Genomic DNA, 227,831 nt, shown 5'->3' with positions numbered 1-227,831 from the left:
CATGTACGGCGGGACGAGCACGTACATCCCCATGAAGGTGAACATGGCCGGGGTGATCCCGATCATCTTCGCCTCCTCGCTGCTGTACCTGCCCTCCCTGGTCGCGCAGTTCGCCGACCCCACCGCGGGATGGGTGGTCTGGCTGCAGGAGACGTTCACGGCCGGTGACCACCCCCTCTACATCACCCTGTACTTCCTCCTCATCGTGTTCTTCACGTACTTCTACGTGGCGATCACGTTCAACCCCGAGGAGGTGGCGGACAACATCAAGCGCGTCGGCGGGTTCATCCCCGGCGTGCGCGCCGGGCGCCCGACGGCCGAGTACCTCGACTACGTGCTGACCCGCATCACGCTGCCCGGGGCGCTGTACCTGGGCGTGGTGGCGCTGATCCCCGTCGTCGCGCTCGTGCTGGTCGGCGCCAACCAGAACTTCCCGTTCGGCGGGGCCTCCATCCTCATCATCGTGGGGGTCGGCCTGGAGACGGTGAAGCAGATCGAGTCCCAGCTGCAGCAGCGCCACTACGAAGGGTTCCTCCGATGACGCGACTGGTCCTCCTCGGCCCGCCCGGAGCCGGCAAGGGCACGCAGGCCGCCCTGCTCGCCGAGCGGCTCGGCGTCCCCGCCATCTCCACCGGCGACATCTTCCGGCGCAACGCGAAGGAGCAGACCGAGCTCGGCCGCCGCGCGCAGCAGTACATGGACGCCGGGGAGTACGTGCCGGACGAGGTCGTCAACGCGATGGTCGCCGACCGGCTGGCGCAGCCGGACGCCGCCGGGGGCTTCCTCCTCGACGGCTACCCGCGCACGACGGCGCAGGTCGAGGAGCTCGACGGCATGCTCGCCGGGGCCGGCGCCGGCCTGGACGCCGTCGTCGAGCTCGTCGCCGACGAGGAGGAGGTCGTGGGGCGCCTGCGCAGGCGGGCCGCCGTCGACGGGCGCGCGGACGACGACGAGGCCGTCGTGCGCCGGCGCCTGGAGGTCTACCGGGAGCAGACGGCCCCGCTGACGGACCTGTACGCCTCCCGGGGCCTGCTGCGCCGCGTCGACGGCATCGGGCCGGTCGAGGAGGTCACCGCCCGGGTCGTCGCCGCCCTCGACGGCCGGGCCTGAGAGCGGTCGGCGGCGCCGTGCTGGGACGCGACCGGATCGAGTACAAGACCCCCGCGCAGGTGCGGGCGATGCGCCGCGCGGGGCTCGTGGTCGCCGACGCCCTGGCCGCCGTGCGCGAGGCGGTGCGCCCGGGCCTGACCACGGCCGACCTCGACGCCGTCGCGGCGCGGGTGATCGAGAGCGCCGGCGCCCGGCCCTCCTTCCTCGGCTACCACGGCTACCCGGCGGTGCTGTGCGTCTCCGTCAACGAGGAGGTCGTCCACGGGATCCCGGGCGGGCGCGTGCTGGCCCCCGGGGACGTCGTGTCCGTGGACTGCGGCGCGTTCGTGGAGGTCGACGGCGCGGGCTGGCACGGCGACGCGGCGTTCACCGCGGTGCTGGACCCGGCCGACCCCGCCGACGCGGAGCTGGTGCTGGCCACCGAGCAGGCGATGTGGGCGGGCCTGGCGGCCGTGGCGGTCGGCGGGCGCCTGGGCGACGTCGGCGCGGCCGTCGAGGACGCCGTGGCCGGCCGGGCCGCCATCGTCGAGGGCTACGTCGGGCACGGCATCGGCACCGCCATGCACCAGGCGCCCGAGGTGCTCAACCACCGCACCTCCGCGCGCGGCCCGAGGCTCAAGCCGGGCCTGTGCGTGGCGGTGGAGCCGATGCTCGCCCGCGGCACCGCCGAGACCGACGTCCTGGACGACGAGTGGACGGTCGTGACCACCGACGGCTCGCGCGCGGCCCACTGGGAGCACACCGTCGCCCTCGGCCCCGCCGGGCCGTGGGTGCTGACCGCCCCCGACGGCGGCCGCGCGCGCCTGGCCGAGCTCGGCGTGGAGGTCGCGCCGCTGGACTGAGCGGCGCCGGCGATTTCCGATCCCGCGGGCCGGTGGCGTACCCTGGGGAGTCGGCCTCGTGCGGCCACCGCCCCCGCTGCGCGGGTGGCCGCGGTGGAGCGGGGGCCGGGACCACGACCGCGAGCGCCGACCACGCGCGCGCGGACCAAGGACGGCGGACCGCCCCGCGCAGCGGGCCGGTCGGTGAGCGGAGGACATGCCCAAGAAGGACGGCGTCATCGAGATCGAGGGCTCGGTGGTGGAGGCGCTCCCCAACGCGATGTTCCGCGTGGAGCTCTCCAACGGCCACAAGGTGCTCGCGCACATCTCCGGCAAGATGCGGCAGCACTACATCCGGATCCTCCCCGAGGACCGCGTGGTGGTGGAGCTGAGCCCGTACGACCTGTCCCGCGGGCGCATCGTCTACCGCTACAAGTGACCCACCCCCACGGGCCCCGCTCCGGGCCCCGGCCCCGCGAGGAAGATCGATGAAGGTCAAGCCCAGCGTCAAGAAGATCTGCGACAAGTGCAAGGTGATCCGCCGCCACGGCCGGGTCATGGTGATCTGCGAGAACCTGCGCCACAAGCAGCGCCAGGGCTGCCCTCCCCGGCACCCCGGGACGGCGCCGAGCGTCCCGCCCCTCCCCGCAGCACCCGGTCCGCCCTCGGGCGGACCGACACCCCCGGTCCGGAGGCCGGGGACCCGCCGGTCCGGCGGGAGCGGTGCTGCTCCAAACCTCCGGTCCCCTGAGAGGCCCCGGACACATGGCACGCATCGTCGGCGTCGACCTCCCCCGCGAGAAGCGGGTCGAGGTGGCGCTCACCTACATCTTCGGCGTGGGGCGCACCCGCGCCAAGGAGCTGCTCACCGCGACCGGGATCAGCCCGGACCGGCGGGTGCGTGACATGGGCGAGGACGAGCTCGTCGCCCTGCGCGACTACATCGAGGCGAACTTCCGGGTCGAGGGCGACCTGCGCCGCGAGGTGGCGGCCGACATCCGCCGCAAGGTGGAGATCGGCAGCTACGAGGGCCTGCGCCACCGCCGCGGCCTGCCGGTGCGCGGCCAGCGCACCAAGACGAACGCGCGCACCCGCAAGGGTCCCAAGCGCACCGTCGCCGGCAAGAAGAAGGCCGGGCGCAAGTAGGCCCCGGCCCCACCGCCCCCTCGACAGCCCCTCCAGGAAGAGACCGCGCATGCCCCCCCAGACCCGCCGCGCCGCCGCCGGCGCCGCCCGCCGTCCCCGCCGCAAGGAGCGCAAGAACGTCTCCGTCGGCCAGGCGCACATCAAGAGCACCTTCAACAACACGATCGTCTCGATCACGGACCCCAGCGGCGCCGTGATCTCGTGGGCCTCCGCCGGCCAGGTCGGCTTCAAGGGCTCGCGGAAGTCCACGCCGTTCGCCGCGCAGATGGCCGCCGAGGCGGCCGCCCGCCGCGCGCAGGAGCACGGCATGCGCAAGGTCGACGTCTTCGTCAAGGGCCCCGGCTCCGGCCGCGAGACCGCGATCCGCTCCCTGCAGGCCACGGGCCTGGAGGTCGGCTCGATCCAGGACGTCACCCCCACGCCGTACAACGGCACCCGGCCGCCCAAGCGCCGCCGCGTCTGAGCTCCCAGCTCACCACCGAACGCACCACCGGACTCACCACCGAGCACCACCCCGGGCGGCGGACCGAGCCCGCCCGGGCCGCACGCCGGGGTCATATGGCGGATCCCGGCAGGAAGGCACCGAAGTGCTGATCGCACAGCGCCCCGCCCTGGTCGAGGACAGCGTCGCCGAGCACCGCTCGCGCTTCGTCATCGAGCCCCTCGAGCCGGGCTTCGGCTACACCCTCGGCAACTCCCTGCGCCGCACCCTGCTGTCCTCCATCCCGGGTGCCGCCGTGACGAGCATCCGCATCGACGGCGTCCTGCACGAGTTCACCACCGTGCCGGGCGTCAAGGAGGACGTCACCGAGCTCATCCTCAACATCAAGTCCCTCGTCGTCTCCTCCGAGCACGACGAGCCGGTCGTGATGTACCTGCGCAAGCAGGGCCCCGGCGCCGTGACGGCCGCCGACATCGCCCCGCCCGCCGGCGTGGAGGTGCACAACCCCGACCTCGTGCTGGCCACGCTCAACGAGAGCGCGCGCCTGGAGGTCGAGCTGACCGTCGAGCGCGGCCGCGGCTACGTCTCGGCCAACCAGAACAAGAGCGGTGACGCCGAGATCGGCCGGATCCCGGTCGACTCCATCTACTCGCCGGTCCTGAAGGTCACGTACAAGGTCGAGGCGACCCGCGTCGAGCAGCGCACCGACTTCGACCGCCTCGTCGTCGACGTCGAGACCAAGCCGTCGACGCACCCGCGCGACGCCATGGCCAGCGCCGGCAAGACGCTCATGGAGCTCTTCGGCCTCGCCCGCGAGCTCAACCTCGAGGCCGAGGGCATCGACATGGGCCCCTCGCCGACGGACGCCGCGCTCGCGGCGGACCTCGCCCTGCCGATCGAGGAGCTGGAGCTGACCGTCCGCTCCTACAACTGCCTCAAGCGCGAGGGCATCCACACCGTGGGCGAGCTGACCGCGCGCAGCGAGGCCGACCTGATGGACATCCGCAACTTCGGCGCGAAGTCCATCGACGAGGTCAAGGTCAAGCTGCAGGGCATGGGCCTGCAGCTGAAGGACTCACCGCCCGGGTTCGACCCCGGCGCGGCCGTCGACAGCTTCGGCGCCGACGACGACTCCGCCTACGCCGAGACCGAGCAGTACTGACCCGGGGAGGGGACCGGCCGGTCGGCCGGCCCCCTCCCGACCGACCACAGGAGATCGACGACCATGCCCACGCCCACCAAGGGTCCGCGGCTCGGCGGTGGCCCGGCGCACGAGCGGATGCTGCTCGCCGGTCTGGCCAGCCAGCTGTTCGAGCACCGCAGCATCACCACGACCGAGGCCAAGGCCAAGCGGCTGCGCCCGCTGGCCGAGCGCCTGGTCACCTTCGCCAAGCGCGGTGACCTCGCCGCGCGCCGGCGGGTCCTGACCGTCGTCCGCGACAAGGGCGTCGTCCACGAGCTCTTCACCGAGATCGCCCCGGCGATGGCCGAGCGCCAGGGCGGCTACACCCGCATCACCAAGATCGGGCCGCGCAAGGGCGACAACGCCCCGATGGCGGTCATCGAGCTGGTGCTCGAGCCGCTGACCGCCCGCGCCGCCACCGTGCGCGAGGCCGAGGCCGCCACCTCCCGCGCCGCCCGCGACCGCGCCGTCGCCCCGGCGGCCGTCCCGGCCGCCGCTGCGGGGCCGGACGCTGCGGGGCCGGACGCTGCGGGGTCGGACGCTGCGGGGTCGGACGCCGACGCCGAGGCGGCGAGCGCGCCGACGACCGACGCGCCCGCGGACACCGCGACCACGCAGCCCGGCGGGGCCACCGCCGTCACCAGCTCGGAGACCGCGGTCGACGAGCAGCTGGCGGACGGCGCCGTGCCGGCACCGGAGGAGCGGGCCTGAGCCCAGGTCCCAGCCCGGCGAGCCCGCCACCCCCGTCCGGGGGCGGCGGGCTCGTCCGCGTCCGCCTCGACCTGTCCTACGACGGCACGGACTTCGCGGGCTGGGCCCGCCAGCCGGGGCTGCGCACGGTGCAGGGGGAGCTCGAGGCGGCCCTGGCGCGGGTCCTGCGCCTGCCGGCGCCGCCCGCGACCGCGGTGGCCGGGCGCACGGACGCCGGCGTCCACGCCACCGGTCAGGTGTGCTCCGTCGACCTGCCCGCGCCGGCGTGGCGCGCGGCGCCGGGCCGCTCCTCCCGGCCGCCGGGGCAGGCCCTGCGCGACCGCCTGGGCGGCGTGCTGCCCCCCGACGTGCTCGTGCGCTCCGCCGCGCCCGCCCCGGCGGGCTTCGACGCCCGGTTCTCCGCGCTGCGCCGCCGCTACGCCTACCGCGTGGGCGACGACCCCGCCGGCGTGCCGCCGCTGCGCCGCCGGGACGTGGTGGGCGTGCGCGCCCCCGCCGGCGCCCTCGACGTCGCTGCGATGGACCGCGCCGCCGCCGCGCTGGTGGGGCTGCACGACTTCGCCGCGTACTGCCGCCCGCGCTCGGGCGCGACGACGGTGCGCACCCTGCTGCGCTGCGACTGGCGCCGCGACGCCGACGGCCTCGTGGTCGCCACCGTGGTCGCCGACGCCTTCTGCCACTCCATGGTGCGCGCCCTCGTCGGCGCCCTCCTGGCGGTGGGGCAGGCCCGGCGGCCGGTGGAGTGGCCGGAGCGGGTGCTGCGCGCCGGCGTCCGCGACGGCGCGGTGCAGGTGGCGCCGGCCCGCGGCCTCGTCCTGGAGGCGGTGGACTACCCGCCCGACGAGCAGCTGGCCGAGCGGGCCCGCGCGGCCCGCTCCCGCCGCGACGCGCCTGCGGGGCCGTGGCAGGGTCGGAGCATGACCGAGCAGCCCCGCCAGAGCGACGCCGAGCGGTTCGACCCGCGCGCCACCGACGACGACCTCGAGGAGCGCACGGTCGCCTCCGAGCCGCAGGACCACGACGGCGTCCTGGAGACGGGCGACATCAACGACGACCGGGTCACCGGCGCGGAGTTCGAGCGCGGCTACACCACCGAGGAGCGGCCCAGCCCCCTCTTCCGCCACGGGCTGACCGCCGAGGAGGAGCACCGCGGGGAGACCCTGGAGGACCGCCTCGCCCAGGAGGAGCCGGACGCGCCCGCGGGCTCCGGCGGAGCGATCGGCGCCGACGGCCCCGAGACGCCCGCGGACGAGCCCGACGACGGGGAGCTGCTCGACGACCAGGTCGGCTACGAGCGCGCCGGTCGCATCGTCGAGCCCGACGCCGGCGCCGGCACGGACACCGAGAAGGACGCCGTGGCGCAGGACGTCGGCCTGGACGGCGGCCAGTCCTCCGCGGAGGAGGCGGCGATGCACGTCGTCCCGGAGCCGACCGACCCCGAGGCGCTCTGACGCGCCCGCCGCGCGCTTTGACCGCCCCTGGCGCGCGCAGGTACTGTGGCAGGCGTTGTGCGCCCCCGCACGCCGTCGACTCCTCCGGCGCAGGGCCGCAGCAGCCGGCAGGTCCCACCACGACAGCGAAGGTCCCAGCGTGCGCACGTACACCCCCAAGCCCGAGTCGGTCGAGCGGCGCTGGTTCGTCATCGACGCCTCGGACGTCGTCCTGGGTCGCCTGGCCAGCCAGGCCGCGCAGCTGCTGCGCGGCAAGCACAAGCCCGTCTTCGCCCCGCACGTGGACACCGGTGACTTCGTCATCATCGTCAACGCGGACAAGGTCGTGCTGACCGGCAGCAAGTCGGAGAAGAAGCGCGCGTACCGCCACTCCGGCTACCCGGGCGGCTTGAAGTCGGAGCTGTACACCGACCTGCTCGCCCGCCGCCCGGAGAGGGCGGTCGAGAAGGCGATCCGCGGCATGATCCCCAAGAACAGCCTCGGCCGTCAGATGCTGAGCAAGCTCAAGGTCTACTCGGGCCCGGAGCACCCGCACGCGGCGCAGCAGCCCGTGCCGTACACCCTCACCCAGGTCGCGCAGTAGGAGATCCGTTGAGCACCGACACCTCCGCCCAGGACGCCGGCGTCGAGTACGACGCCGAGGACGCCCCGAGCAGCTACAGCACCTCCACGCCCGGCGCCGCCAGCGGCGGTGCCAGCATCATCGCCCCCGCCGCGGCGACCGGCCGCCGCAAGGAGGCCGTCGCCCGGGTGCGCATCGTCCCCGGCACCGGGCAGTGGAGCATCAACGGCCGCCCGCTGGACGACTACTTCCCGAACAAGGTGCACCAGCAGCTGGTCAGCGACCCGCTGCGCGTGACCGAGGTCGAGGGCCGCTTCGACGTCGTCGCCCGCATCGACGGCGGCGGCGTCTCCGGCCAGGCCGGCGCCCTGCGCCTGGGCGTGGCGCGCGCGCTGAACGCGGTGGACGTCGAGGCCAACCGGCCCTCGCTGAAGAAGGCCGGCTTCCTCACCCGCGACGCCCGCGTCACGGAGCGCAAGAAGGCCGGTCTGAAGAAGGCCCGCAAGGCGCCCCAGTACAGCAAGCGCTGACCCGCCGCCCGTCTGGCACCGGCCCCGCGATGGGACGCCTGTTCGGCACCGACGGCGTGCGCGGGCTCGCGAACGTCGACGTCACCGCCGAGCTGGCGCTGGACCTGTCCGTCGCGGCCGCGCACGTCCTCGGCGACGCCGGGGCCTTCGCCGGCCACCGCCCTCGCGCGGTGGTCGGCCGCGACCCGCGCGCCTCGGGGGAGTTCCTCTCCGCCGCCGTGGTGGCCGGCCTGGCCAGCGCGGGCGTCGACGTCCAGGACGTCGGCGTCCTGCCGACGCCGGGCATCGCGCACCTGGTGACCGCCACCGGCGCGGACCTCGGCGTCGTCCTGTCGGCCTCGCACAACCCGGTGCCGGACAACGGCATCAAGTTCTTCGCGCGCGGGGGGCACAAGCTGCCCGACGAGGTCGAGGACGCGATCGAGGCGCGCCTGCGCGAGCCGTGGCAGCGCCCCACCGGGGCCGCGGTGGGCCGCGTGCGCCCCGACGGCTCGGGCGCGCAGCGGTACGTGGAGCACCTGGTCGCCTCCGCGCCGCACCGCCTCGACGGCCTGCGCGTCGTCGTCGACTGCGCCCACGGCGCGGCGTGGTGGGTGGGCCCGGAGGCGCTGCGCCGCGCGGGCGCCGACGTCACCGTCCTCGGCGCCGAGCCCGACGGGCTGAACACCAACGACGGCGTCGGCTCGACGCACCCCGGGCCGCTGCGCGAGGCCGTGCTGGCCGCGGGCGCGGACGCCGGCGTGGCCTTCGACGGCGACGCCGACCGCTGCCTCGCCGTGGACGCGAGGGGCGAGCTCGTCGACGGCGACCAGGTCATGGGCGTGCTCGCGCTCGCGCTGAAGGAGCGGGGCGCGCTGGCCGGCGACGTGCTCGTCGCGACCGTGATGAGCAACCTCGGCCTGATCCTCGCGATGCGGGAGGCGGGCGTGCGGGTGGTGCAGACCGCCGTCGGCGACCGCTACGTGCTGGAGGCCATGCGCGAGGGCGGCTACAGCCTCGGCGGCGAGCAGTCCGGGCACGTCGTGATGCTCGACCACCAGACCACCGGCGACGGCGTCCTGACGGCGCTGCACCTGCTGGCGCGCGTGGCCGAGCTGGGCCGCCCGCTCGCCGAGGTCGCCTCCGTCGTCCGGCGCCTGCCGCAGGTGCTCGTCAACGTCCCGGACGTCGACAAGGCGCGGGCCAGCTCGCACGAGGGCGTGCGGGCCGCCGTCGCGCAGGCCGAGGCGGAGCTGGGCACGACGGGGCGGGTGCTGCTGCGCCCCTCGGGCACCGAGCCGCTGGTGCGGGTGATGGTGGAGGCCTCCGCGGCCGACCAGGCGCAGGCCGTCGCCGACCGGCTCGCCGCCGTGGTCGCCGCCGAGCTGGCGCTGTAGGCAGCTGCCCTGCCGCCCGGGCCGCCACGCACAGGACCATCCGTCAGACGCGTTGCCACGACTCCCAGCGTGCGCTCGGATGCCGTCGTGCAGATCCTCACCGCCCGCACCGACGGGCCCGCCGGCCAGGACCAGCTGCAGCGATGGGGCCGGCGGTGGGCGGACGCCGTCCACGCCGGGCAGGCGGCCGGGCTGGACGGCGCCACGGCGTGGCACCCGGCCGAGGAGCTGGCCGCCCTGCGCGTCGGCGACCCCGAGCGGGTGACCACGCTGCTCGCGGCCACGGACGGCGAGCGCGTCGTCGGGGGCGGGCGCGTGGACCTGCCGCAGCGGGACAATCCCGACCTGGCCCACGTCGCCGTCGCGGTGCCGCCCGCGTACAGGGGACGGGGGGTCGGGACGGCGCTGGTGCGAGAGGTCGTGCGGCTCGCCGCCGCCGAGGGGCGCAGCCTCCTGCTCGCCGAGATCTCGCGCCCGCTGGAGCCGGGCACCGCGCCGGAGGACACCGGCCCGACGTGGCCCGGGTCGCGGCTGGCCGGGCGGGTCGGTATGCGGCGAGGGCTGGTCGACGTCCGCCGCGACCTGGCCCTGCCCGCCGACCTCGAGCGGCTCACGCGCCTGCGCCAGCAGGTGCGCGCCCGCACGGGCGGGTACGCGCTGCGGGTGTGGACGGGCCCGACCCCGCCGGAGGACCGCGCGCGGATGGCGGTGCTGTCGGCGCGGATGTCCACGGACGCGCCGATGGGGGACCTGCACCTGGAGCCGGAGGTGTGGGACGAGGCGCGCGTGGTCGCCGGTGAGGAGCGCGCGGCCGCGCAGGGGCGCGAGGCGGTCACGGCTGTGGCGGTCGACGCCACCGGGGAGTGGGTCGGCTTCACCCAGCTCGTGCACAGCCGGTGGACGCCGGACCGCCTGCACCAGGGGGACACCCTGGTGCTGCGACGGCACCGCGGGCGCCGCCTCGGCCTGGCGCTCAAGCTCGCCGCGCTGGAGGAGGCGACGTCCCGGTGGCCGCAGGCGCGGGTGGTGAGCACGTACAACGCCGCGGGCAACGCGCCGATGATCGCCGTCAACGAGGCGATGGGGTTCCGCCCGGCGGAGCTGCTGGAGGAGTGGCAGGGTTCGGTGGAGGACGTGCTGCGGGCGGTAGGGACGGCGGACGCGCGCGCTGGCTGACGGGATAGGCCCGTCGGGCCGTGCCGCTGCTCGTCGTGCCTGTGGGCTGCTGGGGCTGTGGACGGCGGCGACCGAGCATCAGTGGTCTCCGGTGCGATCGGACGCGCGTTCGATCCGGCGGTGCTGGACGGTCCGGGCGAGGCGGTGCCCGAGCCGACGGTGCTGCGCCCACCGGTCGCCGAGCTGCTCGCGCTCGCGCCGGGCCCGGAGCTGCTGGCCGCGCTCGTCGCCCTGGCCCCGCGGGAGCTGTCCGCTCGCGAGCGCATCGAGGCAGCGGTCGCGTGGTGGTCGATGATGTCCTTCTGCACCGAGCTGGCCGAGCCTGGCAGGGCGGCGTCGCGGAGGTCTCGGAGGACCTCCTCGTTCGCACGCGCGTCACACCAGGCGGACGACATGCTTGCCCCGGCTGCCGCCGGCTCCTGCCGCCCGGTGGGCACCGGCGATGCCGGCGAGGGGGTGGACGGTGTCGACGACCGGGCGGACCTCCCCGGCCTCCACGTGGGCGGTCAGGGCGGCGAGCAGCGGGCGGGTGGGGGTGCCCGTGAAGAACCGGACCCGGCGGGAGCCGAAGACGACGGAGCCGGCCAGGTAGCCGGCGGAGGCGGCCAGGTGGGTGAAGTCGGGGGTGATGGTCACCATCCGGCCGCGAGGGCCAAGCAGGCGGCGGTAGGCGGCTAGGTCACTGCCGGCGGTGTCGAGGACGACGTCGAAGGTGCCCAGGTCGTCGGGTGCGACCTGCGCGCGGTCGAGCGCCTCCTCGGCGCCCAGCTCCCTGACCAGGTCCAGGTGGCGCCGGCTGGCGAGGCCGGTGACCCGAGCCCCGAGCGCCCGGCCCAGCTGCACGGCGACGCTGCCGACCCCACCGCTGGCGCCGCGCACGAGCAGCCGCTCACCCGGCTGCAGGCGCACCTGGTCACGCAGCGCGGTGATGGCCGTGGTGCCCACGACCGGCAGCGCCGCGGCTCGCACCAGGTCCAGCCCCGCGGGGCTCGGGGCCACGTGGCCGGCCGGCACTGCGACGTGCTCCGCGGCGGCCCCGGCCCGCCCGCTGGCGTACTGGCGGCGGGGCAGGACGCCCCAGACGCGGTCGCCGACGGCGAGGTCGCCCGGCCCCGTCGGGGAGCCGTCCACGTGCGCCACCTCACCGGCGAAGTCGACTCCCGTGCCCCGCGGGAAGGGCCCGCGGGTGACCCACCGCAACCTCCCGGACCTCGCCAGCAGCTCACCGCCGTTGACGCTCGTGGCGTGCACCCGAACCAGGACCTCCCCGGGCCCGGGGACCGGCACCGGGACCTCCGCCACGCGGAGCACCTCGGGCGGCCCGTACCGGTCGTACTGCGCGCGCCGCATCACCCTCGGCGACGTGGACTCCGTCGAGGCTGCTGGTGAGGTCATGTCGTGGCCCCTCCCTCGTGGACGGACGGCGCCGTCGGCCCGTCGCTCCTCGACGGTAGCGGCTCATGTGGACACCGTCGCCCACTCGCGGTGGAGTGGGAGACGTGCCTCCTCCGTCCTCTCGGAAGCCGGGCCCGCCGAGCGCCTCTCCCGGCGCGCCGCCGCTGCGCGCCGACGCGCGGGAGAACCGCCGGCGCATCCTCGACGCCGCCCGCGCCGTCTTCGCCGAGCGCGGCCTGGACGCACCGGTGCTGGAGGTCGTCCGGCGCTCCGGGGTCGGGGCCGCCACCCTCTACCGCCGCTTCCCGACCCGCGAAGCGCTGATCACCGAGGTGTTCACCGAGCAGGTCACCGCCTGCGTGAGCGTCGTCCTCGACGCCTCGCGCGACCCCGACCCGTGGCGCGGGTTCTGCGCCGCCGTCGAGGGCCTGTGCGCCCTGGACGCCGCCGACCGGGGCTTCACCGGCGCCTTCCTCTCCGCCTTCCCCGGCAGGGTGGACGTCGAGGACCAGCGGGAACGGGCCGAGCGCGCGTTCGCCGACCTGGCCCGACGGGCCCAGGACGCGGGGGAGCTGCGCGCGGACTTCAGCCGGCACGACCTCACCCTGCTGCTCATGGCCAACCGCGGGATCGTCCACGAGGACCCCGACACCCGGCTGGCCGCGTCGCGCCGGCTCGCGGCCTACCTGCTGCAGGGCTTCCGCGCCGGAACCGCCACGCCCCTGCCGCCCGTCGCCGTGCTCACCGGGCCTGCCACCAGCGGTGCCGGAGCTGAGCCGGCCCGAGCCCGCCTGGTGGCGCGGGACGGCCGCGCGCGAGGGCGGGGGCGGTGAGCGGGTTCCTCAGGCGGGGCGGTCCAGGCGGGTGGCGCCGATGCCGCCGTCCACGGACAGGACGGTGCCGTGGACCACCGCGGCGTCGTCGGAGGCCAGGTGGACCACCCCGGCGGCCACGTCCTCGGGCCGGACGACGACACCGGCCGGGGTGGCGGCGGCCATCGCGTCGAGCACCGCGTGGTGCGCGGCGTTGCCCGGGGTGAGGGTAACGCCCGGGGCGACGGCGTTGACGCGCACGCCGCGCGGCCCGTACTCGGCCGCCCAGGCCCGGGTCAGCTGCTCGTCGGCGGCCTTGGTCGCGGTGTACATCGCGCCGAAGGGGGACCCCACGCGGGCCATGCACGAGCTCGTGGTGACGACGACCCCGTGGCCGCGCGCGGCCATGGCCGGGGCGAGCGCCGCGACCAGGACGTGCGGGGCCCGCACGTTCACCGCGAGCAAGGCGTCCAGGTCGGCGTCGGTCAGGTCCTCCGTGGCCGGCACCGGGTACAGGCCGGCGTTGTTGACCAGGACGTCGACGCGCCCGCCGAGCACCCGGGTCGCCTCCGCGGCGAAGGCGCGCAGCTCCTGGTGGGAGCCGGCCAGGTCGCCGGTCCCCGGGTGCAGCCAGGTCCGGTGCTGCCTGGTCACGGCAGGACCACCCAGGAGGGCCGACCGAGGCCGGTGCCACTCCTACCGTGGTCGCGTGACGGGTGACCGCGCCGCGCTGGGCGCCTTCCTGCGCTCCCGGCGGGACCGGCTGACCCCCGCGCAGGCCGGCATCACCGCCTTCCCCGGGCCGCGGCGGGTGCCCGGGCTGCGCCGGGAGGAGCTGGCGGTGGCCGCGGGCCTGAGCCCGGACTACTACAGCCGCGTCGAGCAGGGTCGCCAGGCCAGTCCCTCCGAGGAGGTGCTCGCGGCGCTGTCCCGGGTGCTGCGCCTGGACGACGTCGAGCGCGCCCACCTGCGCGACCTGGCCGCGCCGGCCCCGCGACGACGGAGCGGGGCACCGAAGCCGGCCCAGCGAGCCGACCCGGGGCTGCTGCGGGTGATGGACGCGCTCGAGCACCTGCCGGTCCTCCTGCTCGGCCACCGCGGTGAGGTCCTGGCGCGCAACGCGCTGCTGCGTGCGGTGCTCGGCCGCCCGCTGGAGCCGGGGACGTCGTTCTGGCGCTACCTGTTCTGCGACCCGCTGGCCCGCGAGCGCATCGTCGACTGGGCCGGCTTCGCCGCGGCCGCGGTGGCCGCGATGCGCCGAGAGACCGCCCGGCGCCCGCACGACCGGCGGCTGGTCGCCCTCATCGGCGAGCTGCGCGCCGCCGATCCCGACGTCGCCCGCTGGTGGACCGACCACGCCGTGCGCGACGACGCCTCGGTGGCCAAGCGCATCGCCCACCCGGCCACCGGACCGCTGCACTTCGACGTCGAGATCGTCACCGGCTCTCACGAGCCGGAGCAGAGGCTCGTCGTCTACACCGCCGGGCCGGACTCCTCGACGGCGCGCCTGCTCCCCCTCGTCGCCAGCTGGGACGCCGAGGCCCCGGTCCACCGGTCGCGCCGGTGACCTCAGGCCGCCGCCAGACCGAGGGCGGCGGCGGCCGTGCTGATCACCAGGTTGAGCGCGGCCACCGCGGCAGCGGCACCCCGGCGGCGCTGCTGCAGCAGCACGAGCGCCTGCCAGCACGGCGTGCCGAAGGTGGTGAAGCCGCCGCACGCGCCGGCGCCGAGGACGAGGAGCCAGCCCGGGTCGGGGTCGCCGGAGCGCAGCGCGACCTCGGTCAGCAGCCCGATCAGCAGCGACCCGGCGGCGTTGACGGCGAGCGTGCTCACTGGCGGTCCCGCCGACCGCGCGCCGCGGCGGGCTGCGGCACCGGACCTCCTGGTGGCGCGGCGGGCCCACGCCGCGGTGACGGCGGTGTCGACGAGGTGGCGCAGGCAGGCGCCGGCACCACCGGCCGCGGCCAGCGCCAGGACCAGGAGCGCGCTCACCGGGCGCGCGGCGGTCGCTGGTCGACGCGGGCCGGCCCCGGAGCGACGGCGCGGGCCAGCCCCAGGCCCGCGGCGCACGCCAGCACCCCTGCTGCCGCGCTGGTCAGCGCGTAGCCGACCGCCAGCAGGGGCGACGCCGCGGCGAGCTGCACCGCCTCGACGGCCAGGGCGCTGTAGGTGGTGAACCCGCCCAGCAGGCCGGTCCCCAGCAGCAGCCGCAGCCGCCCGCCGCGCGGCGCGGCCGGCAGCGAGCCCAGCAGCGCGCCGAGCGCCAGCGCGCCGACCAGGTTCACCAGCAGGGTCCCGGTCGGCCACCCCTCCCGGGAGGGCGGTACGAGCGCCGTCCCCGCCCACCGGGCGAGCACGCCGACCGCCCCGTCGGCGGCCACCAGCAGCAGGTCCCGCGGCGCCGGCGCGCCGCTCACAGCTTGCGCAGCCGCACGCGGCGCACGGCGTGGTCGGGGCCCTTGGTCAGGACGATGGTGGCGCGCGCGCGCGTGGGCAGGACGTTCTGGACGAGGTTCGGCTCGTTGATGTCCGTCCAGATCCGGGTGGCCTGCTCGACCGCCTGCGCGTCGGACAGGCTCGCGTACCGGTGGAAGTAGGACTCCGGGCGGCTGAACGCCGTCTCGCGCAGGCGCAGGAAGCGGTCGACGTACCAGGTGCGGATGTCCTCGGTGCGCGCGTCGACGTAGACGGAGACGTCGAAGAAGTCGCTGACCGCCAGCCCCTGGCGGCCGTCGGCGCGGGTGCGGGCCGGCTGGAGCACGTTGAGCCCCTCCACCACGAGGACGTCGGGGCGCCGCACCACGATCTCCGCGCCGGGCACGATGTCGTAGGACAGGTGGGAGTACAGCGGCGCGCGCACCTCGGGCGCACCGGACTTCACCGCCGCCACGAACCGCATCAGCGAGCGCTGGTCGTAGGACTCGGGGAAGCCCTTGCGGTGCAGCAGCCCCCGGCGCTGCAGCTCCGCGTTCGGCCACAGGAACCCGTCGGTGGTCAGCAGCTCCACGCGCGGGGTCTCGGTCCAGCGGGAGAGCAGCTCGCGCAGCAGGCGGGCCGTCGTCGACTTGCCCACCGCCACCGAGCCGGCGACGCCGATGACGAACGGCGTGCGCGGCGCGCCGGCCTCCCCGGCGCCGGTCTCGCCGAGGAACGTCGAGGTCACCGCGTGCAGCCGCTGCACGCCGGCCGCGTACATGGTGAGCAGCCGCGACAGCGGCAGGTACACCTGCTCCACCTCCGCGAGGTCCACGCGCTCCCCGAGGCCGCGCACCCGCTCCACGTCCGCCGCGGTCAGGGTCAGGGGGGTGGACGCCGCCAGGCGGCTCCAGGCCGAGCGGTCCAGATCCACCCAGGGCGACGGGCTCGGCTGCCGGGGCGCCGTCGTCCCGGCGCCCGCGCTGCCCGTGCCGGTGCTCGTGCCGCTGCTCGTGCCGCTGCCCGTGCCGGTGCTCGTGCCGCTGCCCGTGCCGCTGCCCGTGCCGGTGCCCGTGCCGGTGCTCGTGCCGGTGGTCGTGCCGCTGGTCACGGGCGTCCATGATGCCGCGCGAAGGCCTCCGGCCGCGCAGCAGCCCCGTTACCCTTCGGAGCCATGTGCGGCATCGTGGGCTACGCGGGCCCGGTTCCCGGCGGCGAGGCGGACGGCGGCGGGCTCGCGGTGGTCCTCGAGGGCCTGCGCCGCCTGGAGTACCGCGGCTACGACTCCGCGGGCGTCGCGGTCGTCGCGGACGGGCAGCTGCTGACCGCCAAGCGCGCCGGCCGCCTCGCCCGCCTCGTCGAGGCCCTCGAGGTGGCGCCGCTGCCGGCCACCGCCACGGCCATCGGCCACACCCGCTGGGCCACGCACGGCGCCCCCACCGACGCCAACGCGCACCCGCACGTGAGCGAGGACGGCCGCCTGGCCGTCATCCACAACGGGATCATCGAGAACTACGCCGTGCTCAAGGCGGAGCTGCAGGCGCAGGGCGTGGTCTTCACCAGCCAGACGGACACCGAGGTCGCGGCGCACCTGCTCGGGCGTGCCCACGCCGAGCTCGGCGACCTGGGCGAGGCGGTGCGCGCGGTCTGCCGGCGCCTGGAGGGCGCCTTCACGATCCTGGCCGTCTCCGCGGACGCGCCCGGCACCGTCGTCGGCGCCCGCCGCAGCTCCCCGCTCGTCGTCGGCGTCGGGGACGGCGCCCACTACCTCGGCTCCGACGTCGCCGCGTTCATCGCGCACACCCGGGACGCGCTCGAGCTGGGCCAGGACCAGGTCGTGGAGATCACCGCGGGCGCCGCGGTGGTGACGACCTTCGAGGGCGAGCCGGCGCTGGCCCGCCCCTTCACCGTCGACTGGGACGCCGCGGCCGCCGAGAAGGGCGGCCACCCGTGGTTCATGGACAAGGAGATCCACGAGCAGCCGCGCGCGGTGGCCGACACCCTGCTCGGGCGCAGCGACGCCTCGGGGGCGCTCGTGCTCGACGAGATGAAGATCGACGAGGCGGTGCTGCGCCGCGCCGACAAGATCATCGTCGTGGCGTGCGGCACCGCGGCCTACGCCGGGCACGTCGCCAAGTACGCCGTCGAGCACTGGTGCCGCATCCCGGTCGAGGTCGAGCTCGCGCACGAGTTCCGCTACCGCGACCCGATCCTCACCGAGCGCACGCTCGTCGTGGCGATCTCGCAGTCCGGGGAGACGATGGACGTCGTCATGGCCGTGCGCCACGCGCGCGAGCAGGGCGCGAAGGTGCTGGCCGTCTGCAACACCCAGGGCTCGACGATCCCGCGCGAGTCCGACGCCGCGCTGTACACGCACGCCGGCCCCGAGGTCGCCGTCGCCTCCACGAAGGCGTTCCTCTCCCAGATCACGGCCTGCTACCTGCTGGGCCTGTACCTGGCGCAGCTGCGCGGGAACATGTTCGCCGACGAGGTGCGCGAGGTGCTGCGCCACCTGCAGGCCATGCCGGACGCCGTCCAGACCGTGCTCGACCGCGCCGAGGACGTGCGCAAGCTCGCCCGCGAGCTGGCCGACTCCCGCTCGGTGCTCTTCCTCGGCCGCCACGTCGGCTACCCCGTGGCCCTCGAGGGAGCGCTGAAGCTCAAGGAGCTGGCGTACCTGCACGCCGAGGGCTTCGCGGCCGGGGAGCTCAAGCACGGCCCCATCGCCCTCGTCGAGGAGGGCCAGCCCGTCTTCGTCATCGTGCCCTCCCCGCACGGGCGCGACTCCCTGCACGCCAAGGTCGTCTCCAACGCCCAGGAGGTGCGCGCGCGGGGGGCCCGGACCATCGTGATCGCCGAGGACGGCGACGACGCGGTGCTCGGCTCCGCGGACGTCGTCCTGCGGGTGCCGCGGGTGCCCACGCTGATGGCCCCGCTCGTCACGGTCGTGCCGCTGCAGGTCTTCGCGATGGAGGTCGCCACCGCCAAGGGCCTGGACGTCGACCAGCCCCGCAACCTGGCCAAGTCCGTGACCGTGGAGTGACCCCGCCTCACCCTCCCACGTGGACGTAGGGGCGCCGCTGCGGATCGGGCTCGCTCTCGCGCAGGATCTCCCGCACCACCGGGGCGGTGTCCCCGCGCCCGAGCAGCAGGTACCGGAACAGGTGCACGAGCGGGTTGCCCTCGGACCACGCGAAGTGCGCGTGGGGGTGCACCCCGGTGGCGTCGCGCAGGGCCAGCAGGATCGCGGCGATGGCGTTGGGCGCGGCCGCGCTCTCGGCCCGCAGGACCCGGTGCCCGTCGACCTCCACCCCGCGCACGACGAGCTCTCCGCTGAACCCGGACGGGTCCACCACGTCGATCTCCAGGAAGAGCACGTCGGCCGCGCCGGGGAGCGGGTTGACGCTGCGCTGGGCGGCCTCCTTGGCCGCGTACTCGGCGGGCTCGCCGGTCTGCCGGCGGTGGGCGATGAGGTTCAGGGCCCCGTCGGCGGCCAGGGAGTCGGTGACGAACCGGCGGGCGGCGTCGTCGAAGGTGATGCGGTCCGCGCGCAGCTCGGTGGTGCGCGAGACCCGCGAGACCAGGGAGATGGTGACGATGCCGGCGATGAAGAACGCCGCGATGGCGATGCCGTCGGGCGCCTCGACGATGTTCTCCACCAGGGCGTAGAGCAGGACCAGGACCAGCGCGGCGAAGGCGACGGCGCTCCTGCGCTGGCGCCGGCGGACCGCCGAGACCGTGACGGCGAAGGCGCCGGAGACCATCATCGCGAGGATCCCGGTGGCGTACGCGCCGGCCTGGGACTCGACGTCGGCGCCGGAGGCGATGGTGATCACGATGCTGATCGCGGTGTAGACGAGCACCACCGGTCGCACGGCGCGGCCCCACTCGGGCGCCATGCCGTACCCGGGCAGGTAGCGCGGCACGATGTTGATCAGCCCCGCCATGGCCGAGGCGCCGGCGAACCAGAGGATGAGGATGCTGGAGACGTCGTAGGCGGTGCCCAGGCCCTCGCCCAGCAGCTCGTGGGCGAGGTAGGCCAGGGCGCGCCCGCTGGCCTCGCCGCCGTCCTCGAACTCCTCGGCCGGGACCAGCAGCGTGGTGACGAAGGTGGTGGCCAGCAGGTACCCGGACATGATCACGGCCGCCGTCGTGAGCAGCTTGCGGGTGTTGCGCACCCGCGAGGCCAGGCGCTCGGCCCGGGTGCGGCCCTCGGCGGCCACCAGCGGCATCATGCTCACCCCGGTCTCGAACCCGGACAGGCCCAGGACCAGCAGGGGGAAGGCGATGACCGCCGGGCCGAGGACGTCCAGGGGCCCGTCGGTCCCCGCGGTCAGCGCCCGCGTCCACCCGGGGAGCACCTCGGGGCGGGCGACGACCTCCAGCACGCCGGCGACGACGACGGCGGCGTTCAGGGACAGGAAGGCGATCACGAGCGGGATGGCGACGGCGACGGCCTCGGTGAAGCCGAGCAGGAAGACCCCGCCGAGCAGGACCAGCAGACCCACCGTCACCGCCACCTCGTGGCCGTGCAGGACGTCGGGGGCGTAGGGGTTCTCGAGCAGGTGCACGGTCGCGTCCGCCGAGGACAGCGTGATGGTGATGATCCACGAGGTGGCGACGAAGCCGAGCAGGGCCAGGACGAAGAGCTTGCCGCGCCAGAACGGCAGCAGGTCCTCCAGCATGGCCACCGACCCCTGGCCGTGCGGGCTCTCGGCCGCCACCCGCCGGTACATCGGCAGCACCCCGAACAGGGTGAGGGCGACGATGAGCAGGGTGGCCAGGGGCGAGAGCGCCCCCGCGGCCAGGGCGGCGATGCCCGGCAGGTAGGACAGGGTGGAGAAGTAGTCCACCCCCGTCAGGCACATCACCCTCCACCACGCCTGGGGCTGGGCGTGGTCCTCCTGCGCGGCAGGGCCCTCCGGCTGCACCTGGTGCTGCAGCAGCCAGCGCGCCAGGCCGCCGCGGGGCCCGGAGCGCCTCGCGGCGCTGGGGACGCTGGCGGGGACCGCCAGCTCGTCGGTCGTGCTCACCTCGGTGCTCGCGCCGTGCTCCACGCCGTTCCTGACCTCGTCGGTGCGCCGGCCGCCGACCGCGGCGCGGTGTTCGCTGTGCCCGCATCATGCGCCTGCGCGCTGCGTGGCTCTCGCGCACCCGCAGCACGGCGCGTCCCGTGCGCTGCGCGCGGGCGCACCGGAGCCGACGTGGTGGTGCGGTGCTGCATGTCCTCATGCACTTCTGCATGTTATCGTCGGGGATGCCGAAGACCGTGCAGATCCGCGACCTGGACGACGACGTCTACGCCGGCCTCGTCCGGCGCGCCGCCGAAGCCGGGACGAGCGTGCCCGAGCTCCTGCGCGTCGAGGCGGCGCGCCTGGCAGCGCGACCCAGCGTCGAGGAGTGGCTCCAGCGCACGCGTCGCCGCTCCTCGACGCTGGACCGCCGACAGGTCCTCGACGCGCTCGACGAGCAGCGGGGCGGGTGGCCCGGTGCTGGTCGTTGACGCCTCCTGCCTGGTCGAGGTGATCATCGGCGGGCCGGACGCCGAGGAGGTCCGTCAGAGGCTGGCGGCCGACCGCGACCACGCCGCTCCCCACGCCGTCGACGTCGAGGTCTTCGGGGTCATCCGGCGCGAGCACCTGCGGGGACGCCTGGACGCCACCGCGGCCGCCCAGGCGGTCGAGGACCTGGAGGCGTGGCCCGCGGAGCGGTTCGGGCACCGGCTCCTGCTCGACCGCGCCTGGCAGCTGCGCGACACCGTGCGCGGCTGGGACGCCGTGTACGTCGCGCTGGCCGAGGCGCTCGACGCCGTCCTGCTCACCACCGACCGGCGGCTCGCGGGCGCGACCGGACCCTCCTGCCGGATCGAGGCGCTGGGCGAGCACTAGCTCGCACCGGTGCTGGTGCTCGCCCAGCGCCCGGGTCGGCTCCGGCGCGCCGCTCCGGCACGGCGCCGTGCGCCCGCGGTGGACGGGTGGGCGCGGACGGGCAAGATGGGCGGGTGAGCGCGAGCGGGACCCGACGGTGATCGTGGGCGTCGGCATCGACGTCGTCGACGTCGCGCGCTTCGGCGAGGCGCTGCAGCGCACGCCGGCCCTGGCCGAGCGGGTCTTCACCGCCGCCGAGCGCGGCCTCCCGCTGGCCTCGCTGGCGGCCCGGTTCGCGGCCAAGGAGGCGCTCGCGAAGTCCCTCGGGGCCCCGCGCGGCCTGAGCTGGCACGACGCCGAGGTGCACCGGGAGGACAGCGGGCGGCCGGTGCTGCGCGTCACCGGCTCGGTCGCCGCGCGCGCCGCCGAGCTCGGGGTGGCCTCCCTGCACGTCTCCCTCTCCCACGACGCGGGCATCGCCTCCGCCGTCGTCGTCGCCGAGGCCGCGGCTCCGCCCCGCCCGCCGGCCGGCGAGGGCGCGCCGTGACCACCGCGCGCCTGGTGGCGGCCGTCCGCAGCGCCGAGGCCGCCTCCGGGGTCGGCGACCCCGTGCTCATGGGACGGGCGGCCTCGGCGCTGGCCGCCGTCGTCGCCGACGTGCTGCGCGGGCGCGTCGACGGCAGCGGGGCGGTGAGCGGGCGCGTCTACGGCAGCCGCGTGGTGCTCCTCGTCGGCGGCGGCAGCAACGGCGGCGACGCGCTGCTGGCGGGCGCCCTGCTGGCGGGCCGGGGCGCCGCGGTGACGGCGCTGCTCGCCGCCGAGCACGCCTCCGAGCGCGCCCTGGGCGCCTTCCGCTCGGCCGGTGGTCGGGTGGTGGCGGCGGCGGACGCCTCGTCGGCGCTGGTCGCCGGCGCGCTGGCCGGAGCGGACGCCGTCGTCGACGGCCTGCTCGGCGCCGGCGGCCGCCCGGGCCTGGCGCCGTCCGCCGCGGCGCTCGTGGCCGCCGTCCCGCCGCGCGCGCCGGTGGTGGCCGTCGACCTGCCGAGCGGCGTGGACCCGGACACCGGGGAGGTGCCGCCGGACGGGCGGCACGTGGTCGCGGACGCGACGGTCGCCTTCGGCGCCGCCAAGCCGGCGCTGCTGCTGCCGCCCGCCGCGCCCGCCGCCGGGCGCGTCGTGGTCGCCCCCATCGGTCTGCGCCTGCCGGCGCCGCAGCCCGGCGAGCTCGTCGTGGAGCGCCTGGGCGCCGCGGCCGCCGCCGCCCTGTGGCCGGTGCCGCAGGGCGCCAGCGACAAGTACTCGCGCGGCGTGGTGGGCGTCGTCGCGGGCGGGGAGGCGTACACCGGCGCCGCCGTCCTGTGCGTGGGGGCCGCCGTGCGGGCGGGCGCCGGCATGGTGCGCTACCTCGGGCCCCCGCGGCCCACCGAGCTCGTGCGCCAGCGCTGGCCCGAGGCGGTGCCCGGGCCGGGCCGGGTGCAGGCGTGGGTGGCCGGCCCCGGCGTCGACCCGCAGGACGGCGACCAGGCGCCCGCCGTCCACCGCGCCCTCGACGCGGCCGTCGAGGAGGGCCTGCCCTGCCTGCTCGACGCCGGCGCGCTGCCGGCCCTGCTCGAGCGCGTGCTGGACGACGGCCCGCTGCGGGCGCCGCTGCTGCTCACCCCCCACGCCGGGGAGCTGGCGCGGCTGCTGAGCGCGCTGGACGCCGAGGACGGCGGGACCGGGCCGGTGACCCGCGAGGAGGTCGCGGCGCGCCCGCTGCGCTGCGCCCGCGCCGCGGCGGAGGCCACGGGCGCGACCGTGCTGCTCAAGGGCGCCGCGACCCTCGTCGTCGCGCCCGGGGGGCGGGTGCGCTCGCAGGCCGACGCGCCCGCGTGGCTGGCGAGCGCGGGGGCCGGGGACGTGCTCGCCGGCGTGGCGGGCGCCCTGCTCGCGGCCGGGCTGGCCCCGCTCGACGCCGGGGCCCTGGCGGCCGCCGTCCACGGCCGCGCCGCCCTCGCGGCCAGCGGCGGCGGGCCCCTGCACGCGGAGGTGGTCGCGGCGGCCCTGCCGGGCGTCGTCGCGCACCTGCTGACCACCGGGACGTGGCCGTGACCGCGGTGGCCGTGACCGAGCAGGAGTGGCCGGCCGGCTGGGCGGGGGAGGTCGTCGTCGACCTCGGCGCCGTGCGCGAGAACGCCGCCGCGCTCGCCGAGCGCGCCGAGCGCGCCGCCGTCATGGCCGTCGTCAAGGCCGACGCCTACGGGCACGGGCTCGTGCCCGGCGCCCGCGCGGCGCTCGCGGGCGGGGCGTCGTGGCTGGGGGTGGCGCAGCTGGAGGAGGCCCTGGCCCTGCGCGCCGCGGGCATCGGCGCGCCGGTGCTGTGCTGGCTGTTCGCCCCGGGCCAGGACCTCGCGCCCGCCGTCGCCGCCGGCGTGGACCTGTCGGCCTCGTCGCCGGGCGCCGTGGCCCAGGCCGCGGACGGCGCGGCGCGCGCGGGCCGCCCGGCGCGCCTGCACCTGTTCGTCGACACCGGCCTCGGCCGCGAGGGAGCGCCCCCGGCCGCCTGGCCGGACCTCGTCGCCGCCGCCCTGGCCGCCCGCGCCGAGGGCGCCGTGGAGGTGGTCGGCGCCTGGTCGCACTACGCGTGGGCGGACGCGCCCGAGCACCCCACGGTGCACCGGCAGACGGCGCTCTTCCGCGAGGCCGTCGCGCTCGCCGAGGCCGCGGGCGCCCGCTTCGCCGTCCGGCACCTGGCCAACTCGGCCGCGACGCTGACGAACCCGGACGCCCGCTTCGACCTCGTCCGCCCCGGGCTGGCGGTCTACGGCCTCTCGCCCGTGCCGGACCTCGGAGGACCGGCCCGCTTCGGGCTGCGCCCGGCCATGACGGTGCGCGCGCGCCTGGCGCTCGTCAAGGAGGTGCCCGCCGGGCACGGCGTCTCCTACGCCCACCAGTACACGACCACCGCGCCGACGCGCCTGGGCCTGGTGCCGCTCGGCTACGCGGACGGCGTGCCGCGCTCCGCCAGCGGCGCCGGCCCGGTGCGCGTGGCCGGCGGACGCACCCGCGTGGCCGGGCGCGTGTGCATGGACCAGTTCGTCGTCGACCTCGCGGGCCTGCCCGGCGCCGGGACGGCGCGGGCCGGTGACGAGGTGGTCCTCTTCGGGGACGGGCGCTACGGCGCGCCCACCGCCCAGGAGTGGGCGGAGGCGGCCGGGACCATCAGCTACGAGGTCGTCACCCGGATGTCGGCGCGCCTGCCCCGCCGGTACGTCGGGGAAGCGCCGTGAGCGCCCCGTCGGAGAGGACGGCGGACGGGGCGGCAGGCGTCCTGCGGCTGCCGACGGCCGACGACACCCGCGCCCTCGGCCGCCGGCTCGCGGGCCTGCTGCGCGCCGGGGACCTGCTCGTCCTCGCCGGCGACCTGGGGGCGGGCAAGACGACGCTGGTGCAGGGCCTGGCCGAGGGTCTCCGCGTGCGCGGGCCGGTCACCTCCCCGACGTTCGTCATCGCGCGCGTGCACCCGTCCACCGCGGGCGGGCCCGCGCTGGTGCACGTGGACGCCTACCGCCTCGGCTCCCTCGCCGAGGTCGACGACCTCGACCTCGACACCTCGCTGGAGGAGTCCGTCACGGTCGTCGAGTGGGGCCGCGGCCTCGTCGAGCGCCTCGCCCAGGACCGCCTGGAGCTGGAGCTGCACCGCGGGGCGGGCGGCACCGGCAGCGGGGACGGCGAGGAGCGCACCGCCGTCCTGCGCGCCGTGGGCCCCCGCTGGGACGGCGCGGCGCTGCCGACCGCGTAGACCCCGGCCCGCCGCCGCTCATCCGGCGGCGAGCAGCAGGGAGGCGGCCAGGGCGAGCATGACCAGGGCGATCCCCGCGTCGAGCACCCGCCAGGCGCCGGGCCGGGCGAACAGCGGGCGCAGCAGCGCGGCGCCGTAGCCGAGGGCGGTGAACCACGCGGTGCTGGCGAGGGCGGCCCCGGCGGCGAACCACCACTGCCGCCCCGGATGGCCCTGGGCGATCGAGCCGAGCAGGACCACGGTGTCGAGGTAGACGTGCGGGTTCAGCCAGGTCAGCGCCAGCGCCGTGGCCACCGCCGCCGCCGCGGAGGCCGGTGCCACCCCGCCGCCGGGAGCCAGCGCCTGCGGGCGCAGCGCCCGGCGGGCGGCCATCAGGCCGTACCCGGCCAGGAAGGCGGCGCCGGCGACGCGCACCGCGTCGAGCAGCCCGGGCCGGCTCTGGACGACGGCGCCCGCACCGGCCACGCCGGCGAGGATGAGCGCGACGTCGGAGACCACGCACACCAGCACCACCGCGCCCACGTGCTGCCGGCGCAGGCCCTGGCGCAGCACGAAGGCGTTCTGCGCGCCGATCGCCACGATCAGGGACAGGCCCAGCCCGAGACCGGAGAGGGCAGCGAGGAGGTCGGGGAGCACCGGGCGACCGTAGGACCCCCTCCTGCGGAAGGGAATCTCATGGTCCTTCCGCGCCGTTAGCATCCCTGTTCGTGGAGCTGGACCTGGCGCAGCTGCGCGCCCTGAGCGCCGCGGTCTCCGAGGGCACCCTCGAGGCCGCCGCGCGGGCCCTGCACGTGACGCCCTCGGCGGTCAGCCAGCGCCTGCGCGCCCTGGAGGTCGCCACCGGCCGGGTCCTGCTGGTGCGCAGCCGGCCGGTGCGGGCCACCGAGTCCGGTCAGGTCCTGCTGCGCCTGGCCCGCCAGGTCGAGCTGCTGGCCGGCGACGCCCTCGCCGAGCTGGACGCCGGCCCGGGACGGGGCGTGCCGACGCTGCCGGTCGCGGTCAACGCCGACTCCCTGGCCACTTGGGTGCTGCCCGCCCTGGCCCCCCTGGCGGGCGGAGCGGACGGGGTGTGCTTCGACGTCCACCGCGACGACGAGGAGCACACCGCGGCGCTGCTGCGCGCGGGCACCGTCGTGGCCGCCGTCACCACCGACCCCGACCCCGTGCCCGGGTGCTCGGTCACCCGGCTGGGGACCATGCGCTACCGGCCGATGGCGGCGGCGGGGCGGGCCCGGCGCTGGTTCCCCGACGGCCCCACGGCACAGGCCCTGGCCCGCGCTCCGGTCGTGGTCTTCGACCGCAAGGACGACCTGCAGCACCGGTACCTGCGGGGCCGGCTGACCGGCTCCGCCCGCCCGCCGGTCCACTACGTGCCCTCCTCGGCGGACTTCCTGGCCGCGATCCGCCTGGGCATGGGCTGGGGCATGCTGCCCGATCTGCAGAGCCGCCTCGAGGAGGCCGGCGGCCACCTGGTGGCCGTCGACCCCTCCGGCGCCATCGACGTCGCGCTGCACTGGCAGCAGTGGAAGCTGCGCTCCCCGTCGCTGGACCGCGCGGCCGCCGCCGTCACCGCCGCAGCACGCCGGCACCTGGCGCAGTGAGCCGACCGGTCGGGCCTTCCGGCGTGGCGCCCGCCGCTGCGGCGCCCGCGCGGCTCTACTGGCCGCACACGTCCTCCCGACCGGTGGGGGACGCGCGGATCGGAGGACACCGTGCGGAGCAGTCGAGGTCGAGGAGCCGCTGCCGCCGTCGGCGCCGCGGTGCTCGTGGCGAGCCTGGGCGCGCCGGCCGTCGCCCACAGCTCGAGCGAGGGCGAGTCGGGCGGGCTCGAGGTCGAGGTGCGCCCGGCCATCGCGACCCCGAGCGGCGTCGTGACCGTCGCCGTCGAGTACGACGCGGACGAGGACGACGACGCGGACGACGCGGACGACGAGCGGGACGACGACGAGCGCCGCGACGGCCGCCGCGGCAGCGACCCGTCGCCCGCTCCCGCGCCGACGGCGTCACCCAGCGCGTCGCCCAGCGCGTCGCCCAGCGCGTCGAGCACGGCCACCGCCTCGGCGAGCACCGCGTCGGGCACCGCTCCGGCCACCGCTCCGGCCACCGCCTCGCCGAGCTCCTCCTCGAGCGCGTCGCCGTCGGCCGGCCCCGACGGCCGCCGCACGGCCGCGGCGGTGGCGCTCGTCGTCGACTACGGCGACGGGTCCGCGCCGCAGGAGCTCACCCCGCGCGGCGGCGACGACGACGACGTCAGGGCCTTCGGCAAGCACGCCTACGCGAGGGCGGGCCGCTATACGGTGACGGTCACCGCGACGCCGGAGGGCGCCGGCCCGACCAGCGTCCCCGTCGTGGTCGAGGTCGGCGGCGGCAGCGCCCGGCTCGGCGGGAAGGACCGCTTCGAGACCTCCACCCGCCTCGCCCGCGAGGACTTCCCGGCCGACGGCGAGGCCGGCGCGGTCCTGCTGGCCCGCTCCGACGCCTTCGCCGACGCGCTCGCGGCCGCGCCCGTCGCCGTCCTGGAGGACGCGCCGGTGCTCCTGACCGCCACCGCCGAGCTCCCGCCGTCCGTGCTGCGCGAGGTCGTGCGCGCGCTCGGCGACACCGGCACCGTCTACCTCCTCGGCGGCGAGGCGGCCATCGCGCCCTCTGTCCAGCTGGTGCTGGAGGCCGCGGGCTACGAGGTGGTGCGCATCTCCGGCGAGGACCGGGTGCACACCGCGCTGCAGATGGCCCGCTTCCTCCTCGACTCGGGCGCCGACGTCGACCAGGTCGTCCTCGCCAGCAGCGCCGCGTTCCCCGACGCCCTGGCCGGTGCCGCCTTCGCGGCCAGTGCGCAGGCCCCCGTGCTGCTCACCGCGCCCGGCGCGCTCGACCCCCGGGTGAGCGCGCTGCTCGCCGAGCTGGACGGCGCCACCGTGCTGGTGCCGGGCGGTCCCGCTGCCGTCAGCGACGCGGTGGTGGCGCAGGTGCGCGCGCTCGGCCTGGACGTCGAGCGCATCGCGGGCGAGGACCGCCACGCGACGTCGGCGCAGGTGGCGCGGGCGCTGTTCCCCGACGCCACGACCGTCGTGCTCGCCACCGGGTCCACGTTCCCGGACGCGCTCGCCGGCGCGGCCGCCGCCGGGCGGCGCGACGCCCCGGTCCTGCTCGTCGGCTCCACGCTGCCGCCGTCCGTGCGCGCGTACCTGCGGGAGGGCGCGGGCCGGATCGGGTCCGTCTACGTCCTCGGCGGGGACGCCGCGGTGCCGGACGCGGTGCTCGCGGAGGTCCGGGCGATCCTCGGCCTGTGACGCGCCGGGGGCGGGGCGGGCAGCCGCCCCGCCCCCTGCGTTCACCGGTCCACCGGGGTGCTCAGGTGGTGGGTGAGGTCGGTGGTGAGGCGGGTGAGGGCGGTGGCGAGGGCGTCGAGCTCCTCGGCCGTCCACGCGGGCAGGGCCTGCGCGGTCGTGCGGGTCCGCTCGCGGCGCGTGCGGGCGACCAGGTCGGCGCCGGCGTCCGTGACGGCGAGCAGGTGGGCGCGGCCGTCGACCGGGTCCGGCTCGCGGCGCACGAGCCCCTCGCGCACGAGGTCGGCGACCTGGCGGCTGATCGTGGAGGCGTCGGCGTGGACGGCGTCCGCCAGGGCGGTCACGCGCAGCGGCCCGAGGCCGAGCAGGGGGAAGAGCAGGCCGTGGGCGGAGCGCCGCGCCTCGGCCGCCCTGATGCTGTGGACGATGCGGGTCAGGGCCGCCACCTGCTCCACGAGCCGGCCCGCGGCGGCGGTGCGGGGATCGGCGTCGAGGGCGGCGTCCGTGGCGGCGCCGGCGCGCGCGGGGACGGTGTCGGGGACGAGGGGCACCCGCCCACGCTACGTCCGCTTGGTGGCCGCAGGCACACGAGCGGTGCGATCGGCCGCCGCGGGCCCCTAGCCTGGCCGCGTGCTGCTCCTCGCGCTGGACACCTCGGCCGCCGTGGGGGTCGCCGTCTCCGACGGCTCCGCGGTGCTGGCCTCGCGCGTCGAGGCCGACGCGCGGCGGCACGCGGAGCTGCTCGCGCCCGCGGTGCGCTCCGTGCTCGCCGAGGCCGGGGTGGCCCGGCGCGAGCTGACGGCCGTCGCCGTCGGGGTCGGGCCGGCTCCGTTCACGGGGCTGCGCGTCGGCCTGGTCACCGCGCTCACCCTCGGCCTCGTGCTCGACGCGCCCGTGCACGGGGTGTGCAGCTTGGACGCCGTCGCCGCCACGGCGCTCGCCGCGGTGCCGGACGCGCTCGCGGGCGGCTTCGTCGTCGCCACGGACGCGCGGCGGCGCGAGGTGCACTGGGCGCGCTACGACGTCGTCGACGCCGGCGACCCCGTGCGCGGCTGGCGGCGGGTGCAGGGCCCGGCGGTGGGTGCGCCCGCCGACGTCCCGACGGGCGGCCTGCCCGTGGTGGGGCGCGGCGCCGTGCTGCACCCCGACGTCCTGCCGCCGCCCGCCGCGGCCGACGGGCGCGCCGCCCCCGAGGGCCTGGACCCGGGCCTGCTGGCGGCGGTGGCCGCCGACCGCCTCGCCCGCGGCGAGGCGCTGCTGCCCCCCGAGCCGCTGTACCTGCGCCGCCCGGACGCCGCCGAGCCGGGGGCGCCGAAGCCGGTCCGCGCGTGAGCGCCGGACCGCACTCCGCGGGCGGAGTGCGCCTCGGTGCCGCCCCAGGACCGCACTCCGCGGGCGGAGTGTGAGCGGCCCGCTGCCGCCCGGGGTGCGGTTGCGGCGCATGCGCTGGTGGGACGTGCAGCCCGTCGTCGCCCTCGAGCGGGAGCTGTTCGGCGCGACGGCGTGGACCCCGGAGCTGTTCTGGTCCGAGCTGGCGGCGCCGGACCGCTGGTACGCCGTCCTCGAGGCCGACGCCGAGGCGGGCGTCGAGGCGGGCGTCGAGGTGGGCGTCGAGGTGGGCGCGGACGCCGCGGTGGTGGGGTACGCGGGCCTGGCCGCTCCCGCGGGCGGCGGCGAGGCCGACGTCCAGACGCTCGCCGTCGCGCCCGCCGGGCAGGGGCGCGGGCTCGGACGCGCCCTGCTGGAGGCGCTCGTGGAGCGGGCCCGCGAGCGCGGGGCAGCGAGCGTGCTGCTCGAGGTGCGCGCTGACAACGAGCCGGCCCGGCGCCTGTACGCCGCGGCCGGCTTCGAGCACCTCGCGGTGCGGCGGCGCTACTACCAGCCGGGGGACGTCGACGCGCTCGTCCTGCGGCGCCGTCTGCGCTGATGCTGCGGCGCCGTCTGCGCTGACACCTACGCTGAGGGCGTGCCTGCCGACGAGCCCCTCGTGCTGGGGATCGAGACCTCCTGCGACGAGACGGGCGTCGGGATCGTGCGCGGCTCGACGCTGCTCGTCGACGCCGTCGCCAGCAGCGTCGACGAGCACGCTCGCTTCGGGGGCGTGGTGCCCGAGGTCGCCAGCCGCGCCCACCTGGAGGCGATGGTCCCCACCGTGCAGCGCGCCTGCGCGCAGGCCGGCGTCGCGCTGGGCGACCTCGACGCCGTGGCCGTCACGGCCGGCCCGGGCCTCGCCGGCGCGCTGATGGTCGGGGTCGCCTCGGCCAAGGCCCTCGCGCTCGGCCTGGGCGTGCCGCTGTACGGGGTCAACCACCTGGCCGCGCACGTGGCCGTCGACGCGCTCGAGCACGGCCCGCTGCCCGAGCCGGCCGTGGCGCTGCTCGTCTCCGGCGGCCACTCCTCCCTGCTGCGGGTGGACGACGTGACGGCGCAGGTGGAGCCGCTGGGCCAGACGCTCGACGACGCCGCGGGGGAGGCGTTCGACAAGGTCGCGCGCCTGCTCGGCCTCGGCTTCCCCGGCGGCCCGCTCGTGGACCGCGCCGCCCGCGACGGCGACCCGGCGGCGATCGCGTTCCCGCGCGGGCTGAGCACCGGGCGCGACCTGGCCCGCCACCCGTACGACTTCTCCTTCTCCGGCCTGAAGACCGCCGTCGCCCGGTGGGTCGAGCAGCGCCGCGCCGCGGGCGAGGACGTGCCCGTCGCCGACGTCGCGGCGTCCTTCCAGGAGGCCGTGGTCGACGTGCTGACCCGCAAGGCGGTCGCGGCGTGCGCCGAGCAGGGCGTGGGCACGCTGCTGGTGGGCGGTGGCGTGGCCGCCAACTCGCGCCTGCGGGTGCTGGCGGAGCAGCGGGCCGCGGCCGCGGGCGTGGCCGTGCGCGTGCCGCGCCCGGGCCTGTGCACCGACAACGGCGCGATGGTCGCCGCCCTGGGCTCGCTGCTGCTCGCCCGCGGACGCCGGCCCTCCGACCTCGACCTGCCCGCCGACTCGTCCCTGCCCGTGACGGAGGTGCTGGTGTGAGCACGGACCCCACGCCCGGCATCGACCACGCGCGCCTGTTCGCGGCCACCCCGACGCCCTTCCTCGTGCTGGACCCCGGCCTCGTCATCGTCGAGGCCAACGACGCGTACTGCCGGGCCACGGGACGCCGGCGCGAGGACCTCGTCGGGCGGCCCATGTTCGAGGCCTTCCCGGACAACCCCGAGGACCCGACCGCGGACGGCGTCGCCAACCTGCGCGCCTCGCTGGAGCGCGCCCGCGACACCGGCGAACCGCACACGATGGCGCTGCAGAAGTACGACATCCCCGACCCGGCGACCGGCGGTTTCGTCGAGCGGTACTGGAGCCCGGTCAACGTCCCGGTCCTGGACGCAGCCGGCAGGACGACGCTCCTGCTGCACCGGGTCGAGGACGTCACCGACTACGTCCGCCAGCAGCACCAGCGGGACGCCGAGCGGGCCCGCGGCGAGGGCTGGCGCCGCCGCGTGGAGGAGGCCGAGGCCGACCTGGTCGTCCGCGCGCGCGAGCTGCGCGCGGCGTGGCAGGCGGAGGCGGCGGCGTCGCGCCGCTTCGCGGCGCTCGCCGAGGTCGCCCTGCAGCTGGGCAACGCCGAGACCGTCGAGGACCTGACCACCGTCGTCATCGACCGGGGCCTGCGCGTGCTGGGCGCCGACGGCGGGGCCGTCGGGGTGCGCGCCACCGAGGCGGACGGCGTGCTCGACATGACGGCGAGCGCCAGCCTCACCTCGCAGGTGCGCGAGCGCTACGCGCAGATGCCGCTGCGGGGGCCCTTCCCGGCGAGCGTCGCGGCGGCCACCGGGGAGCGGGTGCTCCTGCCGGACCGCGCGGCCAGCCTCGCCTTCGCCCCCGAGATGGCCACCATCCTGGCGGCGACGGGCATGCAGGCGTGGGCCGCGCTGCCGCTGCGCATCGGCGGGCGGGTGCTGGGGTGCCTGGTCGTCGGCTGGCGCGAGGAGCAGGAGTTCGCCAGCGCGGAGGTCGAGCTGCTCGAGGCGTTCGCCGCGCAGTGCGCCCAGGGCCTGGACCGCATCCTCACCCGGCAGGCCGAGCGCCGCTCCGCCGCCGCCGTGCGACGGCTGTCCGAGGCGCTGCAGCGCAGCCTGCTCACCGACCCTCCGCAGCCGGACCACCTGCAGATCGCCGTGCGGTACCTGCCCGCGGCCGAGGAGGCCCAGGTCGGCGGCGACTGGTACGACGCCTTCGTCACCCCGGACGGCACGACGTCGGTGGTGGTCGGGGACGTGGCGGGGCACGACCGCGACGCCGCGGCGGCCATGGGGCAGGTGCGCAACCTGCTCCGGGGCGTCGCCCACGTGCTGGAGGCACCTCCGGGCCACGTGCTGACCGCGCTGGACGGGGCGATGCGGGACATGACGCCGGGCTCCCTGGCCACGGCGGTGCTCGCGCAGGTGGAGCAGTCCGAGGAGCAGGCGGAGCAGGGGCTGCGCCTGCTGCGCTGGTCCAGCGCCGGGCACCCGCCGCCGCTGCTCGTCACCGCCGACGGGACGACGCAGCTGCTGAGCGCCGAGCCGGACCTGCTGCTGGGCCTGGACCCCGACACCGACCGCGTCGACCACGAGGTCGAGCTGCAGCCGGGCACGACGCTGCTGCTGTACACGGACGGGCTCGTGGAGCGGCGCGGCTCCTCCCTCGACGACGGCCTGAGCTGGCTGTGCGAGGCGGTGGCGGCCCTGGCGCAGCTGCCGCTGGAGCAGCTGTGCGACGCGCTGCTGGGCGAGCTCCAGGGCGCGGTCGAGGACGACGTGGCGCTGCTCGCCGTGCGCGCCCACCCCGAGGACCGCCCGCGCCCGCCGGAGGCCGGTCCCTCGGCGCTGCCGGACGACGGCCCGCGGGCCTGAGCCAGGACGCACCGGGACGCAGCAGGACGCACCGGGACGCAGCGGGACGGGTCTCGACCTCACCCGGTGGTCGAGACCCGTCCCGCTGCGTCCCGGTTCAGCCCCCCGCGTCCTGCGGGTAGGGCGGTGCGCTGTCCGCCACCACCGCCTCCCGCTGGCCCAGGGGCCGCTCCGGCCCGACCGTGGAGTCCCGCGCCGTCTGGCGCTCCGCCTCGGCGTCGACCACGGCGCCCACGAGCACGAGCAGGACGGTGACCCACACCCAGAACATGCTGATCGCCACGCCGGCGAGCGAGCCGTACGTCGTCTCGTAGGTGCCCAGGCCCTGCACGTACGCGAACAGCCCCACCGACGTGGCGACCCACAGCGCGGTCGCGACCGCGGCGCCGCCCGTGATCCAGCGCCACCGCGCGCGCCGGCGGTCCGGTGCCAGCCGGTAGAGCGCCGACAGCACCGCGACCATGAGCGCGGCGAGCACCACCCACACGAGGACCTCGGCGGCCGCCCGCAGCGACTGCGGCGCCCCGGCGACCACCGGCGAGGCGACGCCGGCCGCGGTGAGCACCCCGCCCAGCAGCAGCGCGCCCCCGAGCACGAACGCCAGGCCCAGCCCGGTGCGGCGCAGCAGCCCGCGGGTCTCCTCCTCGTGGTACGCCAGCGTGAGGGCGTCGATGAGGTACGTCGCGGCCGTCGTCGCCGTCCACAGCGCCACGACGAGGCCGCTGAGCCCGCGCACGGTGAGCACCTGCGCGGACGCGGCCGTGATCGTCGTGAGCTGGTCGGCCACGAGCTGCTGCAGCGCGGGCGGGAGCACCCCGGCCACGCCCGACAGCTGCGCCAGCGCCTCCTCCGGCGTGGTCACCGCCCCGTAGATCGACAGCGCCGTCAGGAGCACGGGCGCGAGGGAGAGGAGCGCGAAGAACGCGATCCCCGCGCTGAGCAGCGGGAACCGCTCGGCGAGCAGGCGCTGCCCGGCGCGCTGCAGGACCTGCCCCCAGCCGCGGGCGGGGATGCGCACCGGCGAGCCGGCGTCGACGCCGGGCGGGCCGGTGCGGGCCGCGCCGCCTGCGGACCTGGTCACGGCTGCGCCGTCCGGTTGCGCGGGCACCGGGCCAGTCTGGCCCGCACGTCAGGCTCCCGGAAGCCTCGGCAGCGCCCGCGCCAGCACCACCGACGGCCGCCCGGCCACCCGGGTCAGCACGAGCGCCAGCTCCTCGGGCCCCGACAGCCGCAGGGACCGGCGCAGCTGCTCGACGTCCACGGCGCTGCCGCGCTTGAGCACCTCCACCCGCCCCACGCGGCGGTCGCGCAGCCGCGTGCGCAGCGCCTTCAGGCCGAAGGGCAGGACCTCCTCGACGGCGAAGGCGCGCGCCAGCGGCGTGCGCACCAGCGCGTCGGAGGTCACGTAGGCGATGGTCGGGTCGACCAGGCGGCCGCACACCAGCGACGCCACCCTGCCCACGAGCCCGGAGCGCACCACGGCGCCGTCCGGGTCGTACAGGTACGCGCCGAGGCCACCGGCGCCGGCGACGGCGTCCGGGCGCACCATCCCGACGTCGTCGACCTCGGTGGCCGCGCCGTCGCGCAGCACCAGGGCGCTGGCGCGCACGCCCGGGCGGGCCAGCGGACCGAACCACACCGCGGCCTCCACGACGTCGCCGTCGACCGAGACCCACTGCGTCTCCGCGCCCGGGGGCGCCAGGTCGCGCGGGATCCCCGGCGCCAGCTTCACCCCCGTCGCCGGCACCGCCGCCGCGACCCCCAGCACGTCGTCCCAGGACGGCGACGCCCGGCGCGGGTCGAGCACCCGCCGCCCGCCGGCCGTGCGCCGGGCGGGGTCCAGCCACGCGCTGCCCACCGAGGACAGGTCCACCGACAGGGCGTCGGCGCAGCGCACCTGCGCCTCCGGCCAGTGCCGCAGGTTCACCGCGGCCACGGCCGCGGTGGCCTCGTCGCGGTCGACGGCGAGCACCTCGTGCTCCAGGCCCGCCAGCGCCATCGCGTCACCGCCGATGCCGCACCCGAGGTCGGCCACGCGACGGGCCCCGGCGCCGGCGAAGCGCGCGGCGTGCCGGGCGGCGACCTCCAGCCGGGTCGCCTGCTCCAGGCCCTCCGGGGTGAAGAGCATCCCGGCGGCGAAGGGCCCGAACTTGGCGGCGGCGCGGGCGCGCAGGCGCGACTGGGTCAGCGCCGCGGCGACGAGGACGGGGTCGACGCCCTGCTCGCGCAGCCGCTGCGCCAGGCCCATGGCGGCGTCCTCGCGGTAGGGCGGCAGGGCCTCCAGCAGGGCCCACCCGTCGGGCGTGAGCAGGGCGGAGAGGCCGGCCGGGTCCACCGGCCGATGGTGCCACGGGACGTCGCGGCGGCCGGCTGGCACTCCGGTTGACCGGGTGCTGACCGCGGTCCTAGAGTCGCCGCTGGCACTCTCCACCTGAGAGTGCCAACCGCTGCGGCGGCAGCGCCGGCCGGCACCCGCGACGACGGACGGCGCTGGTGGCCGCGGCACCGAGCATCAGCAGTGCAGAAGCAAGTGCCCGTTCACTGAGGGAACTCAGTCACAGCGAAGGGGAGGTCCGCCCGTGTCGGTCTCCATCAAGCCGCTCGAGGACCGCATCGTCGTCAAGCCCCTCGACGCCGAGCAGACCACCGCGTCCGGCCTGGTCATCCCGGACACCGCCAAGGAGAAGCCCCAGGAGGGCGAGGTCCTGAGCGTCGGCCCGGGCCGCGTGGACGACAACGGCAACCGCGTGCCGCTCGACGTCCAGGTCGGCGACAAGGTCATCTACTCCAAGTACGGGGGCACCGAGGTCAAGTACGGCGGCGAGGAGCTGCTCGTGCTCTCGGCCCGCGACGTGCTGGCCGTCATCCAGTGACCCACCCCCGGCAGCAGCCGCGCAGCGGCTCCGTCGGCTCCTGAGCGGCGCGCCCCGGCGCCCCGGCCCTCGGCCGGGCCGCCGGGGCGTCCGTCGTGAAGACCCTGAGCACCACCGAAGGAAGAGGACATGGCCAAGACCCTGCAGTTCGACGAGTCCGCCCGCCGCTCCCTCGAGCGCGGCGTCGACGCGCTCGCGAACGCCGTCAAGGTGACCCTCGGCCCCCGCGGCCGCAACGTCGTCATCGACAAGAAGTGGGGCGCCCCCACCATCACCAACGACGGCGTGACCATCGCCCGCGAGGTGGAGCTGGAGGACCCGTACGAGAACCTCGGCGCCCAGCTCGCCAAGGAGGTCGCCACCAAGACCAACGACGTCGCGGGCGACGGCACCACCACCGCGACCGTGCTGGCCCAGGCGATGGTCCGCGAGGGCCTGCGCAACGTCGCCGCCGGCGCCGCCCCCGCCGCCCTCAAGCGCGGCATCGACGCGGCCGTGGGCGCCGTCGGCGACCGCCTGCTCGCCACGGCCCGCGAGGTCGAGGGCAAGGACGAGATCGCCCAGGTCGCCACCATCTCCGCGCAGGACCCGGCGGTCGGCGAGCTGCTGTCGCAGGCCTTCGACAAGGTCGGCAAGGACGGCGTCATCACCGTGGAGGAGTCCTCCACCACGGCGATGGAGCTGGAGCTCACCGAGGGCATGCAGTTCGACAAGGGCTACATCTCGCCCTACTTCGTCACCGACTCCGAGCGCATGGAGGCCGTCCTCGAGGACGCCCACGTGCTCATCTCCCAGAACAAGATCTCCTCGGTGGCCGAGGTCCTGCCGCTGCTGGAGAAGGTCCTGCAGACCAGCAAGCCGCTGTTCGTCGTGGCCGAGGACGTCGAGGGCGAGGCGCTGTCGACCCTCGTCGTGAACAAGATCCGCGGCACCTTCACCGCCGCCGCGGTCAAGGCCCCCGGCTTCGGCGACCGCCGCAAGGCGGTCCTGCAGGACCTCGCCGTCCTCACCGGCGCCCAGGTCGTCAGCCCCGAGGTGGGCCTCAAGCTCGACCAGGTCGGCCTGGAGGTGCTCGGCAGCGCCCGCCGCGTCGTCATCACCAAGGACGACACCACGGTCGTGGACGGCGCCGGCGACCCCGCCGAGGTCGAGGCGCGCGTCGCGCAGATCCGCACCGAGATCGAGCGCACCGACTCCGACTGGGACCGCGAGAAGCTGCAGGAGCGCCTCGCCAAGCTCGCCGGCGGGGTGTGCGTCGTCAAGGTCGGCGCCGCCACCGAGGTGGAGCTGAAGGAGAAGAAGCACCGCATCGAGGACGCCGTCTCCGCCACGCGCGCCGCGATCGAGGAGGGCATCGTCGCCGGCGGCGGCTCCGCCCTCGTGCACGCCGCCGGCGCGGTCGACGACCTGCAGCTGAGCGGTGACGAGGCGACCGGCGCCGCGCTCGTGCGCACGGCCGTCGTCGAGCCGCTGCGGTGGATCGCCGAGAACGCCGGCCTGGAGGGCTATGTCGCCGTCGAGCGCGTGCGCTCCCTGCAGCCGGGCTCGGGCCTGAACGCCGCCACCGGCGAGTACGGCGACCTGGTCGCCCAGGGCGTGCTCGACCCGGTGAAGGTCACCCGCTCCGCGCTCGTCAACGCCGCGTCCATCGCGTCGATGGTGCTGACCACGGACACCCTCGTGGTCGACAAGCCGGAGGAGGCCGCCGAGGCCGCCGGGCACGGCCACGGCCACGGCCACTGAGCCTCCTGGCCCTCCTGGGCCGCTGAGCGGCTCCCGAGCCGCTGGAGCACGGCGAAGGCCCCCGGACCTGCGGGTCCGAGGGCCTTCGCCGTCGTGCGGGTGGTGCGGCGGGTCAGCTGGCGCGCGGCAGGGACTCCAGGCCCCGGTCGCCGCGCTGCGCGGCGTAGAGGCGCTCGCGGTCGTCCTCGGTCAGGCCGCCCCACACGCCGTACGGCTCGCGCACCGCGAGGGAGTGGCGCCGGCACTCGTCCATCACCGGGCAGCTCCCGCACACGGCCACGGCAGCGGCGTCGCGGTTGCGCCGCGCCGGGCCGCGCTCGCCCTCGGGGTGGAAGAACAGGTTGGTGTCGTGCTCGCGGCACGCGCCTTGCAGCTGCCACTCCCAGACGTCGGCCACGGGCCCGGGGAGCCGAGAGATCTCAGCCACGGGTGCCTCCTCGGTGGTGCACAGGGCCCGTGCGAGGGGCCGCGTCACGTTTCGTCCCGATCCGCGCGGGGGTACTGCTGCTCGCGGGACGGGATCTCGGTCGACATCGACACTACAACCGCTCCAGAGGTTGTTCAAGCACCCCTCGACGGAAGATCAGCGGGACGGATCCCCGGCCTTCCGGAACGGGTGGCAGGCCCCCTAGAGCGCCTCCACACTGGGGCGATGGCCCCGCCCGAGCCGCACGCGGTCGAGCCCGTCGCGCCGGCGCTGACCGTCGCCGCGGTCGCGCGGCGGCTCGGGGTGGCGCCCGCCACCCTGCGCACGTGGGCCCGCCGCTACGGCCTGGGGCCCACCGCCCACGAGGCCGGCGCGCACCGCCGCTACACGCTGGAGGACCTCGCGCGCCTGATCGTCATGCGCCGCCTCACCCTCGAGGGGGTGCCGCCCGCGGAGGCCGCCCGCGCCGCGCGCAACGCCGGCGCCGCCAGCGCCCTGCAGCACGCGCCGCTGGAGCCGGAGGAGCTCCCCGCGGCCGCCGACCGCACGCCGCTGACCCGGCGCCCCTCGCCCGCGGGCCGCGACCTGCTGCAGCGGGCCGCCCTGGCCCTGGACGCCGCCGAGTGCACCCGCCTCGTGCGCACCGCCTGCGAGCGCCTCGGGCCCGTGCCCGCGTGGGAGCAGCTGGCCGAGCCGGCGCTGCGCGCGCTCGGGCGCCGCTGGGAGGCCACCGGTCCCGGCGTCGACACCGGGACGCTGCTGGCCGCGGCCGTGCTCGCCGCCCTGCGCGAGCTGCCCGCACCGCCGCTGCGCACCTCCGCCGTCGTCCTGCTCGCGGCGGCCGACGGCGAGACGGAGAGCCTGCCGCTGCACGTGCTCGCGGCTGCCGCCGCCGCGTCCGGCATCGCCCCGCGGGTGCTCGCCCCCGGGCTGCCGCGCGAGGCGCTCGCCGCCGCCGTGCGCCGCACGGGCCCCGTCGCGGTGCTGCTGCACGCCCAGCACCCCGTGCGCGACCCCGGGCAGCTGTCGGTGCTGCCTCGCCTGCGGGCCCCCTCGCGCCTGGTGCTCTCCGGCCCCGGGTGGGAGAGCGTGCGCACCCCCGCCGGCCGCGTCGTCGACCGCACCCCGACCCTGGAGGGCGCGCAGGAGGCGCTCGAGGAGGCCGCCGTCCCCTGAGCCCCCCCCCCCCCCCCCCCCGCCTCCCGGCCCGCCCGCTCCCCTCCGGGTGCCGGGGCGCTCAGGTCGCCCTCCCCGCCTGCCGATGAGCAGCAGGACGCACGGCCGCCCGGGCCGCTGCGCGCGGCTGTCCGGAGGTCCTGGTGTCGACGGTGATGGTGTGCGACGACTCCCCGCTGGTGCGGGAGAACCTGCGTCGCGCGGTGGCCGGCGTGGCCGGCGTGACCCGCGTGACCGGCGCCTCCTCGGGTGAGGAGGTGCTCACCCGCTGGCCCCTCGAGCGGCCCGCCCTCGTCCTCGTGGACGTGCGCATGCCCGGCATCGGCGGCGTCGAGGCCGCCCGCCGCCTGCTCTCGCGCCACCCCGGCGCGCCCGTGCTCATGCTCACCGTGGCCGAGGACGTCGAGGGCGTGGCCCGCGCGGTCGCCGCCGGCGCCCGCGGCTACGTCGTCAAGGACGCCTCCCGCGCCGAGCTCGCCGCCGCCGTCGTCGGCGCCCTGGCGGACGTCGGCGCCGGCCGCGCCCGCGGCTCGCGCCGCGACGACGCCGCGACCGCGCCGACTCTGACCGAGCGCGAGCTGCAGGTGCTCACCGGCATGGGCCGCGGGCGCAGCAACGCCGAGATCGGCAAGGAGCTGTTCCTCTCCGAGGACACCGTGAAGACCCACGCGCGCCGCCTGTTCCGCAAGCTGGGCGCCGCCGACCGCGCCCAGGCGGTCGCCAAGGGCTTCCGGCTGGGGCTGGTGCACTGACCCGCCCGGTCCCCGGGGAGGCGCCCCGGGGAGGCGCCCGCGGGCGTCCGGGCCGAGCGGGGCACGCGGGTAGGCTCCTCGGGTGGACGCCTCCCTCGACGAGAAGTTCGGCCTCCTCGGCCTGACCTTCGACGACGTCCTGCTCCTGCCGGGCGAGTCCGACGTCGTGCCCAGCGCCGCCGAGCCCCGCTCGCGGGTCTCGCGGCGGGTCGAGGTCGCCGTCCCGCTGCTCTCCAGCGCCATGGACACCGTCACCGAGTCGCGGATGGCGATCGCGATGGCGCGCCAGGGCGGGCTCGGCGTCCTGCACCGCAACCTCTCGGCGGAGGAGCAGGCCACCCAGGTCGACCTCGTCAAGCGGTCCGAGGCCGGCATGGTCACGCACCCGGTCACGTGCGGTCCGGAGGCGACGCTCGCCGAGGTCGACGTGCTGTGCCGCCACTACCGCATCTCCGGCGTGCCGGTCGTGGACGCCGACGCGACCCTGCTCGGCATCGTCACCAACCGCGACCTGCGGTTCGAGACCGACCGCTCCCGCCTCGTGCGCGACGTCATGACGCCGCTGCCGCTGGTGACCGCACCGGTGGGCATCGCCCCCGACGACGCCATGGCTCTGCTCGCCCGGCACAAGGTCGAGAAGCTGCCGCTCGTGGACGGCGCCGGGCGCCTGCGGGGCCTGATCACCGTCAAGGACTTCGTCAAGCGCGAGCAGTACCCGCTCGCGACGAAGGACGACGCCGGCCGCCTGCGCGTGGCCGCGGCCGTCGGCATCTTCGACGACGCCTGGAAGCGCGCGATGCTCCTCGTCGAGGCCGGCGTCGACGTCGTCGTCGTCGACATGGCGCACGGGCACTCGCGCGCTGTGCTCGACATGGTCGCCCGCCTGAAGGCGGAGCCGGCCGCGGCGTCCGTGGACGTCGTCGGCGGCAACGTGGCCACCCGCGCCGCCGCGCAGGCGCTCGTCGACGCCGGCGTCGACGGCGTCAAGGTCGGCGTGGGGCCGGGGTCCATCTGCACCACGCGCGTCGTGGCGGGCGTGGGCGTGCCGCAGGTGACCGCCATCGCCGAGGCCGCGGCCGCGTGCGCGCCCGCCGGCGTCCCCGTCGTGGGAGACGGCGGCCTGCAGCACTCCGGCGACATCGCGAAGGCGCTCGTCGCCGGCGCCGACACCGTGATGCTCGGCTCGCTGCTCGCCGGCTGCGAGGAGAGCCCCGGCGAGCTGGTCTTCTCCAACGGCAAGCAGTACAAGTCCTACCGCGGCATGGGCTCCCTGGGCGCGCAGCAGACCCGCACGGGCACCCGCTCCTTCTCCAAGGACCGCTACTTCCAGAACGACGTCTCCTCCACCGAGCAGTTCGTGCCCGAGGGCGTCGAGGGCCTCGTGCCCTACCGCGGGCGGCTGGCGGCGGTGGCGCACCAGCTCGTCGGCGGCCTGCGCCAGTCGATGTTCTACTGCGGCGCCGCCACGGTGCCGCAGCTGAAGGAGCGCGGCCGCTTCGTGCGGATCACCGCCGCCGGGCTGAAGGAGTCCCACCCGCACGACGTGCAGATGGTGCTCGAGGCCCCCAACTACTCCGGCCGCTGAGGGCCGCGGCGAGGAGCGACGTGAGCGAGATCGAGATCGGCCGCGGCAAGCGGGGGCGGCGCGCGTACTCCTTCGACGACGTGGCCGTCGTGCCCAGCCGGCGCACGCGCGACCCAGAGGTCGTGTCCGTCTCCTGGAAGCTGGACGCGTACGCGTTCGAGGTGCCGGTGATGGCCGCGCCCATGGACTCCGTGGTCTCCCCGGCCACCGCCATCGCCATGGGCCGCCTCGGCGGCGTCGGCGTCCTCGACCTCGAGGGCCTGTGGACCCGCTACCCCGACCCCGAGCCCCTGCTCGCGGAGATCGCCGGGCTCGACGCCGCGGTCGCCACGGCCCGCATGCAGGAGCTGTACGCCGCGCCCATCGACCCCGACCTCGTCACCGAGCGCATCGCGCAGGTGCGCGGCGCCGGCGTCGTCGTCGCCGGGGCGCTCAGCCCCCAGCGCACCCAGCAGCTGTGGAAGACGGTCGTGGACGCCGGCGTCGACCTGTTCGTCATCCGCGGCACCACGGTCTCGGCCGAGCACGTGGCCGCCCCCGACGTGGAGCCGCTGAACCTCAAGCAGTTCATCTACGAGCTCGACGTGCCCGTCGTCGTCGGGGGAGCGGCCACGTACACCGCGGCGCTGCACCTGATGCGCACCGGCGCCGCCGGCGTGCTCGTGGGGTTCGGCGGGGGAGCGGCGCACACCACGCGCACCACGCTCGGCATCCACGCGCCCATGGCCAGCGCCGTCGCGGACGTCGCCGCCGCCCGGCGGGACTACCTCGACGAGTCCGGCGGCCGGTACGTGCACGTCATCGCGGACGGCGGCATGGGCCGCTCCGGCGACGTCGTCAAGGCGTTCGCCTGCGGCTCGGACGCCGTGATGCTGGGGGCGGCGCTCGCGCGCGCCAGCGAGGCGCCCGGGCGCGGCTGGCACTGGGGGCCTGAGGCCCACCACGGCGAGCTGCCCCGGGGGCTGAGGGTGCACGTGGGCACCGTCGGCTCGCTGCGGGACATCCTGCTCGGGCCCGGGCGCACCGCGGACGGCACGACGAACCTCGTCGGCGCGCTGCGCCGGGCGATGGCGACGACCGGGTACTCCGACCTCAAGGAGTTCCAGCGCGTCGACGTCGTCGTCTCCCCGTACCAGCCGACCTGACCAGCCGACCCGACCAGCCGACCCGACCAGCCGATGCGACCGCCTGGTCCGACCAGTCGACCTGACCGACCGCCCGCTCGGTCCCGACAGGAGGAGCCCCCCGTGTCCCCTCGCCTCAGCCGAGCCACCGCGGCCGGCCTGCTCGCGTGCTGCCTCGGTGCGGGCGCCCTCTCCTGCACCGGTGGCACCGACGCCGGCACCGACGCCGGCACCGACGCCGGCACCGACGCCGGCACCGACCCGGCGGCGACGCAGGCACCCGCCCCGGACGGCTCGGCGAGCGCCGGCACCACCGCCGCCGCGCCGTTCGGGCCCGGCTGCGCCTCCCTGCCCTCCGGCGGCCAGCTGCCGGACCAGCCGCTGTCCTCGGCGCTGGCGAGCGTGCCGCAGCTGTCGCGCCTGGCGAGCGCCGTGGAGTCCGCCGGCCTGGGCCAGCGGCTCGACGACCTGCCCGCGGGCGCGGTCTTCGCCCCCAGCGACGACGCCTTCGCCTCCCTGGGGATCTCCGACCTCGCCGCCCTGGCCGATCCGGCCTCGCGCGGTGAGGTGCTGCAGTACCACGTCGTGCCGCAGGGGCTGGCCCCGGAGGTCGCCGGGACCTACGAGACCCTCCAGGGCGGCACCCTCACGGTCGAGGGCAGCGGCCAGGAGTACACGGTCGACGGCGAGGCGTCGATCGTGTGCGGAGGCATCCGGGCCGACGACTCCACGATCTACGTCGTCGACGCGCTCCTGACCCCTCCCCGGTGAGGCCCGCGGCTCACACCAGCAGCGGCCGGGAGTCCGGGGCGGCCCGCCGGGCGGCGTCGGACGCCTCGTCGGTCGGCAGCTCCTGCGAGGCGCGCTCGGCCTCGACCCGCTCGGTGTAGGAGCTCACCTCGGCCTCCACCCGCTCGTCATCCCAGCCGAGGACGTCGGCCACCAGCTCGGCGGCCGCGCGCGCGGAGCCCACCCCGCGGTGGGAGTACTCGATGGACATGCGCGTGCGCCGGGCGAGCAGGTCGTCCAGGTGCAGCGCCCCCTCGTGCGTGGCGGCGTAGCGGATCTCGGCGCGCAGGTAGTCCTCCGCGCCGGGCAGCGGCTCGAGCAGCGACGGGTCGTCTTCGGCGAGGGCCAGCACGTCCAGGGCCATCGACCCGTACCGGTCGAGCAGGTGGTGCAGCCGCCACGGCGGCACCCCGTGCTGCTCGGCGAGCGCGTCGACCTGGTTGACCAGCGCGTAGTAGCCCTCCGCGCCGAGCAGCGGCACCCTCGCGGTCACGGAGTCGGCGACGGAGGGGCCGAGGTCCTCCCGCGCGGCGTCGATCGCGTCGGCCGCCATGACCCGGTAGGTCGTGTACTTGCCGCCGGCGATCGAGATCAGCCCCGGCTGCGGGCGGGCGACGGCGTGCTCGCGCGAGAGCGCGCTCGTGCCCTCCTCCTCGCCGGCCAGCAGCGGGCGCAGCCCGGCGTAGACGCCGCGCACGTCGTCGTGGGTCAGCGGGGTGGCCAGCACCTCGTTGGCGTGCTCGAGGATGTAGTCGATGTCGGCCCTGGTCGCCGCCGGGTGCGCGCGGTCGAGGTCCCAGTCGGTGTCCGTCGTCCCGATGATCCAGCGGGTGCCCCAGGGGATGAAGAACAGCACCGACTTCTCGGTGCGCAGGATCAGCCCCGTCTCGGAGGCGAACCGGTCGCGCGGGACGACGATGTGCACGCCCTTGGACGCGCGCACCCGGAAGCGCCCGCGGCCCCCGGCCATCTTCTGCACGTCGTCGGTCCACACCCCGGTGCAGTTGACGACCACGCGGGCGCGGACCTCGGTCTGCGCCCCGGTCTCCACGTCGCGCACGGTGGCCCCGACGATGCGGTCGCCCTCGTGCAGCAGGCCGACGACCTCGGTCGAGGAGCGCACCACCGCGCCGTAGTGCGCAGCGGTGCGCACCACGGTGAGGGTGTGGCGGGCGTCGTCCGCCTGCGCGTCGTAGTAGCGCAGCGCCCCCTTGAAGGCGCCCGGCTTCAGGCCCGGGGCCAGGCGCAGCGCGCCGTGGCGGGTCAGGTGCCTGTGCAGCGGCACCGCGCGGGTGCTCGTCAGGCCCGCCATCGCGTCGTACAGGGCCATGCCCGCGCCGACGTAGGGGCGCTCCCAGAACCGGTGGTTGAGGGGGTAGAGGAAGGAGACGGGCTTGACCAGGTGCGGGGCGAGCGTGGTCAGGTTCAGCTCCCGCTCGCGCAGGGCCTCGTGCACGAGCGCGAAGTTCAGCTGCTCGAGGTAGCGCAGCCCGCCGTGGAAGAGCTTGCTCGAGCGCGAGGACGTGCCCGACGCCCAGTCGCGCTGCTCGACCAGCGCGGTGCGCAGGCCGCGGGTCGTCGCGTCGAGGGCGGCGCCCGCCCCCGTCACCCCGCCGCCGACGACCAGGACGTCGAAGCGCTCGCCCGACAGCTCGTGCCAGGAGCGCTCGCGGTGCTGCGGGCTGAGGGCGTCGTCGTAGCTCACGGAGGAACCTCCCGTCGAGGGCCGGCGTCCGCGCCGTCCGCGCCGTCCGGCCCCGAGATCATCCCCTTGCGGGGCGACACGCTCAAGAGTAGGACTGCCCTCCGACAGCCGGTGACCCCCGGCAACGGGGCCGGGGACGCGAGGGTGTCGGGGAGGACGCGCCGTGGACGTCTCGCTGGGTCAGGTCTTCGTCTCGGAGGTGCTCGGCACGGCGCTGCTGCTCCTGTTCGGCGTCGGCGTCGTGGCCAACGTCCTGCTGACGGGGTCCAAGGGCCAGGGCGGCGGCTGGCTGCTGATCAACTTCGGGTGGGGGCTGGGCGTCTTCGTCGGCGTCTACGTCGCCTTCCGCTCCGGAGCGCACCTGAACCCGGCCGTGACGGTGGGCCTGCTGGCCTCGGGGGCCGACGAGTACGCCCCGGGCGTGGCGGTCGGGTTCGTCAGCACGCTGGTCTACTTCGCGGCGCAGCTCCTCGGGGCCTTCCTCGGCGCGGTGCTGGCGTGGCTGGCCTACCGCCAGCACTACGACGCCCACGAGGTGGCGGCGGAGCAGCTCGGCACGTTCTCCACCGGCCCCGCGATCCGCGGCTACGGCTGGAACCTCGTCACCGAGGCGGTCGGGACGTTCGCGCTCCTGTACTGGATCCTCGTCTCCGGCAACACGCCCAGCCAGCTCGGCCCGCTGGCCGTCGCCCTCGTCGTCGTCGGCATCGGCGCCTCCCTCGGCGGCCCCACCGGCTACGCCATCAACCCCGCCCGCGACCTGGGCCCGCGCATCGCCCACGCGGTGCTGCCGATCCGCGGCAAGGGCACCAGCGACTGGGGCTACGCCTGGGTGCCGGTGGTCGGTCCGATCATCGGCGCCGTCGTCGCCGGCCTGCTCTACCAGGTCGTGGTGTGAGCGGCCCCTGACCGCGCGCTCGCACCGACCCCGCGAACCAGGACGCCCACCGACCCACCGAGGAGGACCCGTGGCCGACTTCATCGCCGCGATCGACCAGGGCACCACGAGCACCCGCTGCATGGTCTTCGACCACTCCGGCTCCGTGGCGGCCGTGGGCCAGAAGGAGCACCAGCAGATCTTCCCCCGCGCGGGGTGGGTCGAGCACGACCCGCTGGAGATCTGGGGCAACACCCGCGAGGTCGTCGGGCAGGCCCTGGCGCGCGCCGACCTGGTCGCCTCGGACCTGGTGGCCGTGGGCCTGACGAACCAGCGCGAGACCGCCGTGGTGTGGGACAGGGCCACGGGGCAGCCGGTCTACAACGCCATCGTCTGGCAGGACACCCGCACCGACCGGATCGTCACCGAGCTCGGGGAGCTGGGCGGGGGCCCGGACCGGTACAAGGACAGGGTCGGCCTGCCGCTGGCGACCTACTTCGCCGGCCCGAAGGTGACGTGGATCCTCGACAACGTCGACGGCGCCCGCGAGCGCGCCGAGCGCGGCGAGCTGCTGATGGGGACCGTCGACTCCTGGCTGCTGTGGAACATGACCGGCGGGGCCGAGGGCGGGCAGCACCTGACCGACGTCTCCAACGCCTCGCGCACCATGCTCATGGACTACCGCACCCTGGCCTGGGACGAGTCCATCGCCGCCGACATGCGCATCCCGGTGTCGATGCTGCCGCAGATCCGCTCCAACTCCGAGGTCTACGGGGAGGGCCGGCGCGCCGGCGCGCTGGCGGGGGTGGAGATCGCCGGGTCCCTCGGCGACCAGCAGGCGGCCACCTTCGGGCAGGTCTGCTTCACCAAGGGCATGGCCAAGAACACCTACGGCACGGGCAACTTCATGCTGCTCAACACCGGGGAGGAGGCGGTGGCCTCCAAGAACGGGCTGCTGACGACGGTCTGCTACCAGCTCGGGGAGCGCAAGCCCGTCTACGCCCTCGAGGGCTCGATCGCCGTCACCGGCTCCCTGGTGCAGTGGCTGCGCGACAACCTGCGCGTCATCGGCGGCGCCGGGGAGGTCGAGGCCGTGGCGCGGTCGGTGGAGGACAACGGCGGCGCGTACTTCGTGCCGGCGTTCTCGGGCCTGTTCGCCCCCCACTGGCGCTCCGACGCCCGCGGCGCGCTGGTCGGGCTGACCCGCTACGTCAACCGCGGCCACGTCGCCCGCGCGGTGCTGGAGGCCACGGCGTTCCAGACCCGCGAGGTGCTGGAGGCCATGAACGCGGACTCCGGGGTGGACCTGACCGAGCTGCGGGTGGACGGCGGCATGGTCGCCAACGAGCTGCTGATGCAGTTCCAGGCCGACATCCTCGGCGTGCCGGTGGTGCGCCCGAAGATCGCCGAGACCACCGCGCTGGGGGCCGCCTACGCCGCCGGGCTCGCCGTGGGGTTCTGGCGCGACGAGGCGGAGCTGACGCAGCAGTGGGCCGAGGACAGGCGCTGGGAGCCGGCCCTGGACCGCGCCGTCGCGGACAGGATGTACCGCAAGTGGAACAAGGCCGTGCAGCGCACCCTCGACTGGGTCGACGAGGACGACGAGTGACCCACGGCTGACCCGCGGCTGACCCACGGGTGGTCGACGGGTGGTCAGGGCCTGACCAGCCACAGGGCCTGGTGGGGGTCCAGGCGCAGCGCCCCGTCGTCCCAGCGGCGGGGCGCTGCGCCCGCGAGGGCGGCCACGGCGGTCTGGTACGGGATCCTGCGCGCGACCCCGGCCAGGTCGCCCGCGGACCGGTCGGCGCAGGCGGCGTACCCGAGCATCCGCGGGGCCTGGAACCGGTCCGGCTGCAGCGTGCGGACCAGGTTCAGGCGCGCGAGGTCCGGGGTCGCGGTCACGCGCTCGACGTGGGCGGCGGCCGCCAGGTGCAGCAGCGAGCCCTCCAGCCGCGCGGCCACCTCCGGCGCGTACACCGCGCCGAGCCCCGCGCGCAGGTCCGGCCACCAGCGGGCCGCGCGCAGCTCGAACAGCTCGCGCTGGTGGGCGGGCAGGGCGGCCAGGAGCTCGGTCACCGACGGCGGCGGCGCAGCGGGCACGCCGGAGGCCAGCGCGCGCCCGCGTACCGTGGGCCCGTGCTGCGAACCGCGCTGCGCCCCTGGTCGCTGCTGCTGCTGGCCGTGGCGCTGGCGGCCGCGACGGCGTTCGCGGCGCTCGGCGACTGGCAGCTGGCGCGCTCGCGCTCGCAGGGCCCGCCGTCCACCGCGGAGCAGGTGCTGCCGCTGGCGCAGGTGCTGGCTCCCGCGACGACCTTCCCCGGGACGGCGGTCGGGCAGCGGGTGAGCGCCCGCGGGCAGTTCCTGCCCGAGGAGCAGCTGCTCGTGGCCGGTCGCGCCCTCGACGGCGAGGAGGGCTCCTGGGTGCTGGCGCCGCTGCAGGTGCAGGCGGCGGGCGGCACCGCGCTGCTGCCCGTGGTGCGCGGCTGGGTGGCCGCGGGGCAGGAGGCGTCGGTGCCCGCCCCGCCGGACGGCGAGGTGGAGGTGGTCGGCCGGCTGCAGCCCGGCGAGCCGCCCGCCGGGGTCGCGCCCGGCGCGGACGGCGCCCCGGCGCTGAGCGCCGTCAGCTCCGCGGACCTCGTCAACGTCTGGCAGCCGCCGCTGCACACGGGCTACGTCGTGCAGGAGGAGGCGCCCGCGCCGCTGGCCGCCGTGCCCAGCGCCGCCCCCGAGCCGGAGGTGGACCTGCGCAACGTCTCCTACGCGCTGCAGTGGTGGCTCTTCGCCGCCTTCGCGGTGTTCCTGTGGTGGCGCGCGGTGCGCGAGCGGCACCGGGGCGAGCAGGAGGAGCGCGCCGAGGAGGACGGCGCCGTCGGCGGGACCTGGGAGGATGGGCCGGTGCGCCACGAGCAGGTCGACCAGCAGGTCGTCGAGCAGACCCAGGAGGCCGGCCGGTGAGCTCCGTCCAGGACAGGTCCCGCCGTCCCGCCGGGGCGGTGCGCCGCAGCGTCGGCCCGGCCCTGGCCCGCTACCGCGTCATGGCCTGGGTGACCGGCGTGATGCTGCTGCTGCTCGTGGCGGAGATGGCCGTGAAGTACGGGCTCCTGGGCGGGCGGGCCTGGGCGGGGGACCTGGTCGCGATCGCGCACGGCTGGGTGTACGTGGTGTACCTGGTCACCGTGTTCGACCTGTGGTCGAAGCTGCGCTGGCCGTTCGGCCGCTTCGTCGCCCTGGTGCTCGCCGGCGTCGTCCCGGTGCTCTCCTTCGTCGTCGAGCGGCGCATCGTGCGCGAGGTGCGCGCCTCCGGGGTCGCGCGGTGAGCGGCCTGATGGACCCGGCGCGCCAGCCCGGCGTGGACCCGGACGTCGACCCCGGCGACGCCGAGGGCCAGGCCGAGGCGCACCACCGCCCCGTGCTCGTCGTCGACTACGGCGCGCAGTACGCCCAGCTGATCGCCCGGCGCGTGCGCGAGGCCCGCTCCTACTCCGAGATCGTGCCGGGCTCCACGCCCGTGCACCGGATGCTCGCCAAGGACCCGGCGGCGATCATCCTCTCCGGCGGCCCGGCGTCCGTGTACGCCGAGGGCGCTCCGCAGCTCGACCCCGCCCTCTTCGACGCCGGCGTGCCGGTGCTCGGAATCTGCTACGGGTTCCAGGCGATGGCCTCGGCGCTCGGCGGGGACGTCGCCCGCACCGGCCTGCGCGAGTACGGCGGCACCCCGGTCGAGGTCGCCGACGCCGACAGCACGCTGCTGCACGGGCAGCCGGCGCAGCAGAGCGTGTGGATGAGCCACGGCGACGCCGTGCGCGCCGCCCCCGAGGGCTTCTCCGTCGTCGCCTCCAGCCCCGGCGCGCCCGTCGCGGCCTTCGAGGACGACGAGCGGCGGCTGTACGGCGTGCAGTGGCACCCCGAGGTCGGCCACTCCGCCTTCGGCCAGCGCGTGCTGGAGAACTTCCTGCGCCGCGGCGCCGGCGTGCCGGACGACTGGACCACCGGCAACGTCATCGCCGAGCAGGTCGAGCGCATCCGCGCCCAGGTCGGCGACGCCCGCGTCCTCTGCGGCCTGTCGGGAGGGGTCGACTCCGCGGTCGCGGCCGCCCTCGTGCAGCGCGCCGTCGGCGACCAGCTGACCTGCGTCTTCGTCGACCACGGGCTGCTGCGCGCCGGGGAGGCCGAGCAGGTCGAGCAGGACTTCGTCGCCGCCACGGGCGTGAGGCTCGTCGTCGTCGACGCGGTCGAGCAGTTCCTCTCGGCGCTGGCCGGCGTCACCGACCCCGAGGCCAAGCGCAAGGTCATCGGCCGGGAGTTCATCCGCGCGTTCGAGGGCGCGGCCCGCGACCTCGTCACCGGGTCGGGCGCCGAGGACGGCGGGGAGGTGCGCTTCCTCGTCCAGGGCACCCTCTACCCCGACGTCGTGGAGTCCGGCGGCGGCGAGGGCGCCGCCACGATCAAGAGCCACCACAACGTCGGCGGCCTGCCCGAGGACCTGCGGTTCGAGCTGGTGGAGCCGCTGCGCACCCTGTTCAAGGACGAGGTGCGCGCCGTCGGCGCCGAGCTGGGGCTGCCCGAGGCGATCGTGTGGCGCCAGCCGTTCCCCGGCCCCGGCCTGGGCATCCGCATCGTCGGGGAGGTCACGGCCGACCGCCTGGAGACGCTGCGCGCCGCGGACGCGGTCGTGCGCGAGGAGCTGAGCGCCGCAGGCCTGGACCGCTCCATCTGGCAGTGCCCGGTGGTGCTGCTCGCCGACGTCCGCTCCGTGGGCGTGCAGGGCGACGGGCGCACCTACGGGCACCCCGTCGTGCTGCGCCCGGTCACCAGCGAGGACGCCATGACCGCCGACTGGGCCCGGCTGCCGCACGACCTGCTGGCGCGGATCTCCACGCGCATCACCAACGAGGTGCCGGAGGTCAACCGGGTCGTGCTCGACGTGACGAGCAAGCCGCCCGGCACCATCGAGTGGGAGTAGCGCTCAGGCGTCGACGGCGCTGATGCGCCAGCGCACCTCGTGCGCCTGGCCGGGCTCGAGGCGCACGAGGTCCGTGCCGGTGCGGAACGCGTCCGGCGGGCAGGTCATCGGCTCCACGGCCAGGCCGACGCGGTCGTGCTCGGGCTCGGGCCGGTCGGCGGTGTGCACCTGCACCCACGGGCAGGCGGCGTCCCAGTGCATCGCCACCCCGCTGCCGTCGGCCGCGCGCACGGTCGCCACCCGCCGGCCCGGCTGGCCGGGGGCGTCGGCCACCGCGGTCAGCGCGTGGTCGAGGGAGAGCCCCCGCAGCGGCCGGCCCCCGCGCAGGTCCGCGTCCGTGCCCGCCGCGTCCTCGACCCCGCGCGGCAGCAGCCGCTCGGGGTCGACGTCCAGGTAGCGGTCGGCGGCCAGCTCCAGCGTCCAGTCGTCGACGCGGCCCTCGCCGGCGACGAGGTAGGGGTGCACCGAGCAGCCGTAGGGGGCGGGCGCGGAGCCGGCGTTGACCGCGCGCAGCGACCAGTGCAGGCCCTCCTCGTCCAGCGCGCACGTCGCCCGCAGGTCCAGCAGGTGGGGGTAGCCCGCCTGGGGCCAGACCCGGGTGGCGAGCACCACCGAGGAGGCCGTGCGCTCGAGCGCCTCCCACGGCAGCCACACCGCCAGGCCGTGCAGCGCGGTGGCGCGCTCGGGCTCGGTCAGCGGCAGCTGCTGCTCCTGGCCCTCCCAGCGGTAGCGCCCGTCGCCGACGCGGTTCGGCCACGGCGCCAGCACGGCACCCCGGTAGAAGGGGCGCACCTGCTCGACGCCGAAGCCGCGCACCAGGGGGCGCCCGTCGGCGGTCAGCTCCCGCAGGCTGGCGCCGACCTGCGTGACCACGGCGCGGTAGCGCCCCGAGGAGATCTCGTGCTGCTCACCGGAGGGCGGGACGGGCATGGGAGCACCCTAGGGCCGGGCTGCGGGGATCACAGGTTCACCGACGCCAGCTCCTGCTCGTCCGGGTCGCGCCCGAACCGGCGACGGGCCGCGCGCTCGCGGTCCCGGTCCAGGCGCGTGACCACGGGCGTCGCGGTGATCCCGTGCAGCACCACCGACAGCGCGACCGCCAGGCCCACCACGGCCCACAGCTGCGCCGACGGGAACACCTCGTGGGTGGTGGCGTAGGACAGGTAGTACAGCGAGCCGATGCCGCGGACCCCGAAGACCCCGATCACCAGGCGCTCGCGGGGACCGGCGGGGCCCCCGAGCATGCTGAGCCAGCCGACCAGCGGGCGGACCACGACGACGAGCAGCACGGCCACCAGCGCCAGCTCCCACGTCAGCGCCGACAGCAGCCCGTCGGCCAGGGCCGCGCCGAGCAGCAGCAGCACCCACGCGGTGAGCATCCGCTCGACCTGCTCGACGAAGCCGTGCGTGACCTGGTGCGCCCCGTGGCCGCGCTCGGCGGCGCGGAACGCGCACGCGGCGACGAAGACGGCGACGAAGCCGTAGCCGTGCGCCAGCTGCGTCAGCCCGTAGGCGAGGAACGTCACGGCCAGGGCCGTGAAGCCCTCGACGTCCTCCGACAGGCGCAGGTAGTCGCGGGCGGAGTGGAAGAACAGGCGGCCCAGCACGCCGCCGATGACCAGGCCGCCGACGACGCCGACCGCCGTGCGCAGCAGCAGGTCCTCCAGCGCCCAGCCCAGCAGCGCGCCGCTGCTGAGCCCGGCGGAGGCCACCGTGATGGCGAGGTGGACGGCGGGGAAGGCGGCGCCGTCGTTGAGGCCGGCCTCGCTGGTCAGGGCGAAGCGCACCTCGTCCTCCCCGACCTCCTCGCTCGGCTCGGCGACCTGGACGTCGCTGGCCAGCACCGGGTCGGTCGGCGCCAGCGCCGCGCCGAGCAGCACCGCGGCGGCCAGCGGCAGGCCCGCCAGCGCGCTGCCGGTCCACGCGACCAGCACGATGGTCAGCGGCATGGCGATCGCCAGCAGCCGCCAGGTGGAGGCCCAGCGGCGCCAGCCGACCACCCGGTCGATCGCCAGGCCGGCGCCCATCAGCGAGATGATCACCACGACCTCGGTGAGGTGCTCGGTGACCTTCGGGTGCGCCATCGGGTCCACCTCGGGCAGCCCGGGCACCAGGCCCAGCAGGACGCCGGCGCCGAGGAAGGCCATCGGCAGGCTGAAGGCCCGGTCGTGGACCACCCGGGGGAGCATCGCGGCCAGCAGCGCGCTGGCGCCCGCCACGGCGAAGATCACGAAGGGGAGCACGCCCGGTGGTGCCCTGCTCTCGCGCCGCCCAACCCGCGCCGCTCCGGCTGTTCGCCAGGAGCTGACCGCCAGGAGCTGGAGACCGTCGCACCACCGCCGCGAGGACGGCGGGGTCAGCCGGGGCGCCGGCCCTCGGCGAGGGCGCGCTCGGCCAGGGTGCGCAGCGGGCCGGTCAGCGAGCGGTCCGGCAGCACCGCCCGCTGGTCGCCGAGCTCGATGGTCCACACGAAGGCGTCGCGCACCGGCCCGCCGTCGGGCGGCTCGGGCAGGGGCACCGCGCGATCGGCCAGGGACAGCCAGGCGTCGGCGTCCTCGCGCGCGTCGGTGTCGACCTCCGCGCGGCGCACGAGCCCGGCGACGCCGCCGCTGCGGCTGACCGCGATCCGCACGCGCCCTCCTCGCCCCTGGGCCCCGCTCCGGGGACGTCGTCCCGGGGGCCTCACTCCTGCGGCGCCACCCCGACGCCGTCCCAGCCGGCGCGCACGGCGTCGACCTGCGCCGACCCCTCGCCGTGGCGGCGGGCCGCGGCGGCCAGCGTGCGCGCCGCGAACGCCGCGAAGCCGGCGTCCCCGGCCAGCGTAGGGTCGAGCAGGGCGTCGTACCAGATCCGTCCGGCGCCCTCCCACGTCCGGCCCCCGATCGCGGTCGCGGCCAGGTGGAACGCCCGGTTGGGGATGCCGGAGTTGATGTGCACCCCGCCGTCGTCCTCGTCGGTGACCACGTAGTCGCGCCAGTGCGCCGGCTGGGGGTCGCGGCCCAGCAGCGGGTCGTCGTAGGCGGTGCCCGGCGCGGCCATCGAGCGCAGCGCCACGCCCCGGATGCCGGGCTGGAACAGCCCCGCGCCCACCAGCCAGCTCGCCTCCTCGGCGCTCTGGTCGAGGGCGTGCTGCTCGACGAGGACGCCGAGGACGTCGGCGACGTGCTCGTTGAGGGCGCCGGCCTGGTCGCGGTAGGCGAGGTCGGCGGTGTACTGCACGACGCCGTGGCCCAGCTCGTGCCCGATCACGCTCACGGAGGCGGTGAAGCGGCCGAAGACGCGCCCGTCGCCGTCCCCGAAGACCATGCGCTCGCCGTCCCAGAAGGCGTTGTCGTAGCGCTGCCCGTAGTGCACCGTCGCCGGCAGGGGCCGCCCCGCGTCGTCGAGGGAGTCGCGCTCGAAGGCCTCCCGCAGCATGCGCCACGTGGCGCCCAGGCCGTCGTAGGCCTCGTCGACCGCGACGTCGCCCGTGGGGCCCTCGCCCTCGCGGCGCGCGGTGCGGCCGGGCAGCTCGGTGCCGCCCTCGGCGTCGCTGACGGTGCGCTGCGGGCCCGGCTCCACGGCGCCCGCGCTGGCCCTGGCCCGTGCGGGCCGCTGCCGGCGCAGCCGCGCGTCGAGCGCGCGGGTGCGCCGCGCCGGCTCCGCGAGCGCCTCCGCCGGGGCGGCGCCGGCGGACTCGAGGCGGTCGAGCAGGTACGGGGGGACGATGCTGCAGCGCGCGATCACCATGGGGCGACCCTGACAGGGACCACCGACAGCAGCCGCCGGTGGCAGGCAGTGACGAGCGGAACGGGCGTGCCGACGGCGTGCGAGGCTGCTGATCGCGGTGATCGACCTACGGCCTGGAGGGTGTGGCGATGACGCCCGGATCCGCCTGTGCGCAGGGCGTCGACGCCGCCCGGCGCGACGTCCGTGACGTCCGCGACGTCCTGGACCCGCTCATCCGCGTGGTCCGCCCCGGAGGAGCTGCTCCGAGGCCAGCGTGGTGCCGGGCATCGAGGCGGCGGTCAGGTGACCGCTGACGCGGCGCCCGGCGCGCGGCTACGCTCGCCGGCGTGTGCCGCAGCATCCACACCCTCTCCAACCTCGAGCCGCCGGCCACCGACGACGAGGTGCGCAGCGCCGCGGTGCAGTGCGTGCGCAAGCTCAGCGGCACCGCGAGGCCCTCGCGCGCCAACGCCGCGGCGTTCGAGCGCGCCGTGGAGGAGGTCGCCGCAGCCTCCGCGCGCCTGCTGGCCGAGCTCGTGACGAGCGCGCCGCCGAGGGACCGGGAGGTCGAGGCCGCCCGGGCCCGCGCCCGGCGGCGCAGCGGTACGGCGCTCAGGCGCCGGTGCTGCCCTCGTAGAGGAACGCCAGCGGCCGCGGCGCCCCCGGCAGGTACCCGGTGCGCAGCTCCTCCAGCCGCAGCCCGGCGGCGGCGAGCACCTCGGCGACGGGCACGGTCAGGCGGCAGCCGCCGGCCAGGCGGGCCTGGAAGGGGTCGAGGCGGTGCTGCCAGCGCCGCACCGACGCGTCCGGGGCCAGGCCGTGCTCGACGAAGCGCCAGGTCCCGCCCGGGCGCAGCACCCGGCGCACCTCGGCCGCGGCCGCGACGGGGTCGGGGATGCTGCACAGCGTCCACGTCGAGAGGGCGGCGTCGACGCAGGCGTCGGGCAGCGGCAGGCGCTGGCCGTCCAGCCCCACCCGCTCCACCGGCACCGGCGCGGCGGCGACGCGCCGCCGGGCCAGGCGCCAGGCGACGTCCGAGGGCTCGACGGCGCTGACCCGGGTGACCGCCGGCGGGTAGTGCGGCGCGTTCGGGCCGGCGCCGAAGCCGACCTCGAGGACGTGCCCGGCCAGCGGCGCGCACGCCCGGGCGCGCAGGGGAGCCAGGCGCCGTCCGCCGAGCGCCAGCACCATCGCGCGCGGCACGACCTGCTCGGCGTGCAGGTGCGCCACCCGCCCCACGACCGACCTCCTCGTGCCGGGACGACGAGGGGGACCCGGCGAGCTCGCCGGGTCCCCCTCGTGGTGCGTGCGCGCGGTGCCGGTGAGCACCGCGCGCGGTGCGCTCGGTGCGCTCAGACCGGTGTGACGTTCTCCGCCTGCGGGCCCTTCTGGCCCTGCGTGATGTCGAACTCGACGCGCTGGTTCTCCTCCAGCGACCGGTAGCCGCTGGCGTTGATCGCGCTGTAGTGGCAGAAGACGTCGGCGCCGCCGTCGTCGGGGGTGATGAAGCCGAACCCCTTCTCGGCGTTGAACCACTTGACGGTGCCCTGGGCCATGCTGATCTCCCTCTGTGCTGGTGTCGGGGTGTCGCGACCACATCCGCGAGCCCGAGGACGAGCAGAGGTGCAACCGCAAACCGCGGCCAACCGTACACGGGGAGCCCCGTGCCGCGGCAACCCCCAGCGGCGGGGGAGCAGCCGCCCGCGTCAGGTCCCGGCGCCCACCGTCACCGGCCGTTCCCGCGTGCCGGCGCGCACGGCGTCCACGAGGTGCTCTCCCGGGCCCACCCACGCGCCGTCCCAGACCACGCAGCGCTCCAGGCGACCGAGCACGACGGCGCCCTGCCCGACGACGCTGGCGCCGCCGGAGGCGAGCAGGTTCGCGCGCAGGTAGTCCGCCGGGGTGCCGCAGTCCACGGCCAGCGGCGGCTCGCCCGGCCCGCCCCCTCGCACGAGCAGGTCCAGGCGCCCCTGCTCGGCGAGGTCCCGCCACAGCACCTCGTACAGGCCCGAGGGGCTCGGTGCCAGGCCCGCGGCGAGCGGGCCCGGCAGCAGGCACGAGCCGACGTAGCGGACGGCGCGGCCCGCGGCGTCCGCGAAGTCCCCCCGCTCCCCGGCGCGCGCGGGCGTGCACAGGAGGCGGCAGCGCTCGCCGTCCCACCCGGCGACGAGGTCGTCGAGCGCGCGGGCGCCGGTCGGGGACCACGCGTCGGCGTTGGTGACCAGCACGTCGCGCCCGCCCAGCCAGCCGGCCAGCGCCCCGAGCGCCCCGGCCGTGCCGAGGGGCTCGCGGGCCTCCACGGACGCGTGGGCCCGCGCGCCCGCGGCGCGCACGACCCGCTCGGCGTGGTGGTGGGCGTTGACGGCCACCCGCTCCGGCCCGGTGCCCGCGTGCGGCGCGAGGCGCTGCAGCGCGGCGTCCAGCAGCGGCCGGCCGCCCACGGGCACGAGCGCCTTGGGGCGCAGGTCGGTCAGGGGGCGCAGGCGGGTGCCCAGGCCCGCCGCCAGGACCACGCCCGCCAGGCCCGGGCGCGGCCCGCTCACGAGGGGCTCACCGGCGCGTCACGGGGCGGGCAGGACCCGGCCGTCGTGGCTGCCCGGGCGCTGCGCGCGCTCGAGCAGGTCGAGGATCTCCAGGGTGGGCGCGTCGGAGCCCTCCCGCGCCTCCTCGGGGCGCAGCCACGCCGCCTCCTGCGCCTCGCCGCCGGCGGCCACGGCGGGCCGGGAGTCCACGCGCAGCCGGTAGATCACGTCGACGCGGCGCACCCGCGGGTTCACCTGGGTGGCCAGGGGCAGGCCCACCCGCACGCGCAGCCCGGTCTCCTCCAGCAGCTCGCGCTGCACGCCCGTGGCCGGGTCCTCGCCGCGGTCCAGCAGGCCGCCGGGCAGGGACCAGCCCGGCCGGTGCGGCTGGCGCAGGAACAGCAGCCGGCCCTCGTGCTCGATCGCGCACACCGCGCCGACCGTGAACCCGGGCGTGCCGGCGCGCACGAGCCCCCGGCGCACCGGCGCCGGCAGCCGGCGGAAGGCGACCAGCGCCGCGGTGTAGAGGCGGCGGCGCAGGACGGCGGGAGTGGGCACCTGCGGAGCGTAGGTGTCGCCGTCCCCGCCCGCAGCGCCCGGTCGGGTGGACCCCGCGCCGGTGCGCCGGGGCCCGCGACCCCTCCAGGAGAGCGCGCGATCGTCCGATGCACGTCATCGTGAGTTCACCGGAACGCACCACGGCCGACCGCCCGACCGCGCATGCTCGACGCGTGCTCCAGTCCACGCGGCCCCGCGTCGGCCAGGCCTCCGCCACCCCCGCCGTCATCGCCCACCGGGGCGCGAGCGGCTACCGCCCCGAGAACACGCTGGCGGCGTTCGAGCTGGCCGCCCGCATGGGCGCCGACCGGCTGGAGCCGGACGTCGTGCCCACGCGGGACGGGGTGCTGGTGCTGCGCCACGAGAGCGAGCTCACCCGCAGCACGGACGTGGCCGAGCGCCGGGAGCTGGCGGGCCGGCGGGCGACGCGGCGCGTGGACGGGCGGCCCGTCACCGGCTGGTTCACCGAGGACCTGACGCTGGAGGAGCTGCGCTCCCTGCGCGCCGTGGAGCCGCAGGCGCAGCTGCGCCAGGGCACCACCGTCTACGACGGCCTGTACCCGGTGCCGACGTTCGCGGAGCTCCTCGCGCTGGCCGACCGCCTGCGCGAGGAGCTGGGCCGCCCCCTCGTGGTCAGCGCCGAGGTCAAGGAGCCCTCCCGCTACCGCGCCGAGGGCCTCGACGTCGCGCGCCTGCTGCTGGCGCAGCTGGACGCCGCGGGCGTGGCGGACGACGCCTCGCCCGCCGCTCCGGTGGCGGTGCAGTGCTTCGAGCCAGGCTTCCTGCGGCGCCTGCGCGCCGAGGGGCTGCGGGTGCCGCTGGTGCAGCTGGTCGACGCGGACCTGCCCGAGTGCGCCCGGCTGTGCACCCCGTGGGGGCTGCGCGAGGTCTCCACGTACGCCCAGGTGCTCGCCCCGGCGAAGGAGATGGTGCTGCCGCTGACGCCCGACGGCCGCTTCGGCCGGCCCACGGGGCTGGTGGAGGAGGCGCACCGCGCCGGGCTGGCCGTGCACGTGTGGACGCTGCGCAACGAGAACGCCCACCTGCCCGCCGTCCTGCAGGTCGGCGCGGCGCCCGGCGGGCACGGGCGCGCCGTCGAGGAGCACCTCGCCTTCCTGGGCGCCGGCGTCGACGGCATCTTCACCGACCACCCGGACACCGGGCACGAGGCGCGCCGCCTGTGGCTGGAGCGGGTCGACGGGCGCGGCGCGGTGCCGCACCAGGCCGGTCCGCCGCCGCGCTAGCGGCCGCCGCTGTCGGGGGACGCCCGTACGCTGTCCCCGCGATGAGCACCCTCTTCGACGACCTCCCCCTGCCCCTCCCGCCGACCGGGCCGCCGAGCGCGCCGGGCGCGGGCGAGGACGTCCCGGCGCGCCGTCCGGCCGACCCCGAGGCGCTGCTGGAGGGGCTGAACCCGCAGCAGCGCGAGGCCGTGCTGCACAGCGGCAGCCCGCTGCTGCTCATCGCCGGCGCCGGCTCCGGCAAGACCCGGGTGCTCACGCACCGCATCGCCCACCTGCTCGCCGCGCGCGGGGTGCGCCCGGGCCAGGTGCTCGCGATCACGTTCACGAACAAGGCCGCCGGCGAGATGAAGGAGCGCGTGGCCGCGCTCGTCGGCCCGGCGGCGTCCTCGATGTGGGTGTCCACGTTCCACTCCGCGTGCGTGCGGATCCTGCGCCGCGAGGCCTCTACCGTGGGCCTGCGCCCGAGCTTCTCCATCTACGACGCGGACGACGCGCGCCGCCTGCTCGCCCTCGTCGTGCGCGAGCTCGACCTCGACCCCAAGCGCTACCCGCCGCGCTCGCTGGCCGCGCAGGTGTCGAACCTCAAGAACGAGCTCGTCGACGAGGAGGCCTTCGCCGCCCGCGCGGCCGACGGCACGCACGCCGAGCGCGTGCTCGCCGACGTGTACTCCCGCTACCAGCAGCGGCTGCGCCAGGCCAACGCGCTGGACTTCGACGACCTGATCATGACGACCGTCCACGTCCTGCAGGCGTTCCCGGACGTCGCCGAGCACTACCGCCGCCGCTTCCGCCACGTGCTCGTCGACGAGTACCAGGACACCAACCACGCCCAGTACGCGCTCGTGCGCGAGCTGGTCGGCGGCTCCGGCGCGACCGCGCCCACCGAGGGCCTGCCGCCCGCGGAGCTGACGGTCGTCGGCGACGCCGACCAGTCGATCTACGCCTTCCGCGGCGCGACGATCCGCAACATCCTCGAGTTCGAGGCCGACTACCCCGACGCCCGCACGATCCTGCTGGAGCAGAACTACCGCTCCACGCAGACGATCCTGTCGGCCGCCAACGCCGTGATCGCCCGCAACCCCGACCGGCGCCCGAAGAACCTGTGGACGGCGCAGGGGGCGGGGGAGCAGATCGTCGGGTACGTGGCCGACGGCGAGCACGACGAGGCCGCGTTCGTCGCCGCCGAGATCGACCGCCTCCACGACGAGGAGGGGCTGCGCTACGGCGACGTCGCGGTCTTCTACCGCACGAACGCGCAGTCCCGGGCGCTGGAGGAGGTCTTCGTCCGCGTCGGCCTGCCGTACAAGGTGGTCGGCGGCACCCGCTTCTACGAGCGCCGCGAGGTGCGCGACGCCCTCGCCTACCTGCGCGTGCTGGCCAACCCCGACGACACCGTGAGCCTGCGCCGCATCCTCAACACGCCCAAGCGGGGCATCGGCGAGCGGGCCGAGGCGTGCGTGGCGGCCCTCGCCGAGCGCGAGCGGATCAGCTTCGCCGCGGCGCTGGAGCGCGCGGAGGAGGCGCCCGGCATCGCCTCGCGCTCGGTGGCGTGCATCCGCTCCTTCACGACGATGCTCGAGGAGCTGCGCACCCTCGTCGAGGGCGGCGCCGGCCCGGCGACCGTGCTCGAGGCCGTGCTCGACCGCTCCGGGCTGCTCGCGGAGCTGCGCGAGAGCTCCGACCCGCAGGACGAGTCGCGCGTGGAGAACCTCGCCGAGCTCGCCGCCGTGGCCGGGGAGTTCGAGCGGGCGGACCCCGAGGGCACCCTCGCCGACTTCCTCGAGACGGTCTCCCTCGTGGCCGACTCCGACCAGATCCCCGGCGAGGCCGTCGCAGCCGGCTCCTCCGAGGAGGCCGTGCAGGGCGAGGAGCAGCCCGACGAGGGCGTCGTCACGCTGATGACGCTGCACACCGCGAAGGGCCTGGAGTTCCCCGCGGTCTTCCTCACGGGCCTGGAGGACGGCACGTTCCCGCACATGCGCTCCCTCGCCGACCCGGTGGAGCTGGCGGAGGAGCGGCGCCTGGCCTACGTGGGCATCACGCGGGCGCGCCGGCACCTGCGCGTCTCCCGCGCCGCCGTGCGCAGCGCCTGGGGGCAGCCGCAGTACTTCCCGGCCAGCCGGTTCCTCGACGAGCTGCCGGGCGACCTGGTGCGCTGGGAGCGCTCCGAGCCGACGGGGGCCGCGGCCGCCGGTGCCGGTTCGGGGGGCTCGGGCGGCTCGGGCGGCGCGGCGCTGCCCGCCGGGGCCCGGCTGGCCGCGACCCCGGGGGTGCGCACGGCGGGCACCCGGCCGGTGATCTCCCTGGAGCCGGGCGACCGCGTCACCCACGACGCCTTCGGCCTGGGCACCGTCGTCCTCGTCGAGGGCGCGGGTGACAAGGCGGTGGCGCACGTGGACTTCCGCAGCGAGGGCACCAAGCGCCTGCTGCTGCGCTACGCGCCCGTGCAGAAGCTGTAGCGAGCCGCGCCGGGGCGCGCGTCAGGGTGTGCGTCGACGCGTGCGTCAGGGCGTGCTCAGCGGCACCAGCCCGGCGCCCGCCGCACCGCGGGCGCCGACCACGGCCGTCGTCCGCTCCCAGGCCTGAGCCAGCCGCTCCGGCGAGGCGCCCGGCGCCCCGCCGGCGCGCAGCGCGGCGGCCACGTCCAGGACGCGGTGCGGCGGCGCGTCGGTGACGAGCAGGGGCGCGTACCCGGCCTGCGTGGTCGCGAACCGGCCGTCCGGCTGCTCGGTGAGCACGAAGCGCACCGCCAGGCCCTCGCGCAGCGGCTCGCCCTGCGTGCTGTGCGCCGCGAGCAGGTTGCCGAGGCCGTAGGCGACCCACTCCCCGCCGACCTGCTCGACCGGCTGGACGACGTGGGCGTGGTGCCCGAGCAGCAGGTCGACGTCCGGGGAGGCCAGCAGCCGCGGCGCGAGCTGCAGCTGCTGGGCGCTGGGCTCCTGCTCGTACTCCTCGCCCCAGTGCAGGGCCAGCACCACGACCTCCGCGCCCGCGGCGCGGGCGGCGGCCGCCTCGCGCAGGAGCGCCTCCTCCTCGAGCGCGTCCCCCCGCCACTCCTGCCCGCCGGGGGCCGGGACGCCGTTGAAGCCGTAGGTGCCCGACACCAGCGCCACGCGCACCGCGCCCGCGGGGCCGGGCACGTCCAGCACGGTCGGCCGCTCGGCCTCCTCCGGCGTGCGTGCGGTGCCCGCGGAGGCGAGGCCGGCGGCGTCCAGCGCGTCCAGGGTGCGGGTGACGCCTTCGGCGCCGGCGTCGAAGCTGTGGTTGGAGGCGGTGGTGCAGGCGTCGTAGCCGGTTTGCGCGAGGGCGGGCACGACCTGCGGCGGGGCCGCGAAGGCCGGGTAGCCGCGGAAGGGGCCCTCCGGCGGCGCCAGCGGCGTCTCGAGGTGGCAGACGCCCAGGTCCGCCGCGGCGACCAGCGGCTGCACCGCGGCCAGCTGCGGCGCGAAGTCCAGGGCGCCCGCGCCCGCGGCAGCGGCGTCGCGGCGGGCCTGCTCCCACAGCGGCGGGTGCAGCAGGACGTCGCCGGTGGCCACGAGGGACACCGACCGCGGCGGGTCCGCCACCGGCGGCGAGCTGGACGGCGAGCTGGACGGTGCGGCGCTGGACGGCGAGCTGGACGGTGCGGCGCTGGACGGCGCGCTGCTCGGCGGGGCGGAGCCCCCGCCGCCCGTGCAGCCGGCGCACACCACCGCGACGAGGAGGGCGCCGGCGCAGCGCCGGCGCCCTCGTCCGCGGGCTCGCGCGCGCACCCGTCGACCGTAGCCGCGCACCGCCCGTCGCGGGAGCCCGGGCGAGCGGTCCGGTGCGGGGAGCGTCAGCGCGGGTCGGGCGGCGGGTCGTCCCCGTCGGCGAGCGAGCGCTGCAGCCAGGTGACGTCGTGCCAGGCGCCGTGCTTGAAGCCGATGCGCCGGAAGGTGCCCACCGGCTCGAAGCCCATCGCCCGGTGCAGGGCGGCGCTGGCCTCGTTGGGAACGGTCATCCGCGCGGTCGCCGTGCGGAAGCCCCGCTCGGCCAGCCGCGCCAGCAGCGCCCCGTACAGGGCCCGGCCGGCGCCGCGCCCGCGGGAGCCGGCGTCGACGTAGACGCTGACCTCGCAGGACCACCGGTAGGCCGGCCGCGCCCCGTACGGGACGGCGTAGGCGTAGCCGACGACCCGGCCGCCGTCCTCGAGGACGAGCCAGGCGTGCGCGGCCGCGGCGGCGGCGATGCGCTGCGCCATCTGCGCGGGCGTCGGCGGCTGCAGCTCGAACGTGGTCGCCGTGCCCGTCACGTAGGGGGCGTAGACCGCCGCGCAGGCGGCCGCGTCGTCCGCGGAGGCGTTCCTGACCCGGGTGCCGGCGGGCGGGACGGGGACCGGTCCGGGGGGCGGCGGGGGAGGCTCCTCCACGCCGGGCACCCTAGGCGCCCGGCCGGGCGGGCGCGGGCGCCGCGGCGAGGCCGAAGCGCTCGGCCAGGCTCGCCCCCAGCCGCCCGAGCCGGTCGCCGAGCCTGAGCTGGGCGGGCTCCCAGGCCGCCAGCGCGCCCTCGACGTCCCCGGGGCGGCGGCCCAGGGCGGCGGCGAGGGTGCGGGCGTCCACGGCGGCCTTGGCCGTGCTGAACCCGGTGTGCGGCCGGGGGGCGCAGGCCGCGTCCCCCACCAGGGCCACGCGCCCGAGCGCCATCCGCGGCACCGGGACGTCGAGCACCGCCTGCACGAACGGGTCCGGCGTGGCGGCCACGAGCGCGGCGAGCACCGGGGGCAGCTGCTCGCCGGCGCGGTCCCGCAGGGCGCCCGCGCGCTCCTCGGGGACGGCGCCGCGCGGCAGCGACCACGCCCGCGCCGCCCCCGCGCGGTCGGTGAGCACCGCCGGCAGGCGGTCGGCGGGCAGCGGGAGGTACCAGACCCAGTTCATCCGCCGCCGCCCGGCGTCCAGCTCGCCGCGCGGGCCGGGCACCGGGTACGCCACCGCCTGGGTGCGCTCGCCCTGGAAGAGCGAGGCGCGGCCGGCCAGCCGCCGGGCCACCGCGGCCGGCAGCGCGGCCTCGGGCACCAGGCCGCGCCAGGCGACGTAGCCGGCGTAGCGCGGCGCCGTCCCCGGCAGCAGCAGCGACCGCGCGGTCGAGCGCGCGCCGTCGGCCGCCACGAGGACGTCGAGCTCGGCCCGCCCGCCGTCCGCGAAGCGCGCCACCACGGCGCCCGGCCGCTGCTGCAGGTCGCTCAGGCGGCGCCCGCGGTGGTACCGCTCGTCGGGGAAGGCGCCCCTCAGCGCCCGGTAGAGCGCGTCCCAGGAGGTCAGCCGCTGCGCGGCGGGCTCCACGCGCACGACGGCGCCGTCCCGGTCGAGGACCTGCCGGCCGGGGGAGCAGGTGCTGAGGTCCTCGGCGGCGGTGCCGAGCGCGGCGAGGGCGGCCGCCACCGCGGGCTGCAGGGCCACCCCCGCCCCCCGCTCGTGCAGCGCCGCGCCGGAGCGCTCGAAGACGTCGACGTCGTGGCCGGCCGCGCGCAGGGCGGTGCCGGCGAGCAGGCCGGCCAGCGAGCCGCCGACGACCCCGACCCGCAGCGGCTCCCCGGGCCGGCCCGCGCTCCCCACCGCGCCATCCTGCGGGCTCCCGGCCCGCGGCGCCGCCCCGCCGACGCCGCGCCGACGCCGCGCCGACGCCGCGCCGACGCCGTGGGTGTCACCCGCTGTGCTCCGCCCGTGCACCGGCTGTTCGTCCGCGCCCCTTGCGCCGCACGGGACGCAGGGGGTGGGGTGGGGCTGCGGGCCGACGGCGACCGTCGCCGTCCGTGCGCCGCTGGAGGTCCCGTGCCCGGTCCCCGCACGCTGCTCGCGCTCGGCGCCGCCGCAGCCCTGGCCGCCCCCGCCGCCCTGCTGGCGCCGTCCGCGCTCGCCGACGCGGCGCCGCGGCCGGGAGAGGCGCTGAGCGACGAGCTGCTCGTCATCGGCCACCGCGGCGCCTCCGGGTACCGGCCGGAGCACACCCTGGCCTCCTACGAGCTGGCGGCCCGCATGGGCGCGGACCACATCGAGCCCGACGTCGTCAGCACGAGCGACGGCGTGCTCGTCGCCCGTCACGAGAACGAGATCTCCGGCACCACCGACGTCGCCGAGCGCCCGGAGTTCGCCGACCGCCGCACGACGAGGACGATCGACGGCGTCGAGCTGACCGGCTGGTTCACCGAGGACTTCACCCTCGCCGAGCTGAAGACGCTGCGCGCGGTCGAGCGGCTGCCCGAGGTGCGCGAGGAGAACACCCTCTACGACGGGCTGTACCAGGTGCCCACGCTCGACGAGGTCCTCGACCTGCGCGAGGAGCTGTCCGAGGAGCTCGACCGGGAGATCGGCGTCTACGTCGAGACCAAGCACCCCACCTACTTCGACGCCGCGGGCCTCTCCCTCGAGGAGCCGCTGCTGGAGGACCTCGACGAGGCCGGCCTGGACCGGCGCCGCTCCCCGGTCTTCGTCCAGTCCTTCGAGACGACCAACCTGCGCGAGCTCGACGCGGCGGGCGTGCGGGTGCCGCTGGTGCAGCTGCTGTCCGCGACCGGCGCCCCCTACGACCTCGTGGCGGCGGGCGACCCGCGCACCTACGCGGACCTGTCCAGCGCCGAGGGCCTGCAGGAGGTCGCCGGGTACGCCGACGGCGTCGGCCCGGCCAAGGACCAGGTGGTCCCGCGCGAGGCGGACGGCACGCTCGGCGAGCCGACGACGCTGGTGGACGACGCCCACGCCGCCGGGCTGCTCGTGCACCCCTACACGTTCCGCAACGAGAACACCTTCCTGCCCGCGGAGCTGCAGGAGGGCCCGGCCCCCGACGACTACGGGCGGGCCCTGGACGAGCAGCGGCTGTTCTGGGAGCTCGGCGTCGACGGCCTGTTCACCGACAACCCCGACACGGGCGTGGAGTCGCGCCGGCTCTTCCTCGAGGCGGAGGACGGCGAGGACGGCGGCGAGGACGAGGACGAGCGCGAGGGGGATCACGGCCGCGGCTGAGCGTCACGGGTACTCTCGCCGCGGCGACGACCGGCCGGCGCTGGAGGCGGCCGCCGCCGGACCGACGACCGCTGCGAGAGGTGAGGACCGCCCCCGTGGACCTGTACGAGTACCAAGCCCGGGACCTGCTGGAGGCCCACGACGTCCCGGTGCTGCCGGGGATCGTCGCGAGCACCCCGGCCGAGGCGCGCGCGGCCGCGGAGCAGCTGGGCGGCGGCGTCGTGGTCGTCAAGGCGCAGGTCAAGACCGGCGGGCGCGGCAAGGCGGGCGGCGTCAGGGTCGCCCGCAGCCCGGAGGAGGCCGAGGCGCACGCCGCCGCGATCCTCGGCATGGACATCAAGGGCCACACCGTCCACCGGGTGATGGTCGCCGCGGGCGCCTCGATCGCCGAGGAGTACTACGTCTCCCTGCTCCTGGACCGCGCCGAGCGCCGCTACCTGGCCATGGCCAGCCGCGAGGGCGGCGTGGAGATCGAGCAGCTCGCCGTCGAGCGCCCCGAGGCCCTCGCGCGCGTCGCCGTCGACCCCCTCGTCGGCGTCGACGCCGCGAAGGCCCAGGAGATCACCGCCGCCGCGGGCTTCGGGGACGACGTGGCCGACCAGGTCGCCGCGGTGCTGCAGGAGCTGTGGACGGTGTACTCCGCGGCCGACGCCACGCTCGTCGAGGTCAACCCCCTCGTGAAGGTCGAGGACGGTCGCGTCCTCGCCCTGGACGCCAAGGTCAGCCTCGACGAGAACGCCGCCTTCCGGCAGCCGGTGCAGGCGCAGCTGCGCGACGACGCCGAGACCGACCCCCTGGAGGTCAGGGCCAGGGCCGCGGACCTCAACTACGTCAAGCTCGACGGCGAGGTCGGCATCATCGGCAACGGCGCCGGCCTGGTGATGAGCACCCTGGACGTCGTCGCCTACGCCGGGCAGGAGCTCGGCGGCGTGCGGCCGGCGAACTTCCTCGACATCGGCGGCGGCGCCTCCGCGCAGGTCATGGCCGCCGGGCTCGACGTCATCCTCTCCGACGAGCAGGTGCGGAGCGTCTTCGTCAACGTCTTCGGCGGCATCACCGCCTGCGACGAGGTCGCGAACGGCATCGTGCAGGCCCTGCGGCTGCTCGGGGACGAGGCGTCCAAGCCGCTCGTGGTCCGCCTCGACGGCAACAACGTCGCCGAGGGGCGGCGCATCCTCGCCGAGGCCGACCACCCGCTGGTCACCGTCGTCGACACCATGGACGGCGCGGCCCGCACCGCCGCCGAGCTCGCCGCCCGCTCGAACAGCGCCGCCTGACGCCGCCCGAAGGGACCGCAGGAACACGACATGGCGATCTTCCTCACCAAGGCCAGCAAGGTCATCGTCCAGGGGATGACCGGCTCCGAGGGCCGCAAGCACACCCAGCGCATGCTCCGCTCCGGCACCGACGTCGTCGGCGGCGTGAACCCCAGGAAGGCCGGCCAGAGCGTGGAGTTCGAGGGCGGCGTGCAGGTGCCGGTCTTCGGGTCCGTCGCGGACGCCGTCCGCGAGAGCGGCGCCGACGTCTCGGTCGTCTTCGTGCCGGCCGCCGGCACCAAGAGCGCGGCCGTGGAGGCGGTCGACGCCGGGGTGCCGCTCGTCGTGGTGATCACCGAGGGCGTGCCGGTCAAGGACACCGCGGAGCTCTTCACCCACGCGCGGTCCACGGGCACCAGCCGGATCATCGGGCCGAACTGCCCCGGCCTGATCACGCCGGGGGAGTCGAACGCCGGGATCATCCCGTCCGACATCACCCCGCCCGGGCGCATCGGCCTGGTCAGCAAGTCCGGCACGCTGACCTACCAGATGATGTACGAGCTGCGGGACTTCGGGTTCTCCACCTGCGTCGGCATCGGCGGGGACCCGATCATCGGCACCACCCACATCGACGCCCTCGCCGCCTTCGAGGCCGACCCGGGCACCGACGCCGTCGTCATGATCGGCGAGATCGGCGGGGACGCCGAGGAGCGCGCCGCCGCCTACATCCGGGAGAACGTCACCAAGCCCGTCGTCGGCTACGTGGCCGGGTTCACCGCGCCCGAGGGCAAGACCATGGGCCACGCCGGCGCGATCGTCTCCGGCTCCTCCGGCACCGCCGCGGCCAAGAAGGAGGCCCTCGAGGCCGCCGGGGTGAGGGTCGGCAGGACGCCGTCCGAGACGGCGTCGCTGATGCGCGAGGTGATGCAGGGCCTGTCCTCCCGGACCTGACCCCTCGCCCGGCGCCACCCCGTCGCGTGCCACCCCCCCGTCGTGATCTTGCACTCCGCGACCGCGCCGGTCGCGACGTGCAAGATCACGACGGGGGGGTCAGCGGCCGGGGAGCAGCATGTCGGTGACGCCGTCCTGGAACTGCACCTCGCAGGCCTGCCGCGCCCGCTCGGTCAGCGCGGAGTCGAGGCACTCCTGGCGCTCGGCGCTGGCCGGCCAGAGGAGCAGCAGCACGACGTAGACCAGCGTCATCAGGGCGGTCAGCGCCAGCCCCAGGCCCAGCACGAGCAGGGGCAGCGCCGGCAGGTGGGCGCGCACGGCCGAGCGCAGCGCGAGGACGCCCACCACGAGGGCGGCGACGAAGAACGCGGTGCCGCCGAAGTTCCACGGGTGGCGCAGCGACGAGGCCAGGAGCCCGGCCAGGAGCAGCAGCGCGAAGCGACCGGCCAGGCGCGCGGTGCGCAGCGCCGCCGCGCGGTCGACCGGTGCGGAACGGCGCGGGCCCGCCGGCCGGGGCGCGCGCCCGGAGCGCCCCGGACCCTGCGGCGGGCCGTGCTGGGGTCCGTGCTGGGCGCCGGGGGCCGGCCCCGGCCAGGGCGGTGGGCCCGGCGGCTGGTCACCGCTCCCGGGCTGCGGCGCACCGCCCCCGGGCTGCGGCGCCGAGCCGGGGGGCGGGGGCGAGGAACCCGGCGGTGCGTACGGGTCTGCCACGGGTCCTCCCACCCTCCTCGTCGACCGGAGCGGTTCCGGCCCTGGCTATGGTTCCTGACCGTGACCCCGCCCTCGACGCCGGCCCGGCTCGTGGTGCTGGTCTCGGGCGGCGGCACGCTGCTGCAGGCCCTGCTCGACGCCTCCCGCGACGCCTGCGCGCCGTTCTCGGTCGCGGCCGTCGGCGCGGACGCCGACGCCCCCGGGCTGCAGCGCGCCCGGGCCGCCGGGGTGCCGACCTTCGTCGTCCGGCTCGCCGACCACCCCGACCGCGCCGCGTGGGACGCCGCCCTGGCCGCCGAGCTGGTCGCCCGCGAGCCCGACCTCGTGGTCTGCGCCGGGTTCATGCGCGTGCTCGGCCCCGCGGTGCTGGGCGCCCTCGGCGGCCGCGTCGTCAACACCCACCCGGCGCTGCTGCCCGCCTTCCCCGGCGTCCACGGCGTCCGCGACGCCCTGGCCGCCGGGGTGCGCGTCACCGGCGCCACCGCGCACCTCGTCGACGCCGGGGTCGACACCGGCCCCGTCCTCGACCAGCGCGCCGTCCGCGTCGAGGACGGCGACGACGAGGCGGCCCTGCACGAGCGCATCAAGGTCGTCGAGCGGGAGATGCTCGTCGACGTCCTCACCCGCATGGTCCGCACCGGCTGGACCGTCACCGGCAGGAAGGTCACGTTCCCGTGAGCACCCTCGACAGCTCGGCCCCCGACGTGCAGCGGCGGCCCGTGCGCCGGGCGCTGCTCAGCGTCTCGGACAAGACCGGCCTGGCGGACCTGGCCACGGGGCTGCACGGGCACGGCGTGGCGATCGTCTCCACCGGGTCCACCGCCGCGGCCGTCGCCGCCGCCGGGGTGCCGGTGACGCCGGTGGAGGAGCTCACCGGCTTCCCCGAGTGCCTGGGCGGGCGCGTGAAGACGCTGCACCCGCGGGTGCACGCGGGGATCCTGGCCGATCCCCGCGACCCCGACCACGTGCGCCAGCTCGCCGAGCTCGGCGTCGAGGCGTTCGAGCTGGTCGTGGTGAACCTGTACCCGTTCGAGGCGGCGGTGGCCTCCGGCGCCGAGCCGGACGAGTGCGTGGAGCAGATCGACGTCGGCGGCCCGTCGATGGTGCGGGCGGCGGCGAAGAACTCCGCCGGCGTCGCCGTCGTCACCGACCCGGCCGACTACACGAGCGTGCTGGCCGCCGTCGCCGCCGGCGGGTTCACCCTGGCCCAGCGGCGCTCGCTGGCCGCCCGCGCCTTCGCCGCCACCGCCGCCTACGACGTCGCCGTGGCGAGCTGGTGGGCGAACAGCCTCGCCACGGAGGAGATCGACGAGGACGAGGCGGCGCCCGGCTTCCCCGACTTCCTCGGCGCGACCTGGCGGCTGGGCCGGGTGCTGCGCTACGGGGAGAACCCCCACCAGAGCGCGGCGGTCTACGTCGGCGGCGGCTCCGCGTCCGGGGCGGCGTCCGGGCTGGCCACCGCGGAGCAGCTGCACGGCAAGGAGATGTCGTACAACAACTACGTCGACGCCGACGCCGCCCGGCGGGCCGCCTGCGACTTCGACGCCCCCGCGGTGGCGGTCGTCAAGCACGCCAACCCGTGCGGGATCGCCGTGGGCGAGGACGTCGCGACCGCCCACGCCCGCGCGCACGCCTGCGACCCGACCTCCGCGTTCGGCGGGGTGGTCGCGGCGAACCGGCCGGTGAGCGTGGCGATGGCCGAGCAGGTGGCCGAGGTCTTCACCGAGGTCGTCGTCGCCCCCGGCTACGAGCCGGGCGCCCTCGACGTCCTCACGCGCAAGAAGGCCGTGCGGGTGCTGCGCTGCCCGCTGCCCGAGCCCGGCCCGCGCCCGGAGTGGCGCGCCGTCTCCGGCGGGCTGCTGCTGCAGGACGCCGACGCCCTCGACGCCCCCGGCGACGACCCGGGTGCCTGGCGGCTGGTGGCGGGCGAGCCCGCGGACGACGCGACGCTGGCCGACCTCGTCTTCGCCTGGCGGGCGGTGCGCGCGGTGCGCTCCAACGCGGTCCTGCTCGCCGCCGGCGGCGCCTCGGTCGGCGTCGGCATGGGCCAGGTCAACCGGGTCGACTCCTGCCGCCTCGCGGTCGCGCGCGCGGGGCAGGAGCGGGCGCGCGGCGCCGCGGCGGCCTCCGACGCCTTCTTCCCCTTCGCCGACGGCCTGCAGGTGCTGCTGGACGCCGGGGTGCGCGCCGTCGTCCAGCCCGGGGGCTCGGTGCGCGACGAGGAGGTCGTCGCCGCCGCCCGCGCCGCCGGGGCGGCGATGTACCTCACGGGTGCGCGCCACTTCGCCCACTGACCGCCCCGCCACTGACCGCCCCGCCCGCGCGGCGGGCCCTAGGGGTCAGGAGGCGCGCTGGAGCAGGGCGTGCTCGCGGATCGCCCGCAGCGCGAGGGTCTTGTAGCCCTCCTGCTCGAACAGCACCGTGATCCGGTCGCCCTCCGGGCGCATCACGACGCCGGGGCCCCAGGCCCTGTGCACGACCCGGGCGCCCACCGGCCAGGCGGCGGCGTCCTCGGAGGTCTCGACCTGCGCGGCGGCCTCGGCCGCGCTGCCCGAGCGGCAGGCGTCGCAGTTCCCGCACGGCCGGGGCACGTCCTCGCCGAAGTAGCCCAGCAGGAACCGGCGCCGGCACCCGGTGGTCTCGGCGTAGCCGCGCACCATCTCCAGCCGCGTGCGCTCCAGGCGCTGGCGGGCCTCGGCGACCTCCACGGCGTCCTCGACGGCACGGCCGACGGGCCGCTCGTCCTGCGCCCAGGCCAGCGTCCCGCGCTCGCCGTCGGCGACGACGGCGCCGGCCTCCTCGAGCAGGTTGATCGCGCCCGTCACCCTCGCGGCGCTGAGGTCGAACTCGTGGCGCAGGTCCTCGGCGGGAACGGGCCCGGCGGCGTCGCGGACGGCGGCGGCCACGGCCGCGAGCACGAGCGGGTCCGGCCCGCCGGAGGAGAGGAAGCGCTGCAGCCCCAGGTCCTCCGGGCGGTAGACCAGCGCGGCCAGCGACGGCTCCCCGTCCCGGCCGGCGCGCCCGACCTCCTGGTAGTAGGAGTCCAGGGAGTCGGTGACGGAGGCGTGCAGCACGAAGCGCACGTCCGGCTTGTCGATGCCCATCCCGAACGCGGACGTCGCGACGACGACGTCGAGGTCCCCGAGCAGGAACGCCTCGTGCACCCAGTCGCGGTCGGCGCCGGACATGCCCGCGTGGTAGGCCTCGACGTCCAGGCCGAGGTCGGCCAGCTCGTCGGCGTAGGCCTCGGCGTCCTTGCGGGTGGCCACGTACACCAGGCCCGGCTTGGCCGAGGTCGCCGCGCGCAGCACGACCTCCGCCCGCTTGGTCGCGTCGTCGAGGACCCGCTGGACCTCCAGGTGGATGTTGGGCCGGTCGAAGCCGCTCACGACCACGTGGGCGTCCCGCATCCGCAGCCGGGACAGGATCTCGTCGCGCACCGGCGGGGACGCCGTCGCCGTCAGCGCCACGGTCGGAGGGTGGCCGAGGCGGTCCACGACGTCGCCCAGGCGCAGGTAGTCGGGCCGGAAGTCGTGGCCCCACGCCGAGACGCAGTGCGCCTCGTCGACGACGAACAGCGAGGGCCCGACGGCGCGCAGGCGCTCGACGACGTCATCGTGCGCCAGCTGCTCGGGGGCCAGGAAGACGAACTCGGCGGCCCCGGACTCCAGCGCCTCCCACGCCGCCTCGTTCTGCGCCCGGGTGCGCGAGGAGTTGACCACCACCGCGTCCTGCGTCCCGGTGCGCTCCAGGGAGGCGACCTGGTCGGCCTGCAGGGCGATGAGCGGGGAGACCACCACGGTCGGCCCGTCGGTGGCCAGGGCCGTCACCTGGTAGATCGCGGACTTGCCCTGGCCGGTCGGCAGGATCGCCAGCACGTCCTGCCCGGTGACCAGGTGCTCGACCGCCTCCCGCTGCCCCGGGCGCAGCTGCTGCCAGCCGAAGCGCTCCGCGGCGATGCGGCTCAGGTCGTCGACGGTCGGACGCCCTCGGCGTCGGGAGCTCGTGCGCGGCACGGGCGGGCACCTACCCCTGCCAGCCGCGCCGCAACCCCGGCGCGGCGCACCGCCACCCGTTCGGGCGCGGATAGCCTTCCCCGGTGCAGCAGCCCGTCCCGGCTCCTCCGCGCCGGCGCGCGGGGCCCCTGGTCTGGCTGGCCGCGGGGATCCTCCTCGCGGCGCTCACCGGCGCGCTGGTGTGGTTCCGCGTCGGCGGGCTGGTGCTCGCGGCCACCCTCGCCGGCGTCGCGGTCGCGCGCGCCGTCCTGCCGGTGGTCAGCGCCGGGCCGCTGGCGGTGCGCTCGCGGGCCGTGGACGTCGCCACGGCCGGCACGCTCGCCGTCGGCGTCGGCCTGCTCGCGCTCCTCGCCCCCGCCGGCGGGTACTGACGGCCGGCGGGGCCCCGCGCCCCGACACCGCCGTCCCCGGCTGGTTGCCGGCGGTGGTCATGGGTAGGACCAGGCCGCCTGCCGGGCAGGACCCGGGTGACCACCGCTGCGCGGGGAGGACGACCAGTGCCTGACGAGCGACCGCTCGACGTCCAGGAGCAGGAGCAGCAGCAGCTGGTCCGCCCGCCGGACCTGAACCAGGACACCGAGCGCAGCGCGAGCCGGCTCGAGCTGTTCTTCGACCTCGCGTTCGTCTTCTTCGTCGCCAGCTGCGCCGACGTGCTCGCGGCGGACGAGAGCTGGGTCGGTGCGCGGGAGTTCGTGGGGCTGATGGTCGTCGGGTGGTGGACCTGGGCGAGCGTGACGCTGCACGGCAACCGCTTCGACACCGACGACGTGGTCTTCCGGCTGCTCACCCTGGCCTCGATGGCCGGCGTGGTGGCGATGGCGGCCAGCGCGGACGAGGCCGACGGCGCCACGGGGCACTGGTTCGCCCTCGGGTACGTGCTGGTGCGGGGGATGCTGGTCCTCGGCTACGTCCGGGCCTGGCGGCACGTGCCCGCCGCCCGCGCGAGCATCCGGCCCTACCTGCTCGGGCACGCGGCCGGCGCGGCGATCTGGTCGGCGTCGATCTTCGTGGACGAGCCGCTGCGCTTCGTGCTGTGGGGCGTCGGCATCGCGGTGGACCTGGTCGGCCCCGCCGTCGCCGCGCGCGTCGAGGACGGCGTGCCCCTGCACAGCGAGCACCTGCCGGAGCGCTTCGCGCTGCTGGTCATCCTCGTGCTCGGCGAGTCCGTGGTCGGCATCGGCACGGCCGTGCACGACGGCGGGTGGGAGCCCTCGATCGTCCTCGCCGCGGCCCTCGCCTTCGTCGTGGCCGTGACGATGTGGTGGCTGTACTTCGACTTCGCCGGCGGCGCCGCCAAGCGGCGGCTGGTGGAGGAGGAGGAGGGGGACGAGCGGGCCGGGCGGGCCACCACCCGCCACGGGGTGCACGACTTCTACGTCTACATCCACATGCCCCTGGCGGTCGGGCTGGCGGTGGTGGCGGTGGGCCTGGAGCACGCGGTGCTGTACTCCCCCGAGGGCCACCTGGTGGCCAGCACCCGGGCGGTCCTGGGCGCGGGCCTGGCGGTGTACCTGCTCAGCGCCGCGGTGATGCAGGCGGTGCTGACCCGGCAGGTGCGGGCGGCGCTGGCGTGGCCGGGAGCGGCGGTGCTGGCGGTGGCGGCGGTGACGGCCCTGGACCTGCGAGCGACGACGACGCTCGCCCTGCTCATCGTCGTCCTGCTGCTCGGGCTCGCCGCCGGGGTGGTCCAGACCCGCACCGGCACGGTGCGCACCGCCAAGGTGTGAGGCCCGCTCGGCGCTCACCTGCTGCCGGCTGGCGCTGGCCCTGCACGACGGGTGAGGGCGGGGGCCTCCACGACCGCGGGGTCGCCCAGGTGCCCGGCCGAGGAGGCCCGCACCACCAGCCGCGGCGGCAGCAGCAGCGACTGCACCGCCTCGCCCGCGAGCAGGCGGTGCAGCAGCTGCATCGCCTCCCGCCCCATCTCCCGCACGGGCGAGCGCACCGAGGTCAGGGGGATCGGCAGCTGCCGCGCCAGCGGGGTGTCGTTGAAGCCCACCACGGCGACGTCCTCGCCGGCCTGCAGGTGGCGGTCGCGCAGGGCGCCCATCGCGCCGATCGCGGCGAAGTCGTTGACGGCGAAGACGGCGGTGGGCCGCTCGGGACCAGCGAGCACCTGCTCGGCGGCGGCCCGGCCGCCGGCGGCGTCGAACGGCGAGTGCACGACCCAGGCCGCGGGCACGTCGACCCCGCCCTCGCGCAGCCCGTCCAGGCAGCCGCGGGTGCGGTCGATGCCGGTGCTGGCGTAGGGCTCCCCGGCCAGGACGGCGACCCGCTCGTGGCCGAGCTCGAGCAGGTGGCGGGCCACCTGCCGGCCGCCGTCGTAGTCGTCGCAGGTGGCCGACGGGTGGTCGCCGGCGCGCCGGTTGGTCAGCACGAACGGCACGCCCCGGGCGGCGAGCTCGTCGACGAAGCGGGCGTCGGAGCGGGCGTCGCCGAAGACCATCCCGTCGACGCGGCGGGAGAGCATCATCTCCGTCTTGGCCCGCTGCAGCTCCGGCTCGTCGCGGGAGTTGGTGACGAACGTCGAGTAGCCGAGGGCGGTCGCGGCCTCCTCGACGCCCTCGTAGATCGTGGCGAGCACGATGTCCGCGAGGCGGGGGACGAGCACCCCGACGAGGTGGCTGCGCCGCGTGCGCAGGCTCGTCGCGTGGGGGTTCGGCCGGTAGCCGCGCTCCTGCGCCAGGCGGCGGATGCGCGCGACCGTCTCGCTGCCGGCCCCGGTCGCGCCGTACCGGCCGTTGAGCACGCGGGAGACGGTGGACACGTGCAGCCCCAGCTCGTCCGCGAGCATCTGCAGCGTCACCACCGCCGGGGACCGGCCGCCGCCGGGCCCCCCTGCCGCCACGGCGCACCACCTCCCGCCCGTCCCATGCCGCCATCTGCCGCGCCACGGTAACGGCTGGTGCCGATCTCGGGGCCACCTCTTGACGGGTGACCTCCTCCCACCTCTAGTGTGCGCGGCCAAACGTTTGTGCAAACCTTTGCTCGTGGAGGCGGAGTGGCCCGGGTCGTCGTGGTGTCCACCGGAGGGACGATCGCGTCCCGCACCGGCGCGGACGGCGTCACGCGCGCCGAGGACCCGGTCGACGTCCTCCTGCGGACCGCGCGCGCCCCCGAGGGCGTCGAGCTGGTCGGCGTCGAGGCGGACCGGCGCAGCTCCTTCGCCCTCGGTCCCGTCGACATCGCCCGCCTCGTCGCCCGCGCCGAGGCGGCGCTGGGCGACCCGGACGTGCTCGGCGTCGTCGTCACCCACGGCTCCGACACCCTCGAGGCCAGCGCCCTGCTGGCTCACCTCGTCCACGACGACCCGCGCCCCCTCGTCCTCACCGGCGCCATGCGCGCGGCGGACGTCGAGGACGCCGACGGGCCGCGCAACCTCACCGACGCCGTCGCCGTGGCGGCCAGCCCGCAGGCCCGCGGCCTGGGCGCCCTGGTGGTCTTCGACGGGGAGGTGCTGCCGGCCACGGGCACCCAGAAGGTCCACACCGCGCGCACCGCGGCGTTCGCGCACCCCGAGGCCGGCCCGCTGGGGCACGTCACCGGGGGCGCCTTCGTCCCGCTGCGCGGCCTGGCCGACGCCGAGGCCGAGCGGCTGCGCGCCACGGGCCTGACCGGCCGCGAGCTGGACCTCGACGGGGTCCGCGTCGACGTCGTGCCCAGCTACCCCGGCGCGGACGGCGCCCTGCTGCGCGCCGCGGTGGACGCCGGCGCGCGCGCCGTGGTCCTCGAGGGCACCGGCGCCGGCAACGCCAACCCCGCCCTGGTGGCGGCCGTCGCCGACGTCGCGGACCGCGGCGTCCTCGTCGCCGTCACCACGCGGGTGCACGCCGGGCCGGTCGCGCCCGCGTACGGCGGCGGCGGGGGCGCGGACCTCGTGGCCGCCGGCGCCGTGCCGCTGACCCGGCTGCGCACCCTGCAGGCCGTCGTCCTGCTCGCCGCGCTGCTGGCCACGACCGACGACCCCGACCGCCTCCGGGCCGTGCTGGCCCTGTGGTGACCCCCGAAGCGCACGACAGGCACGACAGGCGCGAGAGAGAGGAACGCTCCATGGCGAAGGACATCAAGGTGGCCCTCGGCGTCGACGTCGACGCCGTCGCGGGCTGGCTCGGCTCCTACGGCGGCCAGGACTCGCCGGGCGACATCTCCCGCGGTCTGTTCGCCGGGGAGGTCGGCGGCCCGAGGCTGCTGCGGCTGTTCGAGCGGTACGGCCTGACCACCACGTGGTTCATCCCCGGGCACTCGATCGAGACCTTCCCCGACCTGACCGACGCGGTCGTCGCCGCCGGCCACGAGGTCGGCGTGCACGGGTACTCCCACGAGAACCCGACCGCGATGAGCCGCGAGCAGGAGACCGAGGTCCTCGACCGCTGCATCGGCCTGGTCGAGGAGCGCACCGGGCGCCGCCCGACCGGCTACGTGGCCCCGTGGTGGGAGTTCTCGCCCGTCACCAACGAGCTGCTGCTCGAGCGGGGCATCAAGTACGACCACTCCCTCATGCACGACGACTTCAGCCCCTACTACGTGCGGGTGGGGGACTCGTGGACTCCGATCGACTACGACAAGAGGGCGTCGGAGTGGATGGAGCCGCTGGTGCGCGGGCGGGAGACCGACCTCGTCGAGATCCCGGCGAGCTGGTACCTCGACGACCTGCCGCCGATGATGTTCGTCAAGACCAGCCCGAACTCCCACGGCTTCGTCAGCCCCCGCCACCTCGGCGAGATGTGGCAGGACCAGTTCGACTGGGTCCACCGCGAGATGGACGACGCGGTCTTCCCGATCACCATCCACCCCGACGTCGCGGGGCGCCCCCAGGTGCTGCTCATGCTCGAGCGCCTGATCGAGCACGTGAACGGCCACGAGGGCGTGCGCTGGCTGACCTTCGACGAGATCGCCGACGACTTCCTCGCGAAGAACCCCCGGAGCGGGGGCTGACCGTGAGGGACGGCGAGGGGACCCCGTCAGCGGTCGGGCACCTGCCCGAGGAGGTCGCGGGGACGCGGCGGTTCCCCAGCTTCACCGCCCGCGAGACCAACCTCGCGATGGTCCTGGCCCTGCTGGCCTGGACCGTCGCGGTGTTCGACTACGGCCTCTTCGGCACCCTGCTGCCGGCGATGACCGAGGACTTCGGCTGGACACCCGAGCAGTCCTACCTGATCAACACGCTCATCGCCGTGGGCACCGCGGTCGTCGCGTTCGGCGTGGGCCCGGTCATCGACCGCCTCGGCCGGCGCCGCGGCATGATGCTGACGATCGGCGGCACGGCGGTGGCCTCGGTGCTCACCGCCCTCATCCCGGCCCGGCTCGGGCTCGTCAGCAACGCGGCGATGGTCGCGATCCGCTCGCTCGGCGGCCTGGGCTTCTCCGAGCAGTCGGTGAACGCCACCTACCTCAACGAGGTCTTCTCGGTCACCGAGGACCGCCGCAAGCGCGAGCGGCGCGGCTTCTACTACGCGTGGGTCCAGGGCGGGTGGCCGCTGGGCTTCCTGCTCGCCAGCGCCCTGGCGCTGGTGCTCCTGGAGCCCCTCGGCTGGCGCGCTCTCTACCTCGTCGCCACCGTCCCGGCGCTGGTGCTCGTCGTCGTCATCGGCAGGAAGCTGCGCGAGACGCCGCAGTTCGAGCTGCAGCACCGCCTGCAGCAGATGAGGAGGGCCGGCCAGGCCGCCGAGGCGAGCACCCTCGCCGCCGAGCACGGCCTCGAGGTCTCGGAGGAGTCGCCGCTGGCGCGCATCTTCGGGCCCGGGCTGCGCCGCAACACGGTGGTGCTGTCCCTGGCGTGGATCGTCAACTTCTTCGGCATCAACATCTTCAGCGTCCTGGGCAGCTCGATCCTGGCCAACGCCAAGGGCGTGGAGCTCAGCGCCGCGTTCTGGATGCTGGTCATCATCAACCTGGGTGCCTACTTCGGCTACGTCTTCCACGGCTGGCTGGGCGACCGGATCGGGCGCAAGCGGACCATCGTCATCGGCTGGATGGTCTCCGGCGTCGCGTTCGCCGCGATGCTCTCGCCGCTGGTGTCCACCCCGGCGCTCATCGTGGTGACCTACGCCGTCGGGCTGTTCTTCCTGGTCGGGCCCTACGCCGCGATCCTGTTCTACATGGGGGAGTGCTACCCGGCGGACTGCCGCGGCACCGGCACGGTGATCATCGGCGCGATGAGCCAGCCGGGGACCATCATCGGCGGGTTCCTCTTCACCGCCCTGGCAGCGGCCTCCTCGACCGGCACCGCGGCCCTGTGGGTCGGCGCCCTCGGCACGTTCCTCTCCGGCGTCCTGATGCTCTGGGCGAAGCCGGTCGCCGAGATCCGCCACCAGGGCTGACACCCGCGGCAGCGAGCAGGAGGTCCCCGTGAGCCAGGACGCAGGAGCGCAGGGCGCCGCCCCCGTCGCCGTGATCACCGGGGCGGCCAGCGGCATCGGCCGCGCCCTCGCGGTCGGGTACGGCCGCGAGGGCGGTGCCGCGGTGATCGGGACCTTCCCCGGCGACCCCCACGACCCGCACGAGACGCTGCGCCGGGTGCGGGCGGCGGGCGGGAGGGGCGTCGTGGTCGAGGTCGACGTCCGGGTCGGCAAGCAGGTGGACGCCCTCGCCGCCCGGGCGGTGGAGGAGTTCGGTCGCCTCGACGTCGCGGTCGCCAACGCCGGTGTGCTGCGCCGGGCCCCGCTGGCCGAGATGACCGACGCCGCGTGGGACGACGTGCTCTCGGTCGACCTGACCGGTGTGCTGCGCACGTTCCGCTCGTGCGCGGCGCACATGCACGGCGGCGGCGCCATGGTCGCCGTCTCCTCCATCGCCGGGGGCGTCTACGGCTGGGAGGACCACGCCCACTACGCCGCGGCCAAGGCCGGGGTGCTGGGGCTGTGCCGCAGCCTGGCGGTCGAGCTGGCCCCGCGCGGGATCCGGGTCAACGCCGTCGTCCCGGGCCTGATCGAGACCCCGCAGTCGCTCGACCCGGTCACCTCGCTCGGGCCGGAGGGGCTGCGCCGCGCCGGGGAGGACATCCCGTGGGGGCGCGTCGGGCGCCCGGAGGAGGTCGCGGACGTCATCCGCTTCCTCGCCTCCCCGCAGGCGGGCTACGTCACCGGGCAGGCGGTCGTGGTCGACGGCGGCCTCACCGTGAGGATGCGCGCGTGAGCGGGGTGCTGGACGGACGGACCGCCCTGGTCACCGGCGGCGCCAGCGGCATCGGCCGCGCCATCGCCGCGGCCTTCACCGCCGCCGGGGCCCGGGTCGTGGTGCTCGACCGGGACCCCGACGCCGCGCGGGCCGCGGCGTCGGACCTCGGGGCGTCGGGGTCGGTGGCCGCCGACGTCTCGGACGAGGAGGCCGTGCGCGCCGCGGTCGCCGCCGCCGAGGAGCAGCTGGGGCGCACCGACGTCCTCGTCAACGCCGCGGGCCTGCTGACCCAGGCGCCGCTGGTGGAGATGTCGCTGGCGCAGTGGCAGCAGACCATCGACGTCGACCTGACCGGGGTCTTCCTGCTGTGCCGGCACGTGGTGCCGGGCATGGTCGCGCGCGGCGACGGCCGCGTCATCAACATCGCCTCCCAGCTGGCGATCAAGGGCGGGGAGTCCCTGACCCACTACAGCGCCGCCAAGGCCGGCGTCCTCGGGCTCACGAAGGCGCTCGCGCTGGAGGTCGCGCGCTCCGGCGTCCTCGTCAACGCCATCGCCCCGGGGCCGGTGGAGACCCCGCTGGTCGCGGGCATCTCCGAGGACTGGAAGCGGGCCAAGCGCGCCGAGCTGCCGCTGGGCCGCTTCGGCCGCCCGGAGGAGGTCGCGCCCACCGCCGTGCTCCTGGCCAGCTCCCCGGGCGGCGACCTGTACGTCGGGCAGACCCTCGGGCCGAACTCCGGGGACGTGATGCCGTGACCGCCAGGACGGGGGAGCGCTGAGGTGTGCGGGGCGTGCGGGCGCGCCGTCGCGCGCGACGCCTGGTCCCCGCAGCTGTCCAGCGCCCGCGCCCGGTGGCAGGCGGCCCGGGTGCTCGACGCCTTCCTGCGCGAGACCGGGCACCCGGCGCGCGTGACCAGCACCGGGGCGGCCTGGTCGGTCGGGGGCGCCACCGGCCGGACCGTCCTCGCGCAGACGGCGACCCAGCTGTGGGACGCCGTCCGCGCGGTGCGCGAGGTCCCCGAGGAGCGGCTGGAGCAGCTGGCCGCGTGCGCTCGCAGCCCCGAGGCGCGAGCGCTGGTGGACGCCGCCAGGGGCGGCGGGGCGAGCAGCGACGCCGGCTGCGCTTGACGCCCGTCGTCCGCGACGGGTTTGCTGTGCCTGCCCATCCAGAGCGGCCGAGAGACCTGGTTCGTCGACGCCGCAGCAACCGCTTCCGCGCCTCGCGCGCGGGCCGGTGCTCCCGCCAGGACCGATGAGGAACGCACCGCCCTCAGCACCGCCCAGCACGCCCTCCAGCGCGCCGTTCTCACGGCCTGCCCGAACTCGACCGGAGGACCCCCGTGGGTCAGCGCATCATCCTGAACGCCTTCGACATGACCTGCATCACCCACCAGTCGGCGGGCACCTGGCGCCACCCCGACAGCCAGGCGTGGCGCTACAACGACCTGGAGTACTGGACCGACCTGGCGCGCCTGCTCGAGCGCGGCCGCTTCGACTCCCTCTTCATCGCCGACGTGGTCGGCGTCTACGACGTCTACCGCGACAGCGTCGCGCCGTCCCTGGTGGACGCCGCGCAGGTGCCCGTCAACGACCCGTTCTTCCAGGTGCCGGCCATGGCCGTGGTCACCGAGCACCTCGGCTTCGGGGTCACCAGCGCCCTGACCTACGAGCAGCCGTACGCGCTGGCCCGCAAGTTCTCCACCCTCGACCACCTGACCAAGGGCCGGGTGGCCTGGAACGTGGTCACGAGCTACCTCAACAGCGCCGCGGTCAACCTCGGCTACACCCAGCAGATCAGCCACGACGCGCGCTACGACATCGCGGACGAGTTCCTCGACGTCACCTACAAGCTGTGGGAAGGCTCGTGGGAGGACGGCGCCGTCCTGCGCGACAAGGAGCGCGGCGTCTACACCGACCCCGCCAAGGTGCACCCGATCGGCCACCGCGGGGAGCACTACTCCGTCCCCGGCATCCACCTGACCGAGCCGAGCCCGCAGCGCACCCCGGTGATCTTCCAGGCCGGGGCGTCGCCGCGGGGGCGGGCGTTCGCGGCCAAGCACGGCGAGGGCGTCTTCATCAGCCCGGCCACCATCGCGCAGGCGCGCGCCACGAGCGACGACGTGCGCGACCGCGCCGAGGCGGGCGGCCGCTCCCGCGACTCGGTGAAGATCTTCGCCCTCGTCACCGTCATCACCGCCGAGACCGACGAGGCGGCGCGCGCCAAGCACGCCGAGTACCTCTCCTACGCCTCGGCGGAGGGGATGATGGCCCTGTACGGCGGCTGGACCGGCATCGACTTCTCCCAGTACGACCCCGACACCCCGCTCGTCGAGGTCGAGAACGACAGCCTGCGCTCGGTGCTGGCCTCGCTGGCCAACATCGACCCGGAGCGCCGCTGGACGCCGCGCGACATCATCGAGCAGCGCAGCGTCGGCGGCATGGGCCCGGTCATCGTCGGCTCTCCGCGGACCGTCGCCGACGAGCTGGAGCGGTGGGTGGACGAGGGCGGCATCGACGGCTTCAACTTCGCCTACGCCATCACCCCCGGCACGTTCGTCGACCTGGTCGAGCTCGTCGTCCCCGAGCTGCAGCGCCGCGGCCGCGCCCGCACCGAGTACGAGGGGCGCACCCTGCGCGAGAACCTCTACGGCCCGGGGCAGGTCTTCGCCGAGGACACCCACCCCGCCCGCCGCTACCACGGGGCCTTCGCGAACGCCCCGAGCGCCCTCGACGGCCAGCGCCCGTCGAAGATCACGGACGCGGCCGCCGCGGAGGTGGCGCTGGGCGCCTCCTGAGGCCGCCCGACGTGCGGCGGCGGGGCGCCTCCCGGGGAGTCCAGGAGGCGCCCCGCCGCCGCGCGCTGGCACCCTCGCCGTCGTGGGCGCGCGGTGAGGACGGCGTGAGCGCGCGGTGAGCGGCGTCCTGACCGGCTTCGCCGTCGTCATCGCCGTCGTCGCCGTCGGCTGGCTGCTGGGGCGCACCGGGGTGCTCGGCCCGCACGGGCAGGTCGTGCTCGCCCGGCTGGTCTTCTACGTCGGCACCCCGGCGCTGCTCGTGCGCACGCTCTCGACCGCGGACGCGGGTGCCGTGCTGGCGGCGCCCCTGCTCGTCACCGCGGCCGCCGCCCTCACCAGCGCCGCCGCCTTCGCGCTCGTCGCGCGGCTGGGCTGGCGGCGCTCCGCCGAGCACGTCGTCCTCGGCTCGCTCGCCGCCAGCTACGTCAACGCCGCCAACATCGGCCTCCCGGTGGCCCTGTACGTCCTCGGCGACCCCTCGGTCGTGGCGCCGGCGCTGCTGTTCCAGCTCGCCGTGCTGGCACCGGCGGGGATCGCCGTCCTGGACGCCGTGGGGTCCGGCTCCCGCCGCCCGCGCCTGGCGCACCTGGTGCAGCCGCTGCGCAACCCGCTCGTGCTCGGCTCGGCCGCCGGGATCGCGCTCGCCGTCTCCGGCGCCGCGCTGCCCGCGGTGGTCGCGGACCCCCTCGGGCTGCTCGCCGGCACCGCCGTGCCGTGCGCCCTGCTCGCGTTCGGGCTGTCCCTGCACGGCGGCGCCCGTCCGCGCCTGGCCAGCGCGGACGTGTGGCTGGTGGCGGGGCTGAAGCTGGTCGTGCAGCCGGTGGTCGCCTACCTGGTCGCGAGCGCGCTGGGGCTGCGCGGGCCGGCGCTGGAGGGCGCCGTCGTCGTCGCGGCGCTGCCGACCGCGCAGAACGTCTTCGTCTACGCCGTGCGCTACGACCGCGCCGTGCAGCTGGCGCGCGACGCCGTGCTGGTGACGACCGTGCTGGCGGTGCCCGTGCTCGTCGTGATCGCGCTGCTGCTCGGCTGAGGGCCGCCGCCGTGGAGGCCGGTGCACCGCCGGCGCGCGAACCCCGGGATCGTGCGCCGCTCACGCCCCGCCGGCGAAGCCGTGCTGGCGCCACGCCTCGTGGACGGCGATCGCGGCCGAGTTCGACAGGTTCAGCGAGCGGCGCCCGGGCACCATCGGGATCCGCAGCCGCTCGGTCACCTGCGGCGCGCGCTGGACCTCCTCGGGCAGGCCGGTGGACTCCCGGCCGAACAGCAGCGCGTCGCCGGGCGCGTAGGCGACGTCGGTGTAGCGCGTCGTCGCCGCCGTCGAGAACGCGTAGACGCGCGGCAGGGGCCCGTCGCCGGCCAGCGCCTCCCACAGCGCCGGCAGGTCCGCGTGCACGTGCACCCGGGCGAGGTCGTGGTAGTCCAGGCCGGCGCGGCGCAGGCGGGCGTCGTCCAGCACGAAGCCGAGCGGCTCGACCAGGTGCAGCGAGGCGCCGGTGCAGGCGACCATCCGGATGGCGTTGCCGGTGTCCGGGGGGATCTCCGGGTGGAGCAGGACGACGTGGAACACCCGGCGATCGTCCCAGGACGGCGCTCGGGAGGCCCGCGGCGGTCGGACGCCGCGCCGGGGCCCCCGGCGCGGACCGTCAGGGCTGCGGCGGCCGCACCACCGTCGGCGGGCCCAGGACGCGCCCGCCCGGACCGAGAGAGCCCGGATCCGCGCCCAGCGGGACGGCGGAGACGGAGATGGGGACCTCGGACGCCGCGACGGCGGCGACCGGGACCTCCGACGTCAGGGCCTCGGGCGACGGGGCCTGGGGCGTCAGGACCTCGGGCGGCGGGGCCTCCGACGTCAGGGCCTCCGACGTCAGGGCCCCGGGCGTCGCGCCCGAGACGACCGGGCTCCAGGTGGCCGGGACCGAGGTGGCCGGCACCGAGGTGGCCGGCACCGAGGTGGCCAGGGCCGCGCCGTCCTGGTGAGCGCCGTCCCGCCGAGCGCCGTCCTGGCCCGTGGCGCCCTGCGGGGCGCCGTCCCCGGCCGCTGCCTCCGGCACGAGGGCGCGGGAGGTGCTGGAGCCCTCGCCGGGGGAGGGGACGATGCTGACCGAGAGACCCTCGTCCTTCCCGCGCCGCAGCGCCTGGTGCAGCTCCTCGACGGGCAGCGGGCGCTCGCGGGTCGTCATGACCGCGGCGAAGGCCGTGACCCCCGAGCGCGGGTCGAGGCTGGGCCGTCGCATCGTGGCGATGTCGGCGCACAGCCGGTAGGCCATCCGCGTGGCCTGGTCCAGCGACAGCCCCGGCAGGATCACGAGGAACTCGTCGTCGTCCAGCCGCACGGCGTGGTCGGTCTCTCGCAGCGGCAGCGAGAGGACCTCCGCGACGCCCCGGAGGACGTCGTCACCGACGTTGCGGCCGAACCACTCGTTGACGTCGCGCAGCCGGTTGACGTCGAGCAGCACCAGGGCCACCGGCAGCGTGCCGCTGGCGGTGTGCGCCCCCGAGCCGATCCAGGAGCGCAGGAAGGCGCGGTTCGGCAGGCCGGTCAGGGGGTCGCGCTGCGAGGAGGGCCCACCGGGCTCCGTCAGGGCCCGCAGCTCGCGCACGCGCCGCTCGGACTTCTCCAGGGCGCTCACGAACAGCTGCACCGCGGCGGCCGTGCGGTCCTCGGCGGAGCTGCTGCGCCGGTTGTCGGCCTCGTCGAGGACGTCGTCGATGATCGTCAGGGCCCGGTGGCTGAGCCGGTCGCCGAAGACCTGGCGCAGGCGGTCCACCTCCGTCTCGGCGTCACGGCGGTGGAAGCTGTACCACCCCTGGAACACCCGGCCCGTCTCCACGCTGGTCTCGCCCGGCACGATGCGCTCCTGGTCGACCGCGACGAGCGCCGCGCCGGCGCGGGGGGTCAGCATGACCACCGACCACTCGGCCGCCAGCGGCTCGTCCGGGTCGACGGCGATGCCCTCCACGCCCGGAGGCACGTCCGGCTCCGGGTCGACCACGCCGACGACGGTCAGGGTGGTCGCCCTGCTCAGCTGCCGGTAGGACGCGCGCTCGCGGTCGAAGTACAGCGGGCGCTGGAACATCGCGATGAGGACCACGGGTTCGTCGCGGGTGGCCTGCGAGGTGATGGCCGCCTGCTCGATGGCGTGCGAGATCGTGATCAGGCTGCGCTTGGTCATGGGCCGGAGCGGATGCACGCGCGCGACGGCCGCTCCTGCCGTGCCGTCCTGCTGGTCGCCCACAGGACCCTCCTTGGTGTACGCTCTGTTCCGAGACGTCACGTGCTGTTCATGCGGGCGGGTCATGGCCTCATCCAGGCCGTCGGACCCGTCCGCCCGGTGTCGTCCGATCAACGTAGGGGGCGCGGGCTGCTCCACGCCACCAGAGCCGTCGGCGGGATCGGCGGCAGCCAGCGCTGCGGGCTGCTCCAGCTCCTCTGGCTCCTCCGGCGGCGGCTCCGCCGCCTCCGCGGGGCCTCCCGGAGCGGGGCGGCCTGCGGTGCTGGCGCGGCGTGCGATGGCGGCGACGACGTCCCGTGGCGCGATCACCTGCACCACCCTTCCGCGAGGTCGTGCCGGAGCGCCACCCGACGCCGGTCCCACTCCGGTCCGACTCCGTCCCGAGTCCGGTCCTGCGCCGGTGCGGGCGTCCGATACGTTGCGTCGCGACGGACAGCGGTGTCGCACCAAGGGGAGCGCAGTGGCCAAGATCAAGGTCGAGGGCACGGTCGTCGAGCTCGACGGCGACGAGATGACCCGCATCATCTGGCAGTTCATCAAGGACCGCCTGATCCACCCCTACCTCGACGTCGACCTCGAGTACTACGACCTCGGCATCGAGCACCGCGACGCCACGGACGACCAGGTCACGATCGACGCGGCCAACGCCATCAAGCGCCACGGCGTCGGCGTCAAGTGCGCCACCATCACCCCCGACGAGGCGCGCGTGCAGGAGTTCGGGCTGAAGCGGATGTGGCGCTCCCCGAACGGGACGATCCGCAACATCCTCGGCGGCGTGATCTTCCGCGAGCCGATCATCATCAGCAACATCCCGCGGCTGGTACCGGGCTGGACCAAGCCGATCATCGTGGGCCGCCACGCCTTCGGCGACCAGTACCGGGCCACCGACTTCACCTTCCCCGGCCCCGGCACCCTCACCGTGACCTTCACCCCGGACGACGGCTCCCAGCCGATCGAGCACGAGGTGTTCAAGGCCCCCGGCCCGGGCGTGAGCCTGTCGATGTACAACCTCGACAGCTCGATCCGCGACTTCGCGCGCGCGTCGCTGAACTACGGCCTGGCCCGCAGGTACCCGGTGTACCTGTCGACGAAGAACACGATCTTGAAGGCCTACGACGGGCGGTTCAAGGACGTCTTCGCCGAGGTGTTCGAGACCGAATTCAAGGCCGACTTCGACGCCGCCGGCATCACCTACGAGCACCGGCTCATCGACGACATGGTCGCCGCCTCCCTGAAGTGGGAGGGCGGGTACGTGTGGGCCTGCAAGAACTACGACGGCGACGTGCAGTCCGACACCGTCGCGCAGGGCTTCGGCTCCCTGGGCCTGATGACCTCGGTGCTCACCACGCCCGACGGGCGGACCGTGGAGGCGGAGGCGGCGCACGGCACGGTGACCCGGCACTACCGCCAGCACCAGCAGGGGAAGCCGACCTCGACGAACCCGATCGCGTCGATCTTCGCGTGGACCGGCGGGCTGAAGCACCGCGGCGCGCTCGACGGCACCCCGGAGGTCACCGGCTTCGCCGAGGCCCTGGAGCGCGTCTGCGTGGAGACCGTGGAGTCCGGCACGATGACGAAGGACCTCGCGCTGCTCGTCGGCCCCGACCAGGGCTGGGCGACCACCGAGGACTTCCTCGCCGCCCTCGACGAGAACCTCGCGAAGACGCTCGCCTGACGCCTCCGCCGTGATCGTGCGCGTCCGGCCGGCCGGACGCGCACGATCACGGCGCGGGTCAGGCGAAGACGACGGTGCGGTGGCCGTCGAGCAGCACTCGGTGCTCGGCGTGCCAGCGCACCGCGCGGGCCAGCACCTGCGCCTCGACGTCCTGGCCGATCGCCTGCAGCTGGGCGACGTCCATCGCGTGGGTGACGCGCTGGACGTCCTGCTCGATGATCGGCCCCTCGTCCAGGTCGGCGGTGACGTAGTGCGCCGTCGCGCCGATGATCTTCACGCCGCGCTCGTGCGCCTGCGCGTAGGGGCGCGCGCCCTTGAAGCTCGGCAGGAACGAGTGGTGGATGTTGATGGCCCGCCCCGCCAGGGCCTCGCACAGGCGCGGGGACAGGATCTGCATGTACCGGGCCAGCACCACCAGCTCGACGTCGAGGTCGGCGACCAGGCCCAGCAGGCGGTCGTCGGCGGCCTCGCGGGTGTCCGGGGCGACCGGCACGTGGTGGAAGGGCGCGCCGTAGAAGTCCGCCAGCGGCGCCAGGTCCGCGTGGTTGCCGACGATGGCCGGGACCTCGATCGGCAGCAGCCCCGAGCGCTGGCGGAACAGCAGGTCGTTGAGGCAGTGCCCGGCGCGGCTGACCATCACCAGGGTGCGCAGGCGGCGTCCGAGGACGTCGACCTGCCAGTCCATCGCGAAGCTCGCCGCGACGGGGGCGAACGCCTCCCGCAGCGCCGCGGCGTCGACGCCGGCCGCCTGCGGGAAGTGCACCTGCACGCGCATGGAGAAGCGCCCGGTGTCGGGGTCGCCGAACTGCTGGCTGTCGCTGATGTTGCCGCCGAGGTCGGCCAGCACCCCCGTGACGGCGTGGACGATGCCGGGCCCGTCGGGACAGGTCAGGCTCAGGACGTAGGCCGGCGCGCTCACGAGCGGCGAGAGTAGCGAGGAGTCCCTACGGTCGGGCCATGAGCCAGCCCGGGGAGCAGCCCTCCGACCGGCCCGTCGTCTTCGTCCTCTACGGCGCGACCGGCGACCTGGCGCGCCGCCTCGTGCTGCCCTCCTTCGCGGCGCTGCACCGCGCCGGGCGCCTGCCGCGCCGGTGGGCGCTCGTCGGCAGCGGCCGCTCGCAGCGCTCCGACGACGACTTCCGCGCCGAGCTGCGCGAGGCCGTCGACGACGACGAGGCCGCCGGCGCGATGGCGCCGCACCTGCACTACGCCGGCGGCGGCTTCGCCGAGGACGACCCGGGCCAGCTCCTCGACGTCCTCGGCCGCGTGCGCGGGGAGCTGGGCGACGACGTCCAGCTCGTGCACTACCTCGCGCTGCCGCCGTCGACGTTCGCGCCCTACACGAGGGCGCTCGCGGCCCACGGGCTCACCGACGGCGCCCGCGTGGTCTACGAGAAGCCCTACGGGCGCTCGGCCGGCGACTTCGAGGAGCTCGACGCCCTCGTGCGCTCGGTGCTGGAGGAGGAGCAGGTCTTCCGCATCGACCACTTCCTCGGCAAGGAGGCCACCCAGCAGCTGCACGTCCTGCGCTTCGCGAACCGGGTGCTGGAGCAGGTCTGGAGCCGCGAGCACGTGGCGGCCGTGCAGATCGACGTCCCGGAGACCCTCGACGTCGCCGACCGGGCCGAGTTCTACGACGAGACCGGCGCCGTCCTGGACATGCTCGTCACCCACCTGGTGCAGGTGGCCGCCGAGGTGGCGCTGGAGCCGCCGGCCGGGCCCGCGCCGGAGGACCTGCAGACCGCCCGCGAGGCGGTGATCGCCGCCTTCCGCCCGATCGACCCGGACGACGTCGTCCTGGGGCAGGCGCAGGGGTACCTCGACCTGCCGGAGGTCGCCGACGGCTCCACGACCGACACCTTCGTCGCCGCCCGCATGCTCGTCGACACCGACCGCTGGCGCGACGTGCCCTTCCTGATGCGCACCGGCAAGCGCCTCGCCGGCTCCGCGCAGCAGGTCCACCTCGTGCTGCGCGAGCCGGACACGCACATCCCCGGGGCGGCGCAGGGGCGCGACGTCCCCGAGGTGCTCACGGTCGACCTCAAGGGCAGCGGCGGCGTGGAGGTGCGCCTGACCGCCGCCCGGCCCGGGTTCGAGGGGGAGCTGGTGCAGGGGACGCTGCGCCTGGACCTCGCCGAGCTGCCCGAGGCCGAGCCGTTCCCGGCGTACGCGGCGCTGCTGCTCGACGTCCTGCGGGGGAACCGGGCCCTGTTCACCAGCGCCGCCGGGCTGCGGGAGGCCTGGCGCGTCGTCGACCCGCTCCTGGCGCACCGCCCGCCCGTGCAGCCGTACGCCCCCGGCACGTGGGGGCCGCGGGGCGCCGACGAGCTGGCCGCCCCGCACGGCTGGCTGACCCAGGCCGGCCCCGGCCTGCACTAGGCTGTCCCGCGTCGCGACTGGCGTGAGGTGGGCAACCACCGGGGAGCGGCGCACGAGCACCGACCGCGGGTCGTCCGCCTGGGCCCAGCGTCGCCGCCGTCAGCGCACCACCACGCCCGAGGAGCCTCCCGTGACGCAGACCCCGACCCGCCCCGCCGCGGGCACGTCCGTGACCGACCTGCCGCTCGCCGAGGTCGACCCCGAGATCGCCGCCGTCCTGGACGGCGAGCTGGCCCGCCAGCGCGGGACGCTGGAGATGATCGCCAGCGAGAACTTCGCCCCCCGCGCCGTGCTCGAGGCGCAGGGCTCGGTGCTGACGAACAAGTACGCCGAGGGCTACCCGGGCCGCCGCTACTACGGCGGCTGTGAGCAGGTCGACGTCGCCGAGGAGCTGGCGCGCAGCCGCGCGAAGGAGCTCTTCGGCGCCGACCACGCCAACGTCCAGCCCCACTCGGGCGCCTCCGCGAACGCCGCGGTCATGCACGCGCTGATCCGCCCCGGCGACACCATCCTCGGCCTGGAGCTGGCGCACGGCGGGCACCTCACGCACGGCATGAAGGCGAACTTCAGCGGCCGCCTCTACGACGTCGCCACGTACGGGGTGCGCGAGGACACCTTCCTCGTCGACCTGGACGCCGTGCGGCGCGTCGCGCTCGAGCGCCGCCCGAAGCTGATCATCGCCGGCTGGTCCGCCTACCCGCGCCACCTGGACTTCGCCGCGTTCCGCGCGATCGCCGACGAGGTCGGCGCCCTGCTGCTCGTCGACATGGCCCACTTCGCGGGCCTGGTCGCGGCGGGGCTGCACCCCTCCCCGGTGCCGCACGCGGACGTCGTGACCACCACCGTGCACAAGACCCTCGCCGGCCCGCGCAGCGGCATCGTCCTCTCCCGCGCGGAGCACGCGAAGAAGATCGACTCCGCGGTCTTCCCGGGCCAGCAGGGCGGGCCGCTCATGCACGCCGTCGCGGGCAAGGCCGTCGCCTTCAGGATCGCGGCGAGCGAGGAGTTCCGCGAGCGCCAGGCGCGCACGCTCGCCGGCGCGCAGGTGCTCGCCGAGCGCCTCTCGGCCCCGGACGTCGCGGCGGCCGGCGCCAGCGTGCTCACCGGCGGCACCGACGTCCACCTCGTGCTCGTGGACCTGCGCCGCTCGGCCCTCGACGGCAAGCAGGCCGAGGACCGCCTCCACGAGGCGGGCATCACCGTCAACCGCAACGCCGTCCCGTTCGACCCGCGCCCGCCGATGGTGACCTCCGGGTTGCGCATCGGCACGCCCGCCCTGGCCACCCGCGGCTTCGGGGAGGCCGAGTTCGCCGAGGTCGCCGACGTCGTCGCCGGCGCGCTGGACCCCTCCCGCGACCTCGCGCCGCTGCGGGCGCGGGTGCGGGAGCTGACGGAGGCGTTCCCGCTCTACCCGGGCCTGGGCTGAGGGCCGCGCCGGCCCCCGGCGCACGGTGCCGGGGGCCGGTGCGGCGTCCTGCGCGGCGTCCTGCTCAGGACGCCGTCCTCAGCGCGAGAGCTCGAAGACCGTGGTGCTGTCGTAGACCTGGCCCGGGCGCAGCTCGGTGGAGGGGAACTCCGGCTGGTTCGGGGAGTCGGGGAAGTGCTGGGTCTCCAGCGCCAGCCCGTCGCCCTGGCGGTAGGTGCGGCCGCCGGTGCCCACGAGCGTGCCGTCGAGGAAGTTGCCGGAGTAGAACTGCAGGCCCGGCTCGGTGGTGGAGACGGTCAGGGTCCGCCCGCTGTCCGGGTCGTGCAGCACGGCCGCCTCCTCCAGGGCGTCCTCGCTGTCCGAGCCCTCTCGCGCACCGTCGTCGTCGCGGTCGAGCACCCAGTTGTGGTCGTAGCCCTGCCCGAACAGGATCTGCTGGTCGGCCTCGCGGATCCGCTCCCCGATGGCCGTGGGCTCGCGGAAGTCGAACGGCGTGCCCGCCACCGGCGCGACCTCCCCGGTGGGGATGAGGGTCTCGTCGACCGGGGTGAACCCGTCGGCGTCGATCTGCAGCTCGTGGTCGTACACGTCCCCGGAGCCCTCGCCCGCGAGGTTCCAGTAGGTGTGCTGGGTCAGGTTCACCACGGTCGGCGCGTCGGTGGTGGCCTCGTAGTGCACGCTCAGGCGCGAGGCCTCGTCCAGGCTGTACGTGACGGTCGTGGTCAGGGTGCCCGGGAAGCCCTGGTCGCCGTCCGGGCTGACCAGCTCCAGCCGCAGGGCGGCCACGTCGTCGTCCCCGACGTCGGTGGCCTCCCACACCCGGTCGTCGAAGCCCTCCGGCCCGCCGTGCAGGGTGTTCGGGCCGTCGTTGAGGGGCAGCTGGTGCTCGGTGCCGTCGAGGGTGAACCGGCCGCCGGCGATCCGGTTGCCGTAGCGGCCGATGAGGGAGCCGAAGTAGGGGTCCTCGTCGCCGACGTAGCCGGCGAGGTCGTCGAAGCCGAGGACGACGTTCTCGACGTCCCCCTCGGCGTCGGGCACCTCCAGCGTCTGGATCACGCCGCCGTAGGTCAGCACGCGCACCGTCATCTCGCCGTTGGCCAGGGTCCAGCGCTCGACGGGCGTGCCGTCGGGAGCGGTGCCGAAGGGCTCGACGGTGGTGCTGGCCGCGGGGTCCCGGAAGTCCCCGCGCGGGTGGCCCCCGCCCCGGGCCCTGTCGCCGTCGGCGCCGGCCGGGGCCGCGGCGGTGCAGGTGAGCAGGCCGGCGCCGAGGGCGGCGGCGAGCGCCCGGCGCCGCCGCCGCGCCCTCGCGGGCCTCGTGCGGGGAGTTCGGATCGGGTGTGCGGACATGCGGGCTCCAGGGGTGCGTGGCGGCCCGCCGGCGTCGTCGCGCGGCGGGGCCGGGTGCCGCCGGGCGCCGTCCTGCTGGCGCCCGGGGCGGCACCCGGTGTGCGGTCCTGGACCCGCCGCGAACGTAGGGAACCCGCGCGGAGGGTGTCAAGGAGGGCGGGCGGCGCGCGGCACTACCCTGCCCGACCATGACCGCCCGACTGCTCGACGGCAAGGCCACCGCGACGGCGATCAAGGCCGAGCTGCGCGAGCGCGTGCAGGCCCTCGCCGAGCGCGGCGTGCGCCCCGGGCTCGGCACGGTGCTCGTGGGAGATGACCCCGGCAGCCGGGCGTACGTGCGCGGCAAGCACCGCGACTGCGCCGAGGTCGGCATCGCCTCCCTGCGCGTGGACCTGCCGGCGACCGCCTCCCAGGCGCAGGTCGAGGACGCCGTGCGGGGCCTGAACGCCGACCCGGCCTGCACCGGCTACATCGTGCAGCTGCCGCTGCCCGCCGGCCTCGACGCCGACCGGGTGGTGCGGCTCGTCGACCCGCTCAAGGACGCCGACGGCCTGCACCCGGCGAACCTCGGGGAGCTGGTGGCGCGCGTGTCCGGGCCGATCACGACGCCGCTGCCGTGCACGCCGCGCGGCGTGGTCGACATCCTGCTGCGCCACGACGTCGACCTCTCCGGCGCCGAGGTCTGCGTCGTGGGCCGCAGCGTCATCGTCGGGCGCACGCTCGGGCTGATGCTCACCCGGCGCGGCATCGACGCCACCGTGACGTCGTGCCACACCGGCACCCGCGACCTCGCCGCCCACACGCGGGCCGCGGACGTCGTCGTCGCGGCGGCCGGCGTCGTCGGGATGATCACGCCCGACGTGGTGCGCCCGGGCGCGGTCGTCGTCGACGTCGGCATCAACCGCGTGCACGACCCCGAGGTCGGCGACCGCCTGGTCGGGGACGTCGACCCCGCCGTCGCCGAGGTCGCCGGCTGGTTCACGCCGGTGCCGGGCGGGATCGGGCCGATGACGCGCGCGATGCTGCTCGCCAACGTGGTGGAGGCGGCGGAGCGCTCGCTCGCGCCGTCCTGACGCCGCCGGCGTCCCGGCGCCCAGCCGCTCGCGCCAGGGTCGGCCGCTCGCGCCGGGGGTCAGCCGCTCGTGGCCGCGGCCACGGCGTCGGGCACCGGGTCCCCGCCCTCGACCAGCTCGAGCACCAGCCCGCCGGCGCGCCCGGAGCGCAGCAGCGCCGCGAGGACGGCGGCGACGTCGGCCCGCGGGACGCTGCCGGGCTCCGCGCTCGGCGCCAGCCGCACCCGCCCGGAGCCGGGCTCGTCGGTGAGGGCGCCGGGGCGCAGCACCGTCCACGCCAGGTCGCGCGAGCGCAGGTCGTCCTCGGAGGCGAGCTTGGCGCGCAGGTAGGGCAGCATCGGCTCGGGCAGGCCCTGCGGCACCGCGCCGTCGCGCACCGACTCCACGCCCATCGCCGAGACGAGCAGGTACCGGTCCGCCCCGGCGCGCTCGGCGGCGTCGGCCAGCAGCGCGGCGCCGCCGCGGTCCATCGTCTCCTTGCGGGCGGCGCCGCTGCCGGTCCCGGCGCCGGCGGCGAAGACGACGGCCTCGCAGCCCTGCAGGGCCGCGGCGACGTCCTCGACGTCCGCGTGCTCGAGGTCCACCACGGCGGCGCTCGCGCCGTCCGCCTCGACGTCGGCGACGTGGTCGGCGTCGCGCACCAGCCCGACGACCTCGTCGCCCTCGGCGGCGAGCAGGCGGATCAGCGGGCGGGCGATCTGGCCGTGGGCCCCGGCGACGGCGATCCTCATCCGCCCAGCCTCGCGGCGCTCGCGCCGTCCCGCCACCACGAGGGTCCGGAACTGCATGATCACGACGGGGGAGGGGGGAGCGGGGGAGGAAGGAGCGGGGAGGGGGCGGGGGTCAGGCGGGCAGGGCCCGGAGGAAGGCCTCCGCGACCGGCACCGCGGTGCTGCCGCCGCTCGCGCCGTCCTCGACGAGGACGGCGAACGCGACGTCGCCGCGGAACCCGACCGTCCACGCGTGCGTGCGCGGCGGCACCTCGGTGCCGTGCTCGGCCGTGCCCGTCTTGGCGTGCACCGGGGAGCCGGGGACGTCGGCCAGCGCACTCGCCGTCCCGGACGTCGCCACCTCGCGCATGAGGTCGCGCACGACGGCCAGGCGCGCCGGGTCCGGGGACGGCGCGGGGCCGGCCGGGGCCTGCGGCGCCGGCGTCGTCACCAGGCGGGGCGCGACCCAGCCGCCGCGCGCGATGGTCGCGGTCGAGGACGCCATCGCCAGCGGGCTGGCCAGCACCCGCCCCTGCCCGATGGTGGCGGCGGCCCGCTCGACGGCGTCCTCGGCGGGCGGCACGTCACCCGGGAACGCGTCGACCCCGACCGACCAGTCGCCGCCCAGGCCCACGGAGGCCGCGGCGTCCGTCAGGTCGCCCTCGCCGAGCCGCGACGACAGCTGCACGAACGCGGTGTTGCACGACTGCGCGAAGTCCGTGCGGAAGGGCACCGCGCCGAAGGCCCCGCCCTCGAAGTTGCGGAAGGAGCGGCCCTGCACCGTCGTGGTCGGCGGGCAGTCGACCACCTCGTCCGGGGTCAGGCCGGTGCCGAGCAGCGCCAGGGTGCTCACCGTCTTGAACGTCGAGCCGGGCGGGTACTGGCCGCTCAGCGCGCGGTCCGCGCCGCTGACCGGGGTGTTCGCCACGGCGAGGACGTCGCCGCTCGGGACGTCGATGGCCACCAGGGCCGCGTTGCCGTTGCCGCCGGGCGCGCTGCCCAGCGCCGCGTCGGCGGCCCGCTGCACGGCGGCGTCGAGGGTCAGCTGCACGGGCTCGCCGGCCACGGGCTGCTGCGCGTGCAGCTCCACCGCCTCGCCCTGCGCGGGCACCCGGCGCACCACGACGCCGGGCGTGCCGGTCAGCCGCTCGTCGTAGCGGCGCTGCAGGCCCGACAGGCCGGTGGCGTCGCCCGGCTGCAGGCGGCCCTCGCTCTGCTCGACCAGCTCCTCGGTCGCCGTCCCCACCGTGCCGAGCAGGGCGCGGGCGAACTCGCGGGTGGGCGCCAGCGGCAGCGTCGACTCGCGGAAGACCGTGCCGGGCAGCGGCTGCACCCGCTCGCGCACGGCGTCGTAGTCCGGGCGCCGCAGGGTGACCACCGGCACGAACGCGTCCGGGGAGGAGCTGGTGATCCGCTCGGTCAGGGCCTCGGCGTCGACGTCGAGGACGTCGGCCAGCTGCGCCGCCAGCCCGGCCGGGTCGCTGGTGCGGGACGGCTGCACGCCGACCTCGACCACCGGCTGCTCCGTGACGATCGCGGCGCCGTCGCGGCCGAGGACCTCCGCGCGCGGGGCCGCGGTGCGCTCGGCGGTCAGCCGGTCGCCCTCGGCGAGGTCGGGGTGCACGAGCGCCGGCTCCCACCGCGCGCCCCACGGGGCGTCGGCGTCCTCGCTCCCGCCCACGGGCGCCAGCGCCGCCGTCGTCTCGTACCGCCACCCCTGCCCGACGGGCCAGGTGACGCTCAGCCGCGCCGTGCCGGTCAGCTCCGTGCGACCCACCGCCGTGACGTCGACCTGCGGCGCGACCTCGCCGAGCCCGTCGGTGATCGCGGCGTACTGCTCCTGGACGGCGGCCGGCTCGGCCGCGGCGAAGCGCGCACCGGTGAGGTCGTCCGCCTCCCACGCGCTCGCCAGCGCCTCGGCGGCGGCGCGGGCGGCCTCGTCGCGGGCCGCGTCGGCCGCGCGCACCCGCTGGAGGACCACCGCGGCGGCGACCAGGGCGAGCACGAGGACCGACGCCAGGACCACGAGCAGGGTGCGACCCCGTCCCCTTCGCATGCCCCGAGACTAGGTCGCGCCGCCGCGCCGTCCGGCGGGATCGCCCGCAGTCGCGGTGATCATGGCCGACGTGCGCGTGATCATGGCCGAGGTGCAGCCGATCGGCGCGCGCACCTGCACCTCGCCCGTGATCACGGGGCGGGGGAGGGGGCGGTGGACGGCGCGGGGGAGGCAGCCGGCGACGCGGTCGCCTCCTCGGCCGGCACCTCCTCGGCCGGCGCCTCCTCGGCCGGCGCCTCCTCGGCGGGCGCCTCGGCCTCGGGGACCTCCCCGGCGAGGTAGGAGTCCGCGGCGTGGCGCTCCACCGTCACCGAGCGCTCGCCCAGGCCGCCGATGGTGATGTCGTCGACCGCGAGGAGCCTGCGCTCCTGCCCGTCGAAGTGCAGCACCGACATCTGCAGCGGGTGCGGCCGCCCGCCCTCGAGCGTGCGCAGCCCCGCACCGCCCGAGGAGCCCTGCGTGAGCTTCAGCGTGCCGTCCTGCACGTGCGAGCTGCGCCGGTGCGTGTGCCCGTCGAGCACCAGCGGCACCCGCCCGTACAGCGGGCCGGCCATGGTGCGCCGGTGCACGAGCGCGACGTCCACGGGCCGCCCCTGCGCCCGCGCTGCTGCCGCCCCGGCGGCGACCTGCTGCCCGGCGCGGGTCATCAGCTCCTGCACGGCGTCCTCGTCGAGCCGCACCCGCTTGTCGGGGGTGAACTGCGGGTCGCCCGTGCCCGCCCAGCGCAGCCCGGCGACGTCCGCGACCGCGCCCTCGTCGAGCACCACGACGTTCGGCATCGCCGCCAGGTGCTCCTGGGTGAGGCGGCTGTCGTGGTTGCCGCGCACGTACACGTACGGCACCGGCAGGTCGGCGATCGGGTCGTACAGCCGGTTCTCCGCGGCGGTGCCGTGGTCGGAGACGTCGCCGGTGTCGACGACGGCGGCCACGTCGAACTGGCGCACCAGCTCCGGCAGCACGGCGAAGGTCTCGGGGTTGTCGTGGACGTCGGAGACCCACAGCACCCGCACGTCGCCCTCGCCGCCGACGTCGGTGGGCAGCGTCGACAGCGCCCCGTACAGGGACGTCACGTTCGTCGCGAGCTTCGTCACCTGCTGGCTGTACTGGTCGAAGCGCGTGCCGATCTCGCGCACGCCGCCGATGAGCGCCGGCGCCTGGCCGAGCAGCCCCGTGAACGTCGGCTCCGTCAGCGCCGCCGTGCGCAGCGTGGCCGCCGCGATCCCACCGGACGCCGCCAGCACCGCCGCCGCCGCGCCGACGCCCGTGACGACCGCGGCGCGGCGGCGGAAGACCACGGCGCACGCCGCCCCGGCGCCGAGCAGGGCGGCGGCGCCCGAGCGCAGCGCGAGGTCGCGCAGGCCGGCGCGCACGTCGCCGGTGACCCGCTCGACGAGGGCCGCGCGCGTCGTGCCGCCGGAGACCAGCTGCGTCGCGGCGTCCAGCTCGATGCCCTCGACGCGCGCGCGCAGCTGCAGCGGCCCGGCGTGGGTGGCCATGGCCAGCTGGCCCAGCGGCGGGACGTCGACGCGCGTGCCGCCGTGCAGGTCCGGGACGACGCTCAGGCGCACCTGCACCGGGCCCACCGAGCGCTCCGTGGCGCCCAGCGCCGCCATCGCCGAGCCGGCCGCCGCGAGCGCGACGCCGACGACGAGCGCCGCGCGCACGACGCGGGAGCGCCCCGCGCGCCCGAGCAGCGCGGCGGCGCGGGACCAGGTGGACGGCGGGGCGGAGCGGAGGCGCAGGCGCACCCTCGCCAGGGTAGGACGGCGGCGCCGCGCCCGGGCGCCGTCGGCGGCGGCGGGCAGGATGTCGCGGGTGCTGACCGTCGCCACCGTCAACGTCAACGGGATCCGCGCCGCCGTGCGCCGCGGCATGGTGCCCTGGCTGCGCGAGGCCGCCCCCGACGTGCTGTGCCTGCAGGAGGTGCGGGCCTCCGACGAGGTCCTGCTGGGCCTGCTCGACGACGCCCTGGGGGAGGGCTGGCGCACCGCCCACAGCGAGCCCACCGACGCCGGCACCAAGGGCCGCGCGGGCGTCGCGGTGGCGACGAGGCTGCCGGTGGGCGAGCAGCGCGCGGCGCTGCACCCGCGCTTCGACGGCTCCGGCCGGTGGGTGGAGCTGGACGTCGAGGCCCCCGGCGGGCCCGTCACCGTCGTCAGCGCCTACGTGCACACCGGGGAGGCCGACACCCCCCGCCAGGACGAGAAGTCCGCCTTCCTCGAGGCGGTGGGGGAGCGGATGGGCCAGCTGTCCGCGCGAGGGCGCACGGCGCTGGTGTGCGGGGACCTCAACGTCGCCCACCGCGAGGTCGACATCAGGAACTGGCGGGGCAACCTGAAGCGGGCCGGCTTCCTGCCCGGCGAGCGCGCGCACCTGGACCGCTGGTTCGACGAGCTGGGGTGGGTGGACGTCGTCCGCGCCCTGCACCCGGACGTCGACGGTCCGTACTCGTGGTGGTCCTGGCGCGGGCAGGCGTTCGACCGCGACACCGGCTGGCGCATCGACTACCACCTGGCCACGCCCGACCTCGCGGCCCGCGCGGTGCACGCGCGCGTGGACCGCGCGCCGTCCTACGCGGAGCGCTTCAGCGACCACGCCCCCGTCGTCGTCGGCTACGACGTCGGGTGAGGCCTGAGCGCCGTGGAGGACCCGGGCGCGTACCAGCGCTTCGCCGACGAGCGGGGCCGGCCCTTCGAGCCCTGCGGGGCGCGCGCGTCGACGCGTGGGAGACGACGCACCTGCACGTGCTGCCCGGCGAGGACGCCGTCCTGCGGTGGACGACCGGGCACGGCCCTGCGCCCGGTGCTGGCTGCCCTCGACGAGGGCGAGCAGGAGGAGTTCCTCGCCGAGCACGGCGCGCTGCTGCGCGAGGCGCACCCGCCGCTGCCGTGCGGCCGCGGTGCTCCCGTTGCGGCGGATCTTCGTCGTGGCGCAGCGCGCCGGGGGGTGACGCGTCAGGCCGGCCGGTCGGACAGCGGCCGGTCGGACAGCGGCCGGTCCGACGTCGGGCGGTCCGACGTCGGGCGGTCGATCCGGTAGACGACGTGCAGCGGGTCGTCGACGGGGTCGTCCGGAGGCAGGTCGCCCTCGGCGACGCGGGTGAACCCCGCCTTCTCCAGCGCCCGCCACGACGCGGTGTTCGCGGCGACCACCGCGACGAGCACCGCCTCGGCGTCCGGGTGCTCGACCCAGGTGCGCGCCACCGCCGCGGCGACCACGCGGGTGCCCAGGCCGCGGCCGCGCAGCGCCGGGTCGGCGATGAGGTAGTCGATGGTCATCGCGTGCTCGGGCACGTCCACGAGCGCGGCGAACTGCTCGAGGTCCTCCGCGTGGTCGCGGATCCGCGAGCGCTGCAGCAGGCCCACCGGCGCCCCGTCGAGCAGGACGACGAGGTCCTCGCCGGGCTCCTCCCCGCGCACGCTCGGGCCGAAGTCCCGCTCGACGGCGGCGAGGGACGTCTCGTGGTGCCACCAGCGGGCGACGCCGGGCTCGGCCAGCCAGGTCGCGAGCAGCGGCAGGTCCTCCGCCGCCAGCGGGCGCCACGCCAGGACGCCGTCCACGGGGGCTGCGGGGCGCGCGTCCGCCTCGGGCACGACGGGGACGCTACTCCGGGACGGGCAGCGGCGATCCCGCGCCGGCGGCGCCGCGGACCCGCGGCCGTACCCATGCAGAGCCGCGATATCCACGAGAAGCCGTCCGATCGGCGTCCTCAGGCACCTCCGCAGCGGCCCTGCATGGGTAGCGCGGCTCTGCATGGGTAGCCGCGGGCGCCGTTGCAGCCCCGCCAGCCGAGAGCGCGGGGGCTCGGCGAGGACGCCGCCGCGCACGACCGCGGCGGGTCGACCGCTCACCGGCGTGGTGCTGCACGAGGGCGAGATCCCCGTCGACGCCGCCCTGGTGGAGCGGCTGCTGGCCCAGCAGATGCCGGACCTGCCCGGCCTGCTGCACCAGGCGGTGCTGATCGTGCTGTACTGCGCGCGCTCGAACCCGGGCTTCGTCGCGACGGCGCGGCGCACGATCGAGCAGGTCCTCGCCGTCGTCGGCGGCTGAGCCCCGTGCCCGGCCGCACCGCCGCGGCGCCTCAGATGGCCAGGCGGAACCAGCAGGACTCGCCGGCGCCCGGGGACGCCGTGATGCCCCAGGACTCCGCGAGCTCAGCCACGAGCTTCAGCTGGCGCCCCTCGGCCTCCATCGTCCCGGGCAGCATCCACGGCGGGGTCTGCTCCGTGACCACGACGAGGAACTTGTTCACCGACGCCGCGACGTCCACGGAGAAGCTGTCCGCGGCGCCGCGCCGGATGACGAAGCTCGTCAGCTCCGAGGTGAGCAGCAGCGCGACGTCCAGGCTGGAGATGCCCCGCTCCGAGGCGTTGATGAGGGCGTCGCCGACGAAGCGGCGCGCCTCCGGCACGGACGCGGGCTCCGCGCGCAGGCGGCAGCGGGTGCGCAGGGCGAGCCGGTCGTCCCCGGTGCCGGCGCCCGCGGGCGAGGCCGGGGGGCCGGCCGGGACGGCGGCGGGCACGGCCACGGACATCGGGCCCGTCGTGGGTCCGGCCGTGCGCGCGGGGCGCGGGGCCCAGGTCACCACGGGCGTCGGGCTCGAGATCGCGGGCGCCGCGCGCGGGGCGGGCGCCGGGAGGCGCGGCGGCGCGGGGGCCGGGGCGGGCACCGGCGGCGGCGTCCCGCCGGCGGTCGGGTCCTCCGGAGGCAGCGGCGCCGAGACCGCGGCCGGGAGCGCCGACGGTCCCGAGGCGACGGGCATGCTGCTCACACCCAGTGTTGTACCCATCACAGAGCATCCTCGCCAGCACTTCCGCCGCGTTCGTCGCCCCAGATCGGCCCCGGACCCGCTCCAGGCCAGCTCCGGGCCAGCTCCGGGCCAGCTCGACACCCCTCCGGGGCCGCCCGGCCAGGTCGCGGAACGGCGACGGCGGCCGCCGGACCGATGACCCCGAGTCGCTCCCGGGCGCCGGGAGGAGTTGCATGTAGCAGCATGTGCGGGCTCTCCGGAGAGATCAGGTTCGACGGCCGGGCGGCGGACACGGCCGCCGTGGACGCCATGTCGCAGGTCCTCGCGCCGCGCGGCCCGGACGGCGAGGGCGCCTGGTCCTCCGGGCCCGTCGCCTTCGCCCACCGGCGGCTGGCGGTCATCGACCTGTCCGAGGGCGGCGCCCAGCCGATGGTCGACGAGCCGACGGACCTCGTCGGCGTCTTCAACGGCTGCGTCTACAACTACCAGGAGCTGCGGGCGGAGCTGGAGCGGGCCGGCCACCGCTTCCGCTCCACCTCCGACACCGAGGTCGTGCTCAAGGCGTACGCGCAGTGGGGCACCGGGTTCGTGCACCGGCTCGTCGGCATGTTCGTCGTCGTCCTGCACGAGCGCGGCACCGGGCGGGTCGTGATGGTCCGCGACCGCCTCGGCATCAAGCCCCTGTACCTGGCCGAGAGCCCGGGCCGGCTGCGCTTCGCCTCCTCGCTGCCGGCGCTGGTGCGCGGCGGGGGCGTCGACACCTCCATCGACCCGGTCGCGCTGCACCACTACCTCTCCTGGCACGCCGTCGTCCCGCCGCCGCGCACGATCCTGAACGGCGTGCGCAAGCTGCCGCCCGCCACGGTGCGCACGATCGAGCCGGACGGCACCAGCCGCGAGCACGTGTACTGGCAGCCCCGCTTCGAGCGGCGCGAGGACCGCGCCTCCTGGTCGGCCCGCGACTGGGAGGACGCCGTCGAGGACGCCCTGCGCACCGCCGTGCGCCGCCGCCTGGTCGCCGACGTCCCGGTCGGGGTGCTGCTCTCCGGGGGCCTGGACTCCAGCCTCATCGTCGGCCTGCTCGCCGAGGAGGGCCAGACCGGCCTGGCCACCTTCAGCATCGGCTTCGAGGCCGCCGGCGGGCGCGAGGGCGACGAGTTCCAGTACTCCGACGTCATCGCGCAGCGCTACCAGACCGACCACCACCGCATCCGCGTGGACGGCGACGCGCTCGTCGGCGCGCTCGGGCACACCATCGGCGCGATGCACGAGCCGATGGTCAGCCACGACGTCGTCGCCTTCGACCTGCTGTGCGAGCGCGTGGCGCAGGACGTCCGGGTGGTGCAGTCCGGGCAGGGCGCCGACGAGGTCTTCGCCGGCTACCACTGGTACCCGCCGCTGGCCGGCGCCTCGCGCGAGCGGGCCGTCGACACCTACGCGAGGGCCTTCTTCGACCGCGACGGCGCCGGGGTGGTCTCCCTGCTGCAGCCGCAGTGGGTGCAGGCCCTCGGCCCGCACGTCGACGCCTCGCGCGAGTTCGTCGCCGCGCACTTCGCGCGCCCGGGCGCGCAGACCGCCGTGGACGCCGCGCTGCGCCTGGACACCGAGGTGATGCTCGTCGACGACCCGGTCAAGCGGGTCGACAACACGTCGATGGCGTGGGGCCTGGAGGCGCGCGTGCCCTTCCTCGACCACGACCTCGTCGAGCTGGCCACCACCTGCCCGCCGGAGCTGAAGCTCGCCGACGGCGGCAAGGGCGTCCTGAAGGCGATCGGGCGGCGCACCATCCCGCCCGAGGTCATCGACCGGCCCAAGGGCTACTTCCCCGTCCCGGCCCTGACGCACCTGGAGGGCAAGGTGCTCGGCCTGGTGCGCGACGCGCTGACCTCCGAGGCCGCCCGGCGGCGCGGGCTGTTCCGCCGCGAGGTCGTCTCCGGCCTCGTCGCCGCCCCCAACGAGCGGCTGACCCCGCTGCGCGGCAACCAGCTGTGGCAGCTGGGGCTGCTGGAGCTGTGGCTGCAGTCGCACGGGATCGAGTGATGGCCGCACCGGCACGCGCCCGCGCCCGGGTGGCCGGCCTGCGCCGCCGCCAGGACGCCGCCGCCGCCCGGCCGTGGGACGGCGCTCCCGGTCGGCCCGGGGAGCGCCGCGCGTCCGACGTCGTCCTCGACATGGGCTGGGGCCGGCTGGTCTTCGGGCACACCTTCGCCGACCAGCGCGGGGTCCTGGAGGCCCTGCGCGCCGAGGAGAGCGGGCGCCGCGACATCGCCTGCTACGTGCCCAACCCGCAGGTCCTCGTCGGGGTCTCCCCGCACGAGCTGTTCATCGACCCCTCCTACACGTACCGGCTGCCGCTGCACACCTACCGCCAGCGCCGGGACGCCGTGCGGGACGTGGAGGTGCGCACCCTCCAGGCGCGCGAGGAGCTGGACGAGGTCAACCGCATCTACGCCACCGCGGGCATGGTGCAGGCCGACGTCGACGTGATGTGGGCCAACCAGCGCACCCGCACCTTCACCCACCTCGTGGCGCTCGACCAGCGCACCGGCCGGATCATCGGCGCCGTCACCGGCGTCGACCACGCGCTCGCCTTCCGCGACCCCGAGAACGGGGCGAGCCTGTGGTGCCTGGCCGTCGACGGGCAGGCGGCGCCCCCGGGCACGGGGGAGGCGCTCGTGCGCCGCCTCGCCGAGCGCTACCTCGCCCGCGGGCGCGCCTACCTGGACCTGTCGGTGCTGCACAGCAACACCGGCGCGATCACGCTGTACCGCAAGCTCGGCTTCCACCTGGCCCCGCCGGTGTGCGTCAAGCGCAAGAACCCCATCAACCAGCCGCTGTACGCGCCGCTGCCGAGCGGCCTGGACGAGCTGAACCCCTACGCGCGGATCATCGCCGACGAGGCGCTGCGCCGCGGGCTGCGCGTCGCCGTCACCGACGCGGCGTCGGGGGAGATGCGCCTGCACAGCGGCAGCCGCTCGGTGCTCACGCGCGAGTCGCTGTCGGAGCTGACGAGCGCGGTGGCCATGAGCCGCTGCGACGACAAGCGCGTGACCCGCCGCCTGCTGGCGGGGGCCGGGCTGGCGGTCGCGCGCGGCGCGGAGGTCACCGGGGCGGACCCCGAGCGGCTGCAGGGCGGCGCCCTGGAGGCCGCCCGGGCGCTGCTCGCCGAGGTCGGCGACGTGGTGGTCAAGCCCGCGCGGGGGGAGCAGGGCCGGGGCATCACCGTCGGCGCTCCCACCGACGAGGCGCTCGTGGCCGCCGTCCGGCACGCCCTGGCCTACTGCCCCGACGTCCTCGTCGAGGAGCGCGTCGAGGGCGAGGACCTGCGCGTCGTCGTCATCGACCACGAGGTCGTCGCGGCCGCGGTGCGCCGCCCGGCCGCGGTGGTCGGCACCGGCCGCGACCCGGTCGAGGAGCTGGTGCGCCGCCAGTCCCGCCGCCGCCAGCAGGCCACCGGCGGGGAGTCCTCCATCCCCCTCGACGCCACCACCGCCGCCGTGGTGCGCGAGGCCGGGTGGTCCATGGACGACGTCCTGCCGCGGGGCCACGTGCTTCCCGTGCGGCGCACCGCCAACCTGCACACCGGCGGCACGATCGACGACGTCACCGCCCGGCTGCACCCGGCGCTGGGGGAGGCGGCCCGCGCCGCGAGCCGCGCCATCGGCATCCCCGTCACGGGCGTCGACCTGCTCGTGCCGGACGTCGAGGGGCCGGCGCACGTGGTCATCGAGGCCAACGAGCGCCCCGGGCTGGCCAACCACGAGCCGCAGCCGACGGCGCAGCGGTTCGTCGACCTGCTCTTCCCGGAGACCCGCCGGTCACCGCAGCGGTGAGCGGCTAGCGTGGCCGCCCGTGGACTCCCGCACCCCCCGGCCTCGCGAGGCCCCGGCGCTGGCCGCCCTGCCGATCGACGCCGACTACCTGCGCAGCACGATGGTGGACCTGCTGCGCGTGCCCAGCCCGTCGGGGCGCACCGACGCGGTCATGCAGCTGATCGGCAACCTCATCACCGAGCTCGGGGTCCCCTTCACCCTCACCCGCCGGGGTCTGCTGCGCGCGCGCGTCACCGGGCGCTCGGAGACGGTGCGGCGCGCCGTCGTCGTGCACGCGGACACGATCGGCTGCATGGTCAAGCGCCTCAAGGACGACGGGCGCCTGGAGGTCGTGCCGGTCGGCAGCCACAGCGCCCGCTTCTCCGAGGGCGCGCACGTGACGATCCTCACCGACGACCCGGTGCGCGTGTACACGGGCACGGTGCTGCCGCTGCTGAGCAGCGGGCACACCTACGGCGACGAGATCGACACCCAGGGGGTCGGCTGGCACCAGGTGGAGGTGCGCGTCGACGAGCCGGTCGCCTCCGCCACCGACCTGACCGCCCTCGGCATCCAGGTCGGGGACTTCGTGGCGCTCGACGCCGACCCGCGCATCACGCCCAGCGGGTACGTCAAGAGCCGGCACCTGGACGACAAGGCCGGGCTGGCGGCGTGCCTGGCGGCGCTGAAGGCCGTCACCGAGAGCAGCGCCGACCTGCCGGTGGCGGCGGAGCTGCTCGTGACGATCGGCGAGGAGGTCGGCTTCGGCGCCACCCACGGCTTCGACCCCGAGATCGCCGAGCTCGTCGCCGTCGACAACGCCGTGGTCGCCGAGGGCCAGCAGTCCCTGGAGACCACCGCCAACGTCGGCATGATGGACATGACCGGCCCCTTCGACTACCACCTGTCGCGGCGGCTGCTGCGCCTCGCGGACGGCGCGGGGATCCCGGTGCGCCGCGACGTCTACCGGCACTACCGCTCCGACGCCGCCCCCGCGCTGGAGGCCGGGGTGGAGGCCCGCGCGGCGCTGCTCGGGGTCGGCGTGGAGTCCAGCCACGGGCACGAGCGCACCCACCTCGACGGCCTGCTGGCGCTCGCGCGGCTGCTGACCGTGTACCTGCAGTCCGACCTGACCTTCGCCGAGTGGGACCGCCGCCCCGAAGGTCCCCTCGACGACTTCCCGAGCGACAGCGTCCAGCCGGCGCCGCGCGAGGTGGTGCACCCGCACGCCTGAGGCGCCCGCGCCGCGGGCCGGCGCGAGGACCCGCCTCCCGGACGTGGGATCCTGCAGGGGTGGCCCGGCAGCGAGTCTCGGAGCCGGGCGCCGGCGCGGAGCTGGACGCCGACCTCAACGCCCCGGCGCTCCTGGCGCGGACGCCGTCTCCGGGCCCGTCGCCGCAGGGGCCGGACGCGGCGGGAGCGGGCGCGGCCGGCGATCGCGGCGCGCAGCGCACCCGGCGGCGCACCCGGCGGCGCAGGGCGCTCGGCGCGGTGGCCGTCGCCGCGGTGCTGGGGACCGGCTGGGGCGCCCAGCAGGCGGCCCGCTCCGACGCCGAGTCGTCGGCCGCCGCCGGGCCGGCCGCCGGGCCGGCCGCCGGGCTGCTGAGCGGGGTCGACAGGAGCGACCCGGTCGCCGTCCGCCAGGCCCTGGTGCGGGCCGTGGACGAGCGCGCCGGGGAGCTGGTGCTCGAGGACCCGGTGCTCGCCGCCGCCCGGCGCTCCTACGCCCGCTGCGTGGAGGCGGCGCAGGCCGAGGGCGGCGGCGCCCGGGCGTGCACGGCCTCCTACCGCTCGGCCCAGGACGCGATCCTCGAGCGGGCCCGGCTGCGCGCCCAGCGGGAGGTCGGCGCCGCCGTCGCCTCGACGCTGCTGCACCCCTCCGCGCCCGAGACCGCGTCCGGCTGAGCCCGGTCGAGGCCGGTCGGGCCCGGTCGAGGCCCGGCGGCGCAGCCCCGCGCCGGGGCCGCCGCCGTCAGGACAGGACGGCGAGCGCGCCGCCCGCGACCACGGCGACCGCCACCGTGCTCGCGCACACGGCGCCGGTCACGCGCCAGCCCAGCGCCCTGCCGACCATGAGCGCCGACGGCAGGCTCAGCGCCGGCAGCGCGATGAGCAGCGCGCCCAGCACCCCGGCCCCGGCGCCGGCCGCGGCCAGGGCGAGGACGACGGGGATCTCCCCGCCCGTGGGGAGCACCACCACGGCGCCCGCGGCGGCGGCGAGGAGCACCGCGAGCGCACCGCCGGTGCCCAGCAGCTGCCCGAGCGGGGCGCCGACCAGGCCGACCACGAACACCAGCAGCAGGTACTCGGGCACCAGCACGACGGCCAGGCGCGCGAACGCGCGGGCGAGGCGGCCCGGCAGCTCCCGCAGGGGCGGCTCGGCCTGCGCGACCTCGCGGGCCGCGGCCGCGACCTCCTGCTCGGCGGCGGCCGGCGCGGCGGCGCGGCGGTCGGCGACCCGGCCCACGACGGCCGCGACCCCGACCACCAGGAGCAGCCCCAGCCCGGCGCGCACGGCGACCCACGGCCACGGGGTCAGCAGCGCGAGGAAGACGAGCACGGCGGGGTTGAGCACCGGGTTGCCGAGCCAGAAGGCGACGGCGGCGGACGTCGGCACCCCCGCCCGGCGCATGGTGACGGCCAGCGGCGCGGTGCAGCAGGTGCACATCATCCCCGGCAGCGCCAGCAGCCCACCCGCGGCCGAGGAGCCCAGGGCGGTGCGCCGGGCCAGCACGCGCAGCAGCCAGCGCCGCGGCAGCAGCACCTGCACGCACGCGGCCACGACGAGGGCCACGAGCAGGGCCTTCCACACCGAGGCGGTGTACGTCGCGGTGAACGTCCACGCCCGCGCGAGCGCGCCCGTGCCGGCGTCCGCGCCGGCCTGCAGGAGGGAGGAGCCGGGCCAGACCGGGTCGGCCAGCAGGTCCGCCGTCCGCGCCGAGTAGGGCAGCCACTTGGCCCACGCGAGCCCGGCGGCGGCGACGAGGGCGACGACGCCGGCGCCGAGCAGCGTGCGCCGCGCCGGGGCCCGGCCGGTCGGCGCGGGCAGGAGGGGCGTGCTCATGCGCTCATCCTGCGGTGCCCCCTCGCCCGGGCCTGCACCGGGTGGCCCGCGCTCGTGCTCCGGGGAGCTGCAGCCGAGGTGTGGCCGCCGCCGCGGCCGGGTACGAGGGCGGCATGCAGATCGACAAGTCGCAGATCCTCGACCTCCTCCGCTCCCAGGGCAGGGGTGACCAGGCGCAGCAGGCCGACGCCGAGCTGCCCGGCCAGGTCGACACCGACCAGCACGCGGGGCTGCTGAGCAAGTTCGGCTTCGACGTCCAGGACGTGATCCGCATGGTCTCCGGCGGTGGCGGCCAGGGCGGCGGCGTCGGCGGCAAGCTGGGCGGCCTGCTCGGCTGACCACCCCCTGCACTCCCAGCGGCACTCCCAGCGGCACGACCGGCGGCCCGGGTCAGGCGACCCGGGCCGCTCCCGCGCTCGGGACGGCGAGGAGGAACGCCGGCTGCGGGTGCCCGGCCCGCGCGGCCGCCTCGTGCACGGCGGCGGCGACGCGCCCGGCGTCGTCCGCGCGCACGAGCGCGACGGCGGAGCCGCCGAACCCGCCGCCCGTCATCCGCGCCCCGAGCGCGCCGGCGGCCTCGGCCGCCTCGCAGGCGGTGTCCAGCTCCGGGCTGGAGATCTCGTAGTCGTCGCGCATGGAGGCGTGCGAGGCGCTGAGCAGCGGCGCCACCGCCTCGTACCGCTCCTCGCGCAGCAGCGCGACGGCCTCGCGCACCCGCGCCGTCTCCGTGACGACGTGGCGCGTGCGCCGGCGCAGCACCTCCGCGGCGTCGGGGTCGGTGCCCGCGCCGCCCAGCCGCCGCAGGGCGTCGTCGAGGTCGGCCACGGCCGCCAGGTGCTCGACGCCGAGCGCCTGCGCGGCCCGGGCGCTCTCGGCGCGCCGGTCCCCGTACCCGCCGGTGCTGTGCGAGTGCGAGGCGCGGGTGTCCACGACCAGCAGCGCCAGGCCGGCGGGGGCGAGGTCGAGGGGCACCTGCTGCACCGAGGAGTCCCGGGTGTCGAGCAGGATCGCCTGCCCGGGCGTGCAGCGCAGCGACGCCGCCTGGTCCATGCCGCCGGTCGGGGCCCCGGCGACCTCGTTCTCCGCCCGCACGCACGCGGCGGCCAGCGCGGCCCGGCCCGCGTCGTCGGTCGGCAGGCCGAGGGCGTCGGCGAGGGCCACCGCGACGGCGCACTCCAGCGCCGCGGAGCTGGACAGGCCCGCGCCGATCGGCACGGCGGAGTCGACCGCGACGTCGACGCCCGGCACGTCGTGGCCCGCCTCGCGCAGCGCCCACAGCACCCCGGCCGCGTACGCGGCCCAGCCGGACGGCGACCCCGGCCCCACGTCGGGCAGGCGGCCCTCCCAGCGGGCCGCGTCCTCCCCGAGGGCGGACGCGGAGACCAGCCGCACCGCGTCGTCCTCGCGCACGCGCACCGCGACGACCGTGCGGTGCGGCAGCGCCAGGGGCAGCACCGGGCCGCCGTTGTAGTCCAGGTGCTCGCCGATGAGGTTCACGCGCCCCGGCGCGGCCCACACGCCGTCCGGCCCGCCGCCGCCGCCGCTGCTGTCGTCGCTGCTGCCGCCGCCGCCGCCGCCGCCGAAGGCCTCGGAGAACGCGGCCGCCACCGCGCGCGCCGCCTCGGCCGGGTCGCGCGCGGGCAGCCAGGTCGGGGAGGCGTGCGCGGCGGGGTTCACGAGGCCACCTCCCGCAGCCGGTCGGCGATCCGCTCGGGCGTGGTGTCGTTGACCCACGCGCCCATGCCGGACTCCGAGCCGGCCAGGTACTTCAGGCGGCCGGGGGAGCGCATGACCGAGAACGCCTGCAGGTGCAGGCGGCCCAGCTCGCGGCCCTCCCCGACCGGCGCCTGGTGCCAGCCGGAGATGTACGGCAGCCGCTGCACCCCCTCGAAGCAGCGGTCGAGGCGGGCCAGCAGCTCGGAGTAGACCACCGCCAGCTCGTCGCGCTCGGCGCCGTCGAGGGCGGCGAGGTCGGGCACGTCCCGGTGCGGGGCCAGGTGCACCTCCACCGGCCACCGGGCGGCGGCCGGCACGTACGCCGTCCAGGCCTCCCCGGAGAGCACCACGCGGGTGCCGGCGCGGCGCTCGGCGTCGAGGACGTCGCGCAGCAGGCTCCCGCCGGTGGCGCGCCGGTGGGCCTCGGCCTGGCGCAGCAGCGCGGCGGTGCGCGGCGTCGCGGTGGGATAGGCGTAGATCTGCCCGTGCGGGTGCTGCAGCGTCACGCCGATCTCCACGCCGCGGTTCTCGAACGGGAAGACCTGCCCCACGCCGTCCAGCGCGGACAGCTCGGCGGTGCGGTCGGCCCACGCCTCGACGACGGTGCGCACCCGCTCCACCGGCAGGTCGGCGAAGGTGGCGTCGTGGTCGGCGGTGAAGCAGACCACCTCGGTGCGCCCGACGGCCGGGCGCACCGGCCACAGCGCCTCCCCGTCGACGAGCCCGGCGGGCTCGCGGGCCAGCTCGGTGCCGGCGCCGGCGTAGGAGGGGAAGCGGTTCTCGAAGACCACGACGTCGTAGTCGCCGGCGGGGACCTCCCCGGCCGGGCGGCCCGGTCGCGCCGGGCACAGCGGGCACAGGTCCGCCGGCGGCATGAACGTGCGGGTCATGCGGTGCGCGGCCAGGGCCACCCACTCGCCGGTGAGGACGTCGTAGCGCATGGTCGAGGTGCTGGCCACCGGCGGCAGGTCGCGGGTGTCGCGCAGCTCGCGCGTGGCGGCGCCGGAGGCGTACGGCTCGGAGTCGTCGAAGTACAGCAGCTGGCGCCCGTCCGCCATGCGGGTCGCCGTCCGGCGCACCCGGTGCCCTGAGCCGTCCCGGTGCCCTGAGCCGTCCGGGTGCCCTGAGCCGTCCACCTGCTGCCTCCTCGCTCGCGGTCCCGGTGCGGCGCACGACCCTACTCGCGCGGGGTGGTTGGATGGACCGCGTGCCAGCTCGCCTCCTCTCCGGCATGCAGCCGACCGCTGGTTCCCTGCACCTGGGGAACCACCTGGGGGCGCTGGCGAACTGGGTGCGGCTGCAGCAGGACCACGAGGTGCGCTGCTTCGTCGCGGACCTGCACGCCCTGACGGTCACCCCCGACCCCGCCGTGCTGCGCGAGCGCACCCGGCGCGTCGTGGCGCAGTACCTGGCCGCGGGCATCGACCCCGAGCGCTCCACCGTCTTCGTCCAGAGCCACCTGCCCCAGCCGCCGCAGCTGGCGTGGGTGCTCTCCTGCCTGGCCGGCTTCGGCGAGGCCAGCCGGATGACGCAGTTCAAGGACAAGTCCGCGCGCTCGGGCGCCGGCGGCGCCTCCGTGGGCCTGTTCACCTACCCCCTGCTGCAGGCGGCCGACATCCTGCTGCAGGACGCCGACGGCGTGCCCGTCGGCGAGGACCAGCGCCAGCACCTCGAGCTCACGCGCGACCTCGCGCAGCGCTTCAACGCCCGCTACGGCCGGGCGCTCGTGGTCCCCGAGGCGCTCGTCGTCCCGGCGACCGCGAAGATCGCCGACCTGCAGGACCCCACGGCCAAGATGTCCAAGAGCGCCGCCTCGCAGTCCGGCGTCCTCCACCTCCTCGACGACCCGGCCGTGAACGCCAAGAAGATCCGCTCCGCCGTCACCGACACCGGCCGCGAGGTGGTCTTCGACCCGGTCGCCAAGCCCGGGGTGTCCAACCTGCTGACCATCCGCTCGGCCCTGTCCGGCGTGCCGGTGCAGCAGCTGGAGGAGGACTTCGCCGGCCGCGGCTACGGGGACCTGAAGAAGGACGTCGCCGAGGTCGTCACGGAGGTCCTCGGCGGGCTGCGCCAGCGCGCGCTGGACCTGCTCGCCGACCCCGCGGAGCTCGACGCGGTGATGGCCCGGGGCGCCGAGCGCGCCGGTCGGTGCGCGGCCGACGTGCTGGCGCGCGTCCACGAGCGGGTGGGCCTGCTGCCCGCGAGGCGCTGACGCGCCCCGTGTCGACCGACGAGGTCACCATCGGCGTGGCGATCCCCGTGCCCGCCCCGCACGCCGAGGAGCTGCAGCGGTGGCGCGCCGACTTCGGCGACCCGCTGGCCTGGGCGATCCCCGCGCACGTGACGCTCGTGCCCCCGACCGGGGTGGACGCCGGCTCGCTCGACGCGGTGCGCGAGCACCTGGCGACGTGCGCCGCCCGCACGCGCCCGTTCCGGATGAGCCTGAGCGGCACCAGCAGCTTCCGCCCGGTCTCCCCGGTCGTCTTCGTGCGGGTCGGGGACGGCGCGGGGGAGTGCGAGCTGCTGGAGCGGTGCGTGCGCACCGGTCCGCTGGACGGCCGCCGGCGCTTCCCGTACCACCCCCACGTCACCGTCGCCCACGAGGTGGACGACGAGTCCCTGGACCGCGCCGCCAAGACGCTCTGCGACTACGAGGCGGACTTCCCCGTCTCGGCCATGACGCTGTACGCCCACGGCCCGGACGGCGTGTGGCGGCCGGTCACCGAGTTCCTCCTCGGCGCCGGCTGACCCCCGCCGTGGCCCGGCTCGCCTCCCTCCTGCACCGCCTGGCGATCAGCCACCCCGGCCGCGCGGTGGCGCACTACGCGGCGCACCGCGGCACCGTGCTCGCCGGCGGCCTCGCCTACGTGGCGCTGTTCTCCCTCGTCTCCTCCGTCATCGCCGCCTTCACGGTGGTCGGGCTCGTGGTCGGGCAGGACTTCCTCCTGCGCGACCAGGTGGTGGCGGCGATCGACACGCAGGTGCCCGGGCTGCTGCGCACGGAGCAGGACCCGCAGGGCGTCCTGGGGGTCGAGGACCTGTTCCGGCGCGACCTGCTCAGCAGCACCGGCGCCCTGTTCTTCGTCACGGCCCTGGTCTCCGGGCTGGGCTGGGTCGGGGCGCTGCGCGACGGGGTGCGGGCGATGTTCGGCGTCCCCCAGCTGGACGTCGGCGTCCTGGCCCGGCGGCTGAGGGACCTGCGGGGCCTGCTCACCTTCGGCGTGGTCCTGCTCGCCTCGGCCGTGCTGTCCGTGACCGTCAACGCCTTCGGGGGCTGGCTGCTGCGCCTGGTCGGCCTCGAGGGCGGCCCGGCGGGCGCCGCGCTGCTGCGGGTCCTCAGCGTGCTCGCGGTGCTCGTCGTCGACACGACGATCTTCGTCGTCGTCCTGCGCGGCCTGTCGGGGGTGCCCCTGCCGTGGCGGGAGGTGCGCACCGCCGCCCTGGTGGGCGCCGTCGGGCTCGGGGCGCTCAAGCTCTTCGGCGGGATCCTCCTGCGCGCCATCACCACGAACAGCAGCAACCCGGTCCTCGCCACGTCCGCCGTGCTCGTCGGCCTGCTGCTGTGGATGAACGTCGTCTCGCGCGTGGTGCTGTTCGCCGCCGCCTGGGCCGCGACCTCGCCCGGCGTCGTCGCCGTCGTCACCGCCCGGGAGGCGCAGCCCGTCCTCGGGCCCGAGGTCGGGCCGGTCGCCGCGGTCGGCGCGGCGGTGCTCAGCGGCGCTGCGCTGCCCGCCGGTGCCGACCTCCCGGCCGGTGTCGTCCTGCCCGCCGGGGGACGGGGACGCGCCGGCACGGGAGCGGTCCTGGCCGCCGGCGCGCTGCTGGGGGCCGGGGCGGCGCTGAGCGCGAGGACGGCGACCGAGGTCCTGCGGACCCGCTCCCGACGGCGCGCCGGCGCCTGAGGGCCCAGCCCCGCCCCGCGGAGCGGCGCCGGGTCAGAGCTTGCGCGTCAGCAGCGCCTGCTTGACCTCGGCGATCGCCTTCGTCACCTGGATCCCGCGCGGGCAGGCCTCCGAGCAGTTGAAGGTGGTGCGGCAGCGCCACACGCCCTCGCGGTCGTTGAGGACCTCCAGGCGCAGGTCGGCGCCCTCGTCGCGGCTGTCGAAGATGAACCGGTGCGCGTTGACGATCGCCGCCGGGCCGAAGTACTGCCCGTCGGTCCAGAACACCGGGCACGAGCTGGTGCACGCGGCGCACAGGATGCACTTGGTGGTGTCGTCGAAGCGCTCGCGGTCCTGCGCCGACTGCAGGCGCTCGCGGGTCGGCTCGTGCCCGGAGGTGATGAGGAAGGGCATGATCTCGCGGTAGGACTGGAAGAACGGCTCCATGTCCACCACGAGGTCCTTCTCCACCGGCAGGCCCTTGATGGGCTCGACGAGGATCGGCTTGGACGGGTCGAGGTCCTTCAGCAGCGCCTTGCACGCCAGCCGGTTGCGGCCGTTGATGCGCATGGCGTCGGAGCCGCAGACCCCGTGCGCGCAGGAGCGGCGGAAGGTCAGGGACCCGTCCAGGTCCCACTTGATCTTGTGCAGGGCGTCGAGCAGCCGGTCGGTGCCGTGCGCCGTGACGGTGTAGTCGACCCAGTGCGGCGCCTGGTCCTGCTCCGGGTCGTAGCGGCGCACCCGGATGGTGACGTCGAAGGACGGCACGCCCGGGGGGGTGGCGGGCTTGTCGGCGGGCATCAGTACTTGCGCTCCATCGGCTGGTAGCGGGTGGTGACGACCGGCTTGGTGTCCAGGCGGACGCCCTCGCGCCCGCCGGCGTCCACCGTCCGGTAGGCCATCGTGTGCCGCATGTGGTTCACGTCGTCGCGGTGGGGGTGGTCCTCGCGGAAGTGCCCGCCGCGGGACTCCTTGCGCTCCAGCGCGCCCGCGACGATCACCTCGGCGAGCTCGAGCAGGAAGCCCAGCTCGATCGCCTCGAGGAGGTCGGTGTTGTAGCGGCGGCCCTTGTCCTGCACGGACACGCGCGCGTAGCGCTCGCGCAGCCCCTGCACGTCGGCCAGGGCCTGCTTGAGGGTGACCTCGGTGCGGAAGACCTGGGCGTTGAGGTCCATGGTCTCCTGCAGCTCGCGCCGCAGCACGGACACGCGCTCGCTGCCGGTGGACGAGCGCATGCCCTCGACCATGTCGACGACGAGGGCCTCCGGGGCCTCGGGCAGCTCCGGCGTGGTGCTGCGCAGGGCGTGGTCGGCGGCCGCGACGCCCGCCCGCTTGCCGAAGACGTTGATGTCGAGCAGGGAGTTGGTGCCCAGGCGGTTCGAGCCGTGCACGCTCACGCACGCGACCTCCCCGGCGGCGTACAGGCCCGGCACGACGGTCTCGTTGTCGGCGAGGACCTCCGCCGTCACCGTCGTCGGCACCCCGCCCATGGCGTAGTGGGCGGTCGGGTAGACCGGTACCGGGTCGGTGTACGGCTCGACGCCGAGGTAGGTGCGCGCGAACTCGGTGATGTCCGGCAGCTTGGCGTCGATGTGCGCGGGCTCGAGGTGCGTGAGGTCCAGCAGCACGTAGTCCTTGTCGGGGCCGGCGCCGCGCCCCTCGCGCACCTCGTTGGCCATCGAGCGGGCGACGATGTCGCGCGGCGCGAGGTCCTTGATCGTCGGCGCGTAGCGCTCCATGAAGCGCTCGCCGTCGCCGTTGCGCAGGATCCCGCCCTCGCCGCGGGCGGCCTCGGAGAGCAGGATCCCCAGGCCGGCCAGGCCCGTGGGGTGGAACTGGAAGAACTCCATGTCCTCCAGCGGCAGGCCGCGCCGGTAGGCGATGCCCATGCCGTCGCCCGTGAGGGTGTGCGCGTTGGAGGTGGTCTTGTAGACCTTGCCCGCGCCGCCGGTGGCCAGCACCACGGACGTGGCCCGGAAGACGTGCACGTCGCCCGTGGCGAGCTCGTAGGCGACCACGCCGGCGGTGGTGCGCACGCCGTCGACGTCGGTGAGCAGCAGGTCCAGGACGTAGAACTCGTTGAAGAACTCCACCTCGTGCTTGACGCACTGCTGGTAGAGGGTCTGCAGGATCATGTGGCCGGTGCGGTCGGCCGCGTAGCAGGAGCGGCGCACGGCGGCCTCGCCGTGGTTGCGGGTGTGTCCGCCGAAGCGGCGCTGGTCGATGCGGCCCTCGGGCGTGCGGTTGAAGGGCAGGCCCATCTTCTCCAGGTCGAGGACCGCGTCGATGGCCTCCTTGCACATGACCTCGGCGGCGTCCTGGTCGACGAGGTAGTCACCGCCCTTGACGGTGTCGAAGGTGTGCCACTCCCAGTTGTCCTCCTCGACGTTGGCGAGGGCGGCGCACATGCCGCCCTGCGCCGCGCCGGTGTGGGAGCGGGTGGGGTACAGCTTCGTCAGCACCGCGGTGCGCGTGCGCTGGCCGGCCTCCAGGGCCGCGCGCATGCCGGCGCCGCCAGCGCCGACGATGACCACGTCGTAGTGGTGGGTGTGCAGGTGGGTGGTGTCCACGAGGGCCTCCGGGGGTGGCGGGGGTCGCGGTCGCGCTGGTCAGGCCGCGGACGGGCAGAAGGAGGGCAGGTCCGCGGCGGCGGCGCCGACGGGGCACGGGTCGAACGTGAAGATCACCAGGGTGCCGAGGAGCACGGTGACCGCGAACGCCGTCCACAGCAGGGTCTTGAGGACCATGCGGGTGCTGTTGCGCTCGGTGTAGTCGTTGATGATCGTGCGCACGCCGATCGTGCCGTGCAGCATCGCCAGCCACAGCAGCAGCAGGTCCCACACCTGCCAGAACGGGTTGGCCCACTTGCCGGCGACGAAGCCGAAGTCGACCTGGTTGATGCCGTCGCCGGCGACGAGGTTGACGAACAGGTGCACGAGCACCATGACGACGAGCAGCACGCCGGAGATGCGGGTGAACAGCCACGCGTACATCTCGTAGTTGCTGCGCGTGGAGCGGGTGCGGCGGTACGGCGAGCGGGGCGCGTCGACCGGCGGGGACGTGGCGGGGGTGGTCTGCAGGGCCATCGGAGCGCCTTCCTCCAGGAGTGGCGTCGGTGCCGGGTGGCGTCAGTGGGAGAGGACGATGCCCATGTGGCGGACGAGGAAGGGCACGAACAGGAGCACGAACAGCCCCATCGCCGCCCAGAACATGTGCCGCTGGTACAGCGAGCCCCGGCGCCAGAAGTCGACGAGCACCACGCGCACGCCGTTGAGGGCGTGGAAGAGGACGGCGGCCACCAGGCCCGCCTCGCCCAGGCCGACGACCGGGTTCTTGTAGCTCGCCATGATCGCGTTGTAGGCCTCGGGGGAGACCCGGACCAGGGCGGTGTCGAGGACGTGGACCAGGAGGAACACGAAGATCAGCACACCGGTGATCCGGTGGCCGACCCAGGACCACATGCCCTCGCGGCCGCGGTACAGGGTGCCGGTGCGACCGGAGACGGTGGGGATGGCCGGCAGGGTGGGCACGGGCGCCTCCTCGGGTGCTCGGGGCGCGTCGTCCGCGGCGGGGCGGTGGGACGGCGGCGTCCACGCTTCAGGACTGCAGGTGAACAGCAGGAGCGTACTGAGTGGAGCGCCGCCGGCGGCCTCGCCGGTGCCAGGACGTGACCAACACCTCACGACGGGGCAGGAGGGAGGGGGCGTGCCAGGATCGGGTGCCGTGACCAGCGCCCTGCCCGGCTTCGCGGCCGTCGTGCCGGCCGGCGGCGCCGGCACCCGCCTGTGGCCCCTCTCGCGGGCCTCCAGCCCGAAGTTCCTGCACGACCTGACGGGCACGGGCCGCACGCTGCTGCAGGCCACGTGGGACCGCCTCGCGCCCCTGGCGGGCCCGGAGCGGGTGCTCGTCGTCACCGGCGCCGCGCACGCCGGCGCGGTGCGCGAGCAGCTGCCCGGCCTGGCGGCCTCCGCCCTGCTCGCCGAGCCGTCCCCGCGCGACTCGATGGCCGCGATCGGCCTGGCCGCGGCCGTGCTCGCGCGCCGGGAGGGCGAGGACGTCGTGGTCGGCTCCTTCGCCGCCGACCACGTCGTGGCCCCGGCCGACCTGCCCGCCTTCGCCGAGGCCGTGCGCCAGGCGGTGGTCGCCGCCGAGGCGGGCTGGGTCGTCACCATCGGCATCGAGCCGACGTCGCCGGCCACGGGCTTCGGGTACGTGCGCACCGGCGAGCCGCTGGGCCTGGACGGTGCGCCGCTGGCGCACCGGGCCGCCGACTTCGTCGAGAAGCCGGACGCCGCCACCGCCGCCGCCTACCTCGCCGGCGGGCGGCACCGGTGGAACGCCGGGATGTTCGTGGCGCGCGCGGGCGTGCTGCTGGGCCACCTGGCGCGGCAGCTGCCCGCCCTGCACGACGGGCTGCGCGCGATCGCCGCCGCCTGGGACGGCCCGCAGCGCGCGGCCGTGCTCGACGCCACCTGGCCGCGCCTGACGCGGATCGCCGTCGACCACGCCGTCGCCGAGCCGGTCGCGGCCGCCGGCGGCGTCGCCGTCGTGCCCGGCGCCTTCGGCTGGGACGACGTGGGGGACTGGGACTCCCTGGCCTCCCTGCTGCCGGGCGGGCCGGGCGGCGCGGCCGTGCTGGGAGACCCCGCCCTGGTGCGCGCCACCGCGGTCGGGGACGGCGGGGACGGGCGCGCGGGCGTCGTCGTGCCGGCCTCGGGCCGGGCGGTCTCCGTCGTCGGCGTGCCGGGCGCCGTCGTCGTCGACACCCCCGACGCCCTGCTGGTGACCACGCGCGAGCACGCCCAGCTCGTCAAGGGCGAGGTCGAGGCGTGGCGCGCCGCCGGCCGGACGGACCTGCTGTGACCGGTCCCGCCGCCGCCGGCCCCGGCGCGCCGTCCCTGGGCGCCCTGCTGGCCCCGCACCTGGAGCGCCTGGTGGCGCTGCGCCGCGACGTGCACGCGCACCCGGAGACCGCGCACGTGGAGCACCGCACGACGGCGGTCGTGGCGCAGCTGCTGCGCGAGGCGGGCCTGCACCCGCGGCTGCTGCCGGGCACGGGGCTGGTGTGCGACGTCGGGGAGGGCGAGCGCGCGGTCGCGCTGCGCGCCGACCTCGACGCGCTGCCGCTGGCGGACGAGACCTCCAGCCCCTTCGCCTCCACGGTCGAGGGCGTCGCGCACGCGTGCGGGCACGACGTGCACACCGCCGTGGTCGCCGGCGCCGGGGTGCTGCTGGCCGACCTGGCGCGGGCCGGGCGGCTGCCGGGGCGGGTGCGCCTGGTCTTCCAGCCCGCCGAGGAGGCCACCCCGGGCGGGGCCCTCGACGTGCTCGCGGCGGGCGGCGTGGACGGCGTGGAGCGGATCTTCGCCGTCCACTGCGACCCGCACACCGACGTCGGGCGCGTCGGCCTGCGCGTGGGGCCGATCACCTCCGCCTTCGACCGCGTCCTGGTGCGCCTGCGCGGCCCGGGCGGGCACACCTCCCGCCCCCACCTGACGGGCGACCTCGTCTTCGCGCTCGGCAAGGTCGTCACCGAGGTGCCGGCCGTGCTCTCGCGCCGCCTGGACCCCCGCGCGGGCGTGAGCATGGTCTGGGGGCGCGTGAGCGCGGGCGGCGCCGCGAACGCCATCCCGCGCCTGGGCGTGGCCGAGGGCACGCTGCGCTGCGTGCGCGCCGACGCCTGGGCCGCCGCGGGGGAGATGTTCACGCGGGTGGTCGAGGACGTGGTCGAGCCCTACGGGGTCAGCGCCGAGGTCGAGCTCCTGCGCGGGGTGCCGCCGGTGGTCAACGACGCGGTGAGCACGGGCCTGCTCGAGCACGCCGCCGCCACCGAGCTGGGGGAGGGCGCGGCGGTGCCCACCGACCAGAGCCTGGGCGGGGAGGACTTCGCCTGGTACCTGGAGCGGCTGCCCGGCGCCATGGCGCGCCTGGGCACCCGCACCCCCGGCGGCCCCACGCACGACCTGCACCGCGGCGACTTCGAGCCCGACGAGCGGGCGATCGCCGTCGGGGCGCGCCTGCTGGCGGCCACGGCGACGACCGCCCTGCACGAGCCGGCGCAGCCCGTGACCGCCGCGGGCCGAGCCGGTGGCGTCCCGATCACAGAACGGGAACGAACGCCCACCGGGCCTCGTCGCGCCCCGGCGGGCGGTCCTACAGTCCAGCCCGACGCGGCGCGGAGGTCCCGGCAGCCGCACCAGGAGGACGCGACGTGAAGAAGATCATCGGGGCGACGGCCCTGGCCGGTGTGGTGGCCCTGGCGGCCGCGTGCGGGGAGGCCCCCGAGGAGGCCACCGGCACGGACGCCGGCGCGGGCGGCGGCGAGACCTCCGCCGCGGCGGCCGAGGACTTCACCGCCTGCATGGTCACCGACGCCGGGGGCGCCGACGACCGCTCGTTCAACCAGTCCGCGTACGAGGGCCTGACGGCGCTCGAGGAGTCCGCGGGCATCGAGGTGACGCTGCTGGAGTCCAGCTCCGAGGCGGACTACGGGCCGAACCTGGCGCAGACCACCAGCCAGGACTGCGGCATCACCGTCACCGTGGGCTTCCTGCTCGCGGGCGCGACCGCCGAGGCCGCCCAGGCGAACCCCGACCAGCAGTTCGCCCTCGTCGACTCCACGACCGAGCCGCCGCTGGAGAACGTCAAGCCGCTGCTGTTCGACACCGCCCAGGCCTCCTACCTGGCCGGCTACCTCGCCGCGGGCACGACCCGGACCGGCACGGTCGCCACCTTCGGCGGCGTCAACATCCCGACCGTGACGGTGTTCATGGACGGCTTCGCGGACGGCGTCGCCGCCTACAACCAGGCGCGCGGGGCGGACGTGCGGGTGCTGGGGTGGGACAAGGCGGCCCAGGACGGCTCCTTCACCGGCGACTTCGAGAACCAGGCCAACGGCCAGGCGCTGACCGAGCAGTTCATCCAGCAGGGCGCCGACGTCGTGATGCCGGTCGCCGGCCCCGTCGGCCTGGGCGCCGCGGCGGCCGCGCAGGCGAACGGGAGCACGAGGGTGATCTGGGTCGACACCGACGGCTACGAGTCGGCGTCCCAGTACGCGCCGCTGTTCCTCTCCAGCGTCGTCAAGGAGATCGACCAGGCCGTCACCGACGTCACCACGGCGGCCGTCGAGGGCGAGTTCTCCGCCGACCCGTACGTCGGCACCCTGGAGAACGGCGGCGTGGGCCTCGCGCCCTACCACGACTTCGAGGACGACGTGCCCCAGCAGCTCAAGGACGAGATCGACGCCCTGCGCGAGCGGATCGCCAGCGGCGAGCTCGTCGTCGAGTCCCCGTCGACCCCGACCTCCTGACGCCCGCGCGGGCGCAGGGCGCACGAGCACGAGGAGGCGGCGTGGAGCTGGAGCTGCGCGGGGTCACCAAGCGGTTCGGGTCGCTGGTGGCCAACGACGCGATCGACCTCGTGGTCGCCCCCGGCGAGATCCACTGCCTGCTGGGGGAGAACGGCGCCGGCAAGTCCACGCTGATGAACGTGCTGTACGGGCTGCTGCGCCCGGACGCCGGCGAGGTGCTCGTCGACGGGCGCCCGGTCGGCTTCTCCGGCCCCGGCGACGCCCTCGCCGCCGGCATCGGCATGGTGCACCAGCACTTCATGCTCGTGCCCGTCTTCACGGTCGCGGAGAACGTCGTCCTCGGCGCCGAGCCGGTGCGCGGCGGCGGGCTGCTCGACCTCGCGCAGGCCCGCCGGCGGGTGCGGGAGGTCTCGCAGCGCTACGGCTTCGACGTCGACCCCGACGCCCTCGTGGAGGACCTGCCCGTCGGCGTCCAGCAGCGCGTGGAGATCATCAAGGCGCTGGTGCGGGACGCGCGGGTGCTGATCCTCGACGAGCCCACCGCCGTCCTGACGCCGCAGGAGACCGACGAGCTCATTGAGATCATGCAGCAGCTGCGCGCGGCCGGGACGTCGGTGGTCTTCATCACGCACAAGCTGCGCGAGGTGCGGGCGGTCGCCGACCGCATCACCGTGATCCGCCGCGGGCGGGTCGTGGGCACCGCCGCGCCCGACGCCGCGGAGAGCGAGCTGGCCTCCCTCATGGTCGGCCGCGAGGTGACCCTCACCGTCGAGAAGGCCCCGGCGGCGCCGGGGGAGGCGACCTTCGTCGTCGAGGACCTCGTCGTCGTCGACGAGCGCGGCCACCGCGTCGTCGACGGGCTGGACCTGCAGGTGCGCCGCGGCGAGGTGCTGGCGCTCGCCGGGGTGCAGGGCAACGGGCAGACCGAGCTGACCGAGGCGATCCTCGGGCTGCAGCCGGGCGCGAGCGGCTCGATCCGCCTCGGCGGCGTCGAGCTGCTCGGGCGCACGCCGCGCCAGGTCCTCGACGCCGGGGTCGGGTTCGTGCCGGAGGACCGCACCGTCGACGGCCTGGTCGGCACCTTCTCCGTGGCCGAGAACATGGTGCTCGACCTGCACGGCTCCCCGCCCTACGCGCAGGGGCTCTCGCTGCGCACCCGCGTCGTGCGCGCCTTCGCGCAGGAGAAGGTGCGCGAGTTCGACGTCCGCACCCCCAGCGTCGACACCCCCGCCGGCTCGCTGTCCGGCGGCAACCAGCAGAAGGTCGTCCTCGCCCGCGAGCTGGCCCGGCCGCTGCAGCTGTTCATCGCCTCCCAGCCCACCCGCGGCCTGGACGTCGGCTCGATCGAGTTCGTGCACCGGCGGATCGTCGCCGAGCGCGACTCCGGCACCCCGGTGATCATCTCCTCGACGGAGCTGGACGAGGTGGTCGCCCTCGCCGACCGGATCGCCGTGGTCTACCGCGGCCGCGTCGTGGGCGTCGTGCCCGCGGACACCCCCCGCGACGTCCTGGGGCTGATGATGGCCGGCGTCCCGCACGAGGAGGCCGCGCGCACGGCCGGCGCCTCCTCCGCCTCCCCCGCCGAGGACAGCCCGTGAGCCAGCCGGACGAGACCCCGACCGCCGCCGTCGCCAGCGGGGGGGAGCCGGGCAGCAGCGGCGGTCCGGTCCTGCACCCGGAGGCGCGCGGCGCGGGCGCCTGGCCGGCCCCCTCCCGGCTGGGCACCGCGGGAAACACCGTCGCGGCGGTCCTGCTCGCCCTGCTCGTGGGCGCCGTGCTGATCGTGGTGTCCACGGAGGAGGTCCAGGAGGCCTCCGGCTACTTCTTCGCCCGCCCCCAGGACACGCTCGCCGCGGCCTGGACGGCGGTGAGCGAGGCCTACGCCGCGCTGTTCGCCGGGTCGGTGCTCGACCTCGGGGCGGACTCGCCCTCCGGTGCGCTGCGCCCGCTGACCGAGACTCTGGTGTGGGCGACGCCGCTGGTCGCCGGCGGGCTGGCGGTCGCGCTGGCGTTCCGCACCGGCCTGTTCAACATCGGCGTCGAGGGCCAGATCATCCTGGCGGCGATCTTCGCGGCGTACGTCGGCTTCGCCCTGGACCTGCCCGCCGGGCTGCACCTGCTGCTCGCCGTGGTGGCCGGCGTCGTCGGCGGCGCGCTGTGGGGCGGGGTCGTCGGCGTGCTCAAGGCCACCACCGGCGCCCACGAGGTCATCGTCGCGATCATGCTCAACTACGTGGCGCGCTTCCTCGTCGCCTACCTGCTGACGACGTCCGCGTTCCGGCGCGAGGGCCGCAACGACCCGATCAGCCCGCCGATCCTCGAGACGGCGGTGCTGCCGCGGCTGTTCGGCGACGCCCACCGCCTGCACGCGGGGATCCTGCTCTCGCTCGCGGCGGCGGTGTTCGTGTGGTGGCTGCTCACCCGCAGCACGGTCGGGTTCCGCTTCCGCGCCGTCGGGCAGAACCCGCACGCCGCCCGCACGGCGGGGATCTCGGTGGAGCGCTCCTACACCGGCGTGATGCTCGTGTGCGGCGGCCTGGCGGGCCTCGCGGGCGTCGCCCAGGTGCTCGGCACCGAGCGGTTCCTCGCCGGCGGGGTCTCCAGCGGTCTGGGGTTCGACGCCATCACGGTCGCCCTGCTCGGCCGCTCCAGCCCGGTGGGCGCGGTGGCCGCCGGGCTGCTCTTCGGCGCCCTGCGCGCCGGGGGCCTGACGATGCAGGCGCGCACCGGCACGAGCCTGGACCTCGTGGTGGTGCTGCAGTCCCTCATCGTGCTCTTCGTCGCCGCCCCCGCCCTGGTGCGGGCGCTGCGCCCTCGGCTGCCGCGCCGACGCCGCCGCGCCGCTGAGCCGGCCCTGGCCGGAGGTGCCCGGTGAGCACGCCGTCGACCCTGGCGCCCGAGCGCGCGGCCACCGCGACCCCCGGCCCCGCGACCGCGCGGCGCAGCTGGAAGCAGCCGGTCGTCCTCGGCGTCCTCGCCCTCGCAGCCCTGGTGGGCTTCGGGCTGCTGCCAGCGGGCGGCCTGCGCAGCACGTTCGCGCTCGCGCTGGGCTCCGAGGCGGTGCAGCTGCCGCCGGTCGCCGTGCCCAGCCGCGCCGCCGCGGTGGTGCTGGCGCTGCTGTGCGCCGCGGTGGCGGCGTGGTCGGCCGTGCTCGCCCGCGCCGGGCGGCGCACGCCGGCCTGGGCGACGGCCCTCTTCGGGGTCGCGTGGGTGCTGGCGTTCCTGTGCTGGGCCGTGGCCGGGCGCAGCATCCCCTTCACCGGGCTGCTGCGCGGCACGCTGCTGCTCGCCGTCCCGCTGGTCTTCGGCGCTCTGGCCGGCGTCCTCTGCGAGCGCGCCGGCGTGATCAACATCGCGATCGAGGGGCAGCTGCTCGCCGGTGCCTTCGCCTCCGCCGTCGTCGCGAGCCTGACGGACAGCGCCTACGCCGGCCTGCTCGCCGCGCCGCTGGCCGGCCTGGTGGTCGGCGCGCTGCTCGGGCTGTTCTCGCTGCGCTACCTCGTCGACCAGACGATCGTGGGCGTCGTCCTCAACGTCCTCGTCATCGGGTTCACGAGCTTCCTCTACGGGCAGCTGCTCGCGCCCGAGGCGGACACCTTCAACACCCCGCCCGTCCTGGCCTCGCTGCCGGTGCCGCTGCTGTCGCAGGTCCCGGTGCTCGGGCCCGTTCTCTTCGACCAGTCGATCGTCGTCTACCTCATGTACGCCGTGGTCGCCGTCGTCCACGTCGCGCTCTTCCGCACCCGGTGGGGCCTGCGCGTGCGCGCGGTGGGCGAGCACCCCAGGGCCGCCGACACCCTCGGCGTGCGCGTGCTCGCCGTGCGGTGGCGCAACGTGCTGCTCGGCGGCGCGGTCGCCGGCCTGGGCGGGGCGTTCTTCACCCTGGGCCGGGTGGGGGCGTTCGGGGAGGAGATGACGGCGGGCCAGGGGTTCATCGCCATCGCCGCGATGATCTTCGGCCGGTGGAAGCCGCTGGGGGCGCTGGGCGCCGCGCTGCTGTTCGGGTTCGCGTACAGCCTGCAGCAGACGCTGTCCACGATCGACTTCCCGGTGCCCGGCCAGCTGATGCTGATGCTGCCGTACCTGGCGACGATCCTCGCGGTCGCCGGCCTGGTCGGGCGGGTGCGGGCGCCGGCCGCGGACGGCGTCCCGTACGGGAAGGGCTGAGCGTGGCCGCCGCAGCTGGTGGGGGCGCGCGCGAGGTGGACTGGGACGAGCTGCGCGAGGCCGCGCGCGCCGTGGTGCGCCGCGCCTACGCGCCCTACTCGCGCTTCCCCGTGGGCGCCGCCGGGTTCGTGGACGACGGGCGCGTCGTCGTCGGGTGCAACGTGGAGAACGCCAGCTACGGGGTGACGCTGTGCGCCGAGTGCGGGCTCGTCAGCTCCCTGGCGGCCACCGGCGGAGGGCGCCTGGTCGCCGTCTGCGTGGTGGGCGGGGACGGCGAGCCCGTCTCCCCCTGCGGGCGCTGCCGGCAGCTGCTGCTCGAGCACGGCGGGCCGGAGCTGCTGCTCGAGACGACCTCGGGGGTGCGCGCGCTCGACCAGCTGCTCCCGGACGCGTTCGGCCCGGGCGACCTGCGGCAGCGCTGACCGCCCCGGCTCCTGAGGTCCCTCGCGCCGCACTCCGCCCGCGAAGGGCACCTGGACGACGTCCCTGCGCCGCGCTCCGCCCGCGAAGCGCGGCGCACGGGCCGCGGGGAGCGGGTGCTTGGATCACGACCATGACCCCCGCTCCGCCTGCCGCGCACGACGCCGTCGACGTCATCCGCACCAAGCGCGACCGCGGGGAGCTGTCCGACGGCCAGATCGACTGGGTGCTCGACGCCTACACCCGCGGGGACGTCGCCGACGAGCAGATGTCGGCGCTGGCGATGGCGGTCCTGCTCAACGGCATGACGCGCCGGGAGGTCGCCCGCTGGACGGCGGCGATGATCGCCACGGGAGAGCGGCTGGACTTCTCCTCCCTCTCGCGCCCCACGGCCGACAAGCACTCCACCGGCGGGGTGGGGGACAAGACCACCCTGCCGCTCGCGCCGCTCGTCGCGGCCTGCGGGGTCGCCGTCCCGCAGCTGTCGGGGCGCGGCCTGGGGCACACCGGCGGCACGCTCGACAAGCTCGAGTCCGTCCCGGGGTGGCGAGCCTCGCTGTCGACGCAGGAGGTGCTCCGCCAGCTCGAGGACGTCGGCGCCGTGGTCTGCGCCGCCGGCACCGGCCTGGCGCCCGCCGACGCGAAGCTCTACGCGCTGCGCGACGTCACCGGCACCGTGGAGTCGATCCCGCTCATCGCCAGCTCGATCATGAGCAAGAAGATCGCCGAGGGCACCGGCGCGCTCGTCCTCGACGTCAAGGTCGGCTCGGGCGCCTTCATGAAGACGGCGGACGACGCCCGCGAGCTGGCGCGGACCATGGTCGACCTCGGCACCGACGCCGGCGTGCGCACGGTGGCGCTGCTGACCGACATGTCGACCCCGCTCGGGCGCACCGCCGGCAACGCCCTGGAGGTGCGCGAGTCGGTGGAGGTGCTCGCCGGCGGCGGCCCCGCGGACGTCGTCGAGCTCACCCTCGCGCTGGCGCGGGAGATGCTCGCGGCCGCGGGCCGGGACGGCGTCGACCCCGCCGACCGCCTCGCCGACGGCTCCGCCATGGACGCCTGGCGGCGCATGATCGCGGCCCAGGGCGGCGACCCCGACGCGCCGCTGCCCGCCGCGCGGCACGCGCACGACGTGAGCGCCGAGGTCGACGGCGTCGTGACCCGCCTGGACGCCCACGCCGTCGGCGTCGCGGCCTGGCGCCTCGGCGCCGGGCGGGCGCGGCAGGGGGAGGCCGTGCAGGCGGGCGCCGGCGTGGAGCTGCACGTCGGCCTCGGGGACGCCGTGCGCGCCGGGCAGCGGCTGCTCACCCTGCACACCGACACCCCCGGGCGCGTCGGGCGGGCGCTGGAGGCGCTGGCCGGGCAGGTGACGGTGGGCCCGGCGCCGGGCCCGGGCACGGCGCTGCGCCCGCCGCTGGTCCTCGACCGGATCGGCTGAGCGGCGCTCGACCTCGGGCCGCGCTCGACCCGGGCCGCGTCCGGCCTCGGGCCGGCTCAGCCGCCGAACAGCTCGTAGCGGGCGCGGGAGAGGACGAAGCCGGCGCCCGTGGTGGTGTCCGAGCAGCGCACGCCGTCCTCGCGGCTCTCGCACGTGACATCACCCAGGGTGATCACCGAGCCGTAGGCCAGGGTCACCGGCCCGTCGGTGCCCGGCTCGACCCAGCCGGCGACGCTGTCGCCGGCGCAGGTGACCTCCGCGCGGCCCTCGGTGACCGTCACGCCGTCGCCCCAGCCGCTGGTGCACTCCGCCGGCTGGGGCGGCGGGGTCCACGACCGCTCGGCGATCTGGCAGCGCACGGCGTCGGCGGCGCCGGCGCCCTTCTCCAGCAGGCAGGTGATGTTGCCGCTGGGCATGGTGAAGGCGGCGTGGTCCGCGCCCGGCTCGGGGGTGCCCACGGTCGGCGCGTCGGAGACGAGGGGCGCCCGCACGGGGGCGGGGGCCGCCTGCGCGGCGGGCGAGGCGCCCGAGCAGCCGGCGGCACCGAGGGCGAGCACCCCCAGCAGCGCCGCCGGGGGCACGCGGCGCAGCCGCGACCCGGCACTGGTTGGCACGCTGCGCAACTCCTCTGCACCGTCCGTGACGTCCGACGCGGCGAGCATAGGTCGGGGGCCCCCGGCCGCGCGGCTGCTCGGCGCAACTGGCCCCCTAGGCTGGCCCGCGTGAGCGAGCCCACCGCCGACGAGGCAGACCTGGTCGAGCAGCAGCAGCCCGTCGCGCCGGAGGAGGACGGCGCCGCCGTCCCCCGCGGCGACGACGCCCTGCCCGACGAGGCGGAGGTCGCCGACGTCCTCGAGCAGGGCGGTGCCGCCACCCCGCGGGGGGACGACGCCCTGCCCGACGAGGCGGAGGTGGCCGACGTCCTGGAGCAGGGGCGCGCGCTGCCCGACGCCGACGAGGAGTACCCGGGCGCCGGCGGCGACGAGGACGAGCGCGCGTGAGCGCTCCCTCGCGCGAGCAGCTGGCGGCGGCCCCGAAGGTCGTCCTGCACGACCACCTCGACGGCGGCCTGCGCGCCGCCACGCTCGTGGAGCTGGCCGACGAGGCCGGCCACGAGCTGCCCCGCACCGATCCCGACGAGCTCGCCGCGTGGGTGCAGGCCGCCGCGGACTCCGGCTCCCTCGAGCTCTTCCTCGAGCCGTTCTCGCACACGGGCGCGGTGCTGCAGACCGAGCACGCCCTGCAGCGCGTGGCGCGCGAGTTCGTCCTCGACATGGCCGCCGACGGCGTGGTCTACGCCGAGTCCCGCTTCGCGCCGGAGCTGAGCACCGCGGGCGGCCTGAGCATGGAGCAGGTGATCGACGCCGTCCTGGCCGGGCTGCGCGCCGGGGAGGCCGAGGCCGCCGCCGCGGGCACCCCGATCCGCACCGGCGCGATCGTGTGCGCCATGCGCCAGGCCGACCGCAGCCTCGAGGCCGCGCGCCTGGCGCTGTCGCGCCGCGACGCCGGCGTCGTCGGCTTCGACGTCGCGGGGCCGGAGATCGGCTTCCCCGCCTCCCGGCACGCGGAGGCCTTCGCGCTGCTGCGCGCCGAGCTGCTCCCGTTCACGATCCACGCCGGGGAGGCCGTCGGGCCGGAGTCCGTGGCCGACGCCCTGGCGCTCGGGGCCCAGCGCATCGGGCACGGCGTGCGGGTGCTGGAGGACGTGCGGGCCGGGGACGGCGTGACCAACGCGCTCGGCCGGGTCGCCGCCTTCGTGCGCGACCGCCAGGTGCCGCTGGAGGTCTGCCCCCGCTCCAACACCCAGACCGGCACGTCGCCGAGCATCGCCGGGCACCAGGTGACGGCGCTGCGCGACCTGGGGTTCACCATCACGCTCTCCAGCGACGACCGGCTGTGGACCGGCACGACGCTCACGGACGAGATGGTGCTGCTCGCGCAGGAGGCGGGGTGGCGCTGGGAGGACTTCCGCCAGGTCACCCTCGACGCCCTCGACGCCGCGTTCCTGCCCGAGGACGTGCGCCAGGACCTCCAGCGCGACGTCGTCCTGCCCGGCTGGGCCGCGCCCCCGTCCTGACCCGATCCCCGTGGCGATCTTGCACGTCCGGTCCGGTGCGCGACCGGACGTGCAAGATCACGGCGACGGGCGGGGTGGGCGGCGGGAGCGGTCGGCGAGAGCGGTCGGCGGGATCGGTCGGTGCGCCGCCCGCGCGCGCCGTCCGTAGAGTCGAGGGATGCCGGACTCCTCCCCGTTCGTGCCCACCGCCTCCGCGATCCGACGGGCCCTCAAGCGCGCCGAGGCCGGCAGCGCGCTGGACGCTCCTGAGGCCGAGACCCTGCTGCACGCGCGCGGCCTGGGCGCGGGGGAGGACCTGGCCCGCCTCCTCGCGGCGGCGGGCGGCGTGCGCGACGCCGGCCTGGCCACCGCCGGGCGCCCGGGCGTCGTGACGTACTCGCGCAAGGTGTTCATCCCGCTCACGCGCCTGTGCCGCGACCGCTGCCACTACTGCACCTTCGTCACCACGCCGGGGCAGCTGCGCGAGCGCGGCGAGGCTCCTTACCTCTCCCCGGACGAGGTCGTGGAGCTGGCGCGCGCCGGCGCGGCGCTGGAGTGCAAGGAGGCCCTGTTCACCCTCGGGGACCGCCCCGAGGACCGCTGGCCCGCCGCCCGGGAGTGGCTGGAGGCCCACGGGTACGACTCCACCCTCGGCTACGTGCGCGCCGCGGCCGTGCGCGTGCTGGAGGAGACCGGGCTGCTGCCGCACCTGAACCCCGGGGTGATGACCTGGCAGGAGCTGCAGCGCCTCAAGCCCGTCGCGGCGTCCATGGGGATGATGCTCGAGACGACGTCGCGGGCGCTGTTCGAGCAGCGCGGCGCCGCCCACTTCGGCTCCCCGGACAAGGACCCGGCCGTGCGGCTGCGGGTGATCGAGGACGCCGGGCGCTGCGCCGTCCCGTTCACCACCGGCGTGCTCCTCGGCATCGGGGAGACCCCCGCCGACCGCGTCGAGTCGCTGCTGGCGATCCGCGCCTCCGCCCGCCGGCACGGGCACGTGCAGGAGGTGATCGTCCAGAACTTCCGCGCCAAGCCGCGCACGGCGATGCAGGCCGCGGACGACCTGGAGCTGCAGGAGTACCTCGCCGCGCTCGCCGTCGCGCGCCTGCTGCTGGGGCCGAAGGTGCGCGTGCAGGCGCCGCCGAACCTCTCGGACCCCGAGGAGCTGGGACTGCTGCTGCGCGCGGGCGTCGACGACTGGGGCGGGGTCAGCCCGCTCACCCCCGACCACGTCAACCCCGAGCGCCCCTGGCCCCACCTGGAGGACCTGGCGCGCTGGTCGGGCGAGGCGGGCTTCGAGCTGCGCGAGCGCCTCGCCGCCCAGCCCGAGCACGTGCTCGCCGAGGAGCCGTGGCTGGACCCGCGGGTGCGCCCGCACGTGCGGGCCCTCGCCGGCCCCGACGGGCTCGCGGTGCCCGGACGCCGTCCGGTCGGCCTGCCGTGGCAGGAGCCGGACGCCGCGTGGGGCTCCCTCGACGCCGCCGGGTCCGGCCGCGTCGACCTGCACGTGGAGGTGGACACCACCGGGCGCACGGAGGACAGGCGCAGCGACTTCGACGCCGTCTACGGCGACTGGGAGGCGCTGCGCGAGCAGGTGCGCGCGGCACCCGCGACGTCTGCGGGGAGCAGCGAGCCCGAGGTGCGGGCCGCCCTGCGCCGGGCGGCCGAGGACCCGGCCGGGCTGAGCGACGCGCAGTACCTCGCGCTGTTCTCCGCCCAGGGCCAGGACCTGGAGGACCTGTGCGCGCTCGCGGACGCCGTGCGGCGCGACGTCGTCGGCGACGACGTCACCTACGTGGTGAACCGGAACATCAACTTCACCAACGTCTGCTACACCGGGTGCCGCTTCTGCGCCTTCGCCCAGCGCCGCACCGACGCCGACGCGTTCACGCTGTCGATGGCGCAGGTCGGGGACCGCGTCGACGAGGCGTGGGCGGCCGGGGCGACGGAGATCTGCATGCAGGGCGGGATCCACCCCGACCTGCCGGGGACGGCGTACTTCGACCTCGCGCGCGAGGTCAAGCGGCGCCGGCCCGGCATCCACCTGCACGCCTTCTCGCCCATGGAGGTCGTCAACGGCGCGAGCCGCACGGGCCTGTCGATCCGCGACTTCCTCACCGAGGCGAAGGCGGCGGGGCTGGACTCCGTCCCCGGCACCGCGGCGGAGATCCTCGACGACGACGTCCGCTGGGTGCTCACGAAGGGCAAGCTGCCGGCCGCCACGTGGATCGAGGTGGTCACGACCGCGCACGAGGTGGGCCTGCGGTCGAGCTCGACGATGATGTACGGCCACGTCGACACCCCCGCGCACTGGGTGGCGCACCTGCGCACCCTCGCGGCCGTGCAGGACCGCACGGGCGGGTTCACCGAGTTCGTGCCGCTGCCGTTCGTGCACCAGAGCGCGCCGCTGTACCTCGCGGGCGTCGCCCGCGCCGGTGCCTCGGTGCAGGAGAACCGCGCCGTGCACGCGGTCGCGCGGCTGCTGCTGCACGGGCGGATCGACCACGTGCAGACCTCGTGGGTCAAGCTCGGCGTCGTCGGCACGCGGGCGACGCTCAGCGGCGGCGCCGACGACCTCGGCGGCACGCTGATGGAGGAGACGATCTCCCGCATGGCGGGCTCGGAGAACGGGTCCCTGAAGACCATCGCCGAGCTGGAGGACGTGGCCGCCGGGATCGGGCGCCCCGCCGTCCAGCGGACCACCGAGTACGGGCGCCCGAGCCCCGAGCGGCTCGCGACGGCCCGCTCCGACGCCGGACGGCGCGCGCTGACGCTCTCGCTGACCCCCGTGGCGCGCTGACCCCTCGCAGGTCGGCGCAGGCCGCGTTCGTCCGACTCGGCGGTGGAGAGCCGGGCCCTGGCGCCGCTCCCGACCGGACGTGCAAGATCACGGTGGAGGTGGGGGCGGGGGTCAGTCGAGGAGCGCCGCGGTGACGCGGTCGCGCCCGCCCTCCTTGGAGCGGTACAGCGCCTGGTCGGCCGCGGCGAGCAGCCGCTCGGGCGTCGCGGCGGCGCCCACCGCGGTGGCCACCCCGAAGCTCGCCGTGACGGCGGGGTCGGAGGAGGCCTCCCGGACGGCGGCGCGCAGGCGCTCGGCGATCTCGACGACCTCCTCCGGGGAGGCACCCGGCACCACGACGGCGAACTCCTCCCCGCCGTAGCGGGCGAGCAGGTCGCTGCGGCGCACCGCGGTCTCCAGCGCGTGCGCCACCCGCTTCAGCACCAGGTCGCCGGTCTGGTGGCCGAACGCGTCGTTGAGCCGCTTGAAGTGGTCGATGTCGACCATGACCAGGGTCACCGGCTGGCCGGCGGCGGCCCCGCGCGCCAGCTCCTGCGCCAGCGTCCGGTCGAACGTGCGGCGGTTCGCGACCCCGGTCAGGCCGTCGGTCTCCGCCTGCCGCCTCACCTGCACCAGCAGGCGGGCGCTGCTCAGGGCGAGCGCCGCGTGGGAGGCGTAGCGCTCGAGCACCTCCAGCGCCCGGCGCTCCACCCGCGCCCCGCGCCGGCCGCCGTGCTCGGCGGCCAGCACGCCGACGACGGTGCCGTCGGCGTAGAGCGGGACGAGCAGCAGGTTGCGCGCACCGGGCAGCGCCGCGGACAGCCAGGGGTCGCGGGCGGGGTCCAGCCGGGGCACGCGGACGCTGCGGTGCTCGGCGATCGCGGTGCGCACCATGTGGTCCTCCACGGCGCTGCGGCGGCCCGGCGCGCCGGGCTCCTCGTCCTCCTCGGCCCGCACGGCGTCCCCGGCGCCGGCCAGGCGCTCCAGGACCTCCGGGCCGGGCCCGAGGACCACCGCCCGCGCCAGGCCGAAGTCCTCGGTGACGGCCCCGGCGAGCGTCGCGGCGACCTCTGCGGGCTCCAGGGAGGCCTCCAGGCGCAGGGAGAACCGGGCGAGGGTCGCGGCGTCGTAGGTGCGGCGGCGCAGCTCGCGCTCGTTCGCCGCCGCGAACACCGCCGTGGTCGTGGTCACCAGCCACACGCCCGCGACGGCGAGGACGACGGTCCGGCCGTCGGTCGCCGCGGGAGCCGGGACGACGCCCTCCAGCTGCAGCTGGTGGGTGACGGCCATGAGCAGGCTGTTCCACACGGCCACCTTCAAGCCGCTGCGGAAGGAGCCGAGCAGGGTCACCGAGACCAGGTGGACCAGCAGCAGCGCCAGGACCGGGTGCCCGTAGCCGTGGACGCCGTAGGCGACGACGGCCAGGTGCACGCCGTCCAGGAGCAGGGCGAGGCCGTGCAGCCGGACGGCGCTCGCGCGCCGCAGCCGGGGCGCGAGCAGCGTCGGGAGCGTCAGGGCCAGGTGCGCGCCGCTGGCGACGAGGAGGAGGACGGTCAGCTCGGGGCGGGCGGCGCCGGAGACCAGGTGCGCGACCAGCGCCCCGACCGCCAGCACCGGGCGGCACGCCTCCAGGCCGCGGATGCGGTCCATCAGGGGGACGAGACCGACGTCCCCGGCCTGCTGCGCGCTCATCCCTGGGCTCCTGGGGTCGGGGACGGGTACCGCTCGTCGAAGGGGAGGTCGGGGTCGGCCGAGACCGGGGCCAGCGCGAGCTTGGGGTCGCGGGCGTCGATGCGGTGCTGCACGGCGAGGAACAGGGCCAGCAGCAGCAGGGTGCTCAGGCCCCAGGAGGCGCCGCGGGCCGCGGGCGCCGCGGAGGCGACCGCCACCCTCGCGACCGCCGTGGCCGCCTCCCGCACCGCCTGGACGGGCGCCGCGAGCGCCTCGCGGACCGCTGCGGCGACGTCGCCGCCGAGGACCCGGTCGAGCAGGCCCTCGTCCTCCTCGCCGCCGCTGGTCAGGGGCAGGGTGACCGCGTCGCCGCCGGGGCCGTCGCCGGTGCCGACGCCGGCGACGGCGTCGGTGCCGGCGAGGGCGTCGCTGCCGGTCTCGCTGTCGGCGCCGGCGTCGGCGTCGGCGTCCGCGGTCCCCGCGGGGTCGGGGTCCGCCGTCGGCGCGCGCCCGGGGTCGGCGAGGGGGACCTGCGGGATCCGGATCGGGTCGCCTCCCGGCGCCGCGGGCGCGGACAGCACGACCCGGGGAGGCGCGGGGGCCGGGGCGCCTCCCAGGGCGCTTCTCGGGGAACCTCCCGAGGACGGCGGCGGGGCCGGCTCCGGCGTCGGGGCTGGCTCAGGGGTCGGCGTCGGCTCAGGGGTCGGCGTCGGCTCAGGGGTCGGCGTCGGCGTCGGCTCCGGTCCTGGGGTCGGCCCGGGTTCTGGGGTCGGCTCCGGCCGCGGGGTCGGCGCAGGCGCGGGCGCCGGCAGGGGGTCCCCGGACGCGCGGACGGTGAAGGAGCCGGTGGCGCTCAGGCCGGACGCCGTGTCGTCGCGCGGCACCCGGACGAGGACGCGCAGCGTCAGGCGGCCCGGCGTCGCCGGCAGGGCCGCCAGCGCCACCGGCGCCGGCTCGGCCGCGAGCTGCGCCAGGGTGCCGCTGAAGGCCGGAGCGCCGCCGGGCTGGAAGCTCGTGCACCCCGGCTCGGCGTAGGAGCCGCCCGTGCCCACCTCGACCACGACGCCGAGGTGAGCGGCCAGGGCCCCCTGGGCCCGCGCCGAGAGGACCAGGGAGCGGCCGCCCGGGTTCGCCGTCCAGGCGAGGACCGCGCAGCGGGAGGACGAGCCGGGGGCCAGGGGAGCGCCGGTGGGGAACAGGGGCCCGCCGGCGTCGGAGGACAGGCGCACCTCCTCGGCGGCGGCAGCGGGCGCGGCGGACCCGAGGGCGGTCGCGAGGACCAGCAGGAGCACCACCAGCGACCGCACCCCGCACCTCCTCCCGCTCCGGCACCTCTCCTCCCTCCTGTCGGCTCGCGGGCGGGGGATCTGGAGCCCTCGCGCGCCGGGGCGCCGCGCCGCTCGGGGTCCCGCGCCGCTCGGGGTCCCGTGCCGCTCAAGGTCCCTCGCCGCCCTGCCGATCGGATGCCGTCCGCCCGAGGAGGCACCATGACCACCGATCGACCCGTCCGCAGCCGCCGCGCCCGGCGTCCGGGGCGGCGAGCCGCCGTGAACCCCTCGCCGCGCACCGGCCGCGCCACCGTCGCGGCCGTCGCCGTCCCCCTGGGGCTCGTCGTGAGCGGGCTCCTCGTGTGGGAGTCCTCCTACGCGGCCTTCTTCGACCAGACGGAGAACCCCGGCAACGCGTGGACGACGGGGGAGGTGGTGCTGACCGACGACGACGCCGACGCGGCCGCGTTCACCGTCGCCGACATGGTCCCCGGCAAGCGGGGCGCGGGCTGCGTCACCGTCACCTACGGCGGCACCGTGGCCAGCCAGGGCGTGCGGGTCTTCGGCGAGGTCACCGGCGATCCCGCGCTCGCGGGCGAGCTCGACTTCGCGGTCGAGCAGGGGACGGCCTCGGCGACGTGCGCCGCGTTCACCGCCGCCGGCCCCGCCGTCTACAGCGGCAAGCTGCGCGGCATCGGCACCGGGTGGACCAGCGGCCACGGCACGTGGGTGCCGCTGGCGGCCGGCGACAAGCGCAGCTACCGCTTCACGTACGCGCTGCCCAAGAACCGCTACGACGCGACGATCCAGGGGAAGACGACCACGCTGAAGGTGGTCTGGGAAGCCCAGAGCGTCGAGGAGCCGTGAGCCGTCGCTCGCGCGCGCTGCTGCTGGACGGCGCCTGCTGGGCCGGCTTGTCGCTGCTCGTGGGGCTGCTCGCCCTGGCCCTGGTGCCGGTGGCGCTGGGGTGGCGCTCGGACGTCGTCCTGTCCGGGTCCATGCGCCCGGCCGTCGAGCCCGGCGACGTCGTGGTGTCCGCACCGGTCGGCCCCGGCCAGGTGCGGGCGGGCCGGGTGCGAGCCGGCCAGGTCGTGGTCGTGGACGACCCGGTGCGGCCCGGCGGGTCGCTGGTGCACCGGGTCGCCGAGGTCCGCCCCGACGGCCGCCTGGTCACCCGGGGCGACGCCAACGAGCACCCCGACTCCACGCCCGTCGAGCCCACCGCCGTCCACGGCCGCGCCGTCGTGCGCGTGCCGGCGGCGGGCCTGCCCGCCCTGTGGCTGCACCAGGGGGCCTACGGGCCGCTGCTGCTCGGCACCGCCGCGCTCGTGCTCGTCGCCCGCCGCGCCGTGCGGGCCCGGGCCGACCGCACGCGCCGGCAGGCGCCGCCGCGCCGCGGCGGGTCGCGACGGCCCCGGGCGCACCGCGGCGGGCGCCGCGCCGCCCGGGCGCTGCCGGCGCACCCGGCGACCGCTGGGGCCCTCGCCGTGGTGCTGCTCGGCGCGGCGGTGGTCGCACCGGGCGAGGCCCGTGCGGCCTTCGTCGCCACCACCTCCAGCAGCGGCAACCGGGTCGCGACGAAGGCGGCGTTCCCGAGCTACCCGCAGACGGTCCTCGCGGACGGACCGCTGCTGCACCACCGCCTGGACGACGCGCCGGGGACCAGCACGGCGGCGGCGGCAGCCGGCCCCGCGGGCAGCTACACCGGCCCCACGGACGCCGTGGTGACGTCCGACGACGCGATCACCGGGGACGCGGCGGGCACGGCGGTGCTGTTCGCGGGGGACCGCTACGCCGCCACGGACACGCCGGTCGACTACGCCCCGCGGACCGGCTTCACCCTCGAGGCGTGGGTGAGGACCTCCACCGGGGGCTCGCTGCTGCGCCTGACCGACTCCCGCACCGAGACCACCGGTGGCGCCGCGCAGATGTGGGTCGACCCGAAGGGCCAGGCGTGCGTGCTGGTGAGGCAGACGGACGCCGGCGGCGCCACCGTCCACCAGGAGCAGTGCGGCGCCGACGCGGGGGACCCCAAGATCTTCACCCCCGGCAGCACGGCCGCGCCCGCGTGGCACCACGTCGTCGCCACCGTCCGGCAGGACGCCCCGCCGAAGCCGAACGGCTCGGAGCAGGACCTCGTCGTCTACGTCGACGGCACGGAGGTGTTCGACGCCGGGCTGATCGGGACCCTGCCGGCGCCCGCGGCCGGCCACTGGCGCCTCGGCACCGCCCCCGTCGAGCACGAGAACCTCGCGTTCGGGGAGGTGGCGGAGCAGTTCACCGGCGCCCTGGACGAGGTCGCCGTCTACGCCCGGGTGCTGGCGCCCGAGGAGGTCGTGGAGCACTCCCAGGCCCGCACGAGGACCGCCGCGGCCTACCGCGGCCTGGTCGCCTCCGACGCTCCGCAGCTGCACTGGCGGCTCGACGACCCCGCACCCCTGCGGGTCGTGGCCGACGCGCAGGGCGCCGAGCCGGGCACCTACGGGCGCTTCCCGCGCTTCGCCCTGGGGGTGCGGGGCGCGCTGGAGGGCACCGCCATCGGCAACCAGGCGTCGAGCACCGCCGTGCGGCTGCGCAACGGCTCGGGCACCGTGGAGACCGCGACGATCACCAGCCCGCTGCTGGCCCGCTCCGACCCCGTCACCCTGGAGGTCTGGTTCAGGGCCGACGGCGCGGACGGGGGCCCGCTCGTCGGCTTCAGCGCCGCCGCGACGGGCACGTCCACCTCGCGCGGCCCGACCCTGTACGTGACCGGCGCGGGCGCGGTGGCGTTCACCGCCGGCGACGGCAGGACCCCGGTGCAGTCACCCACCGGCCGCGACTGGTCCGACGGGCAGTGGCACCTCGCGACGGCGACGTCGAGCAGCGCCGGTGGCGCGCGGCTGTACCTGGACGGCGTCCAGGTGGCCTCCGGCGCCGACACCGCCGCCGCCGGCCCCGCGCAGGGCCACTGGCGCTGGGCGGGCGGCGACGCGTACGCGTTCACGCCCGCGCCCGCGGCGTCCGCGTTCACCGGCTCCCTGGACGAGGCGGCGGTCTACGCCAGGGTCCTCACCGCCGAGCAGGTCGCCGTCCGCTTCGCCGCCGACCACTAGCCGCGGACGACCCCCGGGACGTCCGGACCCAGGACGCCCGGACCCAGGACGCCCGGACCCAGGACGCCCGGACCCCCGACGGCGCCGTCACCAGATGCGGATGCGCCGCTCCTCGGGGGTGTGCAGGGCGTCGCCCTCCACCACGCCGAACGCCTCGTGGAAGGCGTCGAGGTTGGTCACGACGGCGTTCGCGCGCAGCTCCGGCGGCGCGTGCGGGTCGACCGCCAGGCGCCGCACGGCCTCCTCCTCGCGGGTCAGGCTGCGCCACACCTGCGCCCAGCCGAAGAAGACGCGCTGCAGGCCGCTCAGCCCGTCGATCACGGGCGGCTGCGCGACGCCGGCCGCGGCGAGCGCGATCCCGTAGGCCCTGAGCGCGATCGTCAGCCCGCCCAGGTCGCCGATGTTCTCCCCGACGGTCAGCTCGCCGTTGACCCGGTGGTCGGGCAGGCCGCGCGGGGACAGGGCGCCGTACTGCTCGACCAGCGCCTGCGCGCGCCGCTCGAACTCGGCGCGGTCGGCGTCGTCCCACCAGTCGACGAGGTTGCCCTCACCGTCGTAGCGCGAGCCCTGGTCGTCGAAGCCGTGCCCGATCTCGTGCCCGATCACGGCGCCGATCCCGCCGTAGTTGGCGGCGTCGTCCGCGGCGGGGTCGAAGAACGGCGGCTGCAGGATCGCGGCCGGGAAGACGATCTCGTTCATCCGCGGGTTGTAGTAGGCGTTGACCGTCTGCGGCGTCATGAACCACTCGCCGCGGTCGACCGGCCGGCCGATCTTGGCGAGCTCGTGGTCGGTCTCGAAGGCGCCCGCGCGGCGGACGTTGCCGAGCAGGTCGTCGGCGCGCACCTCCAGGGAGGAGTAGTCGCGCCACCGCTCGGGGTAGCCGATCTTCGGCGTGAAGCGCTCGAGCTTGGCCAGGGCGCGCTCGCGCGTGGCCGGGCCCATCCAGTCCAGGGTCGAGATGCTCTCGCGGTAGGCGGCGACGAGGTTGTCGACGAGCTCGACCATGCGCTCCCGAGCGGCCGCGGGGAAGTGCCGCTGCACGTACAGCTCCCCGACGGCCTCGCCGAGGGCGCCCTCGACGAGGGAGACCCCCCGCTTCCACCGCTCGCGCAGCTCCTGCGTGCCGGACAGCGTGCGGCCGTAGAAGTCGAAGCCCTCCTGGACGACGTCGCTGGAGAGGTACCCGGCCACCGCGGACGCCGTGCGCGCCGACAGCCAGTCCTTCCACTGCTGCAGCGGCCGCTCGACCCACAGCCGGGCCGCGCCGGCGACGAACGACGGCTGCCGGACGACGACCTCCGCGAACGCGCCCTCGGGCGCGCCCAGCGCCGCCAGCCACGGGTCCCAGTCGAAGCCGTCGCCGAGCTCGCGCAGCTGCTCCAGCGTCAGGAGCGTGTACGTCTTCTCCGCGTCGCGGTTGCTCACGCGGTCCCAGTGCTCCGCGGCCAGGGCCGTCTCGAGGTCCACGACCGAGCGCGCGAACGCCGCGGCGCCGTCCTCGTCGGCGGGGTCGACGAGGCCCGCGAGCACCGCCATCCGGCCCAGGTGCCCGACGTACGCCTCCCGCACGGGCGCGTACTGCTCCTCGCGGTAGTAGGACTCGTCGGGCAGGCCCAGGCCGCCCTGGTTCAGGTGCACCAGGTAGCGCGTGGAGTCCTTCGCGTCGGTGGTCACGAACGCGCCGACCAGGGACGTCAGCCCCTCCCGCAGCCCCGAGCCCAGCAGGGCGGCGAGCGCGGCGCGGTCCGGCGCCGCCGCGATCGGCCCGAGCAGGTCCCGCAGCGGCGCGGTGCCCGCCGCCTCGACCCGCTCCTCGTCCATGAAGGAGGCGTACAGGTCGCCGATCTGCCGGCGGACGCCGCCCGAGCCGCCGCCCGAGCCGCTGTCCCTGCCGCTGTCCCTGTCGCCGTCGCTGGCGTCGGTGCCGCCGGAGGAGGCGGCCGCCTCCTCCACGATCGAGCGGACGTCGGCCTCGGCCTGGTCGCGCAGGGCGCGGAAGGTGCCGTCCTGGGCGCGGTCGGCGGGGATGACGTGCTCGCGCAGCCAGCGGCCGTTGACGTGCTCGTACAGGTCGTCCTGGGGGCGCACGGCGGGGTCGACCCGGCTCAGGTCGATCCCCGAGCGCGCGGCGGGAGGACGGGGCTCGGCGACGGTCATGCCCTCCATCCTCTCCCCGCCCCCGCCCCCGCGCCGGGGCGCCGGGGGTGGCACGCGGTCCGGCCCGGCGCCTCAAGGCCGCCCGCCCGGCGGCCGATACCGCTCGTGTCCGGCGGGAGGACCCGCCCACGAGCCACAGCGAGGCGGCATGAGCACGGAGACCAGCACCACCGCGCGGACCAGGGGCCGTCGAGGCCCCCTCGGCGCCTTCCGCGACCTGAGGACCGCGCAGAAGCTGCTGGCCGGCTTCCTGCTCATGTGCGTCGTCGTCGTGGGCGTCGGCCTGCTCGGCCTGTCCAAGGTCGCCAGCACGGAGGCGGCAGCCAGGGACATCTACGCCCGCGGCGCTGTGCCCCTCAAGGACCTGACCGAGGCGCGCGTGGCCAACGGCGGCATGCGCCAGCGGGTGCTGCTGCACCTGGCCGGCCCGGTGGCGGACAAGCCGGCGCGCGAGGAGCAGATCGTCGAGCTGGACGCGAAGTTCGACGAGGAGATCGCCGACTTCGGCGAGCAGTTCACCGACCAGGAGCTGCTCGGGCGCTACGTGGCCGCCGTGGCCGAGTACCGCGCCTTCCGCGACGACGTGATCCTGCCCGCCAGCCGCGCGCAGGCGCAGGACGTCGGCCCCGTGCTCGCCGAGTGCGACCGGCTCTACGGCATCGTCGTCGGCCTCGGCGACCAGCTCGGCGACGCCCAGGTCGCCGAGGTCGAGGCGACCGCGGTGCAGGCCCACGAGACCTACGCCTCCGCCCGGGTGCTGATCTTCGCCGCCATGGGCTTCGCCGTGGTCCTCGGCGTGGCGCTGGCCCTGGGGCTGGGCCGGCTCGTCGCCTCCCCGTTGCGCCGCGCCGTGGGCGTGCTCGAGGGCCTGGCCGCCGGCCGGCTCGACCAGCGCCTCGAGGTCGGCACGCGCGACGAGGTCGGCGACATGGCGCACGCCCTCAACACCGCCATCTCCACCCTCGGCACCGCGATGGCGCAGATCGCCGGCAACGCCTCGACCCTCTCGTCCGCCTCCGAGCAGATGAAGGCCACCTCGACCCAGCTGTCGGCGTCCGCCGCCGAGTCCGCCACGCAGGCCGGCGTCGTCTCCGCCGCCGCGGACGAGGTGTCCATGAACGTGCGTACGGTCGCCGCGGGCACGGACGAGATGGGCGCGGCGATCCGGGAGATCTCCTCCAACGCCGCCGAGGCGACCCAGGTCGCCTCCCAGGCCGTCACGGCGGCCCAGGCCACGAACCGCACGATCAGCAAGCTGGGGGAGTCCTCCAAGGAGATCGGCGACGTCGTGAAGGTGATCACCTCGATCGCGGAGCAGACGAACCTGCTCGCGCTGAACGCCACCATCGAAGCCGCCCGCGCCGGGGAGGCGGGCAAGGGCTTCGCCGTGGTCGCCAACGAGGTCAAGGAGCTGGCCCAGGAGACCGCGCGGGCGACGGAGGACATCGCCCGGCGCGTGGAGTCCATCCAGTCCGACACCGCCGGCGCGGTCGGCGCGATCGAGGAGATCTCCGAGGTCATCGCCCAGATCAACGACCGGCAGACCACCATCGCCTCGGCGGTGGAGGAGCAGACCGCGACGACCAACGAGATGGCGCGCAACGTGGCCGAGGCCGCCGCCGGCGCCGGGCAGATCGCGGCGAACGTGACCGTCGTGGCCTCCGCCGCGCAGGAGACCACCGCCGGCGCCTCGGCCACGGGCGAGGCGGCGGAGGAGCTCTCCCGCATGGCGGGCGAGCTGCAGCAGCTCGTGGGCCGCTTCCGGTACTGAGCGCCCGGCACCGGGCTCGTGGCCGGGCCGCGTGGCCGGGCCGGGGAGCTCAGCCCCCGGCGGCCGCCAGGGCCCGCACCGCCCGCTCGGCGTCCGCGGGGTGCAGCGGGCGGCAGCCGAGCGCCGTCCACCGCGCCACCAGCTCCGGCTCCGCGCGGCGCAGGGCCCAGCCGCGGCGCAGGAGCGTGCTCGGGCGCTTGCGCCCCTCGGCGAGGTCGCGCAGCAGCCGCCGCCAGAACGTCGCCCACGGGCCCAGGCGCAGGCAGACGGCGTCCGCGAGCAGGCCCGCCTCGCGGCACGGGGCGACCAGGTGCGCCGCGAAGACGCCCTCGGCCAGCACGACGCGGCTGCCCGCGAGGTCGAGGCGGGCCGTGCCCGTGCGCCGCGAGGTGGGGATGTCGTAGACCGGCACGTCGGCGACGCCCTGCTCGCACAGCCGGCGCAGGCACGCCAGGGCGGCCTCGGCGTCCCAGCTGCGCACGTCGTCCCAGTCGACGATGCCGAAGCGGTGCGGCAGGGGAGGGTCGCCGGGGTCGTCGGCGTCCCGGTAGAAGTCGTCGAGGGACAGCGTGGGCAGCCCCAGGCGGCGCACCAGGGAGGTCTTGCCCGACCCGCTCGGTCCGCAGAGGAGGACGACGCGGGCGGGCGGGGTCGGCACCGGGCCATCCTGGCGGATCGCCGGTGCGAGCCCGCCTCCTGCGGCAGCATGGCCGGGTGCCCGACGCCACGCACCCCGCTCCGAGCGCCGGCACCGGCGCACCCGACCGCGCGCTGCTGCCGAGCGCGGACGCCTCCGTCGCCGACTGGATCTGCGCGCGCCTGCAGGGCTGGGGGACGGTGGCCTCCGTCGTCCCGGCCGGGTACCCGGCGTACGCGCGGGTGCTGCACCCGTGCTCCGACGAGGACGGCGCACCCGCGCGCTGGTCCGACGCGGCCGCCGCCACGGGCCGCACGGAGCACCCCCTGATGCAGTGGGAGAACGTCTCCACGGTCCTGCGGGGGGAGAGCGTGCGCCCCGGGTGGGACGGCGAGGAGCCGGACGCCGGCAACCTCGACCCCGAGCCGCTGGCCGCCCTGCTCGAGGTGCTCGGCCGCCACACCGGCACCGGCGACCGGTGCTGGTTCTGCCAGTGGGAGGGCTGGGGCCGCGGCTGGGACGCCGCCACCCCGGGCCAGCCGACCGTCTCCCTGCCCGGTCGCGACCTGCTGGTCTTCAGCGGGCCCCTGACGGCCACGGCGCAGATGGGCTACCGCGCGACGCCGACCTGGTTCGTGCCGCAGTCCCCGAACCTGTTCTGGCCGCAGGACCGCGCCTGGTGCGTCGCCACCGAGGTGGACCTCGACTGCACCCTCGTCGCCGGCACCCACGCGCTCGTCGACGACCTGCTTGTCCACCCCGACCTTGAGGTGTGGCCGGTGGCCGCGGAGGACTCCCTCGCGGCCGACGCCGACGTGCTCAACCCCCTCCCGCGCCCGGCTGCGGCGCGCCACCGCGCCGCAGCCCGCTGACCACGGCGCTGACCGGTGTGCTGACCACGGCGCTGACGGCGGCCGGCGCCGGGGTCCGGCGCCGGCCGGTCCGCGCTCAGGCCGGCAGGTCGAGGGCGGCGGCGACGTCGGCGCGCAGGGCCGCCAGGGCCTCGTGGGCGCGGCGGCGGGCGGCGCGCAGCTCCTCGCGGCCGGCCCCGGCGGGCACGGGCAGGACGACCTCGAGGTAGCACTTGAGCTTCGGCTCGGTGCCGCTGGGGCGCACGACGACCTGGGCGCCGTCCGCCGTGCGGTAGCGCAGGCCGTCGGTCGGCGGCAGGCCCGTGGTCGCGACGTCGCCCTCGGCGAGGTCGGTGGCCTCCACCACCGCGCTGCCGCCGAGCGCGGTCGGCGGCAGCGCCCGCAGCCGCGCCATCGCGCCGGCGATGAGGCCCAGGTCCTGCACCCGCACCGACAGCTGGTCGGTCGCGTGCAGGCCGTGGGCGCGCGCGAGGTCGTCGAGCTCGTCGAGCAGGGTGCGCCCCCGGGCCGCGAGGCCGGCGGCGATGCGCGCGACGCGCACGGCGGTGGCGACGCCGTCCTTGTCGCGCACGGACGACGGGTCCACGCAGTAGCCGATCGCCTCCTCGTAGCCGAAGACGAGGCCCGGCACGCGGGAGATCCACTTGAAGCCCGTCAGCGTCTGCGCGTACCCGAGCCCGTGCGCGGCGGCGATCCGCCCCAGCAGGCGCGAGGAGACCAGCGAGCTCGCCAGCACGCGCTGGGGGGACGCGCCACCGCGCCCGGCGACGGCGCGCGCGACGTGCTCGCCGAGGACGCTGCCCAGCTCGTCGCCGGTCAGGGTGCGCCAGCCCGGCACGGGCCCGCCGGCGGCCTCCTCGTCGGGCACGGCGACGGCGCAGCGGTCGGCGTCGGGGTCGACGGCGAGGACGAGGTCGGCGCCCCGCTCGCGGGCCAGGGCCAGCGCGAGGTCGATCGCGCCCGGTTCCTCGGGGTTGGGGAAGGCCACGGTCGGGAAGTCCGGGTCGGGCTCGGCCTGCTCGGGCACCACCGCGACGTCCGGGAAGCCGGCGCGGCGCAGCGCCTCGCGGGCGACCGCCCCGCCGACCCCGTGCAGCGGCGTGAGGACGATCCGCAGCCCCGCGGGGGGCTGCTCCTGCGCGCCCGGGCCGGGCTGGCGCGCGGCCGCGGCGAGGTAGTCCTCGAGCACGTCGTCCCCGAGCACCTCCCACCCGGCGTCCGGGCGCGGGACACCGGCCAGCGGCCCGGCGGCCGCGATCGCCGCGGCGATGCGCTGGTCCGCCGGGGGCACGATCTGCGACCCGCCCTCGACGCCGCCGAGGTAGACCTTGTAGCCGTTGTCCTGCGGCGGGTTGTGGCTCGCGGTCACCATCACGCCGGCGTCGGCGCGCAGGGAGCGGACGGCGAAGGCGAGCACCGGCGTCGGCAGCGGCCGGGGCAGGACCCTCGCGCGCAGGCCCGCGCCGGTCATCACGGCGGCGGTGTCGCGCGCGAACGCCGCCGAGCCGTGCCGGGCGTCGTAGCCGACCACCACGGACGGCGGGCCCTCGGGCGCCGCGCCCCCGGGTGAGCCGCCGGGTGAGCCGCCGGGGCCGCCGTCCGGGCCGGTGCCCTCGCGGGCGGGGCGCTCGGCGAGCAGGAAGGAGGCGAGCCCGGCGGCGGCGCGGACGACGACGGCCCGGTTCATGCGGTTCGGGCCGGCGCCCAGCGCGCCGCGCAGGCCCGCGGTGCCGAACTGCAGCGCGCCGGCGAAGCGGTCGGCGAGGTCGGCGGCCGCGGCGGCGTCGCCGCCCTGCGCCCGCTCGAGGAGGGCGCGCAGCTCGGCGGCGGTGGCCTCGTCGGGGTCCTCCGCGGCCCAGGCGCGCGCCCGCTCGAGCAGGGCGGCGTCGACGGGGACGCCGCTCACGCCGGGCCGGCCGCGAGCACGCGCCGGACGACGTCCGCGAGCAGGGCGCCGATGCGGGGGCCGGCGGCCCGCCCGGCGTCGACGACCTCCTGCGCGTCCAGCGGCCGGTCGCCGACGCCGGCGGCGAGGTTGGTCACCAGGGAGATGCCGAGGACCTCCATGCCGGCCTGGCGGGCGGCGATCGCCTCCAGGGTCGTCGACATGCCGACGAGGTGCCCGCCCATGCGCCCCGCCATGGCCACCTCGGCCGGCGTCTCGTAGTGCGGCCCGCGGAACTGCACGTACACGCCCTCCGGCAGGGAGGGGTCGACCTCCCGCGCGAGCGCGCGCAGCCGGGCGGAGTACAGGTCGGTCAGGTCGACGAACGTCGCGCCCTCCAGCGGCGAGGTCGCGGTGAGGTTGATGTGGTCGCTGACGAGCACGGGGGTGCCGGGGCCCCAGCTCGGGTCGAGCCCGCCGCAGCCGTTGGTGAGCACGATCGTGGAGCACCCGGCCGCCGCCGCGGTGCGCACGGCGTGGACGACCGGGCGCACGCCGCGGCCCTCGTACAGGTGGGTGCGGGAGGCGAAGACGAGCGCGCGGTGCGCGCCGCCGCCGGCGCCGGGGACCTCCACCGAGCGCACCACCCCGACGTGCCCCAGCGCCGCCGGCGGCGGGAAGCCGGGCAGGTCGGTGACGGGCACCTGCGCGACCGTCGTCCCGACCAGGTCGGCCGTCGCCTGCCAGCCCGACCCGAGGACGAGCGCGACGTCGTGGCGGGCGGCCCCGGTGCGCTCGGCGAGCACGGCAGCGGCCCGGGCGGCGACGGCGGACGGGTCCGTCGCGGGGTCGGCGAGGTCGCCGGGGCCGGCGACGTCGGCGGGGGCGGCGACGTCGGGGCTCGGGCCGGTCGTCGGGGGAGTCATGGCCGGGCACGGTACCGGGGCCGGGGCACCGGCAGCGGCTCCTGTTCCGCCGCCCGCCGGACGGCTAGCCTGACGGGGGTGGACGCCGTCCCCGCCGCCTCCGCCTCACCCCCCGTCCCCTCCGCTCCTGGCGCTCCCGCCGCCTCGGCCGCGGGACGGGCCGTCACGGCGGGCCCGCTGCCCGCGCGGGAGCGCTCCCTCGTGCCGGACCTGGCGCGCGGCCTCGCGCTGCTGGGCATCGCGCTGGCGAACAGCCCCTCCCACATCAGCGGGCGGGAGGTCGGGCCCGGCGGGAAGCCCGTGGACGGCTCGACCGCCGACCGCGTCGTCGACGTCCTCGTCGGGGTCTTCGTCGACAACCGCGCGTTCCCGATGTTCACGCTGCTCCTCGCGTACGGCCTGGTCGTCATCGCCCGGCGCCAGGAGGCCGCGGGCGCGCCGTGGCCCACCGCGCGGGCGGTGCTGCTGCGCCGCTGCGCGTGGCTGGCGGCGTTCGGCGCCGCGCACCTGCTGCTGCTGTTCGAGGGGGACATCCTCCTCCCCTACGGGGTGCTGGGGCTGGTCCTCGTGCTCCTGGTCCTGCGCGCCCGCGACCGGGTGCTCGTGGTCGCCGGGTCCGCCTCGCTGCTGGTCTACGCCGCCTTCGCCACCCTCGACGGCGTCGCCGGGGCCCTGCCGGACGCGGAGGACCAGGGCCCCGGCGCGGCGCTGCTGTCGGAGACCACGGTCCTCGGGGCCTTCCTGCAGCGGGTGGTCGGCCTGGCGTCCTACCTCGTGCTGTCCCCGGTGGTGGTGCTCTCGTTCCTCGCGCCGGCGGCGATCGGCATCCTCCTGGCCCGCCGCCGGGTCCTGGAGCGCCCCGGCGAGCACCTGCCGCTGCTGCGCCGGATCGTGCTCCTCGGCTTCCCCGTCAGCGTGCTCGGCAGCCTGCCCCTGGTGCTGGCCTCGGCGGGGGCCTGGGACGCCGGCGTGCCGGGGGCGGTGCTCGCCGCCGGGCTGCACGGGCTCACGGGCCTGGCCGGCGCGGTGGCGTTCGTGGCGCTCGTCGGCTGGGTGGTCGCCGCGCGCTCGGCGCGGGGCCTGGACGCCCCGCCGCGCGCAGCGGTGCGCGCGGTGGCCGCGGTGGGGGAGCGGTCCCTGACCTGCTACCTGCTGCAGTCGGTGGTCATGGTGCCGCTGCTGGCCCCCTGGGCCCTGGGGCTCGGCGCCGGGGCGGGCACCGCGCGGGTGGCCGCCGTGGCCGTCGCCACCTACCTGCTGACGCTCGCCGTCGCCGTGCTGCTGGCGCGGGCCGGGCGCCCCGGCCCGGCGGAGCAGCTGCTGCGCAGGCTCACGTACGGGCCGGCCGCCTCCCGGGCGGACCCGCCGGCTGACCAGCAGCCGGGTCAGCCGGCGGAGCGGCAGGGGCGCGTGCGCAGCGCGGCGACGTAGTCGTCGGGGGCCCCGGCGGCCTCGGCGGCGTCGGCCAGCATGCCCAGGTAGAAGGCGCTGGGCAGCCCGCCCTCGTAGGCGTCCAGCACGTACGCCCACGCCGTGGTCTCCCCGGCCATCGTGGACGCGCGCACCCGGATCTTCCGGTACAGCCCGATGTCCACGCCCTCCCACTCGTCGAGCGCGGCCTCGTCGGCGTCCGTGAGGTCGTAGACGGCGACGAACACCTGCTCGGTCGGGTCCTCCACCAGGGTGGCCAGCGCGCCGTCCCAGCCGCGCTCCTCGCCGCCGAACGTCAGCCGCCAGCCGCCCACCCACCCGGTGCTCCGCAGCGGCGAGTGGGGGGCCCGGGCGGCCATCCGCTCGGGGTGCATGTTGCTCGCGTAGGCGGCGTACAGGGCCATGGGCCGCGAGCGTAGTGGTGCGTCCGCGAAGGCCCCCGGACCGTCGGGAGCAGGAGGCAGAATGCTCCTGTCCGCCGCCGCCCGGCGCCGGACGCCCTGCCCAGGAGGTGCTCTGCTCGTGGTCGGCGACTCCCCGCGCGTCGTGGTCGTCGGTGGTGGCCCCGGCGGCTACGAGGCGGCCCTCGTGGCGTCCCAGCTGGGCGCCTCCGTCACGGTCGTCGAGCGCGACGGCGTGGGCGGCTCGGCCGTGCTCACCGACGTCGTGCCCTCCAAGACCCTCATCGCCACGGCCGAGGTGATGACCCTCGTCGACGGCTCGGTCGAGCTCGGCGTGCGCTTCCCCGGCGGCGCCGGCGCGCCGACCGACCCGGGGCTGGACCGCCCGGGCGGGGCCGTCACGGTCGACCTCGGCCGGGTCAACGAGCGCGTGCGCCAGCTCGCCGCCGCCCAGTCGGGCGACGTGCGCGAGCGGCTGCGCGGCGAGGGCGTGCGCGTGCTCTCCGGCACCGGGCGCCTGGCCGCCCCGGACCGCGTGGTCGTCGACCCCGCCGACGCCTCGGCCGACGGCCCGGCCGACGGCCCGGCCGACGGTTCGGCGGGCGAGGAGCTGGCGGCCGACGTCGTCCTCGTCGCGACCGGCTCGTACCCGCGCACGCTGCCCGACGCCGAGCCGGACGGCGAGCGGATCCTCACGTGGAAGCAGCTGTACCGCCTCCAGGAGCTGCCCGAGCGGCTGGTCGTGGTCGGCTCCGGCGTCACCGGCGCGGAGTTCGCCAGCGCCTACGACGCGCTCGGCTCGGACGTCGTCCTGGTCTCCAGCCGCGACCGCGTGCTGCCCGGGGAGGACGTCGACGCCGCGGAGGTCATCGAGGACGTCTTCCGGCGCCGCGGCATGACGGTGCTGTCGCGCTCGCGCGCCCAGGAGGTCAAGCGCGTGGGGGACGGCGTCGTCGTCGCCCTCGCCGACGGCCGCACGGTGGAGGGCTCCCACTGCCTGCTCGCGGTCGGGTCGATCCCCAGCACCGCCGGGATCGGGCTGGAGGAGGCCGGCGTCCAGCTGTCGGAGTCCGGGCACGTGGAGGTCGACCGGGTCTCGCGCACGTCCGTGCGCGGCGTCTACGCCGCCGGCGACTGCACGGGCGTGCTGCCGCTGGCGTCGGTGGCGGCCATGCAGGGCCGCACGGCGATGCGGCACGCCCTCGGCGACGCCGTGCAGCCGCTGAAGCTGCGCACCGTGGCGGCCAACGTCTTCACGGCGCCGGAGATCGCCACCGTCGGCTGGAGCCAGGCGCAGATCGAGTCCGGCGAGGCGCAGGGGGAGGTCGTCAAGCTGCCGCTGGTGGGCAACGCGCGCGCGAAGATGCAGGGCATCCACGACGGGTTCGTCAAGCTGTTCTGCCGCACCGGCTCGGGCACCGTGATCGGCGGCGTGGTCGTCGCGCCGCGCGCCAGCGAGCTGATCTTCCCGGTCGCGCTCGCGGTGGAGCACCGCCTCACGGTCGACCAGGTGGCCCAGGCCTACAGCGTCTACCCGTCCCTGTCGGGCTCCCTGACGGAGGCGGCCCGCCGCCTGCACAAGGCCCCGTCGGTCGCCGGCTGACGCCGCGCGGGCCGCACTCTCCCGGAAAGGTGCGGTCCGCGCGGCGTCCTCCCCCGCACTCTCCCGGAAGAGTGCGGGCCTGAGGAGCGACGATCAAGCGGCCGCGCGGGCCACGGCTCGGCGCACGGCGTCGACCAGGGCGCCTGGCTCGCGCAACACGGCCGCCGTCACGTGCACGACGGTCCACCCGGCGGCCTGCAGCCGGTTCAGGCGCGCCCTGTCGCGCTCGAGCTGCAGCCTGTCCGCGTGCCAGGCGCCGTCGTACTCGATGGCGATGCGCAGCTCGGGGATCGCCAGGTCGACCCGGGCGATCACGCCTCGGGCGTCACGCACCCGGTGCTGGGGCACGACGGCGATGCCGGCCTGGAGCAGCCGCACCCGGCACACGGACTCGGGCGGCGACCCGGCGCGGGCGTCGACGAGGGCTGCTGCGGTGCGCACGTGCCGGACGTCGTCCTCGTGGCGGTGCTCCAGCCAGGACCGGAAGGCCTCGACGTCGAGCAGCCCCTTCCCCGCGGCGGCGTCGAGGTGGCTGACCGCCGTCTCGAGGTCGTGCCGGGCTGCCAGGTCGAACCCCATCCGCTCGCGCGACGCGACGGGCACCGAGCGCCAGGTGCCCGAGCCGAGCGGACCCTGCGAGGCCGCCCGCAGGGTGATGCCCCTGATCGCGCTCCCGGCTTCCTCCACCGGCACCACCACCTCCACGGGGTCACCGGGCCGGCGCAGGTCGCAGCCCAGGACCGTGGCCAGCGACCTGCCGGTCAGCCGCGCCGCGGGCGGGACGACCAGGGCCGCGGCCCTGCACTGCAGGCCGTGGGTCAGCGGCACGTGCGCGGGGCGGTAGACGCCGTGCAGCACGCGGACCAGCCGCGGGCTGCGGAGCTGTGAGGCGGTGAGCCAGCCCTCGGAGACGGCCGTCGCACCGCGGAAGACGTCGGGAAGGGCATCGGGCCACGTGCGCGTCACGCCGTTGACGCTGCCCGTCGGCCGGGCCGCGCGGCGGGCGCGCCGGCGATCTGTGGACGGCGTGCCCGCCGAGCGGGCCTGTGGGCGGCGGGCGCCTCCCGCACTCTCCTGGGAGAGTGCGGGAGGAGGAACGGCTCGTGGCGCACTCTCCTGGGAAAGTGCGGGAGGCGGAGGCCTACGGGTCGACGAGCTCGCAGATGACGGCGCCGGAGGCGATCGTGCGGCCGACCTCGGCGCTGAGGCCGCGCACCACACCGGCCTTGTGCGCGACCAGCGGCTGCTCCATCTTCATCGCCTCGAGCACGACCACCAGCTGCCCCGCGACCACCGGCTGCCCGTCCTCGACGCCGACCTTGACGATCGTGCCCTGCATGGGCGCGGTGAGGGCGTCGCCGCTGACGGCGCTCGCCGTCCCCCGCGAGCGGCGCGGCTGCTTGCGCGCCGGCGCGTCGCCGCCGGGCGCGCCCAGCCCGTGCCCGGCCAGGAACGCGGGCAGCACGACCTCCAGCCGCTTGCCCGCGACCTCCACGACGACCCGCTCGCGCGCGTCGGCCCCGGACGACGGCTCGCCCCGCCCGTCCCACGGCGGCACGGTGCCCGTCCACTGCGTCTCGATCCACCGGGTGTGCACCGAGAACGGCCCGCCGCCGGTCGGGGCGAAGGCGGGGTCGTCGACGACCAGGCGGTGGAAGGGGAGCACGGTCGGCAGCCCCTGGACGTCGAACTCCGCCAGCGCCCGCCGCGCCCGCTGCAGGGCCTGCTCGCGGGTGGCGCCGGTGACGACGAGCTTGGCGAGCAGGGAGTCGAAGCCGCCCCCGACGACGTCCCCGGAGCGCACCCCGGCGTCCACGCGCACTCCGGGGCCGGCGGGGGGAGAGAACACCGACACCGGCCCGGGTGCCGGCAGGAACCCGCGCCCGGCGTCCTCGCCGTTGATGCGGAACTCGATGCTGTGCCCGCGCACCGGCGGGTCGTCGTAGCCGAGCGGCTCCCCGGCGGCCAGGCGCAGCTGCTCGCGCACGAGGTCGATGCCGGTGACCTCCTCGGTGACCGGGTGCTCGACCTGCAGGCGCGTGTTGACCTCGAGGAAGGACAGCGTGCCGTCCTGGCCGACGAGGAACTCGCAGGTGCCCGCCCCGACGTAGCCGGCGGCGCGCAGGACCGCCTTCGACGCCTCGCGCAGCTGCGCCTCCTGCGCGGCGGACAGGAACGGCGCGGGCGCCTCCTCCACGAGCTTCTGGTGGCGGCGCTGCAGCGAGCAGTCGCGCGTCGAGACGACGACGACGCTGCCGTGCGCGTCGGCGAGGCACTGGGTCTCCACGTGCCGGGGGCGGTCGAGGTAGCGCTCGACGAAGCACTCGCCGCGCCCGAACGCCGCCACGGCCTCGCGCACGGCCGACTCGTACAGCTCGCCGACCTCCTCGCGGGTGCGCGCGACCTTCAGCCCGCGCCCGCCGCCGCCGTACGCGGCCTTGATGGCGACGGGCAGCCCGTGCGCGTCGACGAACGCGAGCACCTCCTCGGCGCCCGAGACCGGGTCGGGCGTGCCGGGCACGAGGGGAGCGCCGACCTCCTCGGCGATGGAGCGGGCGCGCACCTTGTCGCCCAGCGCCTCGATCGCCTCCGGCGGCGGGCCGATCCACACCAGGCCGGCGTCCAGCACGGCCCGCGCGAAGGCGGCGTTCTCCGAGAGGAACCCGTAGCCGGGGTGGACGGCGTCCGCGCCGGTGCGCGCCGCGACGTCCAGCAGCAGGTCGGCGCGCAGGTACGTGTCGGCGGGGGAGGCGCCGGGCAGGGCGTGCGCCTCGTCCGCGAGGGTGACGTGCAGGGCGTCGCGGTCGGGCTCGGCGTACACGGCCACGGAGGCGATCCCGGCGTCCCGGCAGGCCCGCGCCACGCGCACGGCGATCTCGCCGCGGTTGGCGACGAGGACCCTGGCGATGCGCCGGGTGCGGTCGGGTGCCACGGTTTCGTCGCCTCCTGGAGCGCTGCGGGACCGGGGGAGCCTAGCCCCTGAGCGGCGAGCCGCTTGGACGCCAGGCACACTCCGGGGTAGACACACCCGGCACACCGATCCAGCACAGGAGCTGGACGACCAGAAGGGGTCCCTGCATGTCGTTCCTCGACCGCGAGCGCACCGTAGCGCCGCCCGGCTACAGCCGGTGGCTCATCCCGCCCGCAGCGCTCGCCGTCCACCTGAGCATCGGCCAGGTGTACGCGTTCAGCGTCTTCAACGCACCCCTGGAGGCCCGCTTCGGCACCAGTGCGACGGCGATCGCGACGATCTTCTCGATCTCGATCGTCATGCTCGGCCTGTCGGCCGCCTTCGGCGGCACGTGGGTGGAGCGCAACGGGCCCCGCAAGGCCATGGCGCTGTCGGCGACCTGCTGGGTCACCGGCTTCCTCGTCGCCGCCCTCGGCGTGTCGACGAACCAGCTGTGGCTGGTCTACCTCGGCTACGGCGTCATCGGCGGCATCGGCCTGGGCATCGGCTACATCTCCCCGGTCTCCACGCTCATCAAGTGGTTCCCGGACCGCCCGGGCCTGGCCACCGGCATCGCGATCATGGGCTTCGGCGGCGGCGCGCTGCTGGCCAGCCCGCTGTCCAACCAGCTCCTCGCCCGCTACGCCTCGCAGCCCATCGGCGAGACGACGCCCCCCACCGACGCGATCGTGCCGACCTTCCTCACCCTCGCCGCGATCTACGCGGTGATGATGGCGCTGGGCGCCTGGGTGATCCGGGTGCCCGCCGCGAACTGGCGGCCCGACGGCTGGGTGCCCAGCGAGCACACCTCGGCGCTGCGCACCAACGCGAACGTCTCGGCCGCGAACGCCATCAAGACGCCGCAGTTCTGGCTGCTGTGGACGGTGCTGTTCTGCAACGTCACCGCCGGCATCGGCATCCTCGCCCAGGCCGCCCCCATGATCCAGGGCTTCTTCGCCGAGATCGACGCCGCCTCCGCCGCCGGGTACGTGGGCGTGCTGTCGCTGTGCAACATGGCCGGCCGCATCGTGTGGTCCTCGACCTCCGACATCATCGGCCGCAAGAACATCTACATCGTCTACCTCGGCGTCGGCGCCCTGCTCTACCTCGCCGTCGTCCTCGTCGGGCAGGCGTCCACGGTGCTCTTCGTCGCCCTGACCGGCGTCATCCTCAGCTTCTACGGCGGCGGGTTCGCCACGATCCCGGCGTACCTGAAGGACCTCTTCGGCGGCTACCAGGTCGGCGCCATCCACGGCCGCCTGCTCACCGCGTGGTCCGCGGCCGGCGTCGCCGGTCCGCTCATCGTCAGCGCCATCCTCGACGCCCGCCGGGGCGCCGGGTACGAGGGCCCGTCCCTCTACACCCTGTCGCTGTCGATCATGGTGGGCGTCCTCGTGGTCGGCTTCCTCGCCAACCTGCTGGTGCGCCCCGTCGACCCCCGCTTCCACGAGGAGAACCGCTCCGCGGCGGGCCGGGCCGACCTGGCCGCCGCCGGCGGCGAGAGGAGCACCCGATGAGCCAGCCCCTCGGCGGCGAGGCCGACCGCGCCGGCCAGAGCGCCGGCCGCACCACCCAGCAGACCGGCCAGCGCACCGGCCAGCACGCCGGCCAGCAGGGCGGCGCCGGCGCCGCCAAGGGCGCGGCCGTGGCCCTGTGGGTCATCGTCGGCGGCGCTCTCGCCTACGGCGTGAGCCAGACGGTGATCCGCGCGTCGCAGCTGTTCAGCTGACGGCACCGGCACGCAGGACGGGCGTCCACCCCTGCGGGGGCGGGCGCCCGTCCTGCGTGCCGGCCCGGGCGGCGGCGACCCCGGGCACACTGGGCCGGTGCCGTCCGGATGGTCGTGGCTGTGGCCGTCGCTGGCCGGGGCCGCCGCGGGCCTGCTCGTCGTGTGGCTGGTGCTGGTCCTGGCCCTGTGGCGCTGGGCCGCCCGCGCCGACCAGGGCGGCCTGCGCGAGGCGCTGCGCCTGCTGCCCGACGTGCTGCGCCTGGTGCGGCGCCTGGCCGCCGACGCGTCCCTGCCGCGCGGCGTGCGCGTGCGCCTGGTCCTCCTCCTCGGCTACCTCGCGCTGCCCCTGGACGTCGTCCCCGACGTCGTGCCGGTCGTGGGCTGGGCCGACGACGCCGTCGTCGTCGTGCTCGTGCTGCGCTCCGTGGTGCGCCGCGCCGGCCCCTCGGCGCTGGAGCGGCACTGGCCCGGCACCCCGCAGGGCCTGGCGGTGCTGCGCCGCCTCACCGGCACCTGAGCGCGGACCGGACGTGCATGATCACCGCGGGGGTGGGGATGCGCACCACCACCGCGGGGGTGGGGACGCGGGCGGTCATCGGGGGGCCGGGACGCGCACCACCGCCGCGGGGGTCGGGACGTGCGTGATCACCGGGGGAGGGACCACAGCGACGTCCAGGCGACGCCGACCTCGGCGAGCAGGTCGCGCAGCAGCGGCAGGCTCAGGCCCACCACCGCGTGCGGGTCGCCCTCGACGCCGCGCACGAACGCCCCGCCCAGGCCGTCGAGCGTGAACGCGCCCGCCACCGCCAGCGGCTCCCCGGTGGCGACGTAGGCGTCGACCTCGGCGTCGGTGACGTCGGCGAAGTGCACGGTCGTCGACGCGACGGCGCCGAGCGTCGCGCCCGAGCCGGCCTCGCGGGCGTCGACGAGCCAGTGGCCGGTGTGCAGCACCCCGCAGCGCCCGCGCATGGCCCGCCAGCGCGCGGTGGCCTCCGCGGCGCCGGCGGGCTTGCCGTGCACCTGCCCGTCCAGGGCCAGCACGGAGTCGCAGCCGAGCACGAGCACGCCGTCGTCGGGGGCCCGCTCGGCCTCCTCCCAGCGCGCGGCGACGTCCTCGGCCTTGGCGCGGGCGAGCACGAGGGCGACGTCCTCGGCCTCGGTGACGCCGTAGCGGGCGACGACGGCGTCCTCGTCGACGCCCGAGACGAGCACGAGCGGCGGGACGCCGGCCGCGGTGAGGGTGGCGCGGCGCGCGGGGGAGGCGGAGGCGAGCAGCAGGGCGGGCGAGGCGGTCACGGGCGGGGCTCCAGGGTCTTGGCGAACCACAGGTCCGGCTTCGGGTCGTCGTTGTACGGCGCCACCTCGGCGTACCCCAGCTCCCGGTACAGGGCGCAGGCGGTGGTCAGCTCCGAGCGCGTGTCGAGCACCATCCGCGCGGCGCCGCGCTCGAGCGCCCACGCCTGCGCGGTCTCGACCAGGCGGCGTCCGAGGCGGTGCCCGCGCGCGGCGGGGTCGACGTAGAGGCGCTTGAGCTCGACCGTGGCGGGCGCGAGGTGGGACAGGGTGCGCACGCCGGCGCAGCCGACGTCCCGCCCGTCGAGGCGGGCGAGCCAGAAGGCGCCGTCCGGCGGGGTCAGGCCGTCGTCGCCCGACAGGTCCTCGGCGGACGGCGCGCCCGCCCACGATGCGCGCGACCTGGGCGGCGAACGCCAGCCGCAGCGCGGTCGCGGCCGGGGAGGCCGGGTCGGCGAAGCGCAGGACGGCGGGCACGCGGGCGACCGTATCCGCGCGCGGCCGGACCGCCTCAGCCGGTCAGCGCGTCGCGCAGCACGTCCAGGCCGACCGAGCCGACGTCCAGGGCCCGCCGGTGGAAGGCCCGCAGGTCGAAGGGGCGGCCGGCGCCCTCCTCGGCGGCGCGCACCCGCTCGCGCAGCTCCAGCCACAGCCGCTCGCCGACCTTGTACGACGGCGCCTGGCCGGGCCAGCCCAGGTAGCGCAGGTGCTCGAAGCGCAGGAGGTCCTCCTGCTGGAACGTGTGCGTGCGCAGGTACGTCCACATCGCGTCGGCGTCCCACCGCCGCCCGGCGCCGCCGTCCAGCTCGGCGGGCACGAGGAAGCCGCAGTGCGTGCCGATGTCGACGACCACCCGGGCGGCGCGGAAGAGGGACGCGTCGAGCATGCCCATCCGGTCGGCCGGGTCCTCCAGCCAGCCGAGGTCGGCCATGAGCCGCTCGGCGTACAGCGCCCAGCCCTCCCCGTGCCCGGAGACCCAGCTGAGCATCCGCCGCCACCGGTTGAGCAGCTCCCTGCGGAACAGGGTCTGCCCGACCTGCAGGTGGTGGCCCGGCACGCCCTCGTGGAAGACGGTGGTGCGCTCGCGCCAGGTGCCGAAGCTGCTCACGCCCTCCGGCACGGACCACCACATCCGGCCCGGGCGGGAGAAGTCCTCGCTGGGGCCGGTGTAGTAGATGCCGCCGCTCGTGGTCGGCGCGATGCGGCACTCCAGGCGGCGCACGGGGGCGGGGACGTCGAAGTGGACGTCGGCCAGGGCGGCCAGTGCGGAGTCGGACAGCTCCTGCATCCACCCCTGCAGCGCGGCGGTGCCGTGCAGCTGCCGGGCGGGGTCGGCCTCCAGCGCCGCGATCGCCTCCGGCGTGGTGGCGCCGGGGACGACGCGCTCGGCGACCCGCGCCATCTCCGCCTCGATCCGCGCGACCTCCTCCAGCCCCCAGGCGTAGGTCTCCTCCAGGTCGACCTCGGCGCCGAGGAAGGCGCGCGACCACAGGGCGTACGCGTCGCGGCCGACGGCGTCCTGCGCGCGGGCGCGCGGGTGCAGCTCCTCGCGCAGGAAGCGCCCGAGCTCGCCGTAGGCGGCCGCGGCCGCGGCCGCGCCCGCCCGCAGGTCGCGCTCCAGGGCGCCCTGGGGTGGCGCGCCGTCCGGGCGGGCGCCGGCGAGCAGGACGGCGAAGACGCCGCGCTCGGCGTCGGCGAACTGCGCGCACTGCTCGGCGCAGGCCCGCACCTGGCGGCGGGCCGGGGGGTTCCCGGCGTCCGCGGCCGCGCGCAGGGAGGCGGCGTACCCGCCCAGGGCCTCCCCGACGCGGGAGAGGCGGGTCGCGACGACCGCCCAGTCCTGCGCCGTCGCGGTGGGCATGAGGTCGAAGCTGTCGCGCACCGTCTGCAGCGGGCTGGCGAGCACGTTGAGCTCGCCGAGGTCGAGGCCCGCGTCGGCGATCTCCACCGACAGGCCGAGGCGCTCGCGCATCGCGGCCAGGGTGGTGCGGTCGACGTCGTCGACCGGACGGCAGCCCTCCAGGGCGGCGAGGACCTCGCGGTCGAGCGCCGCGCGCCGGGCGTGGCCCTCGGGGGAGTAGTCCGTGACCTCCGTGTCGTGGCCCGGCACGCCGAGGTGCGTCGCGGTGAAGGGGTCGAGCTCGGCGACCCGGTCGACGTAGCGGTCGGCGAGGGCGTCGAGCGGGGTGGGCGTGCGGCCGGGCGGGGGAGCGCTCACCCGGCGACCCTAGGACCGCCCGGCGACAGCACGGGCGCGACCTGCCGGCCGTGCGCGCGCTGCCGCCGGGCGGCGGGGAGCGCTCAGGCGGTGGCGCTGCCGGACTTCAGCGCCGCCAGGCGCAGCTCGACCTCGGTCATCTCGCCCTCGTCCTCCAGCGCCTCGAACTGCGCGTCGAGGCTGGAGGCCGCGAGCTCCTCCTGGCCGCGGATGCGCGCCTCCTCGCGGCGCACCTTCTCCTCGAAGCGCGCGACCTCGCTCGTGGGGTCCATGAGGTCCACGCTGCGCACGGCGTCGTGCACGCGCGACTGCGCGTCGACCATGCGCGAGCGGGCGACCAGCTCGTCGCGCTTGGCGCGCAGCTCCCCGAGCTTGGTGCGCATGCCCTCCAGGCCGGTCTTGAGCCGGTCGACCACCTCGGTGCGCGAGGCGATCTGCGGCTCGAAGGACCTCGCCTGCTGCTCGGCGTCGATCTGGCGGCGCAGCGCCACCTTGGCGAGGGCGTCGAACCGGTCGGCCTCGGCGGTGTTGCCCGCGGCGCGCAGCTCGTCGGCCTTGCGGGAGGCCGCCACGGCCTTGGACCCCCACTCGCGGGCGGTGGCCTGCGCCTCGGCGTGGTCCTCCTCCATCAGCCGCAGGTCGCCGATGCTCTGGGCGACGGCGTCCTCGGCCTCGCGGATGCCGAGCGTGTAGTCGCGCACCATCTGGTCGAGCATCTTCTGCGGGTCCTCCGCGGCGTCCAGCAGCGCGTTGAGGTTGGCCCGCGCCAGCTGCCCGATGCGTCCCAGCAGCGACTGCTGCGCCATGTTCGTGCTCCTCGTCCCTCGTCGTCCGCCGCTGCCCGTCCGGGAGCGGCGCGCGGTCAGCATCGCGTCCTCGCCGTGCCGGCGCGAGGGGGCGGACGGCGGGAGCCGCGGCCCCGCCGTCCGCCCCCTCGGCGGCCCTCAGGAGGGCAGGAGCCGGCCCAGGATGCCCTTGGCCGTGGCGGCCGGGCGGTAGGACTGGGTCAGGTACGACGTCAGGACGACGTTCGCGCCCGCGAAGACCGGCACGAGGAACTGCGCGGCGCGCTGGCGGCGCTGCCACTTCGCCAGCTCGGCGGGAGTGCCCTCGGTGGGGATGGAGGCGTCCTTGACGTCGATCGCCTCGCCGCGCGCGTGCGCCGCCTCGGCCGCCTTGCCGACCTTCCCGCCGGTGTAGGTGGCCCAGCCGGTGGCCGCCGCGCCCAGGGCGGTCGCCGCGGCCTTCGCCGCCCCGGCGCGCGCGAAGCCCTTCTGCGCCGCCAGGCGGCCCTTGTTCGAGGCGGTCAGCCGGGTGCCGGTCACCGCGGTCGCCGCGATGCCGGCCCACTCCACCGGCCCGAAGCGCGACCACGCGGAGTTCGCCACGCGGATGCGGTCGATGCCCTGGCTGAGGTCGGCGCCGGACTTGTTCACGCCGGCGATGCCCATCACGGCGCCGCCGAGCCACAGGGCCGAGCCGACGTCGTGCACGGCCTGGGCCCAGAAGTGGTTGTCGCTGCTCTTCGAGGTCGTCATCGGGTGGTCCACCTTCCGCGAGGACGGGGCGGGCACCGCGGACCGGTGCGCCGCTCGGGGCGTGCTGCGGGCGTCATACCCCGGTCGGCTGACGTCACACGACCCGCCGGCGCGCTCGCTTCCGACCTGTCGGTGCCCTCTGCCAGGGTGTCGTCCGGGCGCCGACGGGGCGCCCCCGCCCGAGGAGGAGCCGCCGCGATGACCGACCTCGCCGCCGCGCCGTCCGCTGCGAGCGCCGTGCCGTCCGCTGCGAGCGCCGCCCCGCCGGTGGTGCGGCCCGACGACCTCGAGCAGCACCGCCGCGAGCTGACCGGCTACTGCTACCGCATGCTCGGCTCCGCCTTCGACGCCGAGGACGCCGTCCAGGAGACGATGGTGCGCGCCTGGCGCGCCGCCGACCGCTTCGAGGGCCGCTCGGCGCTGCGCTCGTGGCTGTACCGGATCGCGACCAACGCGTGCCTCGACGCCCTCGAGGGGCGCAAGCGGCGCGCGCTGCCGGTGGACCTCTCGGGCTCCGCCGCGCCGCCGGTGGTGGAGTCGCTGGGGGAGCCGCTGGCGGCGAGCGCGTGGGTCGAGCCCGCGCCCGACGCGCGCGTGCTGCCCGAGGCGGGCGACCCGGCCGACGTCGCCGTCGCGCGCGAGTCCGTGCGCCTGGCGTTCGTCGCCGCGCTGCAGCACCTGCCGCCGCGCCAGCGCGCGGTGCTCGTGCTGCGCGAGGTGCTGCGCTGGCGCGCCGACGAGGTCGCCGAGCTGCTCGGCACGAGCACGGCCTCCGTCAACAGCGCGCTGCAGCGGGCGCGGGCGACGCTGGCGGCGCGCGACCTCGGCTCCGGGCGGGCGCCCGACCCCGTGGACGCCGCGGACCGCGCGCTGCTCGACCGCTACGTCGCGGCCTTCGAGGCGTACGACATGACCTCCCTCGTGGCGCTGCTGCACGAGGACGCGACGATGTCGATGCCGCCCTACGCGCTGTGGCTGCAGGGGCCGGACGACGTCGTCGCCTGGCTCACCGGCCCGGGCGCCGCCTGCCGCGGCTCGCGGCTGGTGCCGGTCAGCGCCAACGGCGCCCCGGCCTTCGGGCAGTACGAGCCGGGCGGGCGGCCCGGGCGGTGGGTGCCGTGGTCCCTCATCGCGCTGGAGGCCTCAGACGGGCGCATCACCGGGATGACGCACTTCCTCGACACCGCCCGCCTGTTCCCCCTCTTCGGGCTCCCGGACCACCTCCAGGACGCCTCCGCGACCTGAGGCCTCCTCGGGCAGGACGCCGCACAGGCCGGCGAGGTCCAGCAGCTCGCGCAGCTGCGGGCTCGGCGAGCGCAGCACCACCCGGCGCCCGCGGCGCCGCGCGGCGAGCTGGGCGCGGGCGAGGGCGTCGACGGCCGCGAGGTCGGGGCGCAGGCGCGCGGCGTCCACGACGTCGGGCCGCTCGGGAGGTCGCTGCTCGGGAGGTCGCTGCTCGACCACGTGCGGCTCCTCCCGCGGCGGGCGCCGGCGCGCGGCACCGGCCCGTCCCCTTCGTGACCGCCCGCGCCGTCCGGACTCATCGCCGCGCGTCCCGCTGGCAGGCGCGTCAGAAGCGGCCGCCGCCTCCGAGACCGCCGCCGCCGAAGCTCCCGCCCCCGCCGAAGCCGCCCCCGCCGCCGAAGCCGCCGCCACCCATCCGGGTGCCGCTGCCGCCGAAGCCGCCCCCGCCCCACGCCCCGCCGCCGCCGGTGAGGATGCCGCCGAGGATGCCGCCGATGACCGCTCCCTTGAACGAGCCGCCGGAGCGCCGGCCGTACCCGCCGTAGCTGCCGTACCCGCCGCCCCAGCCGCCGGCCGGTCCGGACCAGCCGCCCCACTGCTCGACCTCCTCGGCGGCCTCCTGCTGCGCCTGCTCCGCGAGGGAGTCCGCCTGCTGCGCGGCGGCGAGCGCCCGCAGCGGGTCGGTGTGCGCGGCGCTCTCGGCCAGCGACAGCTGCTCGCGCGCCTGCGCGGCGAGGGCGCGGGCGTGGCCGCCGACGGCGCCGCGCCGCGTGCGCAGGTACGACTCCGCGGCCGCGACCTCCGCCGCCGCGGCCGGCAGCACGTGCTGCAGCGACGCCCGCGCCCGCTCCTCCCGCACCCGCTGGCTGCGCACGGCGCCGAGCGCGTCGTCGAGGGCGAGGTCGGCCTCCTGCAGGCGGCGCAGGGCCGCCAGGGGGTCGACGCCGCCCGAGCGCGCGGCCGCCTCGTCCGCCGCCGCCAGCGCGGCCTGCGCGCGCGTGACCAGGCCCGCGAGCTGCGGCGTCCCGCCGCCCGAGGCCACCAGCGCCCGCGCCTCGGCGAGGTCGGCCTGCGTCTCCGCGCGCGCGGCCTCCAGCTCGCCCGCCGCCCGCGCCAGGTCGGCCTCCAGGCGCCGCACGCCCTCGAGCAGCTCGTGCCCCTGGGCGACGGCGTCGCGCACCGCCTGCACCCGCACGGCGGCCTCCCCGGTGCGCCCGGCCTCGGCGTCCTGGCGGGCGCGGGCCAGCTCCTCGCGGCCCAGCTCCAGCAGCCGCTCCGCCTGCTCGGCGTTGCCGGCGGCGCTGGCCAGCGCGGACGGCGCGTAGCGGCGCGCCAGGGCGGCCAGGCGCTCGCGCTCGGCCGGCACCTGCCCGGCGAGGCGGGCCAGCTCGGCGTCGAGCTCGGGCAGCGCCTGCGGCAGCGAGCGCTCGAGGCCGCGCAGCTGCTCGAACCTCTCGGCCTGCTCGTCGAGCAGGGCGTCGGCGGCGTCGCAGCGGCGCAGCACCTCCTCCAGCAGCCGGCGCCGCTCGGGCTCGGGCAGGTCGGCGGCGTCGAGCTGGCGGCGGGCGGCGAACGCGGCGGCCAGCTCCGCCCGCGCCCGCCGCAGCGCCTCGGCGAACGGCGCGGTGGCCCGCTCGCCGAACTGGGCGGTGGCGAAGCTGACCTCCTGGTCGGAGCCCTGCAGCGCGTCGTCCACCGCCACCAGCCGCGCGTTCGCGCGCCGGGCGAGCTCCTCGGTGCTCACCGGCGGCTCGGCCGCGGCCCCGCCCGGCGCTCCGCCCGCAGCCCCGCCCGGCACCCCGCCGGCGCGCCCGCGGCGGCGGGAGCGGCGCGAGAGCAGCCCGAGCAGCAGCAGGCCGCCGCCCGCGACCACGAGCAGCAGGAGGACGAACGAGCCCAGCCCCGCCCCGCCGGTGCCGCCCGTCGTGCCCGTGCCGCCGGTCGTGCCGCTGCCCGCGACCGCCGCCTGCAGGCCCTGCGCCGCGGCGACGACGGCGCCGTCCCAGTCGGACTCGGCGAGCTCGGGCTCCACGGCCTGCAGCGAGACCGCGTCCAGCTCGGCCTGGGTCAGGCCGGGCACCGACGTGCCCGACCAGCCGTAGAGGCGGTCCTGCACCGCGACCGCGAGCAGCAGGTCGCCGGTGCCCAGGCCGGAGAGGGCGAACGCCTCGTCCGCCCACGCCTCGCCGCTGGCGCCGTCGAAGCTGTCGACGTAGGCGACGAACAGCTGCACGCCGGTCTCCTGCTGCAGCTGCGCGACGGCCTCCTGCGCGCTCGAGCCCGTCAGCACCCCGGCGCTGTCGACCACCTGCTCCGCCAGCCGCGACGGGGGCTCGGCCACCGCCGCGGAGGTGCCGGCGAGCAGGCAGAGCAGGAGCGCGATCAGGGCGGCCGCGAGCCGGGAGAGCCGGGTCATGCGCGCCAGCCTAGGGAGCGGGGGTGCTCCCGCGCCGGTCAGCGGTGACGGGGGCGATGGTGCCAGGCGCCCGCCAGCCACGCCCCCGGCCCCGGCGCCAGGGCGGCGCCGATCTGGGCGGCGCGGTCCGCCCACCGGGACGGCGCGGGCTGCGGGGCCGGCGCGGAGCGGCGCGCCGCCGCGAGCGCCGTGACGAGCGCGGCGAGCTCCTCGTCGGTGGCGTCCCCGCGCACCACGCGCAGCACGGGCGGCTCACCGGACGGGGCCGCGGCGCCGGAGCCGGCGCCGGGGCCGGTGTCCGGGCGCGCGTCCGCGCCGGCTCGACGGGGCGTCACAGCGGGATGTTCCCGTGCTTCTTCGCCGGCAGCACCTCGCGCTTGGTGCGCAGCGAGCGCAGCGCCCGCACCACGTGCGCGCGCGTCGACGACGGGGCGATGACGGCGTCCACGAAGCCGCGCTCGGCGGCGGTGTACGGGTTCGCCAGGCGCTCCTCGTACTCGTCGAGCAGCTGCCCGCGCACCGCCTCGACGTCGTCGCCGGCCGCCGCCGCCTGCGCCAGCGTGCCGCGGTGGAGGATGTTCACGGCCCCCTGCGCGCCCATGACGGCGATCTGCGCCGTGGGCCACGCGAGGTTGACGTCGGCGCCCAGGTGCTTGGAGCCCATGACGATGTACGCGCCGCCGTACGCCTTGCGCGTGATGACGGTGACCATCGGGACGGTGGCCTCGGCGTAGGCGTACAGCAGCTTCGCGCCGCGGCGGATGATCCCGTTCCACTCCTGCTCCGTGCCCGGCAGGAAGCCGGGGACGTCGACGAAGGTCAGCACCGGGAGCCCGAAGGCGTCGCACGTGCGCACGAACCGGGCGGCCTTCTCGCTGGCGTCGATGTCGAGGGTGCCGGCCAGCTGCAGCGGCTGGTTGGCGACGACGCCGACGCTGCGGCCCTCCACGCGCCCGAAGCCGACGAGGACGTTCGGCGCGTGCAGCTCCCCGAGCTCGAGGAACTCCTCGTCGTCGAGCACGTGCCGCAGCACCTCGTGCATGTCGTAGGGCTGGTTGGCCGAGTCGGGGACGAAGGCGTCGAGGGCGAGGTCGGCCTCGGTGACCACCAGCGGGTCCGCGTCGTCCAGCGGCACCACCACGGGCGGCTCGGAGAGGTTGTTGCTCGGCAGGTGCGCCAGCAGCTCCTTGACGAAGTGGATGGCGTCGTCCTCGGTGGGCGCCAGGTGGTGCGCGGCGCCGGAGACGGCGGCGTGCGTGCGGGCGCCGCCGAGCTCCTCCATGCCGACGTCCTCGCCGGTCACCGCGCGGATCACGTCCGGGCCGGTGACGAACATGTGCGAGGTCCGGTCGACCATCACCACGACGTCGGTGATGGCGGGGGAGTACACCGCGCCGCCGGCCGCCGGGCCCATGACGAGCGTGACCTGCGGGATCACGCCGGAGGCGTGCACGTTGCGCCGGAAGATCTCCCCGTAGCCGGCCAGGGACCCGACGCCCTCCTGGATCCGCGCGCCGCCGGAGTCGTTGATGCCCACGACCGGGCAGCCGGTGCGCAGCGCCATGTCCATCACCTTGGTGATCTTCTGGCCGACCACCTCGCCCAGGCTCCCGCCGAAGACCGTGAAGTCCTGGGAGTACACGCACACCGGGCGGCCGTCGACCGTGCCGTAGCCGGTGACGACGCCGTCGCCGGGCGGGCGCTCGCGCTCCAGGCCGAAGTCGCTGCTGCGGTGGCGGGCGAAGGCGTCGAGCTCGACGAAGCTGTCCGGGTCGAGCAGCGCGTCGATGCGCTCGCGCGCGGTGCGCTTGCCCTTGGCGTGCTGGCGCTCGACCGCGCGCGCGGAACCGGCGTGCACCGCCTCCTCGGCGCGGGCGCGCAGGTCGGCGAGCTTGCCGGCGGTCGTGCGCGGGTCCGGCTGCGGGGGCGGTGCGGAGGCGCCCCGCCCCGGGTCGGCGGACGCTGCGGTGGACATGGCCTCGGAGCCTAGACCCGCTAGCGTTCCCCGTGCCGCGGCGCCGGGGCCGCGGCACCCGACCGCAGGAGCCGCTCGTGACCGTCCTCGACACCTTCCGCCTCGACGGGCGCCGCGCCCTGGTCACCGGGGGCAACCGCGGGCTGGGCCTGGCCTTCGCCCGCGCGCTCGCCGAGGCCGGCGCGGACGTCGTCCTCTCCGGCCGGGACGGCGCGGCGAACGACGCGGCCGTCGAGCGGCTGGCGGGGGAGGGGCTGCGGGTGCGCTCCGTGGCCGCGGACCTGACGGGCGACGACGGCCCCCGGCGCACCGTCGACGGCGCGGTCGAGGCGCTCGGCGGGCTCGACGTCCTGGTCAACAACGCCGGCACCTGCTTCCACCGGCCCGCCGCGGAGGTGCCGGACGAGGAGTGGGACGCCGTCTTCGACCTCAACGTGCGGGCCCTGTGGAAGACGACCCAGGCGGCCTTCCCGCACCTGCGCGAGGGCGGGGGCAGCGTCGTCAACGTCGGCTCCATGAGCGGGTTCGTCGTCAACCGGCCGCAGTGGCAGCCGGCGTACAACGCCTCCAAGGCGGCCGTGCACCACCTGACCCGCTCCCTGGCGGCCGAGTGGGCGCCGCTGGGCATCCGCGTCAACGCCGTCGCGCCGGGCTACGTGCGCACGGAGATGGCGCCGGTCGACGAGCCGCGCTTCCGCCGGCACTGGATCGAGGACGCCCCGGTGCAGCGCGCCGCCGCCCCCGAGGAGATCGCCCCGACCGTGCTCTACCTGGCCTCGGACGCCTCGGCGTTCGCGACCGGCTCGGTCGTCGTCGTGGACGGCGGGTACTCGGTGTTCTAGGCGGTGCTCCGGGCGTCCTGCGCGGTGGGCGCGGCGCCCTCCCCGGCCGTCGCCGGAACGGCGCCGCGCACGCCCGGCGGGGTGCCGGGGCGGCTGGCGAGCAGGGCGTCCAGCCAGCGCGCCCGCGGGTCGGAGTCGACCAGGACGGCCTTGACGAAGGACGACATCGGCACGGCCAGCAGGGCCCCGAGCGGCCCGAGCACGTACGACCAGAACAGCAGCGACAGGAACGCCGCTGTCGTCGTCAGCCCGACGGCCTCCCCGGTGAAGCGGGGCTGGATCACCGTCTGGATGACGAGGTTGAGCACCGAGTACAGGGCGAAGACGGCCAGGGCCAGGCCCACCCCGCCCTCCAGCAGCGCCACGAGGACCGGGGGCACCAGCCCGAGGACGAAGCCGATGTTCGGGATGTAGTTGGTGATGAACGCCAGCAGCCCCCAGGTCAGCGCGAGGGGGACGCCCAGCCAGTACAGGCCCGCGGAGCCGAGGGCGGCGACGATCAGCCCGAAGACCGTCGAGACCAGCCAGTAGCGGCGCACGCCGTCGGCGAACTCGGCCAGCGCGGTCACCAGGCGCGGGTGCGAGGCGCGCGCGAGGAGCATCCTGCGCGGGACGTCGACGGAGTCGACCACGAGGAACAGCAGCACCGTGACCAGGAGCGTGAGCAGGGACAGGGCCCCGGTCAGGCCGCTGAGGGCCTGCAGCAGCACGTTCTGGGCGACGCCGAGGAGGCTGCTGGGGTCGACCGCGTCGAGCGCCACGCGCAGCTGCGCGTCCTCCACGCCCCACGCCGCCAGCTGGGCCAGGGCGTCCTCGTAGAGGGTCTGGAACTGCGCCGCGTAGCCGGGCAGCAGCTCCACCAGCTGCACGAGGGAGAGCACGAGGGCCGTCACGAGCGCGATCAGCAGGCCGTACAGCAGCAGCAGGGAGACGGTCACCGCCAGCCACCGGGGGATGCCCAGGCGCAGCAGGCGCCGCTGCAGCGGCGCCACGGTGATCACCAGGGTGATGGCGAGGAACGTGGGGGCCAGCAGGTCGGCGACGCTGCGCATGCCCGCGATGAGCAGCACCAGCCCGCCGGCGCCGGTGAGCACGAGGACGGCGCGCGGGACCGGCCCCGGCGCGGGGCCCGTGTCGTGCGCGGACGGGTGGGCCACCGCCGCGGGGGGCGGAGGGGTCTCGGCGGGCTGCGGGCTCGAGGGCCGGTCCGGGCGGGGCACCGGGCCACCCTGCCACCCGGGGCCGGCCCCCGCCCGCCCTCGGCCGGGAGGCTCCCCCAGCTGGCGGACGCCCTCGGCCGTCGGGCTCCCCCGGCCGGTGGGCGTCGTCAGCCGGCGAAGGTCAGGGGCAGCTGCCCGCGCACGCCCGGCTCGTGGTGGAAGAGCGCGCCGGCCTGCGGCTCCTGCTCGCGGTCGAGGCCCTCGGTGGACGTCGTGATGAACAGCGTGGCCAGGCCCGGGCCGCCGAAGGTGCACGCGGTCACGTGCGGGGTCGGCACGTCGACCCGCTCGGTCAGGGTGCCGTCGGGGCCGTAGCGGACCACCGCGCCCCCGCCGTACAGGGCGGTCCAGACCCCGCCCTCGGCGTCCACGACGAGGCCGTCGGGCATGCCGTCGCCCTCCGGGGCGGTCGCGAAGGGGCGTCGGCCGGTGACCTCGCCGGTGTCCGCGTCGACCTGCAGGACGTCGGTGCGCCCGGTGGGGGTGTCGTTGTAGTAGGCGACCGAGCCGTCGGGGCTCCACGCCAGGCCGTTGGAGACCGTGACCCCGCGCAGGGCGGCGCTCGCGCTGCCGTCGGGGTCCAGGCGCCACAGGGTTCCGGCGCCCTCGCTCTGGTCGTAGGCCATCGAGCCGCACCAGAAGCGGCCCGCGGGGTCGCAGCCGCCCTCGTTCATGCGCACGCCGGGATCGCTCCACAGCTGCGGCAGCGCGCGCACCCGCGGCTCGTCGTCCCATCCGGTGTCGGTGAGGGCGAAGCCGCGCTCGAGGGCGAGCACCCAGCCGCCGGAGCGGCGCGGGCGCAGGGCCGCGAGCACGGAGGAGACCTGGGAGCGGCGCACGGCGCCGGTGATGTGGTCCACGCGCAGCAGGGCGCCCTCGGTGAGGTCGACGCACAGCAGCTGCTGCGCCGCGTCGTCCCAGACCGGTCCCTCCCCGTGGACGGCGACGACCTCGGTCAGCTGCTCGGCGCTCGGCATCGGCCCACGGTAGCCGCGGCACCCTCCCCCCGCCCGGGCCCGGCACCGCGCGACGGCGTTGCGCGAGGCGCCCGCGGGGGGTGGGGTGGGGCCGTGAGCGGCAGCCCGTGGTCGGACCTCGCGCGCCCTCCGCTGCGGGCCGGCGCGCTGCGCCGGGCCCTGCTCGCCCCGGCGGGCCCGCTGGCGCGCCTCGAGGTGCTGCCCGAGGTCGGCTCCACCAACGCGGAGCTGGCGCGGCGCGCGGGCGCGGACCCGGCGGCGTGGCCGCACCTGTCCGCGCTCACCACCGACTCCCAGACGCAGGGCCGCGGGCGGCTGGGGCGCACCTGGGTCGCGCCGCCGCGCTCGGGCGTCGCGGTCTCGGTGCTCCTGCGCCCGGCCGAGCTCGACCCGCCGGTGCCGCCGGAGCGGTGGTCGTGGCTGCCGGTGCTGGCCGGGCTGGCCGTCGTCGGCGTCGTCCGCGACGTCGCGGGGCTGCCCGCGGTGCTCAAGTGGCCCAACGACGTCCTCGTCGAGGAGCGCAAGCTGTGCGGCGTGCTCGCCGAGGTGGTGCCGGCCGCGGGCGGGCGCCCGCAGGCGGTGCTGGTCGGCTGCGGCCTCAACGCCTCGACGGCGCGGGCGGAGCTGCCCGTGCCGACCGCGACCTCGCTGGCGCTGGAGGGCGCGGCCACCACCGACCGCGACACGGTGCTGCGGGCGCTGCTGCGGGCGCTGGCCGGGGAGGTCGCGCGCTGGGCCGCCGCCGGGGGCGACGCCGCCGCCAGCGGCCTGGCGGCCCGCGCGCGGGAGGCGTGCGCGACGCTCGGGCGGCCCGTGCGGGTCGACCTCCCCGACGGCAGCCACCTCGCCGGCGTCGCCGAGGGGCTGGACGACGAGGGGCGCCTGCTCGTGCGGACCCCGGACGGCGGGGACGGCGGGGACGGCGGGGTCGTGCCCGTCGCGGCGGGCGACGTCGTCCACGTCCGCTGAGCGCCCGGCCCGCCCGGCGCGCCCGCACCTACGATGATCCGCGTGAGGCGCGTGCTGCTGGCCGAGGACGACCCGGCCATCGCCGAGCCCCTGGCGCGCGCGCTGTCCCGCGAGGGCTACGACGTCGTCCTCAGCGGGGACGGCGCGGGGGCGCTGGCCCGGGCCGGCGACGGCGTCGACCTCGTCGTCCTCGACCTCGGCCTGCCGGACGTGGACGGCCTGGAGGTCTGCCGCCGCCTGCGCGCCGCCGGCCGGACCATGCCGGTGCTCGTGCTCACCGCCCGGGCGGACGAGGTGGACACCGTCGTGGGTCTGGACGCCGGCGCGGACGACTACGTGACCAAGCCGTTCCGCCTGGCCGAGCTGCTGGCGCGGGTGCGGGCCCTGATGCGCCGCGGCGGCGAGAACGGCGCCGCGGCCGGGCCCGCGGTGCTGGAGTCGCGCGGGGTGCGCCTCGACCCGCCCTCGCGCCGCGCGTGGGTCGACGGCCAGGAGCTGTCGCTGGCGGCCAAGGAGTACGACCTGCTGCGCGTGCTGCTGCGCGAGGCCGGCGCGGTGGTCCCCCGCGACACCCTCATGCGCGAGGTGTGGGGCGCCGAGTGGTTCGGGTCCACGAAGACCCTCGACATGCACGTGTCGTGGCTGCGCCGCAAGCTCGGCGACGCCATCACCAACCCCCGCTACATCACCACCGTCCGCGGCGTCGGCTTCCGCTTCGAGCGGGACTGACGGGCGGCCGGCCAGCGGAGCAGGCGGAGGGGCGCTCGCGTGCACCGGCGCGTGCAGACGGCGACCCTCGCGGCGGTCACCCTGGCCGTCCTGCTGCTCGGCGTGCCCCTCGCGGTCGCGGGCGTGGTCCTGCTGGGCGCGCAGGCCGCCGGCAGCGCGCAGGACCGCGCCGACGCCCTGCTCGTCGCGGTCGACGCGCGCCTGCAGGCCGGCCAGCCGGTCGACGAGGAGCTGCTGCAGCGCTACCTGGACGCCGACCCCGCCTGGCCCGGGCACGTGCGCGTCGTCGTGCCCGGCGGGGACGTCGTCGAGGCCGGGGAGCCGGTGCGCGGGGCCGCCGTGACCGCCACCGCGAGCACCGCGGACGGGCTGTCGGTGCGGGTGCGGGTGCCGCGCTCGCTGCTGCTCGAGGCCGACCTGCGCCTCGTCGTGCTCGTCCTCGGCCTCGCGGCGGGCGCCGTGGCCGCCGGCTGGGCGGTCGGGCTCGTGCAGGCCCGGCGCCTGACGCGCCCGCTCGTGGAGCTGGGCCGCAGCGCCGAGCGGCTCGGCAGCGGCCAGGTGCCCGCGCCGCTGCAGCCGACGGGCGTGGAGGAGGTCGACCAGGTCGCGCGGGCGCTGGCCGGCAGCGCCGAGCGGCTGGCGGCGCGCCTGGCCGCCGAGCGGCAGTTCGCCTCCGACGCCAGCCACCAGCTGCGCACGCCGCTGGCGGCGCTGTCGCTGCGCCTGGAGGAGATCTCCTCGGCGACGTCCGAGCCGGACGTCGCCGAGGAGGCGCGCATCGCGCTGGGGCAGGTCGAGCGGCTCGTGCAGGTCGTCGACGACCTGCTCGAGCGCGGGCGGCCGGGCCCGTCCTCGCCGTCCGCGCCGCTGCCGCTCGCCGACGTGCTGGTGCAGCAGCGCGAGGAGTGGGCGCCCGCCTTCGCCCGCGCGCACCGCCGGCTGGAGGTGGAGCTGCCCCGCGCGGACCCCGGCGGCGCACCCGTGCGCGTGCTCGCCAGCCCCGGGCCGCTGGCGCAGGCGCTCGCCACGCTCGTCGAGAACAGCCTCGTGCACGGCGGCGGGACGACGCGCGTGACCGTGCGCCCGGGCGGGGAGTGGGTCGTCGTCGAGGTCGCCGACCAGGGGCCGGGCGTGCCGGAGCACCTGGGCGCGCGGATCTTCGAGCGGTCCGTCAGCGGTGCGGCGCGCACGGGCCTGGGGCTGCCGCTGGCGCGCGACCTCGTGGCCGCCGAGGGCGGCCGGCTGGAGCTGCTGAGCCGGCGACCGGCGACGTTCGCGCTCTTCCTGCCCGCGGCGGGGTAGGGGAGCGCACGGCCCCGCGCGGCACGTCCTCCGGCGCTCCCCCGGTGCCCGTGGGCACCCGGCAGCTCGTCGACGTCGGAGGGCGCCGCCTGAACGCGCGGCGGGCGGGCCGGAGCGAGCCCGAGCTGCTGCTGGTGCACGGCATCCCGACGAACCACCTGCTGTGGCACGACGTCGTCCCGGCGCTGGCGCAGGACGCCCGCGTGCTCGCCGTCGACGTGCTCGGCTACGGGTGGTCGGACGCGCCGGGCGACTGGCCCGTGGACATCGCCTCCCGGGCCGGCCACCTGCCGCGGCTGCGCGTGCCCGTGGAGGTGGTGCGAGGCTGCCGGGACTCGCAGGTGCGGCCGCGCTACGGCGAGCGCCTGGTCGCGGCCGCACCGGCGACCGGCTGACCGCTCGGGCGCGCCGTCGCCGCCGCCGGGCGGGGCGCCGGGAAGGGGTGTGCACGCCGAGCGAGGCTGACGCCGGGTGAGGTTCCCGGCGCGGGCCTGTGGACGACGCTCGTCCGTCCACAGGCAGGGGCACCCGAACCCCACCGGGCGTCAGCCTCGCTCGGAACGGAGCCTCCCTCCGCGCGCGGACGAGGACGCGTCCAGCCGGGGCGTCAGGCGAAGGCCGGCGGGTCGGCGCCCGGCTCGGTGGTGCGGGACCAGCGCGGCACGAGGTCGCCGGCGCGGCCGGGCGGCGCGACGACGCGCACCGGGGCGGCGGCCCCGGGCAGCGTCACGAGGTGCCGTTCCGGTGGGGGGTGCCGTTCCGGTGGGAGGTGCCGTTCCGGTGCGCGGTGCTGCTCCGGTGCGCGGTGCTGGTGCACGTCCGAGCCCGTGAGCCAGTGCGCGGTCTGCGCCAGCGACAGGCGCGCGGCGACCGGCGGCTGGCCCCGCTGCACCCCGGCGAGGGAGAGCATCGCCGCGGCGGCCGCGAGGTAGCCGCTGGCGTGGTCGAGCACCTGGGCGGGCAGCGCGCCCGGCGGCTGGTCCGGCGCCGCGCTCGGTGCTGCGTCCGGCGCCGCGTCGGCGGTCCGGGCGCGCTCGGCGTCCGCGATGCCCGTGGCGCACTGCACGAGGGAGTCGAAGCCGCGCCGGGCGGCCCACGGGCCGGCGGAGCCCCACGCCGAGAGCACGACGACGCCCAGGTGCGGATGGCGCTCGGCGAGCGCGGCGGAGGAGAGGCCGAGGCGGTCGAGCGCTCCGGGCCGGTACCCGTGCACGAGGACGTCGGCCCGGGCCAGCAGCTCCTCCAGCCGCGCCGCTCCGGCGGGGGAGCGCAGGTCCAGGACGGCGCTGCGCTTGCCGGGCAGGGTGTCGAGCGCCTGGGCGGGGATCTCCGGCAGGTGCGGCGGGTCCAGGCGCAGGACGTCGGCGCCCCAGGCGGCGAGGGTGCGGGTGGCGACGGGCCCGGCGATGACGCGCGTGAGGTCGAGCACCCGCACCCCCTCGGCGGCGCGGCCGGGCCCGAGCGGCCGTCGGGCGCGGGCGTCGGGGGCGGCGGTCTCGACGAGCGGCAGCGCGGCCACCGCGCGTCCCTGCGGGTGCGCGCCCCACTGCTCGGGCGTGCGCACGGCGGCCCCGAGCGCGCCGGCGGCGGCGAGGGCGTCCTCGAGGTCGTCCCCGCGCCAGCCGCGCACGGCGTCCGCGACGGACTCGGGCCGCGCCTCGGCGCCGGCTCCGGCGCCCCCTGGCACCGCGAGCACCGCCAGGGCGCGCTCGCGGTGCCAGGGGTAGTTGGCGTGCAGGCGCAGCCAGCCGTCGGCCGTGCGCCAGGACCGCGACAGCGGCGCGAACAGGTCCGGGGGCTCGACGCCGTCCTGGCGCGCGAACCGCTCGCTGCGCACGGCGAGCGCCACGTGCTCGACGTCGACGAGCGCCGGTGCCGGACCGGTGCCGCAGCGGGCGCCGTCCAGCACCGACGCGGCGAGCGCGGACGCCGCCACCGCGGCGGTCGCCGCGGGCAGGGCGGGCAGCGCCGAGGGCAGCAGCCCGGTGGCGTCCCCGGTCGCCTCCACGCGGGCGAGGTGCCCGGCGTCGCCGCCGAGCGCCGCCCACGCGCCGCGCAGCAGCGCCGCGGTGGCCGGCTCGACGGCGCCCACGGCCGCGGCGGGCGGCGGCCTCAGCCGCCGGCGACGGCGACGAGGGCGTCGGCGGCGGCGCGGTCCGGCGGGAAGACCGGGTAGAGCACCCGCTGGACCCGCCCGTCCTCGACGAGCATCGTCAGGCGGCGCAGCAGCACCATGCCGTCGACCTCGAACGTCGGCAGCCGCAGCGCGCCGGTGAGCTGCAGGTGCTCGTCGCTCAGCAGCGCGTAGGGCAGGTGCAGCCGCGCCGCGGCCTCGGCCTGGTAGGCCGGGTCCTGCGCGGACAGGCCGAAGACCTCCACGCCGAGGGCCTCGAACTGCGCCGAGAGGTCCCGGAAGGAGCACGCCTGCGGGGTGCAGCCGCGGGCGCCGGGGATCTCGTCCCAGCCCGTGGGCAGGTCGTGGCCGGGGCGCCCGGTGCGCGGGTAGGCGAAGACGACGAGCCGGCGGCCCCGGCTGCGCTCGGCGAGGTCGACCGCCCCGCCCGTGGTGGCGCGCAGCGGCACCGGCGGCAGGACGGCGCCGGGCAGGTGCGCCGCGGCGCCGTCGTCGACGGGCGCGGGCAGGTCGTCGGGCAGGACCGTCGGGTCGTGCAGCACGGGCACACGGTACGGCCACGGGCGCCTGCGCGGTGCGGCTGCGCGGTGCGGCTGCGCGGTGCGGCTGCGCGGTGCGGCTGCGCGGTGCGGGCGGCTCAGGAGGCCGCGCGGGTGGAGGCCGACGGCACCGGCCGCCCCGCCGTCCCGCGCGCCTCGGCGGACGACGCCCTCGGGGCCGTGCCGAGGGCGCGCGCCTGCGCGACGAGGACCGCGGCGGGGTCCTCTCCCGGCGGAGGGCTGCGGAAGACCCAGGAGCGGTAGGCGACGAACCGGAACGCCGTGCCCAGGGCGACCCCCACGACGTTGGCGGAGACGTTGTCCGCCAGCGGCGAGCGCAGCCCGAGCAGGTAGTGGGAGAACGCCAGGCACAGCACGGAGATCAGCAGCGCGACGCCGTTCATCGCGACGAACATCCCCAGCTCGCGCAGCAGCGCGGTGCCGCGCCGGTGCCGGAAGGTCCACCAGCGGTTGCCGCCCCACGCCACGAGCGTCGCGACGCCCGCGGAGATCACCTTCGCGGTGAGGGGCTCGCCCACCAGCGCGCCGTCCCCGCCCCAGCGCAGGAGGTTGAACAGCCCGACGTCCACGACGAACGCGACGCCGCCGACCACGCCGAACTTCGCCAGCTCGCGCGCCAGCACGCTCCACAGGAAGCGCAGGCGCCCCGCGGGCGCGACCGGGCCGACCGTCACCCGGCACACCCTAGGTGGCTCCTGCCCGGCCTCGCTGGGAGTCCGCGCAGCCCGCGGATAGCCTGCCGCGCGTGAGCGAGACGACGACGTTCCCCGTCGTCGCCGTGGTCGGCGGCGGCCAGCTGGCGAGGATGCTGCAGCCCCCGGCGGTCGCCCTGGGCGTGCGGCTGCGGGTGCTGGCCACGGGCCCGGAGGAGTCCGCGGCGCAGGTCGTGCCCGACGTCCACCTCGGCGACCCCGCGGACGCCGCCGCGCTCGCCGGCCTCGCGCGCGGGGCGGCGGCGCTGACCCTCGACCACGAGCAGGTGCCCACCGACCTGCTGCGGGCGCTGGCCGCGGACGGCGTGGCGGTGCGCCCGGGCCCGGACGCCCTCGAGCACGCCCAGGACAAGCTCGCGCTGCGCCGCCGCCTCGACGCGATGGGCGTCGCGGGCCCGGCGTGGGCCCCGGTGCGCGACGCGGCGTCCCTGGCGGCCTTCGGCGGCGAGCGCGCCGGCTGGCCGCTCGTGCTGAAGACCCCGCGCGGCGGCTACGACGGCAAGGGCGTGCGCGTCGTCGCCTCGGCGGAGCAGGCCGCGGACTGGCTGCAGCGCGCGGCCGCCGCGGGCGCGCCGCTGCTGGCGGAGGAGCGGGTGCCGTACGCGCGCGAGCTCGCCGTCCTCGTCGCCCGCAGCCCGGCGGGGCAGGCCGCGGCGTGGCCGGTGGTGGAGACCGTGCAGGTCGGCGGCGTCTGCCGCGAGGTGATCGCGCCGGCGCCGGGCCTGGACGAGGACGTCGCGGGGGCCGCGACGGCGACGGCGCTGCGGATCGCCGGCGAGCTCGGCGTCACCGGTGTGATGGCGATGGAGGCCTTCGAGACCACCGACGGGCGGGTGCTCGTCAACGAGCTCGCGATGCGCCCGCACAACAGCGGCCACTGGACGATCGACGGCGCGGCGACCTCGCAGTTCGAGCAGCACCTGCGCGCGGTGCTCGACCTGCCGCTGGGCGCGGTGGCCGCGCGCGCGCCGTGGACGGTCATGGTCAACGTGCTCGGCGGGGACCACCCGGACCTGTTCCGCTCCTACCTGCACGTGATGGCCCACGACCCGGCGGTCAAGGTGCACCTGTACGGCAAGGACGTGCGCCCCGGGCGCAAGGTCGGGCACGTGACGGCGTGGGGGGACGACCTGGACGACGTGCGCGCCCGCGCCCGGCACGCCGCGGACTTCATCACCGGCACGATCGACGGCTGAGCGAGACGGCTGAGCGAGACGGCTGAGCGAGACGGCGGGGCGACACGGCGGGGCGAGACGGTGGGGCGGGGAGCGGGCGTGGGCGAGGGAACGGGCGGGCAGCCGCTGGTCGGCGTGGTGATGGGGTCGGACTCCGACTGGCCCGTGATGGAGGCCGCCGCGCAGGCCCTCGAGGAGTTCGGCGTCCCGCACGAGGTGGACGTCGTCTCCGCGCACCGGATGCCGGTGCAGATGATCGACCACGGGCGGCAGGCGGCCGCGCGGGGCCTGCGCGTGCTGGTCGCCGGCGCCGGGGGAGCCGCGCACCTGCCGGGCATGCTCGCCGCCGTCACGCCGCTGCCTGTGATCGGCGTCCCGGTGCCGCTGGCGCACCTGGACGGCATGGACTCCCTGCTCTCGATCGTGCAGATGCCCGCCGGGGTGCCGGTGGCGACGGTGTCGGTGGGCGGGGCGCGCAACGCGGGGCTGCTCGCGGTGCGGATCCTCGCCGCCGGCTCGGACGAGCGGGCGGCGGCGCTGCGCGAGCGCATGACCGGGTTCCAGGAGGAGCTGCGCGCCGCCGCCGAGGCCAAGGGCGCCCGCCTGCGGGCCCGCCGCGCCTCGGGCGGCGCCGGCTCCTGAGCCGCTGCCCCTTCCGTGATGGTGCAGGTCCGGACCGTCGCCCAGCAGTCCGGACCTGCACGATCACCGCGGGAGGGGTCAGCCGGGCAGCTGCTGCGCGGCGACCGCCCGCAGGGGCTCGGTCTCGTCGTCGCGGATCGCGTCGAACACCGCCGCCGCGCTCTCCTCGTCCCAGTCGACGACGAGCCCGGCCGAGGTGCGCCGGTCCGCCCGCGCGACCGGCACGGTGAGGCTGACAGCGTCCCCGCTCGCGACGGCGCGCATGCCCAGCGCGAAGCGCGCGAGGTCCACCGGCCCGGTGGCGTCGTCGGTGGTCAGGGCGCCGCCGGCGGCCCCGACCATCGGGAAGGCGCGGAAGGGGTCGAGCAGCGTCGCGGGGCTCGCGGCCCGCGCGGCGATGGCGGCCATGAGCTGGCGCTGGCGCTCGGCGCGCCCGAGGTCGCCGCGCGGGTCGAAGTCGCGCGTGCGGGCGTACCCGAGCGCGGTCGCGCCGTCCATCTCCTGGCAGCCGGCGGCGATGTCGAGCCCGGCCTTGGGGTCGGTGATCGCCTGCTCGGGGCACATCTCCACGCCCCCGACGGCGTCGACGAGCGCCGCGAAGCCCCCCAGGCCGGTCTCGGCGTACCCGTCGACCCGCAGGCCCGTGGCCCCCTCGACGGTCTGCGCCAGCAGCGCGGGGCCGCCGAGGGAGTACGCCGCGTTGATCTTGTTGTCGTCGTGGCCGGGGATCGCGACGTAGCTGTCGCGCGGCAGGCTCAGCAGCACGGTCGGCCCGCCGCCGGTCGGCCGGTGCAGCAGCATGATCGTGTCGGTGCGGCGGCCCTCGACGTCCTCGCCGGTGGACAGCTCGGCGCGCTGCTCGGCCGTGAGGTCCTCGCGCGAGTCCGAGCCGACGAGCAGCACGGTGCGCCCCGGGGTGTCCTCCAGCGCGGAGTCCGCCAGCTCGACGCTGTCGTCCACGGAGGTCAGGCCGACCAGGCCGAGCGCCAGCGGGTAGCCGACCACCGCGAGCAGCAGGAGCAGGACGACCAGGCGCACCTGCCCGCGCCGGCGCGCCGGGGAGACCCCGCGCGAGGGGGTCGCGGGATGGCGCGGGGGCGCCGCGGTGCGCTGCGGCGCCCGGGTGCCGCCCGGGACCCGGCCCCGCGCCGCCTGGGTCCGCGCCTCCTGCGGGGGGCCGGCGGTGCCGCTGCTGCCAGCCGCGGTGCCGCGCGGGTCAGCGGCAGGGCGGCGCGCCGGCGGGGCGCTGCGGGAGGACGCACGGCGCAGCTTCGGTGAGGACGTGTACGTCGTCGCCGGGCCCCACTGCGGTTCGTCGCGCACGGGCACACCGTAGACGCCGCGCCTGTGCCGCGGCGGCCTGTCGAGCCCGAGCCCAGCGCCGGCCTCAGCGCAGCGCCGGCCTCAGCGCAGCCCCAGGCGCGGCGCCTCGACCGCCGGGCAGGCGTCCATGACGACGTCCAGGCCCGCGGCGCTCGCCCGCTGCGCGGCCGCCTCGTCCACGACCCCGACCTGCAGCCACACCGCTCCTGCGCCGATCGCGATGGCCTCGTCGACCACCCGCCCGGCGCGGGCGCTGTTGACGAAGACGTCGACGACGTCGACGCGCCAGGGCACGTCGGCCAGGCGCGCGTACGCCTCCGCGCCGTGCACCGGTTCCATGCGCGGGTGGACGGCGACGATCGGCTTGCCCAGCGACTGCAGGTACGCGGCCACGCGGTACGCGGCGCGGGCGCGGTTCTGCGACAGGCCGACGACGGCCCACCGGTTCGGCGTGAGCAGCAGCCGCCGGATGACCTCCGGGTCGTTGCGGTGCGCCATGGCGGAACGCTAGGCCGAGGCGGGTGCGGTCGTCAGCAGTCAGCCGGCGGACGCCTGCCGCTGCCCGCCCAGCCGCTGGCCGCCCTGCCGCTGCCCGCCCAGCCGCTCCGCGAGGGCCGCGCGCAGCTCGTCCAGCCCCTGCCCCGTCACCGCGGAGACCGCCAGCGCGCCGGGGTGGGCGGCCCGCAGGGCCTGCAGCCACTCCGGCGGGGCGACGTCCGCCTTGTCCAGCACCAGCAGCTCCGGCACGTCGCTGGCCCCGATCTCGTACAGCACCCCGCGCACGGCGGTCACCTGCGCCATCGCGTCGGGCGCGGAGGCGTCGACCACGTGGAGGACGAGGTCCGCGGCGGCGACCTCCTCGAGCGTGGAGCGGAAGGCGTCGACGAGCTGGTGCGGCAGGTGCCGCACGAAGCCGACGGTGTCCGTCAGGGTCACCGTGGTGCCGTCGGGCAGGCGGAGGCGCCGCACCGTGGGGTCGAGGGTGGCGAACAGCTGGTCCTGCACCAGGGCGTCGGCGCCGGTCAGCGCGTTGAGCAGGCTGGACTTGCCGGCGTTGGTGTACCCGGTGATCGCCACCGACGGGACCCGCTGGCGCTCGCGCCGCGCGCGCGTGGTCGCGCGGCGCCGTCCGGTCTCGGCGACCTGCCGCCGCAGGGCCCCCATGCGCTGGCGCAGGCGCCGGCGCTCGGTCTCGAGGCGCTGCTCACCGGGACCGCGCACGCCGATGCCCGCGCCGCCGGCGACCCGGCCGCCGCCGACCCGGGACATCGACCGGCCCTGCCCGGTCAGGCGCGGCAGCTGGTAGGCCAGCTGGGCGAGCTCGACCTGCGCGCGGCCCTCGCTGGAGCGGGCGTGCTCGGCGAAGATGTCGAGGATCAGGGCGGTGCGGTCGGCCACCCTCGCGCCCACGCCGTCCTCGAGGTTGCGCAGCTGCCCCGGGGTCAGCTCGGCGTCGACGAGGACGACGTCCGCGGACTCGGCCGCGACGCGCTCGCGCACCTCGGCGACCTTGCCCGAGCCGATGAAGGTCGCCGGGTCCGGGTGAGGCAGGCGCTGGGTGACGCGGGCCGCGACGTGCAGGCCGTCGGTCTCGGCGAGGCGCGCGAGCTCGTCGAGCGCCTCGGAGGCGGCGCCGGGGCGCTCCTCCACCGCCACGAGGACAGCGCGCGGCGCCCTCTCCTCCTGCACCGCGCCGGAAGGGCGCCCCAGCAGCCAGGTCCCGGGCACGTGGTCTCCTCGCGTCGTCTCGCCCTCGCCTCACCCGGGGCGGGCCCCGGTGCACGTCCCGTACCCACCCCGCGCCCGCCCACCGCGGCCGGGCAGGGTGGGCGCGTGAGCGAGGCACCCCCCGACGCGCACCCGGGCGGCGACCGGCGCTGGCCGCGGTGGGTCTACGCGCGCGGCACCGAGCCGGACCCGCGCTTCTCGCTGGCGAACGAGCGCACCTTCCTCTCCTGGGTGCGCACGGCGCTGGCCCTGATGGCGGCGGGCGTGGCGCTGGAGGCGCTGAGCCTGCCGCTGCAGCCGCGGCTGCGCCTGGCCGCGGCGCTGCTGCTCGTCGTCCTGGGCGCGCTGGCACCGCTGCAGGCGTGGCTGGGGTGGGTGAGCATCGAGACGGCGCTGCGCGAGGGCCGGCCCCTGCCGGCGGTGCGCCTGTCGGGCCCGCTGGCCCTCGGCGTCCTCGTCGCCGGGGTGCTCGTCGTCCTCGGTCTGCTGCTGGGGTGAGGCGGTGGCACCGGGGCGGGCGGGGGAGCGCGGAGGGGTCTTCGACCCCGGCCTGCAGCCGGAGCGCACGGCGCTGTCGTGGCGGCGCACCGCGCTCGCGCTCGTCGTCGCCGCGGTCGGCGGCGGGCGGCTGCTGGCCGTGCACGTCGGCGCGGTGGCGCACGCCGCGGCGCTCGTCGGCCTGCTGGTGGCCGCCGGGGTGTGGATGGCGGGCGCCCGCCGCTACGCGACCACCTCCGCGCGGCTGACGGGGAGCGCCGGCACGCGCGGGCAGCCACTCGACGGGCAGCCGCTCGACGGGCAGCCGACCGGCGGACACCTGCCCGACGGACGGCTGCTCGCGGTCACGACGGCGGTGTGCTCCGGCACAGGGCTGCTGGCCCTCGCGCTGGTGGTCTGCGCGGTGAGGACGTGAGGGAGCGGGGCCGCGCGACCGGGTGGTCGCGCGGCCCCGCTCCTGGTCGGGCCGGGTCTCAGACCCGGAACTGGGCCGCGAGGCGCTGCAGCTCGCCGGAGACCTCCGCCAGCTGCGCCACGGCGTCCCGCGAGTCCGCGACGGACTCGGTCATGGCCTGCGCCGACGCCGCGACCCCCACGACGTTGGCCGCGATCTCGCCGGACCCGCTGGCCGCCTCGGCCACCGAGCGGGACATCTCCCCGGTGGTGGCGGTCTGCTCCTCCACCGCCGAGGCGATGGTGGTCTGGAAGTCGCTGATGGAGGTGATGATCGAGGAGATCTCCTCGATCGCCTCCACCGCGCCGGTGGTGTCGGCCTGGATCGTCTCCACCCGGGCGGCGATGTCCTCGGTGGCCTTGGCCGTCTCCTGGGCCAGCTCCTTGACCTCGTTGGCGACGACGGCGAACCCCTTGCCGGCCTCACCGGCCCGCGCCGCTTCGATGGTGGCGTTCAGGGCGAGCAGGTTCGTCTGCTCCGCGATGGAGGTGATCACCTTCACGACGTCGCCGATCTCGGCGGAGGACTCGCCCAGCTTCGCGACCGTGCTGGTGGCCGAGGACGCCACGCTCACCGCCCGGGAGGCGACACCGGCCGCCTCGTTGGCGTTGGTGGCGATCTCCCGGATGCTGGCGCCCATCTCCTCGGTGCCCGCGGCCACGGTCTGCACGTTGCGCGAGACCTCCTCGGCGGCCGTGGCCACGACCGCGGTCTGCGACGAGGACTCGCCCACGCGGGCGGCGATGCGGGAGGACACCTCGTCGATGCGCCCGCTCGTCGCCGCGAGGCTCTGCGCGCCGGCGCCCACGGCGCTCATCACGCCGCCGACCTTCTCCAGCGCCCGGTTGACGTGGGCCCCCATCTCGCCCAGTCCGTCCTTGGAGGCGCTGTCCAGCCGACGGGTCAGGTCGCCGTCCGCGACGGCCTCGAAGAGCGCGACCGCCTCGGCCATGGGCCGGGTGATGCTGCGCGCGACGCGCCAGGCCACCACGGAGGCGAGCGCCGTGGCCGCGGCGGTCACGACGAGCATGACGACGAGGAACCCGTCGCCGATGGCGCGCGCGTCGCGCGCCTGCACCGTGTTCATCGCCTCCTCGAGGTCGATGAGCACGTTGATCGCCGCGAGCCACTCGGTGAACACCGGCGCGGCCTGCTCCTGCAGCAGCGCGCGCGCCTGCTCCGTCTCACCGGCCGTGCGCAGGTCGCTGACCTGCTGGATCAGGGGCAGCCCCACGCCCTCCACGCGCTGGATCTCGGCCAGCGCGGCCTTCTCCTCCTCGGTGGTCGCGGCGGGGTCGGCGAAGAGCGCGGCCATCGGCTCGGCGGACTCGGCGTACTTCGCGGCCAGCGCGTCGATCTCGTCCAGGGACGCCTGCACCTCCTGCGGGGTCTGCGCGAGGACGACGTCGCGCAGGCTGATCGCTCGGTCGTGGACGCTGCCGCGGAAGTTGATCGCGTAGCGCTGCTTGACGGCGTTGACGTCGTTGATCGTCGTCAGGTGGTCGTTGATCTGCCCGACGCGGCTGACGCCCAGGGCCGTGACGGCCACCATGGCGAAGATCACGAGGGCGAAGCCGGCCGCGATGCGGTGGCCGACCTTCAGGCGGGACAGGTTCACGGGCGCGGCTCCAGGGCTCCGGGCGGTGCTGCAGGGCCGGGGCGCCCTGCGCTCCTCGGTGATGTCGGCCGCTTCGCCCGCGGCCTTGAGCCCGCAGCCGGACCCGGCCGCTGCTCCAGGGCCGCCGTCCACGGCCGCGCCTCCAGGACCGCCTCCTCTAGGGTCGTCGCCCGTGGTCGCACCGGGGGCGGGCGGTGAGCTGGTCAGGGCCGTGGAGCTCGGGATCGGTCACGACCTGCCCGTGTGCCCGCCGGTCACGTTCGCGGTGCGCCCGGGGGACGCCGTGGCGGTCGTGGGCGCCAACGGCGCCGGGAAGTCCACGCTGCTGCGCACGGTCGTCGGCCTGCTCGACCCGCTCGCCGGCCAGCTGCAGGTGCTGGGACGCGACGTGGACGAGCGATCCGTCGAGTTCCGCGCCGCCGTGGCCGCCGACCTCGGGGACGACGCGTTCTTCCCCGCTCTCACCGCGCGCGAGCACCTGCTGCTCACCTGCTGCGGCCACGGGGTCGGGGAGCCCGCCGAGGTGGTGGACGCCCTGCTCGAGGAGTTCGGGCTGACCGCCCGCGCGGAGGCGCTGCCGGCGGCGCTGTCCTCCGGCCAGCGCCGCCGCCTGCTCCTGGCCGCGGCCCTCGCCCGGCCCCGCTCGCTGCTGGTCCTCGACGAGCCCGAGCAGCGCCTGGACGCCGGCATGCGCCGCGCGCTGATCCGGCGGCTGGTCGAGGAGCGCGAGATCGGGGGAGCGGTGCTGCTCGCGACCCACGACCCCGCGGTCGTGCTCGGGGCCGCCACCTGCGGGCTGCTGATCACCGAGGGCTCGGCCGAGGTCGTCGAGCCCGACGCGGCCGCCGCCGCGATCGAGGCCCTGTGAGCGCCGGCGTCCCGAGCGGGCGAGCCCTGCGCCGATGGACCCGGCGGTCCTCCTCCTCGCGGTCCACGGGCGGGTGGTCTGAGCTGCTCACCGAGGTGTACACGGCGCTGGTGGCACTGGTGCTGTCGAGCGCGATGGTGCTGTCGGTATCCGCCGAGACGGGCGCCGGCGCCGCCGCGCGGCCCGCGCCCCCGGGCGCCGGCCTCGACCCCGGGTGGATCACGCTCCTGCTCGCCCTGGCGACCCTGGCAGCGCTCGCGGGCCTGGCGGCGCGCCTGGGCCCGGTCTCGCTGTCGGCTCCCGAGGCGGCGTGGTGGCTGCCCCTGCCGGCGGACCGGCGCTCCCTCCTGCGCCCGGCGGTGCTGCGCTGGCCCGCGGCGGCGGCGGTGCTGGGGGCTCCGCTGGGGGCCGCGACGGCCCTCGCCCTCGCTCCGGCGCCGGGCCTGCGCGTCCTCGCGCTCAGCGCCGTCGCCGGCGCCGGGACGGCCAGCGCGGTCGTGCTCGGCCTCGGTCTCGCCCAGGCCGGTCCGACCACCGCCCGGCGGGCCCGCACGGCGGCGGATGTCGCGCTGGGCGCCGTCCCGCTCGCCGGGGTCCTCCTCGCCCTGGCCGGCGCCGAGCTCCCCGCGCCGGTGGAGGACGGCGTCCTCGCCGCCGCGGCGGCGGCGGTGCTCCTCGCGGGCGTCCTCGCGGCAGTCCTCGACCGCCGCTCCTGCCTGATCCGCGACGCCGCCCTGCGCGAGCGCGGGTCGGTGACCGGCCAGGCCCTGGAGGCGGTGCTGTCCCTGGACACGCGCGCCCTGGGCCGGGCCCTGACCGAGCGGACCCAGCGCTCCCAGCGCCGCACCTCCGCGTCGATGCCGTGGCTCGCGCGCGCACCGCGAGCGTGGCGCCCGGCCCTGGCCCTGATCACCTCCGACGCCCTGCTCCTGGCCCGCACGCCCCGCCACCTGGTCCAGCTGGCCGCCACCGCCTGCCTGGCGGTGGCGGCGGTGGCCGTCGCGCAGCCCTCGCCGTGGCTGACCGTCGGCGCCGTCCTCGTCGGCGCCTACGCGGCGGCGCTGGCGACGGCGGACGGCGCCCGCCAGGCCCAGGTGGTCCCCGTCCTCGACGCCCTGCTGCCGCTGGGCCAGCACGCCGTGCGCCGCTGCCGCCTGGTGGTGCCGACCCTGGTGCTCGTGGGGTGGTCGCTGGTGGTCTTCGCGGCGGTGGCCGGGCGCTCCCCGGGTGGCGGCGAGTGGCTGCTGCTGGGCGCGCTCGCCGCCCCGGTGTGGGCAGCCGCGGCCGTGCGCGCCGCGTACCGCGCCCTGCCGGACTTCGCGGGGCCGCTCGTGTCCACCCCGATGGGCGCGGTCCCGCCGGGCGCCGGCGCGGTGCTGGCCCAGGGCCCCGACCTGGCGGTGGTCGGCTCGGTGCCCGTGGTCGTCGCGCTGCTGGTCGCCAGCGCGCCACCGCTCCTGCTCGCGGCGCAGGCAGCGCTCGCCCTCGCCGCGCTCGCCGCGGTGGCGCGACCGCCTCGCCCGACCAGGGCCTCCCGGAGCCGCGGCCCCGCAGCATGACGGCACGATCGCGGGGTGCCAGGGTGGTCGGGTGCTCAGCATCGGCCGTCCCTCGCCGGTCCGGCTGCAGGCGGCCCTGGAGCACGCCGAGGGCCAGGACCTCACCTACCCGGAGGTGGGCGCGACCGCGGGCGACCTGCCCTCCGGCTACGCGCACGTGCGGCGGGAGGTCCCCCTCGGCCGCGGTGAGGAGGCGTTCGCGCGGGCGGCGGAGCAGCTGCTCGGGTGGCGCATGCACTCGCGGGCGGGGCTCCTGGTGCGGGCGGGCACCCCCGCCGCCCAGCCGGGGACGACGGTGGTGCTGGCCGTCCCCCTGGGGCCGCTGTGGCGGCTGGCCCCGTGCCGGGTCGTGCGCACCGTGCACGAGCCGGACCGGCGCGGCTTCGCCTACGGAACCCTGCCGGGCCATCCCGAGCGGGGCGAGGAGGCCTTCGTCGTCGAGCGCGCGGCGTCCGGCGCCGTGGTCTTCCGCCTCACGGTGTTCTCCGCGCTGCAGACCCTCGACGCCCGGGTGCTGCCGCCGCTCTCGCGCGCGGTGCAGCGGCACTACACCCGCCGCTACCTGACGGCGATGCGCGACCTGGCCCGGGGCCCGGGCCGTCGGTCGGGTCCCGGCTCCGCGAGCGGACGGCGGGGACGGACCGTACGTTGAGGCTTCAACGACTGCTCGGCGGGCGTCCTGCCCGCCGCAGGACGGCACCGACGAGAGGACCGCCATGGCCGACCAGCTGACCGTCTCGATCATCTACTACAGCGCCACCGGCAGCGTGCACCGCCTGGCGCGGGCCGTGGCGGAGGCCGCCGAGGCCGAGGGGGCTCAAGTGCGCCTGCGCAAGGTGCACGAGCTGGCGCCCGAGGAGGCCATCGCCAGCAACCAGGGCTGGGCCGCCCACCGCCAGGAGACCCAGGACGTGCCCGAGGCCTCCCTGGAGGACCTCGAGGTCGCCGACGCCGTCCTCTTCGGCACCCCGACCCGGTACGGGCTGCCGGCGGCGCAGCTGAAGCAGTTCATCGACACCACGGGCGGGCTGTGGGCGCAGGGGAAGCTGGCCGACAAGGTCTACTCCTCGTTCACCTCGATCGGCACCGCTCACGGCGGCCACGAGTCGACCCTGCTCTCGCTGAACAACGTCATCGCGCACTGGGGCGGGATCCTCGTGGCGCCCGGCTACACCGACCCGATCCAGTTCCAGGCCGGCAACCCCTACGGCACCTCCCACACCAGCAACAACGGGGCGACCCCGCCCGGTGAGGTGGAGCTGGCGGCCGCGGCGTACCAGGCGCGGCGCGTGGTGCGGATCGCCCGGGCCCTCAAGGCCGGGCTGGCCCGGGTCTCGACCGACGCCGACTCCCCCGAGCAGGCAGCGGAGGAGGCCGGCGTGGGCGGGGTGAGCGCGCGGTCCTGAGCGCACGACCCCGAGCGCACGACCCCGAGCGCACGACCCCGAGCGCGCGGTCCTGGTGGCCCTGCGCTCGGGGTCAGCGCCCGGTCGGGGTCAGCGCTCGGTCGGGGCCTGCCGCCGCGGCACCGGGTGGGTCCACGCGGCCGACGTCCAGGCGGTGGCGCCGTAGCGCAGCCCGCGCCCGACCATGCTGCGCAGCAGCGCGATCACGGCGGTCGTGACGATCCGCTGCCAGGTCGGGTCGCCGGCCAGGCGCAGCAGCCCCGCGGCGAGCAGGAACTCGAGGAAGACCGGCAGCGCCGCGGCGGGGCGGCGCGTCGAGCCCAGCACGACGCCCGCGGCCGCGATGCCCGCGGCCGTGATCCCGAGGGCCACGAGGTCCAGCAGCGCCGTCACGGCGGGGCCGGCGTGCCCGCCCGGGACTGCGCGCCCTCGCCGCGCTGCTCCTCCTCCACCTGGCGGCGCTCCTCGGCGATCTCCTTGGCGAGGAAGTAGTTCAGCCCCGTCCGGATCGCCGCGACCGCCGCGAGCTTGCCCAGCTCCTCCCAGGACGGCGCCACGGCCGTGCTGAGGATGTCGCTGGCCAGCTGGAACTCCAGCCCCAGGGCCAGGAAGCGCCCCAGCGTGAGTCGCACCGGCACGAACCCGCGGGCGCTGCTGCGGCGCAGCCCCAGGACGACGAACCGCAGGAACGCCCACACCGCCCCGATGATGATCACGGCGGCGCCGCACGCCTCCACCACGAGCACGAGCACCTGGACGACGTCCGCCAGGCCCTCCTCGAGATCGAACCCTCCACCCTCCACGGCGCGCTCCTACCCCGGGACGGCGGCGCCTCACCCACCACCGGCGGACGTCGCCAGGCGGGCGCGGCGGAGCGCGCGGACACTGGAACGGCGCACGGCCGTGCGCGACGGACGGGTGCGCACCGCGGTCCGTTCCTCCGCTGTTCGCCCGGGCGTCGACGGGGGCTGGTCGAGTGCTGCGCGCCCGGGCCGTCCGGACCGGGGTGTCGAGCGGAGGGGGTGCACTCGTGCGACGGAGGTGGCAGGCAGCCGTGGCGCTGCCGGTGGCGGGGGCGGTGGGTCTCGCACCGGGGCTGGCGGAGCACGCGGACGGCGACTCGTCCGGCACCGGCGGCGACCGCGGCCGGACCGGAAACATGATCTTCATCCACCCCGACGGGACGGACCTGGCGTACTGGTCCGCGGCGCGCGCCTACTGGGAGGGCCCGGACGGGCTCCTGCAGTGGGACCGCCTGGCGGAGTCCGCGCCCTACCGCGGGCACATGGCGGACCAGCTGGTCGGCACCTCCAACGGCGGGGCCACCACGCACGCGTTCGGGTTCAAGGTCGACGGGCCCGACTCCTTCGGGCAGGACACCGGGGACGAGGACGTCCTCGCCGGCGACAACACCGTGGACGGCGAGGCGGTGGCGCGCCCGATCCTCGGCCTGTCCGGCTACCCCGGCAGCTGGCTGCGCGAGGCCGGCAACGCCGGGCACCCGATCGGCGTGGTCAACGACGGCGACGTCGCCGAGCCGGGCACCGCCGCGTTCCTCACCGAGGTGGGGGAGCGCACGGACGCCGCCGCGCTGGAGATCGCGCGCCAGCAGGTGCAGGGACGCCCCGGGTTCGACGAGGCCGACGCCGACCCGGTGGTGATCATGGGCGGCGGCGAGGCGCTGTTCTTCCCCGAGGGCACGCCCTTCTGCACCCCCGAGGAGGTCGAGGCGGCCCTGTCGGCGCAGGACGACGGCGGCGGCGTGGCCACGATCCCGACCACCTGCGTCGTCCACCGCCCCGCCGGGGACACCCTGGAGCAGGCGGAGGACCCGGCGCAGACCGGCGGGGCGCGCACCGACGGGCTGAACCTCGCCCAGGCGGCGGTCGACGAGGGGTACACCCTGATCCGCACCCGCGCGGAGTTCGAGGCGCTGCAGGAGGCGGTCGACGCCGGCGACGTCGACCCGGCCGGGCTGGAGGTGCTGGCCCTGTTCGCGGCCGCGGACGTCTTCAACGCCGAGACCGAGGAGTCCCTGGTCCAGCGCGGCCTGGTGGACCCGAGCGTCCCGGAGGACGCGAAGGAGACGAACCTGGTCCTCTACGGGTCCGAGCCCGGCACGCCCGGCTACCGCCCGCCGACGGCCCCGGAGATGGCGGAGCTCGCCACCGCGGTGCTGAGCGCGCACGCGGAGGCGGTGGGCAAGCCCTTCGCGACCGTGTGGGAGGTCGAGGGCACCGACAACTTCGCCAACAGCGACAACGCCATCGGCGCCCTGGTCGAGGCGCGCTCCGCGGACCGGATGATCGGGGTGGCGCGCGAGCAGGTGCGCCGGGACGAGGACACCCTCGTGCTGACCGCCGCGGACAGCGCGGCGGGCGGGATCGAGGTCGTCGGCTTCAACGCCGACGAGGAGGTGCCCGCCACCGTCGGCAGCGTCGACGTCAACCCCGCCCTGGAGGAGGACGACGAGGACCCGGCGACGCCGGAGGTTCCCCAGAACACCCTCGACGGGCGCTACGGCCGCGACACCGCGCCGTTCCTGACCGAGCCGGACCAGTTCGGCCAGCGCCTGCCGTTCGGCGTCGCCTGGGCCGCCACCGACGACCTCTCCGGCGGCATCGTCACCCGGGCCGAGGGCCTGAACGCCGACGTCCTGGACGCGGAGCTGCACGACCGGTTCGACAACGTCGACGTCTACCGCCTCGCGTACCGGACGCTCTTCGGCGACGCGCTGCCCTACCCGCAGGGGCGGGTCTCCCCGACCCGCCCCGACGACGTGGTCGTCGAGGACCTCACGCCGGGCCGGCCGAGCTCGCCCGCGCTGCTCCCCGAGGCCGGGCGCTAGGAGTCCGGCACCGGCGCCGCTGCCCGCGGGGCGGCGCCGGTGCCGCGGCGCGGCCCCGCGGGCAGGATGTCCGGGTGGCGGGAACGCGGACGCGGGGCAGGCGGGTGCTGGTCGCGCTGGGGATCCTCGTGGCCGTGGTGCTGCTCGGCGCCTCAGCGCTCGCCCTCCAGCGCGCCGGGCCCGCCGGCGGGGCCGCCAGCGACCCCGGCGCGACCCAGGACGGCGCGGCCCAGGACGACGCGGGTGCGGGCAGCGCGGGCGCGGGCGGGGCGCCCGTCGTCGTCGCCGTCGGGGACGTCGCCTGCCCACCGGACGAGCCGGTGGAGGACGACTCCTGCCAGCACGCGGCGACCGCCGAGGCCGCCGCGTCGGTGGACCCGGACGCCGTCCTCGCCCTCGGCGACCTGCAGTACCCGGACGGTGAGCTCGAGGACTTCGAGGCCTCCTACGACCCGACCTGGGGGCGGTTGAAGGACGTCACCCACCCGGTGATCGGCAACCACGAGATGCGCGACGACGACGGCGACGGGTACTACGCCTACTTCGGCGCGGCCGCGGGCGACCGGGACGCGCCCTGGCGCTCCTTCGAGGTGGGGGAGTGGCACGTGGTCGCCCTCGACAGCGAGTGCGGGGGGTGCCTGGACGACGACTCCGAGCAGCTGGAGTGGCTGCGCGAGGACCTCGCTGCCAGCGACGCGCGGTGCACGCTGGCCTACGCGCACCGACCCCGCTTCGCCTCGGACGGCAACCACGGTGACGAGGACTCCATGGAGGCCGTCTGGGAGGTCCTCGACGCCGCGGGAGCGGACGTCGTCCTCGGCGCCCACGCCCACTACTACGAGCGCACGGCGCCCCTGACGGCGGACGGGGTCGAGGACGAGCAGGGCCTGACGTCGTTCGTCGTCGGCACCGGCGGGGACAGCTTCCACGGCCTCGACGACCCCGACGAGGCCACGCAGGTGCGCCAGAACGACACGTTCGGCGTCCTGGCGCTGACGCTGCACCCGGACCGCTACGACTGGGAGTTCGTCCCGGTCGAGGGCGGGGACTTCGAGGACGCCGGGACCGCGGCCTGCGCGTCCGCCTGAGCGCGCGTCCCGACCACCCCGTGCAGGTGGCACGCCGCCAGCTGCCCGGAGCCGGGCGGGCCGACCGGCTGCAGCGCGGGGTCGACGTCCGGGCAGGGCTGGAAGGCGGAGGGGCAGCGGGTGCGGAAGCGGCAGCCGCTCGGCACGGCGGCGGGGGAGGGGACGTCGCCGCGCAGCACGATCCGCTGGCGCGCCCGCTCCCGGACGGGGTCGGCCACCGGGACGGCGGACAGCAGCGCCTGCGCGTAGGGCATCTGCGGGTCGCGGCCCACCAGGCGGGCGGGCCCGACCTCCACGACGCGGCCGAGGTACATCACGGCGATGCGGTCCGACAGGTGCCGCACGGCGGCCAGGTCGTGGGAGATGAACAGCAGCGTCAGCCCGAGCTGGCGCTGCAGCCGCCGCAGCAGGTTCAGCACCTGCGCCTGCACGGAGACGTCGAGGGAGGCGATGGCCTCGTCGCAGACGAGGAAGTCCGGCTCGCCGGCCAGGGCGCGGGCGATGCCGACGCGCTGGCGCTGCCCGCCGGAGAACTCGTGCGGGTAGCGGGAGGCGACCGCGGGGTCGAGGCCGACGAGCTCGAGCAGCTCGCCCACGCGCGCGGCGACCTCGCGCCTCCCTGCCCGCAGCCGGTGCACCTCGAGGGGCTCGGCGACGGTCTGCGCCACGGTGCGGCGGGGGTCGAGGGAGGCGAACGGGTCCTGGAAGACCATGCCCGCGCGCCGGCGCAGCGAGCGCAGGGCCCGCCCGCTCAGCGCGGTCACGTCCGCGCCGTCGAAGACGACGCGTCCGCCGGTCGGCTCCACCAGGCGCAGCAGCGCGTCGCCGAGCGTGGACTTCCCGCACCCGGACTCCCCGACCAGGCCCAGGGCCTCCCCGCGCAGGACGTCGAGGTCGACGCCGTCGACGGCGCGCACCGCGCCGGTGGTGCGGCGCAGCACCCCGGAGCGCACGGGGAAGTGCACCTGCAGGCCCCGCGCGGAGACGAGGACGTCGCTCACGAGCTCCCTCCCGTCGCGGCGCCGGGAACGGCGTGCGCGCAGAAGGTCGCGGCCCGGTGGGGCAGCGCAGCGCCGTCCACCGCGCCGGCTGCCGCGCCGTCCGGCGGCCGGGGGCCGACCTCGACGAGCGGCGGCTGCTCGGCCTCGCAGCGCGGGTCGGCGCGCAGCGGGCAGCGCGGCCAGAACACGCACCCGTCCGGCAGGTCGGTGGGCGGGGGCGGCACGCCGGGGATCGTCGCCAGCTCCGGCGGGCCCCCGGCGCCGTCCTCCCCGCCGTCGACGTCGTCCGCCAGCTCCGGCAGGGCGCCGAGCAGCCCGCGGGTGTACGGGTGCGCCGGGCGCAGCAGGACGTCGTCGACGCTGCCGTCCTCCACGCACCGCCCGCCGTACATCACGAGGACCCGGTCGGCGATGCCGGCGACGACGCCGAGGTCGTGCGTGATCCACAGCACCCCGGTGCCGTGCTCGGCCTGCAGGCGCGCGACGAGGTCGAGGATCTGCGCCTGCACGGTGACGTCGAGGGCGGTGGTCGCCTCGTCGGCGATCAGCAGGGACGGCGAGCTGGACAGCGCGATGGCGATCATCACGCGCTGGCGCATGCCGCCGGACAGCTCGTGCGGGTAGCGGTCGAGCGCGCGGCGCGGGTCGGGCAGCCCCACCTCCCCGAGCAGCTCCGCGGCGCGGGCGCGGGCGGCCGCGGCGGAGACGTCCGCGTGCGCCCGGACGCCCTCCACGAGCTGCTTGCCGACCGTCAGCACGGGGTTCAGCGAGGTCATCGGGTCCTGGAAGACGGTGCCGACGCCCGGGCCGCGCACCCGGCGCAGCGCCTCCTCGGGCATCGCGAGCAGGTCCTGGCCGTGCAGGTGCGCGCTGCCCGTGACGGTGGCGCCGTCGGGCAGCAGCCCGAGCAGCGCCAGCACCGAGACGCTCTTGCCGCTGCCGGACTCGCCGACGACCGCGACCGTCTGCCCGCGCGCGACCTCGTAGCTGAGCCCGGTGACGACGCGGGCCGGGCCGCGCGGGGTGCGCAGCCGCACGTGCAGGTCGCGCACGGCGAGCAGCGGCCCGGTCAGCAGCGGCCCGGCGCCCGGGGCCGGCGCGCTCACCGCTCGCCCTCCTCGGCGACGGCGGGCGCCGCGGGGGGCCCCGGGGTCGCCGCCGTCGTGGCGGCGGTCGAGCCCAGGAGGGTGCGCTGGCGCGGGTCGAGGACGTCGCGCAGGGCGTCGCCGAGCAGGTTGAACGACAGCACGGTGAGGAAGATCGCCAGGCCGGGGAAGACGGCCATCCACCACGCCAGCTCGAGGAAACCGCGGCCCTCGGCGAGCATCCGCCCCCACGACGGCGCGGGCGGCTGCGTGCCGAGGCCGAGGAAGGACAGCGCGGCCTCCGCGAGGACGGCGAAGGCGAGGCTGACGGAGGTCTGCACGAGGATCGGGGGCGCGGCGTTGGGCAGCACGTGCCGGGTCAGCAGGCGCAGGTCGGAGGCGCCGACCGAGCGGGAGGCGCGCACGAACACCTGCTCGCGCACGCCGAGCACGGCCGCCCGCGTCACCCGCGCGAAGATCGGGACGTAGACGACGCCGATGGCGAGCATCGCGTTCGTCGTCCCGGGCCCGAGCACGGCGAGGACGGCGATCGCCAGGAGGATCGCGGGGAAGGCGAACAGGACGTCCATCGTGCGCATGAGGGCGTCGTCCACCCAGCGGCCGTAGAAGCCGGCGAGCAGCCCGACGAGCGTGCCGACTCCGAGCGCGATGCCGACGGCGACGAACCCGACCCGCAGCGAGACGGCCGCGCCGAGCACGACCCGGCTGAGGACGTCGCGGCCCAGCTCGTCGGTGCCGAAGGGGTGCTCCAGGCTCGGCGGCAGCAGCCGGTCGGGCACGGAGACGTCGTTGGCGCCGGACGGCGCCAGCTGCTCGTCGAACAGGGCCACGACGACGACGAGCAGCAGCACCGCCGTCGCGAACAGCGCCGTCGGGCTGCGCAGCAGCAGGCGCAGCGACGTCGCGCCCATCAGCCGCTCACCTCCTGACCAGCCACGGCTCACCGCCGCGCGATCCGCGGGTCGAGGCGGCCGTAGAGCAGGTCCACGCCGAGGTTGACGAGCAGGAAGACCAGCGCGAAGAGCAGCACGGCGCCCTGCAGCACCGGGTAGTCGCGCGCCTGCACCGCCTGCAGGGCCAGCTGCCCCAGCCCCGGCCAGGCGAAGACGATCTCGACGACGACCACGCCGGAGAGCAGGTACGCCAGCTGCACGCCGGTGACCGTCACCAAGGGCAGCATCGCGTTGCGCAGCACGTGCCAGGTGAGCACCTGGCGGGCCGGCAGGCCCTTGGCGCGCGCGGTGCGCACGTGGTCCGAGCCGAGCGCCTCCAGCACGCTCGAGCGCACGAACCGGGTGATCACCGAGCCGGAGACGACGCCGGTGACGAACGCCGGCAGCACCAGGCGCTGGGCCCACCCGAGCGGGTCCTCGGTCAGCGGCACGTACCCGCCCGACGGCAGCCACCCGAGGGTGCCGGCGAAGAGCAGGATCAGCACGATGCCGAGCCAGAAGTCCGGGATGGAGATGCCGGCCTGGCTGACCACCGTGGCCGCGGAGTCGACGAGGGAGCGCGGGCGCAGCGCGGAGGCGGTGCCGAGCGGGACGGCGATGAGCAGCGCCACGAGGATCGCCGCGAGCGCGAGGGTCAGCGTCGCGGGCAGGCGCTCGAGGATGAGCAGGGTCACCGGCTCGCCGCTGCGGAAGCTCACGCCGAGGTCGCCCGTCAGGGCCCGGCCGGCCCAGGTGAGGTACTGCTGCACCAGCGGCAGGTCGAGCCCTGAGCGCTCGCGCAGGGCGTCGTAGGCCTCCTGGGAGAAGCGGGTGCCCAGCGCGAGGCGCACCGGGTCGCCCGGCACGAGGTGCACCAGGGCGAAGACCAGCACGCTGACCCCGAGCAGCACGAGCACCGACTGCCCGGTGCGGCGCAGCAGGTAGCCGGTCAGGGCAGCACCACGCGCTCGAACTCGATCGCCCGGTCGGCGCGGATCGTGTAGCCCTCCAGGCCCGGCGCCCACGCCTGCACCACGTCGGGGTTGTACAGGTACAGGTAGGAGACGTCGTCCACGATCAGCTGCGAGGCCTGGTCGTAGAGGGCCTTGCGGGCGTCCTGGTCGGTCTCTCGCGCGGCGCTCGTGAGCAGCTGGTCGACCTGCGGGTCGCTGTAGCCCTGGAAGTTGAACGAGCCGTCCGTGATGTGCTGCGCGTGGTAGAACTCGAACGGATCGACGTTGCCCAGCCACCCCAGCAGGAAGGCGTCGAAGTCGCCCTGGCCCTGGCGGTCCAGCCAGGTGGCGAAGTCGAGGGTCTCCACCTCCACCCGGATGCCGATCGGCTCGAGCTGGCTGGCGATCACCTGGGCCGCCGTGACCGTCTCGGGGTACTCGTCGGTGACCATCAGGCCCATCGTGATGGGCGTGGTCACGCCGGCGTCGGCGAGCAGCTGGCGCGCGGCCTCGGGGTCGGGGGTGAACGGCGCGTAGTCGTTGGAGAAGAAGCTGCCCTCGGGATCGCCGTCTGGTTCGGCTGCGCGGCCTCGAAGCGGGCGGCCTCGGTGACCGCGGCCCGGTCCACCGCGGTGGCCACGGCCCGGCGCACGGCCGGGTCGTCGAACGGCGGCCGGGCGAAGTTCATCGACAGGTACCAGTAGTCCACGCTCGGCGTGGTCGCCAGCTCCACCGCGTCGTCGCCCTGCAGCGCGGCGATCTGCTGCGGGGGCACGTTGTCCGTCCACTGCACCTCGCCGCTCTGCAGCGCGGTCAGCGCCGCCGCGGGCTCGGTCAGGTAGCGGAACTCCACGCCGTCGATGCTCGGCGCCTCGCCCCAGTAGTCGGGGTTGGCGGCCAGGGTGGTGCCGCTGGGGTCGGAGCCCTCCAGGGTGAACGGGCCGGTGCCGACCGCCGAGGTGGCCAGGTCGGTGCTGTCCGCGGCGCCCTCGGGCAGGATCGCCATCCCCTTGTAGGAGCCGAGCAGGGACAGCAGGTGCGGCGTGGGCTGGGTCAGGGTCACGACGACCGTCTGCGGGTCCTGCGCCACGACGTCCGCGACGGTGGCGAACCGGTAGGCGTTCGGCAGGTCCTCGCCGACGATCCGGTCGTAGGAGTACACGACGTCGGCGGCGTCGAAGGTGCTGCCGTCGTGGAAGGTCACGCCCTCGCGCAGCGCGAAGGTCCACGTCAGGCCGTCCTCGCTCGTCGTCCAGCCGCTGGCGAGGCTGGGCTGCATCGTGAGGTCCTCGGCGGCCGGGACGACGAGGGTGTCGTAGACGTTCTCCAGCACCTGGAACGTGGGGTAGGCGCTGCTCGCGTGCGGGTCGAGCTGATCCGGCTGCGCGCTGATCGCGGCGACGAGCGTGCCGCCGCCACCACCAGCACCGCCGCTGCCGCTCGCGCCGGCGTCCCCGCCGGTGCCGGTGTCGACGCTCTCACCCCCTCCGGAGCAGGCCGACAGGAGCAGCAGCGCCGCGGCGGTCAGGGCGGTGGGACGGGCTGAGCGCACGGGGGCCTCCGGCGGTCGGGACTCGGTCCGGCTCCGATCGTGGACCCCTTCCCCGGGCGCGTCGACCCCTGGGCGCCGGCTCCTCCGATCGTCGCGCCCCCTGTGACCTCGCGCTCCGGGTTCACCCGGACGGGTGGTCGTCCCCGGCGGCGGGTCAGGTGCGGGGGTGCGCCGGCCGTGGTCAGGGGGACGGCGCCGACCCGGTGCGCCGCGAGCGCAGGGGGCCCGAGCCGTGGAGCGACGTTCCTTCCTCGCCTCCGGCCTGGCCGGCCTCGCCGGTGCGGCGGGTCTCGCGGTGCCGGCGGCGCGGGCCGCCCTGCCCGAGGAGGAGCCGCCGCAGGCCGCAGGCGGGCCACCCGTGGTGTTCTGGGTGCCGCACGCGGACGACGAGACCCTCTCCATGGGCCTGGACCTGTGCGCCGAGCTGGCCGGCGGGCGCGCCGCGGTGGTCGTGCTCGTCACGCGCGCCGCCTCCCCGTCGATGCTCGCCCTGCTCAACGGCGAGGCGCCCGACCCGGTCTCCGACACCCGCCACGACCCCGTCCTCGAGAGCTACCTCGGGCCGCTGGTCGACGGGCGGCTGACCCCGGACGCCGTCGCGGAGGCCCGCGAGCGGGAGTTCCGCTCCGCCTGCGGGGTCTACAACGCCTTCGGCGGCGGGCGCCTGAGCGCGGTGGTGCACCGGCCGCTGGAGGCGGTGACCGTCGAGGGCGTGCGGCAGCTGGTGCTCGACGTCGCCGCGCGCCACCCGGGCGCGGCGCACCGGACCATGTCCTGGACGGACCCGCACCCGGACCACGCCGCCTGCGGGCGGGCGCTGCGCGAGCTGCGCGCCGAGGGCGCCGTGGACGACGTGCGCTGGTACGTCAAGCGCGGCGCGGAGGACGCCACCGTCGCCGAGCGGCTGCGCCTGCGCCCGGTGGACGCCGTGGCCGGCGCCGCCGACGCGGTGCGCCGCGCGGCCGAGTGCTACCGCGGCTGGAACCCCGCCGCCGGCGCGTACGGCTTCGGGTACCGCTCGGTGCCGGCCTCCTTCGAGGCGCTCGCGGCGCAGCCGCAGTGCCTCGCGCACGGGTGAGACCCCCGCCTGCTCCCGCTCACAGGCGTTCCCACCGTTTTCACAGGTCCACCACAGCGCCACCTGTGCTCCGTGACCGAGAGTGGAACGGGTCCCGAGAACCGCTCGGGGCCGGAGCACGGGAGAGTGCCATGAGGATGAGCAGGAAGGCGGCCGCCGCGGCCGTCGCCGGGGCGCTGGGCGTCGCCGCGCTGGGGGTCGGCCTGCCCGCCGCCAGCGCCACGACGTCGTCCGAGAGCAGCGACGACACGTCGATCAGCGACCGCGTCGAGGCGATCAAGGACGCGCTGGCCGGCCTGGTCGGCGACGGCACGCTGACGCAGGAGCAGGCGGACGAGGTCGCCTCGACGCTCGAGGACTCCGACGCGCTGCGCCACGGCCCGGGCGGCTGGCACGGCGGGCACGGCGGCCCGTGGGGCGGCCTGGAGGCCGCCGCGACGGCGCTCGGCATCGAGGAGGAGGAGCTGCGCACCGCGCTGCAGGACGGCGCCAGCCTCGCCGAGGTGGCCGAGGAGAAGGGCGTGGAGACGAGCCAGCTGGTCGACGCCCTCGTGGCGGAGGCGACCGAGGGCATCGAGGACGCCGTCGCGGACGAGGACCTCACGCGCGAGCAGGCGGACGAGATCCTCGCCGAGCTGCCCGACCGCGTCACGCAGTTCGTCGAGGAGGGCTTCGGCGACCGCGGGGACCGCGGTGGCTGGGGCGGTCACCGCGGCGGCCCGTGGGGCTGGGACGGGGACGACGAGTCGGACTCCTCGGAGGAGGAGTCCAGCGAGGACTCCTCGGACGGCTCCACCTCCGAGGGCGACGTCGAGTCCTCGGTGTTCGAGACCTCCTCGGGCGGGTCCACCACGGCCGCCTGAGCACGGGCACAGCAGGTAGGAGGCGCCGCCGCAGGGCTCATCCCGGGGCCTGCGGCGGCGCCTCCCCGTCGCTCATCCGCCGACGCCCGGCGCTGGTGTGCGATCGACGGGCCAGCCGACGACGGTCACTGCTCGACCCACTCCCCACACCGCTGATTCTCGAAGAGCACGTCAGAGGCAGCGATCTGCACCACGGCCGGACCGGAGACGAGGTCATCGGCGATGACCTCCGCCAGGGTGCACCCGCTCTCGAGGAACGCTCCCAGGAGCAGGAGCGACTGCCCTCGGCTCGGTAGCGGCCTGGTTGGACGGTCCGGCCGACCAGGTACGAGCCATCACGGACGCTGGAGGTCCCAGGCGCAGGCAGGGGTGCCGGAGCGACCGGACACCTGTCGCCACGAGCGGCGGTGTCACTCAGTGCGCTGGTGCCGCCTAGAGCTGTGACGGATGCGAGGCCGAGTCGCCCGTAGGCGTCCGCCGTCGCGGTGGGGAGGCAGTCGGGGCGGCTGAGCAGCAGCGGCGCGCCGACGGCCGCACCCGCGAGCGCGTCGCGGAAGGCGACGCCGCTGGCGAGCAGGTCGTGGTCGAGCGGACCGAGCCGCTCGGTCACCTTCGCGGCGGTCTCGTACCGGTCTGCAGCCGGAACGCCTCGCCGGAGGCGACGAGCACCTCGGGCGGCGGCGCCTCGCCGTCCACCAGCGCGCTCGTCGTCAGGGCCAGCTCGGCGGCGGTCTCTTAGCGGCCCGTGCCCCACAGCCGCTCGGTCTCGGGGACCTCGCGCGCCAGCTCGTCGAACACCGGCTGCGGGACGGCGCCGTCTCCGCCTGCGACGACGACCAGCTGCGGGTGGAGCCGGCGCAGCTCCGCCAGCACGGCGTCCGGCGTCGTGGTCCTCGGCACGAGCAGCAGGGGAGCGCCGAAGGCGCCGGCGGCCGGCGCGGCGGCGAGCCCGTCGGGGAGGCTCTCGCCGCTCGCGACGACGACCGCGTCTGCGCCGTCCGGGAAGGAGTCCTGGCTGATGCGCACCACGGTGCCGTAGCGGTCGGCGCCCTCGAGGCGCTCGAACGGCAGCGCCCGGGCGGGCAGGGCCGTGGCGGCGAGGCCGACCAGCACGGTCGCCGTGGTGAGGGCGGCGCGGGCCAGGGGAGCGCGGGCCTGGGAGGCGCTGCGCGAACCGGGGTCAGCGGCGGGACCAGCGCGGGCCTGCCGAAACGCCGGACACCCGCGAGCGCGCTGCCTATCGTCCCCGTGTGCCCGACCTGCGCGCCGAGCAGCGCGACCGCATCGCCGTGATCATCCCCTGCCGGGACGAGGCCGCCGCGATCGGCCGGGTCGTCACCGACCTGCGCACGGCCCTGCCGGAGGCGCGGGTCTACGTCTACGACAACGCGAGCACCGACGAGACGGCCGAGGTCGCCGTCCTGTGCGGCGCGCAGGTGCGCCACGAGCACAGGCCGGGCAAGGGCAACGTGATCCGGCGGGCGTTCGCGGACGTCGAGGCCGACACGTACCTGCTCATCGACGGCGACGACACCTACGACGCCACCGCCGCCCGACGCCTCGTCGACGCCCTGGAGGAGGGCCCGTACGACCACGTCGTCGGCGTGCGCCAGGCGGGCAGCCTCACGGCGTACCGGCGCGGGCACGCGGCCGGCAACCGGGCGCTCAACCGCGTCGTCGGCGGCATCTTCGGCGCGCCCGTGACCGACATGCTCAGCGGCTACCGGGCCATGTCGCACCGGTTCGTGAAATCCTTCCCGGCGCTCAGCCACGGCTTCGAGGTCGAGACGGAGCTGACCGTGCACGCGGTGCACCTGCGCGTGCCGCAGCGGGAGGTGCCGGTCGGCTTCCGCGACCGCGCCGAGGGCAGCGAGAGCAAGCTGCGCACGTACCGCGACGGCTGGCGCATCCTCACGTGGATCGCGCGCCTGGCCCACTACGAGCGCCCGATGCTCGTGCACTCGCTCCTCGGCGGGCTCCTGCTGCTGGCGGCCCTCGTGCTCGGCGTCCCCGTCGTCGTGGAGCACGCGCGCACGGGTCTGGTGCCGCGCATCCCCACGGCGGTCCTCGCGTCGTCCCTCGTCATGCTCGCGGCCCTGGTCGCGGCGGTCGGGGTGGTGCTGGACGCCGTCCGTCGGGCCCGCGACGACGCCTCCCGCCTGGCGTACCTGAGCCACCGGGCGCCGGCGTGCGCGGCGTCCCGGCGCTCCCGCGTCGACTCGTGAGGGCCCCGCTCTCGCGCGCCGGGCTGAGGCGCGCGATGCGGACGCTGCTGCTCGCGGGAGCCGCGCTGCTGGGGCTGCAGGTGCTCTTCCTCGGGCTGCTCGTCGCCGGGCAGGCCGTGCCGAACGGGCCGGTCATCGCCCAGCTCGCGCGGGCCGTGGACTCCGGCGAGTACGGCGCCCCCTACGCCCCCGACGGCCTCGGCGGCACCGCGGACCGCTTCACCGAGTGCGTCGTCCTCGGGTACGGCGTCAGCTCCCCCGACGACCCGCGCAGCCTCTGGCACCTGGCCACCGGCGGACCCCGCCTCAGCTCGTGCGAGGACGGCGCCGCGCAGATCCGCGCGCTCGCGGCGGGGGAGGCGCTGCACGCGGAGGCGTCGTACTTCCGCTACTGGAGCGGGTACTCGGTGCTCACCCGCCCCGTGCTCGCGCTGCTCGGGGTGACGGGCCTGCGCACGGTCGTCGCCGGGCTGCTCGTGGTCGCGGTGCTGTGGGCGCACACCGCGCTCTCGCGGCGCCTCGGGCGCGCGCCGGCGCTCGCGCTCGTGCTGCCGCTCGCGGTCGGCTCGAACGCGGTGGCCCTGCCCTCGACGGCGTTCACGCACGGCATCGCCCTGGCCGCGGTGGCCGCCGGCGTGGCCGGGACGGCGGTGCTCGCCTCCCGCGGGTGGGCGTCGGGCGCCGCCGGGGCGGGGCTGGCCGCGGCGGTGTTCAACGACGTCGACCTGCTCACCGTGCCGGCGACGTCGTGGGCGATGTGCGCCGCGGTCGCCGGAGCGGTGGTGCACGCCCGCGGCGCGCGCCTGCCGGCCGTGCTCGGCGCGGTGGCCGCCGCCGGGGCCGCGTGGCCGGTCGCGTACGGGGTGACGTGGGTCTCGCGGTGGGTCGTCGCCGCGCTGGTGCAGGGTCCGGGGGTGTTCGCCCGGGTCGCCGAGGTGGGCCGGTTCCGGCTCGACGGGCAGTTCGGCACGCTCGTCGAGGACGCCGCAGGGGCGCCGACGCGCGCCAACCTGCGGACGTGGCTGGACACCGTGCCGACGGCCGGGCTCGTGATCGCGGTGGCCCTCGGAGTCGCCGTCACGGCGCTCGTGGTGGCCGTGCGGCGGCACGGGTGGCGCGGGCTGGCGCTCGCGGCCGCGCTCGCCGCGCCCGCGCTCGTCGTGCCCGCCTGGTACGAGGTGATGAGCAACCACTCGCAGATCCACGCCTTCTTCACCTACCGGAGCCTGCCCGCGGCCACGGGCGTCGTCGTGCTCGCGTGCCTCGTCGCCGCGGCACGCGTGCGCCCGGCGCCGACGGGGCGGCGGGCGGCGGCCGCGCGCCGCATCGAGCTGCCGACGGAGCTGCCGGACGCGCGGGCAGCGGCCTCCGTCCCGTCCCAGGCGTCCCGGTGAGCCGGTGGTGCGGCGCCCCGAGTGCTGCACCACGGGGCGTCGCACCATCGGGCGTCGCACCATCGGGCGTCGCGGCACCGGGTGCCGGACCACGGGGTGCCGCGCCGCCCAGGACCCGCGTCGCACGGCTCACGCGGCCCGTGGGGGCGACTCGTGCGGTGGCAGCTCGCCGTGCCGCGAGGCTGGCCCGTCGTGTGGCGTCGGCCCTTCGGGCGGCGCGAGCCCACCGGGTGACGGGGGTGCAGGCGCAGCACCCGGCAGGACCAGCTGCTGACCCGCCGAGAGTGCTCGACCGGAGCGCTGAGCCGTCGCGATCGCGGTGTGCAACGTGTTGCGCACCGGCCGCTGCTGCGGGTCCACCCACCGCGGCGGCACGAACCACGGGACGCCGGAGTGCATCGTGATCTGCCACTCACCGGTGTGGACGGCGGTGTGGTGGGCCTGGCAGAGCAGGACGAGGTTCGCGACCTCCGTGGGGCCGCCGCGCGTCCACCAGACGACGTGGTGGGCGTCGCACCAGGACGGCGGCGCCGAGCAGCCGGGCCAGACGCACCCGCCGTCGCGGGAGGCCAGCGCCCGGCGCATCGCCCGGGTGGCGAACCGGCCGACCGCCCGCATCTCGACGACGGCCCCGTGGCGGTCGAGCAGGACGCGCTCCAGGACGGCGTCGCAGACGAGGCGCTGCAGGGCGCCGGGCCTCAGCGGACCGGTCTGCTCGCACGTCGCCGCCCCGGGGCTCGCGCCTGCTCCACCCGTGCCGCCTGAACCCGCGCCGCCAGCACCTGCGCCGCCAGCACCGGGCTCGGGCGGCGACAGCTGCTCGGGAGTGCAGTGCACCACCACCCGGGGCGGCTCGGCCGCGCGGGTGCCGACGCCGAGCGCCGAGGCGGCGAGCCGCGCCATCTCCACCTGCGCGTCCGCGTAGCGCTGCCCGGGGCTGCGCGCGTCGAGCACGCCGGGCAGCGGGGGAGCGCCGCCGTCCGCACCGCCGTCCGCGCCGCCGTCCGCACCGCCGCCCCTCGCAGCCGGGTCGCTCGGGCGCCCGGGGGCGCTCAGGTGGTCGAGCACGGCGGTGTACAGCGCCCCGCCTGCCGGGTCGAGCTGGCCGGTGACCACGACCATGCCCGTGGCGTCGACCCTGCGGCTCCAGCAGCGGCGCTCGGACGACTCCGGGTCGAGCCGGTCGTCGGGGTCGGGTACCACCGCGGCCAGCAGGTGCCGCGCCAGCGTGCGGGCCTCCGACAGGCCGAAGGAGCGCGCCTGCTCCGCGAGCAGGACGTCCACCTCGGCGCCGCGCCGGCGCACCACCGCGGCCGGCAGGTGCGTCAGGGTGCGCACCGCGACGTCCACGTGCTCGCGCGTGACCTGCCCGCTCGCCAGGGCCGCCCCGACCGCCGGGAGGTCGCCGCGGTCGGGGTCGGTGGCCCGGGCGGCGTCCACGTCGGAGCGGGCGCGCCCCGAGCCGACGCCAGCTCGCGCGTGAGGAAGGCCCTGGTCGCGGCGCCGGGGCGAGGTCCGGGTGGCTCGGCGTCGAGCGCCAGGCGCACCAGGTGCAGGTGCGCCGCCTCCAGCGCCTGCCGCGCCTCGTGCAGCGCCCGGGTCGCCGAGCGCACCTGCTTGGTGGTGAGCGAGAGCCCGGACGAGCCCAGCACCAGGCGCGCGGCCTCCAGCGCCAGGCCCCGTGCGCGCAGCACCGCGTGCTGGCCGCTCGGCTCCGTCTCGAACACGTGTACGAACCTAGCGCCTCGGGGCGGTTTTCCGCTGGCGCTCACCGCCGGTCTGTGGACGACGCACGCCACCGCTCGCGCCGCTGCACCGCACGGGCGACAGCACCCGCTCCGGCCGGGTGAACGGCGCCGGCCGTCCTTCAGCGCCGGCGCCCTCCGGCCCGACCAGCGCTGCAGGACTCGAGAGGGCCCGCCCCGCCGCCGCGACGCTCGCGCCGCTGCGGCGTCCGGCGGTCCGGCGGTGGGAGGGCACGTGCGCAGCAGCAGGGCCATCGGGGCGGCGGTCGCCGTCGTCACGGCGATCAGCGGGGTGACGGCGGCCGTCAGCGCGCCGCTGGAGGTCCAGGTCGCCACCGGCTTCGGCCCCGGCGACGGCCTGCACCGCTACGTCCTCACGTACGGCACCGACCCCCCACCGGCCGGCTCCGGCACCGACGGAGCAGCGACCCCAGCAGCGACCCCAGCAGCGACCCCAGCAGCGGCCCCGGCAGCGGCCTCGGCAGCGGCCCCGGCAGCGGCCTCGGCAGCGGACGGCGCAGCGAGCGCAGCGGCTCCTGCCGGCGCCCTCACCCTGGCGAGCGCCACCACGGCCCTCGCCTCCGCGGTCGCCAGCGCGCTGCCGGCCCCGCCCGCCGACCTGCCCCGCCTCGACGCGGCGGCGCTCACGGCCGCGCAGGACGCCCTCGGCGCCGGCGGCGAGCTGCTGCGCGACGGCGGCGTCCGCGTCTGGTACGTCACCGACGCCGGAGCCGTCGACGTCGCGCGCGGCGCCGACCACGGCGTCGTCCCGCGCGAGCGCGTGCAGCCGCTGCTCGACGCCCAGCGCCGCACCGGCCAGCCCGCCGGCCAGACCGCCGACCAGCCCGCCGGGGCCACCACCGGCACGAGCGGCACCGGCACGAGCGGCACCGACACGAGCGGCAGCACCGCCACCACCGTCGCCCCTCTCGACGGCACGACGACCGGCCCCGTCGCCGTGCGCGTCAGCGACGCCACCCTCGCCGCCCTCACCGCCCGCGCGGACATCACCACCGCCCAGCGCCTGCACGACGGCCGCGTGCTCGTCGCCGGCTCCCTCGACCTGCTCACCGCCGAGCGCCTCGACGGCGTCGTCGACGCGGACGCCTCCGTGCAGGTGCCCGTGATGGCGGACCCGGCGTCCACGATCCCCGACCCCTACTGGGCGCGGTACGGGTGGAACCTCGAGAACACCGGCGCCAACGCCCACCAGCAGCAGGCCGTCGTCGACGCGGACCTCGACGCCACCTCCGCCTGGGCCGCGGCCGACGGCCGCACGCGCGTCGTCGCCGTCCTCGACACCGGCTACGACAGCGACCACCCCGACCTGGCCGGCGCCCTGTGGACGAACCCCGCCGAGCCCTGCGGCGCGACCGACACGGACGGCAACGGCAAGGTCGGCGACTGCCACGGCTGGAACTTCTCCGCGAACAGCGCGGACGTCGACAACGGCAGCTACGGCAGCCACGGCGCCGCGGTCTCCGGCGTCGTCGGCGCGCGCGCCGGCAACGGCCACGGCACCGCCGGTGTCGCCCCGCGCGTGGCGATCATGCCGCTGGTGATCGGCAGCGGCAGCAGCGTGGACGTCGTCCTCGGCGCCCAGGCGATCCGCTACGCCGTCGACCACGGCGCCGATGTGGTCAACGCCTCCTGGGGCGGAGCGGTGAGCGGCTGGCCGCTGGCGGAGCTGCGCTCCGCCGTCGCCTACGCGGCCGAGCGCGGCGTCCTCGTGGTCGCCGCCGCGGGCAACGACGGCCAGGACCGCGATCGCTCCCTCGTCCACCCCGCGTCGCTGACCGAGGAGAACGTCGTCACGGTCGGCGCGACCACCGCCGCGGACGCCCGCAGCTCCTTCAGCGCGTACGGCGCCACGAGCGTCGACGTGTCCGCGCCCGGCACCTCGGTCTTCACGACCTGGAACGACGGCGGGTACCGGGTCGTCAGCGGCACGTCGTTCGCCGCCCCGGAGGTCGCCGCGGCCGTCGCCCTCTACCGCGAGGCGTACGCCGGCGTGCGACCGGCGCTGACCGCCGCCCAGGTCAAGGCCGCCCTCCTCCAGGACGCCGACCGCGTCGGCGCGCTCACCGGGCTCTCGGTCACGGGCGCGCGCCTGAGCCTCGCGCACCTGCCCGCGGACGCCGAGGAGGCCTTCGTCCTGTTCTCCGGCATGACCGCGACCGAGGGCACCGCGACCCCGCGCCTGGAGGTCAGCAGCACCCGCGGCACGGGCGCGTGGTCGGTGCGGCTCGGCCTGGGCATGCGGCACGAGGGCGAGGTGTGGGCCGTCGCGGACCAGCCGGTCACCCTGGACGGCGCGACCGCCACCACGGACGACGACGGCGCCGTCGCGTTCGACCTCGGCACCCGCGACCTCGGCGCGGTGACGCTGACGCCCACCACCGAGCTGCCCTCGGGCGACTACGCCCTGACCGTGCAGCTGCTCCTGGACGGCGCGCCCGTCGGCTCCCGGTGGGCCGCGCCGCTGCGGGTGGGCGCGAGCGCGCCCGCTCCGGGCCAGCCCGCGCCCGGCACCCCCGCCCCGAGCGGCTCGACGCCGAGCGGCCCTGCGCCCGGTGCCTCCGCGCCCAGCAACCCCGCTCCGGGCGCCCCGGCACCGGGCGCGCCGGGCACCAGGGCCCCCGCGCCGGGCAGCACGCCCTCGGCGCCCACCGCCGCTCCGCGACCCGGCACCGCGCCGTCCACCAGCGCCCCGACCAGCGCCCCGACCAGCGCGCCCACCGGCGGCCCGGCGCCCTCCGCCGGCGCCCCGCGGCCCGGCGCCGCGCCGTCCACGGGTCCGGCCACCACTCCGGCCCTGAGGACGCAGCCGCCGAGCGCCGCGCAGCCGGCCCCCGGCAGCAGCCCGACCGGCGGCTCGGGCACCGGCCCCGCGCCGTCCGCCCCGACCGGCCCCTCGAGCGGGACGCCGGCGCCGGGCGCGGGCAGCGCGCCGTCCCCGACGGACGGCGGGGCGCGCACGTACCCGCCGACGGGCGCGTTCCGCCTCACGGGCATCGCTCCGGCGCGGGTGCCGAGCGCAGGCGGCACCACGGTCGTCGTCACGGGGGAGGCGATCCCGGCCGGCGCGCAGGTGCGCATCGGCACCAGCGGCAGCGCGCAGGTGCTCGTGGCCACGGCGACGCAGCTGCGCTTCCTCGCCCCGGCGCACGCGCCCGGCCGCTTCGACGTCACCGTCTACGCCGGCGGCAGGGCCTCGACGCTCGTCGGGGCGCTGGAGCACACCGGCCCCGGCGGGCCCGCGGCGCCGGCCCCGACGGGCTCGCCGACCGGACCGGCGCCCGCGCCGTCCACCGCGCCGAGCACGGCCCCTCCGACGGCTCCGTCCACCGCGCCCAGCGCCGCCCTGACCAGCACCGCCCCGACCAGCACCGCCCCGACGCCGGTGACCGCCACGGGCCCCCGGGGCCAGCGGCTGGTGCGCTCGAAGGCCTTCGCCGGTCTCGGCGGCCTGTGGTCGGTGGACTGCAGCACCTCCTGCAGCGGCGTCCGGGCCTGACGCCGCCCCCTCCCCCTGTCGTGATCTTGCACGTCCGGACAGCCAGCCGTCCGGACGTGCAAGATCACCACGGGGGGAGGGGAGGGGGGAGGGGCGCGGAAGGGGAGGAGGGAGTGGTCAGCGGCTCCGCGGCGGGCTGACGAGGCGCAGTCCGGGGACGACGTCCTCGACCGGCGGGCGCGGGCGCACCCGCACCAGCTCGGCGATGGCGCCGATGTCGTCGGCCCCCGCCGATGCCACAGCCGACGCCACAGCCGACGCCACAGCCGACGCCACAGCCGGCGCCACCGCCGACCCGCCGGCCGGTCCTCCGGCCGACGCCGCAGCCGGCACCGCAGCGGGCACCGCGGCCGGGACGGCGCGCGCGGGCGGCGCCTCGTCGAGGGCCAGGCGCCGGCTCAGCATCGTGATCTGCCGCTGCAGGTCGCGGAAGCGCAGGTAGGACGTCGCCACGAACCCGAGGAACGCGACGATCAGCGCGTAGAGCAGCAGGTCGGCGCCGCGGCCGACGCCCAGCCAGGAGGCGGTCGCCGTCCACGCCTCGGGGAAGAGCACCGACAGGCCGGTCGCGGCCGTGAACCCCAGCAGCAGCAGCCGGCGGATCGCCTGGTGGCGCGGGCCGCGGTGCCCCTTGAGCAGCAGCAGCGCGGTCCCGCCGATGGCGAGCATGAGCAGCATCTTGATCAGCACGGTGACCGCCTACCGGAAGAGGAGTTCGGTGAGGATGTTGACGGAGTTCCAGACCGACTGGCCCTTGGCGCGCGAGTAGTCGGTGTAGAGGATCTCGACGGGGTGCTCGACGGTGCGCCAGCCGCCGCGGCCCACCTGCTCCACGAGCTCGCTCGCGTGCGCCATCCGGTTCTGCGTCAGGCGCAGCGAGGCGACGACGTCCCGCGAGAGGGCGCGCAGGCCGTTGTGGGCGTCCGTCATCCGCACGCCCGTCGTGGCGTTGGAGTACGCGACCCCCGCGCGCAGCACCGTGCGCTTGAGCGGTGACAGCTGCGTGCGCCCGTCGAGGAAGCGGGAGCCGAAGACGGCGTCGGCCTCCCCGGCGCGCAGCCGGGCGACCATGGCGGCGGCGTCCTCGACGCGGTGCTGCCCGTCGGCGTCGAAGGTGACGGCGTAGCGCATCAGCGGGTCGGTCAGGGCGTAGGCCAGGCCCGTCTGCAGGGCCGCGCCCTGGCCGAGGTTGATCGAGTGCCGGACGACGACCGCGCCGGCGCCCTCGGCGGCCGCGGCGGAGTCGTCGCTGCTGCCGTCGTCCACGCACACGACGCGCGGGAAGGTCTCCTTCGCCGCGGAGACGACGTCGCCGACCACGGCCGCCTCCTCGAAGAGGGGGATGACCAGCCAGGTGTCGTCCATGCCGTCCAGACGTCGCGCTCCAGGGATGACGCGAGGTTAAGGAGCGGCACCCGGCCCAGGAGACGGTTTGCGGCAACTGGTGCCGGCCACGGACGCCGAGCCACCGCAGAGCCGGCGCCGAGCCGCCACCGAGCCGCCACTGACCCGCCGCCGAGCCGCCGCCGGGCCGCCGCCGGGCCGGAGCCGACCAGGGCGAAGCGGACATCCGGCGCACTCTCGGCGAATCCCGACGAGGACATTGCGGACGGCCGGCGTGTCGATGTTTAGAAACGCCCCGGAGTGAATCCGTCGTGTGTAGCTTCCTCGCCGTGGGGATCACCGAGAGGTGTCTCCTGAGCACTGTCCGTGATACCCGGGACCCGGGCGAACGGACCGGAAGACCTGGGACCGCCGGGTCGGCCGGCGGGGACCGTCCCCTTTCCATCATGCCTTTGGAGGCTGAGTTGCACGCTCCTAAGACCATGGCGAAGCGCGCCGCAGCGGGGACGCTGGCCCTCGCGGTGTGCCTCTCCGGCGGCGTCGCCCTCGCCGGGGCCGCGAGCGCTGACGCGAACTTCAAGTTCGACCAGCGCGTCGCCGGTGCCGACCGCACCGAGACCGCCGTCAAGGCCAGCCAGGCCGCCTACCCGGCCGGCACCCAGGCCGGCGGCGTCGTCGTCGTCAACGCCTGGGCGACCGTCGACGGCCTCGCCGCCTCCTACGCGGCCGGCCTGAAGAACGCGCCGATCCTGTACACGGAGACCGACTCCACCGCCCAGATCACGCTGGACGAGATCAAGCGCCTGGGCGCCAAGAACATCTGGATCGTCGGCGGCACCACCCGCGTCTCCCAGAAGCTCGAGAACGACTGGAAGGCCGCCGGCTACACCGTCGAGCGCCTCGCCGGTGCCGACCGCTACGAGACCGCCGCCAAGGTCGCCACCGCCGGCGGCACCGCGGTGGAGAAGGTCTTCGTGGCCTCGGGCAACGCGCCGGCCGACGCGCTGGCCGTGGGCCCCATGTCCTACAAGAAGAAGTACCCGATCCTCCTCACCGAGACCGGCAGGGTGCCCGCCTCGACCGCCAAGGCCCTGGGCGACCTGGCCGAGAAGGAGCGCATCGTCGTCGGTGGCACCGCCGTCGTGGACGAGGACACCGCTCTCGCCCTCGGCGCCACCTCGCGCCTCAGCGACGTCGACCGGCAGGGCACGGCCATCAAGGTCGCCCAGCACGCCATCGAGAAGGAGGGCTTCAGCGTCGCTGACCTCGCCCTCGTCGGCGGCGGCGACAACAACGCCGCGGACGCGCTCGTCGCCGCTCCGCTCGCCGGCAAGGGCAACGGCGTCCCGCTCGTCTTCACCCGCGGCAACGCCCTCGGCCAGAGCACCACGGACTACATCAAGGCGAACTTCGCCAAGCTGACCGGCAAGGGCTGGGTCTTCGGTGGCACCGCTGCCGTGGCCCAGGCGACGGCCGAGGAGGCCACCAAGGCTGCGGTCGGCGTCGTGGTCGCTGGTTACGCCGTCGTCGACCTGAACCTGACGAACAACAAGTTCTCCTACTCGGACCCGACGACGAAGAAGGTCGTCGAGGTCACCATCGCCTCCACCGATGCCTTCTCCGTGGACGGCGCCAGCGCCTCCTTCGGCGCTTTCAAGGACGCGCTGTCGCTCGGTGACGTGGTGTCCGTCTCCAAGGACTCCGCCGGCAAGCAGACCCTGGCGCTCGCAAGCAAGACCGTCCTGGCCGGATTGGTCGGTGGGGCTGGCGCCGCGGGTGTCGACACCACCGGTGGGAACGTGGCGTTCCTCGACGCGGTGAGCGGCCTGGCCATCAGCGGCGCGATCACGTACAAGCCTACCGCCGCCGTGTACACCGTGGACGGCGTCAGCGCCACCCTGGCTGACTTCGAGGCCAACCTCAACGAGGGTGACACCATCGCCATCACCGGTGGTGATGGCACGACCGGCAAGACGCGGACCTTCGCGCTCACCAACCAGACCGTGACCGGCGTGGTCTCCGGCAACTCCTCGGGTGCTCTTACGATCGAGACCATCGCGGGCGCGAAGCTGGGCACCTACACGGCGGGCGCCAGTGACTCGGTGACCATCGATGGCGCCGCATCGGTCAACACCACCCTCGCCAGCTCCGCAACGGTGGGCGACGCAGTCACTTACAAGAAGGTGAACGGCGTCCAGACCTTCACCCTCGTCAACGCCGCTCCGGCGTCCGTCACCGGTACGTTCCAGTCCGTCAGTGGGACCAACGTGCTGACCTTCTTCACCGGCGCCGGTTCCGCGACGGGTACTGTCGACATCTCGACCGGCTACACCTACAAGGTCGACGGCTCCGTGGTGACGCTGGCAGAGTTCAAGGACGCCGCGACGGCCGGTGACGAGATCGTCTACCAGTCCGCGGACACGACCACGAACACCAAGGCCTCGATCATGCTCACGAGCAAGTCCGTGAGCGGCAAGATCGATGCTGCCACCGTCAACACCACTGCTAAGACCGCCGCCGTCCTGTTCGGAGAGACCACGACCGCGCTGGCCACTGTGAACTACAGCACGGTGATCTATGCGGGCAACACGGCCAGCACCTACTGGGTGAACGACGCCCAGAAGAGCTTCGCTCAGTTCGAGGCGGAGCTCGAGGCGATCAAGGGTCTCGGCCGGACCGGCGCACTCACGGTCGTGGACAACGGCACGACCACCGAGTTCCGGATCAAGTCCACCGTGGCGGCCGCGGCACCGGTCAGCGTGGCGAAGCCGACCGCCCCCAGCACCACGACGAGCGTGACCCTCACGTTCAACCACCCGGTGTACCTGTCGGGTGCGGCGGCTCCCAGCGACTTCGTCATCACGAAGACGACCGCCGGTGGCGCCGTGAGCAGCATCGGCTACGTCAGCGCCACCCCGACGACGCTCACGGGCGCCTCGACCTCGGTGACGCTGACCACCGCTAGCACCACCTGGGCTGCCGGTGACGTCCTGTCGGTCCAGCTGACCGACACGGGCGCGGCGAAGTGGCTCGACGTGGACGGCAAGGCTGTCACGCCGAAGACCGTTGTCGCTCCGGGTGCCTGACAGTCAGCACTGATCAGCAGTGGCTCTTCCGCGCGACCGCGCGGGAGAGCCACTGCTGTTTACAGCCCCAGGCGGCCGTGGACGGCGAGCACTAAGAAGACGTTGCATTAGTCGCTGGTGAGGTGTCGGGCGGCGATGAGGACCACGGCGAGCCGGGCCAAGGCGGTGATCGTCTTCTCGGTGCGGTCGTAGCGGAGCGCGAGGCGCTTGTAGGCCAGGAGCCAGCCGATGGTGCGCTCGAGGACCCAGCGGTGGCGTCCCAGGCGCTTCGAGGACTCGATGCCGATCCGGGCGATGCGGGCGGTGATCCCGCGCCGGCGCAGGTAGGCCCGGCAGCGGCGGTTGTCATACCCCTTGTCCCCGTGCAGCTTGATCGGCCGGCGTCGTGGATGGCCCCGGCCACCGACCTTGATCGCCGGCATGGAGTCCAGGATCGGCTCGAGGAGCACACTGTCGTGCCGGTTAGCCCCCGAGATCGCGATGTTCAGCGGCTGTCCGCTGCGGTCGACGAGCAGGTGGTACTTGGTGCCGCGTTTGCCCCGGTCAGTGGGGTTGGGGCCGATCAGCTGGCCCCCCTTTTGGCCCGCACGGAGACGCTGTCCAGGCTGCACCGAGACCAGTCCAGCTGCCCGCGCCGGGCCAGCTCGTCCAGCACCAGGCGGTGGACGTCCTCCCAGACCTCAGCGTCCTGCCACTCGCGCAGCCGCCGCCAGCACGTCCACCCTGACCCGTAGCCGAGCCCGCCGGGCAGCTTCGCCCAGCCGATGCCGGTGCGCAGGACGTAGACGATGCCCTCCAGCGCCGCGCGGTCATCGCGGCGGGGCCGCCCAGTGCGACCGTTCACCGCCGGCGGGCGCGGTGGGATCAGGGGCTCGATCAGCGCCCACAACTCATCGCTGACGGAGTCCATGGCGGGAGAAGACGCCGAGGACGACATGCCTCAACAGGCTGGACCGCCCCGAACAAGATCGCTACAGCACATCTGCAACGTCTTCTAAGGGCAGTCGCTGGCCCTTGACCGCTACCTCCGGGTGCCGGCGTCCTCGCGGGGGTGATGTAAACCGGGTGTCCATCGTCATGCAGGCGACAGGGGGCCTCGCGCGCTCGGTGCGTCGTCCTCGTCCTGCGTCAGTCGCGCAGCAGGTCTCGCAGGTCGAGGGACACCGTCACGGGGCCCGCAGCGAGCCGGGTCGAGCCGCTGTCCTCGGTGACCTGCGCGACGCGCCGGTACAGCCCCTCGGCGAGGTCGAAGGCGTCGAGGACGCGGTCTCGCGGGTCCACGATCCAGTAGTGCGGCAGCCCCGCGGCCGCGTAGCGCAGGGATTTCAGCACGAGGTCGTCGTGCCGGTTGCTGGACAGGACCTCGACCACCAGCGCCGGAGCGCCGGTGAACCGGGCGCTCTCCTCGGTGCGGGGGTGCACCATCACGTCGGGGACGAACTCGTCGGCGCCCGGCTTCCACGCCCATCCCGCCGTGACGCTCAGCGACCCGTCGGACGGCAGGGCCGCCTCCAGGAGCGCGGTCAGGCGGTAGCACACCGCCTGGTGGAGGCGGCTGGGGCTGGGGCTCATGACCAGGCGACCGTCGATGTACTCACCGCGGACGTCCTCTCCGAGGGCTTCGTACTGGGCCCAGGTCATCACCGTGCCAGGGGCGGTCGTCGGCAGGGCGGACATGCCTGGTGCCACCACCTTTCCGTCGTGCAGGAACGGTACCGCCGTCCTCGCTCGCCACCGCCTCTGCGTGACGTGGCTGAGGCCGCCAGCCCCGCCGGACGCGCGGCTCACACCCGCGCCGGCGGCTCCTCGCCGAAGCCGCCGGAACCGCCCCCCGTCCCGCCGCTGTGCTCACCGGCCGTCACGGTCAGGGCCTGCGTGGCGCCGGAGGTGTTCCCTCCGGCGGCCAGCCCGCCGACGCTCTCGCCGGTGGCCGTGCCGCCGGTGAGGACCTGGTGCTCCTCCCCGGCCGTGACGTCGGCCGAGGAGTGGACCAGCGACTGGAACTCCTGGTCCGCGGTGTACGTGGCCACGAGCTCGCCGTCGCTGGAGAGGACCTGCACCGTGGTACCTGCCGGCTGCACCTCGTCGAAGGTCACGGAGACCCACCCCTGCGCGGACGCCGCGTCGGGGGCCAGCGCCATGCCCGCGCTGCCGGCGGCGAGCAGCACCCCGCCGGTGACGTCGAAGGTGCCGTCGACGTCGACCGAGCCGTTCCCGGCCTCGCTCGGGCCGTTGACCACGACCGTGCCGCCGCTCATCGCGGCGGTGCCGTCGGAGTCCAGCCCGTCGCCGTCCGCGTCGACCACCGTGGTGCCGCCGGTGATGCTCAGCCGGCCGCCGTCGGCGACGTCGACGCCGTCGTCGGACGTCCTCAGGGCGGTGTCGCCGCCGCTGATGCCGATCGCGGCGCTCTCCAGGCCCTCGCGGGCCTCGACGGCGAGGGTGCCGCCGGCGACGGTGAGGTCGGTCTCGGCGTGCACGCCGTCGTCCGCGCTGGCCAGGCTGAGGCTGCCCTGCCGGAGGCTGACGGCGCCGTCGGAGTGGACGGCGTCGTCCGCGGCGTCGACGGTGACCGTGCCGCCGTCGACGACCACGCCGACCCCGCCCTCGAGGCCCTTGGCCGAGGCGTCCTCGGCGACGGAGGTGCCGCTGCCGCCGCCGGAGGCGACGGTGACCTCCCCGCCCGTGACGACGACGTCGGTGGCGGCCTGGACGCCGTCCGCGCCGGAGGTCACCGCGACCGCGCCGCCCGCGAGGTGCACGTAGCCGGCGGTGGGGTCCTCGACGTCGTCGGAGGTCAGGCCGTCGCCGCCGGCGGTCACGGTCACGCTGCCGCCCGGGACGACGAGGTGGTCCTCGCCGCGGATCCCGTCGTCGACGGCCGTCACGCCGAGGACGCCGGAGGCGATGACGAGGCCGTCCTCGCTCGTGATGCCGTCGTTCGCGTTGCCCTCGACGACGAGCTCCCCGGTGCCGGTGACCGTCAGGTCCGCGGCGCTGTGCAGGGCGGCGTCCGGCTCGTCCGCGGTCGAGGTCTCGCTCTCGTCGCCGTCCGCGGCGGTGTAGTCCGTGCCGTCCGCCAGGTGGTTGCGCGTGCCGTCCTCGAGGACGACGACCGCCTCGTCGGCGTTCGTCACAGCGATCGCCGAGGTGGTCGAGGAGGTGATGTCGGCGCCGTCGAGGACGAGCCTGACCGCGCCCTCGTCCTCGGTGTCGACGACGACCTGGCCGTCGGCGAGGGTGCCGCTGATCCGGTACGTGCCGGCCGCCGTGACCGTCACGGTGCCGCCCTCGACGACGACCGCGCCGGAGCCGGCCTGCGCGGAGCCGGCCTGCACGGAGCCGGCCTGGGCGGGATCGACCTGCGCGGAGTCGCCGGTCAGGGTGATCGCGACCTCCTCGGCGGCGTCCCAGGTGGCGGCCGCGCTCGTGTCGTGCGGCTGCAGGTTCGCCGCGAGCGCCTGCTCGGCGGTGGCGCCGGTGGCGGCGGCCACCTCGCTGGCGACGACGGTCTCGGTCGTGGTGCCGGTGCTGCGGGCGCTGGCTGTGGAGCAGCTGGCCAGCACGGCGATCAGCAGGACGGCGGAGACGGCGTGCCGGGTCTTCCTCGGGCGTCGCACGGCGCCTCCTCGAGTCGTGTCGGGTCCGGGCGGAACGGGGGTCTGGGCGGACCTGGGTGGGTTCACCGTGAGGGCCGGACCTGTCGGGCCCCTCGCCGCCGGCTGTGCATCTGCTGTGAGTCGCCGAGGGGCTCGGGGGGAGCTGCGCAGCGTGCGCGACCTCGCCCGCGCGGCTGCGCGCGGGCGGCGGAACACTGGCGCCGGTGACGACGGTCGTCTACGCCCCTCATCCCGACGACGAGGTGCTGCGCCTGTGCGCCCTCGTTCCCGCCGCCCGCCGGCGCGGGGACCGGCTGGTCCTCGTGGCCGTCACCGACGGCGAGGCCAGCGGCCTCGGCCCGGCGCGGGGGATGACGCCGGAGCAGGTCGCCGCCGTGCGCACCGGCGAGCAGGACGCCGCGTGGGCGGCGCTCGCCGGGCCGGGCGCGGTCGTGGTCCGCCTGCGGATGCCGGACGGCGGCGTCCGCGCGGCCTCGCTGGTCGGGCTCGCCCTCGTCCTGGACGCGCGGTGCGGACCCGGCACGACGCACTCCGCCGCCTGCCACGCCAGCGACTCCCACCGCGACCACGTCGCCGTCGCCACCGGGCTGGCGGCGTCCGGGGTGGCGGTGCTCACCGGCGCCCGGCCCGCCCCGGAGGTCCTCGACGGCTCCGGCGTCCTGGTGCTGCAGGCCGACCCGGGCGCCGCGCGGCGCGCGGACGAGGCCTACGCGCCGTTCGGTCACGCGTCCGTGCCGACCGAGTTCGCCGCCCTGCGCGCCGCCGGCCACGCCAGCCGGGTGACCGAGGACCGCGCCGGTGCGCCGCCAGAGCCGCTGCCCTCGCAGCCGGGCCCGGCCGCCCGCCCGGTCGCGGCCCCCGCGCAGCCGCGCATCGCCGGCCGCGACCGCTGGGAGACCGCCGCCCTGCTCGCGCGCGCCGTCGCCGCCGAGCGGACCGGGCGCGTCCGGCACGTCCTGCTCGCCAACGGCGACGCCGAGCGCGCCGGCGTCGACGCCCTGAGCGCCAGCTACCTGGCCGGCGCCCTGGACGCCCCGGTGCTGCTCACCGCGGCGGCGCAGCTGCCGGCGAGCACGCTCGCGAGCGCGCGGGAGCTGTTCGGCCCGGCGCCGGTCGGCGGCGCGACGCTGCACGTCATCGGCGGTCCTCCCGCCGTCCCGGCCGCGCAGCTGCGGGCGCTGGAGGAGGCCCTGCCGGGCGTGGCCGTCGTGCGCATCGGCGGGGCGGACCGCTACGAGACCGCGCGCGCCGTCGCCCTCGCGGGCGCCCGACTGCGGGGCGCGGCCACGGGGCCGGACGCCAGGTTCGCTCGCACGGTCCTGCTCGCCAGCGGCACGAGCCCGGCCGACGCGCTCGTCGCCGGCCAGGTCGCGTTCGCCGCGGACCTCCCCGTGCTCCTGACCACCGCCGCCGCCCTGCCCGGCGCCACGGCCGCCGCGCTCCGGCAGCTGGGCGCCTCGCACGTCGTCGTCCTCGGCGGGCCGGCCGTCGTCTCGGACGCCGTCCTCGCCGCCCTCGGCGCGGACGGGTACGGGGTGAGGAGGGTCGCCGGGGCCGACCGCTACGAGACCGCCGCCGCGCTGCTCGCCTGGGCGAGCGCACCGGCGAGCCGGTCGAGCGCGGCGCTCGGCGGCGCGGGCCTGGACCTCGGCTCGGCTCCCGCCGGGTACCTCGTCAGCGGCGCGAGCCTCGTCGACGCCGTCGCCGCGGCGCCGCTGGCCGGCCGGTCGCGCCGTCCGCTGCTGCCGACCCCGCCCGGCGAGCTGCACCCGGCGTCGGGGCGGTGGCTCGGGGCCTCGCGCGTCGCGTCGGTCACCGGGATCGGGAGCCCGGGCGTGCTGGCCGAGGAGCTGCTGGTCGCCGTGGACGCCGTGCTCGGGGTGAGCCCGCAGACCTGAGCGACGCCGTCCGGGGGAGGACGGCGCCGCTCAGCGGTGCGGGTGTGTCGTCAGGCGGCGTCGTCCTCGGCAGTGCCGGTCGAGGACTCGGAGGACCCGCCGGGCGCGGCTGGGCGCTCGCCGTCCCGCGGCGGGGCGGGCCGCTCGCTGGTCACATGCTCGGTGATGCGCTCCTGCAGGTCGGCCAGGCGCTCGTCGGCCTCCTCCTGGGGGAGGTCCCCGTCGGTGACGGCCTGGGCGAGGCGCTCCTGCGCGGCGGTGACGAGGGCGGCGACCAGGTCGTCCTGGGAGACCCCGTGCTCCTCGGCGACCGAGGCGAGGGTGGCGCCGTCGGCCTCCAGCGCGGTGCGCAGCTCCTCCTCGCTGACGCCGACGGCCTCGGCGGCGGTCGCCAGGACTGGCCCGCCGGGCCCGCCGGGCCCGCGGCCGCCAGGGCCACCGGGACCGCCGAGGCCGGCCTCCTCCAGGGTGGTGGCCACCTCGTCGGCCTGCTCCTGGGTGATCGAGCCGTCGGAGACCAGGCCCGAGAGGGCCTCCTCGATCCGGTCCACCTGCGAGGCGACGGCGGTCGCGGCCTCCTCCGTGCTGGTCGCGGCCAGCGCGGGGCCGGCCACCCCCAGGCCGGCCAGGGCGAGGGCGCCGGCGGCGGTCGCGGTCAGCAGCTTCGTGCGCATGGGATGAACTCCTCCGGTCCGGCCGGTCCGTCCGGCCTCCACCGAGGACGCTCGGTCCTGCGCCTGTGCAGGGGCTGTCGGGACGGTCAGCGGCGTCTGCGAACGGCGAGGACACCGCCTGGGACGGGCGCTGGCCCGCCGCGACCGTGGAGCGCGTCGAGCGCCGCGCCGTCCAGCAGGACCCCCGACCGGAGTGCGCGCTGCGGCCGTGCAACACCGTTGCCGAATGGCAAGATGGGTGCGTGGACGACTCGACGGACCGAACCCTCGACGCCGTGGGGCCGAGGCTGAGGCAGCTGCGGCAGCGCCGCGACGTCACGCTCGCCGACCTCGCGGAGGAGACCGGCATCTCCACCAGCACCCTGTCCCGGCTCGAGGCGGGTCTGCGACGCCCCACGCTGGAGCAGCTGCTCCCGCTCGCCCGCGCCTACGGGGTCACGCTCGACGAGCTCGTCGACGCCCCGCCCACCGGGAACCCCCGCATCAACCTGCGGCCCATCCCCTGCAGCGACGGCTCGGTCATCCTGCCCCTGACCCGCAGGCCCGGAGGGATCCAGGCCTACAAGTTCGTCCTGCCGACGGGGAAGGACGACGCCGAGCCCGACCTGCGCACCCACGAGGGCTACGACTGGGTCTACGTCCTCAACGGCACCCTGCGCCTCGTCCTCGCCGAGCACGACCTGGTCCTGAGGCCCGGGGAGGCCGCGGAGTTCGACACCCGCACCCCGCACTGGTTCGGCGCCACCAGCTCCGGCCCCGTCGAGTACCTCAGCCTCATCGGCAAGCAGGGCGAGCGAGCGCACGTGCGCGCGGCCCCGAGGGCCCCTGCTTCCGAGTAGGCCCGGACGAAGGCGTGCGCCGGTGCGTCATCGCTGGAGGACGCCCGGGAGGACCAGCTCGGCCCACCGGCGACGGACGTCGACGCACCGGTCGGTCGGCATGGTCGCCACGAGCAGGTGGACGTCGTCGAGGGTGGTGCCGGCCCGCACGTCTCCGCTCGCCCGCCCCGCCCTCAGGAGGCCGTCCAGCGCCCGGGTGTTCCGCGCACCTGAGGCGCACGCGGGGGACGGCGGCGCGCCGGCGCGTTGAGCGGCGGGCGTAGCGTGCGCGGGTGCGCCCGAGAGCCGCGCCCCGCCTGCTGGTCCTCCTCCTCGGTGCCGCGCTGCTCGGGTGCGCGGCCGAGCCTGGGCCCTTCGGCACCGCGGAGTGCTCCGAGCTGGACCCGGACAGCCCGCCGGTCTCCGTGACCGTGCAGGCCGAGGTCGTCGACGCGGCCGCCGCGGGCCTGGACGCGGGCGGCAGCGTCACGACGATCTCCGGCTACGCCGCCGAGGACCTGCACCGCTGCGACGTCGTCCAGGTGGCCCTGCACTTCGTCGACACCACGCGCGAGCGCGGCGTGAGCGGGAGCCTGGCCCGGGCCGCCGGGCCGGTGGTGCTCGCGAACGAGGACGGCGAGGGCCAGCTCAACGCCCTGGACTTCGAGTCCTGGTACGACTCGCTGCCGGAGGAGGTGGGCCACGGTGCCGTCGCCGGCTTCTCCGGGTGGTACGTGATGCTCGTCGACCCCGTGCCCGGCCGGTACGCCGTCGAGAGCCCCTTCACCGTCCTGCTGGTGCCGGGCGCCTCGCCGGAGGACCCGGGGGAGCAGCGCGAGGGCGTGGTCAGCGCCACCATCACCGTGCGCTGACCCGGCGCCTCGTCGTCGAGTCCGCCCGCACCGCCCGGGCCCCTGCCTATGCTCCCCGGATGGTCGTGGCGCCCCGCGAGCCCCTGTCGACGGCGCGCCCGTGAGGGTCGTGATCGCCGCGCGGCTGTTCGCGCCCGAGCCGGCCGCGGCCGCCTGGCGCCTCGCCGCGCTCGCCGGCGCCCTGCGCGAGCGCGGCCACGCCGTCGAGGTCCTCACCTCCCGGCTGCCCCGCGGCATGGGCGGCACGGCCGGCACGGCCGGCGCCGCGCCGCCGCTGGACGGCGTGCGCGTGCGCCGCTGGCCCGTGCTGCGCGACGCCAGCGGCAACGTGCGCGGCTACCTGCGCTACGCGAGCTTCGACGTCCCGCTCGCCGCGCGGCTGCTGCTGGCGCGCCGCCCGGACGTCGTGGTCGTCGAGCCGCCGCCGACCACGGGCGTCGTCGTCCGCGTCGTCGCGGGCCTGCGCCGGGTGCCCTACGTCTACTACGCCGCGGACCTGCTCTCCTACGCCGCCGCCGAGGCCGGTCTGCGCGGGCCCGCGCTGCGGCTGCTGCGGGCCGGGGAGTCGTGGGCGCTGCGCGGCGCCGCGAGCGTGCTGACGGTCTCCGACGGCTACGCCACCCGCCTGCGCGACCTCGGCGTGCCGGCCGAGCGCGTCGTCCGGGTGGGCACCGGCGTCGACACCGCCGTGCTGCGACCGGCCTCCGGCGTCCCCGACGCGGCACCGGACGACGCGGCACCGGACGACGAGCCGCCGACCCTCGTCTACGCCGGGACGATGTCGGAGGTCCACGGCGCCGGCGTCCTCGTCGAGGCCCTCGGGCGCGTGCTGCCCGAGCACCCGGGCGCCCGGGCCGTCTTCTACGGCGGCGGCGTCGACGTCCCGGCCCTGCGCGCCCGCGCCGCGCAGCTGGTGCCCGGCCGCGTCACCTTCCCCGGGCTCGTCGCGCTGGAGGAGGTCGCCGCCGCCACCCGCCGCGCGCGGGCCGGCCTGGCGTCCTCGCGCCCGGACAGCCAGTACGCCTTCGCCTTCCTCGTCAAGCCGCTGGCCGCCACCGCGTGCGGCACGCCGGTGCTCTACGCCGGGGCCGGGCCGGTGGCCGACCTCGTGCGCGAGCACCGCCTCGGCTGGGCGGTGCCGTGGGACGTCGACGCGGTCGCCGCGGCGCTGCGCGAGGCGCTGGCGGGCCGCCCCTCCCCGCAGGAGCGGGCGCGCCTGGCGGCGTGGACGGACGAGCGCTACTCGCTGCGCGCGGTCGGCGCCCGCGCCGCGGACGCCGTCGCTGACGCCGTCGCTGACGCCGTCGCCGCGGCGCGCCGTCAGGCCGGATCGAGTCCGAGGTGGTCGACGAAGGGCTGGAAGTCGTGGTCGGCGAAGAGGAGCTGGTGGCCTCCGGCGATGCACGCCGCCGCGATGACCACGTCGACGGTCCTGCGGACGGTCACGCCGCGGCGGCGCAGCGTCCGGTAGGCATCGGCGCTGCGCAGCGCCGCCGGGACGCCCAGCATCTCGACCACGGGGAGATCACATCGCCTGCAGCGACGGACTCCACGCCCAGAGGGCCGTCCAGGACGTCCGTCTGCCGCGTCGGAACGCCGTTGAAGTCGTCGATCCAGACGCTCGAGTCGACGACGATCACGGCGCGTCGACTCGCGACCCCTCCAGGTCGCCCTCCCGGGCCACCCCGCCCCGCAGCTCGCGGACCGTCCTCTGCCGGTGCAGGCGCACCAGGGCCTCCAGACCGAGTCGGACCGCCTCCTCCTTGGTCGCTGCTCCCGTGGCCTCCAGCGCGGCCCGCATCAGGTCGTCGTCGATCTCGATGTCGGTGCGCATCGCCCGCCTCCGTGTGTATCGAACGGTGTGATCGTGCACATCACCGGTGCTCGACGCCGCTCCGTCCACCGGACGCGCTCCCGGACCCGACGCGGTGCCGGCTTCGCCCGAACCGGACACCGACCCTCGCAGCCCGCCGTAGCGTGCAGGCCGTGAGCACCGCCCCGCCGTCCCCGTCGGTGGTGTTCGTCCTCTCCGCCGCCGAGCCGCTGCGCGGCATGGAGAAGGCCGCCGCCGACACCGTCGCCGCCCTGCGGGAGGCCGGCCTGGACGTCGGCGCGCGCGTGCTCACCCCGCCCCCGGCGCCGGCGCGGCGCGGCAGCCGCACGGCACGGGCGCGGGCGTTCGCGCGCTCGCTCGTCGAGGCCCGCCACGCGATGCGCAGCGACGCGCCCGTGGTCGTGCTCGTCGGCATCTGGGTGGGGCTGCGCGCCCTGCCGTGGCGCCGCCCGGCCGGCACCCGCACGATCGCCTGGGAGCACTCCTACACGCGCGAGCGCGCCGCCACCTCCGGCGGCTTCCGGCTCGTCGCCCACCTCGTGCTGCCGCTGTACCGGCGGCGCGCGGACGCCGTCGTCGCCGTCAGCGAGACCGTCGCCGCGGCCCTGCGCGCCCAGGACGAGCGCCTGGCGGCGCGCACCAGCGTCATCGCGAACGTCGTCCGCGAGGCGCCGGCACCGCCGCGGGGGCCGCGGGACGACGCGCCCCCGCAGCTGCTCGCCGTCGGCGGCCTGGAGCCCGTGAAGAACCCGCGGCTGCTGCTCGACCTGCTCGCTCACGCGCCGGGCGCGCACCTGCACGTCGCCGGCACAGGGCCGGACGAGCCGGCCCTGCGCGCCGAGGCCGCCGCTCGGGGCCTGGACGCCCGGGTCACCTTCCACGGGTTCACCGACCGGGTGCCGGCGCTGCTCGCGCGCGCCGACGCCCTCGTGCACACCTCGCGCTCGGAGACCTTCGGCTACGCCCTGCTCGAGGCCGCGGCCGCGCACGTGCCCGTCGTCGCCGCCCGCACCCCCCAGAGCGAGCACCTCGTGCCGCGCCTGGTGCCGGGGGCCACCGCGGAGGCGTCCGGCCCGGCGCTCGCGGCCGCGCTCGCCCGCGTGCTGGCCGCCCCGCCGTCCGCCGCCGACCTCGCCCGCGCCGACGCCGCCCGCGCGCGGGAGTTCTCCACGCGGGCGGTCACCGGCGCCTGGGCGCGGGCGCTGGCGCCGGCGCCGGCGCGGTGAGCCCGCCGCCGACGTCGGTGCTCACCCGCGCGGGGGCGCTGCGCCGCAGCCCGTTCGCCCGCGGCGTCGGCGCGATGCTGCTCGGCCACGCCGGGCGCGCGGTGCTGCAGGGCCTGTCCTTCCTCGTCCTCGCCCGCGCGCTCGGGGCCGACGGCTTCGGCGCCGTCTCCGCCGTCCTCGCCGTCGTGGCCCTCGCCGTGCCGTTCGCGTCGCTGGGGGCGGTGCACCTGCTGGTGCGCGCGGTGGTGCGCGAGCCGCAGCGCGCCGCGGCCGAGTTCGCCGGCGCCGCCGCCGTGACGGCGGGCGGGGGAGCCCTGGCCACCGCGGTCGTCACCGCCGCGGCCGCGTGGCTGCTGCCCGCGCGGGTGCCCGTCCTCGTGATCGCGGCGGTCGCCGTCGCGGACCTCGTCGGCTCGCTGCTGCTCGAGCTCGCCGGCGGGGTCTGCACCGCCCGCGGGCGGATGCTGCGCACCGCCGCCTTCCAGCTCGCCTTCCACGGGCTGCGCCTGGCCGCGGCGCTGCTGCTGCTCGCCGGGCCGCTCGCGAGCCCCCTGACCACCTGGGCGCTCGCCCACGCCGCGGCGTCGCTGCTCGCCGCGCTCGCCGTCGTCGCCCTCGTGCGCCGCGACCTCGGCCCCGCGCGCGCCGACGCGCGCCGCTACCTGCGCCAGTGGCGCGACGGTCTGCTGTTCTCGTGCGGGCTGGCGAGCCAGGCGGTCTACAACGACCTCGACAAGGCGATGCTCGCGCGCCTGTCGACGCTGGAGGCCACCGGCGTCTACACCGCCGCGTACCGCGTCGTCGACATGGCGCTCACGCCCCTGCGCGCGCTGCTCGCGACCGCCTACCCGCGCTTCTTCGCCGAGGGCGCCGCCGGGCTGGCCGGCTCGCTGCGCGTGGCCCGCCGCCTCGCCGTCCCGGCCCTCGGGTGGTGCGCCCTGGCCTCCCTCGCGCTCCTGCTCGGCGCGGACCTCGTGCCCGTGCTGCTGGGGGAGTCCTACGCCGCCTCGGTCGGGGCGCTGCGGGCGCTCGCGGTGCTGCCGCTGCTGAAGGCGGCCCACCACCTCGCCGCCGACGCCCTGACCGGCGCCGGGCACCAGGGCGTGCGCACGGCCTGGCAGGCGGGGGTGGCGGTGGGCAACGCGCTGCTGAACCTGGCCCTGATCCCCTCCCTCGGGGTGGCGGGCGCCGTGGTCTCCAGCCTCGTCTGCGACGGCGTCCTGGCTGTCGCTCTGTGGTGCGTCGTCGTGACTAGACGTCACTCCACGCCGTCGGCTCCCGCTCGACGTAGCGCAGCGTCACCGCCGGGCGGGTGACGGGGCACCGCGCGACTACCGAGCGTGGTCGCCCGGGAGCCACCCTCCTCGACATGACCACTCCTCGCCTCGCCCTCGCCACCGCCGCCGCGACCGCCGTGATCGTCGCCTCCGCCGGCGTCGCCGTCGCCGCCGACGCCCGCAAGACCGCGCCCCTGCCCGAGCAGCGCTCGGCCGCCGCCCTGCCCGAGGGCCTGAGCGCCGCGAGCGCCGTCGGCGCGAACACCTTCCGGATCTCCGGCGCCGACCGCTACGCCACCGCCGCCGAGGTCTCCCGCGCCACCTGGGACCCGCAGACCGCTCCCGTCGTCTACCTGGCCAGCGGGGAGACCTTCCCCGACGCCCTGAGCGTCGGCCCCTCCACGCTCGGCGCCGGCCCGCTCCTGCTCACCCGGCGCGCCGAGCTGCCGGAGGCGACCCGGGCCGAGCTCGAGCGCCTGCGCCCGTGCGTCGTGGTCGTCGTCGGCGGCGAGAAGGCGGTCGGCGACGACGTCGCGCGCTCTGCCGACAGCTACACCGACCCCACGGCCTGCTTCCTGCACTGACCCGTCACCGGCCCGCGAGCCGCTCCCGGGGGCGCTCGCGGGGGCGCTCGCGGGGGCGCAGCCGGACGGCGACGAGCGCGACGTCGTCCTCCGACTGCGGGGGCAGCATCCGGGCGAGCAGTTCGTCGCACAGCTGCTCCAGCGGGAGGTCCTGGCCGGCGAGGTCGCCCAGGACCTCCCGCAGCCGCTCCAGGCCCCGCTCCAGCGACTGGCTGCGCCGCTCCACCAGGCCGTCCGTGTAGAGCAGCACGGTCGCGCCGTCCGGCAGGACGACGTCCTCCTCGTGCCGCGGCGCCCGCGGCAGGACGCCGAGCAGCAGGTCCGTGCCGCGCCCGTCCAGGGCCGTCGCGGTGCCGTCGGGGTGCACGACCATCGGCGGGGGGTGCCCGGCGTTGGACCAGCACAGCCGCCGGGTGCCGCGCTCGGGCCCGCTGTCCGCCGGGTGCACGCGCGCGACGACCCCCGTGGCCGTGGTGGCGATGCGCAGCGTCTCCATCACCTGGTCGACCTTGCGCAGCACGTCGGCCGGGCCGTCGTCCCCGACCGCGCCCACGGTGCGCAGCACCGAGCGCACCTGCCCCATGGCGGCCGCCGCCTGCGTGTCGTGGCCGAGGACGTCGCCGATGACGAGCACCGTCGACCCGCCGGGCTGGGAGAAGGCGTCGTACCAGTCGCCGCCGACCTGCGCGGACTCCGCCGCGGGCGTGTAGCGGACGGCGACCTCGAGGTCCTCCGGCTGCGGTGGCGGGGTCAGCAGCGCCCGCTGCAGGCCCTCGGCGATCGCGCGCTGCTGGCGGTACAGCCGCGCGTTGTCCAGCGCCACGCCCGCGCGGTCGGCGACGGCGCGGGCCGTCTCCAGCTCCTCGGGCGTGATGGGGCTGCGCTCGCGCCCGTTGCACAGGCTGAGCAGGCCGACCGTGCGCTCGCGGCCGCGCAGCGGCAGCACGACGATCGACTCCAGGTCCAGCTGCTCCAGCGCCCGGCGCGTCGGCCCCGGGCGCAGGCGCGCCGCCAGCACCTCCCGCGCCGAGGAGCCGATGGCGTACGGCCGGCCCGTGGCGACGGTGCGGGTCAGGTGCGAGGCGTCGTGCAGGTCCGCCAGCCGGTGCGCGACGTACTCCTGCACCGCGGCGCGCTGGCCGGGGACGGCGTGCCACCAGCCGACGTCGCGCAGCCCGCGCCGCGAGGCCTGCTCGTCGTCGACGAGGGTGACGACGCACCAGTCCGCCAGCGCCGGCACGACCAGGTGCGCCAGGCGCCCGACGGCCTCGCCCGCCTCCAGCGTGCCCGCGAGCTCGGCGGTGACGGCGGCCAGCAGCGCCGCGCGGTCCCCGGCCCGGGCGGCGCGCTCCTGCGCGGCGCGGCGCTCGGCGACGTCGACGACGCACACGGACAGCCCCTCCGGGCCCGGCCACGCCTGCACCTCGTACCAGCCGTCCAGGGGCGCGGGGTGGTGCGCCTCGAGCGTGACGGACCGCCCGGTCTCGACCGCGCGGCGGTGGCCGGCCTCGAGCTCCGAGCCCGCGGGGAACAGCTCCCAGATGCTGCTCCCGAGCAGCTGCGCGCGCGGGCGGCCCAGCAGCCGCTCCGCCTGGGCGTTGACGTACGTGAACCGCCAGTCGCGGTCGAGGGCGTAGAAGGACGCCGCCATCGACTCCAGCACCCGCGTGAGGCCGCTCTCGCCGTCCCGGGCGGCGGTGGTCTCGAACACGGCGCCGAGCACGCGCACCGCGTCGCCCGCCTCGTCGCCGAGCACCCGCCCGCGGGCGGCGAGGGAGCGGGTGCCGCCGTCGGGCAGCACGACCCGGTAGTCCGCCTCGAAGGTGCCCCCGGCGGCCACGGACGCCCCGATCGCCCGCCGCACCCGCTCCAGGTCCTCGGGGTGCACCCGGTCGTAGAAGGCCTGCAGGGTGCCGGGGAAGGAGGCCCGGTCGTAGCCGAAGACCTCCAGGGTGCGCTCGTCCCAGGTCAGCCGGCTGGTGAGCAGGTCCCACTCCCAGGTGCCGATGCCGGCGGCGTCCACGGACAGCTGCCACAGGACGCGCCGCGCGTCCTCCTCGCTGCTCGCCGCGGCCAGCTCCAGCTCGGCGACGGCCGTGGCGGCCAGGCGCTCGAGCACCGCGACGTCCGCGCGGGTCCAGGTGCGGGCGAAGATGTCGAAGACGCAGAGGACCCCGACGACGTGGCCGCCGTCGGCCACCAGCGGCACCCCGAGGTAGGCGGCGACCACGCCGGAGGTCACCGGCGGCAGGTCCCGCACCCGGGGGTCGGCGGCGGCGTCGGGGACGAGGAGCGGGCCGCCGGAGACCGCGGCGACGCTGCACAGGACGTCCTCCAGCGACGCGACGTCGCCCACGGTGGCGGTCGCGAGCCCGGCGCCGCCGGCGACCGCGTACGCGTCCGTGAGCAGGGAGACCTGCGCGGACGGCGTCCCGAGCAGCCGGGAGGCCAGCGCGGCCAGGCGGTCGAGCGCTGCGCGGGCGCCCACCGGGGTGCTCAGGCGCCGCGCGGCCTCGGTGCGCTCGCGGTCCGCGCTCAGGCGCCGCGCCGGGGCGCCGCCCGCCGCGCCGGTCGCGGTGCGCCCGCGGGGTCGCGGCGGTCGCCTCCCGGACCCCTTCGCCGCCACCGCGGACCTCCCCCCGCCGGACCGGCGCGCGCAGCGCCACCCCGTCGCGGGTCATTGTGGAGCGTCCGGCGCGACGGCGTCCCGGGCGTCCAGCATGTGGACAGCACGCGGACGACGCCGTCGTCGGGTGCGGTGCCGCGGTTCGGCCCGGCCGGGCGGGGTACCGGCGCAGCGTCCGAGCCCGACCCGCCCCGGCGGGTGCGGGCGCGTCCGAGCAGCCACCCCGCCCCCCTCGGAGCGCCGCGCCGGCCTCACCGGTTGAGCGGCGCGCCTCACCCGGCCGGCTCGACCGCCTCGTCGGGGTCGACCACGGCCGCCGCGCCGCCGCCGCGGCGCGTCGTCTCCGTCGCCGCCTCGAACCCGCCGTCCGGCAGCAGCCGGATCCCGGTCGCCGCGCCGATCTGCGCCGTGGACGCGAGCGCGTGACCGCGCGCGGTCAGGGCCGCGCCGAGCGGCCCGTCGACGATCGCCGGCTCCGCCTGGCTCGTGGAGCCGTTGCGCGAGGACAGGCGCGGCGCGGCGATCGCCTCTCCCAGCGGCAGCCCGCGGTCCACGTGCCGGGTGATCACCTGGGCGACGGTCGTGATGATCCTCGGGCCGCCGGGGGAGCCGAGGGCGAGCACCGGCTCCCCGTCGTCCAGCACGATCGTCGGCGCCATCGAGGAGCGCGGCCGCTTGCCGGGGCCGGGCAGGTTCGGGTCGGGCACGCCCTCGGTGGTGGGCGTGAAGCTGAAGTCGGTCAGCTCGTTGTTGAGCAGGAACCCGTAGCCGGGCACCGTGATCCCCGAGCCGCCCGTCTGCTCGATCGTCAGCGTGAAGGAGACGACGTTCCCCTCCCGGTCGGCGACCGTCAGGTGGGTGGTGCCCTGGTCCTCGACCGGCGCCGCCGTCGTCCCGGCGGCCTCGCACGCGGCGTAGTTCCCGTCCGGCTCGCCGAACGGCAGCGGCCGCGGCTGCGCGAGCGCCGGGTCGAAGAGGGCGCAGGCGCGCTCGTCGGCGAACCCCTGGGAGACCAGCTCCTCGACCGGCACGTCCGCGACGTCGCCGACCCAGCGGTTGCGGTCGGCGAAGGCCGTCGCGCTCGCCTCGGCGAAGCGGTGCAGGTAGTCGACCTCCTCCACCTCGCCCAGCGCGGTGCCGGTGCGCGCGTCGTAGGCCTCGAGGAGGTTGAGGATCTCGGCGACGGCGATGCCCCCGGACGCCGGCACGGTCATGCCGTAGACGTCGAGGCCGCGGTACTGCGAGCGCACCGGGTCCTTCTCCAGCGCCTCGTAGGCGCGCAGGTCCTCCCGCGTGATCTGCCCCGGCAGGACGCTGACGCCCTCGGCGGTGAGCGGCTCGCGCGCGGCGTCGACGACGGCCCGCCCGAGGCGGCCGTCGTAGAGGGCGTCGGTGCCCTGCGTGCGCAGCGCGCGGTAGGCCCGCGCGAGGTCGGGGTTGCGGAAGGTGCTGCCCACCTCCGGCACCTGCCCGCCCGGCAGGTAGGTCTCGACCGTCTCGGGGAAGAGGCGGAAGCGCTCCTCGTTGTCGCGCGTCTGGTCGGCGAAGGTCTCGTCGACGACGAACCCCTGGCGCGCCAGGCGCTCGGCGGGGCGCAGCAGCTCCCCGAGCGGCCTCGTGCCGTGCTCGCGCACGGCCCGCTCCCACAGCGCCGGCGTGCCCGGCACCCCCACCGACAGGCCCGAGCTCACGACCGCGTCGAAGTCCAGCGCCTCCCCGCCCTCGCCGGTGAAGACGTCCTCGGTGAAGGTCGCCGGCGCGCTCTCGCGCC

At 76.7% G+C, this 227,831-nt stretch carries 212 protein-coding genes, 5 pseudogenes and 1 riboswitch (2 of these 218 cut by a window edge); of the genes and pseudogenes, 123 read left to right on the top strand and 94 right to left on the bottom strand.

Annotated features, from left to right (window positions below; translation table 11 throughout):
* From secY to BLS82_RS03660, 14 genes and pseudogenes are all read left to right on the top strand, one after another.
* Positions 1–541, top strand: the final stretch of a protein-coding gene (gene secY, locus BLS82_RS03725) for a preprotein translocase subunit SecY (protein ID WP_092861640.1). The gene continues 773 nt to the left of window position 1, outside the view; only the last 541 of its 1,314 coding nucleotides appear in the window; its start codon lies off the left edge, out of view; the stop codon is at positions 539–541.
* Positions 538–1,110 (top strand): adenylate kinase, encoded by a 573-nt coding sequence (locus BLS82_RS03720; protein WP_176818908.1) that lies wholly within the window; start codon positions 538–540, stop codon positions 1,108–1,110. Before secY ends, BLS82_RS03720 begins: the two co-directional genes overlap by 4 nt.
* A 17-nt stretch (positions 1,111–1,127) precedes the next feature.
* Positions 1,128–1,952 (top strand): type I methionyl aminopeptidase, encoded by an 825-nt coding sequence (map, locus tag BLS82_RS03715; protein WP_092861638.1) that lies wholly within the window; start codon positions 1,128–1,130, stop codon positions 1,950–1,952.
* A 196-nt stretch (positions 1,953–2,148) separates the two neighbouring features.
* Positions 2,149–2,370, top strand: a complete 222-nt coding sequence (gene infA / locus BLS82_RS03710) for a translation initiation factor IF-1 (RefSeq protein WP_052530803.1) — start codon at positions 2,149–2,151, stop codon at positions 2,368–2,370.
* 49 nt (positions 2,371–2,419) lie between these two features.
* Positions 2,420–2,530: pseudogene (rpmJ, locus tag BLS82_RS03705) on the top strand (50S ribosomal protein L36); the annotation flags it as partial.
* Positions 2,531–2,696: 166 nt separating this feature from the next.
* On the top strand, positions 2,697–3,077 hold the full coding sequence (gene rpsM / locus BLS82_RS03700; RefSeq protein ID WP_092861636.1) for a 30S ribosomal protein S13: 381 nt from the start codon (positions 2,697–2,699) through the stop codon (positions 3,075–3,077).
* A 49-nt stretch (positions 3,078–3,126) separates the two neighbouring features.
* Positions 3,127–3,540 carry a 30S ribosomal protein S11 gene (gene rpsK, locus BLS82_RS03695; protein ID WP_092861634.1) on the top strand — a complete coding sequence of 138 codons (414 nt, stop codon included), beginning with the start codon at positions 3,127–3,129 and terminating at the stop codon, positions 3,538–3,540.
* A gap of 124 nt (positions 3,541–3,664) precedes the next feature.
* Positions 3,665–4,681, top strand: coding sequence for a DNA-directed RNA polymerase subunit alpha (locus BLS82_RS03690; protein ID WP_092861632.1), 1,017 nt, complete (start codon positions 3,665–3,667; stop codon positions 4,679–4,681).
* Positions 4,682–4,744: 63 nt separating this feature from the next.
* A complete protein-coding gene (gene rplQ / locus BLS82_RS16705) occupies positions 4,745–5,413 on the top strand; it encodes a 50S ribosomal protein L17 (RefSeq protein WP_092861630.1) in 669 nt (222 codons plus the stop codon).
* A complete protein-coding gene (truA, locus tag BLS82_RS03680) occupies positions 5,410–6,864 on the top strand; it encodes a tRNA pseudouridine(38-40) synthase TruA (protein WP_092861628.1) in 1,455 nt (484 codons plus the stop codon). The genes rplQ and truA overlap by 4 nt, the downstream gene beginning before the upstream one ends.
* Positions 6,865–7,003: 139 nt before the next feature.
* On the top strand, positions 7,004–7,447 hold the full coding sequence (gene rplM, locus BLS82_RS03675; protein ID WP_092861626.1) for a 50S ribosomal protein L13: 444 nt from the start codon (positions 7,004–7,006) through the stop codon (positions 7,445–7,447).
* An 8-nt stretch (positions 7,448–7,455) separates the two neighbouring features.
* On the top strand, positions 7,456–7,956 hold the full coding sequence (rpsI, locus tag BLS82_RS03670; RefSeq protein WP_092861624.1) for a 30S ribosomal protein S9: 501 nt from the start codon (positions 7,456–7,458) through the stop codon (positions 7,954–7,956).
* A gap of 29 nt (positions 7,957–7,985) precedes the next feature.
* On the top strand, positions 7,986–9,332 hold the full coding sequence (gene glmM, locus BLS82_RS03665) for a phosphoglucosamine mutase (RefSeq protein WP_092861622.1): 1,347 nt from the start codon (positions 7,986–7,988) through the stop codon (positions 9,330–9,332).
* A gap of 87 nt (positions 9,333–9,419) precedes the next feature.
* The gene (locus BLS82_RS03660) at positions 9,420–10,508 is read left to right on the top strand and encodes a GNAT family N-acetyltransferase (RefSeq protein WP_176818907.1); all 1,089 of its coding nucleotides are present in this window, start codon (positions 9,420–9,422) and stop codon (positions 10,506–10,508) included.
* Between the two features lie 375 nt (positions 10,509–10,883).
* Here BLS82_RS03660 and BLS82_RS03655 read toward each other — a convergent pair whose 3' ends face one another.
* Positions 10,884–11,858, bottom strand: a complete 975-nt coding sequence (locus tag BLS82_RS03655) for an NAD(P)-dependent alcohol dehydrogenase (protein ID WP_092862757.1) — start codon at positions 11,856–11,858, stop codon at positions 10,884–10,886.
* Positions 11,859–12,007: 149 nt separating this feature from the next.
* Here BLS82_RS03655 and BLS82_RS03650 point away from each other — a divergent pair, with 149 nt between their 5' ends.
* Positions 12,008–12,736 carry a TetR/AcrR family transcriptional regulator gene (locus BLS82_RS03650; RefSeq protein ID WP_218123506.1) on the top strand — a complete coding sequence of 243 codons (729 nt, stop codon included), beginning with the start codon at positions 12,008–12,010 and terminating at the stop codon, positions 12,734–12,736.
* Positions 12,737–12,745: 9 nt separating this feature from the next.
* Here BLS82_RS03650 and BLS82_RS03645 read toward each other — a convergent pair whose 3' ends face one another.
* Positions 12,746–13,369 (bottom strand): SDR family NAD(P)-dependent oxidoreductase, encoded by a 624-nt coding sequence (locus BLS82_RS03645; RefSeq protein ID WP_255378081.1) that lies wholly within the window; start codon positions 13,367–13,369, stop codon positions 12,746–12,748.
* A 55-nt stretch (positions 13,370–13,424) separates the two neighbouring features.
* On the opposite strand from BLS82_RS03645, the gene BLS82_RS03640 reads away from it, so the two are divergent.
* Complete coding sequence (locus BLS82_RS03640; protein ID WP_092861616.1) at positions 13,425–14,282, top strand: helix-turn-helix transcriptional regulator; 858 nt, start codon at positions 13,425–13,427, stop codon at positions 14,280–14,282.
* Between the two features lie 2 nt (positions 14,283–14,284).
* On the opposite strand, the gene BLS82_RS03635 is transcribed toward BLS82_RS03640, so the two are convergent.
* Genes BLS82_RS03635 through coaA form a run of 3 tightly spaced genes read right to left on the bottom strand, consistent with a single transcriptional unit; the run spans position 14,285 to position 16,064 of the window.
* Positions 14,285–14,707 (bottom strand): fluoride efflux transporter FluC, encoded by a 423-nt coding sequence (locus BLS82_RS03635; protein WP_176818906.1) that lies wholly within the window; start codon positions 14,705–14,707, stop codon positions 14,285–14,287.
* Positions 14,704–15,132 carry a CrcB family protein gene (locus tag BLS82_RS03630; RefSeq protein ID WP_218123504.1) on the bottom strand — a complete coding sequence of 143 codons (429 nt, stop codon included), beginning with the start codon at positions 15,130–15,132 and terminating at the stop codon, positions 14,704–14,706. The genes BLS82_RS03635 and BLS82_RS03630 overlap by 4 nt, the downstream gene beginning before the upstream one ends.
* Positions 15,129–16,064 carry a type I pantothenate kinase gene (gene coaA / locus BLS82_RS03625; protein ID WP_218123636.1) on the bottom strand — a complete coding sequence of 312 codons (936 nt, stop codon included), beginning with the start codon at positions 16,062–16,064 and terminating at the stop codon, positions 15,129–15,131. The genes BLS82_RS03630 and coaA overlap by 4 nt, the downstream gene beginning before the upstream one ends.
* 240 nt (positions 16,065–16,304) lie before the next feature.
* On the opposite strand from coaA, the gene glmS reads away from it, so the two are divergent.
* Complete coding sequence (gene glmS / locus BLS82_RS03620; protein ID WP_092861610.1) at positions 16,305–18,173, top strand: glutamine--fructose-6-phosphate transaminase (isomerizing); 1,869 nt, start codon at positions 16,305–16,307, stop codon at positions 18,171–18,173.
* A 7-nt stretch (positions 18,174–18,180) separates the two neighbouring features.
* On the opposite strand, the gene BLS82_RS03615 is transcribed toward glmS, so the two are convergent.
* Positions 18,181–20,163, bottom strand: coding sequence for an amino acid transporter (locus BLS82_RS03615; RefSeq protein ID WP_092862755.1), 1,983 nt, complete (start codon positions 20,161–20,163; stop codon positions 18,181–18,183).
* 224 nt (positions 20,164–20,387) lie between these two features.
* On the opposite strand from BLS82_RS03615, the gene BLS82_RS03610 reads away from it, so the two are divergent.
* The 6 genes from BLS82_RS03610 (at position 20,388) to tsaE (ending at position 24,778) form a co-directional block, all read left to right on the top strand.
* On the top strand, positions 20,388–20,633 hold the full coding sequence (locus BLS82_RS03610) for a hypothetical protein (RefSeq protein WP_143028735.1): 246 nt from the start codon (positions 20,388–20,390) through the stop codon (positions 20,631–20,633).
* Complete coding sequence (locus BLS82_RS03605) at positions 20,620–21,018, top strand: type II toxin-antitoxin system VapC family toxin (RefSeq protein WP_092861606.1); 399 nt, start codon at positions 20,620–20,622, stop codon at positions 21,016–21,018. Before BLS82_RS03610 ends, BLS82_RS03605 begins: the two co-directional genes overlap by 14 nt.
* A gap of 136 nt (positions 21,019–21,154) precedes the next feature.
* The gene (locus BLS82_RS03600) at positions 21,155–21,544 is read left to right on the top strand and encodes a holo-ACP synthase (RefSeq protein ID WP_092861604.1); all 390 of its coding nucleotides are present in this window, start codon (positions 21,155–21,157) and stop codon (positions 21,542–21,544) included.
* Positions 21,541–23,088, top strand: coding sequence for a bifunctional ADP-dependent NAD(P)H-hydrate dehydratase/NAD(P)H-hydrate epimerase (locus BLS82_RS03595; protein ID WP_218123503.1), 1,548 nt, complete (start codon positions 21,541–21,543; stop codon positions 23,086–23,088). Before BLS82_RS03600 ends, BLS82_RS03595 begins: the two co-directional genes overlap by 4 nt.
* On the top strand, positions 23,085–24,266 hold the full coding sequence (gene alr / locus BLS82_RS03590) for an alanine racemase (protein WP_369811040.1): 1,182 nt from the start codon (positions 23,085–23,087) through the stop codon (positions 24,264–24,266). The genes BLS82_RS03595 and alr overlap by 4 nt, the downstream gene beginning before the upstream one ends.
* A complete protein-coding gene (gene tsaE, locus BLS82_RS03585; protein WP_255378080.1) occupies positions 24,263–24,778 on the top strand; it encodes a tRNA (adenosine(37)-N6)-threonylcarbamoyltransferase complex ATPase subunit type 1 TsaE in 516 nt (171 codons plus the stop codon). Before alr ends, tsaE begins: the two co-directional genes overlap by 4 nt.
* An 18-nt stretch (positions 24,779–24,796) precedes the next feature.
* Here tsaE and BLS82_RS03580 read toward each other — a convergent pair whose 3' ends face one another.
* Complete coding sequence (locus BLS82_RS03580; RefSeq protein ID WP_255378079.1) at positions 24,797–25,414, bottom strand: LysE/ArgO family amino acid transporter; 618 nt, start codon at positions 25,412–25,414, stop codon at positions 24,797–24,799.
* A 71-nt stretch (positions 25,415–25,485) separates the two neighbouring features.
* On the opposite strand from BLS82_RS03580, the gene BLS82_RS03575 reads away from it, so the two are divergent.
* Complete coding sequence (locus BLS82_RS03575; protein ID WP_092861600.1) at positions 25,486–26,379, top strand: LysR family transcriptional regulator ArgP; 894 nt, start codon at positions 25,486–25,488, stop codon at positions 26,377–26,379.
* A gap of 111 nt (positions 26,380–26,490) precedes the next feature.
* Positions 26,491–28,068 carry a cell wall-binding repeat-containing protein gene (locus BLS82_RS03570; RefSeq protein WP_143028734.1) on the top strand — a complete coding sequence of 526 codons (1,578 nt, stop codon included), beginning with the start codon at positions 26,491–26,493 and terminating at the stop codon, positions 28,066–28,068.
* A gap of 41 nt (positions 28,069–28,109) precedes the next feature.
* On the opposite strand, the gene BLS82_RS03565 is transcribed toward BLS82_RS03570, so the two are convergent.
* Positions 28,110–28,616, bottom strand: coding sequence for a MarR family winged helix-turn-helix transcriptional regulator (locus BLS82_RS03565; protein ID WP_218123501.1), 507 nt, complete (start codon positions 28,614–28,616; stop codon positions 28,110–28,112).
* Positions 28,617–28,695: 79 nt separating this feature from the next.
* Here BLS82_RS03565 and tsaB point away from each other — a divergent pair, with 79 nt between their 5' ends.
* The 4 genes from tsaB (at position 28,696) to BLS82_RS03545 (ending at position 32,940) form a co-directional block, all read left to right on the top strand.
* Entirely contained in the window at positions 28,696–29,397 is a 702-nt protein-coding gene (gene tsaB / locus BLS82_RS03560; RefSeq protein ID WP_092861596.1) for a tRNA (adenosine(37)-N6)-threonylcarbamoyltransferase complex dimerization subunit type 1 TsaB, read from the top strand.
* A gap of 109 nt (positions 29,398–29,506) precedes the next feature.
* Positions 29,507–29,992: a ribosomal protein S18-alanine N-acetyltransferase gene (gene rimI, locus BLS82_RS03555; protein WP_092862747.1), complete on the top strand. Its 486-nt coding sequence runs from the start codon at positions 29,507–29,509 to the stop codon at positions 29,990–29,992.
* Between the two features lie 39 nt (positions 29,993–30,031).
* Positions 30,032–31,081, top strand: coding sequence for a tRNA (adenosine(37)-N6)-threonylcarbamoyltransferase complex transferase subunit TsaD (gene tsaD, locus BLS82_RS03550; protein ID WP_092861594.1), 1,050 nt, complete (start codon positions 30,032–30,034; stop codon positions 31,079–31,081).
* Complete coding sequence (locus BLS82_RS03545; protein WP_092861591.1) at positions 31,078–32,940, top strand: SpoIIE family protein phosphatase; 1,863 nt, start codon at positions 31,078–31,080, stop codon at positions 32,938–32,940. Before tsaD ends, BLS82_RS03545 begins: the two co-directional genes overlap by 4 nt.
* Positions 32,941–33,037: 97 nt before the next feature.
* Here the strand turns inward: BLS82_RS03545 and BLS82_RS03540 are convergent, their stop codons facing one another.
* Complete coding sequence (locus tag BLS82_RS03540) at positions 33,038–34,021, bottom strand: YihY/virulence factor BrkB family protein (RefSeq protein WP_218123500.1); 984 nt, start codon at positions 34,019–34,021, stop codon at positions 33,038–33,040.
* 48 nt (positions 34,022–34,069) lie between these two features.
* Positions 34,070–35,275 (bottom strand): class I SAM-dependent methyltransferase, encoded by a 1,206-nt coding sequence (locus BLS82_RS03535; RefSeq protein ID WP_092861589.1) that lies wholly within the window; start codon positions 35,273–35,275, stop codon positions 34,070–34,072.
* A 244-nt stretch (positions 35,276–35,519) separates the two neighbouring features.
* Here BLS82_RS03535 and groES point away from each other — a divergent pair, with 244 nt between their 5' ends.
* Together groES and groL are read left to right on the top strand one after the other, a co-directional pair.
* Positions 35,520–35,813 carry a co-chaperone GroES gene (gene groES / locus BLS82_RS03530; RefSeq protein WP_092861587.1) on the top strand — a complete coding sequence of 98 codons (294 nt, stop codon included), beginning with the start codon at positions 35,520–35,522 and terminating at the stop codon, positions 35,811–35,813.
* 129 nt (positions 35,814–35,942) lie between these two features.
* Positions 35,943–37,556, top strand: a complete 1,614-nt coding sequence (gene groL, locus BLS82_RS03525; protein WP_092861585.1) for a chaperonin GroEL — start codon at positions 35,943–35,945, stop codon at positions 37,554–37,556.
* Positions 37,557–37,668: 112 nt separating this feature from the next.
* Here the strand turns inward: groL and BLS82_RS03520 are convergent, their stop codons facing one another.
* Positions 37,669–37,983, bottom strand: coding sequence for a WhiB family transcriptional regulator (locus BLS82_RS03520; protein WP_092861583.1), 315 nt, complete (start codon positions 37,981–37,983; stop codon positions 37,669–37,671).
* 225 nt (positions 37,984–38,208) lie between these two features.
* Here BLS82_RS03520 and BLS82_RS03515 point away from each other — a divergent pair, with 225 nt between their 5' ends.
* The 5 genes from BLS82_RS03515 to BLS82_RS03495 all read left to right on the top strand — a co-directional run bounded on the left by BLS82_RS03515 (position 38,209) and on the right by BLS82_RS03495 (position 43,391).
* Positions 38,209–39,159, top strand: coding sequence for a MerR family transcriptional regulator (locus tag BLS82_RS03515; protein ID WP_092861581.1), 951 nt, complete (start codon positions 38,209–38,211; stop codon positions 39,157–39,159).
* A gap of 143 nt (positions 39,160–39,302) precedes the next feature.
* Positions 39,303–39,911, top strand: a complete 609-nt coding sequence (locus BLS82_RS03510; protein ID WP_092861579.1) for a response regulator transcription factor — start codon at positions 39,303–39,305, stop codon at positions 39,909–39,911.
* Positions 39,912–39,993: 82 nt separating this feature from the next.
* Positions 39,994–41,496, top strand: a complete 1,503-nt coding sequence (gene guaB, locus BLS82_RS03505) for an IMP dehydrogenase (RefSeq protein WP_092861577.1) — start codon at positions 39,994–39,996, stop codon at positions 41,494–41,496.
* A 20-nt stretch (positions 41,497–41,516) separates the two neighbouring features.
* The gene (locus BLS82_RS03500) at positions 41,517–42,641 is read left to right on the top strand and encodes a GuaB3 family IMP dehydrogenase-related protein (protein WP_092861575.1); all 1,125 of its coding nucleotides are present in this window, start codon (positions 41,517–41,519) and stop codon (positions 42,639–42,641) included.
* A 102-nt stretch (positions 42,642–42,743) separates the two neighbouring features.
* Positions 42,744–43,391, top strand: coding sequence for a fasciclin domain-containing protein (locus tag BLS82_RS03495; RefSeq protein WP_143028732.1), 648 nt, complete (start codon positions 42,744–42,746; stop codon positions 43,389–43,391).
* Positions 43,392–43,401: 10 nt separating this feature from the next.
* On the opposite strand, the gene BLS82_RS03490 is transcribed toward BLS82_RS03495, so the two are convergent.
* Positions 43,402–45,114 carry a glycerol-3-phosphate dehydrogenase/oxidase gene (locus tag BLS82_RS03490; protein WP_092861571.1) on the bottom strand — a complete coding sequence of 571 codons (1,713 nt, stop codon included), beginning with the start codon at positions 45,112–45,114 and terminating at the stop codon, positions 43,402–43,404.
* 175 nt (positions 45,115–45,289) lie between these two features.
* Between BLS82_RS03490 and BLS82_RS03485 the strand changes: the two genes are divergently transcribed.
* Together BLS82_RS03485 and glpK are read left to right on the top strand one after the other, a co-directional pair.
* Complete coding sequence (locus BLS82_RS03485) at positions 45,290–46,012, top strand: MIP/aquaporin family protein (RefSeq protein WP_092862744.1); 723 nt, start codon at positions 45,290–45,292, stop codon at positions 46,010–46,012.
* Between the two features lie 70 nt (positions 46,013–46,082).
* Positions 46,083–47,600, top strand: a complete 1,518-nt coding sequence (gene glpK / locus BLS82_RS03480; protein ID WP_092861569.1) for a glycerol kinase GlpK — start codon at positions 46,083–46,085, stop codon at positions 47,598–47,600.
* 44 nt (positions 47,601–47,644) lie between these two features.
* Here the strand turns inward: glpK and BLS82_RS15575 are convergent, their stop codons facing one another.
* The gene (locus BLS82_RS15575) at positions 47,645–48,091 is read right to left on the bottom strand and encodes a hypothetical protein (protein ID WP_176818905.1); all 447 of its coding nucleotides are present in this window, start codon (positions 48,089–48,091) and stop codon (positions 47,645–47,647) included.
* Positions 48,092–48,127: 36 nt separating this feature from the next.
* Here BLS82_RS15575 and BLS82_RS15570 point away from each other — a divergent pair, with 36 nt between their 5' ends.
* The 3 genes from BLS82_RS15570 to guaA are packed head-to-tail and all read left to right on the top strand — an operon-like array spanning position 48,128 to position 50,954.
* On the top strand, positions 48,128–48,946 hold the full coding sequence (locus BLS82_RS15570; RefSeq protein WP_176818904.1) for an SURF1 family protein: 819 nt from the start codon (positions 48,128–48,130) through the stop codon (positions 48,944–48,946).
* Entirely contained in the window at positions 48,943–49,308 is a 366-nt protein-coding gene (locus tag BLS82_RS03470) for a DUF3817 domain-containing protein (RefSeq protein WP_255378078.1), read from the top strand. The genes BLS82_RS15570 and BLS82_RS03470 overlap by 4 nt, the downstream gene beginning before the upstream one ends.
* A gap of 8 nt (positions 49,309–49,316) precedes the next feature.
* Positions 49,317–50,954: a glutamine-hydrolyzing GMP synthase gene (gene guaA, locus BLS82_RS03465; protein WP_092862740.1), complete on the top strand. Its 1,638-nt coding sequence runs from the start codon at positions 49,317–49,319 to the stop codon at positions 50,952–50,954.
* A gap of 3 nt (positions 50,955–50,957) precedes the next feature.
* Here the strand turns inward: guaA and BLS82_RS03460 are convergent, their stop codons facing one another.
* The 4 genes from BLS82_RS03460 to BLS82_RS03445 form a co-directional block, all read right to left on the bottom strand.
* Entirely contained in the window at positions 50,958–51,884 is a 927-nt protein-coding gene (locus tag BLS82_RS03460) for an aldose 1-epimerase family protein (RefSeq protein WP_092861565.1), read from the bottom strand.
* Positions 51,885–51,913: 29 nt separating this feature from the next.
* Positions 51,914–53,197 carry a cation:proton antiporter gene (locus BLS82_RS03455; RefSeq protein ID WP_218123498.1) on the bottom strand — a complete coding sequence of 428 codons (1,284 nt, stop codon included), beginning with the start codon at positions 53,195–53,197 and terminating at the stop codon, positions 51,914–51,916.
* Between the two features lie 113 nt (positions 53,198–53,310).
* The gene (locus tag BLS82_RS03450; RefSeq protein ID WP_092861563.1) at positions 53,311–53,586 is read right to left on the bottom strand and encodes a protealysin inhibitor emfourin; all 276 of its coding nucleotides are present in this window, start codon (positions 53,584–53,586) and stop codon (positions 53,311–53,313) included.
* Positions 53,587–53,636: 50 nt separating this feature from the next.
* Complete coding sequence (locus BLS82_RS03445; RefSeq protein WP_092861561.1) at positions 53,637–54,683, bottom strand: M4 family metallopeptidase; 1,047 nt, start codon at positions 54,681–54,683, stop codon at positions 53,637–53,639.
* 326 nt (positions 54,684–55,009) lie between these two features.
* On the opposite strand from BLS82_RS03445, the pseudogene BLS82_RS16700 reads away from it, so the two are divergent.
* Positions 55,010–55,299 (top strand): annotated as a pseudogene (locus BLS82_RS16700) (DUF2277 domain-containing protein).
* Here BLS82_RS16700 and BLS82_RS03435 read toward each other — a convergent pair.
* From BLS82_RS03435 to BLS82_RS03420, 4 genes are all read right to left on the bottom strand, one after another.
* A complete protein-coding gene (locus BLS82_RS03435) occupies positions 55,275–55,853 on the bottom strand; it encodes a class I SAM-dependent methyltransferase (protein WP_176818951.1) in 579 nt (192 codons plus the stop codon). The pseudogene BLS82_RS16700 and the gene BLS82_RS03435 overlap by 25 nt on opposite strands.
* A gap of 161 nt (positions 55,854–56,014) precedes the next feature.
* On the bottom strand, positions 56,015–56,218 hold the full coding sequence (locus BLS82_RS03430; protein ID WP_092861559.1) for a transcription antiterminator/RNA stability regulator CspE: 204 nt from the start codon (positions 56,216–56,218) through the stop codon (positions 56,015–56,017).
* A 150-nt stretch (positions 56,219–56,368) separates the two neighbouring features.
* Positions 56,369–57,205 carry a nucleotidyltransferase family protein gene (locus BLS82_RS03425; protein WP_218123496.1) on the bottom strand — a complete coding sequence of 279 codons (837 nt, stop codon included), beginning with the start codon at positions 57,203–57,205 and terminating at the stop codon, positions 56,369–56,371.
* Between the two features lie 18 nt (positions 57,206–57,223).
* Positions 57,224–57,742: an NUDIX hydrolase gene (locus BLS82_RS03420; RefSeq protein WP_092861557.1), complete on the bottom strand. Its 519-nt coding sequence runs from the start codon at positions 57,740–57,742 to the stop codon at positions 57,224–57,226.
* A 173-nt stretch (positions 57,743–57,915) separates the two neighbouring features.
* Between BLS82_RS03420 and BLS82_RS03415 the strand changes: the two genes are divergently transcribed.
* Both BLS82_RS03415 and pcrA read left to right on the top strand, forming a co-directional pair.
* The gene (locus BLS82_RS03415) at positions 57,916–58,986 is read left to right on the top strand and encodes a glycerophosphodiester phosphodiesterase family protein (RefSeq protein ID WP_176818903.1); all 1,071 of its coding nucleotides are present in this window, start codon (positions 57,916–57,918) and stop codon (positions 58,984–58,986) included.
* Positions 58,987–59,027: 41 nt separating this feature from the next.
* Positions 59,028–61,445, top strand: a complete 2,418-nt coding sequence (pcrA, locus tag BLS82_RS03410) for a DNA helicase PcrA (protein WP_092861555.1) — start codon at positions 59,028–59,030, stop codon at positions 61,443–61,445.
* Between the two features lie 45 nt (positions 61,446–61,490).
* Here pcrA and BLS82_RS03405 read toward each other — a convergent pair whose 3' ends face one another.
* Complete coding sequence (locus tag BLS82_RS03405) at positions 61,491–62,522, bottom strand: CapA family protein (protein ID WP_218123495.1); 1,032 nt, start codon at positions 62,520–62,522, stop codon at positions 61,491–61,493.
* Between BLS82_RS03405 and BLS82_RS15985 the strand changes: the two genes are divergently transcribed.
* A complete protein-coding gene (locus BLS82_RS15985; protein WP_218123494.1) occupies positions 62,515–62,751 on the top strand; it encodes a hypothetical protein in 237 nt (78 codons plus the stop codon). The two genes, BLS82_RS03405 and BLS82_RS15985, sit on opposite strands and share 8 nt — an antisense overlap.
* 52 nt (positions 62,752–62,803) lie before the next feature.
* Here the strand turns inward: BLS82_RS15985 and BLS82_RS03400 are convergent, their stop codons facing one another.
* Together BLS82_RS03400 and BLS82_RS03395 are read right to left on the bottom strand one after the other, a co-directional pair.
* Complete coding sequence (locus BLS82_RS03400; RefSeq protein WP_092861552.1) at positions 62,804–63,376, bottom strand: GNAT family N-acetyltransferase; 573 nt, start codon at positions 63,374–63,376, stop codon at positions 62,804–62,806.
* A gap of 10 nt (positions 63,377–63,386) precedes the next feature.
* Positions 63,387–64,559: an FAD binding domain-containing protein gene (locus tag BLS82_RS03395; RefSeq protein WP_176818902.1), complete on the bottom strand. Its 1,173-nt coding sequence runs from the start codon at positions 64,557–64,559 to the stop codon at positions 63,387–63,389.
* A gap of 216 nt (positions 64,560–64,775) precedes the next feature.
* Between BLS82_RS03395 and BLS82_RS03390 the strand changes: the two genes are divergently transcribed.
* The 3 genes from BLS82_RS03390 (at position 64,776) to sucD (ending at position 68,170) form a co-directional block, all read left to right on the top strand.
* Positions 64,776–65,963, top strand: a complete 1,188-nt coding sequence (locus BLS82_RS03390; RefSeq protein ID WP_218123493.1) for a glycerophosphodiester phosphodiesterase — start codon at positions 64,776–64,778, stop codon at positions 65,961–65,963.
* A 95-nt stretch (positions 65,964–66,058) separates the two neighbouring features.
* Positions 66,059–67,240 carry an ADP-forming succinate--CoA ligase subunit beta gene (gene sucC / locus BLS82_RS03385; RefSeq protein WP_092861548.1) on the top strand — a complete coding sequence of 394 codons (1,182 nt, stop codon included), beginning with the start codon at positions 66,059–66,061 and terminating at the stop codon, positions 67,238–67,240.
* A gap of 30 nt (positions 67,241–67,270) precedes the next feature.
* The gene (gene sucD / locus BLS82_RS03380) at positions 67,271–68,170 is read left to right on the top strand and encodes a succinate--CoA ligase subunit alpha (protein ID WP_092861546.1); all 900 of its coding nucleotides are present in this window, start codon (positions 67,271–67,273) and stop codon (positions 68,168–68,170) included.
* A 99-nt stretch (positions 68,171–68,269) separates the two neighbouring features.
* Here the strand turns inward: sucD and BLS82_RS03375 are convergent, their stop codons facing one another.
* Complete coding sequence (locus BLS82_RS03375) at positions 68,270–68,881, bottom strand: hypothetical protein (RefSeq protein ID WP_092861544.1); 612 nt, start codon at positions 68,879–68,881, stop codon at positions 68,270–68,272.
* A 54-nt stretch (positions 68,882–68,935) separates the two neighbouring features.
* Between BLS82_RS03375 and purN the strand changes: the two genes are divergently transcribed.
* Together purN and purH are read left to right on the top strand one after the other, a co-directional pair.
* A complete protein-coding gene (gene purN, locus BLS82_RS15980) occupies positions 68,936–69,559 on the top strand; it encodes a phosphoribosylglycinamide formyltransferase (RefSeq protein ID WP_218123634.1) in 624 nt (207 codons plus the stop codon).
* Positions 69,556–71,175, top strand: a complete 1,620-nt coding sequence (gene purH / locus BLS82_RS03370) for a bifunctional phosphoribosylaminoimidazolecarboxamide formyltransferase/IMP cyclohydrolase (RefSeq protein WP_218123492.1) — start codon at positions 69,556–69,558, stop codon at positions 71,173–71,175. The genes purN and purH overlap by 4 nt, the downstream gene beginning before the upstream one ends.
* Before the next feature lie 45 nt (positions 71,176–71,220).
* Here purH and BLS82_RS03365 read toward each other — a convergent pair whose 3' ends face one another.
* Positions 71,221–72,897 carry a RecQ family ATP-dependent DNA helicase gene (locus BLS82_RS03365; protein ID WP_092861541.1) on the bottom strand — a complete coding sequence of 559 codons (1,677 nt, stop codon included), beginning with the start codon at positions 72,895–72,897 and terminating at the stop codon, positions 71,221–71,223.
* Between the two features lie 83 nt (positions 72,898–72,980).
* Here BLS82_RS03365 and BLS82_RS03360 point away from each other — a divergent pair, with 83 nt between their 5' ends.
* Both BLS82_RS03360 and BLS82_RS03355 read left to right on the top strand, forming a co-directional pair.
* A complete protein-coding gene (locus BLS82_RS03360; protein WP_092861539.1) occupies positions 72,981–73,268 on the top strand; it encodes a DUF3017 domain-containing protein in 288 nt (95 codons plus the stop codon).
* 126 nt (positions 73,269–73,394) lie between these two features.
* On the top strand, positions 73,395–74,624 hold the full coding sequence (locus BLS82_RS03355) for a low temperature requirement protein A (RefSeq protein WP_092861537.1): 1,230 nt from the start codon (positions 73,395–73,397) through the stop codon (positions 74,622–74,624).
* Positions 74,625–74,638: 14 nt separating this feature from the next.
* On the opposite strand, the gene BLS82_RS03350 is transcribed toward BLS82_RS03355, so the two are convergent.
* On the bottom strand, positions 74,639–75,691 hold the full coding sequence (locus BLS82_RS03350) for a LacI family DNA-binding transcriptional regulator (RefSeq protein WP_092862731.1): 1,053 nt from the start codon (positions 75,689–75,691) through the stop codon (positions 74,639–74,641).
* A 207-nt stretch (positions 75,692–75,898) separates the two neighbouring features.
* Between BLS82_RS03350 and BLS82_RS03345 the strand changes: the two genes are divergently transcribed.
* From BLS82_RS03345 to BLS82_RS03310, 8 genes are all read left to right on the top strand, one after another.
* The gene (locus BLS82_RS03345; protein ID WP_092861535.1) at positions 75,899–76,897 is read left to right on the top strand and encodes an asparaginase; all 999 of its coding nucleotides are present in this window, start codon (positions 75,899–75,901) and stop codon (positions 76,895–76,897) included.
* 50 nt (positions 76,898–76,947) lie between these two features.
* Positions 76,948–77,832 carry a polysaccharide deacetylase family protein gene (locus BLS82_RS03340; protein WP_092861533.1) on the top strand — a complete coding sequence of 295 codons (885 nt, stop codon included), beginning with the start codon at positions 76,948–76,950 and terminating at the stop codon, positions 77,830–77,832.
* 2 nt (positions 77,833–77,834) lie between these two features.
* Positions 77,835–79,217: an MFS transporter gene (locus BLS82_RS03335; RefSeq protein WP_218123490.1), complete on the top strand. Its 1,383-nt coding sequence runs from the start codon at positions 77,835–77,837 to the stop codon at positions 79,215–79,217.
* A gap of 28 nt (positions 79,218–79,245) precedes the next feature.
* Complete coding sequence (locus BLS82_RS03330) at positions 79,246–80,031, top strand: SDR family NAD(P)-dependent oxidoreductase (protein WP_092861531.1); 786 nt, start codon at positions 79,246–79,248, stop codon at positions 80,029–80,031.
* Positions 80,028–80,768, top strand: coding sequence for an SDR family NAD(P)-dependent oxidoreductase (locus BLS82_RS03325; RefSeq protein ID WP_092861529.1), 741 nt, complete (start codon positions 80,028–80,030; stop codon positions 80,766–80,768). The genes BLS82_RS03330 and BLS82_RS03325 overlap by 4 nt, the downstream gene beginning before the upstream one ends.
* A 24-nt stretch (positions 80,769–80,792) precedes the next feature.
* Positions 80,793–81,140, top strand: coding sequence for a hypothetical protein (locus tag BLS82_RS03320; RefSeq protein WP_092861527.1), 348 nt, complete (start codon positions 80,793–80,795; stop codon positions 81,138–81,140).
* A 212-nt stretch (positions 81,141–81,352) separates the two neighbouring features.
* The gene (locus BLS82_RS03315; RefSeq protein WP_092861525.1) at positions 81,353–82,807 is read left to right on the top strand and encodes an LLM class flavin-dependent oxidoreductase; all 1,455 of its coding nucleotides are present in this window, start codon (positions 81,353–81,355) and stop codon (positions 82,805–82,807) included.
* A 115-nt stretch (positions 82,808–82,922) separates the two neighbouring features.
* Entirely contained in the window at positions 82,923–83,837 is a 915-nt protein-coding gene (locus BLS82_RS03310) for an AEC family transporter (protein ID WP_092861523.1), read from the top strand.
* A 60-nt stretch (positions 83,838–83,897) separates the two neighbouring features.
* Here BLS82_RS03310 and BLS82_RS03305 read toward each other — a convergent pair whose 3' ends face one another.
* Together BLS82_RS03305 and BLS82_RS15195 are read right to left on the bottom strand one after the other, a co-directional pair.
* Entirely contained in the window at positions 83,898–84,374 is a 477-nt protein-coding gene (locus BLS82_RS03305) for a tRNA (cytidine(34)-2'-O)-methyltransferase (RefSeq protein ID WP_092861521.1), read from the bottom strand.
* Positions 84,375–84,450: 76 nt separating this feature from the next.
* Positions 84,451–85,980 (bottom strand): sensor domain-containing diguanylate cyclase, encoded by a 1,530-nt coding sequence (locus BLS82_RS15195; protein ID WP_176818901.1) that lies wholly within the window; start codon positions 85,978–85,980, stop codon positions 84,451–84,453.
* Between the two features lie 520 nt (positions 85,981–86,500).
* On the opposite strand from BLS82_RS15195, the gene BLS82_RS03285 reads away from it, so the two are divergent.
* The gene (locus tag BLS82_RS03285; RefSeq protein WP_092861515.1) at positions 86,501–87,715 is read left to right on the top strand and encodes an NADP-dependent isocitrate dehydrogenase; all 1,215 of its coding nucleotides are present in this window, start codon (positions 86,501–86,503) and stop codon (positions 87,713–87,715) included.
* 58 nt (positions 87,716–87,773) lie between these two features.
* On the opposite strand, the gene purU is transcribed toward BLS82_RS03285, so the two are convergent.
* Positions 87,774–88,634, bottom strand: coding sequence for a formyltetrahydrofolate deformylase (gene purU / locus BLS82_RS03280; RefSeq protein WP_092861513.1), 861 nt, complete (start codon positions 88,632–88,634; stop codon positions 87,774–87,776).
* A 38-nt stretch (positions 88,635–88,672) separates the two neighbouring features.
* Here purU and BLS82_RS03275 point away from each other — a divergent pair, with 38 nt between their 5' ends.
* Both BLS82_RS03275 and glyA read left to right on the top strand, forming a co-directional pair.
* On the top strand, positions 88,673–90,094 hold the full coding sequence (locus tag BLS82_RS03275; RefSeq protein ID WP_092861511.1) for a glucose-6-phosphate dehydrogenase: 1,422 nt from the start codon (positions 88,673–88,675) through the stop codon (positions 90,092–90,094).
* 3 nt (positions 90,095–90,097) lie between these two features.
* A riboswitch (ZMP/ZTP riboswitch) is annotated at positions 90,098–90,185 on the top strand.
* A gap of 39 nt (positions 90,186–90,224) precedes the next feature.
* Positions 90,225–91,520, top strand: coding sequence for a serine hydroxymethyltransferase (gene glyA / locus BLS82_RS03270; protein WP_092861509.1), 1,296 nt, complete (start codon positions 90,225–90,227; stop codon positions 91,518–91,520).
* Between the two features lie 78 nt (positions 91,521–91,598).
* Here the strand turns inward: glyA and BLS82_RS03265 are convergent, their stop codons facing one another.
* Positions 91,599–92,867, bottom strand: coding sequence for an aldose epimerase family protein (locus BLS82_RS03265; RefSeq protein ID WP_092861507.1), 1,269 nt, complete (start codon positions 92,865–92,867; stop codon positions 91,599–91,601).
* Between the two features lie 188 nt (positions 92,868–93,055).
* Here BLS82_RS03265 and BLS82_RS03260 point away from each other — a divergent pair, with 188 nt between their 5' ends.
* A complete protein-coding gene (locus tag BLS82_RS03260) occupies positions 93,056–93,940 on the top strand; it encodes a bifunctional methylenetetrahydrofolate dehydrogenase/methenyltetrahydrofolate cyclohydrolase (RefSeq protein WP_092861505.1) in 885 nt (294 codons plus the stop codon).
* 59 nt (positions 93,941–93,999) lie between these two features.
* Here the strand turns inward: BLS82_RS03260 and BLS82_RS03255 are convergent, their stop codons facing one another.
* From BLS82_RS03255 to BLS82_RS03245, 4 genes are all read right to left on the bottom strand, one after another.
* Positions 94,000–94,671 (bottom strand): NAD(P)-binding oxidoreductase, encoded by a 672-nt coding sequence (locus tag BLS82_RS03255; protein WP_092861503.1) that lies wholly within the window; start codon positions 94,669–94,671, stop codon positions 94,000–94,002.
* A 112-nt stretch (positions 94,672–94,783) separates the two neighbouring features.
* Positions 94,784–96,706, bottom strand: coding sequence for a penicillin-binding transpeptidase domain-containing protein (locus BLS82_RS03250; protein WP_092861501.1), 1,923 nt, complete (start codon positions 96,704–96,706; stop codon positions 94,784–94,786).
* A 9-nt stretch (positions 96,707–96,715) separates the two neighbouring features.
* A complete protein-coding gene (locus BLS82_RS16260) occupies positions 96,716–96,841 on the bottom strand; it encodes a hypothetical protein (RefSeq protein ID WP_255378073.1) in 126 nt (41 codons plus the stop codon).
* Complete coding sequence (locus BLS82_RS03245; protein WP_176818900.1) at positions 96,838–98,454, bottom strand: metallophosphoesterase family protein; 1,617 nt, start codon at positions 98,452–98,454, stop codon at positions 96,838–96,840. The genes BLS82_RS16260 and BLS82_RS03245 overlap by 4 nt, the downstream gene beginning before the upstream one ends.
* 58 nt (positions 98,455–98,512) lie before the next feature.
* Here BLS82_RS03245 and BLS82_RS03240 point away from each other — a divergent pair, with 58 nt between their 5' ends.
* Positions 98,513–99,334, top strand: coding sequence for an exodeoxyribonuclease III (locus tag BLS82_RS03240; protein ID WP_092861497.1), 822 nt, complete (start codon positions 98,513–98,515; stop codon positions 99,332–99,334).
* Positions 99,335–99,660: 326 nt separating this feature from the next.
* On the opposite strand, the gene BLS82_RS03235 is transcribed toward BLS82_RS03240, so the two are convergent.
* Positions 99,661–100,299: a GNAT family N-acetyltransferase gene (locus BLS82_RS03235; protein ID WP_218123488.1), complete on the bottom strand. Its 639-nt coding sequence runs from the start codon at positions 100,297–100,299 to the stop codon at positions 99,661–99,663.
* A 262-nt stretch (positions 100,300–100,561) separates the two neighbouring features.
* On the opposite strand from BLS82_RS03235, the gene BLS82_RS03230 reads away from it, so the two are divergent.
* Entirely contained in the window at positions 100,562–100,756 is a 195-nt protein-coding gene (locus BLS82_RS03230) for a hypothetical protein (protein ID WP_092861493.1), read from the top strand.
* Positions 100,757–100,787: 31 nt separating this feature from the next.
* Here the strand turns inward: BLS82_RS03230 and BLS82_RS03225 are convergent, their stop codons facing one another.
* Positions 100,788–101,477, bottom strand: a complete 690-nt coding sequence (locus BLS82_RS03225; RefSeq protein ID WP_092861491.1) for a hypothetical protein — start codon at positions 101,475–101,477, stop codon at positions 100,788–100,790.
* 222 nt (positions 101,478–101,699) lie between these two features.
* Here BLS82_RS03225 and BLS82_RS03220 point away from each other — a divergent pair, with 222 nt between their 5' ends.
* The 4 genes from BLS82_RS03220 to BLS82_RS03205 are packed head-to-tail and all read left to right on the top strand — an operon-like array spanning position 101,700 to position 107,173.
* A complete protein-coding gene (locus BLS82_RS03220) occupies positions 101,700–103,496 on the top strand; it encodes an N-acetylglutaminylglutamine amidotransferase (protein ID WP_092861489.1) in 1,797 nt (598 codons plus the stop codon).
* Positions 103,496–105,289 carry an N-acetylglutaminylglutamine synthetase gene (gene ngg / locus BLS82_RS03215; protein WP_092862726.1) on the top strand — a complete coding sequence of 598 codons (1,794 nt, stop codon included), beginning with the start codon at positions 103,496–103,498 and terminating at the stop codon, positions 105,287–105,289. The genes BLS82_RS03220 and ngg overlap by 1 nt, the downstream gene beginning before the upstream one ends.
* Positions 105,290–105,308: 19 nt before the next feature.
* Complete coding sequence (locus BLS82_RS03210; RefSeq protein ID WP_255378072.1) at positions 105,309–106,502, top strand: osmoprotectant NAGGN system M42 family peptidase; 1,194 nt, start codon at positions 105,309–105,311, stop codon at positions 106,500–106,502.
* Between the two features lie 59 nt (positions 106,503–106,561).
* Positions 106,562–107,173 (top strand): hypothetical protein, encoded by a 612-nt coding sequence (locus BLS82_RS03205; protein WP_092861487.1) that lies wholly within the window; start codon positions 106,562–106,564, stop codon positions 107,171–107,173.
* 67 nt (positions 107,174–107,240) lie between these two features.
* Here BLS82_RS03205 and BLS82_RS03200 read toward each other — a convergent pair whose 3' ends face one another.
* Positions 107,241–108,332: a permease gene (locus tag BLS82_RS03200; RefSeq protein WP_218123487.1), complete on the bottom strand. Its 1,092-nt coding sequence runs from the start codon at positions 108,330–108,332 to the stop codon at positions 107,241–107,243.
* 80 nt (positions 108,333–108,412) lie between these two features.
* Here BLS82_RS03200 and BLS82_RS03195 point away from each other — a divergent pair, with 80 nt between their 5' ends.
* A complete protein-coding gene (locus BLS82_RS03195; RefSeq protein ID WP_218123486.1) occupies positions 108,413–108,670 on the top strand; it encodes a hypothetical protein in 258 nt (85 codons plus the stop codon).
* A gap of 52 nt (positions 108,671–108,722) precedes the next feature.
* On the opposite strand, the gene galK is transcribed toward BLS82_RS03195, so the two are convergent.
* Both galK and galT read right to left on the bottom strand, forming a co-directional pair.
* The gene (gene galK / locus BLS82_RS03190; protein ID WP_092861485.1) at positions 108,723–110,009 is read right to left on the bottom strand and encodes a galactokinase; all 1,287 of its coding nucleotides are present in this window, start codon (positions 110,007–110,009) and stop codon (positions 108,723–108,725) included.
* Positions 110,006–111,106, bottom strand: a complete 1,101-nt coding sequence (galT, locus tag BLS82_RS03185; protein ID WP_176818949.1) for a galactose-1-phosphate uridylyltransferase — start codon at positions 111,104–111,106, stop codon at positions 110,006–110,008. Before galT ends, galK begins: the two co-directional genes overlap by 4 nt.
* Before the next feature lie 149 nt (positions 111,107–111,255).
* On the opposite strand from galT, the gene trpS reads away from it, so the two are divergent.
* The 3 genes from trpS to BLS82_RS03170 are packed head-to-tail and all read left to right on the top strand — an operon-like array spanning position 111,256 to position 113,950.
* Positions 111,256–112,260 (top strand): tryptophan--tRNA ligase, encoded by a 1,005-nt coding sequence (gene trpS, locus BLS82_RS03180; RefSeq protein ID WP_255378070.1) that lies wholly within the window; start codon positions 111,256–111,258, stop codon positions 112,258–112,260.
* Between the two features lie 8 nt (positions 112,261–112,268).
* Positions 112,269–112,796, top strand: a complete 528-nt coding sequence (locus BLS82_RS03175; protein WP_176818899.1) for a 2'-5' RNA ligase family protein — start codon at positions 112,269–112,271, stop codon at positions 112,794–112,796.
* 8 nt (positions 112,797–112,804) lie between these two features.
* A complete protein-coding gene (locus BLS82_RS03170; RefSeq protein ID WP_176818898.1) occupies positions 112,805–113,950 on the top strand; it encodes a YihY/virulence factor BrkB family protein in 1,146 nt (381 codons plus the stop codon).
* Between the two features lie 33 nt (positions 113,951–113,983).
* Here BLS82_RS03170 and BLS82_RS03165 read toward each other — a convergent pair whose 3' ends face one another.
* The 4 genes from BLS82_RS03165 to sdhC are packed head-to-tail and all read right to left on the bottom strand — an operon-like array spanning position 113,984 to position 117,459.
* Positions 113,984–114,730: a succinate dehydrogenase iron-sulfur subunit gene (locus tag BLS82_RS03165; protein ID WP_092861479.1), complete on the bottom strand. Its 747-nt coding sequence runs from the start codon at positions 114,728–114,730 to the stop codon at positions 113,984–113,986.
* Positions 114,730–116,484 (bottom strand): succinate dehydrogenase flavoprotein subunit, encoded by a 1,755-nt coding sequence (sdhA, locus tag BLS82_RS03160; RefSeq protein ID WP_092862708.1) that lies wholly within the window; start codon positions 116,482–116,484, stop codon positions 114,730–114,732. Before sdhA ends, BLS82_RS03165 begins: the two co-directional genes overlap by 1 nt.
* Positions 116,485–116,538: 54 nt before the next feature.
* The gene (sdhD, locus tag BLS82_RS03155) at positions 116,539–117,015 is read right to left on the bottom strand and encodes a succinate dehydrogenase, hydrophobic membrane anchor protein (RefSeq protein WP_092861477.1); all 477 of its coding nucleotides are present in this window, start codon (positions 117,013–117,015) and stop codon (positions 116,539–116,541) included.
* A gap of 42 nt (positions 117,016–117,057) precedes the next feature.
* Positions 117,058–117,459, bottom strand: coding sequence for a succinate dehydrogenase, cytochrome b556 subunit (gene sdhC / locus BLS82_RS03150; RefSeq protein WP_255378068.1), 402 nt, complete (start codon positions 117,457–117,459; stop codon positions 117,058–117,060).
* Positions 117,460–117,652: 193 nt separating this feature from the next.
* On the opposite strand from sdhC, the gene BLS82_RS03145 reads away from it, so the two are divergent.
* From BLS82_RS03145 to BLS82_RS03110, 8 genes are all read left to right on the top strand, one after another.
* Positions 117,653–118,792, top strand: a complete 1,140-nt coding sequence (locus BLS82_RS03145; protein WP_255378067.1) for a mannose-1-phosphate guanylyltransferase — start codon at positions 117,653–117,655, stop codon at positions 118,790–118,792.
* Positions 118,789–120,144 (top strand): amidohydrolase, encoded by a 1,356-nt coding sequence (locus BLS82_RS03140; protein WP_255378066.1) that lies wholly within the window; start codon positions 118,789–118,791, stop codon positions 120,142–120,144. Before BLS82_RS03145 ends, BLS82_RS03140 begins: the two co-directional genes overlap by 4 nt.
* Positions 120,141–121,238 (top strand): BMP family lipoprotein, encoded by a 1,098-nt coding sequence (locus tag BLS82_RS03135; protein ID WP_092861473.1) that lies wholly within the window; start codon positions 120,141–120,143, stop codon positions 121,236–121,238. Before BLS82_RS03140 ends, BLS82_RS03135 begins: the two co-directional genes overlap by 4 nt.
* Positions 121,239–121,279: 41 nt before the next feature.
* A complete protein-coding gene (locus BLS82_RS03130) occupies positions 121,280–122,836 on the top strand; it encodes an ABC transporter ATP-binding protein (protein ID WP_092861471.1) in 1,557 nt (518 codons plus the stop codon).
* Positions 122,833–124,113 carry an ABC transporter permease gene (locus BLS82_RS03125; protein ID WP_092861469.1) on the top strand — a complete coding sequence of 427 codons (1,281 nt, stop codon included), beginning with the start codon at positions 122,833–122,835 and terminating at the stop codon, positions 124,111–124,113. Before BLS82_RS03130 ends, BLS82_RS03125 begins: the two co-directional genes overlap by 4 nt.
* Positions 124,110–125,405 (top strand): ABC transporter permease, encoded by a 1,296-nt coding sequence (locus tag BLS82_RS03120; protein ID WP_092861467.1) that lies wholly within the window; start codon positions 124,110–124,112, stop codon positions 125,403–125,405. Before BLS82_RS03125 ends, BLS82_RS03120 begins: the two co-directional genes overlap by 4 nt.
* 2 nt (positions 125,406–125,407) lie before the next feature.
* The gene (locus BLS82_RS03115; protein WP_092861465.1) at positions 125,408–125,827 is read left to right on the top strand and encodes a cytidine deaminase; all 420 of its coding nucleotides are present in this window, start codon (positions 125,408–125,410) and stop codon (positions 125,825–125,827) included.
* A gap of 131 nt (positions 125,828–125,958) precedes the next feature.
* On the top strand, positions 125,959–127,266 hold the full coding sequence (locus tag BLS82_RS03110) for a thymidine phosphorylase (RefSeq protein WP_092861463.1): 1,308 nt from the start codon (positions 125,959–125,961) through the stop codon (positions 127,264–127,266).
* 56 nt (positions 127,267–127,322) lie between these two features.
* Here BLS82_RS03110 and BLS82_RS03105 read toward each other — a convergent pair whose 3' ends face one another.
* Positions 127,323–127,880 (bottom strand): DUF6636 domain-containing protein, encoded by a 558-nt coding sequence (locus BLS82_RS03105; protein ID WP_143028730.1) that lies wholly within the window; start codon positions 127,878–127,880, stop codon positions 127,323–127,325.
* 108 nt (positions 127,881–127,988) lie between these two features.
* Here BLS82_RS03105 and BLS82_RS03100 point away from each other — a divergent pair, with 108 nt between their 5' ends.
* The 3 genes from BLS82_RS03100 (at position 127,989) to BLS82_RS03090 (ending at position 132,122) form a co-directional block, all read left to right on the top strand.
* Positions 127,989–128,267: a hypothetical protein gene (locus tag BLS82_RS03100; protein ID WP_092861459.1), complete on the top strand. Its 279-nt coding sequence runs from the start codon at positions 127,989–127,991 to the stop codon at positions 128,265–128,267.
* Positions 128,264–129,343 carry an adenosine deaminase gene (locus BLS82_RS03095; protein WP_092861457.1) on the top strand — a complete coding sequence of 360 codons (1,080 nt, stop codon included), beginning with the start codon at positions 128,264–128,266 and terminating at the stop codon, positions 129,341–129,343. The genes BLS82_RS03100 and BLS82_RS03095 overlap by 4 nt, the downstream gene beginning before the upstream one ends.
* Positions 129,344–129,500: 157 nt before the next feature.
* Complete coding sequence (locus BLS82_RS03090) at positions 129,501–132,122, top strand: bifunctional FO biosynthesis protein CofGH (protein WP_092861455.1); 2,622 nt, start codon at positions 129,501–129,503, stop codon at positions 132,120–132,122.
* A 111-nt stretch (positions 132,123–132,233) separates the two neighbouring features.
* Here the strand turns inward: BLS82_RS03090 and BLS82_RS03085 are convergent, their stop codons facing one another.
* Both BLS82_RS03085 and BLS82_RS15190 read right to left on the bottom strand, forming a co-directional pair.
* Positions 132,234–133,793: a GGDEF domain-containing protein gene (locus tag BLS82_RS03085; RefSeq protein ID WP_092861453.1), complete on the bottom strand. Its 1,560-nt coding sequence runs from the start codon at positions 133,791–133,793 to the stop codon at positions 132,234–132,236.
* On the bottom strand, positions 133,790–135,079 hold the full coding sequence (locus tag BLS82_RS15190) for a hypothetical protein (RefSeq protein ID WP_143028729.1): 1,290 nt from the start codon (positions 135,077–135,079) through the stop codon (positions 133,790–133,792). Before BLS82_RS15190 ends, BLS82_RS03085 begins: the two co-directional genes overlap by 4 nt.
* Positions 135,080–135,259: 180 nt before the next feature.
* Here BLS82_RS15190 and BLS82_RS03075 point away from each other — a divergent pair, with 180 nt between their 5' ends.
* Together BLS82_RS03075 and BLS82_RS03070 are read left to right on the top strand one after the other, a co-directional pair.
* A complete protein-coding gene (locus BLS82_RS03075; protein ID WP_092861449.1) occupies positions 135,260–135,907 on the top strand; it encodes a hypothetical protein in 648 nt (215 codons plus the stop codon).
* The gene (locus BLS82_RS03070; protein WP_092861447.1) at positions 135,904–138,135 is read left to right on the top strand and encodes a LamG-like jellyroll fold domain-containing protein; all 2,232 of its coding nucleotides are present in this window, start codon (positions 135,904–135,906) and stop codon (positions 138,133–138,135) included. Before BLS82_RS03075 ends, BLS82_RS03070 begins: the two co-directional genes overlap by 4 nt.
* Positions 138,136–138,222: 87 nt before the next feature.
* Here BLS82_RS03070 and BLS82_RS03065 read toward each other — a convergent pair whose 3' ends face one another.
* A complete protein-coding gene (locus BLS82_RS03065; RefSeq protein WP_092861445.1) occupies positions 138,223–140,292 on the bottom strand; it encodes a M13 family metallopeptidase in 2,070 nt (689 codons plus the stop codon).
* 148 nt (positions 140,293–140,440) lie between these two features.
* Here BLS82_RS03065 and BLS82_RS03060 point away from each other — a divergent pair, with 148 nt between their 5' ends.
* The gene (locus tag BLS82_RS03060; RefSeq protein WP_176818897.1) at positions 140,441–142,063 is read left to right on the top strand and encodes a methyl-accepting chemotaxis protein; all 1,623 of its coding nucleotides are present in this window, start codon (positions 140,441–140,443) and stop codon (positions 142,061–142,063) included.
* Positions 142,064–142,112: 49 nt separating this feature from the next.
* Here BLS82_RS03060 and BLS82_RS03055 read toward each other — a convergent pair whose 3' ends face one another.
* Positions 142,113–142,721, bottom strand: coding sequence for a uridine kinase family protein (locus BLS82_RS03055; RefSeq protein WP_218123484.1), 609 nt, complete (start codon positions 142,719–142,721; stop codon positions 142,113–142,115).
* 56 nt (positions 142,722–142,777) lie between these two features.
* Here BLS82_RS03055 and BLS82_RS03050 point away from each other — a divergent pair, with 56 nt between their 5' ends.
* Complete coding sequence (locus BLS82_RS03050) at positions 142,778–143,572, top strand: hypothetical protein (RefSeq protein ID WP_218123483.1); 795 nt, start codon at positions 142,778–142,780, stop codon at positions 143,570–143,572.
* 76 nt (positions 143,573–143,648) lie between these two features.
* Here the strand turns inward: BLS82_RS03050 and BLS82_RS03045 are convergent, their stop codons facing one another.
* Both BLS82_RS03045 and BLS82_RS03040 read right to left on the bottom strand, forming a co-directional pair.
* On the bottom strand, positions 143,649–145,478 hold the full coding sequence (locus BLS82_RS03045; RefSeq protein ID WP_092861441.1) for a phospho-sugar mutase: 1,830 nt from the start codon (positions 145,476–145,478) through the stop codon (positions 143,649–143,651).
* Positions 145,475–146,383, bottom strand: a complete 909-nt coding sequence (locus BLS82_RS03040) for a purine-nucleoside phosphorylase (protein ID WP_092861439.1) — start codon at positions 146,381–146,383, stop codon at positions 145,475–145,477. The genes BLS82_RS03045 and BLS82_RS03040 overlap by 4 nt, the downstream gene beginning before the upstream one ends.
* A gap of 78 nt (positions 146,384–146,461) precedes the next feature.
* Between BLS82_RS03040 and BLS82_RS03035 the strand changes: the two genes are divergently transcribed.
* Positions 146,462–147,814 carry a DUF418 domain-containing protein gene (locus tag BLS82_RS03035; protein WP_176818896.1) on the top strand — a complete coding sequence of 451 codons (1,353 nt, stop codon included), beginning with the start codon at positions 146,462–146,464 and terminating at the stop codon, positions 147,812–147,814.
* Here the strand turns inward: BLS82_RS03035 and BLS82_RS03030 are convergent.
* Complete coding sequence (locus BLS82_RS03030; RefSeq protein WP_092861437.1) at positions 147,769–148,218, bottom strand: gamma-glutamylcyclotransferase family protein; 450 nt, start codon at positions 148,216–148,218, stop codon at positions 147,769–147,771. The genes BLS82_RS03035 and BLS82_RS03030 overlap by 46 nt on opposite strands.
* Before the next feature lie 61 nt (positions 148,219–148,279).
* Here BLS82_RS03030 and BLS82_RS03025 point away from each other — a divergent pair, with 61 nt between their 5' ends.
* Positions 148,280–149,818 carry an NAD(P)H-quinone dehydrogenase gene (locus BLS82_RS03025; RefSeq protein WP_092861435.1) on the top strand — a complete coding sequence of 513 codons (1,539 nt, stop codon included), beginning with the start codon at positions 148,280–148,282 and terminating at the stop codon, positions 149,816–149,818.
* Positions 149,819–149,911: 93 nt separating this feature from the next.
* Here BLS82_RS03025 and BLS82_RS03020 read toward each other — a convergent pair whose 3' ends face one another.
* Positions 149,912–150,784 (bottom strand): endonuclease domain-containing protein, encoded by an 873-nt coding sequence (locus BLS82_RS03020; protein WP_092861433.1) that lies wholly within the window; start codon positions 150,782–150,784, stop codon positions 149,912–149,914.
* 175 nt (positions 150,785–150,959) lie between these two features.
* Entirely contained in the window at positions 150,960–152,726 is a 1,767-nt protein-coding gene (locus BLS82_RS03015) for an acetyl/propionyl/methylcrotonyl-CoA carboxylase subunit alpha (protein ID WP_092862691.1), read from the bottom strand.
* Between the two features lie 170 nt (positions 152,727–152,896).
* On the opposite strand from BLS82_RS03015, the gene BLS82_RS03010 reads away from it, so the two are divergent.
* The 3 genes from BLS82_RS03010 (at position 152,897) to BLS82_RS03000 (ending at position 155,014) form a co-directional block, all read left to right on the top strand.
* A complete protein-coding gene (locus tag BLS82_RS03010) occupies positions 152,897–154,285 on the top strand; it encodes an L-lactate MFS transporter (RefSeq protein ID WP_092861431.1) in 1,389 nt (462 codons plus the stop codon).
* Positions 154,282–154,497: an MFS transporter small subunit gene (locus BLS82_RS15565; RefSeq protein ID WP_092861429.1), complete on the top strand. Its 216-nt coding sequence runs from the start codon at positions 154,282–154,284 to the stop codon at positions 154,495–154,497. Before BLS82_RS03010 ends, BLS82_RS15565 begins: the two co-directional genes overlap by 4 nt.
* A 97-nt stretch (positions 154,498–154,594) precedes the next feature.
* Complete coding sequence (locus tag BLS82_RS03000; RefSeq protein WP_218123482.1) at positions 154,595–155,014, top strand: DUF1232 domain-containing protein; 420 nt, start codon at positions 154,595–154,597, stop codon at positions 155,012–155,014.
* 128 nt (positions 155,015–155,142) lie between these two features.
* Here the strand turns inward: BLS82_RS03000 and BLS82_RS02995 are convergent, their stop codons facing one another.
* The 5 genes from BLS82_RS02995 to BLS82_RS02975 form a co-directional block, all read right to left on the bottom strand.
* On the bottom strand, positions 155,143–155,793 hold the full coding sequence (locus BLS82_RS02995; RefSeq protein WP_092861427.1) for a Maf family protein: 651 nt from the start codon (positions 155,791–155,793) through the stop codon (positions 155,143–155,145).
* The gene (locus BLS82_RS15560; protein ID WP_304442003.1) at positions 155,790–156,134 is read right to left on the bottom strand and encodes a GNAT family N-acetyltransferase; all 345 of its coding nucleotides are present in this window, start codon (positions 156,132–156,134) and stop codon (positions 155,790–155,792) included. Before BLS82_RS15560 ends, BLS82_RS02995 begins: the two co-directional genes overlap by 4 nt.
* Positions 156,135–156,301: 167 nt before the next feature.
* On the bottom strand, positions 156,302–158,008 hold the full coding sequence (locus BLS82_RS02985) for a DUF885 domain-containing protein (protein WP_092861424.1): 1,707 nt from the start codon (positions 158,006–158,008) through the stop codon (positions 156,302–156,304).
* 83 nt (positions 158,009–158,091) lie between these two features.
* Positions 158,092–158,814 carry a PspA/IM30 family protein gene (locus tag BLS82_RS02980; RefSeq protein WP_092861422.1) on the bottom strand — a complete coding sequence of 241 codons (723 nt, stop codon included), beginning with the start codon at positions 158,812–158,814 and terminating at the stop codon, positions 158,092–158,094.
* A 138-nt stretch (positions 158,815–158,952) separates the two neighbouring features.
* Positions 158,953–159,546 (bottom strand): hypothetical protein, encoded by a 594-nt coding sequence (locus BLS82_RS02975; RefSeq protein ID WP_092861420.1) that lies wholly within the window; start codon positions 159,544–159,546, stop codon positions 158,953–158,955.
* Positions 159,547–159,744: 198 nt separating this feature from the next.
* Here BLS82_RS02975 and BLS82_RS02970 point away from each other — a divergent pair, with 198 nt between their 5' ends.
* Positions 159,745–160,791 carry a sigma-70 family RNA polymerase sigma factor gene (locus BLS82_RS02970; protein WP_092861418.1) on the top strand — a complete coding sequence of 349 codons (1,047 nt, stop codon included), beginning with the start codon at positions 159,745–159,747 and terminating at the stop codon, positions 160,789–160,791.
* Here BLS82_RS02970 and BLS82_RS16695 read toward each other — a convergent pair.
* From BLS82_RS16695 to BLS82_RS02950, 4 genes are all read right to left on the bottom strand, one after another.
* Positions 160,690–160,959: an STAS domain-containing protein gene (locus BLS82_RS16695; RefSeq protein ID WP_218123481.1), complete on the bottom strand. Its 270-nt coding sequence runs from the start codon at positions 160,957–160,959 to the stop codon at positions 160,690–160,692. The two genes, BLS82_RS02970 and BLS82_RS16695, sit on opposite strands and share 102 nt — an antisense overlap.
* A 157-nt stretch (positions 160,960–161,116) precedes the next feature.
* Positions 161,117–163,207, bottom strand: a complete 2,091-nt coding sequence (locus BLS82_RS02960; RefSeq protein ID WP_092861414.1) for a TPM domain-containing protein — start codon at positions 163,205–163,207, stop codon at positions 161,117–161,119.
* A gap of 38 nt (positions 163,208–163,245) precedes the next feature.
* Positions 163,246–163,542, bottom strand: coding sequence for an acyl-CoA carboxylase epsilon subunit (locus BLS82_RS02955; protein WP_092861412.1), 297 nt, complete (start codon positions 163,540–163,542; stop codon positions 163,246–163,248).
* Positions 163,539–165,182, bottom strand: coding sequence for an acyl-CoA carboxylase subunit beta (locus tag BLS82_RS02950; RefSeq protein WP_092861410.1), 1,644 nt, complete (start codon positions 165,180–165,182; stop codon positions 163,539–163,541). Before BLS82_RS02950 ends, BLS82_RS02955 begins: the two co-directional genes overlap by 4 nt.
* Before the next feature lie 77 nt (positions 165,183–165,259).
* Between BLS82_RS02950 and BLS82_RS02945 the strand changes: the two genes are divergently transcribed.
* Positions 165,260–166,024: an SDR family NAD(P)-dependent oxidoreductase gene (locus tag BLS82_RS02945; protein ID WP_092861408.1), complete on the top strand. Its 765-nt coding sequence runs from the start codon at positions 165,260–165,262 to the stop codon at positions 166,022–166,024.
* On the opposite strand, the gene BLS82_RS02940 is transcribed toward BLS82_RS02945, so the two are convergent.
* Complete coding sequence (locus BLS82_RS02940) at positions 166,021–167,244, bottom strand: AI-2E family transporter (protein ID WP_218123480.1); 1,224 nt, start codon at positions 167,242–167,244, stop codon at positions 166,021–166,023. The genes BLS82_RS02945 and BLS82_RS02940 overlap by 4 nt on opposite strands.
* A gap of 107 nt (positions 167,245–167,351) precedes the next feature.
* Complete coding sequence (locus BLS82_RS02935; RefSeq protein ID WP_092861406.1) at positions 167,352–168,221, bottom strand: SMP-30/gluconolactonase/LRE family protein; 870 nt, start codon at positions 168,219–168,221, stop codon at positions 167,352–167,354.
* Positions 168,222–168,314: 93 nt separating this feature from the next.
* Between BLS82_RS02935 and BLS82_RS02930 the strand changes: the two genes are divergently transcribed.
* Genes BLS82_RS02930 through BLS82_RS02915 form a run of 4 tightly spaced genes read left to right on the top strand, consistent with a single transcriptional unit; the run spans position 168,315 to position 171,616 of the window.
* Positions 168,315–169,190: a biotin--[acetyl-CoA-carboxylase] ligase gene (locus BLS82_RS02930; RefSeq protein WP_092861404.1), complete on the top strand. Its 876-nt coding sequence runs from the start codon at positions 168,315–168,317 to the stop codon at positions 169,188–169,190.
* A 42-nt stretch (positions 169,191–169,232) separates the two neighbouring features.
* Positions 169,233–169,919, top strand: a complete 687-nt coding sequence (locus tag BLS82_RS02925; RefSeq protein ID WP_092861402.1) for a response regulator transcription factor — start codon at positions 169,233–169,235, stop codon at positions 169,917–169,919.
* Between the two features lie 39 nt (positions 169,920–169,958).
* The gene (locus BLS82_RS02920) at positions 169,959–171,221 is read left to right on the top strand and encodes an ATP-binding protein (protein ID WP_092861400.1); all 1,263 of its coding nucleotides are present in this window, start codon (positions 169,959–169,961) and stop codon (positions 171,219–171,221) included.
* A gap of 50 nt (positions 171,222–171,271) precedes the next feature.
* Positions 171,272–171,616, top strand: coding sequence for an alpha/beta fold hydrolase (locus BLS82_RS02915; protein WP_176818895.1), 345 nt, complete (start codon positions 171,272–171,274; stop codon positions 171,614–171,616).
* A gap of 212 nt (positions 171,617–171,828) precedes the next feature.
* On the opposite strand, the gene BLS82_RS02910 is transcribed toward BLS82_RS02915, so the two are convergent.
* The 3 genes from BLS82_RS02910 to BLS82_RS02900 form a co-directional block, all read right to left on the bottom strand.
* Positions 171,829–173,313 carry a CoA transferase gene (locus BLS82_RS02910; RefSeq protein WP_218123479.1) on the bottom strand — a complete coding sequence of 495 codons (1,485 nt, stop codon included), beginning with the start codon at positions 173,311–173,313 and terminating at the stop codon, positions 171,829–171,831.
* Between the two features lie 20 nt (positions 173,314–173,333).
* Positions 173,334–173,894 carry a peroxiredoxin gene (locus BLS82_RS02905; RefSeq protein ID WP_092862679.1) on the bottom strand — a complete coding sequence of 187 codons (561 nt, stop codon included), beginning with the start codon at positions 173,892–173,894 and terminating at the stop codon, positions 173,334–173,336.
* 98 nt (positions 173,895–173,992) lie between these two features.
* A complete protein-coding gene (locus BLS82_RS02900) occupies positions 173,993–174,589 on the bottom strand; it encodes a GtrA family protein (RefSeq protein ID WP_092861396.1) in 597 nt (198 codons plus the stop codon).
* 71 nt (positions 174,590–174,660) lie between these two features.
* On the opposite strand from BLS82_RS02900, the gene BLS82_RS02895 reads away from it, so the two are divergent.
* A complete protein-coding gene (locus BLS82_RS02895) occupies positions 174,661–175,824 on the top strand; it encodes a 5-(carboxyamino)imidazole ribonucleotide synthase (RefSeq protein ID WP_218123477.1) in 1,164 nt (387 codons plus the stop codon).
* A 120-nt stretch (positions 175,825–175,944) separates the two neighbouring features.
* Complete coding sequence (gene purE, locus BLS82_RS02890; RefSeq protein WP_092862676.1) at positions 175,945–176,445, top strand: 5-(carboxyamino)imidazole ribonucleotide mutase; 501 nt, start codon at positions 175,945–175,947, stop codon at positions 176,443–176,445.
* 78 nt (positions 176,446–176,523) lie between these two features.
* Here the strand turns inward: purE and BLS82_RS02885 are convergent, their stop codons facing one another.
* From BLS82_RS02885 to hflX, 3 genes are all read right to left on the bottom strand, one after another.
* Entirely contained in the window at positions 176,524–177,768 is a 1,245-nt protein-coding gene (locus tag BLS82_RS02885; protein WP_218123476.1) for an LCP family protein, read from the bottom strand.
* An 81-nt stretch (positions 177,769–177,849) separates the two neighbouring features.
* Positions 177,850–178,266: a CoA-binding protein gene (locus BLS82_RS02880; RefSeq protein WP_092861392.1), complete on the bottom strand. Its 417-nt coding sequence runs from the start codon at positions 178,264–178,266 to the stop codon at positions 177,850–177,852.
* 39 nt (positions 178,267–178,305) lie between these two features.
* Complete coding sequence (hflX, locus tag BLS82_RS02875; RefSeq protein WP_092861390.1) at positions 178,306–179,496, bottom strand: GTPase HflX; 1,191 nt, start codon at positions 179,494–179,496, stop codon at positions 178,306–178,308.
* 105 nt (positions 179,497–179,601) lie between these two features.
* Here hflX and BLS82_RS02870 point away from each other — a divergent pair, with 105 nt between their 5' ends.
* Together BLS82_RS02870 and BLS82_RS02865 are read left to right on the top strand one after the other, a co-directional pair.
* Positions 179,602–179,994, top strand: a complete 393-nt coding sequence (locus BLS82_RS02870; RefSeq protein WP_092861388.1) for a YidH family protein — start codon at positions 179,602–179,604, stop codon at positions 179,992–179,994.
* A 4-nt stretch (positions 179,995–179,998) separates the two neighbouring features.
* Positions 179,999–180,409 carry a DUF202 domain-containing protein gene (locus BLS82_RS02865; protein ID WP_092861386.1) on the top strand — a complete coding sequence of 137 codons (411 nt, stop codon included), beginning with the start codon at positions 179,999–180,001 and terminating at the stop codon, positions 180,407–180,409.
* A 58-nt stretch (positions 180,410–180,467) separates the two neighbouring features.
* On the opposite strand, the gene BLS82_RS02860 is transcribed toward BLS82_RS02865, so the two are convergent.
* Positions 180,468–182,066: a methyl-accepting chemotaxis protein gene (locus BLS82_RS02860; RefSeq protein WP_143028728.1), complete on the bottom strand. Its 1,599-nt coding sequence runs from the start codon at positions 182,064–182,066 to the stop codon at positions 180,468–180,470.
* A 172-nt stretch (positions 182,067–182,238) separates the two neighbouring features.
* Between BLS82_RS02860 and BLS82_RS02855 the strand changes: the two genes are divergently transcribed.
* The 4 genes from BLS82_RS02855 (at position 182,239) to wrbA (ending at position 185,899) form a co-directional block, all read left to right on the top strand.
* Positions 182,239–182,934, top strand: coding sequence for an ABC transporter ATP-binding protein (locus BLS82_RS02855; RefSeq protein WP_218123475.1), 696 nt, complete (start codon positions 182,239–182,241; stop codon positions 182,932–182,934).
* A 110-nt stretch (positions 182,935–183,044) separates the two neighbouring features.
* Positions 183,045–184,493, top strand: coding sequence for a DUF6297 family protein (locus BLS82_RS02850; protein ID WP_143028727.1), 1,449 nt, complete (start codon positions 183,045–183,047; stop codon positions 184,491–184,493).
* A gap of 31 nt (positions 184,494–184,524) precedes the next feature.
* Complete coding sequence (locus tag BLS82_RS02845) at positions 184,525–185,145, top strand: DUF1990 family protein (protein WP_218123474.1); 621 nt, start codon at positions 184,525–184,527, stop codon at positions 185,143–185,145.
* Positions 185,146–185,209: 64 nt separating this feature from the next.
* Positions 185,210–185,899: an NAD(P)H:quinone oxidoreductase gene (gene wrbA / locus BLS82_RS02840; protein WP_092861380.1), complete on the top strand. Its 690-nt coding sequence runs from the start codon at positions 185,210–185,212 to the stop codon at positions 185,897–185,899.
* 90 nt (positions 185,900–185,989) lie between these two features.
* Here the strand turns inward: wrbA and BLS82_RS02835 are convergent, their stop codons facing one another.
* Together BLS82_RS02835 and BLS82_RS02830 are read right to left on the bottom strand one after the other, a co-directional pair.
* Positions 185,990–186,292, bottom strand: coding sequence for a DUF1622 domain-containing protein (locus BLS82_RS02835; protein ID WP_143028726.1), 303 nt, complete (start codon positions 186,290–186,292; stop codon positions 185,990–185,992).
* Entirely contained in the window at positions 186,289–186,702 is a 414-nt protein-coding gene (locus BLS82_RS02830; RefSeq protein WP_092861378.1) for a DUF1622 domain-containing protein, read from the bottom strand. Before BLS82_RS02830 ends, BLS82_RS02835 begins: the two co-directional genes overlap by 4 nt.
* A 251-nt stretch (positions 186,703–186,953) precedes the next feature.
* On the opposite strand from BLS82_RS02830, the gene BLS82_RS02825 reads away from it, so the two are divergent.
* Together BLS82_RS02825 and BLS82_RS02820 are read left to right on the top strand one after the other, a co-directional pair.
* Entirely contained in the window at positions 186,954–188,747 is a 1,794-nt protein-coding gene (locus BLS82_RS02825; protein ID WP_218123473.1) for an alkaline phosphatase, read from the top strand.
* 74 nt (positions 188,748–188,821) lie between these two features.
* Entirely contained in the window at positions 188,822–189,835 is a 1,014-nt protein-coding gene (locus BLS82_RS02820; RefSeq protein ID WP_092861376.1) for a metallophosphoesterase family protein, read from the top strand.
* Here the strand turns inward: BLS82_RS02820 and BLS82_RS02815 are convergent.
* The 5 genes and pseudogenes from BLS82_RS02815 to BLS82_RS02795 form a co-directional block, all read right to left on the bottom strand.
* Positions 189,760–190,836 carry an ABC transporter ATP-binding protein gene (locus BLS82_RS02815; protein ID WP_218123472.1) on the bottom strand — a complete coding sequence of 359 codons (1,077 nt, stop codon included), beginning with the start codon at positions 190,834–190,836 and terminating at the stop codon, positions 189,760–189,762. The genes BLS82_RS02820 and BLS82_RS02815 overlap by 76 nt on opposite strands.
* Positions 190,833–191,942, bottom strand: a complete 1,110-nt coding sequence (locus tag BLS82_RS02810) for an ABC transporter ATP-binding protein (RefSeq protein WP_255378063.1) — start codon at positions 191,940–191,942, stop codon at positions 190,833–190,835. The genes BLS82_RS02815 and BLS82_RS02810 overlap by 4 nt, the downstream gene beginning before the upstream one ends.
* Entirely contained in the window at positions 191,939–192,853 is a 915-nt protein-coding gene (locus BLS82_RS02805) for an ABC transporter permease (protein ID WP_092861374.1), read from the bottom strand. Before BLS82_RS02805 ends, BLS82_RS02810 begins: the two co-directional genes overlap by 4 nt.
* Positions 192,854–192,882: 29 nt before the next feature.
* Positions 192,883–193,827, bottom strand: coding sequence for an ABC transporter permease (locus BLS82_RS02800; RefSeq protein WP_092862656.1), 945 nt, complete (start codon positions 193,825–193,827; stop codon positions 192,883–192,885).
* Positions 193,824–195,379, bottom strand: a pseudogene (locus tag BLS82_RS02795) (ABC transporter substrate-binding protein). The gene BLS82_RS02800 and the pseudogene BLS82_RS02795 overlap by 4 nt, the downstream one beginning before the upstream one ends.
* A 232-nt stretch (positions 195,380–195,611) precedes the next feature.
* On the opposite strand from BLS82_RS02795, the gene BLS82_RS02790 reads away from it, so the two are divergent.
* Together BLS82_RS02790 and BLS82_RS02785 are read left to right on the top strand one after the other, a co-directional pair.
* Positions 195,612–196,457 carry a PIG-L family deacetylase gene (locus tag BLS82_RS02790; RefSeq protein WP_092861372.1) on the top strand — a complete coding sequence of 282 codons (846 nt, stop codon included), beginning with the start codon at positions 195,612–195,614 and terminating at the stop codon, positions 196,455–196,457.
* A gap of 137 nt (positions 196,458–196,594) precedes the next feature.
* Positions 196,595–197,320, top strand: coding sequence for a hypothetical protein (locus BLS82_RS02785; protein ID WP_092861370.1), 726 nt, complete (start codon positions 196,595–196,597; stop codon positions 197,318–197,320).
* Between the two features lie 37 nt (positions 197,321–197,357).
* Here BLS82_RS02785 and BLS82_RS16690 read toward each other — a convergent pair whose 3' ends face one another.
* Both BLS82_RS16690 and BLS82_RS02775 read right to left on the bottom strand, forming a co-directional pair.
* Positions 197,358–198,074 (bottom strand): cell wall-binding repeat-containing protein, encoded by a 717-nt coding sequence (locus BLS82_RS16690; protein ID WP_092861368.1) that lies wholly within the window; start codon positions 198,072–198,074, stop codon positions 197,358–197,360.
* Positions 198,056–198,433, bottom strand: a complete 378-nt coding sequence (locus BLS82_RS02775; RefSeq protein ID WP_176818893.1) for a cell wall-binding repeat-containing protein — start codon at positions 198,431–198,433, stop codon at positions 198,056–198,058. Before BLS82_RS02775 ends, BLS82_RS16690 begins: the two co-directional genes overlap by 19 nt.
* A gap of 137 nt (positions 198,434–198,570) precedes the next feature.
* On the opposite strand from BLS82_RS02775, the gene BLS82_RS02770 reads away from it, so the two are divergent.
* Together BLS82_RS02770 and BLS82_RS02765 are read left to right on the top strand one after the other, a co-directional pair.
* Positions 198,571–199,545: a glycosyltransferase gene (locus BLS82_RS02770; RefSeq protein WP_218123471.1), complete on the top strand. Its 975-nt coding sequence runs from the start codon at positions 198,571–198,573 to the stop codon at positions 199,543–199,545.
* Between the two features lie 35 nt (positions 199,546–199,580).
* Positions 199,581–200,939: a hypothetical protein gene (locus BLS82_RS02765; RefSeq protein WP_092861364.1), complete on the top strand. Its 1,359-nt coding sequence runs from the start codon at positions 199,581–199,583 to the stop codon at positions 200,937–200,939.
* Between the two features lie 129 nt (positions 200,940–201,068).
* Here the strand turns inward: BLS82_RS02765 and BLS82_RS02760 are convergent, their stop codons facing one another.
* Both BLS82_RS02760 and BLS82_RS15555 read right to left on the bottom strand, forming a co-directional pair.
* Positions 201,069–202,379: an HNH endonuclease signature motif containing protein gene (locus BLS82_RS02760; protein ID WP_092861362.1), complete on the bottom strand. Its 1,311-nt coding sequence runs from the start codon at positions 202,377–202,379 to the stop codon at positions 201,069–201,071.
* Positions 202,265–202,666, bottom strand: coding sequence for a hypothetical protein (locus tag BLS82_RS15555; protein WP_176818892.1), 402 nt, complete (start codon positions 202,664–202,666; stop codon positions 202,265–202,267). Before BLS82_RS15555 ends, BLS82_RS02760 begins: the two co-directional genes overlap by 115 nt.
* A gap of 253 nt (positions 202,667–202,919) precedes the next feature.
* Between BLS82_RS15555 and BLS82_RS16570 the strand changes: the two genes are divergently transcribed.
* Positions 202,920–206,201, top strand: a complete 3,282-nt coding sequence (locus BLS82_RS16570) for a S8 family peptidase (protein ID WP_092861360.1) — start codon at positions 202,920–202,922, stop codon at positions 206,199–206,201.
* Between the two features lie 117 nt (positions 206,202–206,318).
* On the opposite strand, the gene BLS82_RS02750 is transcribed toward BLS82_RS16570, so the two are convergent.
* The gene (locus tag BLS82_RS02750; RefSeq protein WP_218123470.1) at positions 206,319–206,891 is read right to left on the bottom strand and encodes a DUF2304 domain-containing protein; all 573 of its coding nucleotides are present in this window, start codon (positions 206,889–206,891) and stop codon (positions 206,319–206,321) included.
* Positions 206,892–206,900: 9 nt separating this feature from the next.
* Positions 206,901–207,566 carry a glycosyltransferase family 2 protein gene (locus BLS82_RS02745; protein ID WP_092861358.1) on the bottom strand — a complete coding sequence of 222 codons (666 nt, stop codon included), beginning with the start codon at positions 207,564–207,566 and terminating at the stop codon, positions 206,901–206,903.
* A 461-nt stretch (positions 207,567–208,027) separates the two neighbouring features.
* On the opposite strand from BLS82_RS02745, the gene BLS82_RS02740 reads away from it, so the two are divergent.
* A complete protein-coding gene (locus BLS82_RS02740) occupies positions 208,028–210,631 on the top strand; it encodes a cell wall-binding repeat-containing protein (protein WP_176818891.1) in 2,604 nt (867 codons plus the stop codon).
* Positions 210,632–210,738: 107 nt separating this feature from the next.
* Here BLS82_RS02740 and BLS82_RS02735 read toward each other — a convergent pair.
* The 3 genes from BLS82_RS02735 to BLS82_RS02725 all read right to left on the bottom strand — a co-directional run bounded on the left by BLS82_RS02735 (position 210,739) and on the right by BLS82_RS02725 (position 214,251).
* Positions 210,739–211,568 (bottom strand): IS5 family transposase gene (locus BLS82_RS02735; RefSeq protein ID WP_092861354.1). Its coding sequence is split into 2 segments (ribosomal slippage): positions 210,739–211,211 and positions 211,211–211,568, totalling 831 coding nucleotides; the frame shifts between segments, so codons are not numbered across the junction.
* A 191-nt stretch (positions 211,569–211,759) separates the two neighbouring features.
* Positions 211,760–212,308, bottom strand: coding sequence for a Uma2 family endonuclease (locus BLS82_RS02730; RefSeq protein WP_092861352.1), 549 nt, complete (start codon positions 212,306–212,308; stop codon positions 211,760–211,762).
* Positions 212,309–212,415: 107 nt separating this feature from the next.
* Positions 212,416–214,251: a carbohydrate-binding domain-containing protein gene (locus BLS82_RS02725; protein WP_092861350.1), complete on the bottom strand. Its 1,836-nt coding sequence runs from the start codon at positions 214,249–214,251 to the stop codon at positions 212,416–212,418.
* A 203-nt stretch (positions 214,252–214,454) separates the two neighbouring features.
* Between BLS82_RS02725 and BLS82_RS02720 the strand changes: the two genes are divergently transcribed.
* A complete protein-coding gene (locus tag BLS82_RS02720) occupies positions 214,455–216,149 on the top strand; it encodes a cell wall-binding repeat-containing protein (protein WP_143028724.1) in 1,695 nt (564 codons plus the stop codon).
* 50 nt (positions 216,150–216,199) lie between these two features.
* Here BLS82_RS02720 and BLS82_RS02715 read toward each other — a convergent pair whose 3' ends face one another.
* Complete coding sequence (locus BLS82_RS02715; RefSeq protein WP_092861346.1) at positions 216,200–216,823, bottom strand: hypothetical protein; 624 nt, start codon at positions 216,821–216,823, stop codon at positions 216,200–216,202.
* Positions 216,824–217,065: 242 nt separating this feature from the next.
* Between BLS82_RS02715 and BLS82_RS02710 the strand changes: the two genes are divergently transcribed.
* Complete coding sequence (locus BLS82_RS02710) at positions 217,066–217,662, top strand: helix-turn-helix domain-containing protein (RefSeq protein ID WP_092861344.1); 597 nt, start codon at positions 217,066–217,068, stop codon at positions 217,660–217,662.
* Positions 217,663–217,689: 27 nt separating this feature from the next.
* On the opposite strand, the gene BLS82_RS16245 is transcribed toward BLS82_RS02710, so the two are convergent.
* Positions 217,690–217,812: a hypothetical protein gene (locus BLS82_RS16245; RefSeq protein ID WP_255378062.1), complete on the bottom strand. Its 123-nt coding sequence runs from the start codon at positions 217,810–217,812 to the stop codon at positions 217,690–217,692.
* Positions 217,813–217,934: 122 nt separating this feature from the next.
* On the opposite strand from BLS82_RS16245, the gene BLS82_RS02705 reads away from it, so the two are divergent.
* Both BLS82_RS02705 and BLS82_RS02700 read left to right on the top strand, forming a co-directional pair.
* The gene (locus BLS82_RS02705; RefSeq protein WP_092861342.1) at positions 217,935–218,513 is read left to right on the top strand and encodes a hypothetical protein; all 579 of its coding nucleotides are present in this window, start codon (positions 217,935–217,937) and stop codon (positions 218,511–218,513) included.
* 100 nt (positions 218,514–218,613) lie between these two features.
* Positions 218,614–219,705, top strand: a pseudogene (locus BLS82_RS02700) (glycosyltransferase); the annotation flags it as partial.
* Between the two features lie 128 nt (positions 219,706–219,833).
* Here BLS82_RS02700 and BLS82_RS16685 read toward each other — a convergent pair.
* Together BLS82_RS16685 and BLS82_RS02690 are read right to left on the bottom strand one after the other, a co-directional pair.
* Positions 219,834–220,153 (bottom strand): annotated as a pseudogene (locus BLS82_RS16685) (VapC toxin family PIN domain ribonuclease).
* A complete protein-coding gene (locus BLS82_RS02690) occupies positions 220,150–220,347 on the bottom strand; it encodes a type II toxin-antitoxin system VapB family antitoxin (protein WP_092861340.1) in 198 nt (65 codons plus the stop codon). The pseudogene BLS82_RS16685 and the gene BLS82_RS02690 overlap by 4 nt, the downstream one beginning before the upstream one ends.
* Before the next feature lie 152 nt (positions 220,348–220,499).
* Between BLS82_RS02690 and BLS82_RS02685 the strand changes: the two genes are divergently transcribed.
* Genes BLS82_RS02685 through BLS82_RS02675 form a run of 3 tightly spaced genes read left to right on the top strand, consistent with a single transcriptional unit; the run spans position 220,500 to position 223,434 of the window.
* The gene (locus BLS82_RS02685; protein WP_143028723.1) at positions 220,500–221,573 is read left to right on the top strand and encodes a glycosyltransferase; all 1,074 of its coding nucleotides are present in this window, start codon (positions 220,500–220,502) and stop codon (positions 221,571–221,573) included.
* Entirely contained in the window at positions 221,570–222,889 is a 1,320-nt protein-coding gene (locus BLS82_RS02680; protein WP_092861336.1) for a lipopolysaccharide biosynthesis protein, read from the top strand. Before BLS82_RS02685 ends, BLS82_RS02680 begins: the two co-directional genes overlap by 4 nt.
* A 53-nt stretch (positions 222,890–222,942) precedes the next feature.
* On the top strand, positions 222,943–223,434 hold the full coding sequence (locus BLS82_RS02675) for a cell wall-binding repeat-containing protein (protein ID WP_092861334.1): 492 nt from the start codon (positions 222,943–222,945) through the stop codon (positions 223,432–223,434).
* Positions 223,435–223,438: 4 nt separating this feature from the next.
* On the opposite strand, the gene BLS82_RS02670 is transcribed toward BLS82_RS02675, so the two are convergent.
* Positions 223,439–226,060 (bottom strand): SpoIIE family protein phosphatase, encoded by a 2,622-nt coding sequence (locus tag BLS82_RS02670; protein ID WP_092861332.1) that lies wholly within the window; start codon positions 226,058–226,060, stop codon positions 223,439–223,441.
* Between the two features lie 272 nt (positions 226,061–226,332).
* Positions 226,333–227,831, bottom strand: the 3' portion of a protein-coding gene (gene ggt, locus BLS82_RS02665; protein ID WP_143028722.1) for a gamma-glutamyltransferase. Its footprint extends 415 nt past the window's final position; 1,499 of the gene's 1,914 nt are visible here — the last part of the coding sequence; its start codon lies beyond the right edge, outside the window; it ends in the stop codon at positions 226,333–226,335.

It is taken from the genome of Quadrisphaera sp. DSM 44207 (assembly GCF_900101335.1).
Taxonomy (GTDB): Bacteria; Actinomycetota; Actinomycetes; order Actinomycetales; family Quadrisphaeraceae; genus DSM-44207.
The sequence above is the reverse complement of the archived record's forward strand: the minus strand, read 5'-3'. Positions and strand labels throughout refer to the sequence as shown.

Coding starts and splice junctions, on each gene's coding strand:
- BLS82_RS02690 (WP_092861340.1), bottom strand. CDS start 220,347: ATGCGCACCGACATCGAGATCGACGACGACCTGATGCGGGCCGCGCTG.
- BLS82_RS03030 (WP_092861437.1), bottom strand. CDS start 148,218: ATGGCCCTGTACGCCGCCTACGCGAGCAACATGCACCCCGAGCGGATG.
- BLS82_RS03460 (WP_092861565.1), bottom strand. CDS start 51,884: ATGCCCGTCCCGCCCTCCGGTGAGCAGCACGAGATCTCCTCGGGGCGC.
- sucD (WP_092861546.1), top strand. CDS start 67,271: ATGGCGATCTTCCTCACCAAGGCCAGCAAGGTCATCGTCCAGGGGATG.
- BLS82_RS03010 (WP_092861431.1), top strand. CDS start 152,897: ATGTCGTTCCTCGACCGCGAGCGCACCGTAGCGCCGCCCGGCTACAGC.
- BLS82_RS03090 (WP_092861455.1), top strand. CDS start 129,501: ATGCCGGACTCCTCCCCGTTCGTGCCCACCGCCTCCGCGATCCGACGG.
- BLS82_RS03110 (WP_092861463.1), top strand. CDS start 125,959: ATGACCCCCGCTCCGCCTGCCGCGCACGACGCCGTCGACGTCATCCGC.
- BLS82_RS02765 (WP_092861364.1), top strand. CDS start 199,581: ATGCGGACGCTGCTGCTCGCGGGAGCCGCGCTGCTGGGGCTGCAGGTG.
- BLS82_RS03435 (WP_176818951.1), bottom strand. CDS start 55,853: ATGGTGCTGGCGCTCGGCGGACGGCGCCTGGCTCCCCTGCGCGCCCGG.
- BLS82_RS03075 (WP_092861449.1), top strand. CDS start 135,260: ATGACCACCGATCGACCCGTCCGCAGCCGCCGCGCCCGGCGTCCGGGG.
- BLS82_RS02805 (WP_092861374.1), bottom strand. CDS start 192,853: ATGGGCGCGACGTCGCTGCGCCTGCTGCTGCGCAGCCCGACGGCGCTG.
- BLS82_RS03445 (WP_092861561.1), bottom strand. CDS start 54,683: ATGGTGATCGCGCGCTGCAGCATCGTCCCCCCGTACCTGCTCGACCGC.
- BLS82_RS02935 (WP_092861406.1), bottom strand. CDS start 168,221: ATGCCGAGCGCCGAGCAGCTGACCGAGGTCGTCGCCGTCCACGGGGAG.
- BLS82_RS02950 (WP_092861410.1), bottom strand. CDS start 165,182: ATGTCCACCGCAGCGTCCGCCGACCCGGGGCGGGGCGCCTCCGCACCG.
- rpsK (WP_092861634.1), top strand. CDS start 3,127: ATGCCCCCCCAGACCCGCCGCGCCGCCGCCGGCGCCGCCCGCCGTCCC.
- BLS82_RS03240 (WP_092861497.1), top strand. CDS start 98,513: ATGTCGCGGGTGCTGACCGTCGCCACCGTCAACGTCAACGGGATCCGC.
- BLS82_RS03200 (WP_218123487.1), bottom strand. CDS start 108,332: ATGAGCACGCCCCTCCTGCCCGCGCCGACCGGCCGGGCCCCGGCGCGG.
- rplQ (WP_092861630.1), top strand. CDS start 4,745: ATGCCCACGCCCACCAAGGGTCCGCGGCTCGGCGGTGGCCCGGCGCAC.
- BLS82_RS02715 (WP_092861346.1), bottom strand. CDS start 216,823: ATGCGCACGAAGCTGCTGACCGCGACCGCCGCCGGCGCCCTCGCCCTG.
- BLS82_RS02880 (WP_092861392.1), bottom strand. CDS start 178,266: ATGGCGCACCGCAACGACCCGGAGGTCATCCGGCGGCTGCTGCTCACG.
- glmM (WP_092861622.1), top strand. CDS start 7,986: ATGGGACGCCTGTTCGGCACCGACGGCGTGCGCGGGCTCGCGAACGTC.
- BLS82_RS03085 (WP_092861453.1), bottom strand. CDS start 133,793: ATGAGCGCGCAGCAGGCCGGGGACGTCGGTCTCGTCCCCCTGATGGAC.
- BLS82_RS02675 (WP_092861334.1), top strand. CDS start 222,943: ATGACCACTCCTCGCCTCGCCCTCGCCACCGCCGCCGCGACCGCCGTG.
- BLS82_RS02980 (WP_092861422.1), bottom strand. CDS start 158,814: ATGGCGCAGCAGTCGCTGCTGGGACGCATCGGGCAGCTGGCGCGGGCC.
- BLS82_RS15195 (WP_176818901.1), bottom strand. CDS start 85,980: ATGACCAAGCGCAGCCTGATCACGATCTCGCACGCCATCGAGCAGGCG.
- rpsM (WP_092861636.1), top strand. CDS start 2,697: ATGGCACGCATCGTCGGCGTCGACCTCCCCCGCGAGAAGCGGGTCGAG.
- BLS82_RS03275 (WP_092861511.1), top strand. CDS start 88,673: ATGAGCCAGCCCGGGGAGCAGCCCTCCGACCGGCCCGTCGTCTTCGTC.
- BLS82_RS03165 (WP_092861479.1), bottom strand. CDS start 114,730: ATGCCCGCCGACAAGCCCGCCACCCCCCCGGGCGTGCCGTCCTTCGAC.
- BLS82_RS03025 (WP_092861435.1), top strand. CDS start 148,280: ATGCTCCTGTCCGCCGCCGCCCGGCGCCGGACGCCCTGCCCAGGAGGT.
- BLS82_RS03720 (WP_176818908.1), top strand. CDS start 538: ATGACGCGACTGGTCCTCCTCGGCCCGCCCGGAGCCGGCAAGGGCACG.
- BLS82_RS03340 (WP_092861533.1), top strand. CDS start 76,948: ATGGCGAAGGACATCAAGGTGGCCCTCGGCGTCGACGTCGACGCCGTC.
- groL (WP_092861585.1), top strand. CDS start 35,943: ATGGCCAAGACCCTGCAGTTCGACGAGTCCGCCCGCCGCTCCCTCGAG.
- BLS82_RS03515 (WP_092861581.1), top strand. CDS start 38,209: ATGGCCCCGCCCGAGCCGCACGCGGTCGAGCCCGTCGCGCCGGCGCTG.
- BLS82_RS03265 (WP_092861507.1), bottom strand. CDS start 92,867: ATGTCCGCACACCCGATCCGAACTCCCCGCACGAGGCCCGCGAGGGCG.
- BLS82_RS03655 (WP_092862757.1), bottom strand. CDS start 11,858: ATGCGGCGCGCGCAGTACGACCGGTACGGGCCGCCCGAGGTGCTCCGC.
- BLS82_RS02745 (WP_092861358.1), bottom strand. CDS start 207,566: ATGGACGACACCTGGCTGGTCATCCCCCTCTTCGAGGAGGCGGCCGTG.
- BLS82_RS03040 (WP_092861439.1), bottom strand. CDS start 146,383: ATGACTCCCCCGACGACCGGCCCGAGCCCCGACGTCGCCGCCCCCGCC.
- BLS82_RS15565 (WP_092861429.1), top strand. CDS start 154,282: ATGAGCCAGCCCCTCGGCGGCGAGGCCGACCGCGCCGGCCAGAGCGCC.
- wrbA (WP_092861380.1), top strand. CDS start 185,210: ATGGCCGACCAGCTGACCGTCTCGATCATCTACTACAGCGCCACCGGC.
- infA (WP_052530803.1), top strand. CDS start 2,149: ATGCCCAAGAAGGACGGCGTCATCGAGATCGAGGGCTCGGTGGTGGAG.
- guaA (WP_092862740.1), top strand. CDS start 49,317: ATGGACCCGGCGCGCCAGCCCGGCGTGGACCCGGACGTCGACCCCGGC.
- BLS82_RS03250 (WP_092861501.1), bottom strand. CDS start 96,706: ATGCGAAGGGGACGGGGTCGCACCCTGCTCGTGGTCCTGGCGTCGGTC.
- BLS82_RS02785 (WP_092861370.1), top strand. CDS start 196,595: ATGAGCAGGAAGGCGGCCGCCGCGGCCGTCGCCGGGGCGCTGGGCGTC.
- ngg (WP_092862726.1), top strand. CDS start 103,496: ATGGCCGCACCGGCACGCGCCCGCGCCCGGGTGGCCGGCCTGCGCCGC.
- BLS82_RS03430 (WP_092861559.1), bottom strand. CDS start 56,218: ATGGCCCAGGGCACCGTCAAGTGGTTCAACGCCGAGAAGGGGTTCGGC.
- purE (WP_092862676.1), top strand. CDS start 175,945: ATGGGGTCGGACTCCGACTGGCCCGTGATGGAGGCCGCCGCGCAGGCC.
- BLS82_RS03610 (WP_143028735.1), top strand. CDS start 20,388: ATGCCGAAGACCGTGCAGATCCGCGACCTGGACGACGACGTCTACGCC.
- rimI (WP_092862747.1), top strand. CDS start 29,507: ATGCGCTGGTGGGACGTGCAGCCCGTCGTCGCCCTCGAGCGGGAGCTG.
- BLS82_RS03065 (WP_092861445.1), bottom strand. CDS start 140,292: ATGACCGTCGCCGAGCCCCGTCCTCCCGCCGCGCGCTCGGGGATCGAC.
- BLS82_RS03260 (WP_092861505.1), top strand. CDS start 93,056: ATGACCGCCCGACTGCTCGACGGCAAGGCCACCGCGACGGCGATCAAG.
- BLS82_RS02960 (WP_092861414.1), bottom strand. CDS start 163,207: ATGACCCGGCTCTCCCGGCTCGCGGCCGCCCTGATCGCGCTCCTGCTC.
- sdhD (WP_092861477.1), bottom strand. CDS start 117,015: ATGGCCCTGCAGACCACCCCCGCCACGTCCCCGCCGGTCGACGCGCCC.
- BLS82_RS02970 (WP_092861418.1), top strand. CDS start 159,745: ATGACCGACCTCGCCGCCGCGCCGTCCGCTGCGAGCGCCGTGCCGTCC.
- BLS82_RS02730 (WP_092861352.1), bottom strand. CDS start 212,308: ATGTCCGCCCTGCCGACGACCGCCCCTGGCACGGTGATGACCTGGGCC.
- glmS (WP_092861610.1), top strand. CDS start 16,305: ATGTGCGGCATCGTGGGCTACGCGGGCCCGGTTCCCGGCGGCGAGGCG.
- BLS82_RS03255 (WP_092861503.1), bottom strand. CDS start 94,671: ATGAGGATCGCCGTCGCCGGGGCCCACGGCCAGATCGCCCGCCCGCTG.
- BLS82_RS03060 (WP_176818897.1), top strand. CDS start 140,441: ATGAGCACGGAGACCAGCACCACCGCGCGGACCAGGGGCCGTCGAGGC.
- BLS82_RS02740 (WP_176818891.1), top strand. CDS start 208,028: ATGGCGAAGCGCGCCGCAGCGGGGACGCTGGCCCTCGCGGTGTGCCTC.
- galT (WP_176818949.1), bottom strand. CDS start 111,106: ATGGCGGACGGGCGCCAGCTGCTGTACTTCGACGACTCCGAGCCGTAC.
- BLS82_RS03220 (WP_092861489.1), top strand. CDS start 101,700: ATGTGCGGGCTCTCCGGAGAGATCAGGTTCGACGGCCGGGCGGCGGAC.
- BLS82_RS03350 (WP_092862731.1), bottom strand. CDS start 75,691: ATGCTCGCGGACGAGCTGGGGCTGCACGTGTCCACCGTCTCCCGCGTG.
- pcrA (WP_092861555.1), top strand. CDS start 59,028: ATGAGCACCCTCTTCGACGACCTCCCCCTGCCCCTCCCGCCGACCGGG.
- BLS82_RS02975 (WP_092861420.1), bottom strand. CDS start 159,546: ATGACGACCTCGAAGAGCAGCGACAACCACTTCTGGGCCCAGGCCGTG.